General features: G+C 63.2%; 213 protein-coding genes and 1 tRNA gene (2 of these 214 cut by a window edge). 106 read left to right on the forward strand and 108 right to left on the reverse strand.

The annotated features are described in order from the left end of the window. From V3C40_RS01055 to V3C40_RS01145, 19 genes are all read right to left on the reverse strand, one after another. Nucleotides 1–2545, reverse strand: partial view of a tape measure protein gene (locus V3C40_RS01055; protein WP_331776216.1) — the beginning only. Its footprint begins 2696 nt before the window's first position; only the first 2545 of its 5241 coding nucleotides appear in the window; the start codon lies at nucleotides 2543–2545; the stop codon falls past the left edge of the window. Then, entirely contained in the window at nucleotides 2535–2945 is a 411-nt protein-coding gene (locus V3C40_RS01060) for a DUF1799 domain-containing protein (RefSeq protein WP_331776217.1), read from the reverse strand. Before V3C40_RS01060 ends, V3C40_RS01055 begins: the two co-directional genes overlap by 11 nt. Beyond that, entirely contained in the window at nucleotides 2897–3244 is a 348-nt protein-coding gene (locus V3C40_RS01065) for a hypothetical protein (protein WP_331776218.1), read from the reverse strand. The genes V3C40_RS01060 and V3C40_RS01065 overlap by 49 nt, the downstream gene beginning before the upstream one ends. Nucleotides 3245–3283: 39 nt before the next feature. Continuing rightward, entirely contained in the window at nucleotides 3284–4255 is a 972-nt protein-coding gene (locus tag V3C40_RS01070) for a phage tail tube protein (protein ID WP_331776219.1), read from the reverse strand. A gap of 3 nt (nucleotides 4256–4258) precedes the next feature. Continuing rightward, nucleotides 4259–4432 carry a hypothetical protein gene (locus V3C40_RS01075; protein WP_331776220.1) on the reverse strand — a complete coding sequence of 58 codons (174 nt, stop codon included), beginning with the start codon at nucleotides 4430–4432 and terminating at the stop codon, nucleotides 4259–4261. Then, entirely contained in the window at nucleotides 4429–4872 is a 444-nt protein-coding gene (locus V3C40_RS01080; RefSeq protein WP_331776221.1) for a hypothetical protein, read from the reverse strand. Before V3C40_RS01080 ends, V3C40_RS01075 begins: the two co-directional genes overlap by 4 nt. Further along, nucleotides 4869–5186 (reverse strand): head-tail joining protein, encoded by a 318-nt coding sequence (locus V3C40_RS01085; protein WP_331776222.1) that lies wholly within the window; start codon nucleotides 5184–5186, stop codon nucleotides 4869–4871. Before V3C40_RS01085 ends, V3C40_RS01080 begins: the two co-directional genes overlap by 4 nt. After that, entirely contained in the window at nucleotides 5186–5512 is a 327-nt protein-coding gene (locus tag V3C40_RS01090) for a capsid cement protein (protein ID WP_331776223.1), read from the reverse strand. Before V3C40_RS01090 ends, V3C40_RS01085 begins: the two co-directional genes overlap by 1 nt. A gap of 59 nt (nucleotides 5513–5571) precedes the next feature. Next, nucleotides 5572–7641 carry a ClpP-like prohead protease/major capsid protein fusion protein gene (locus V3C40_RS01095; protein ID WP_331776224.1) on the reverse strand — a complete coding sequence of 690 codons (2070 nt, stop codon included), beginning with the start codon at nucleotides 7639–7641 and terminating at the stop codon, nucleotides 5572–5574. Nucleotides 7642–7739: 98 nt separating this feature from the next. Continuing rightward, nucleotides 7740–9269, reverse strand: a complete 1530-nt coding sequence (locus tag V3C40_RS01100) for a phage portal protein (RefSeq protein WP_331776225.1) — start codon at nucleotides 9267–9269, stop codon at nucleotides 7740–7742. Continuing rightward, nucleotides 9269–9499, reverse strand: coding sequence for a hypothetical protein (locus V3C40_RS01105; RefSeq protein WP_331776226.1), 231 nt, complete (start codon nucleotides 9497–9499; stop codon nucleotides 9269–9271). The genes V3C40_RS01100 and V3C40_RS01105 overlap by 1 nt, the downstream gene beginning before the upstream one ends. A gap of 78 nt (nucleotides 9500–9577) precedes the next feature. Then, nucleotides 9578–9868 (reverse strand): Mor transcription activator family protein, encoded by a 291-nt coding sequence (locus V3C40_RS01110; protein WP_314606553.1) that lies wholly within the window; start codon nucleotides 9866–9868, stop codon nucleotides 9578–9580. Then, a complete protein-coding gene (locus V3C40_RS01115) occupies nucleotides 9868–11928 on the reverse strand; it encodes a phage terminase large subunit family protein (protein ID WP_331776227.1) in 2061 nt (686 codons plus the stop codon). The genes V3C40_RS01110 and V3C40_RS01115 overlap by 1 nt, the downstream gene beginning before the upstream one ends. After that, a complete protein-coding gene (locus V3C40_RS01120) occupies nucleotides 11925–12434 on the reverse strand; it encodes a DNA packaging Nu1 (RefSeq protein WP_331776228.1) in 510 nt (169 codons plus the stop codon). The genes V3C40_RS01115 and V3C40_RS01120 overlap by 4 nt, the downstream gene beginning before the upstream one ends. Nucleotides 12435–12649: 215 nt before the next feature. Continuing rightward, nucleotides 12650–13402, reverse strand: a complete 753-nt coding sequence (locus V3C40_RS01125) for a hypothetical protein (RefSeq protein ID WP_331776229.1) — start codon at nucleotides 13400–13402, stop codon at nucleotides 12650–12652. Further along, nucleotides 13399–14145 (reverse strand): hypothetical protein, encoded by a 747-nt coding sequence (locus tag V3C40_RS01130; protein ID WP_331776230.1) that lies wholly within the window; start codon nucleotides 14143–14145, stop codon nucleotides 13399–13401. Before V3C40_RS01130 ends, V3C40_RS01125 begins: the two co-directional genes overlap by 4 nt. After that, nucleotides 14084–15022 (reverse strand): YdaU family protein, encoded by a 939-nt coding sequence (locus tag V3C40_RS01135; protein WP_331776231.1) that lies wholly within the window; start codon nucleotides 15020–15022, stop codon nucleotides 14084–14086. The genes V3C40_RS01130 and V3C40_RS01135 overlap by 62 nt, the downstream gene beginning before the upstream one ends. A gap of 130 nt (nucleotides 15023–15152) precedes the next feature. Then, the gene (locus V3C40_RS01140) at nucleotides 15153–15764 is read right to left on the reverse strand and encodes a hypothetical protein (protein ID WP_331776232.1); all 612 of its coding nucleotides are present in this window, start codon (nucleotides 15762–15764) and stop codon (nucleotides 15153–15155) included. Between the two features lie 63 nt (nucleotides 15765–15827). Next, the gene (locus V3C40_RS01145; protein WP_331776233.1) at nucleotides 15828–16037 is read right to left on the reverse strand and encodes a hypothetical protein; all 210 of its coding nucleotides are present in this window, start codon (nucleotides 16035–16037) and stop codon (nucleotides 15828–15830) included. Nucleotides 16038–16115: 78 nt separating this feature from the next. Between V3C40_RS01145 and V3C40_RS01150 the strand changes: the two genes are divergently transcribed. The 18 genes from V3C40_RS01150 to V3C40_RS01235 all read left to right on the forward strand — a co-directional run bounded on the left by V3C40_RS01150 (nucleotide 16116) and on the right by V3C40_RS01235 (nucleotide 26110). After that, nucleotides 16116–16868 carry an XRE family transcriptional regulator gene (locus V3C40_RS01150; RefSeq protein WP_331776234.1) on the forward strand — a complete coding sequence of 251 codons (753 nt, stop codon included), beginning with the start codon at nucleotides 16116–16118 and terminating at the stop codon, nucleotides 16866–16868. Nucleotides 16869–16926: 58 nt separating this feature from the next. Then, complete coding sequence (locus tag V3C40_RS01155; RefSeq protein ID WP_331776235.1) at nucleotides 16927–17307, forward strand: hypothetical protein; 381 nt, start codon at nucleotides 16927–16929, stop codon at nucleotides 17305–17307. Nucleotides 17308–17708: 401 nt separating this feature from the next. Beyond that, nucleotides 17709–17834: a hypothetical protein gene (locus V3C40_RS01160; protein ID WP_331776236.1), complete on the forward strand. Its 126-nt coding sequence runs from the start codon at nucleotides 17709–17711 to the stop codon at nucleotides 17832–17834. Beyond that, complete coding sequence (locus V3C40_RS01165) at nucleotides 17834–18022, forward strand: hypothetical protein (RefSeq protein WP_331776237.1); 189 nt, start codon at nucleotides 17834–17836, stop codon at nucleotides 18020–18022. The genes V3C40_RS01160 and V3C40_RS01165 overlap by 1 nt, the downstream gene beginning before the upstream one ends. A 112-nt stretch (nucleotides 18023–18134) precedes the next feature. Next, complete coding sequence (locus V3C40_RS01170; RefSeq protein WP_219327149.1) at nucleotides 18135–18323, forward strand: hypothetical protein; 189 nt, start codon at nucleotides 18135–18137, stop codon at nucleotides 18321–18323. Nucleotides 18324–18367: 44 nt separating this feature from the next. Continuing rightward, nucleotides 18368–18952, forward strand: a complete 585-nt coding sequence (locus V3C40_RS01175; RefSeq protein ID WP_331776238.1) for a PRTRC system protein E — start codon at nucleotides 18368–18370, stop codon at nucleotides 18950–18952. 14 nt (nucleotides 18953–18966) lie between these two features. Beyond that, nucleotides 18967–19362 carry a PRTRC system protein C gene (locus tag V3C40_RS01180; protein WP_331776239.1) on the forward strand — a complete coding sequence of 132 codons (396 nt, stop codon included), beginning with the start codon at nucleotides 18967–18969 and terminating at the stop codon, nucleotides 19360–19362. Between the two features lie 2 nt (nucleotides 19363–19364). Further along, nucleotides 19365–19571, forward strand: coding sequence for a hypothetical protein (locus tag V3C40_RS01185; RefSeq protein ID WP_331776240.1), 207 nt, complete (start codon nucleotides 19365–19367; stop codon nucleotides 19569–19571). Beyond that, a complete protein-coding gene (locus V3C40_RS01190; RefSeq protein WP_331776241.1) occupies nucleotides 19568–20626 on the forward strand; it encodes a PRTRC system protein F in 1059 nt (352 codons plus the stop codon). Before V3C40_RS01185 ends, V3C40_RS01190 begins: the two co-directional genes overlap by 4 nt. Next, nucleotides 20623–21372, forward strand: a complete 750-nt coding sequence (locus tag V3C40_RS01195) for a PRTRC system protein B (protein WP_331776242.1) — start codon at nucleotides 20623–20625, stop codon at nucleotides 21370–21372. The genes V3C40_RS01190 and V3C40_RS01195 overlap by 4 nt, the downstream gene beginning before the upstream one ends. A 14-nt stretch (nucleotides 21373–21386) precedes the next feature. Next, entirely contained in the window at nucleotides 21387–22178 is a 792-nt protein-coding gene (locus V3C40_RS01200; RefSeq protein ID WP_331776243.1) for a PRTRC system protein A, read from the forward strand. A gap of 11 nt (nucleotides 22179–22189) precedes the next feature. Then, entirely contained in the window at nucleotides 22190–22984 is a 795-nt protein-coding gene (locus V3C40_RS01205) for a PRTRC system ThiF family protein (protein ID WP_331776244.1), read from the forward strand. Further along, nucleotides 22981–23406, forward strand: a complete 426-nt coding sequence (locus V3C40_RS01210; RefSeq protein ID WP_331776245.1) for a hypothetical protein — start codon at nucleotides 22981–22983, stop codon at nucleotides 23404–23406. The genes V3C40_RS01205 and V3C40_RS01210 overlap by 4 nt, the downstream gene beginning before the upstream one ends. Nucleotides 23407–23417: 11 nt before the next feature. After that, entirely contained in the window at nucleotides 23418–24071 is a 654-nt protein-coding gene (locus V3C40_RS01215; RefSeq protein ID WP_331776246.1) for a hypothetical protein, read from the forward strand. A 10-nt stretch (nucleotides 24072–24081) separates the two neighbouring features. Beyond that, nucleotides 24082–24330: a hypothetical protein gene (locus tag V3C40_RS01220; protein ID WP_331776247.1), complete on the forward strand. Its 249-nt coding sequence runs from the start codon at nucleotides 24082–24084 to the stop codon at nucleotides 24328–24330. Between the two features lie 11 nt (nucleotides 24331–24341). Further along, nucleotides 24342–24698: a hypothetical protein gene (locus V3C40_RS01225; RefSeq protein WP_331776248.1), complete on the forward strand. Its 357-nt coding sequence runs from the start codon at nucleotides 24342–24344 to the stop codon at nucleotides 24696–24698. Then, entirely contained in the window at nucleotides 24698–24997 is a 300-nt protein-coding gene (locus tag V3C40_RS01230; protein WP_331776842.1) for a DUF4224 domain-containing protein, read from the forward strand. Before V3C40_RS01225 ends, V3C40_RS01230 begins: the two co-directional genes overlap by 1 nt. 3 nt (nucleotides 24998–25000) lie before the next feature. Then, the gene (locus tag V3C40_RS01235; RefSeq protein ID WP_331776249.1) at nucleotides 25001–26110 is read left to right on the forward strand and encodes a tyrosine-type recombinase/integrase; all 1110 of its coding nucleotides are present in this window, start codon (nucleotides 25001–25003) and stop codon (nucleotides 26108–26110) included. Between the two features lie 94 nt (nucleotides 26111–26204). Here V3C40_RS01235 and V3C40_RS01240 read toward each other — a convergent pair. From V3C40_RS01240 to V3C40_RS01275, 8 genes are all read right to left on the reverse strand, one after another. Next, a tRNA-Leu gene (locus tag V3C40_RS01240) sits at nucleotides 26205–26291 on the reverse strand. Nucleotides 26292–26393: 102 nt separating this feature from the next. Next, nucleotides 26394–28679 carry a TonB-dependent receptor gene (locus tag V3C40_RS01245; RefSeq protein WP_319991884.1) on the reverse strand — a complete coding sequence of 762 codons (2286 nt, stop codon included), beginning with the start codon at nucleotides 28677–28679 and terminating at the stop codon, nucleotides 26394–26396. A 438-nt stretch (nucleotides 28680–29117) separates the two neighbouring features. Beyond that, the gene (locus V3C40_RS01250; RefSeq protein WP_331776250.1) at nucleotides 29118–30842 is read right to left on the reverse strand and encodes a methyl-accepting chemotaxis protein; all 1725 of its coding nucleotides are present in this window, start codon (nucleotides 30840–30842) and stop codon (nucleotides 29118–29120) included. Between the two features lie 266 nt (nucleotides 30843–31108). After that, the gene (locus tag V3C40_RS01255) at nucleotides 31109–31498 is read right to left on the reverse strand and encodes a nuclear transport factor 2 family protein (protein ID WP_331776251.1); all 390 of its coding nucleotides are present in this window, start codon (nucleotides 31496–31498) and stop codon (nucleotides 31109–31111) included. Then, nucleotides 31498–31710 carry a hypothetical protein gene (locus V3C40_RS01260; RefSeq protein ID WP_034755154.1) on the reverse strand — a complete coding sequence of 71 codons (213 nt, stop codon included), beginning with the start codon at nucleotides 31708–31710 and terminating at the stop codon, nucleotides 31498–31500. Before V3C40_RS01260 ends, V3C40_RS01255 begins: the two co-directional genes overlap by 1 nt. Before the next feature lie 51 nt (nucleotides 31711–31761). Next, nucleotides 31762–32262, reverse strand: coding sequence for a DUF2939 domain-containing protein (locus tag V3C40_RS01265; RefSeq protein ID WP_331776252.1), 501 nt, complete (start codon nucleotides 32260–32262; stop codon nucleotides 31762–31764). Between the two features lie 127 nt (nucleotides 32263–32389). Continuing rightward, a complete protein-coding gene (locus V3C40_RS01270) occupies nucleotides 32390–32836 on the reverse strand; it encodes a DUF2939 domain-containing protein (protein ID WP_331776253.1) in 447 nt (148 codons plus the stop codon). A gap of 97 nt (nucleotides 32837–32933) precedes the next feature. After that, nucleotides 32934–33626 (reverse strand): hypothetical protein, encoded by a 693-nt coding sequence (locus tag V3C40_RS01275; RefSeq protein ID WP_331776254.1) that lies wholly within the window; start codon nucleotides 33624–33626, stop codon nucleotides 32934–32936. A gap of 255 nt (nucleotides 33627–33881) precedes the next feature. Between V3C40_RS01275 and V3C40_RS01280 the strand changes: the two genes are divergently transcribed. After that, the gene (locus tag V3C40_RS01280) at nucleotides 33882–34718 is read left to right on the forward strand and encodes a hypothetical protein (protein ID WP_331776255.1); all 837 of its coding nucleotides are present in this window, start codon (nucleotides 33882–33884) and stop codon (nucleotides 34716–34718) included. 15 nt (nucleotides 34719–34733) lie between these two features. Continuing rightward, entirely contained in the window at nucleotides 34734–36941 is a 2208-nt protein-coding gene (locus tag V3C40_RS01285; protein ID WP_331776256.1) for a penicillin acylase family protein, read from the forward strand. Between the two features lie 224 nt (nucleotides 36942–37165). On the opposite strand, the gene V3C40_RS01290 is transcribed toward V3C40_RS01285, so the two are convergent. Then, nucleotides 37166–38347, reverse strand: coding sequence for a trans-sulfuration enzyme family protein (locus tag V3C40_RS01290; RefSeq protein WP_331776257.1), 1182 nt, complete (start codon nucleotides 38345–38347; stop codon nucleotides 37166–37168). Next, a complete protein-coding gene (locus tag V3C40_RS01295; protein ID WP_442907204.1) occupies nucleotides 38344–39735 on the reverse strand; it encodes a pyridoxal-phosphate dependent enzyme in 1392 nt (463 codons plus the stop codon). Before V3C40_RS01295 ends, V3C40_RS01290 begins: the two co-directional genes overlap by 4 nt. Before the next feature lie 294 nt (nucleotides 39736–40029). Between V3C40_RS01295 and V3C40_RS01300 the strand changes: the two genes are divergently transcribed. Then, complete coding sequence (locus V3C40_RS01300; protein ID WP_072453233.1) at nucleotides 40030–40578, forward strand: thymidine kinase; 549 nt, start codon at nucleotides 40030–40032, stop codon at nucleotides 40576–40578. A gap of 126 nt (nucleotides 40579–40704) precedes the next feature. Here V3C40_RS01300 and V3C40_RS01305 read toward each other — a convergent pair whose 3' ends face one another. Both V3C40_RS01305 and V3C40_RS01310 read right to left on the reverse strand, forming a co-directional pair. Further along, complete coding sequence (locus tag V3C40_RS01305) at nucleotides 40705–40977, reverse strand: putative signal transducing protein (RefSeq protein WP_034755175.1); 273 nt, start codon at nucleotides 40975–40977, stop codon at nucleotides 40705–40707. A 51-nt stretch (nucleotides 40978–41028) separates the two neighbouring features. Beyond that, nucleotides 41029–42999, reverse strand: coding sequence for a methyl-accepting chemotaxis protein (locus V3C40_RS01310; RefSeq protein WP_331776258.1), 1971 nt, complete (start codon nucleotides 42997–42999; stop codon nucleotides 41029–41031). A 521-nt stretch (nucleotides 43000–43520) separates the two neighbouring features. Here V3C40_RS01310 and V3C40_RS01315 point away from each other — a divergent pair. Then, nucleotides 43521–45791, forward strand: coding sequence for a carboxy terminal-processing peptidase (locus V3C40_RS01315; protein WP_034755182.1), 2271 nt, complete (start codon nucleotides 43521–43523; stop codon nucleotides 45789–45791). 166 nt (nucleotides 45792–45957) lie between these two features. Here the strand turns inward: V3C40_RS01315 and V3C40_RS01320 are convergent, their stop codons facing one another. After that, nucleotides 45958–46884: a LysR family transcriptional regulator gene (locus tag V3C40_RS01320; RefSeq protein WP_331776259.1), complete on the reverse strand. Its 927-nt coding sequence runs from the start codon at nucleotides 46882–46884 to the stop codon at nucleotides 45958–45960. A 119-nt stretch (nucleotides 46885–47003) separates the two neighbouring features. Here V3C40_RS01320 and V3C40_RS01325 point away from each other — a divergent pair, with 119 nt between their 5' ends. Further along, the gene (locus V3C40_RS01325; protein ID WP_331776260.1) at nucleotides 47004–48218 is read left to right on the forward strand and encodes an MFS transporter; all 1215 of its coding nucleotides are present in this window, start codon (nucleotides 47004–47006) and stop codon (nucleotides 48216–48218) included. Between the two features lie 163 nt (nucleotides 48219–48381). On the opposite strand, the gene V3C40_RS01330 is transcribed toward V3C40_RS01325, so the two are convergent. Next, a complete protein-coding gene (locus tag V3C40_RS01330) occupies nucleotides 48382–49065 on the reverse strand; it encodes a pentapeptide repeat-containing protein (RefSeq protein WP_442907205.1) in 684 nt (227 codons plus the stop codon). 310 nt (nucleotides 49066–49375) lie between these two features. Between V3C40_RS01330 and alaC the strand changes: the two genes are divergently transcribed. Then, complete coding sequence (alaC, locus tag V3C40_RS01335; protein WP_331776261.1) at nucleotides 49376–50593, forward strand: alanine transaminase; 1218 nt, start codon at nucleotides 49376–49378, stop codon at nucleotides 50591–50593. A gap of 362 nt (nucleotides 50594–50955) precedes the next feature. After that, nucleotides 50956–51759, forward strand: coding sequence for an alpha/beta fold hydrolase (locus V3C40_RS01340; RefSeq protein ID WP_331776262.1), 804 nt, complete (start codon nucleotides 50956–50958; stop codon nucleotides 51757–51759). A gap of 160 nt (nucleotides 51760–51919) precedes the next feature. On the opposite strand, the gene V3C40_RS01345 is transcribed toward V3C40_RS01340, so the two are convergent. The 16 genes from V3C40_RS01345 to araD form a co-directional block, all read right to left on the reverse strand. Further along, nucleotides 51920–52879: an IS1595 family transposase gene (locus V3C40_RS01345; protein WP_331776263.1), complete on the reverse strand. Its 960-nt coding sequence runs from the start codon at nucleotides 52877–52879 to the stop codon at nucleotides 51920–51922. Between the two features lie 109 nt (nucleotides 52880–52988). Further along, nucleotides 52989–54479 (reverse strand): glycerol kinase GlpK, encoded by a 1491-nt coding sequence (gene glpK / locus V3C40_RS01350; protein ID WP_070304885.1) that lies wholly within the window; start codon nucleotides 54477–54479, stop codon nucleotides 52989–52991. Continuing rightward, nucleotides 54476–56035 (reverse strand): glycerol-3-phosphate dehydrogenase, encoded by a 1560-nt coding sequence (glpD, locus tag V3C40_RS01355; protein WP_070304887.1) that lies wholly within the window; start codon nucleotides 56033–56035, stop codon nucleotides 54476–54478. The genes glpK and glpD overlap by 4 nt, the downstream gene beginning before the upstream one ends. A 43-nt stretch (nucleotides 56036–56078) precedes the next feature. Beyond that, a complete protein-coding gene (locus V3C40_RS01360) occupies nucleotides 56079–56840 on the reverse strand; it encodes a TSUP family transporter (protein ID WP_331776264.1) in 762 nt (253 codons plus the stop codon). Nucleotides 56841–56847: 7 nt separating this feature from the next. Beyond that, nucleotides 56848–58869, reverse strand: coding sequence for an alpha-glucosidase (locus V3C40_RS01365; protein WP_070304890.1), 2022 nt, complete (start codon nucleotides 58867–58869; stop codon nucleotides 56848–56850). Nucleotides 58870–58951: 82 nt separating this feature from the next. Beyond that, nucleotides 58952–60355 carry a porin gene (locus tag V3C40_RS01370; RefSeq protein ID WP_331776265.1) on the reverse strand — a complete coding sequence of 468 codons (1404 nt, stop codon included), beginning with the start codon at nucleotides 60353–60355 and terminating at the stop codon, nucleotides 58952–58954. 65 nt (nucleotides 60356–60420) lie between these two features. Next, on the reverse strand, nucleotides 60421–61875 hold the full coding sequence (locus V3C40_RS01375; RefSeq protein WP_331776266.1) for an NAD-dependent succinate-semialdehyde dehydrogenase: 1455 nt from the start codon (nucleotides 61873–61875) through the stop codon (nucleotides 60421–60423). Between the two features lie 28 nt (nucleotides 61876–61903). Next, nucleotides 61904–62692: an SDR family NAD(P)-dependent oxidoreductase gene (locus V3C40_RS01380; RefSeq protein ID WP_331776267.1), complete on the reverse strand. Its 789-nt coding sequence runs from the start codon at nucleotides 62690–62692 to the stop codon at nucleotides 61904–61906. Between the two features lie 26 nt (nucleotides 62693–62718). Next, the gene (locus V3C40_RS01385) at nucleotides 62719–63627 is read right to left on the reverse strand and encodes an SMP-30/gluconolactonase/LRE family protein (RefSeq protein WP_331776268.1); all 909 of its coding nucleotides are present in this window, start codon (nucleotides 63625–63627) and stop codon (nucleotides 62719–62721) included. Next, nucleotides 63620–64507: an aldose 1-epimerase gene (locus tag V3C40_RS01390; protein WP_331776269.1), complete on the reverse strand. Its 888-nt coding sequence runs from the start codon at nucleotides 64505–64507 to the stop codon at nucleotides 63620–63622. The genes V3C40_RS01385 and V3C40_RS01390 overlap by 8 nt, the downstream gene beginning before the upstream one ends. A gap of 8 nt (nucleotides 64508–64515) precedes the next feature. Further along, nucleotides 64516–65346 (reverse strand): carbohydrate ABC transporter permease, encoded by an 831-nt coding sequence (locus V3C40_RS01395; RefSeq protein WP_034755232.1) that lies wholly within the window; start codon nucleotides 65344–65346, stop codon nucleotides 64516–64518. Continuing rightward, nucleotides 65343–66257 (reverse strand): carbohydrate ABC transporter permease, encoded by a 915-nt coding sequence (locus V3C40_RS01400; RefSeq protein WP_034755235.1) that lies wholly within the window; start codon nucleotides 66255–66257, stop codon nucleotides 65343–65345. The genes V3C40_RS01395 and V3C40_RS01400 overlap by 4 nt, the downstream gene beginning before the upstream one ends. Nucleotides 66258–66334: 77 nt before the next feature. Continuing rightward, the gene (locus V3C40_RS01405) at nucleotides 66335–67585 is read right to left on the reverse strand and encodes an ABC transporter substrate-binding protein (RefSeq protein ID WP_331776270.1); all 1251 of its coding nucleotides are present in this window, start codon (nucleotides 67583–67585) and stop codon (nucleotides 66335–66337) included. 48 nt (nucleotides 67586–67633) lie between these two features. Next, nucleotides 67634–68737: an ABC transporter ATP-binding protein gene (locus V3C40_RS01410; protein ID WP_331776271.1), complete on the reverse strand. Its 1104-nt coding sequence runs from the start codon at nucleotides 68735–68737 to the stop codon at nucleotides 67634–67636. A 64-nt stretch (nucleotides 68738–68801) separates the two neighbouring features. Next, nucleotides 68802–69614 carry an HpcH/HpaI aldolase family protein gene (locus tag V3C40_RS01415; protein WP_331776272.1) on the reverse strand — a complete coding sequence of 271 codons (813 nt, stop codon included), beginning with the start codon at nucleotides 69612–69614 and terminating at the stop codon, nucleotides 68802–68804. Nucleotides 69615–69651: 37 nt separating this feature from the next. Beyond that, nucleotides 69652–71319, reverse strand: a complete 1668-nt coding sequence (araD, locus tag V3C40_RS01420; RefSeq protein ID WP_442907225.1) for an L-arabinonate dehydratase — start codon at nucleotides 71317–71319, stop codon at nucleotides 69652–69654. 396 nt (nucleotides 71320–71715) lie between these two features. Here araD and V3C40_RS01425 point away from each other — a divergent pair, with 396 nt between their 5' ends. Beyond that, the gene (locus V3C40_RS01425; protein ID WP_331776274.1) at nucleotides 71716–72750 is read left to right on the forward strand and encodes a LacI family DNA-binding transcriptional regulator; all 1035 of its coding nucleotides are present in this window, start codon (nucleotides 71716–71718) and stop codon (nucleotides 72748–72750) included. Between the two features lie 221 nt (nucleotides 72751–72971). Next, nucleotides 72972–73466, forward strand: coding sequence for a hypothetical protein (locus tag V3C40_RS01430; protein ID WP_331776275.1), 495 nt, complete (start codon nucleotides 72972–72974; stop codon nucleotides 73464–73466). Nucleotides 73467–73508: 42 nt separating this feature from the next. Here V3C40_RS01430 and V3C40_RS01435 read toward each other — a convergent pair whose 3' ends face one another. Continuing rightward, entirely contained in the window at nucleotides 73509–73697 is a 189-nt protein-coding gene (locus V3C40_RS01435) for a hypothetical protein (RefSeq protein WP_046684175.1), read from the reverse strand. A 133-nt stretch (nucleotides 73698–73830) separates the two neighbouring features. Here V3C40_RS01435 and V3C40_RS01440 point away from each other — a divergent pair, with 133 nt between their 5' ends. Next, on the forward strand, nucleotides 73831–74943 hold the full coding sequence (locus V3C40_RS01440; protein WP_331776276.1) for a transketolase-like TK C-terminal-containing protein: 1113 nt from the start codon (nucleotides 73831–73833) through the stop codon (nucleotides 74941–74943). On the opposite strand, the gene V3C40_RS01445 is transcribed toward V3C40_RS01440, so the two are convergent. Beyond that, complete coding sequence (locus V3C40_RS01445; protein WP_331776277.1) at nucleotides 74928–75407, reverse strand: MarR family winged helix-turn-helix transcriptional regulator; 480 nt, start codon at nucleotides 75405–75407, stop codon at nucleotides 74928–74930. The two genes, V3C40_RS01440 and V3C40_RS01445, sit on opposite strands and share 16 nt — an antisense overlap. Nucleotides 75408–75539: 132 nt before the next feature. Here V3C40_RS01445 and aceE point away from each other — a divergent pair, with 132 nt between their 5' ends. From aceE to V3C40_RS01460, 3 genes are all read left to right on the forward strand, one after another. Next, complete coding sequence (gene aceE, locus V3C40_RS01450) at nucleotides 75540–78215, forward strand: pyruvate dehydrogenase (acetyl-transferring), homodimeric type (RefSeq protein ID WP_331776278.1); 2676 nt, start codon at nucleotides 75540–75542, stop codon at nucleotides 78213–78215. 17 nt (nucleotides 78216–78232) lie between these two features. Continuing rightward, nucleotides 78233–78859: a glutathione transferase GstA gene (gene gstA / locus V3C40_RS01455; RefSeq protein WP_331776279.1), complete on the forward strand. Its 627-nt coding sequence runs from the start codon at nucleotides 78233–78235 to the stop codon at nucleotides 78857–78859. A 238-nt stretch (nucleotides 78860–79097) separates the two neighbouring features. Then, nucleotides 79098–80687, forward strand: coding sequence for an aspartate:alanine exchanger family transporter (locus V3C40_RS01460; protein WP_331776280.1), 1590 nt, complete (start codon nucleotides 79098–79100; stop codon nucleotides 80685–80687). A 12-nt stretch (nucleotides 80688–80699) separates the two neighbouring features. On the opposite strand, the gene V3C40_RS01465 is transcribed toward V3C40_RS01460, so the two are convergent. Further along, nucleotides 80700–81908 (reverse strand): MFS transporter, encoded by a 1209-nt coding sequence (locus tag V3C40_RS01465; protein WP_331776281.1) that lies wholly within the window; start codon nucleotides 81906–81908, stop codon nucleotides 80700–80702. Between the two features lie 157 nt (nucleotides 81909–82065). Between V3C40_RS01465 and V3C40_RS01470 the strand changes: the two genes are divergently transcribed. From V3C40_RS01470 to V3C40_RS01495, 6 genes are all read left to right on the forward strand, one after another. Continuing rightward, a complete protein-coding gene (locus V3C40_RS01470) occupies nucleotides 82066–82653 on the forward strand; it encodes a TetR/AcrR family transcriptional regulator (protein WP_331776282.1) in 588 nt (195 codons plus the stop codon). A 110-nt stretch (nucleotides 82654–82763) separates the two neighbouring features. Then, nucleotides 82764–83114 (forward strand): VOC family protein, encoded by a 351-nt coding sequence (locus tag V3C40_RS01475; protein ID WP_331776283.1) that lies wholly within the window; start codon nucleotides 82764–82766, stop codon nucleotides 83112–83114. 179 nt (nucleotides 83115–83293) lie between these two features. After that, nucleotides 83294–84484: an acyl-CoA dehydrogenase family protein gene (locus tag V3C40_RS01480; RefSeq protein ID WP_331776284.1), complete on the forward strand. Its 1191-nt coding sequence runs from the start codon at nucleotides 83294–83296 to the stop codon at nucleotides 84482–84484. Between the two features lie 16 nt (nucleotides 84485–84500). Beyond that, nucleotides 84501–85646, forward strand: a complete 1146-nt coding sequence (locus tag V3C40_RS01485) for an acyl-CoA dehydrogenase family protein (protein ID WP_331776285.1) — start codon at nucleotides 84501–84503, stop codon at nucleotides 85644–85646. Next, complete coding sequence (locus tag V3C40_RS01490; RefSeq protein WP_072453268.1) at nucleotides 85643–86131, forward strand: MaoC family dehydratase; 489 nt, start codon at nucleotides 85643–85645, stop codon at nucleotides 86129–86131. Before V3C40_RS01485 ends, V3C40_RS01490 begins: the two co-directional genes overlap by 4 nt. Continuing rightward, on the forward strand, nucleotides 86124–86579 hold the full coding sequence (locus V3C40_RS01495; protein ID WP_331776286.1) for a MaoC family dehydratase: 456 nt from the start codon (nucleotides 86124–86126) through the stop codon (nucleotides 86577–86579). The genes V3C40_RS01490 and V3C40_RS01495 overlap by 8 nt, the downstream gene beginning before the upstream one ends. Nucleotides 86580–86698: 119 nt before the next feature. On the opposite strand, the gene V3C40_RS01500 is transcribed toward V3C40_RS01495, so the two are convergent. The 17 genes from V3C40_RS01500 to V3C40_RS01580 all read right to left on the reverse strand — a co-directional run bounded on the left by V3C40_RS01500 (nucleotide 86699) and on the right by V3C40_RS01580 (nucleotide 107529). Beyond that, nucleotides 86699–87622 (reverse strand): diguanylate cyclase domain-containing protein, encoded by a 924-nt coding sequence (locus tag V3C40_RS01500; RefSeq protein ID WP_331776287.1) that lies wholly within the window; start codon nucleotides 87620–87622, stop codon nucleotides 86699–86701. Next, entirely contained in the window at nucleotides 87619–92100 is a 4482-nt protein-coding gene (locus tag V3C40_RS01505) for a PAS domain-containing protein (protein WP_331776288.1), read from the reverse strand. The genes V3C40_RS01500 and V3C40_RS01505 overlap by 4 nt, the downstream gene beginning before the upstream one ends. Before the next feature lie 232 nt (nucleotides 92101–92332). Further along, complete coding sequence (locus V3C40_RS01510; protein ID WP_219330338.1) at nucleotides 92333–92695, reverse strand: YgiW/YdeI family stress tolerance OB fold protein; 363 nt, start codon at nucleotides 92693–92695, stop codon at nucleotides 92333–92335. Between the two features lie 27 nt (nucleotides 92696–92722). Beyond that, nucleotides 92723–93295 (reverse strand): prepilin-type N-terminal cleavage/methylation domain-containing protein, encoded by a 573-nt coding sequence (locus V3C40_RS01515; protein WP_034755294.1) that lies wholly within the window; start codon nucleotides 93293–93295, stop codon nucleotides 92723–92725. Between the two features lie 100 nt (nucleotides 93296–93395). Beyond that, nucleotides 93396–94115, reverse strand: a complete 720-nt coding sequence (locus V3C40_RS01520) for a hypothetical protein (protein WP_331776289.1) — start codon at nucleotides 94113–94115, stop codon at nucleotides 93396–93398. After that, on the reverse strand, nucleotides 94115–94888 hold the full coding sequence (locus V3C40_RS01525; protein WP_331776290.1) for an ABC transporter permease: 774 nt from the start codon (nucleotides 94886–94888) through the stop codon (nucleotides 94115–94117). The genes V3C40_RS01520 and V3C40_RS01525 overlap by 1 nt, the downstream gene beginning before the upstream one ends. Beyond that, nucleotides 94888–95598 (reverse strand): type II secretion system protein, encoded by a 711-nt coding sequence (locus V3C40_RS01530; protein WP_331776291.1) that lies wholly within the window; start codon nucleotides 95596–95598, stop codon nucleotides 94888–94890. The genes V3C40_RS01525 and V3C40_RS01530 overlap by 1 nt, the downstream gene beginning before the upstream one ends. Further along, the gene (locus V3C40_RS01535; protein WP_331776292.1) at nucleotides 95595–96329 is read right to left on the reverse strand and encodes a hypothetical protein; all 735 of its coding nucleotides are present in this window, start codon (nucleotides 96327–96329) and stop codon (nucleotides 95595–95597) included. The genes V3C40_RS01530 and V3C40_RS01535 overlap by 4 nt, the downstream gene beginning before the upstream one ends. After that, on the reverse strand, nucleotides 96326–96742 hold the full coding sequence (locus V3C40_RS01540) for a hypothetical protein (protein WP_331776293.1): 417 nt from the start codon (nucleotides 96740–96742) through the stop codon (nucleotides 96326–96328). The genes V3C40_RS01535 and V3C40_RS01540 overlap by 4 nt, the downstream gene beginning before the upstream one ends. Further along, a complete protein-coding gene (locus tag V3C40_RS01545) occupies nucleotides 96739–97434 on the reverse strand; it encodes a hypothetical protein (RefSeq protein WP_331776294.1) in 696 nt (231 codons plus the stop codon). Before V3C40_RS01545 ends, V3C40_RS01540 begins: the two co-directional genes overlap by 4 nt. Next, nucleotides 97431–99008, reverse strand: a complete 1578-nt coding sequence (locus V3C40_RS01550) for a hypothetical protein (RefSeq protein WP_331776295.1) — start codon at nucleotides 99006–99008, stop codon at nucleotides 97431–97433. Before V3C40_RS01550 ends, V3C40_RS01545 begins: the two co-directional genes overlap by 4 nt. A 7-nt stretch (nucleotides 99009–99015) precedes the next feature. Then, nucleotides 99016–100221: a type II secretion system F family protein gene (locus V3C40_RS01555; protein ID WP_331776296.1), complete on the reverse strand. Its 1206-nt coding sequence runs from the start codon at nucleotides 100219–100221 to the stop codon at nucleotides 99016–99018. Then, nucleotides 100221–101924: a GspE/PulE family protein gene (locus tag V3C40_RS01560; RefSeq protein ID WP_034755312.1), complete on the reverse strand. Its 1704-nt coding sequence runs from the start codon at nucleotides 101922–101924 to the stop codon at nucleotides 100221–100223. The genes V3C40_RS01555 and V3C40_RS01560 overlap by 1 nt, the downstream gene beginning before the upstream one ends. Before the next feature lie 7 nt (nucleotides 101925–101931). Further along, nucleotides 101932–103308, reverse strand: a complete 1377-nt coding sequence (locus V3C40_RS01565; RefSeq protein WP_331776297.1) for a tetratricopeptide repeat protein — start codon at nucleotides 103306–103308, stop codon at nucleotides 101932–101934. Next, nucleotides 103305–105254 (reverse strand): pilus (MSHA type) biogenesis protein MshL, encoded by a 1950-nt coding sequence (gene mshL, locus V3C40_RS01570; RefSeq protein WP_331776298.1) that lies wholly within the window; start codon nucleotides 105252–105254, stop codon nucleotides 103305–103307. The genes V3C40_RS01565 and mshL (V3C40_RS01570) overlap by 4 nt, the downstream gene beginning before the upstream one ends. A 107-nt stretch (nucleotides 105255–105361) precedes the next feature. Beyond that, on the reverse strand, nucleotides 105362–106735 hold the full coding sequence (locus V3C40_RS01575) for an ExeA family protein (RefSeq protein WP_331776299.1): 1374 nt from the start codon (nucleotides 106733–106735) through the stop codon (nucleotides 105362–105364). Then, a complete protein-coding gene (locus V3C40_RS01580) occupies nucleotides 106732–107529 on the reverse strand; it encodes an ABC transporter ATP-binding protein (protein WP_331776300.1) in 798 nt (265 codons plus the stop codon). The genes V3C40_RS01575 and V3C40_RS01580 overlap by 4 nt, the downstream gene beginning before the upstream one ends. 144 nt (nucleotides 107530–107673) lie before the next feature. Here V3C40_RS01580 and V3C40_RS01585 point away from each other — a divergent pair, with 144 nt between their 5' ends. The 17 genes from V3C40_RS01585 (at nucleotide 107674) to V3C40_RS01665 (ending at nucleotide 123019) form a co-directional block, all read left to right on the forward strand. After that, nucleotides 107674–109377: a GspE/PulE family protein gene (locus V3C40_RS01585; protein ID WP_331776301.1), complete on the forward strand. Its 1704-nt coding sequence runs from the start codon at nucleotides 107674–107676 to the stop codon at nucleotides 109375–109377. 1 nt (nucleotide 109378) lies between these two features. Continuing rightward, entirely contained in the window at nucleotides 109379–110614 is a 1236-nt protein-coding gene (locus V3C40_RS01590) for a type II secretion system F family protein (protein WP_070305054.1), read from the forward strand. Further along, nucleotides 110614–111120, forward strand: a complete 507-nt coding sequence (locus tag V3C40_RS01595) for a type II secretion system protein (RefSeq protein WP_331776302.1) — start codon at nucleotides 110614–110616, stop codon at nucleotides 111118–111120. Before V3C40_RS01590 ends, V3C40_RS01595 begins: the two co-directional genes overlap by 1 nt. A 76-nt stretch (nucleotides 111121–111196) precedes the next feature. Then, the gene (locus tag V3C40_RS01600) at nucleotides 111197–111655 is read left to right on the forward strand and encodes a type II secretion system protein (RefSeq protein ID WP_331776303.1); all 459 of its coding nucleotides are present in this window, start codon (nucleotides 111197–111199) and stop codon (nucleotides 111653–111655) included. A gap of 144 nt (nucleotides 111656–111799) precedes the next feature. Next, on the forward strand, nucleotides 111800–112339 hold the full coding sequence (locus tag V3C40_RS01605; RefSeq protein WP_319991318.1) for a pilus assembly FimT family protein: 540 nt from the start codon (nucleotides 111800–111802) through the stop codon (nucleotides 112337–112339). After that, on the forward strand, nucleotides 112326–112892 hold the full coding sequence (locus V3C40_RS01610) for a type IV pilus modification PilV family protein (RefSeq protein ID WP_319991319.1): 567 nt from the start codon (nucleotides 112326–112328) through the stop codon (nucleotides 112890–112892). Before V3C40_RS01605 ends, V3C40_RS01610 begins: the two co-directional genes overlap by 14 nt. Beyond that, nucleotides 112889–113818 (forward strand): prepilin-type N-terminal cleavage/methylation domain-containing protein, encoded by a 930-nt coding sequence (locus V3C40_RS01615; RefSeq protein WP_319991320.1) that lies wholly within the window; start codon nucleotides 112889–112891, stop codon nucleotides 113816–113818. Before V3C40_RS01610 ends, V3C40_RS01615 begins: the two co-directional genes overlap by 4 nt. Beyond that, complete coding sequence (locus tag V3C40_RS01620) at nucleotides 113815–114243, forward strand: agglutinin biogenesis protein MshP (protein ID WP_319991321.1); 429 nt, start codon at nucleotides 113815–113817, stop codon at nucleotides 114241–114243. Before V3C40_RS01615 ends, V3C40_RS01620 begins: the two co-directional genes overlap by 4 nt. 131 nt (nucleotides 114244–114374) lie before the next feature. Then, nucleotides 114375–115334, forward strand: coding sequence for an agglutinin biogenesis protein MshI (locus V3C40_RS01625; RefSeq protein WP_072453282.1), 960 nt, complete (start codon nucleotides 114375–114377; stop codon nucleotides 115332–115334). Continuing rightward, on the forward strand, nucleotides 115331–115993 hold the full coding sequence (locus tag V3C40_RS01630) for an MSHA biogenesis protein MshI (RefSeq protein ID WP_331776304.1): 663 nt from the start codon (nucleotides 115331–115333) through the stop codon (nucleotides 115991–115993). Before V3C40_RS01625 ends, V3C40_RS01630 begins: the two co-directional genes overlap by 4 nt. Next, nucleotides 115993–116691, forward strand: coding sequence for a type II secretion system protein GspM (gene gspM / locus V3C40_RS01635; protein ID WP_331776305.1), 699 nt, complete (start codon nucleotides 115993–115995; stop codon nucleotides 116689–116691). The genes V3C40_RS01630 and gspM overlap by 1 nt, the downstream gene beginning before the upstream one ends. After that, nucleotides 116676–117077, forward strand: a complete 402-nt coding sequence (locus tag V3C40_RS01640) for a hypothetical protein (RefSeq protein WP_051991629.1) — start codon at nucleotides 116676–116678, stop codon at nucleotides 117075–117077. The genes gspM and V3C40_RS01640 overlap by 16 nt, the downstream gene beginning before the upstream one ends. A gap of 38 nt (nucleotides 117078–117115) precedes the next feature. Then, nucleotides 117116–118906: a pilus (MSHA type) biogenesis protein MshL gene (gene mshL / locus V3C40_RS01645; RefSeq protein ID WP_331776306.1), complete on the forward strand. Its 1791-nt coding sequence runs from the start codon at nucleotides 117116–117118 to the stop codon at nucleotides 118904–118906. Beyond that, nucleotides 118907–119809, forward strand: a complete 903-nt coding sequence (locus tag V3C40_RS01650; protein ID WP_034755331.1) for an ExeA family protein — start codon at nucleotides 118907–118909, stop codon at nucleotides 119807–119809. It begins immediately after the preceding gene. Between the two features lie 17 nt (nucleotides 119810–119826). Then, nucleotides 119827–120897 carry a tetratricopeptide repeat protein gene (locus V3C40_RS01655; RefSeq protein ID WP_331776307.1) on the forward strand — a complete coding sequence of 357 codons (1071 nt, stop codon included), beginning with the start codon at nucleotides 119827–119829 and terminating at the stop codon, nucleotides 120895–120897. Nucleotides 120898–120923: 26 nt separating this feature from the next. Beyond that, on the forward strand, nucleotides 120924–121826 hold the full coding sequence (locus V3C40_RS01660; RefSeq protein ID WP_331776308.1) for an alpha/beta hydrolase: 903 nt from the start codon (nucleotides 120924–120926) through the stop codon (nucleotides 121824–121826). Nucleotides 121827–121921: 95 nt separating this feature from the next. Next, nucleotides 121922–123019 (forward strand): serine hydrolase domain-containing protein, encoded by a 1098-nt coding sequence (locus tag V3C40_RS01665; protein WP_331776309.1) that lies wholly within the window; start codon nucleotides 121922–121924, stop codon nucleotides 123017–123019. A gap of 90 nt (nucleotides 123020–123109) precedes the next feature. Here the strand turns inward: V3C40_RS01665 and V3C40_RS01670 are convergent, their stop codons facing one another. The 3 genes from V3C40_RS01670 to V3C40_RS01680 all read right to left on the reverse strand — a co-directional run bounded on the left by V3C40_RS01670 (nucleotide 123110) and on the right by V3C40_RS01680 (nucleotide 125958). Then, a complete protein-coding gene (locus tag V3C40_RS01670; RefSeq protein WP_034755334.1) occupies nucleotides 123110–124213 on the reverse strand; it encodes an HD-GYP domain-containing protein in 1104 nt (367 codons plus the stop codon). 48 nt (nucleotides 124214–124261) lie between these two features. Then, nucleotides 124262–125440, reverse strand: a complete 1179-nt coding sequence (locus tag V3C40_RS01675) for a pyridoxal phosphate-dependent aminotransferase (protein WP_331776310.1) — start codon at nucleotides 125438–125440, stop codon at nucleotides 124262–124264. Nucleotides 125441–125523: 83 nt separating this feature from the next. Further along, a complete protein-coding gene (locus V3C40_RS01680; protein ID WP_034755336.1) occupies nucleotides 125524–125958 on the reverse strand; it encodes a putative toxin-antitoxin system toxin component, PIN family in 435 nt (144 codons plus the stop codon). Nucleotides 125959–125988: 30 nt separating this feature from the next. On the opposite strand from V3C40_RS01680, the gene yaaA reads away from it, so the two are divergent. Further along, nucleotides 125989–126759 carry a peroxide stress protein YaaA gene (gene yaaA, locus V3C40_RS01685; RefSeq protein ID WP_331776311.1) on the forward strand — a complete coding sequence of 257 codons (771 nt, stop codon included), beginning with the start codon at nucleotides 125989–125991 and terminating at the stop codon, nucleotides 126757–126759. Nucleotides 126760–126854: 95 nt separating this feature from the next. On the opposite strand, the gene V3C40_RS01690 is transcribed toward yaaA, so the two are convergent. Continuing rightward, nucleotides 126855–127658 (reverse strand): outer membrane protein assembly factor BamD, encoded by an 804-nt coding sequence (locus V3C40_RS01690; RefSeq protein WP_034755339.1) that lies wholly within the window; start codon nucleotides 127656–127658, stop codon nucleotides 126855–126857. Between the two features lie 89 nt (nucleotides 127659–127747). On the opposite strand from V3C40_RS01690, the gene V3C40_RS01695 reads away from it, so the two are divergent. Both V3C40_RS01695 and pgeF read left to right on the forward strand, forming a co-directional pair. Beyond that, nucleotides 127748–128773 carry an RluA family pseudouridine synthase gene (locus V3C40_RS01695; protein WP_442907207.1) on the forward strand — a complete coding sequence of 342 codons (1026 nt, stop codon included), beginning with the start codon at nucleotides 127748–127750 and terminating at the stop codon, nucleotides 128771–128773. Further along, nucleotides 128773–129558: a peptidoglycan editing factor PgeF gene (gene pgeF / locus V3C40_RS01700; RefSeq protein WP_331776312.1), complete on the forward strand. Its 786-nt coding sequence runs from the start codon at nucleotides 128773–128775 to the stop codon at nucleotides 129556–129558. Before V3C40_RS01695 ends, pgeF begins: the two co-directional genes overlap by 1 nt. Before the next feature lie 16 nt (nucleotides 129559–129574). Here the strand turns inward: pgeF and V3C40_RS01705 are convergent, their stop codons facing one another. Continuing rightward, the gene (locus V3C40_RS01705; RefSeq protein WP_254671768.1) at nucleotides 129575–129808 is read right to left on the reverse strand and encodes a hypothetical protein; all 234 of its coding nucleotides are present in this window, start codon (nucleotides 129806–129808) and stop codon (nucleotides 129575–129577) included. Between the two features lie 105 nt (nucleotides 129809–129913). Between V3C40_RS01705 and phaC the strand changes: the two genes are divergently transcribed. The 4 genes from phaC to V3C40_RS01725 all read left to right on the forward strand — a co-directional run bounded on the left by phaC (nucleotide 129914) and on the right by V3C40_RS01725 (nucleotide 135230). Continuing rightward, a complete protein-coding gene (gene phaC / locus V3C40_RS01710; protein WP_331776313.1) occupies nucleotides 129914–131629 on the forward strand; it encodes a class I poly(R)-hydroxyalkanoic acid synthase in 1716 nt (571 codons plus the stop codon). A gap of 224 nt (nucleotides 131630–131853) precedes the next feature. Next, entirely contained in the window at nucleotides 131854–132417 is a 564-nt protein-coding gene (gene phaR, locus V3C40_RS01715) for a polyhydroxyalkanoate synthesis repressor PhaR (RefSeq protein ID WP_010399000.1), read from the forward strand. A gap of 194 nt (nucleotides 132418–132611) precedes the next feature. Next, nucleotides 132612–133967, forward strand: coding sequence for a 30S ribosomal protein S12 methylthiotransferase RimO (gene rimO / locus V3C40_RS01720; protein ID WP_128143344.1), 1356 nt, complete (start codon nucleotides 132612–132614; stop codon nucleotides 133965–133967). A 96-nt stretch (nucleotides 133968–134063) separates the two neighbouring features. After that, a complete protein-coding gene (locus V3C40_RS01725) occupies nucleotides 134064–135230 on the forward strand; it encodes a cystathionine beta-lyase (protein WP_331776314.1) in 1167 nt (388 codons plus the stop codon). A gap of 36 nt (nucleotides 135231–135266) precedes the next feature. Here V3C40_RS01725 and V3C40_RS01730 read toward each other — a convergent pair whose 3' ends face one another. Further along, nucleotides 135267–135629, reverse strand: coding sequence for a DUF4870 family protein (locus V3C40_RS01730; protein WP_034755352.1), 363 nt, complete (start codon nucleotides 135627–135629; stop codon nucleotides 135267–135269). A 146-nt stretch (nucleotides 135630–135775) separates the two neighbouring features. On the opposite strand from V3C40_RS01730, the gene V3C40_RS01735 reads away from it, so the two are divergent. Continuing rightward, nucleotides 135776–137608 (forward strand): serine hydrolase domain-containing protein, encoded by a 1833-nt coding sequence (locus V3C40_RS01735; RefSeq protein WP_331776315.1) that lies wholly within the window; start codon nucleotides 135776–135778, stop codon nucleotides 137606–137608. Between the two features lie 7 nt (nucleotides 137609–137615). On the opposite strand, the gene V3C40_RS01740 is transcribed toward V3C40_RS01735, so the two are convergent. The 7 genes from V3C40_RS01740 to V3C40_RS01770 form a co-directional block, all read right to left on the reverse strand. Continuing rightward, complete coding sequence (locus V3C40_RS01740; protein WP_331776316.1) at nucleotides 137616–137873, reverse strand: hypothetical protein; 258 nt, start codon at nucleotides 137871–137873, stop codon at nucleotides 137616–137618. Then, nucleotides 137870–138724: a DUF692 domain-containing protein gene (locus tag V3C40_RS01745; RefSeq protein ID WP_331776317.1), complete on the reverse strand. Its 855-nt coding sequence runs from the start codon at nucleotides 138722–138724 to the stop codon at nucleotides 137870–137872. The genes V3C40_RS01740 and V3C40_RS01745 overlap by 4 nt, the downstream gene beginning before the upstream one ends. Beyond that, the gene (locus tag V3C40_RS01750; RefSeq protein ID WP_331776318.1) at nucleotides 138714–139634 is read right to left on the reverse strand and encodes a TIGR04222 domain-containing membrane protein; all 921 of its coding nucleotides are present in this window, start codon (nucleotides 139632–139634) and stop codon (nucleotides 138714–138716) included. The genes V3C40_RS01745 and V3C40_RS01750 overlap by 11 nt, the downstream gene beginning before the upstream one ends. Continuing rightward, on the reverse strand, nucleotides 139631–140359 hold the full coding sequence (locus V3C40_RS01755; RefSeq protein WP_331776319.1) for a nucleotidyltransferase domain-containing protein: 729 nt from the start codon (nucleotides 140357–140359) through the stop codon (nucleotides 139631–139633). The genes V3C40_RS01750 and V3C40_RS01755 overlap by 4 nt, the downstream gene beginning before the upstream one ends. A 109-nt stretch (nucleotides 140360–140468) precedes the next feature. Next, nucleotides 140469–141311, reverse strand: a complete 843-nt coding sequence (serB, locus tag V3C40_RS01760; RefSeq protein WP_331776846.1) for a phosphoserine phosphatase SerB — start codon at nucleotides 141309–141311, stop codon at nucleotides 140469–140471. Nucleotides 141312–141366: 55 nt separating this feature from the next. Then, nucleotides 141367–144810, reverse strand: coding sequence for a transcription-repair coupling factor (gene mfd / locus V3C40_RS01765; protein WP_331776320.1), 3444 nt, complete (start codon nucleotides 144808–144810; stop codon nucleotides 141367–141369). An 87-nt stretch (nucleotides 144811–144897) separates the two neighbouring features. Next, complete coding sequence (locus V3C40_RS01770) at nucleotides 144898–145842, reverse strand: 5'-nucleotidase (protein ID WP_139089576.1); 945 nt, start codon at nucleotides 145840–145842, stop codon at nucleotides 144898–144900. A gap of 340 nt (nucleotides 145843–146182) precedes the next feature. Here V3C40_RS01770 and V3C40_RS01775 point away from each other — a divergent pair, with 340 nt between their 5' ends. From V3C40_RS01775 to V3C40_RS01790, 4 genes are all read left to right on the forward strand, one after another. Then, nucleotides 146183–147964 carry a methyl-accepting chemotaxis protein gene (locus V3C40_RS01775; RefSeq protein WP_331776321.1) on the forward strand — a complete coding sequence of 594 codons (1782 nt, stop codon included), beginning with the start codon at nucleotides 146183–146185 and terminating at the stop codon, nucleotides 147962–147964. A gap of 356 nt (nucleotides 147965–148320) precedes the next feature. Further along, nucleotides 148321–149916, forward strand: coding sequence for a methyl-accepting chemotaxis protein (locus tag V3C40_RS01780; RefSeq protein WP_331776322.1), 1596 nt, complete (start codon nucleotides 148321–148323; stop codon nucleotides 149914–149916). Beyond that, nucleotides 149916–150815, forward strand: a complete 900-nt coding sequence (locus tag V3C40_RS01785) for a putative bifunctional diguanylate cyclase/phosphodiesterase (RefSeq protein ID WP_331776323.1) — start codon at nucleotides 149916–149918, stop codon at nucleotides 150813–150815. The genes V3C40_RS01780 and V3C40_RS01785 overlap by 1 nt, the downstream gene beginning before the upstream one ends. Before the next feature lie 51 nt (nucleotides 150816–150866). Then, complete coding sequence (locus tag V3C40_RS01790; protein WP_331776324.1) at nucleotides 150867–153653, forward strand: ATP-binding protein; 2787 nt, start codon at nucleotides 150867–150869, stop codon at nucleotides 153651–153653. 3 nt (nucleotides 153654–153656) lie between these two features. Here the strand turns inward: V3C40_RS01790 and V3C40_RS01795 are convergent, their stop codons facing one another. Further along, nucleotides 153657–154577: a lipase secretion chaperone gene (locus tag V3C40_RS01795; protein WP_331776325.1), complete on the reverse strand. Its 921-nt coding sequence runs from the start codon at nucleotides 154575–154577 to the stop codon at nucleotides 153657–153659. 10 nt (nucleotides 154578–154587) lie between these two features. Further along, nucleotides 154588–155502, reverse strand: coding sequence for a lipase family alpha/beta hydrolase (locus V3C40_RS01800; protein WP_331776326.1), 915 nt, complete (start codon nucleotides 155500–155502; stop codon nucleotides 154588–154590). Between the two features lie 361 nt (nucleotides 155503–155863). Between V3C40_RS01800 and V3C40_RS01805 the strand changes: the two genes are divergently transcribed. Further along, complete coding sequence (locus V3C40_RS01805) at nucleotides 155864–156520, forward strand: TetR/AcrR family transcriptional regulator (protein WP_034756249.1); 657 nt, start codon at nucleotides 155864–155866, stop codon at nucleotides 156518–156520. A gap of 58 nt (nucleotides 156521–156578) precedes the next feature. Here the strand turns inward: V3C40_RS01805 and V3C40_RS01810 are convergent, their stop codons facing one another. After that, a complete protein-coding gene (locus V3C40_RS01810) occupies nucleotides 156579–158858 on the reverse strand; it encodes a penicillin-binding protein 1A (protein WP_331776327.1) in 2280 nt (759 codons plus the stop codon). Nucleotides 158859–159118: 260 nt separating this feature from the next. On the opposite strand from V3C40_RS01810, the gene V3C40_RS01815 reads away from it, so the two are divergent. The 3 genes from V3C40_RS01815 to hepB all read left to right on the forward strand — a co-directional run bounded on the left by V3C40_RS01815 (nucleotide 159119) and on the right by hepB (nucleotide 164367). Next, complete coding sequence (locus tag V3C40_RS01815; RefSeq protein ID WP_331776328.1) at nucleotides 159119–161386, forward strand: OPT family oligopeptide transporter; 2268 nt, start codon at nucleotides 159119–159121, stop codon at nucleotides 161384–161386. Between the two features lie 168 nt (nucleotides 161387–161554). Continuing rightward, nucleotides 161555–162205 (forward strand): hypothetical protein, encoded by a 651-nt coding sequence (locus tag V3C40_RS01820; protein ID WP_331776329.1) that lies wholly within the window; start codon nucleotides 161555–161557, stop codon nucleotides 162203–162205. After that, a complete protein-coding gene (gene hepB, locus V3C40_RS01825) occupies nucleotides 162184–164367 on the forward strand; it encodes a heparin/heparin-sulfate lyase HepB (RefSeq protein ID WP_331776330.1) in 2184 nt (727 codons plus the stop codon). The genes V3C40_RS01820 and hepB overlap by 22 nt, the downstream gene beginning before the upstream one ends. An 11-nt stretch (nucleotides 164368–164378) precedes the next feature. On the opposite strand, the gene V3C40_RS01830 is transcribed toward hepB, so the two are convergent. After that, nucleotides 164379–165305: an AAC(3) family N-acetyltransferase gene (locus V3C40_RS01830; protein WP_331776331.1), complete on the reverse strand. Its 927-nt coding sequence runs from the start codon at nucleotides 165303–165305 to the stop codon at nucleotides 164379–164381. Further along, entirely contained in the window at nucleotides 165298–166479 is a 1182-nt protein-coding gene (locus V3C40_RS01835; protein WP_051991645.1) for a hypothetical protein, read from the reverse strand. The genes V3C40_RS01830 and V3C40_RS01835 overlap by 8 nt, the downstream gene beginning before the upstream one ends. 146 nt (nucleotides 166480–166625) lie before the next feature. Here V3C40_RS01835 and V3C40_RS01840 point away from each other — a divergent pair, with 146 nt between their 5' ends. Then, nucleotides 166626–166853: a hypothetical protein gene (locus V3C40_RS01840; RefSeq protein WP_219329923.1), complete on the forward strand. Its 228-nt coding sequence runs from the start codon at nucleotides 166626–166628 to the stop codon at nucleotides 166851–166853. 23 nt (nucleotides 166854–166876) lie between these two features. Here V3C40_RS01840 and V3C40_RS01845 read toward each other — a convergent pair whose 3' ends face one another. From V3C40_RS01845 to V3C40_RS01855, 3 genes are all read right to left on the reverse strand, one after another. Continuing rightward, nucleotides 166877–168577, reverse strand: coding sequence for a hypothetical protein (locus tag V3C40_RS01845; protein ID WP_331776332.1), 1701 nt, complete (start codon nucleotides 168575–168577; stop codon nucleotides 166877–166879). Between the two features lie 12 nt (nucleotides 168578–168589). Then, complete coding sequence (locus V3C40_RS01850; protein ID WP_331776333.1) at nucleotides 168590–169267, reverse strand: UPF0149 family protein; 678 nt, start codon at nucleotides 169265–169267, stop codon at nucleotides 168590–168592. Between the two features lie 130 nt (nucleotides 169268–169397). Further along, nucleotides 169398–170903: a peptide MFS transporter gene (locus V3C40_RS01855; RefSeq protein WP_034755379.1), complete on the reverse strand. Its 1506-nt coding sequence runs from the start codon at nucleotides 170901–170903 to the stop codon at nucleotides 169398–169400. Nucleotides 170904–171214: 311 nt separating this feature from the next. On the opposite strand from V3C40_RS01855, the gene ppnN reads away from it, so the two are divergent. The 11 genes from ppnN to V3C40_RS01910 all read left to right on the forward strand — a co-directional run bounded on the left by ppnN (nucleotide 171215) and on the right by V3C40_RS01910 (nucleotide 181741). Beyond that, nucleotides 171215–172585: a nucleotide 5'-monophosphate nucleosidase PpnN gene (gene ppnN, locus V3C40_RS01860; RefSeq protein ID WP_046683005.1), complete on the forward strand. Its 1371-nt coding sequence runs from the start codon at nucleotides 171215–171217 to the stop codon at nucleotides 172583–172585. A 197-nt stretch (nucleotides 172586–172782) separates the two neighbouring features. Further along, the gene (locus V3C40_RS01865; protein WP_331776334.1) at nucleotides 172783–173832 is read left to right on the forward strand and encodes a LacI family DNA-binding transcriptional regulator; all 1050 of its coding nucleotides are present in this window, start codon (nucleotides 172783–172785) and stop codon (nucleotides 173830–173832) included. Between the two features lie 209 nt (nucleotides 173833–174041). Further along, nucleotides 174042–174848: a transporter substrate-binding domain-containing protein gene (locus tag V3C40_RS01870; RefSeq protein ID WP_034755383.1), complete on the forward strand. Its 807-nt coding sequence runs from the start codon at nucleotides 174042–174044 to the stop codon at nucleotides 174846–174848. Nucleotides 174849–174938: 90 nt separating this feature from the next. Beyond that, nucleotides 174939–175631, forward strand: coding sequence for an amino acid ABC transporter permease (locus V3C40_RS01875; protein ID WP_099403128.1), 693 nt, complete (start codon nucleotides 174939–174941; stop codon nucleotides 175629–175631). 1 nt (nucleotide 175632) lies between these two features. Next, nucleotides 175633–176283 (forward strand): amino acid ABC transporter permease, encoded by a 651-nt coding sequence (locus V3C40_RS01880; protein WP_092709435.1) that lies wholly within the window; start codon nucleotides 175633–175635, stop codon nucleotides 176281–176283. After that, entirely contained in the window at nucleotides 176270–177004 is a 735-nt protein-coding gene (locus tag V3C40_RS01885) for an amino acid ABC transporter ATP-binding protein (protein ID WP_034755389.1), read from the forward strand. The genes V3C40_RS01880 and V3C40_RS01885 overlap by 14 nt, the downstream gene beginning before the upstream one ends. Further along, a complete protein-coding gene (locus V3C40_RS01890; RefSeq protein WP_331776335.1) occupies nucleotides 177001–177747 on the forward strand; it encodes a sugar phosphate isomerase/epimerase family protein in 747 nt (248 codons plus the stop codon). The genes V3C40_RS01885 and V3C40_RS01890 overlap by 4 nt, the downstream gene beginning before the upstream one ends. Then, the gene (locus V3C40_RS01895; protein ID WP_319991352.1) at nucleotides 177744–178691 is read left to right on the forward strand and encodes a sugar kinase; all 948 of its coding nucleotides are present in this window, start codon (nucleotides 177744–177746) and stop codon (nucleotides 178689–178691) included. Before V3C40_RS01890 ends, V3C40_RS01895 begins: the two co-directional genes overlap by 4 nt. 20 nt (nucleotides 178692–178711) lie before the next feature. Continuing rightward, a complete protein-coding gene (locus V3C40_RS01900; protein WP_331776336.1) occupies nucleotides 178712–179671 on the forward strand; it encodes a 2-hydroxyacid dehydrogenase in 960 nt (319 codons plus the stop codon). 34 nt (nucleotides 179672–179705) lie between these two features. Further along, entirely contained in the window at nucleotides 179706–180728 is a 1023-nt protein-coding gene (locus V3C40_RS01905; RefSeq protein ID WP_331776337.1) for a porin, read from the forward strand. 11 nt (nucleotides 180729–180739) lie between these two features. Then, a complete protein-coding gene (locus tag V3C40_RS01910; protein ID WP_331776338.1) occupies nucleotides 180740–181741 on the forward strand; it encodes a Gfo/Idh/MocA family protein in 1002 nt (333 codons plus the stop codon). Between the two features lie 73 nt (nucleotides 181742–181814). Here the strand turns inward: V3C40_RS01910 and lysS are convergent, their stop codons facing one another. The 4 genes from lysS to V3C40_RS01930 all read right to left on the reverse strand — a co-directional run bounded on the left by lysS (nucleotide 181815) and on the right by V3C40_RS01930 (nucleotide 185276). Continuing rightward, nucleotides 181815–183344, reverse strand: coding sequence for a lysine--tRNA ligase (lysS, locus tag V3C40_RS01915; protein WP_034755402.1), 1530 nt, complete (start codon nucleotides 183342–183344; stop codon nucleotides 181815–181817). 18 nt (nucleotides 183345–183362) lie between these two features. Beyond that, complete coding sequence (locus V3C40_RS01920; RefSeq protein ID WP_331776339.1) at nucleotides 183363–184058, reverse strand: HAD family hydrolase; 696 nt, start codon at nucleotides 184056–184058, stop codon at nucleotides 183363–183365. Nucleotides 184059–184060: 2 nt separating this feature from the next. Next, a protein-coding gene (gene prfB, locus V3C40_RS01925; protein WP_115057524.1) for a peptide chain release factor 2 occupies nucleotides 184061–185165 on the reverse strand; the annotation gives its coding sequence in 2 pieces (ribosomal slippage) (nucleotides 184061–185083 and nucleotides 185085–185165; 1104 coding nt in all). Continuing rightward, nucleotides 185082–185276, reverse strand: a complete 195-nt coding sequence (locus V3C40_RS01930) for a hypothetical protein (RefSeq protein WP_181878140.1) — start codon at nucleotides 185274–185276, stop codon at nucleotides 185082–185084. Before V3C40_RS01930 ends, prfB begins: the two co-directional genes overlap by 84 nt. A 91-nt stretch (nucleotides 185277–185367) precedes the next feature. Between V3C40_RS01930 and V3C40_RS01935 the strand changes: the two genes are divergently transcribed. Together V3C40_RS01935 and V3C40_RS01940 are read left to right on the forward strand one after the other, a co-directional pair. Further along, complete coding sequence (locus tag V3C40_RS01935) at nucleotides 185368–187398, forward strand: bifunctional 2',3'-cyclic-nucleotide 2'-phosphodiesterase/3'-nucleotidase (RefSeq protein WP_331776340.1); 2031 nt, start codon at nucleotides 185368–185370, stop codon at nucleotides 187396–187398. Next, nucleotides 187395–187883: a tetratricopeptide repeat protein gene (locus V3C40_RS01940; RefSeq protein WP_331776341.1), complete on the forward strand. Its 489-nt coding sequence runs from the start codon at nucleotides 187395–187397 to the stop codon at nucleotides 187881–187883. The genes V3C40_RS01935 and V3C40_RS01940 overlap by 4 nt, the downstream gene beginning before the upstream one ends. Before the next feature lie 13 nt (nucleotides 187884–187896). Here V3C40_RS01940 and V3C40_RS01945 read toward each other — a convergent pair whose 3' ends face one another. Together V3C40_RS01945 and V3C40_RS01950 are read right to left on the reverse strand one after the other, a co-directional pair. Next, complete coding sequence (locus tag V3C40_RS01945; protein ID WP_034755413.1) at nucleotides 187897–188295, reverse strand: hypothetical protein; 399 nt, start codon at nucleotides 188293–188295, stop codon at nucleotides 187897–187899. A 9-nt stretch (nucleotides 188296–188304) separates the two neighbouring features. Next, on the reverse strand, nucleotides 188305–189180 hold the full coding sequence (locus tag V3C40_RS01950) for a hypothetical protein (RefSeq protein WP_152546518.1): 876 nt from the start codon (nucleotides 189178–189180) through the stop codon (nucleotides 188305–188307). A gap of 344 nt (nucleotides 189181–189524) precedes the next feature. On the opposite strand from V3C40_RS01950, the gene V3C40_RS01955 reads away from it, so the two are divergent. From V3C40_RS01955 to V3C40_RS01970, 4 genes are all read left to right on the forward strand, one after another. Beyond that, on the forward strand, nucleotides 189525–190682 hold the full coding sequence (locus V3C40_RS01955; RefSeq protein ID WP_034755418.1) for an ABC transporter substrate-binding protein: 1158 nt from the start codon (nucleotides 189525–189527) through the stop codon (nucleotides 190680–190682). A gap of 85 nt (nucleotides 190683–190767) precedes the next feature. After that, the gene (locus V3C40_RS01960) at nucleotides 190768–191658 is read left to right on the forward strand and encodes a branched-chain amino acid ABC transporter permease (RefSeq protein WP_010398938.1); all 891 of its coding nucleotides are present in this window, start codon (nucleotides 190768–190770) and stop codon (nucleotides 191656–191658) included. A 7-nt stretch (nucleotides 191659–191665) separates the two neighbouring features. Beyond that, complete coding sequence (locus tag V3C40_RS01965) at nucleotides 191666–193609, forward strand: branched-chain amino acid ABC transporter ATP-binding protein/permease (protein WP_034755420.1); 1944 nt, start codon at nucleotides 191666–191668, stop codon at nucleotides 193607–193609. Nucleotides 193610–193619: 10 nt separating this feature from the next. Then, entirely contained in the window at nucleotides 193620–194342 is a 723-nt protein-coding gene (locus tag V3C40_RS01970; RefSeq protein ID WP_046682988.1) for an ABC transporter ATP-binding protein, read from the forward strand. A 72-nt stretch (nucleotides 194343–194414) separates the two neighbouring features. On the opposite strand, the gene V3C40_RS01975 is transcribed toward V3C40_RS01970, so the two are convergent. From V3C40_RS01975 to V3C40_RS02010, 8 genes are all read right to left on the reverse strand, one after another. Continuing rightward, on the reverse strand, nucleotides 194415–194738 hold the full coding sequence (locus tag V3C40_RS01975; RefSeq protein ID WP_331776342.1) for a type II toxin-antitoxin system RelE/ParE family toxin: 324 nt from the start codon (nucleotides 194736–194738) through the stop codon (nucleotides 194415–194417). A gap of 8 nt (nucleotides 194739–194746) precedes the next feature. After that, nucleotides 194747–195019, reverse strand: coding sequence for a type II toxin-antitoxin system Phd/YefM family antitoxin (locus V3C40_RS01980; RefSeq protein WP_034756273.1), 273 nt, complete (start codon nucleotides 195017–195019; stop codon nucleotides 194747–194749). A 107-nt stretch (nucleotides 195020–195126) separates the two neighbouring features. Further along, nucleotides 195127–195447: a DUF2288 domain-containing protein gene (locus V3C40_RS01985; RefSeq protein ID WP_070304968.1), complete on the reverse strand. Its 321-nt coding sequence runs from the start codon at nucleotides 195445–195447 to the stop codon at nucleotides 195127–195129. 42 nt (nucleotides 195448–195489) lie between these two features. Beyond that, nucleotides 195490–196197, reverse strand: a complete 708-nt coding sequence (locus V3C40_RS01990) for an RES family NAD+ phosphorylase (RefSeq protein ID WP_331776343.1) — start codon at nucleotides 196195–196197, stop codon at nucleotides 195490–195492. Between the two features lie 2 nt (nucleotides 196198–196199). Further along, the gene (locus V3C40_RS01995; protein ID WP_331776344.1) at nucleotides 196200–196637 is read right to left on the reverse strand and encodes an MbcA/ParS/Xre antitoxin family protein; all 438 of its coding nucleotides are present in this window, start codon (nucleotides 196635–196637) and stop codon (nucleotides 196200–196202) included. A gap of 80 nt (nucleotides 196638–196717) precedes the next feature. Then, the gene (gene fos, locus V3C40_RS02000) at nucleotides 196718–197134 is read right to left on the reverse strand and encodes a fosfomycin resistance glutathione transferase (RefSeq protein ID WP_331776847.1); all 417 of its coding nucleotides are present in this window, start codon (nucleotides 197132–197134) and stop codon (nucleotides 196718–196720) included. Between the two features lie 20 nt (nucleotides 197135–197154). Next, on the reverse strand, nucleotides 197155–198855 hold the full coding sequence (gene recJ / locus V3C40_RS02005; RefSeq protein WP_034755437.1) for a single-stranded-DNA-specific exonuclease RecJ: 1701 nt from the start codon (nucleotides 198853–198855) through the stop codon (nucleotides 197155–197157). Then, nucleotides 198852–199910 carry a hypothetical protein gene (locus V3C40_RS02010; RefSeq protein WP_331776345.1) on the reverse strand — a complete coding sequence of 353 codons (1059 nt, stop codon included), beginning with the start codon at nucleotides 199908–199910 and terminating at the stop codon, nucleotides 198852–198854. Before V3C40_RS02010 ends, recJ begins: the two co-directional genes overlap by 4 nt. Before the next feature lie 391 nt (nucleotides 199911–200301). Between V3C40_RS02010 and V3C40_RS02015 the strand changes: the two genes are divergently transcribed. From V3C40_RS02015 to V3C40_RS02065, 11 genes are all read left to right on the forward strand, one after another. Next, on the forward strand, nucleotides 200302–203805 hold the full coding sequence (locus V3C40_RS02015) for an SdrD B-like domain-containing protein (RefSeq protein WP_331776346.1): 3504 nt from the start codon (nucleotides 200302–200304) through the stop codon (nucleotides 203803–203805). A gap of 115 nt (nucleotides 203806–203920) precedes the next feature. After that, nucleotides 203921–204592: a PEP-CTERM sorting domain-containing protein gene (locus V3C40_RS02020; protein ID WP_331776347.1), complete on the forward strand. Its 672-nt coding sequence runs from the start codon at nucleotides 203921–203923 to the stop codon at nucleotides 204590–204592. An 89-nt stretch (nucleotides 204593–204681) separates the two neighbouring features. Further along, complete coding sequence (locus V3C40_RS02025; RefSeq protein WP_331776348.1) at nucleotides 204682–206835, forward strand: type I secretion system permease/ATPase; 2154 nt, start codon at nucleotides 204682–204684, stop codon at nucleotides 206833–206835. Next, a complete protein-coding gene (locus tag V3C40_RS02030; RefSeq protein ID WP_331776349.1) occupies nucleotides 206832–208145 on the forward strand; it encodes an HlyD family type I secretion periplasmic adaptor subunit in 1314 nt (437 codons plus the stop codon). The genes V3C40_RS02025 and V3C40_RS02030 overlap by 4 nt, the downstream gene beginning before the upstream one ends. Then, nucleotides 208145–209437, forward strand: coding sequence for a TolC family protein (locus tag V3C40_RS02035; RefSeq protein WP_331776350.1), 1293 nt, complete (start codon nucleotides 208145–208147; stop codon nucleotides 209435–209437). Before V3C40_RS02030 ends, V3C40_RS02035 begins: the two co-directional genes overlap by 1 nt. A 105-nt stretch (nucleotides 209438–209542) precedes the next feature. Next, entirely contained in the window at nucleotides 209543–210820 is a 1278-nt protein-coding gene (locus tag V3C40_RS02040; RefSeq protein WP_331776351.1) for a lipoprotein-releasing ABC transporter permease subunit, read from the forward strand. A gap of 65 nt (nucleotides 210821–210885) precedes the next feature. Further along, nucleotides 210886–212151 carry a lipoprotein-releasing ABC transporter permease subunit gene (locus tag V3C40_RS02045; RefSeq protein ID WP_046682975.1) on the forward strand — a complete coding sequence of 422 codons (1266 nt, stop codon included), beginning with the start codon at nucleotides 210886–210888 and terminating at the stop codon, nucleotides 212149–212151. Between the two features lie 16 nt (nucleotides 212152–212167). Then, the gene (lolD, locus tag V3C40_RS02050) at nucleotides 212168–212893 is read left to right on the forward strand and encodes a lipoprotein-releasing ABC transporter ATP-binding protein LolD (RefSeq protein WP_034788536.1); all 726 of its coding nucleotides are present in this window, start codon (nucleotides 212168–212170) and stop codon (nucleotides 212891–212893) included. A 12-nt stretch (nucleotides 212894–212905) separates the two neighbouring features. Then, nucleotides 212906–213703: a TatD family hydrolase gene (locus V3C40_RS02055; protein WP_331776848.1), complete on the forward strand. Its 798-nt coding sequence runs from the start codon at nucleotides 212906–212908 to the stop codon at nucleotides 213701–213703. A gap of 7 nt (nucleotides 213704–213710) precedes the next feature. Continuing rightward, the gene (locus V3C40_RS02060) at nucleotides 213711–214943 is read left to right on the forward strand and encodes a PQQ-dependent sugar dehydrogenase (protein WP_070304954.1); all 1233 of its coding nucleotides are present in this window, start codon (nucleotides 213711–213713) and stop codon (nucleotides 214941–214943) included. Between the two features lie 180 nt (nucleotides 214944–215123). After that, complete coding sequence (locus tag V3C40_RS02065) at nucleotides 215124–215597, forward strand: T6SS effector amidase Tae4 family protein (RefSeq protein ID WP_331776352.1); 474 nt, start codon at nucleotides 215124–215126, stop codon at nucleotides 215595–215597. Nucleotides 215598–215600: 3 nt separating this feature from the next. On the opposite strand, the gene V3C40_RS02070 is transcribed toward V3C40_RS02065, so the two are convergent. Both V3C40_RS02070 and V3C40_RS02075 read right to left on the reverse strand, forming a co-directional pair. Next, the gene (locus V3C40_RS02070) at nucleotides 215601–217586 is read right to left on the reverse strand and encodes a helicase-related protein (protein ID WP_331776353.1); all 1986 of its coding nucleotides are present in this window, start codon (nucleotides 217584–217586) and stop codon (nucleotides 215601–215603) included. A gap of 1131 nt (nucleotides 217587–218717) precedes the next feature. Next, nucleotides 218718–219551 carry a class I SAM-dependent methyltransferase gene (locus tag V3C40_RS02075; RefSeq protein WP_331776354.1) on the reverse strand — a complete coding sequence of 278 codons (834 nt, stop codon included), beginning with the start codon at nucleotides 219549–219551 and terminating at the stop codon, nucleotides 218718–218720. A 203-nt stretch (nucleotides 219552–219754) separates the two neighbouring features. Here V3C40_RS02075 and V3C40_RS02080 point away from each other — a divergent pair, with 203 nt between their 5' ends. Both V3C40_RS02080 and V3C40_RS02085 read left to right on the forward strand, forming a co-directional pair. Next, entirely contained in the window at nucleotides 219755–222178 is a 2424-nt protein-coding gene (locus V3C40_RS02080) for a DNA internalization-related competence protein ComEC/Rec2 (protein ID WP_331776355.1), read from the forward strand. 90 nt (nucleotides 222179–222268) lie between these two features. Continuing rightward, nucleotides 222269–222778 (forward strand): hypothetical protein, encoded by a 510-nt coding sequence (locus tag V3C40_RS02085; RefSeq protein WP_331776356.1) that lies wholly within the window; start codon nucleotides 222269–222271, stop codon nucleotides 222776–222778. 21 nt (nucleotides 222779–222799) lie between these two features. On the opposite strand, the gene V3C40_RS02090 is transcribed toward V3C40_RS02085, so the two are convergent. Continuing rightward, nucleotides 222800–223723: a LysR family transcriptional regulator gene (locus tag V3C40_RS02090; RefSeq protein ID WP_331776357.1), complete on the reverse strand. Its 924-nt coding sequence runs from the start codon at nucleotides 223721–223723 to the stop codon at nucleotides 222800–222802. A 149-nt stretch (nucleotides 223724–223872) separates the two neighbouring features. On the opposite strand from V3C40_RS02090, the gene V3C40_RS02095 reads away from it, so the two are divergent. The 5 genes from V3C40_RS02095 (at nucleotide 223873) to V3C40_RS02115 (ending at nucleotide 227388) form a co-directional block, all read left to right on the forward strand. Then, a complete protein-coding gene (locus V3C40_RS02095; protein ID WP_034756294.1) occupies nucleotides 223873–224634 on the forward strand; it encodes a sulfite exporter TauE/SafE family protein in 762 nt (253 codons plus the stop codon). A gap of 32 nt (nucleotides 224635–224666) precedes the next feature. Next, nucleotides 224667–225362: an HAD family hydrolase gene (locus V3C40_RS02100; RefSeq protein WP_331776358.1), complete on the forward strand. Its 696-nt coding sequence runs from the start codon at nucleotides 224667–224669 to the stop codon at nucleotides 225360–225362. Nucleotides 225363–225420: 58 nt separating this feature from the next. Further along, complete coding sequence (locus V3C40_RS02105; protein WP_331776359.1) at nucleotides 225421–226221, forward strand: alpha/beta fold hydrolase; 801 nt, start codon at nucleotides 225421–225423, stop codon at nucleotides 226219–226221. A 133-nt stretch (nucleotides 226222–226354) separates the two neighbouring features. Next, nucleotides 226355–226924 carry a dCTP deaminase gene (gene dcd / locus V3C40_RS02110; protein ID WP_034755486.1) on the forward strand — a complete coding sequence of 190 codons (570 nt, stop codon included), beginning with the start codon at nucleotides 226355–226357 and terminating at the stop codon, nucleotides 226922–226924. A 122-nt stretch (nucleotides 226925–227046) separates the two neighbouring features. Further along, nucleotides 227047–227388, forward strand: coding sequence for a FlxA-like family protein (locus V3C40_RS02115; protein ID WP_331776360.1), 342 nt, complete (start codon nucleotides 227047–227049; stop codon nucleotides 227386–227388). Between the two features lie 38 nt (nucleotides 227389–227426). Here the strand turns inward: V3C40_RS02115 and V3C40_RS02120 are convergent, their stop codons facing one another. Further along, nucleotides 227427–228262, reverse strand: partial view of a sensor histidine kinase gene (locus V3C40_RS02120; RefSeq protein WP_219329889.1) — the 3' portion only. 643 nt of this gene lie beyond the right edge of the window; 836 of the gene's 1479 nt are visible here — the last part of the coding sequence; the start codon falls outside the window, past its right edge; the stop codon is at nucleotides 227427–227429.

Consider the following 228262-nt stretch of genomic DNA (forward strand, 5'->3'; position numbering starts at 1 on the left):
ATTCAGCGGCAAAGCGGCGGTTCTCGTCGGCGAGCTGGCTGGCATAGCCGAGCGCCTTGGTCTGCGCCAGCGTGGCCTGCTCGACGCGCACGCGCGCGGCCGCTTCGTCCGTCAGCCGCTTGATCTGCTCCTCGGTGACGACCTTGCCGGCCAACTTCTCCTGCAACAGGAATTTCTCCAGCGCTGTCTGTTCACGGACGGCTACCATGGCCAGCTCGCGTGCATCGCTGGACTTGCCCATCATTTGATACTCTACCGCCAGCGCCGCCGAGGAGTCCTGGCGCGCCAACGTACTTTCCTGGATGTGTGTGGAAACGTCCTTTTCCGTGGCACGGGCCTTTGCCACCTTTTCTACGGCTGCCAGCTCGTCCAACGCTGCATAGGTCGCAGTCAGATGCGCATCAGCTAGTTTTAGCTTATTGACTTTGCTTGCCTCGTCCACCTTGATGCGCAGCTTCTGGCTCTCGGTCGCATCTACATCAGTGGCGTTTTCTATACGGCCGGCCTCGATCTTCTCGCGGATGCTCGCAATTAACGTGGAATAGGCCTGTTCCTCTTTTTTGAGGCCGGAAGCAACGCTCTTGTCAGCATATTTGGCCCTCACCAGCTTTTCCATTTCCGGAGGGATTTCCCCGAACTTCTTTTTCAGTTCGCCAAGTTCAGCTGCCATTTTCTGCGCGGCCGTACCATTCTGATCAAACCAGGTTTTAATATCAGCATCGCGCGTGAATGCCTTGTTTTTTTGCTGTTCGTTATTAAAAGTCTCCATTTCCTGATTGATTTCGTTCAGTCGACCGCCCCAAACACCCATCAGGGCCGATTTGGCAACAATATCCAAGTCGGTACGCTTGCCGATCGAGTTAATTTCAGCCAAGATTTTTTCGCGATTTTTCTCTCCATCCGTCACTGGCGCCGAGCCTGTTGTCATTTTTTTATTTGCAAGCTCGTTTCGCTCCTTGAGTTTTTCAATTTGCTTGTTCAAATTTGACAGGTATTCGTCGATTTCTTCCGCCAGCGTTGTCGTAACTGCTTTTTCCGCTTCACTACCTTTACTTCCCCACAATACCCATGCAGCCGCGCCCACGCTAAGCAAGGTAGTAATAATCCCGATCGGCCCCCCCAAGAATCCCAGTGCCTTGGAGGCAATGCTCGCTGTAACTGCGGTACGTCCAATTGCGCCATTCAAGCCGTTCGTGGCGGCGGTGCGCGCTGCCGTCGCCGCGGTATCAGCCGATGTTGCGGCAGTGACCGACGCCGTCGCCGATGCCAATTGTGCTGAAACGCGCCCTAGAGCAATGCTTGATGCGGTAAGCTCAGCCAGCGCCGCTACTCGCGCCTGTTCGGCCACGGCCAGGTCAAGCGTCGATGCGCGTACAACGCGCAGTGCAAAACTGAGCGCGCCGGCAGACGATGCGGCAGCGATGGCAGCTTCAGCTGATGCAATATTTGCTTTTGCCTGGTTGTATTGAGCGAACACCAATTCGCGGGCTGCGAGCAGTGCAGTTTTTTGCGCTACCAGGCCGGCCAGTGTCGCCTCTGTTTCGATCAATTTCGCCGAGGTGGACGCTGACACTGCGGTTGTACTGGCTACTAGAGCCTCGGCCTTGGAAATTAGCGCCGCGCGCTCCACTACCAACAGTGCAGCTAATTCGGCATTTGAAGCGAAATAGGCCTGTACTGCTGCGACGCCCATGAAAAAATATCCGGCCATCTTCAAGGTCAACAACCCTGCAGTGGCGGCAAACAGAACGTTTATATTGTCGGAAAGCAATTTTATGCTTGTGGTAAGAATATTCACGGTGCCATTTGCTTGCGCTTTGATGGCCGTAAATTCCATAAATTCATTTTTCAATACAGTGAAAGCACCACCTATTGTGGCAACTTTTTTGCCTTCCTCACGCAAGGCTACAAGTGCGTTTGGCAAGACCTCTGCCATGATTTTGGACGTAATCTTTCCCTCACCAGCCATGCCCTTCAGGGCGCCTATCGGCAGTCCCATACCATCGGCCAGCGCTTTCATCAAGCGTGGGGCAGCCTCATTCACTGCGTTGAACTCCTCGCCCCGAAGCGTGCCAGATGCGAAAGCTTGCGACAGTTGCAGCTGCGCGGATGCCGATTCTGTCGCCGTTGCGCCACTGACCTTCAATGCCAAATTGACGGTCTCCGTAATCTCAGCGACCTGCTTTTGCGTGGTGCCCAGCTCCCGGGTTCCGTTTGCAATGCGAGCATAAAGAGTTCCGGTGCCATCCAAAGCCTGCTGTGAGCTGTTGGCAATACGCTTCACGTCGGCGTATGCCGCGTTATATTCACGTTGAGATATCGTCGCCAGACGCAACTGGGCGGTAAACTTGGCGTATTCATCACTCATTTTGATGATGCCGGCCAGGCCGGTGCCCAGGCCGATGGCACCCAATGCGGCGCCGACCTTGTCGCTGTAGGCAGCGATATCCCGAAGAGATGATGTTGACTGGGTGCGCAAGCGATTGAATTCCCGAATCGCTTGCGCGGAGTCTGCAGTAATGATGACGCGAGATTCATTTCCCATCGGTCTTTTCTCTCCAGGCGCTCAAGGTCGCCCGTTCCATACATTGAATTTCATAAAAAACACGCTCTTCGTCACACCGTTTGACGCGGGCCTTACGCATGACTACCTCTACACCTGGATAGGACAGCCCGGTCGGGCCGGCCATCCCCGTTATCCACTGCGTGCTCATGGCTTGAAATAAATTCCAGCTTTTTAGGTTCTCGGGCCATAAATAAAGCTCTTCGCAAACAGCCGCCGCGCGATGTACCCGTAAGCCAAAGGCAGCAGCTGCTGAATCGGTAGATTCCTGCTCCTGCTCTTGTTCTTGGTCCGATACGACCAGGCCGAGCGCTACAAAGCGCGCGACCTGGCTTAGTTTTTTGCCTTGGCCCCGGCTTCTTTCATGTAGGCGGTGAAGCACAACATACCCATGCCACTAATGCTCAGCAGGGCCGCCAGCGCGTCTTCGCAAAATTCGGCAGGTTTATCGTCGACTTCCAGCACCAGGCGCTGATCGCGCCAGTCCGTCGCCACATCGGCGATAAATTCGTCAACTTGCGTTTCGCCACCGTTCAAGGCGCTTTTCAGCCCTGCGGTATCCAGACGTTTGCAAATCAACGAGAATTTAAATGGGATTGCTTTGCCGCTTTCATTGGTGTGCGAACCAGCTACCGGAACTGCTACCGTATCGCCAACTACGATTTTGTATTGCTTTTTCATTATTTTCTTTCACAGTGCGGGGCACTCTGGCCCCAGGGTTTAGAAACTGGTGGCAATGCGGATTTCGTCGTTGCCCGCAATCGGATTGACCAGCAGCTTGTAGCCGATCATGCGGGCGCCGTTAAGGTCTTCCTTGGACGGCTCAATGCGTTGCACACCTGGCATGAAGACGGCGACACGACTGCCGGCCACGGTGCCGTGGACCATGCCCAAACTGGTTTTTGCCGTAGCCAGAACCGCAGCCATGGCCGCCACTTCTTGCGCTGCTGTCAATTCCAGCTGCACTGCGCCAGTCACTTTGCGTTCGGTAATCGGTACGGATTCACCGCCCAGTAGCGCCTGAAATGGCGATGTGACACCCAGATCGATCGTCAGCCCTTTACTCGGGTAGGAATCACCGCCGATCAGTGCTGGTGGCGTAGTGGTCGCATGTGTAGCACCCCACATGAGCTTTCCGGAGTTGGCATCGAGCACGATCTCTGGGACTTGCCACTCTTCCAGGTCTGCCGTTGGAGCAGCGGCCACGCCAATGCCGCCGTACAGGCAGACGAACTTGCACGAGATGACTGGCTTTTCGCCAACGCTCAACTTCAGCGAGGCGGTACCGCGTGCGCCCATGCCCTTATGCAGTACACCATCGTCATACCAGTCAATGGTGAGCGATTCGAAACCGGTGGAAATAGGAACATAGTCCACACGCACGCCTGCAGTAATGACCTCGGCGAAACCACAAGCACGCAGCAATGGCCCCCAAGCTGGGGCAGTACCCAACGTGCCGGCGCCCACCAGCTCGACATCGAAGCCCATTTCGACATAGCGGCTGCCGACCAGTTGCTCATCACCGCCCAAAAAGGGACGAATATTGTTGCGGTCGACGTTTTGGGCGTTCAGCGGATTGATGCTCAGCGTGCTGACCAGCATTGCGTTGGCTGCGCCGGTCGGCACGGCATCGACGCCGTACACGGTTTCCATTTTGGCGAGAATCGCCGTATTGCGAATGAGGCGAGACATGGATTACTCCTTGTTGGGTTGCGTGGCCGGGGCCGGGACCGGGTTCTTGACGAGCGTGCCGTCAACAGGGTTGCGGGAGTAGCTGCCGCCCGTTTTCGGCTCGGCCTGGCGGACCGGGATCGGCGCCGGCGTATCCTGCGCGGCACTTACAGCTGGCTTTGGTGTAACAACAGTCATGTCAAAGTCCTTCCTTTGGTTTGATGCATCACCAAGAATTTGGCGGTGATGCAGGCTATTTTTGAATCGAGCTCGTCTACTTCCCAGGACAGCGTGTCGCCCGGCAGCGGCTCGAACGACATTGCAGCGCCCCCCAACGTCGGCGCCAGCGCCAGGCGGTCGAACACATTCACCACCAGCGCATCGGTGACCGCATCCGGCTCGCTACCCGTGGCGCGCGCATAGCATTCGACGTTGACCAGCGTGGCCCAGGTGGTCGGGCCACCGATGACCTGGGCCAGCGTGGAGGTGCTGCGCTCTACCCGGACCACGATGGCGCTGGCCTGGTCGACACCAATAGCGCGGGTGCGCGAGCGGTAGATGCGGCCGTCCGCCAGCGCTGGTCCAATCCGCAGTTGATCGAGGATGGCGCTGACGACGCTGAACTGCGCGCTATTCATGGACGCTCCAGGAATACCAGCGTGATGCCGGCCGGCTGCTCGCCATCCGGCCGGCGCTCGGCGACACTCCAGGCCACAGGGGCGCTGGTGCCGACAGCGATCTGGATGGTGCTGCCGGCGAAATCGGCAGGTACGTCGCTATTCATGATCTGCATTTGCGGCGTCGAAGCACCCATGTGCGCACTACCAACCGTTGCCGCCGAATATTCGGCATCGAAGATCACCGGCACCGTGCTGGTGCCGATGGTCGCCATGGCGTTGGCCAGTTTTTTATGCGCTACGCAGTTCATTCGCGCTTCGAGGACGTCGAACATCAGGCGTTGATCTTGATGTTGGTCGTGCCGACGCCTGCACCAGCTGGCGCCGCAGCGAAGCCCGCCGCCGTGTTGCCGGCAGCGGTGGTAGTCAGGCGATTGTTGGCGGCATCCCAGTACAGCAGGTCGCCCAGGCCGACCACGTCCGTGCCCAGCTTGGCGACTGCAAATACGCCTTCGGCGGTGATCGCGCCAGTCTCGCCGACGGTGATGTCGGCCAAGGCGATGGCGATGCGCTTGCCGATCACGACCACTGCACCAGATGCGACAGCGGCGGTGGCCGTATAGCTCAGGACGTTACCTTCTTGAATATAGTTCTTGGCCATGATGGCTCCTATGTCGTGGATGAGTGCGCCGCCGCAGCGGCGCGCCAGGTATGCGCAGTTTAGGCGCCCGGGTTCTTGGCCATGGTGCGGAAGTCGAGCGCCTTGACGCCCGCATCCATGCGCACCTTGAATTCGACACCATCGACGTGCCAGCCGTTTTGCTGCTCCAGCGTCGGTGCTTCGTTGCCATCGAGGTACTGCACTTCGATGCAGTCATGCTGATCCTTGCTGGCCACGCCGTACCATGCGGTCGCGGAGTTTGCATCCAGGCGGGCGTCGGCCACGACGTCAAACGTGCTGCGCACACTGTTGGGCACGGTGTTGTTCTTGTTGGCCCCGCCGACTTCAAACTCGCTCTCGCGCACCACGTTGGCCGTGCCGCGCAGTGCACGCGGAACGATCAGCGTTTTCACATCGAGATTGAGAATCGAGCCGGTGCCATCTTTTTGCAGGCCCATGGCAACTTGCAAGGCATCAACCGTGGCAGTCGAAATGCCCGCGCCAGGCAGCAAATTCTTGTGGTCAGCATGGAACAGGGCAATGCCATCCGACATACGCGGGTTGCTGGTCAAAATCGCATAGACCAGGTCGCCGATGGTGCGGATCGCGGCGCGGCCCATGCGTTTCGGAATTTTGGTGAAAGCGTCGAGGTCGTCGTTGATGATGGCCTGGCGCGTCAGCGAGAACATCTTGCCGTAGGTGGCCAGTTGCACCGATTCGCCACGCTCGCCGATATCAGCATATGTGTATTCGGCGCCATCCTGGATCTTGTCGAGCGATGGGAAGGTGTTCAGGTCAACGCGCTTACCGACCTTGAAATCACCCAGCGTGCCTTTGGAGGTCCACAGCTGGAAGGTTTCTTCGGCTTCTTCGTAACCCTTCAACATGGCCTTTTCGGCGATGTTGCCGAGCAGCATGGGGAAATCGCTGCCGGTGTGGGTAAAAGCGGCGGCCACCAGCTTCATTTTGTCCATGCCTTTGGCATTGATGCCAGCCTGGTCCAGGCAGGCGCGGGCAATGTCGAGCATGCTGTAGCTGCGGAAATTGTTGCTGCGGTCATCCTTGCCCAGGTTGGAGCGTGCCAGCACCGACGCCTCGACGCCGGCCCGGAACTTGTCGCGCTCATCTTCGAGCGTCACGATGCGGCCGCCGCCCGCCGAACTGGCGCCAGCGCCCAAATGCGCCAGCAGTTTGGTGTTGGCCGCTTCGACCGTGCATTCGGTATCATCGGCGCAGACGGCCGCCAGGGCGCTGACACCTTCAGTCGAGGCGAACTTGGCGAAAGCTGCGCTGATGGAGGTGCGACGGGTTTTATCGGCTTCCAGCGCAGCAGCGGCGATCTGCTTGGCCGCAACAGCGGCAGCGGACGGCTCCACGGCTTGCGGATTAAGTGGTTGTGGCACGGCATTCTCCTTCGGGGTGATGGTGGGTTGTGGCGCGACAGATGCCGCAGGACCTGCTGGCAGCGGGAAAGATGCATACCGCGCCTGGATGGATGGGTTGAGGCTGGCTGAGGCAGCCAGCGGCAAGGCCGCGATGGCGGCATCGGCGAATTTGGCGGAGATTGCTTCCTCGGCCGTGTACCAGTGGTCTTTGCCGTCCTGCAGCAAGGCCAGGATTTCGGCTTTGTCGCCGCCAGTCTTGGCGATATAGCTGGTGGCCATGGCTTCGGCGTAGCTGTCGAGCATGTCGGCATCTTCGCGCAGCGACGTGCTATTGCCGCCCGTGTACATCCAGGGGGCATGAATCATCAGCATGGCGTTGTCTGCCATCTCGACAGTATCGCCAGCCATCGCGATCAGACTGGCGATGGAAGCGGCAATGCCGTCGATCACGGTGGTGACGGTGGCCGGGTGGCGCTTGAGGGCGTTATGGATGGCCACGCCATCGGTCACGGAACCGCCATAGCTATTGATGCGCACGGTCAGCGCGTCGACGTCCAGCAAGCTCACCTCGCGCACAAAGTCCTTGGCCGCGATGGTATCGCCGTACCAGCTCTCGCCGATATCGCCATAAATGAGGATTTCGGCGCGAGCTTGCGCGTTGACGCCGGCGGCCGGGCGCGCTTGGGCGTGGATGGTGTACCACTTTTCTGGCGTTGCTGCTGTCGTCGCTTTGGGGCTTGGCATGATGCGTTCCTTAGTCAATGCACTCAGTGTGTTTGTTTGGGTGTCTCATTTCTACGGAAAAATGAGACACTATTTTCCGGAGTGTTGTTAGTGGGCGATTACGCGGGTTCGGAGTTGTCTTTTGGCGGCACGGCCTTGCCCTGGTTGGCAAAATCCGAACCAAAAATCAAGCCTTTTTCCTTGACGGCCTTGCGGTGAGCGTCGATCTGCTCGAGCACATCGCGCGGGTTGGCGCCACGCTTGCGCATCACTTCGACCTCGCTGGCAAAGCCGTCCTGCACCAGGGAATGCCAGGCCAGGGCTTCTTTCAACGGGTCGATCCAGGGCATCGACTGGCCGACAAACAGCGCATCGTCAGCGCTGGCCGGGTCGACATCCTTGGGTATTGGGACGGCGCCGGACAGGTGGGCGATCTGCACGAAGTCTTGCCACACGGGCTGCACCAGCTGGCCGACGAATTCATCCGTCAGCACGGCGTAGTTGATCCATTGCTCCACCAGCTCTTGGCGCTGCGCCGAGTACGTGCCGTTGTAGTCTCGCGCCAGGCTGGAATAGCTGGCGCCGACGCCGGCGGCAACCGCGCGCAGCTGCCCCTGGCGGAAAGTGATCAAATTCGGGTTGGGCCGATTCGAGTCGATCATGCCGATCTCCTCGCCAACGGCCAGGCTGTCGATGATCATGCCTGGCGCCATGCCAATCTCGCGCGCAGCGGCCGGCGCCCGCGCGCCATTCTCGTCAGGTTGCCCATACAAGTCGGGCGAGCCGCGCTTGACGTAGGCAGTCAGGCTGGCAGCCACCTTGGCGGCGATGCGCTCGGACTCTTCATAATCCTTGATGTCCTCCAGGCGCGTGATGACACTGGCGAACTCGGAGACGCCGCGCATCTGGCCGATGCGATCAACGAACGCCAGGTGGTGCATGCGCGCCACTTCGATGCGCTTGACTTCATAGCCACGCTTGGACCAGGTGCGGGCGCCTGGGAATTCCTTGTACGCCCAGTACGCCAGCGGCCGGCCCCAGGCATTGCGCTCGATGCCCTGATAGATATTGCGTGCCTCGTCCTGGTAATCCATGGGAATCAAGTCAGCTTCGATCATTTCCAGCGAGTACGGCACGCGCGTGCCGTGGTCCAGGCCGGTAACCGGACCGATCAAGCGCTGGGCGAAAACCTCGCCATCGCGCAGCCAGGTCTTGGCGAGCATGCGCTGTACCTTGGCCCAGTGATGCCGATGCGTCACTTCGGGGATCAGGCACCAGTCGCGGTAGGCATCGCGCAGCTGCTTGGCGTACTCGTCATGGATCGTACCGTCACGGCACCGTGGTTGCGGCTCGATGCCAATGCCGGTCGGGCCGATGATGTTATTGACCAGGGTGCGCAGCGCGCCGCGGGCGATATCGTGGTTTTGTTCCAGATTGCGCGCCAGGGTGCGCAAGGTTACCGCGCCTTGTTTGACCTGGGTATCGGGTGAGCCGGTATCTTTGGCGTGCTTGCGAAGGCGCGACGGCTTGGCCGCCTCGTACTGGTTCAGGACGCGCCGGGCAGCCAGGCGCTTGATGCCGGCATTCGGTGCGAAGAAGGAAATAAGCTGGTCGACAACGTTCATCGACACCGGGATGGCGGCGGCCATTATTGACCACCAAAGCGGGCGAGAGCGAAGCCCAGGCCGCCAATGCTGGAAGCACCGCTGGCGGCGGCGGTTTCGCGGTTTACAGCCTGCTGCCACTCCTTGCGGCCGGTAATTACCGAGCCAAGGTCTTCCATGCGCAAGGTGCGGTCGCCCAATTTGACTTCCTTCCCTTCCAGGATGGCAGCCTCGGCAGCGAGGTATTTGGCGAGCATGTCGGTTGCAATGGTCATCGGGCGATCCTTGTGGTTGATCGCCCGACCTTACGGGGGGGCTTGTCTCATTTCTACGGAAAAATGAGACTATATTTTTCAGCCGCTCTTGATGATCTTGTAGAACTGGCCGCGCGAGATCTGAAATTCAGCCTGCAGTTCGCGCCTGTTGCGCAGGTTGTATCGGGTACGGATAGCCATAGCGCGCGCTTCCTGGTCGACGCTGCTCTTCTTGATATAGACCTCTTGCCCGCCCCAGGTAGTACGCATGGCGTCCTCGATATCGCGCACCTGGTCCACGGTAAGCAGTTCGCCGCCCAGCGCCGCGCGCACTGCAGTAAGCAGTGAGGCAAGTATGTCCGGCTGGTGCGCCTTTTGCTTTTGAATCATTAAAATCCCCTCTGTAACCAATCGTCGGAAGCGAAATTGCTGTTGCTGCGTCTTTTTTGTGGTGCTGGCGCCGAGTTGACTGGCGCCTGTGTCGTGGCTGGTGCTGCTGGCTGCGGCGCAGCGCTACTGATCGTCAACGGTGCGGCGAACAGGTCGGCCATCGAAGGCTGCACTTCCTCCTCCAGCTGGTCCCACCACTTCGCCGTTTTTTTCGCAAGCTCGAAATGCGTCTCCAGCCATACGGCGTAGACAGTGCAATCCCAGGCCTCGACGCGCTTGCGGATCGCCGACCAGCGCGATTCCGTTCCACCGGCGGTAATTCGCTCAGCGCGGATTTCGCCTGCCATCTGCTTGAAAAACTCATCGGGCAACTCCTTCGAAAAATGGATATAGCCGGGGCCCGGCCTGGTGATCTGCAGGCGGCCGTAAATCAGGTCTTTGGCCAGGTTGGTGCCGACCTGCCACAGCAGGGCGCCGTGCTTGCGGATCCGGCCACGCCAGTCGATGTCGACCTTGGTGGCGCCGTCCTTGATGTGCTTTTCCTTTCCTGAGCGGCCCTTGACGGCGAACACGCGGCGCGCGGCATTGGCGGCGCAAAATGCGTAGACCGCATGCGTGTTGTGGCCGCCGCTGTCGATGGCGGTACCGTGGATTTTCAGTTCCTGGCCGCTGGCGTGGCGGAACTTGGTCTCGAACAAATACTCGGCGACGTCGGCCCACACAGCATCCTCGTCGGGATTTCCGTAAAAAATGCGGTAGTCGATGATCCAGGTCTGGCAGCCGCGGCCATAGCCCCATACGGCGATCTCGATCCGGTTCGGCTGGGTGTCGGCACCGGCCAGCAGACGCACGCAGCCGTGCGGCACTTCGCCCAGCTTGTAAGGCTCGGCGCGCTGTTTTAGCTGTTCGGAGTCGGTTTTTTCGACATCCAGTTCCCAGGTTCGTCCCAGGGTGGTATTGGTGAAGGTTTTCAGCGAGGTAATGTCGCCTTCCTGCGCCTTGTTGTGCGCGGCGATAAATTCGCGCACCAGCTTGGCCCAGGTCACCAGCGGGCTATATGCGGTCCAGACGTGGAACGCGATATGGGGCAATGCGCTGATCACGGTACCGCTGGCATTGCGGAAGACTCCGGCGTGGTCGATCGTGACGCTGGCGTCGTCGTTTTGCCAGCGGCCGGCCGGCGCTGCCGCCAGGAACTGGCCCTGGTCAATCATCGACCCGCAGTGCGGACACAGGTGGCGCACGCTGTCCGGATCATTGGTCAGCCATTTGAAGCCGGTAGTTTCGTCCTTGCCGCCCCAGGCCAACGGGTGGAAATCGCCGCAATCCGGGCATGGGAAGGCGAACTGGACGCGCACATCGGCCAGGATAGCGCGCGCTTCGATCAGCGAGAATCCCTTCAGACCTGGCGTTGAACCTGCCACCAGCTTGGGAAAGGTGGCCCCTTCGACGCGCTTGGCCGCCAAGGTGACAGGGTCGCCTTCCTTCTCGACGTCGCTATCGAAGGCGTCCAGTTCGTCCATGAGCGCGTTGTCTACGGAAATGCGACGATAGCTGCGCGCCGCCTTGCCGCCACGTGTGTGCAGCATGCAGCCCAGGAATTTCTTTTGCTGCAGTGTGTTGTCCTTGTGCCGTGACATGTGCGCCGGGAACGCTTTGCGCATGACTTTGACGTCGCGTAGCATCGGCTCCAGCTCAGTCTTGACGAATTCGTCACTGTCGCCATCGGTCGGTTGCCATAACGCCTGGTTGCGCCGCTTGTGCTCGATGAAATAGGCGATCGCGGCCAGCAGCATCTTGGTGTAGCCAACCCGGGCCGACTTCATGAAATCGACTTCGGCGATATCGTTGTTGCTGATGCACGCCATTATGGCGCGCTGGAACGGCCACGCCTCCCAGGCCTGCTCGACGTACGACGATTCTTTCGACAGGTAGAAATGCTTGCCGGCCCATTCGTCCAGCGTCATTGGCTCGGGCACACCGAAGGTACTCAGCCCACGCGTCAGGCAGGCGGACAGTTCAGGCGATCGCCAGTTGAGGACTTCGGCCAGGTCGCTCATTCGCCCTGGTCCTCGATCACTTGATGTTCCGGCGCTGCGCCGTCTTCTTCTTCGTCGTCGCGCAGGTCGGCCAGCGATATATTCGCCACGATGTTGCGCACCTTGGCGATCTCTTTTTCGATGTTGCCGATCTCGTCGGAAGTCAGCGACGGAACGCGTCGCTTGACCGCGCCCGGGATGGCGTCGAACAGGCCGCCGATGCGCGCGCCGGCCTTCGACAACACTTCCTCGATGAGCACCACTGGCGCCAGTTCGCCGCGCGTGACGCCGTTCTGCATCTCGATGCGCTCGCGCTGCACCTTGGCCAGCATGGCGCGCTCGGCAACAAGGTCAAGGCCTTCGCCAGACGAGCGGCCGGCTGCAGTTTCCCGCAGGTGCGAGCAGTAGGCGTGCAGCAACTGCTGGCCGGACATGCTCGAATCGAGGATGCCGCGCCCGACCAGATTGCCGACCGCCTGCTGGCTGACGCCCACCAGCGCGCCGAAGGCGGCTTGCGTCATTGGCATAGACAAATCAGACAACACAACCCCCTTGCAAATACCCTGTGACTAGCGAAAAAAGGGGGTTCGAATTACCCTTGCAAGGGGAGGCTGGGGAGTACCTTTGAGAAATATTTCCCATTTGAAACATTGTTTCTGTGGCATTGTTTCGATGGCGCAACATGCGTTTTAGCTCGATTGTTTCCATTGGATGTGATTTCATAATAGCAATCTTTTTTGTGTCAGCGTGCGGTACGCAGCGCCTCGACGTAGGCGCGCGCGAACTGGCCGGCAAACTCTTTCTCAACGGTCTTCTCGACCACGTATTCGAAGTCGAAGATCTTTTGATAGCTGGCGTAGCGTACGAACACCATCACCGGTTTGAGCGATCCAGGGCCACCGCCCCGCATGCTTTGGTACACGCCCAGCGGCATGCGGTCGCCAGGCCGGCCGACGAAGTAGCGGAAGCCTGGCTTCTTCTTCGTGCCCATGGCCATCTTGGCGCGGCCTTGGGCTGTCATGTTCGCTTTGTAGCCAGCTTCGGGGAACGAGCGGAAATAGGCCAGTATCTGCACGATCTGGCCGCGGTTCATGTTGCCGTAGCTATCGAGCTTAGCGCCATTGCCGGGCACGATGCGATAGCCGGGGGGCAGAGCACCCACCGATTGCATGGCGCGCTCGAAGCGCTTCATCGGGCGCGTTCCGCCTTTGATCTGCGGCGCCAAGTAGGTGGCTGCTGGCGTTGCCTTGGCAGCGAAGTCCTTCAGTTTGACTTCGGCGGTGAGATTGGTCTTGGTGGCCGGCCGCACGAACAAACTCGACAAGGTGTAAGGCGTCGGGCTGCGGAAGACGTCCCGTATCTCGTGCTTGAGATTGGTGCTAGCCAACTGCGCCACACGCGTCAACGCCACGCGCGTTGCGAACTGGACCTGCTTCTTGCCGGTGTCGGTGAAAGCGGTCAGGCCACGGATGGCCGGGCTCACGTCGATTTTCATGCGCGCATCCCCAGGACGGTATCGGCACACTCGATCACATAGATGCTGAACTGAGCACCTTGCTTCTGGCGTGCCTTGATGCGGCGTGCCCAGCCAAGGCCAGCGCCAGGGTTGGACGCATCTGCCATGGTCTTGAGCTTGAATTCGCCGATCAGCTGCTGCGCGCGTTGCGGCGACAGCTTGCCCTTGCCAGGTGCTGGCAGAGCCACTGCTTTCGGTTCCGCGTTGGGAACCGGTTCGATTCCCTCGCGCTCCAGTTCGGCTGCAAGTGCGGATTCCCAGCGGGTGCGCAGCACGGTGTATGGGTGCTTGGCGCACTCGTAGGCACCCAGCTTGCGCCAGGCCCAGTAGACGGCTGGCGATGACCACACGTCAGGATCGTCAGGGTCACAGCGCTCACGCTTGGCGCCTTGTTCCAGCGCCTCATGGAAAGCCACGGAAGGATCGACTGGCGGCCTGCACAGCGCCAGAAATTCCGGCAACGTCGGTGGCCACGCCCGACTATCGAGCCGCTCCACGCCACGCGTCAGCTCAGCCGTCGTCAGCACGAACAGTTTCCGCGCCCAGTGGCGCTTGATGCCATCCGGATCGATGCCTTTCCACTGGTCGGCAAACTTCACGCCATAGCTGAATGCCATCTTGTTGAACAGCGCTTGGACCCATTTTTCAGGGATTGCGTTCTCAGGCCAGTCCAGCGCATGCTCGTCCAGGGGTGATATCGATAATGTTGTTTGATCGTTCATTTTTTTGTGGTCCGCTTCCTGTCAATCCATCAAGGGTTTCCTGTCGTGCCTGATCTCGTACTGTCGCCGTGCTGCTTGGTGCTGCACGTGCTGGCGGCAGGGCTCCGGCCACCTGCATGGCCTTGGCCTCGCTTGCCCAACGCTTAAGGATGCTCACCACGTACCCGATGCCGATGCCACCGTTCGGTTTGGACTTTTTCGCCTCGGCGCATGCTGCGAGCGCCGTATCGACGCTGATACCTTGCTCGACCAATGCCAGCAGCCGGGGATCTGCTGGCTGCGTTGGCATGCCTGCCTTGCGAAACGCAATGCTCAGCTCGACCGCCGTAGCCGCGCCCGCACGTTCTATGCTCAGTGTTGGCTGTGCTGGGGGTTGGTTCTGGTTTTGGTTTTGGTTTTGGTTTTGGTTTTGGTTGGCACCATCGCGCACGGTTCCCGCACTGTTCGCGCACTGTTCGGGAACAGTGCGGGTACTTTGCGCGTGCTGCTGTTGCACAAAATCCAGCGTGCTTTGCCCTGCCGCCGCGAGTTCAGCGGCCAGTCGCGCCGCCTCATCGCGCTTTTTCTTCGCTGCCTTGCCGCCGGCACTGCTGGCCTCCAGGCCCGCGTAATAGTCTTGGATCTGCGCCTCGGCATCGGCATCCACCCAGCCAGCCTCGGTCAGGATAAAAAAATCCTCCAGCACATTTTGGGCAGCAGTGATTTCTTCGGGCGTGCTGACGCGCAGCAGGCGGAACAGCCGGCCAGTGTCTGCCAGCAGCGGCGCTTCCTTGTCGAAATACAGGTCGCGCATGTCGCGGTAGATGCCGCGCTCCAGGCGAGACAAATGCAGCGTGCGCGTATTGAAATCGCCGATGTGATGCGGGTAGTAATTCATCAGTGACGATTACCCTGGTCCTTGAAAACCACTATTGTCAGTCTCTTATTCACAATTAATTTCCCAATAGCAACAAATAGGGCGTAAAAGAGCCGACCTTCATAATCAGGCCGGCCCATGTAAATCGGCGTTATCGCTGCCGCGCCGGGTGGAACACCTTGTCGATAACCGATCTGGTGCGGCTCATGGCGCGCTTGGCCCCTTCGAGCAGGCGCACCACGCGCGCTTTCTTCTCGTGTGCGCGCGCGGTGCGGCGCAGGGCCAGGTCCAGGTTGGCTTGTGTCGGCTGGGCTATTGCGGTGGCGACGGCAGCCAGTGCGTCAGCGTCGGCGCTGGCCATATCGCATACGTCGGACAGCCCAAGGCCTATTTCGTCTGCCGTTTCCAGGGTTCGCACGCAAAGGCCGAAGCGGTGCAGCAATTCGTTCAGGCAATCCATCCGTTCGGCAGGCGGCAGGCCAGCAAGCACCGACAACACGAAATTGGCCGGCAACAGGTTGTTTTCCTTCGATTCATCATCCAGCCAGCGCAGTACGCGGTCGCCGTTGTTCTTGTTGCGCTGGTACTCGTCCGGATGGGGTTCGAAGCGAATTCCGGTGGCAGCTGGACCGCCCATATCGTCGTGCGCCTGAACGACCACACTGATTGCGCTGTAGCTCGACAGGCCGGCATCTTTTCGCCAGGAGCTGACGTGTTCGCGCAGAATGCCGATCAGAGTTTTCTTGTGCGAATCATTCCGCATGCTTTTTTCCTTGTCGTAATTTAAGCTGGGTCAATGAACAATATTTCACTACTGAAGACGAACTCACGAATCGCTTGCGCACATGTTGCCGCCAGACTTTCCGCACAATTCGGAATGGAGTTGCATAAGGCGCAGACCAATAGTCAAAGTGGGCCGCTGACCACGCTTGCCACGGGAAAAAGCATTAATTGCGGCCTGGCTACATGGCACTTTGTCCGCCAGGGCCTGCTGTGTCAGCCCGCTAGCGAGCAACTCTTCGGTAATTTTCTTCATATCCATGCCTCATTATCACGCTTGTGTTTGCATTGGTCAACACCAACGTGTTTACGATGTGTATTACATTCGTGATATATGAAAACACTAGCGGAGCGTATGGCCTGGGCCAGGGCGCAGAAACAACTATCTCAATCTGAATTGGCGAAGCTGGCTGGCGTCTCCCAGTCGACTATCGGCAATCTGGAGTCTGGCTTGCGGCAGTCTGCCCGCCGAATCGCCAATATTGCTGATGCACTTGGCGTCTCAGCAATGTGGTTAGCTGAGGGTATCGGCGAGATTCGGAGGGCTCCGACAACGTCACAAAACAGTGATATTTTTTCCGAGCGGATCGATCAGGCACGTTCGGATGCCATCACTACAGGCAACCCTGTATTTAAAAGAATATCTTTACTAGAAAAAAACCAGACTAACCTTGTTCACATAAAAAAAGTAAAGCTGCGCCTTTCGGCAGGACTAACCGGATTTATGGCAGACCCAGATTTTGAGGACGGCGGAACGATAACTCTTGATCCTGCTTGGGTGCTCGGCCAAGGATTAATACCGGATAGATTAGTCGCCACTGCCGTAAAAGGCGCGAGCATGGAACCTGCATTGTACGAGGGTGATATTGTTGTAATCAATACTGCAGCAACCCAACCTGTGGATGGCGAAGTATTCGCAATAAACTACGAGGGAGAGGCAGTTGTAAAGCGACTCTCCAGAGACGCTGGAGAGTGGTGGCTTACATCCGACAATCAAGATCAGCGGAAATATGCCAGGAAACTGTGTAGAAATGGAGAATGTATTATTATTGGTCGGGTAATTCATCGCCAAGGCAATAGAATTTAATCTTTATTTAGCGTCATTAAATTAAATCCTCACTATACTAATTAGTCAAAGGCTGGACATGAAGCAAATTGGATATGGGCTATTGGCACTTGGTATATTTTTGGCTATTTTCGCCTTAACAATGGATGTTGGCATTCATTTGCAGGTCACCCAGTTAGATATGACAGTCGCAAACCTAGATCGTATATCGCAACGATTAAACTACATCATCCTCTCCGGCGTATTTTCAGTTATGGGGGTGATGCTCATTGGATTTGACTCGCTGAAGGTCTTGCCGGAGCGAGAAAACACAACTATGCGCACCTCGCAGCAAGATATTCCAAAGGAAAAAATCAAAGCACCAGGCCCAGTGACTTCCGTTTCGATCTGCCCCTCATGCAAGTTCATGGGGGAAGGTGATGCCGAGCAGTGCGGAAGGTGCGGGAAAAATTACAGCTAGAGTAGCCCTCCAGTAGTAGGACATCATAAAAAAAGCTCGTTAATTCGAGCTTTTTTTTCGCCTAAATCCGTATAAATCGTTCTCGTAACCATCGCGCACAGAAAAATAAACACAAATGTGTTTGACACAATCCAACACGTTTGTGATAATTCATTCCATCGACACACCAAACTCAACCGATGGAGGACAGCATGGCACCCCAAACTGTAGCAACAGCCTCTTCAAGCCCAAACGCTGTCACAGCACCCCGTGTGCGCCGAGTGGCTCTTGTGCTCTCAAATCGACTGCAGCGCAATGCTTTGGGCGCCACTTTCAGCTTAGCCAACGAGCTGGGCGAAAAAATTGCCTTGGTTTCGATAGCACAGCAAGGAATCGGCTCGACGCACCGTGCTGCAGTACGCATGGCATTGTCCAGCGAACTGGTGGGCGCGCTGCGCGCAGCCAGCACGGACTATGAGTTGCGCGGTGCGGTGTCGCCCGTAACCATGAACCGCATGCGCCAGCTACTCGCCACTCTGGACGCATGATGAGCACCTTCACCGTCACCGTGCGCTTGGCCGCCATGCTATTGATCACGCCTCAGCTCCTGGGCACTGAACGCCTGCCCGCAATGCTCCTGATCACTTACTTGACCCTAGGCACCGACAGCGCCGCAGTAATCATGGCCGCTATCGACCGCTTCGGCCCATGCGTCATTACCGCGAAACCTCGCTGAAAGCACGGCATGCGCACCATTTTCAACCTGTTCAATTTTTACCGCCGCCGCGGCGCCAGCATCTACCTCGCCGCTCGCCGCGCCTTGCACGTCTATCGAAACGGATTTTGACATGACCAAGATCGAACCCGACCGCGCCGCGCTGGAAATCGCCTATGGCCAGCTGCATACCACCAGGCCACTCGACGAGCTGCTCAAGGTGCCAAATCTGCGGGCCACGCTTTACGCGGTGGCGCGCCGCCACATGAAACGCCGCGACCGGTTCGATCCGAAAAAAATGCAGGCGAACGATAACGATTAATTTCGAGCAACACCAACCGCAGCACCAACCATAGAAAGCACGCCATGTTTACAGCATTGCACGCGCTGACCCAAAGCGCGACGCTGATGATCGTAGTTACCGCCGAGGGCGACGATCTGCGCGTCAGCATCACTCCGACCCAGGCCAGCGACAAGACCAAGGCCCACAAGTTACAGCCGCTGTCGCTGGTGGCCAGCCCGGCCGAGATGGACGACGGCTTTGCCGCGGCTATCCAATCTTGGCAGGCGCCGAAGCTGTCGCTGCAGCAGCAGGTCGAGGCCGCGAACGCAGCCGGCGCCGATCCCGTCGCGTCAACCGCCAGCAGTAAAGCGGCGCCGAAAGAGGCGGGCAAGCGCGCAGGCCCAGGTCGGCCGAAAAAGATCGAAGGCTCAGCACCAGGTGGCGAAGGCACGGCCGGCGCCGCCGAAAAGGCAGGCCAACAAGACGACACGCCGCCAAGTGGCAACGACTCCAGCGCCGGAGCTGCACCGGGCACGGCCACCCAGGATGGCGCTGCGCCACCAGCTGACGCCGCCGATGCTGAAGAGAAAGAAGAAATCACGTTGCCGCCCGCCGGCAACCCCGCCATCACCGCCGCCGTCGACACGGTAACCCTCGACCTGTTCTAAGAAAGCTATCTGCCATGGCCTTGCAAATCGAAAAACTGATCCGCGAATTCCGCTATAACAGCGTGGTCCTGCCCGACCCGAACAGCATTTTCACGCTGGAGCAGGTGCGCGACTTCTATTCCACCGTGTACCCGGAAATCATCAGCGCCGATATCGAAGGGCCCGAGCAGCTGGGCGCGAAATCGGTCTATGTGTTCCGTCGCGCGGTCGGTACCAAGGGCTGCGGCCTGACCGACATGATTCGCGACGTGGGCGAGCTGCTGCACGCCAACTGGCTGGACGGCGAAGATGCCGATTTCATCAAGGAGCTGCAGGCGGCGCTGGCGCGCAACGAGGTGACGTACATCGACCACGCTGCGCGCGAACGCCTGGCCGAGTTGTTCAACAAGCACTGCAAAGTGGCGGCCTGATCATGCTTACCCGCAAAATCGCAATCGAGCGCCTTCGCACGGTGGGCACGCTGCGCGACGAGCGCACGCCGGACAGCACGGTCAGCCTGGCCGATGCGACCGACCCGCTGGCGCGGCGCATTGCGACGGTGGTCATCAAGCGCTATCGCAATTCGGAGCGCGGACAACGCATGCTGGCGCCGTCGACCGCCCATATGGTGCTGCCGTGATCGCGGCCGGAACGCTGGCACTGCCGGCGATGCACGCGGCCATTCCGGCAACGCTGACGCTGCGCCAGTCCAGCCGCATCGACCAGCCGCTGGCCATTGCGCTGCTCGAAGCGAACATGATTACCGACGCGATGCTGCAACCTCGCCCGAAAATGCCACTGGTCGATGTGTTTCGCGGACCGGACGAGCGGGCGCTGTGCATACAGGGCCTGAGCACCTGGTGGAACTCGATTCAATACCAGTCGATATCCAGCGTTTTCCACTGGAACCTGCATGTACAGGCACTGGATGACCATGCTGGAACGCCCCCTGAACTGGCCGGCCATGTGTGGTTTTGCCTGACGCGCGACCAGAACACGGAGATCCCGCGCTTTGAGCTGCACCAGCGCATTACCCAACTGGAAAATACCTTGCCTGGCTTTGGCCAGACGGTGATGGCGCTGCTGCGCGATGCCATGTTCCATTTGCCGACTGCGTTCGATCTGTGGTTTGCGGAGGACGTTGCCAGAAATTGGCTCTGGCAGGACGCCACGTGTGATGAGGAACTGTTGGAAAACGCACGCCTGGATGGCGGTTTCGACACCATTCAGGAAGTGCTCGACAGCGGACATGTAACCACCATGGCCGATTTTTATCGGGATACCCCAGCCTGGGTAACGACGCCGGCGCGTATTTTATCGCGGAAAAAAATCCGCCGCGCAGCGAAAAGTGACTTCGAGCTGGCCGTGGTTGCCGCATGCGATGAAATTTCAGCTTTGGCCAGTGGGCCCGGCTTCAATGTGGAATCGCACCAGGTAGGCGCCCATCAGGCTGGCTGCGAAAGCATCGAAGGCGCTGCCGTGTTGCTGTGGCGCCAGGACAGCGAAGCCGTTCACGTTATTGATAACTACCTCAATGACATCGGCAATTCAGGGGAATACACCGAATTCATCGACGCTGCGCCCGTCGAGCCCAGCCGCGCAGGAATTCTGGCCTACAAAACGCGGACCGAAAACATCATGCGGCTGGCCCAGGCCACTGAGCGCCTGCTCAATCTAGTAGGAGAACCATTTTGAAGACCGTAGATATTATTTCCAGCGCCGATGCGACGCTGCACCTGACGCGCGCCATTTTGCTGTACCAGTCGTCGGGCGGCTACAGCCATGTGTACGCCAGCAGTCACCCGATCGATATCGATGCCAGCAATCCGGAGCGCCGCTGCATTGGCGCGGGCACGCCGATGCAGCGCGCCGATTTGATCAGCTTCGCGGCAGCTATCCACACGCAGACGGCGCACGCGGGGTTTCTTCCGTCGAACCTGTTGTATACCTCGCCCAATTTAATGGCGTGGTTGGTGCCTGCTGCCGTGCGCACCACCTGGTTCAAAACGAATTGCGCGCAAATCGGCAATGCCCACGGCCTGGCTGCGCACCCGGCGCTGGTATTTTTCGCCGGCAGGGGAGGCTGGCATGTGTTTGCACTGCGTGAATCGGCGCGGCCAACGCCAGACACCTCGCTGTATCACGCGCCACATTTCAATGTCAACGACAGCGGCCGGATCTGCACTGGCAACGTTCAAATCCCCGACAACCTGGGTGCCGAGGCAATGGCCGGTTATGAAAATGCCTTTTTCAGAAGTCACTTTACCCATACCAACCGCCAGAAACCCAGGGCAGTGCGCGGCAAAGGCGGCTTGACCGCGCTATGGGCCAGCCAGCTGGCCAGCCCCGACGCCGACGCCATGCAGCGCGCGCTGGTACCGGCAAAAGAAACGCTGCGCACGGTCATCGAGCGCATCACCCATTCCCGCAACGACGATTAATTAAAAGGAAACATATGAACGGCCAAGAGATCACCATGAAATTCGATGAACTGCTGGACATCACCAAGCAGTCGTTTACCACCTTCCTCGCGCACACCGAGGCGGCGATTCGTGAAGAGCGCCCGCTGCTGCTGGCCGTGGACGAGGAAGCCGTCGATCCTGACAAGCTGGCACTCGATGTGGCCCTGGTGCGCGCCGCGCCGGTAGCCGTGGTGCCGATGCACAGCGAATTCCAGCCGCTGGAGCAAAGTGGTCATCGTTTCCTGATGGCACGGGACGGCATGTACCTGGAGGTGCGCCGTCCTTGGCTGCACGTGATCCACCAGCTGGCCGGGCAATCGGCGGTGCGCATGCCTTACGGTGCTATCGAGCCCAAAGTGGAATTTGGCTTTGGCAAGATCGGCAGCGCGCTCGAGGAACTGCGGGCGTTCGGCGAGATCGCGCGCCTCAAGTCGCCGATCGAGAGCGCTGCGAGCCTGATCTGGAACGACGAGACAGGGGAGTGGGCCGTGCGCTACCCGCTGCCGATTGGCGAGCCGAGCACTGGCCATATCCAGTTTCAGCAGGTGCTGCTGGCCGAGCGCGAGCACCTGGCGATCGACCTGCACAGCCACGGCCTGTCGCCGGCCTTCTTCAGCGACACCGACAACCAGGACGACGCCGGTGCTGTGAAAATCTCGGGCGTGTTCGGCAACCTGGACCAGCTGGTACCGACGGTGGCGTTCCGGCTGTGTCTGCTGGGGCTGTTTATTCCGATAAGCGTCCCAGCCGCCAAGATTTTTGAAGCCGCACCTGCCACCGCTTAGGAGCCATCGACATGCCACATATTACCCCGGCCCGCTTCCTGGATCGCGTTGTCGTCATCGCCCTGATCGGCTGTGGCGGCAACGGTTCGCAAATGCTCACCGGCCTGGCCCGCCTGAACCATGCGCTGTGCGCGCTGGGCCACCCCGGCCTGCACGTGTGCGCGTTCGACCCGGATACCGTCAGCGAGGCGAACAGGGGCCGCCAGCTGTTCGGCGCCTTCGACGTCGGTTCGAGCAAGGCGCATGTGCTGGTCAACCGCATCAATGCCTTCTTCGGGCTGGATTGGCAGGCGCATTTCGGCCGCTGGGATGCCGCGAAGATTCAGCCGGACATGCTGATCTGCTGCGTCGATAGCGCCAAGTCGCGCCATGAAATCATGCGCAGCTACGGTGATACCCGCGCCGCTTACATCATGGACATGGGCAACCGTGCGGCCGACGGCCAAGTGCTGTTCGGCGAGCCGGACGGCTACGATTCGCGCGTAGTGGTGCCGCCCGGCAGCGCGCGCCTGCCAGATCCATACCGCGTGCTGCCCGAGCTGGTCGACCTGACGGCCATCGAGGACGACACGCCCAGCTGCGGCCTGGCCCAAGCGCTGGAGCGTCAAGAATTATTCATCAACCAGGCCGTGGTCACTCCGGCGCTGTCCATCCTATGGGAATTTTTCAGGCACGGCCGCCTTACCTGGCATGGCGCCTTCATCAACCTGCGTACCGGCAGCATGCGGCCGCTGCTGGTGAAGGACGCGGCGACGGTACCGCCAGCGGCCCAGGCGGAAGAACTGCGCGTGCGGGTGATGGCATGAGCGGGCCGCATACACCAGGACAACTGATTGTCGGCACCGACATCGTCTGCGAAGAACCCGGCGAACGCAGTTATCCAGAAACGCCACTGTATGGTATGGACGGTGCCGCTGCAGTAGCAGTGGCGATCGAATTTACCAACTGCCCTGGCATGCGTACAGCCAATGCTAGGAGGCTGGCCGCCTGCTGGAATGCGTGCGACGGCTTGACACAAGACCACTTCGATGGCGGCTGGTCAGCGAAGGGCTTGAGCGAGTATGCGAAGCAGGTAGAAAACACCCTAGCCGCTGCCCGCGCACTGCTGGCCGAGGTGGTCAAGCCGCACGACGATCATGTGGCCGCAGTCACGGCCGCTGGCGAACGGCCGACTGTCAACCCCTTGGCCGCCCGTATCAACAATTTCTTGAAAGGCGGTGCAGAGTGAAAGAGCGCCCAATGCTATTCAGCACCCCGATGGTGCGCGCGCTGCTCGCCGGCAGCAAAACACAGACGCGGCGTATCTGCAAGCCGATGCAGTCATGGGTTGATCAAGCCTGCCGCGAAGTGATGAGCATCGACGGCGTACCGTTTCATTTTTTGAAAGGTGCAGAGGAGCCTCTGGAGCGCCTGCGTTGCCCGCACGGCCAGCCCGGCGATCGCATCTGGGTGCGTGAGACCTGGCGCACCGATGCAAGCCTTGACCCAAAGCCGCCGCGCGACTTCAGCGGATGGCCCGTCAAGTACGAAGCCGATGGCAGGGCTCTACGCCATGGCGCGCACTTCGGCAAGACGGACGGCAAGACTCGCGTGAGCATGCACATGCCACGCTGGGCCAGCCGCATCCTGCTGGAGATCGTGTCGGTCCGCGTCGAGCGGCTCAACGACTGCAGCGCCGCTGATGCAACGGCCGAGGGCGTAGCACCTGACCAGGTCCGGCATATTTCGGTATTCGGCGCGAACGACGTTGAGCGAGCAGCAATTTACCGGCGCGCCGCCATCGCGCCATACGAACGGCTATGGAAATCCATCAACGGCGCCAGCAGCTGGGCTGCTAACCCGTGGGTATGGGTCATTGAATTCAAGCAAGTGCCACAGCACCACCAAAAGTAAAGGATAGGCCATGAACACCGACAACACCAAAATCAAAATATTCCAGGTCGATGACTGGGCATACGTCGCTGCCGAATCCGAACAGGTGGCATGCGACTTTATCGCTACCGATGCTGCACGACCAGATGATCCGAAGGACTGGGAATGCAGCGAGATGACGCGTGGTAAGCATGCTGATCTGGAGGCGCTGCTCGCGGCACACATCGAAAGCGGCGGCACATTCCCCGGCTTGATCGGCATTGACGCACATTACCAATAAGGCCCCCAGTAATGAATACCTACCAAGAATTCTGTCGCCTGCGTGACCTCCATATCCCAGGCGTGAACGCCCCAAAACACACCGAGGCCGACGCCTTTTTTATGGCTGCAGTACAGCTGGCAGTGCCCGACGGCTACAAACTCGTGCCGCTTGAGCCAACGCCCGAGATTATCGCCGCTGCGGCAATAGCTGTCTGGCCTACGGCCACACCTGCGGATATCGACTTGGCGCGCCTGGCCGCGCCGATCGTCTTGATGCAGATGGATATGGCACCGGGCACGACGGTCGACGCGGTCGCAGGCATGATCGCCACGATGGCGCCGGCATATCGCGCCATGCTTGCGGCCGCCGTCAGGATAAGTCCATGATGCACGCCCAACTTGCGGGCGTGATCCCGCGCAATTCTCAAGCCAGTCGCCCAGCGGCTGACAGACCTGCTGAAAACGTGAAGTCGAGCGGCACCTTTCTGACTGCAGAGGATGTCGCAGTTTTGACTGGGCGAAAGCTTAAAAGCCTGCAGGCGCAGGCCCTACGGGCAATGGGCATACCATTTTTTATCAATGCTATCGGGCGGCCGGTCGTGGCGAGGACAGCAATTGACGGCAAGACGGCCGTAGCATCCCCGGAAAAATCCGCATGGGTACCACCTGGCTTGAGGGCGAAATAGACCATGGGACGAGTTCCAACCAGAAATAAAAACCTGCCGACGGGCATGCGAGCGCGCCATCGCGGTCGGATTACCTATTACTTCCTGGACACGGGCAAACGGCCGCGAAGCGAAATATCGCTGGGCTCGGACTATGTCGAGGCAGTGCGAAAATGGGCAGAGCTGACGGCCAGCGCGATTCCATCAGTAACACGGCCGACTTTTCGCATGGTGGCTGAGCGCTATATCCGGGAGGTCATGAATAAAAAAGGCCTGGATACTCAACGCAAGAACATGAACGAACTGGCGCACCTGTACCAGTTCTTCGATGATCGTCAAGAGCCGATGGATTCCATTCTGCCGGTAATGGTGCGCCAATACCTGACGTGGAGGTCGACCAGCATAGCCGAAGAGCAACGGAAAAAGAACGCCAGCTTGGCGGCGCGTGGCAAACCCGTGCCCGACTGGACCGGCAAGGAAGGGCAAGTTGCGGCCAACCGGGATAAGGCGCTACTGTCGCATATCTGGAATTTTGCACGTGGCGCTGGCTTGACCAATCAAGCTAACCCGTGTGCTGGGATCAAGGGTTTCAAGGAGGACGGGAGGGACGTGTACGTTGACAATGAAGTGTTCTCAGCCGTATATGCCGCGGCAGCGCCAGGCCTGCGAGACGCCCTTGACCTGGCTTACCTCACTGGCCAGCGACCGGCCGACATGCTGAAGATCACGCGCACCAATTTGAAAGATGGCGCAATCGAAATAAACCAGAATAAAACACGCAAAAAATTACGCATCGAGATCGTAGGTGAGCTGGCGGCATTGTTAGAGCAGATCGACAAGCGCCCGGTCGTCGGCATAGGACTGATCAATAACGACGATGGCCAGCAGATGACGAAATACATGCTGCGATATGCATTTGAAGCGGCGCGCGCGAAAGCGGCCGCCGACAATCCAGGAATAGCCAAAGACATTAAGAATTTTCAGTTCCGGGATTTGCGAGCCAAGGCCGGCACGGATACGGAGGAAGTTAGCGGAATTGCAGCGGCGCAGGCCCAGCTGGGACACACGACAACAGCCATGACGGCCCGCTATGTGCGCCATCGGCGAGGCAAGCTCGTCAAGCCAACAAAATAGCTGCGGGAGACTTTTTGCGGAACAAAACCAGCTTTGCGGAACTGGCAGGGAGGATAAAAATAGTGGTCACTATCTCTGTAAAATGCATGTGCGCTGGTGCCCGGAGCCGGAATCGAACCGGCACGCCCTTACAGGCGGGAGATTTTAAGTCTCCAGTGTCTACCAGTTTCACCATCCGGGCAGCGCGGCGAGATTCTAGCACAGGTGATGTGCATCACGCCATCTTGTGCCTGAGCCGCGCTGTCCGGTTTGCGCCGGACAGCGCGGTTTTATCTACCGGCCGTCAGAACGTCGCCTTGAACTGCACCCCATACGTGCGCGGTTCGTTGACGATGCCCGTCAGGTTGTCGAAATCGATCGCTCCCAGCGACTGGACCTGGTTGGTGATGTTGCGGCCGTATGCGGAGAGCTCGTATTTGTCCCATTTGTAGCCGACGCGCAAGCCGCCTTCGAGCAATTCCTTGGCCTTGTATTCCTTCGCTTCATACAGGAAGAAATTGTAGCTGGTGCGGTAGGCCCAGTCCGTGTAGGCGTAGAACTCGCCATTGGCGAGGGGAATGCTGTACTTCAGGGTGAAGTTGGTCTGCCATTCCGGCGCGCGCGGCAGCGGGTTGCCGTCGATGTAGGCCGTGCCTTTGAACGGGCCCAGCGGGTCGGTCACGGTGCAGCCGCTGGCCGGGTTGTTTTGCGCGTTGCCGCAGCTTTGCACGAACAGCTTCTTGTCCTGGATTTCCGTGTGGTTGTAGCTGCCGCCCAGGGTCATGCTGAGCGAATCGCTGAGGTTGGCCTGGAAATCGAGTTCCACGCCACGGCCCGTGGCCTTGTCGGCGTTGATCAGCTGGTTCATGTTGACAGCGCCGCTGCCGGCCGTCAATTGCTTGTCCTTGACCCGGTACTGGAACACGGCCAGGCTCAGGCGTGCGCGCTTGTCGAACAAGTCTTGCTTGATGCCTGCCTCGACGGACAAGGCTTTCTCGGCGCCGGCAAACGAAGGGCGGTCGGCCAGGCCGTTCAGGCGTCCCTGCATCGACGGCGCGCGGTAGCCGGTGGCGATGCGCGCGTAGGCATTCGTTTCCGGCGTGAGCACATAGGTGCCGCTCAAGTCCCAGCTGACGTTGTGCGACGTGTCGTTCAGGTTGAAGGGACCGGCCGTGGTCGCTTCCACGCGCTTGGCCGAGAAATCCTTCTTGTCGGTCGTGTAGCGCAGGCCGGCGCGCAGTTTCAGGGCGTCCGAGACCGTGTAGTTGAGCGAGCCGAAGGCCGCGTACGACTTCGAGCTCTGGTTTTGCGTCGCGTAGTTCGGGCTTTGCGGATTGCCGGGCGCCAGGCTGTTGAAGCCGATGCTGTCGATCTGGATATCTTCCTTGAAGTAGAACAGGCCGCCTATCCATTGCAGCGGGCCGCGGGCAGACGACTCGGCGCGGAATTCCTGCGAAATCTGCTTGTGGTTGGGGATTACGTCGGCCGTTTCCACGACGAAGGGGATGAAGCCGGGGCCCATCGGCGGCGCGTATACGGCGCCATAGCCGCCGTCGACGTCGGCGCGGCTGAAGAAATCGAGTTTTTCGTAGCCGGTGATCGAATGCAGGGTGACGCCCGGCAAGTCCCATTTCAGGCGCATGCTGCCGCCCTTGGTTTTCAGGTGCTGGCGGTTGATGCCGTCGGTCGGGTAGTTATCGTAATCAAAGCCGTCGACCAGGTCATTCGTGCCCTGTTTCAGGATATTCGCGCGGAACAAAGTGGCCGTGCCATCGAGGTTGCGCGCATGCACGTTGAACAGGGCGCTGAAGTCGCGCGTGGGCTTGACCAGCACCTGCAGACGGGCGGCGCTGTCTTCATAGCCTTCGAAGTCGCGCGTGCCGGTGGGGCGCGGGTTGTGCACGCGGTCGTCGCGGCGTTGCGTCTGGCCGGAAAAGCGCAGGGCGACGGTGTCGCTGACGGGCACGTTGAAGGCGCCTTCCAGGTTCTTCATGCCATCCTTGCCGAAGCCGCCGCTCAGGTAGCCTTCCGTCTTGAAGACGGGCTTGGCGGAATCGAACTTGATCACGCCGGCCGGCGAGTTGCGGCCGAACAGGGTGCCTTGCGGGCCGCGCAGCACCTCGACCTGGTCGACGTCAAACACGGGAAAACCCTTGAGCATGGCGTTTTCCTGCACCACGTCATCCATCACCAGGCCCACCGGCTGCGAGGCGTTCAGGTCGAAGTCGGTATTGCCCAGGCCGCGAATGTAGAAGCGGGGGAAGGTGCGGCCGTAATCCGATTCGACGGAGACGCTGGGCGAGCGGCTGTTGAGGAAGCGGATGTCGGCGCCGCCGGCCGTCAGGGTGTCGAGTTTGTCCCCCTTCAGGGTGGCGATCGACATGGGTACGTCCTTGATGTTTTCCGCGCGCCGCTGCGCCGTCACGATCACCGTTTCCAGCTGGCCAGGACCGGCCTGTGCCGCCGGAGCGGCAGGGGCGTCGGCGGCCGGCGCCGGGATGTTGTCCTGTGCCATCGCCTGCAAGGGGAAGGCGGCAGCGATTGCCAGGGCAATCAGGGTGTGGCGTACTGTGCTGGCATGCGGTGTCATCATGAAACGGCTCCTGTCGGTCGAGGTTGTTGGGGGCATGCAAGCTGGCGCTGGCCAGCTGAACGAAAAATCATGCTAGCACGGAAAGTTTTGGTATTCATGCCATTTTCCAGCGGCGGCTATTCATATCTGTTTCGACTGAATACACGAATAAAATCGTATTTGTCGTCAATATCTGGTGGGTGCATAGTGGAGTGCCGGCAGGCTTGTGCGAGCGCAACAGCGGCCTGGCATGGTGGTGGAGTTTCCTGCGGGAGCGCAAACAGAGCGATGGTTTTTGCGGCGCTGCCTGTGCCCGGGCACGGGAAATACAACAACTGCCGCGGATTTTTTTGGAACGGGGCTTGTTGTTGCTGCGCGACAGGAAGGCGACGCCTGCGGCTATCTCCCTGTGCGTGTGACGTGGGGCACGCGTGACCGCATGCCCGGTCTGGTCAATTAAAACTCTTCCCAATCGCCGGCCGTCACGGCTTCCGCTTGTACCGAACGGTGTTTTGCCGGTGTGGCCTGGCGCTTGACGGGGCTGCTGGCAGGCGCCGGTACCAGGCGCAGCGGCTTGCGGCTGGCGCGCGCTGGCGTGGGTGCCGCCACCGCTACATGGCTGTCGTGCGTCTTGAAGATGCTCACGGTTTGCACCAGGTGGCTGGCCTGGTCGCGCAGCGATTCGGCCGCCGCCGCCGCTTCTTCCACCAGGGCCGCGTTTTGCTGCGTGACGCTATCCATCTGGGCGACAGCTTGGTTGATCTGCTCGATGCCGGTGGACTGTTCCTGGCTGGCCACCGTGATTTCCGCGATGATGTTGCTGACGCGGGCGACGCTGGCAACCACCTCGGACATCGTCGTGCCCGCTTGCGCTGCCAGCCTGGAGCCCGCATCGACGCGGCTCACGGAATCATCGATCAGCGCCTTGATTTCCTTGGCCGCGCTGGCGCTGCGCTGCGCCAGGCCGCGCACCTCAGTGGCCACGACGGCGAAGCCGCGGCCCTGTTCGCCGGCACGCGCCGCTTCCACTGCTGCATTCAGGGCCAGGATATTGGTCTGGAAGGCGATGCCGTCGATGACGCTGATGATGTCGACAATCTTGCGCGACGACTCGCTGATCAGGTCCATGGTGCCCATCACTTGGCCCACCACGGCGCCACCCTTGCTGGCGACCTCCGATGCCGTCGTGGCCAGCACATTGGCTTCGCGGGCATTTTCCGCATTCTTGCGCACGGTGCTCGTGAGTTCTTCCATCGAAGACGCGGTTTCTTCCAGTGAACTGGCTTGCTGTTCCGTGCGCAGCGACAGGTCGCTATTGCCGGTGGAGATTTCCTCGGCGGCCAATGAGACCGTGTCGGAATCCTGGCGCACGGAAGACACTACCGAAGTCAGCGACTCCTGCATGCGCTGCAGCGCCGACAGCACGCTGACGCTATCGGTCGGTGCAACACTGAGTTTGCCAGTCAGATCGCCAGCGGCAAGCAGGCTGACGGCGTCGCACAGCTGTTTCGGTTCTGCGCCCAGCGCCTTGAGCAGGCTACGCGTGATGAGCCAGCCAGCCAGGCCCGCCAGCACGATGGACAGCAAGCTGGCGCCGATGAGGATATTCCTGTTGAGAATGTAGTGCTCCTTGTCTTCCTGCAGGATGACGGCGGAGTGCCTGTCCGTCAGGGCGAAATATTCATCGCTGGCGGCGACGAGGGCGGCCAGCAGCGGGCGGCATTCCTCGTTCATCTTGACGATGGCTTGTTCGGTTTTCTTTTGCAGCGCCAGGTCGACGATGCCTAGCGCCACGGGAGCATAGCGTTTTTCGATGCTGTCGATCTTGCTGATGATGGCGCGCACCTCGTCCGATACTTCCGGCTGCTGTGCCAGTTGCAGCAGCTGCTGCATGTTCTTGACGACATCGGCATGCGCCTGCAAGACCTGCTTGCGTTCGATTTCCAGGTCTTCCGGTTTGGTGACGAGCACCAGGTTCCTGGCCGCCACGGCACGCATGTCGATCGCGTCACGCACGCGGTGCGCCGTATTGGCGCGGGCCGTGATGCCGTTGACATACTGGTCAAAGCCGGCGTTGAAGGTGGAAAAACTCCGCACGGACAGGATCGAGATGCCGATGAGGAAAAAGACCAGCAGGCCGAAAGCCAGAGTGAGCTGGGTGCGTACGGTGAATTTATCCATGATGTCTCTCCCAAAATACGTGGTGACGATTAGAAAGGGGGCTTGCGTGTGACGGGTGGCAGGCACTTGCCTGGCAGCGGGTCATGCCTTACGCAGTGCTTTTCTATCCAGAACACGGATTCGTGGTGCGAGGATCGAATTAATTCAAAAAACCGATTTAGATAATTTATTTGTTTTATTTATTAAATTCATTGTTACACAAAAAATTCATTAAATCAATCAGATTTTGCGTGTCAAAAAACAACTTTTCGACATGGGATACTTGTTCAGACAGGTATCGGCGTACCTTGGTGAAAGGTCATTTGCCAGCGGCCATCGCGCCACTTCCACAGCGAACTGCGCAAGCTGGCGCCGGCGGGCAGGGCGCCCCCGGCGTGGCGCTGCGAGCGGTAGGTCACGAAGGCTACATCGTTGGCCAGCAAGCGGGCCTGAAAATCGCTGATGCTGCGCAGGCAAAAGTCCTCCGCCGGCAAGTCCGCCAGGGTCGCCGCGCGCGTCCACAGCGTGCCCGAGCTGCCGAATTCGATGAACTCGTCGGCCAGCAATGCCGCCAGCCTGGCGCTGTCGGCGCGCACGGCCTGGCTTTGCAGCGCCGCTTCCAGCGCCTGCAGATGTGCCGCCAGATCCGCGGCGTCCGGCCCCTCCGGCCCCGTCATTAGATGGGAAACGCGCCGGCGCCCGATACATTCAGGCAGGCGACCTTGTCGCTGGAAAAATACTTGATTTGTCCCAGGCCGATGGCGTAGCAGCCGTCGCTGAGCGGGGAAATGGGGCCGGTGAGTTTTTCACCGTTGATCAAGGTCACCACCCAGGGCGTGGTGGCCGGTTTGCCTGCGTGGGTCAGGGCGTGTTGTACCAGGTCTGACATGCTGCCTCCAAAGAAATGTGGTTGGGCAGATGATAGCAGTGCGCGGCCGTTTTAAGCGTCGGCCAGCAGATTCTTGGGCAGCGCCACCGACGTGAGTTTCCAGCTCCACAGGCCATCGCGCATCAGGGTCAATTCGCCGATATGGCTTTTGCTGTGGGCGCGCTGCACCATGACGCTGTTCCAGGAGGTGTAGCGCAGTTTGTAGTCGGGCTTGGTGTTGCGCTTGCGGCCGCTGATGTCGCTGACCTTGGCGAGTGGCTTTTCGTAGCGGTCATTGAGCTTCATCAAGGCGACGATGCCTTCGGGCATCAGCATGGTGTCGAGCAAGGGATCGATGACGTCGGGACTGATGTCGTCGGCCACTTCCGGCGCCGAGAACAGGGCATGCAGTTGCTGCCCGAGACTGCCGCGCAGCTGTGGCAGGTCGATCTGTGCAGCCAGGGCCTGGCTATCCTCGTCCATGGTGGCCGCGCGGATCTTGTCCATGGTGAAATACGGGCTGCCATAGAAGACGCCGGCCAGCGAGACCAGTACCGCTACAGCGAGAAACATCAATCTTTTCATCTGCGATCTCTCGGATCCCTGGCGACCCGGTGCGCCTGAAGTGTTGGCATTCTACATAATATTTCCCAAAATCAATATGGCGGTTTAGGTAAGTGTTGTTTTAGATCAAGTTTCGTCAGAGTAATTCCGGCGGCAAGGTAATGTCCGCCAGTTTCCAGTCCCAAATGCCATGGCGGCGCAGCAGGAACTGGCTGGCGGCGGGGCCGGCGCCGCTGCGCCGCAGCACCACTTCATTCCACGAGCGGTACGCCATGCCGAAGTCGTGGCGCTTGCCGTCCGCTCCCTGCTTGCCGTGCAAGATCAATACCGTAATGCCGGGCGGCGAGACGATGGTGTCGAGCATTTCCTTGAAATCGTCTTCATTGGCCGTCTCGCCGGCCGCCCGCAACTGGCGCGCCACGCTGGCGCGCACGGCGGGCAGGTCAGCCTGCTGCGTCAGGGTTTCCAGGCGCACGGATTTTGCCGCGATGCTGATGCGGTACATGGCGATGTAAGGGCTGACCCAGGTGAAGCCGATGGCGGCAACGCCAAAAATGATCGCGGTGGCGTACTTTCTTTTCATGTGATGGATTTTGGCGGTGCTCCGGCTTTTTTGCGACAGGAGGCATGTGTAGTCCCCCGGCTTGCTTCGCCCTCAGGCTGTCTGTCGAATGGATGGATTAGTAGCCGCCGATGATCTGATATTCCAGGCCATGATTATCGGCATTCCGTATCTGCATTTTGATCTTCCTGAAGGTGATTTCAGTAGGAAAGCTGGTGATGTCATACGATAAGTCTTGCGAAAATGAAGGACGCGCCAAGTCGCCAAGGTATTCCCGGTAAGCGATGCGCAAGGTCTTGTTACTGTAGCCTTGGTATAGCAGTTGCGAGTTGATTGATCTGTCGATGGGCGCCGTTTCTATGCCCTGACCGAACTTGATACCTGGCGTAATGTCTTCATGCCACCAGCTCAGGTCGCTTGCCACCATGACTTGATCCAGTAGGCCATCATTATCGCGGTCAGCAAAACAGGCATTTTTGGTCATTCCTGGCAGCAGCATATTAAACACCCCACGTTCGGTGCAGTAAGCTGGCTTGCCTTCGACATCGGCGCGATACAGGAAGTCGCCTTGGATAACCGCCACGCGCCCACCGCCGATCGACATGGCACGCCCATCGTAGACTTGATAGCCGGACTTGCTGGTGTACTGGAATGTGGACAGCAGCGCTTCCCCGGCCGTGACTTTCGAAATCACGTTTAACTGTGGGGCGTGACCAATCCGTTGAGTCGTACGGCTTGTTTCGCGCACTTCCATGGTGGCACAGGCGCTGAGAGCCAGCGATAAGATCAGTACACTGCTTAACTTTTTCATTGATTTCCTTGAGTGTTAAAGGCCGTCATGCAATGAGCATGCTTTCATCCGCTGTATTTCCTGCGCATTGCGCGGGGGAGTTGAATAGCCTGGAGCGCATGTTATCTAAATATTTCCAGATGATAAGTTCAGTTGCCTGTTAAAGAAAGGACGAGTTATCTCTTCTTGCAAATTTTTAGGCAGGGCTTGCATGCCGCAAGATGGTGTAGCATTCGTGCCGGCGCGGACCATCGCGCCGCAATATTGAGGACAACCATGAATATCACTATCAATCAGGTGCTGCAGTCGTATATCGACCCGCTCACCGCCAGCGAGTACGCGGCGCTTGAGCGCAGCCTGCTGGCCGAAGGCTGCCGCGATGCGCTGGTGCTGTGGAACGACGTGCTGATCGACGGGCATAACCGCTACGCCATCTGCCGCCAGCACGGCATCGAATTCAAGACCATCCAGAACACCAGCTTTAGCTCGCTCGACGACGTCATGCTGTGGATGATCGACAATCATTTGGCGCGCCGCAGCGTGTCGGACTTCCAGCGCGGCGTGCTGGCCCTGCGCAAGAAGGAAATCGTCGCCGCGCGCAGCCCGGCCCCCGTCAGCGCCCAGGATGCGCCCGACGGCGAAAACGCGCCCAAGCCCCCCATGAGCACGCGCGAAGAAGTGGCCAAAGCGGCGCGGTTGAGCAGCAACCAGATCAGCCAGATCGAGAAGATCCAGAAAGCGGCGTCGCCGGAACTGGTGGAAGCCGTCCGTTCGGGCACGATCTCCATCAATGCGGCGGCCACCGTGGCATCCCTGCCGCCGGAAGAACAGGTGGCAGCCGTCGCCGGTGGTAAAAAACTGCTGCGCCAGGCGGCCAAGGAAATCCGCGAACAGCGCGCTGCCACGCGCACGCCGCGCGAGCCGAAGGTGCATGTATCTCAGGATACGCCGGAGACGGGCAATGAGCCTTGGGCGGACAACGCGGCCCAGGCTCCGTCCGAAGCGGAGCGCCTGCGCGGCGAGATCGCCAGCCTGAAACAGAAGGTGGCGCAGCTGCAGGCGGAAAATGTGGAACTCAACCAGCGGATTGCAACTCTCATCGACGCATCCTGATTATTGGAGTAGTGAATGCCAGCTCGCCGTGCCTTGTTTGCCGCCATCGCCTGCGGCGCCGTCGCCGCTCCTCCCGTGCTGGCCGCGCCCGCCGTTTCTGTCACTGACGTGGCCCGGTGGCAGGTGCAGGCCGCCCATGTCAGTATCGCGCGCGACACGTGGGGCGTGCCCCATGTGACGGGCAAGACGGATGCGGATGCCGTCTTTGGCCTGATGTATGCGCAGGCCGAGGACGATTTCCCGCGCGTGGAACTCAATTACATCAACGCCATGGGGCGGCTGGCGGAAGTGGAGGGCGAACGGGAGCTGTACCGCGACCTGCGCATGAAGCTCTTCATCGACCCGCTTGAGCTGCAGGCGCAGTACCGCGCCAGCCCGCCGTGGCTGCGCAAGTTGATGGATGCGTTTGCCGATGGATTGAATTTTTACCTGGCCACGCATCCGCACGTCAAACCCAGACTGATCGCGCATTTTGAGCCGTGGATGGCCTTGAGTTTCAGCGAGGGCAGCATCGGCGGCGATATCGAATCGATCAACCTGGCGCAGTTCGAAGCGTTTTATGGTCAGCAGGCCAGGCCCGCCACCGTGGCGCTGGCCAGCGTGGAAACTGGATTGGAGCCTGAACCGAGCGGCTCGAACGGTTTCGCCATCGCGCCCGCGATCACGAAAAATGGCCATGCGCTCTTGATGATCAACCCGCACACCTCGTTCTACTTCCGTCCCGAAGTGCAAGTCACCAGCGGCGAAGGCTTGAATGCATATGGCGCCGTTACCTGGGGTCAGTTCTTCGTCTACCAGGGTTTTAACGACCGCCTCGGCTGGATGCATACCTCGGGTGGCGGCGACGTCATCGACGAATACCTGGAAAGCATCGTCGACAAGGATGGCGCCTGGTTCTACCGCTATGACGGCGGCCTGCGCGCCTTGAAATCCGTGCCGATTACCTTGCCATATAAACTGGCGAACGGCGGCATGGGCTCGAAAACCATCACCGTCTACTACAGCCATCACGGCCCCATCGTGCGCGCGCTGGATGGTAAATGGGTGGCCGTGCGCCTGATGAACGAACCGTTGAAGGCGCTGACGCAGTCGTACACGCGCACCAAGGCGCGCGATTACGCCGCGTTCTACCAGACCATGGAATTGCGCACGAATTCGTCGAACAATACCGTGTACGCGGATGCGGATGGCAATATCGCCTACTTTCATGGCAATTTCATCCCCGTGCGCGACCCGCGCTTCAACTGGAAGCAGCCCATCGACGGCAGCGACCTGGCCACGGAATGGAAAGGGCTGCACACGGTGGCGCAAACCATCACCCTGTTCAACCCGAAGAATGGCTGGATACAGAACACGAACAACTGGCCGTATTCGGCGGCCGGCGCCAACAGCCCGCGCCAGCAGGATTATCCCGCCTACATGTCCGTGTATGGCGAAAACGCGCGCGGCCTGCATGCCGTCAAGGTTTTCCAGAATAAAACAGGTTTTACCCTCGACAGCCTGATCGCCGCCTCGTACGACAGCGAACTGACGGCGTTCGAAGCGCTGCTGCCGCCGCTGTTCGCGGCGTACGATGCGTTGCCGGCCGGTGACGCGCAACAGCTGGCGCTGGCCGACAAGGTGGCCTTGCTTCGCGCCTGGGACTGGCGCTATTCGCTGACGTCCACCGCCACCTCGCTGGCCGTTTTCTGGGGCCAGGAGCTGGCCGAGCTGGCAGGGAAACAGGCGCGCGAGCAGGGCGTACCCGTGGTCGATTTTCTGGCGACGGAGAAGGTCACGGCGGCGCAACGGCTGGCTGCCATGGCGACGGCGGCCGATAAACTGCAGCGCGATTTCGGCAACTGGCAAACGCCATGGGGCGAAATCAACCGCTTCCAGCGCCTGACGGGCGACGTGGTGCAGCCCTTCGACGATGCGCAACCGAGCTTGCCTGTGCCTTACGCGTCGGGCAACTGGGGTGCGCTGGCCGCGTATGGACAGAGCAGCAAGAGCACCACGCGCAGGATTTACGGCGAGCGTGGCAACAGCTTTGTCGCGGCCGTGGAATTCGGCCCGCGCATCAAGGCGAAAAGCATCCTTGCCGGTGGCCAGAGCGGCGACCCGACATCGCCGCATTTCAAGGACCAGGCGGCCATGTATGCGCGGGGCGAATTCAAGGAGGTGCTGTTTTATCCCGAAGACGTGGCGAAGCACCTGGAGCGCAGGTACCGGCCGGGGGAGTGAAGTTGGTGAGGTGTCGGATTACGCCCTCGCGGGCTAATCCGACCTACCTGCCACGGCATACTGTAGGTCGGATTAGCGTAGCGTAATCCGACAATCGCCGCATTAAATCGCATCAAGTTCGTAGGTCGGATTAGCGCAGCGTAATCCGACAAGCACCGCATTAAAACGCATCAAGTTCGTAGCCGTAGGTCGGATTAGCGCAGCGTAATCCGACAATCACCCCCTCAAATCGCATCCAGCGCCGTGCGCAGATCATGCCGCAAATCCTCGATATCCTCGATCCCCACCGACAGCCGGATCAAGCCATCGCCGATGCCCAGCCTTGCCCGTTGTTCGGCCGGGATGCTGGCATGCGTCATCAGGGCGGGGTGCTCGATCAGGCTTTCCACGCCGCCCAGGCTTTCGGCCAGGGCGAATACCTCGCAGCGCTCGAGGAAGCGCCGCGCACCGGCCAAATCCGTGTCCAGGTCGATCGAGATGATGCCGCCGAAACCGTCCATCTGGCGCTGCGCCAGCGCGTGCTGCGGGTGCGAGGCCAGCCCCGGATAAAACACTTTGCGCACTTCCTTCTGCTGTTCCAGCCACTGCGCCAGGGCCAGGGCGCTTTCGCAATGGCGCTGCATGCGGATAGCCAGGGTTTTCACGCCGCGCAACGCTAAAAAACTGTCGAACGGGCCGGCAATCGCGCCCACCGAGTTTTGCAAAAAGCCCAGCTGTTCGCGCCAATCCGCCTGGCGTTCTTCCGCGCCGACGATGGCGATGCCGCCGATGATGTCCGAGTGGCCGTTCAAATACTTGGTGGTCGAATGGACGACGATGTCGAAGCCGTGTTCCAAAGGGCGCTGCACCAGCGGGCTGGCAAACGTGTTGTCGGCCACGGCGATGATGCCCCGTGCGCGGCAGATGTCGGCGATCGCCCGCAAGTCGGCCAGTTTCAGCATGGGATTCGTCGGCGTTTCCACCCACACCATCTTCGTATCCGGGCGCAGCGCGGCCAGCAGATTCTCGGGATTGGTCAGGTCGGCATAGTTAAATTCGTGACCGGCCGAGCGGCGGCGCACGCGCTCGAATAAACGGTAGGTGCCGCCGTACATATCGTCGCCGGCGACGATATGGCTGCCTGCATCGAGCAATTCCAGCACGGACGAAATGGCGGCCAGGCCCGAGGCGAACGCGAACGCGGCGCTGCCGCCTTCCAGGTCGGCCACGCAGCGCTCGAGCGCCCAGCGCGTGGGATTGTGCGAGCGGCCATAGTCGAGGCCCTTGTGCACGCCGGGGCTGTCCTGTACGAAGGTGGAGGTGGCGTAAATGGGCGGCATGATGGCGCCCGTCGACGGGTCGGGCGACTGGCCGGCGTGGATGACGCGCGTGGCGAGGCGGCTCTTGCGGGTGGTTTCCTGGCTCAAGATAGTGTCCTGCGTAAGTGGTTGAGAAGGTCGAAGCGGGTGATCAGGCCATAGAAGGCGGCATCGTCGGCAACGACGGCCGTCAAGCCCCGGTCCAGGGTGGCGCGCAGGGCGGGCAAGCCGCTTGACGGCGCCAGGGTTTCGATTTGAGTCGTCATGGTGGCGCCCACCAGCGAGGCGAAATGGGCGGCGTCGCCGGAGACGTGCAGCAGCAAGTCCGATTCGTCGATGATGCCGGCCAGTTTTCCGCCGTCGATGACGGGCAGCTGCGCCAGGTCGCTGGCGCGCATGCGGTTGAAGGCCGTGAGCAGGGTGTCGCCCGGGGCCACGCTGACGACGTCGCCCTCGTCGTAGCGGCGTCCGATCAGGTCGCGCAAGTCGCCGGACACGGCGCGCTGCAGCAAGCCCTGGTCGCGCATCCAGCCATCGTTGTAGACCTTCGACAGGTAGCGCGTCCCCGTGTCGCAGACAAAGGTGACGACGCGCTTCGGCGTCGTCTGCTCGCGGCAGTATTTGAGGGCGGCGGCCAGCAGCGTGCCGGTGGACGAGCCACCTAAAATGCCTTCGGCGCGCAGCAGGGCGCGCGCGGAATCAAAGCTTTCCTGGTCCGTGATGGTGTAGGCCTTCGTCACGCTGTCCATGTCGGCGATAGCCGGGATGAAATCTTCGCCGATGCCTTCGACGGCCCACGAGCCGCTCGTGTCGGCCACTTTGCCCGTGTCGATGTATTCGGTGAGGATGGAGCCTTGCGGATCGGCCAGCACGAATTCCAGCTTGGGCTGCGCCTTGCGGAAGTAGCGGGTCAGTCCCGTCAGGGTGCCGGACGAACCGACGCCGACGACGATGGCGTCGACGTCATGGCCGCTTTGCTCCCAGATTTCGGGCGCCGTCGTCGTTTCGTGGGCCAGCGGATTGGCGGGATTGTTGAACTGGTCGGCGAAGAAGGCGCCCGGCAGTTCGCGCGCCAGGCGCGCCGCGTAATCCTGGTAGTACTCGGGATGGCCCTTGCCCACGTCCGAGCGCGTGGTGTGCACTTCCGCGCCCAGGGCTTTCAGGTGCAGCACTTTTTCCGTCGACATCTTGTCGGGTACGACGAGAATCACGCGGTAGCCCTTGATGCGGCCCACCAGCGCCAGGCCGATGCCCGTGTTGCCGGCCGTCGCCTCGACGATGGCGCCGCCCGGCTGCAAGCGGCCGTCCGCTTCGGCCGCCTCGATGATGGACAGTCCGATGCGGTCCTTGATGGAACCGCCGGGGTTTTGCGATTCCAGTTTCAGGAACAGCTGGCACAGGCCCGTGTCGAGCCTGGTCACTTCGACCAGCGGGGTATTGCCGATCAGCTTGTATAGCGCTGGCGGCTGGGATGGGGATGGCATTCGATCATTCATGGTGGCTCCTGTCAGAGAAACAACGGCTCCGGATTGTGTCCCGAGCCGCCTTCCGTGCCGCGCAGTGTAGGCGGGCGGACGAGTGCGGCGAACGAATGTTTATATGCTTGCATATGCGCGCTTCGCATATCGGCGGCAAGGTTCGCGATGCGAGTATGCGCCGTTTTTTGCCCGCTTGCCGCGCCAATGGCGCGACTATTAAGCTGCCGCAAGCGCGCCATTGCGATTTATAATCACGCCTCGAAAAGATGCTGAACAGTATCCAGAATAATCAGACAGACAGGGCAGGCGGCAGTGGCAAAACTTTATTTCCGGTATTCCGCGATGAACGCGGGCAAGTCGACGGCCTTGTTGCAGGTCGCGCACAACTATGAAGAGCAGGGCCAGCAGGTGCGCCTGTACACGGCCGCCATCGACAGCCGCTACGGCGTGGGCCGGGTCACCTCGCGCCTGGGCCCGCAGCGCCAGGTCGATATCTTCCATGCCGACACGAATTTCCTCGACGATATTCCCCAGGTCGCCTGTTTGCTGGTGGATGAGGCGCAATTTCTCAGCACGGCCCAGGTGCAGCAGCTGCACCAGCTGGCGCAAGTGAAGGGCGTGCCCGTCATCTGCTACGGCTTGCGCACGGATTTCAAGGGCGAACCGTTCCCCGGCTCGGCCTATCTGCTGGCGCTGGCCGACGATATCGAGGAATTGAAGAATATTTGTACTTGCGGCAAGAAGGCCACGATGAACATCCGCGTGGATGAGCAGGGCCGCCGCATCAAGGAAGGCGAGCAGATCAGCATAGGCGGCAACGAGAGTTACCGCCAGGCGTGCGGGCGCTGTTTCTATGCCTGATTTACAACGCCTAGCAAAACCGTAGCGAGCGGAAGGAAGTTGTGGTTGAGAAGCGCAACTGTACGAAGGTACAGTGAGCATCGCAGACCGCAAATTACGACGCGCAGTAGGTTTTGATAGGTGTTCTTAGTCGGCGACGGGCGCGCCTACATCGGCATCATCCGACAGCGCCAGGTCGCCCCGCTCGAAGGCTGCCAGGATGTCATTGGCGCGCGCCACGTCGTGTTCGCGCACCATCACGCGGGCGCCGCCGATGGCGGCCGCCAGCAGCATGTCGGCCTGCATGTGCTGGTCGTCCGTCAGCAGTACGTCGATGCCGGCCGCTGCCAGGCAGCCGCGGATGACGTGCGCATCCGTGGGGATCATCAGCCGGGCAATCAAAACATAGTCGTCGTGCATGGTCTCTCCTAGGGAGGTGGATTCTTCCCCATCTTAGCACCCGGATTGCACTTACAGCTTGAACACGCTCACCACCTGGTTCAGCTCCTGCGCCTGCTCCTGCAAGGCGTCGGCGGCCGCGGCCGCTTCTTCCACGAGGGCCGCGTTCTGCTGGGTCACCTGGTCCATCTGGGCGATGGCCTGGTTGACTTGCTCGATGCCGCTGCGCTGCTCTTCGCTGGCCTGCGCGATTTCGGCCATGATGGTGCTCACTTGCTGCACGCTGGCCACGACGGTGTCCATGGTGGCGCTGGCCTGGCTCACTTGGGCGTGGCCCAGGTCCACCGTGCTGGCCGACGCCTGGATCAGGTCCTTGATGTCTTTCGCCGCTGCCGTCGAGCGCTGCGCCAGAGTGCGCACCTCGGTGGCGACGACGGCAAAGCCGCGTCCCTGCTCGCCGGCCCTGGCCGCTTCCACGGCCGCGTTCAAGGCCAGGATATTCGTCTGGAAGGCGATGCCGTCGATGACGCCGATGATGTCGGCGATCTTGCTTGACGAGCTGCGGATGGCGTCCATGGTGCTGGCCACCTGCGCCACGGCCGCGCCGCCTGTTGCAGCCAGGCTGGACGAGTCGTGCGCCAGCCTGCTTGCCTGCTGCGCGTGATCGACGTTCTGGCGCACGGTGGAGCTCAGTTCCTCCATCGAGGCGGCCGTTTCTTCCAGCGAACTGGCTTGCTGCTCCGTGCGGCTCGACAGATCCAGATTGCCGCTGGCGATTTCACCGGACGCCGTGGCGATTTGCCCGGCGCTGCCGCGCACGTTGCCGACCACTTGCGACAGGTTGTCGCTGATGCGGTTCATGGCCAGCAGCAGGCGGCCGATTTCATCCAGGCTGGTCGTATCGAGGTGCACCGTCAGGTCGCCGGCGGCGATTTGCGCGGCGGCCGTTTCGGCGGCGGCCAGCGGGCGCGACACGAGGGTGCGCACGAGCCAGTACAGCAGCAGGGCGAAGACGAGCAGGGCGATGAAGCCGGAAACGGCCAGCTGGTTGCGCATCTGGCGCGCTTCCGCCGTGATCTCGTCCGTGAAGGTGCCGCCCGCGATGATCCATTGCCAATCCTTGAATTGACGGTAGTACAGCTGCTTTTCGCGCGCGCTGGCAGCCGTTTCGCCGGGCGCCGTCCACGTGTAGCGCATGGCGCCGTCTTTTTGCGCCAGCATGTCCTGGATGAACAGGCGCCCGTCGCTGGCCTTGAAGTCGAGCGCGCTCTTGCCTTCGCTGTTCGGGTGCAGCACCAGGTGGCCGTAGTTGGCGCCGGGGGCCGTGTCGACGATATAGATGTAGCCCGTCTGGCCGATCTTGACCTGGCGAATCTTCTCTTTCAGCATGGCCAGATTCTTGCTGATATCGAGGCCGATGAACAGCACGCCCACCACCTTGCCGCCCGCATCGCGCACGGGATCGTATTGCGTGATGTATTGCTTGCCGAACAAGGTGGCCATGCCGACAAAGCGCTGGCCCGCGCGCAGCGGTGCATAGCTGGGGTGGTTGTGGTCGAGCTGGGTGCCGACGGCCCGTTCGCCATCCTGCTTTTTCAGCGAGGTGCTGATGCGCACGAATTCATCGCCATTGGCGGCAAAAATGGTGGCGATCACGCCTGTCTGGGCCGTGTAGCGGTCGACCAGGGCCGTGTCGAGGTTGAGCACCTTGCCGCCGTTGGCCAGCGCGGGCGTGGCCTTGCCAGCGACGGCCACCATGGCGCCCGCGTCGACCGTGAACGGGCCGGGAAATTCGGCCGCGAACAGGCGGGCAAAGCTGGCCGCCTCGTTGACCATGGCCGTATGGAATACTTGCGTGGTCGTCATGACGCTATTGAGTTCGCTGGTGACGGCCGCTTCGGCGCGCTGTTCCAGGGCAGTCGAGGTGCGGATGCTGATCAAGGTCGTCAGGCTGGCGAGGATCAGGCTGACGAGGGCAAACGTGAACACGGTAATCTTGCCGCCGACACTCCAGTGGCGGGGGGAGAACGAAATTGTAGGCATAGTTTGAGTCTGGCAAAGGGTAATCAGCTCGGCCATTCCTGGTCATGACATGACACGCGGGGAGGGGATCTGGTGGGGATACTGCTGAAACGGAGGCGCGCCGGCTGTGGGAGCCGCGCACGGGCAAGCTCGATTTCAGGGCGCGATGATAGCATGTTGCTTGCGTTTTGTTACTAAGTGTTTCCCGCAGGAATTAATTTTTCGCGTAAAAACATCATCCACGTCAAGGATCGCAAAAACAGTCCATTGACTTTTTTTGATTCCAATGAAGCGTTTTGCTCTTCGCCGCTGAGTGGTGATGCAATTTTTGTCACGAATGTTTCACTTTGTAATGAATGAGACGCCATCCTTAATCCGCGTTTAAGCTTCCGGGAAGAAACTGATATTCCTTGGGAGACTGCCAGGCCGTATCCTGTAGAATAATATGCAGACCAGTCGTGTATTCCCCTTACTGTCTTGCTGGCTGGCGCATGAATAGCTGCGCCGCCTGGAATTGATTCAACTAATTTTCGGAGAAGCCGATGAAGAAGCAAATGATGCTGGTCACCCTGGTGCTTGCCCTGTCAGCCAACGCTGGCGCAGCCCAGACGGACAAGAGCGCCGCTCCTCCGCTACCCATGAAGCCGCTGGCCCAGCAAACGCAGGCCGCCTTGTGGGCATCGCGCGTATTGACGCGCGTCCATTACAAGGCCATGCCGCTCGACGACGCCATGTCGGAGAAAATCTTCGACCGCTATTTCAAGTCCCTGGACGCGGAAAAACTGTTTTTCGTGCAGGCCGATATCGACCGTTTCGCCCCGCTGCGCACCAAGCTCGACGACGCCATCATCAATGAAGACCTGACGTCGCCGTTTGCTATCTATAACTTGTACCAGCAGCGTTTCGACGAGCGCATGGCGTATGCGCGTGAATTGCTGAAAACCAAGTTCGACTTTGCCGCCGACGAGAGCTACCAGATCGACCGCGAAAAAGCCGCCTGGCCGAAGAATGACGAGGAAGTGCGCGACCTGTGGCGCAAACGCGTCAAGAACGACTGGCTGCGTTTGAAGCTGGCAGGCAAGGAAGACAAGGCCATCCGTGAAACGCTGGACAAGCGCTATGAAAGCTACACGACCCGTGCGCGCAAGCTCAACAGCGAAGACGTGTTCCAGATTTTCATGAACGCCTACGCCATGTCGATCGAACCGCATACCAATTACCTGGGTCCGCGCGCTTCCGATAACTTCGACATCGCCATGCGGCTGTCGCTCGAAGGCATCGGCGCCGTGCTGCAGACGCGCGACGAATACACGGTCGTGCGCGAAGTCGTGCCTGGCAGCCCGGCCGGCTTGTCGGGCAAGCTGAAAGTCGGCGACCGCATCGTCGGCGTGGGGCAGGGCGAAAGCGGCCCCATCACCGAAGTGCTGGGCATGCGCATCGATGACGTGGTCCAATTAATCCGCGGCGCCAAGGATTCCGTCGTGCGCCTCGACATCCTGCCGGCCGACGCCGGCCCCGACGCCAAGCACGTGATCGTGCCGCTGGTGCGCAAGAAAATCAGCATGGAAGAGCAGGCGGCGAAGAAATCGATCATCGAAGTGCGCGACAACGGCGTCAAGCGCCGTATCGGCGTCATTGCGCTGCCGACCTTCTACCAGGACTTCGAAGCGCGCCGCCGTGGCGACAAGGATTTCAAGAGCGCCACGCGCGACGTCAGCCGTTTGCTGGCCGAGTTGAAGAAGGACAAGGTGGACAACGTCCTCATCGACTTGCGCAACAATGGCGGCGGTTCGCTGAACGAAGCCGTCGAACTGACGGGCCTGTTCATCGACAAGGGCCCTGTCGTGATGCAACGCAATGCCGAAGGCAAGGTCGACGTGGAAAGCGACACCAATACCGGCCTGGCCTGGGATGGCCCGATGGGCGTGCTGATCAACCGCGGCTCGGCCTCGGCGTCTGAAATTTTCGCCGCCGCCGTGCAGGATTACGGCCGTGGCGTCATCATCGGCGAAGGCAGCTTCGGCAAGGGTACGGTACAGACCTTGTTCAACCTCGACCGCTTCGGCGGCAGCGAGAAAGCCCGTTTCGGCGAGCTGAAAATGACCATCGCCCAATTCTTCCGCATCAACGGCGGCACCACGCAGTTGCGCGGCGTCACCCCCGACATCAAGCTGCCAGCCATGTCGGACACGGAAAACTTCGGCGAATCGAGCTATGACAATGCCCTGCCATGGGTGGCCATCAAGCCGGCGCCGTACATGCCGACGGGCGACCTGAAGGATATCGTGCCGCTGCTGGACAAGAAGCATGAAGCGCGCGTGGCCAAGGATAAGGATTTCCAGTACTTGCTCGATGACATCGCCCTCGTCGTCAAGCAGCGCAAGGAAAACCAGATTTCGCTCAATGAAACCGTGCGCCGCAAGGAGCGCGATGCCCAGGAAGCGCGCGCCAAGGCCCGTGAAAAACGCCTGATCGCGCAGATTTCGAATCCTGCCGACGACCTCGTGGTAATTCCCGATCCGAAGGACGTGCTGAAGGGCGCGAAAGCGGCTAACAAGACGGCCAAGCAGATCGCGGCCGTGAAGGGCGCCTTGCGCACCGACGATGGCCTGCAGGGCGACGAACGTGCGCTGAGTGCCGAGCTGGATGCCGAAACGGCCGCCAAGAGTGCCAAGGACGTGCTGCTGAACGAAGCGGCGCGCATCCTGGCCGACGAAGTGGCGCTGATCAAGGCCGACACCCGTCTGGCGTCCAAGGTCTTGCCGTACGCCGCGGATGTGAAGGCGACGCCGGTGGCGGCGACAGCGAAGTAAGGAGCGTGGAGCAAGGGGAGGGGAGAGTTATCTGTTTCGCGTATTTCTATCATTCTAACAATCAATTGGTTTGATATGCCGCGATGCAGCATAATTCACTTGTCTCCTCTATTCTCCTCCAAGAAAATAGATTCAGCCCGCTCCTTGTAGCGGGCTTTTTTTTGTCTCAGATTTTGTGCGTGGGCAGTTGTACGTCGGGGTGGGCGGCCAGCAGGGCCGTGATCCAGCCGGCGAACGCCTGCAGCTTGGGCGTGGCCAGGCGGCCTTGCGGCGTCAGCAGTGACATCGGCATCGGCGTCGGCGGGCAGTCGGGCAGCACGGCCACCAGCGCGCCGCTGTCGAGGTGCTGGCGCACCTGGTACATGGCCGCCTGCGCCACACCCAGCCCTTGCAGTGCGCAATCGACGCTCGCATCCGCGTCGTTGACGGCGATGGGGCCGGCCATCTGCACGCGCACCACTTCCTTGCCTTGTTGGAAATCCCAGTCGAAGGCGCGTCCCGTGCGGCCCGAATAATGCATGATGCCCCGGTGCTCTGCCAGGTCGGCCAGGGTGTGCGGCGTGCCGTGCCGCGCCAGGTAGGCGGGCGCGGCGCACGTGGCGAAGCGCATCAGGCCGACCTGCTTGCCGATGAAGGCGGAATCTTGCAAGGTGCCCACGCGCAAGGCGCAATCGATGCCTTCCTGCGTCAGGTCAACCAGGCGGTCCGTCAGGCTCAGCTGCAATTGCACGTCGGGATACGCGGCATGGAATTGCGCGATATGGGGAATGATCAGGCGCCGGCCCACGGTATTGGGCAGGTTGATACGCAGCAAGCCGCGCGGTTTTTTCGCGTCGGGACCACGAAACGCCAGTTCCGCCGTATCGACGGCTTTCAGGATGTCGATGCAGTGGCGAAAGTACTCGGCCCCTTCCGGTGTCAGCGACAGGCGGCGCGTGGTTCGCTGCAGCAATTGCGTGCCCAGATAGGCTTCCAGCTTTTGCAGGGTGGCCGTCAGCGCGGCGCGCGGTAAATTCAATGTTTCGGCCGCCTTGGAAAAACTGTTGGCCTCGACGATGCGCACGAAGGTTTGCATGGCCTTGATCTTGTCCATGGGATAGTTTCCGTTTGATTGTTCATCTTATGTGAAAAGTATGAGTAGATTATGCCCTAATTATCTTTGCCACAGTTTTGCCTAGAATGGCAACATCTCTACCGAACCGAGGAAACAACATGAACAAGGCCTCACCGTCTGCTCCCCACGACATTTCACCCGCCATGGTGCTGCTGCTGGCCATCGCTTCCGGCCTGATCGTGGCCAATCTGTACTACGCGCAAACCCTCGTCGGGCCCATCAGCGCCTCGACGGGCCTGTCGGCCAAGGCCGCCGGTCTCATCGTCACCCTGACGCAAGTCGGCTATACCCTGGGCCTGCTGTTTGTCGTGCCTTTGGGTGACTTGCTGGAAAACCGCCGCCTGATCGTCACCGCCTTGCTGGTGACGGCCACGGCTCTCGTGGCGGCGGCTCTCTCGACGGGCGCCATCGTGTTCCTGGCCGCCGCGCTGGCCATCGGGCTCGGTTCCGTGGCGGCGCAAGTGATCGTGCCGTTTGCCGCCCACCTGTCGCAGGAAGCGACGCGCGGCCAGACGGTGGGCAAGGTGGTCAGCGGCTTATTGCTGGGCATCATGTTGGCCCGCCCCGTGGCCTCGCTGGTGGCTGCGCACGCGAGCTGGCACGTGGTGTTTGGCGGTGCCGCCGTGCTGATGGTACTGCTGGCGCTAGTCCTGCGCCGCGCCTTGCCCGTGCGCCAGCCCGTGTCGAGCATGAAATATCCCGCCCTGATGGCTTCGCTATGGCATCTGCTGCTGGGCACGCCCGTGCTGCGCCGCCGCGCCGCCTATCACGCGGGCCTGTTTGGCGCTTTCAGCCTGTTCTGGACCGTCACGCCGCTGGTGCTGTCCAGCCCCGCGTTCGGCCTGTCGCAAACGGGCATCGCCATCTTTGCCCTGGTGGGCATGGCTGGCGCCGTCGCTTCGCCCATCGCCGGCCGCCTGGCCGATGCGGGCCACACCTTGCCGGCCACGGCCGTTGCGCTGGCGCTGGGCATCGTCGCGTTTGCCTTGCCGATGTTTGCGCCTGAATCGAAACATGTAGCGCTGGGGCTGCTGGTGGTCGCTTCCATCGTGCTCGACATGGGCGTGGCGGCCAATCTGGTGCTGGGTCAGCGCGCCATCTTCAGCCTGGGTGCGGAAGTGCGGGGCCGCCTGAACGGCCTGTATTTCGCGCTGTTCTTCGCCGGTGGCGCGGCGGGCTCGGCCATCGGCGCCTGGGTATATGCAAGCTACGGCTGGCAGGCAACCTTGCTGACTGGCATGGCGTTTCCAGGCCTGGCCTTGCTGGTGTGGCTGGGCGAATTTTTACCGCAGGCCACGCGCCGCACGGCTTGAAACCCTGATGGGGCCTCATTATCACTGATGAGTATTTCTATCATCATAAAGATAAAGTGGCGTGATATGCCGCAATGCCGCAAGATGCACTTGTCTCCTCTATCTCCTCCAAGGAAATAGATTCAGCCCGCTTCCGTAGCGGGCTTTTTTTTGCCTGTTCAGATCAAATCACCACCAGATCGAGCGCGCGCATGAAGTTCGCCGCCTGCGCATGCGTGATGACGGCGCCTTTCAGCAGCGCCGCTTCGCTCAATTTGAAACCGTCGATATCGGCGCCGCGCAAGTCCGCGCCCTGGAACTTCGCCAGTTTGATGGTGGCATTGCGCAGGCTGCCGCCTTCGAAGACGGCTTCGCGAAAGTCGCAGCCGGCCAGGTAGGCATCGGAAAAATCCAGCTGTTTTAAGATCGCCTTGCGGAACGAGAAGCCGCGCAAGTCGGCGCCCACCAGCAGGCTGTCTTCGAAGGTGAGACCCAGGTGGGCCACTTCCTCGAAAGACGCGCCCGTCAGCTTGCAGCCGCGATAGGTGGCCGAGGCCAGCTTGGCGCGCCGCCATTTCGTGTTGTTCAGGTCGCAGCCTTCGAAACTGGCGTCGACGGCGTCGACGGATTCGAAATCGGCGCTGCCGGCGCGGCAGCGGCGCCAGGTGCTGCGTGCCAGCTTGCTGGCGAACAAGCTGGTGTCGGCAAAGGTGCAGCGCTCGAAAGTGCAGCCTTGCAAATCGAGGCGCGACAGGTCTTCGCCGTCGAACACGCAATCGATGAAGTGGCGTACCGGCAAGGCCAGCTGTTGCTCGATGCCGGCGCGGTCCAGGGTCATGCCAGTTACTGCGGTGTCGTGTGTTGCCATCCGTCTAATTCCTAAAGTAAAAAACAGGGGAGGGATGGCGCGGCGGGAAAAATGCACGAACCAGAACACCTCCCCGGCTGGTGGTACAGCCAAGGGTCAGCGCCGTGGGTCCGCGTGGGCGGGAGCATGCCGGACTGTGCCGGGCACTTACCGGGTTACCAACCGGTGCGCTCATTTTCGATCAGCCTGCATTGTAACGGCTTGACTACACACTTGCCAGTTCTTGCGAAGCCGGGTTAGTATCGTTGCAGGCACACGCATTGTGCCAACGTCGCTCGGACGGATCCGGGCGCTTACGTATAGAGATACCATGACCGACAGCCAAGCTCCGCGCAGCTTTTCGCGCATCAATCGCCTTCCCCCCTACGTTTTCAATATCACCGCCGAACTCAAGATGGCCGCGCGCCGCCGTGGCGAGGACATCATCGACATGTCGATGGGCAATCCCGATGGCGCCACGCCGGCCCACATCGTGGACAAGCTGGTCGAGACGGTGAAACGCCCAGACACGCACGGCTATTCCGCGTCAAAAGGCATCCCCCGCTTGCGCCGCGCCATTGCACACTGGTACAAGAAGCGCTATGAGGTCGACATCGACCCGGACAGCGAAGCCATCGTCACCATCGGCTCGAAAGAGGGCCTGGCCCACTTGATGCTGGCGACACTCGACCGTGGCGACACGGTGCTGGTGCCGAACCCCAGCTACCCGATCCACATCTGGGGCGCCGTGATCGCGGGCGCCGATATCCGCTCCGTGCGCATGGGCCCGGGCGTGGATTTCTTTGCCGAACTGGAGCGGGCGATCCGCGAAAGCTACCCGAAACCGAAGATGATGGTGCTGGGTTTTCCATCCAACCCCACGGCGCAATGCGTGGAGCTGGAATTTTTTGAAAGAGTCGTCGCGCTGGCGAAGCAGCACAATATTCTGGTGGTGCATGACCTGGCGTATGCCGACATCACTTTTGATGGCTGGAAGGCGCCGTCCATCATGCAAGTGCCCGGTGCGCGCGACGTGGCCGTCGAGTTTTTCACCATGTCGAAAAGCTACAACATGGCGGGCTGGCGCATCGGTTTCATGGTGGGCAATGCGGAACTGGTGGCGGCCCTGGCGCGCATCAAGAGTTACCACGACTACGGCAGTTTCACGCCCGTGCAAGTGGCGGCCATTGCCGCGCTGGAAGGCGACCAAAGCTGCGTGACGGACATCTGCGCGCAATACCAGCGCCGCCGCGACGTGCTGGTGAAAGGCTTGCATGAAGCGGACTGGATGGTGGAAAAACCGAAGGCGTCGATGTACATCTGGGCGCATATCCCGGAAGCCTACCGCCACCTGGGCTCGCTGGAATTTGCCAAGCTGCTGCTGCAAAAAGCCAAGGTCAGTGTGTCGCCCGGCATCGGTTTCGGCGAATATGGCGATGAATACGTGCGCTTCGCCCTGATCGAAAACGAGGCGCGCGTGCGGCAGGCGCTGCGGGGCATCAAGAATATGTTGCGTTCCGGCGACGGGAAAACGGAAGCGGCAGCATAAAAGTTGCCGTGTGGAATGCTTCGTTGCCCCTAATATCACTATCGCGTATTTCTGACATCACGAATATAAAGTGGTTTTATATGCTGCGACGCGGCATCATTCCTCTGTCTCCTCTATCTCCTCCAAGGAAATAGATTCAGCCCGCTCCCGCAGCGGGCTTTTTTTTGCGCGTCCCCATCGCCGCTGTCCACCGCCGGCAACACCAGCGGCCCGCCGCCAGATCATAGGGCCAGGCCTTGCCCCTGCAAGAAGATCAGGTCGCCGCAAAAGCTGCAAAAATGACATTGTTGAGTGCTAGTATTTCGACTCGCCTGCCGATGCGCGCAGCTCGTCACCACTCTCCAATAATATCGGGAATCATCATGACCTCATTCATCAAGCCATTGTCCATTGCCGCCGTCGTGGGTACCTTGTTCGCCAGCGTCGTTCCTGCCAGCCCGGCTTCGGCGGCGGGCGCCGTCAAGCCCACCATCGTCCTGGTCCATGGCGCGTTTGCCGATGCATCGAGCTGGGACGGCGTCGCCGCCATCCTGGCAAAAGACGGCTACACCGTCATCGGCGCGGCCAATCATCTGCGCAGCGTCAAGAGTGACGCCGATTCCGTGGCCCGCGTCGTCAACAGCGTGCCTGGCTCCGTCGTGCTGGTGGGGCACTCCTACGGCGGTTCGGTGATCAGCGCGGCTGCCCAGGCAGGCGGCAACGTCAAGGCGCTGGTCTACGTGGCGGCTTTTGCGCCCGATGCCGGCGAGACGGCCGCTGGCCTGTCGGGCAAATATCCGGGCGGCACCTTGGGTACGGCCTTGGCCAAGCCCGTACCGCTGGCCGATGGCAGTAACGACCTGTTTATCGAGCAGGCCAAGTTCCACGACCAGTTCGCCGCCGATTTGCCGGCGGCCAAGGCGCGCCTGATGGCGGTCGGCCAGCGTCCGATCACGGATGCGGCGCTGAACGAAGCTTCGCCTGCGCCAGGCTGGAAGAGTATCCCGTCCTGGTTTGTCTACGGCAAGGCAGACAAGAATATTCCCGCAGAAGCGCTGGCCTTCATGGCCAAGCGTGCCAACGCGAAGAAAACCGTCGTGATCGACGGCGCTTCCCACGTGGTGATGAGCTCGCATCCGGCGGAAGTGGCCAAGCTGATCGAAGAAGCGGCTGGCAGCGTCAAGTAAGCAACCAGGGCATCACGCCAAGATATTGATGGGGCTTATCTTGCTCATCACAACACATGATTGGCGTGATATGCCGCAATGCGTCAAGATGCATCTGTCTCCTCTACTTCCTCACAGGAATTAGATTCAGCCCGCTCCCGCAGCGGGCTTTTTTTTGCGGCTATGTCACCGTCAGATGTGGGAATCCTCCCAGCGTTGCTCTCAATAACGTTTCTGGCGAGCGGATGCGCCTGGCATCGAGTATCCAGCGCCACCCCAGATAATTTGGCAGGTAGCGCGTCGCCACGCCGTGAAACGGACCCAGCCATTGCCGCAAACGGCTGTGATACGCATTGACGTTCTGCACGTGGGCGGCGCCCTGCACGCGGATGCCGGCGCGCAAGTTGACGGCCTGGTGGCTGATACCCGCTTCCCGGGAAAAAGCCCGGTAGGCGGCATGGCCATCGGTGACCAGCAGCACGTCCTTGTCGATGACAGGTAACAGGCAATGACGCAACTGCGCCTTGGTCAGCGCCCCTTTGCCCGTGATGAAGTCCAGGGTCTGGCCCGTGCGGTCACGCGCCACCAGGATGCAGACCTGCTCATTGGAAATGCCGCGTTTGTGGGCATGGCAGCCCCGGCGGCGCGCCGGACGCGTCATCTGCCGCGATCCCTTTTCCGATTCCAGCAGATATAACTCGTCGGCCTCGGCGATGCCATGCGGCCGATCCGTCTTTGCCAACGACAAAAACCGGTGACGCCAGCGAAACGTGGTGTTGCGGTGCACACCCAATTGGCTGGCAGCCTGGCGCACCGAAGATGAGTCGAGCAGGCAATCGGCATAATCGAGCCACAGCGCCTTGTGGCGCAAGCGGGCCAGCGGCGTGCCCGTCAAAGCATTGAAGGTACGGCCGCACGGCACGCAACGGTAGCGCTGCAGGCCGTGCGCATGGCCATGCCGGTGCAAGTGCGCCGAGTGGCAGGCGGGACAGGCCAATCGCGGCTGGGCCACACTTTCCAGCAGCGCGACGGTCGCGTCGTGTGGAGAGTTGCCACGCAGCAGGGCAATGCCTGCCTGCCGCTGGCGCCGGTTCAACTGCGCAAACTGCGCGATAAAACTGATCCATTCGGCTGGCTGCATGATCTGCTCCCTGCGTGGTGAGTATGCAGAGTCAGACAGCACAAGCAAGGGAAGATTCCGGCATTTCCCCTATTTGCCGATGACAGAGCCTTTTTTGCCCCGACGTTTGTCAATGTTCCCCGGTACCGGTAAACCGCCGCACGGCCACTTCCCACTGCTGCATCAGACTGGCAGCCTGGTCTCGGCCGATGGTGGGCAAGAACGTCCTGTCGGCGCGCCAGTGCGACGCCAGTTCGTCGGTGCCTTGATACAGGCCGATGGCCAGGCCCGCCAGGTAGGCCGCGCCCAATGCCGTCGTTTCGATCACTTGCGGGCGCACGACGGGGATGCCCAGCAAGTCGGCCTGGAATTGCAGCAGCAGGTTGTTGGCGCAGGCGCCGCCGTCCACGCGCAGTTCCGTGATCGGCGCTTGCGCGTCGCGCGTCATGGCGCCCAGCAGGGCGGCGCTCTGGAAGGCGATGGCTTCCAATGCCGCGCGGGCGATGTGGCCCACCGTGCTGCCGCGGCTCAGGCCCAGGATGGCGCCCTTGGCGGACGGCACCCAGTATGGCGCGCCGAGTCCCGTAAACGACGGTACGAAGACCACGCCGCCCGAATCGGGCACGGAGGCGGCCAGGCCTTCCGCTTCGCCCGCGTGGCCGATGGCACCGAGGCCGTCGCGCAGCCATTGCACCACGGCGCCGCCGATGAAAACGCTGCCTTCGAGCGCATATGTCGGCTGCGCGCCCACCTGGCAGGCGGCTGTGCTGATCAGGCCATGCTGCGATTGCGCGCACTGTTCGCCGGTATTCAGCAACAGGAAGCAGCCCGTGCCATAGGTATTCTTGGCCATGCCCGGCTTGAAACAGGTCTGGCCGAACAGCGCCGCCTGCTGGTCGCCGGCGATGCCGCCGATGATGACGGGGCTGCCCAGTACGTCCGCATCCGTTTCGCCATATACGTGGCTTGATGGGTGGACGGATGGCAGCAGGCTGGCGGGAATGCCCAGCCAGTCGAGCAGTTGCGCATCCCAGCAGCCTTCATGCAGGTTCCACAGCATGGTGCGCGAGGCGTTGGTGACGTCGCTCACGTGCAGACGTCCGCCCGTCATTTTCCACGCCAGCCACGTATCGATGGTGCCGAAGGCCAGTTCGCCGCGCATGGCCCGCGCGCGGGCGCCGGGCACGGCGTCGAGTATCCAGCGCAGCTTGGTGCCGGAAAAATACGGGTCGAGCACCAGGCCCGTCTTGGCATGGATGGCGCCGGCCAGGCCGCGCGCGCGCAAGTCTTCGCACAACGCTTCCGTGCGGCGGTCTTGCCAGACGATGGCGTTGTAGACGGGTTCGCCCGTGGCGCGGTCCCATACCACCGTCGTTTCGCGCTGGTTGGTGATGCCCAGCGCACCGAGCTCATCGGCCCGCAAGCCCGTCTTGGCCAGCACTTCGCGGCAAGTCTCGATCTGGCTGTGCCAGATTTCCATCGGGTCGTGTTCGATCCAGCCCGGCTGCGGGAACAGCTGGCGAAACTCGCGCTGCGCCACGGCGACGATGGCGCCTGCTTCATCGAACACCATGCTGCGCGAACTCGAGGTGCCCTGGTCGAGGGCCAGCAAATACGTCATGCCGCCACCTCCTGCGCCAGATGGACCGCCAGCCACTGCTGCACGCGCGCCACGTCGGCCGGCGCGCAGCGCAGCCCCAGCTTGCTGCGCCGCCACAGGATGTCATCGCTGCTCCTGGCCCATTCCACCTCGATCAGATAGCACGCTTCGGCTTCGTACAGGCCGGGTGCCAGCTGCGCGCCCAGGTCGGCCATCGAGGTGGCGCCTGTCAGCAGGCGTGTGGCGCGGCTGCCGTAGGCGCGCGCATAGCGGCGCGCCAGCGCAGGCGGTAGCCAGGCGTGGTCGCGCTGGAAGTGGGCGAGGAAACCGTCGAAATCATGGCTGTCCACGAGCCGGTTTGGCTGCTGCAGGTCGCCGCCGGGCAGGGGCGCCTCGGCCGTCCACGCCGCGGCGGTATTGTCCAGCAGGGGCGCCAGCAAGCCCAATGCTTCCTCGGCCAGCTTGCGGTAGGTGGTGATCTTGCCGCCCCAGATATTGAGCAGCGGCGCGCCCGTCGCCGCCTTGCCGCGCGCCACTTCCAGCAGGTAGTCGCGCGTGATGGCCGACGCGTTCTGCGCGCTGTCGTCGAGCAGCGGGCGCACGCCGGAATACGTCCACACGACGTCGGCGGGGCCGATCTCGCGCTTGAAATAGCGGTTCGCCGCCTGGCACAGGTAATCGATTTCCATCTGGCTGATTTTGACCTGGCTGACTTCTCCCTTGTATTCCTCGTCCGTGGTGCCGATCAGGGTGAAGTCATCCTGGTAGGGAATGGCGAAGATGATGCGCTGGTCCGGGTTCTGGAAGATGTAGGCATGCGGATGCTCGAACAGGCGCGGCACGATGATGTGGCTGCCTTTGATCAGCCGCAGCCCCTGCGTCTTGCCGCCGCCGGCCGCACCGGCGAATTGCGCCGTCCACGGACCCGCCGCGTTGACGATGGCACGCGCGCGCAGGGTCTTGCGCTGGCCATCCTCGGCTTGCAAGGTGGCTTGCCAGTCGCCGCCATCGCGGCGCGCGTCGACGCAAGCCGTGCGCGTGAGGATGTGCGCGCCGTGTTCCTGCGCATCGAGCGCATTGAGCACCACCAGGCGCGCATCGTCGACCCAGCCGTCGGAGTACACGAAGCCCTTGCGGTAGCCGGCCTTCAGCGGCGCGCCTGCCGCGTGCCTGTCCAGCGCGATGCCTTGCGAGGCGGGCAAAAAGGCCCGCTTGGCCAGGTGGTCGTACAGGAACAGGCCCGCGCGTATCATCCAGGCGGGGCGCTGGGCGGCGTCGTGCGGCATGACGAAGCGCATCGGCCACATGATGTGGGGCGCGGCGCGCAGCAGCACTTCGCGTTCCTGCAGCGCCTTGCGCACCAGCTTGAATTCATAGTATTCGAGGTAGCGCAGGCCGCCGTGTATCAGCTTGGTGGAGGCGGACGAGGTGTGCTGCGCCAGGTCGTGCTGTTCGCACAGCACCACGCGCAAGCCGCGGCCGGCCGCGTCGCGCGCGATGCCGGCGCCATTGATGCCGCCGCCGACGACCAGCAGGTCGCAGTCGGCGGGCAGGGAGGAAAAGCGGGAAGCGGACATGGAAGACTCGTCTGGTAAAGGTAAAAGAAAATTAAGTGCCGTCTCAGGCGAGCAGCGACAGCACGGGCGGCAGCACGAGGGCCAGGCCGGCGATCAGCAGCAACACGAAGACGGCGCGGCGCACGTGTTCGATGGGCAGGCGCGAAGGGTGGCGGCGCGCCAGCCACGTCAGGCCCATCACCAGCGGCAAGGCCTCGAGGGTCAGCCAGAAGGCCGTCATGCTGAACTGGCCATGCGCCAGCACGAGGACCAGGCGCAGCACGGCATTCGCGGCGAACAGCACGATCAGCGAATGGCGGATCATGTCGGCCGGCCATGGCTGGCGGTACAGGTGGTACACCATGGGCGGGCCGGCGCTGGCGAACAGGCCGCCCATCACGCCAGACACGCCGCTGAAGAGCAGAAACGCGGGCAGGCTTGACTGCCGCGCCCGCGCGCTGGCGCGCAGCACCAGCATGAAGGCGCAGATGACGATGGCGCAGCCGAGCAGGAAGCGCAGCACGCTTACTTGCTGCGCGCTGAACCAGCCCAGCAGGGCCACGCCCGCGCCCACGCCCAGCTGGCTGACGGCCAGCGAGGGGCCGAACACGGGCCAGGCCAGTTGCGGGCGCGTGCGGCCAAACGTGATGGCCGCGTTGACCAGCACCAGCACGCTGACCACGTTGGCGACGTCGCCCAGGCTGGCCAGGTGCAGCACGGCCGTCAGGCCCAGCAGGATCAGGCCAAACGCAAAACCCGTCAGGTTCTGCGCGACGCTGGCCAGCGCCACGCAGGCCAGGAACAGCAAGTGCGACGCCACGCTCATGCCAGACTCATTTCGCCAGCGACAGGAAGAAGTCCTGCTGCGCGCAGCCGCGCCGCACGAAGACGGGCGGCTGGCCCAGCGGCGCATCGACTTCCACGCGCTGGCCGCCTTCGAACGCGGCGCCGCTCCACAGGTGGATCCAGGCGTCGCCCTGCGGCAGGTAGGCGCTCCAGCGCGCGGCGCCGGCCGCGTGCACGGGCGCCACCAGCAGGTCGGGGCCGAACAGGTACTGGTCCTGGATGGCGTAGGTGGCGCGGTCGTGTTCATAGTGCAGGAACAGTGGGCGCTGCAGCGGCAGGCCGCGCGCCACGGCCTCTTCGGCCAGGGCGCGGATGGTGGGCGCCAGCGCCACGTGCAGTCGCGTCATGCGGGCGAAGTGGCGGAACACGTCTTCATCCTGGTAGAACTGGAAGTTTTCGTCGGGACGGTTGCCTTCGTGCGTGCGCATCATCGATGTGAATACGGCCATCTCCGTCCAGCGCTGGAACAGTTCGGCCGTGCGCAGGTTGCCGAACAAGCTCGTATAGCCGCCGATATCGCTGTGGTGGTAGGCGTTGCCCAGGATGCCCGAGGACAGGGCGCCGCAGATCACCGTCTGCAAACCGTCGTGGCGGCTGAAGTCGACCGACTGGTCGCCCGCCCACAGCAGCGGGCAGTGCGCCTGCACGCCCGTGTAGCCGGCGCGCATGAAGAAGGTGGCGTCGCCCGTCTTGCCGGCCCGTTCGATGGCGCGCGCATTGACTTCGGCCCACAGGGTCGGCCACGCGTTGTGCATCAGGCGCGCGTCGGTGCGATTGTGCAGGCGCAGGTCGATCGGCAGGTATTCGCCGAAATCGGCCATCCAGCCGGACAGGCCGAAATCGAGCATTTCCTGGCGCAGGATGCGTTCCTCGAACCACAGCGCGGCGGCCGGATTGGTGAAGTCGACGACGCCGCAATCGAATTCGCCGAAGTCCACCAGGTAGGCGCCGCCATCGATGGCGGTCGCCAAAAAGCCCTGCTGCAGCGCTTCCTGGTACAGGGTGCCGTCGTTGCACAGGTAGGGATTGACGTAGCCGAGGAAGCGGATCTCCTGCCTGGCCAGGTCGGCGATCCAGTTCTTCAGGTCAGGGTAGCGCTGCGGCTGCCAGCGCCAGTCCCAGAACAAGCGTTTGCCGAACGAGGTCTGGCGCAAGCCCACCCAGTCCTCGCACCATAGGGCGCTGACGGGCAAGCCGTGTTCCTGCGCCTGCGCCAGGATGGTGCGCGCGTGCTCTTCGCCGCCTTTCAGGCCCAGCATCGCGCCATTCTGCAGCCAGGCTGGCAGCTGCGGCTGGCGGCCGAAGCGCTGCGAGACGACGCCGACCAGGTCGGCGAAGGTCTCGGCCAGCATGAATTCCAGGCGCTCTGGCATGGCCCAGAACTGCAGTTCATGGAAGTCGGGCTGGCGGAAATCGAAGTCCGCATACGCCGTCGTTTCCGCATGCAGGCAATAGCGCTGCGAAGAGATGAAGCTCGGTTGCGGATAATTCGTGTGGTAGTAGTCGCCGCCCGACTTGGACGTCACGTCCGCCTGCCACGTCAGATGCGTCGACTTGTCGCGGCCCACGCCCGGCTCCGACGTCCACAGGGGGAAGTGGCGTCCGCGCAGGTCGAAGTACGACATCTGCTCGCCGCAGCCCCATACATGCTCGTCCTGTTCCGCGGGCAGGCGCAGCCACAGCCGGTTCCAGCCCGGCGCCGCGTACTGCACCACCAGGTGCACGCCATGCGGCGTCGCTTGCACGGCCAGCACCAGTTGCGGTGCGTCGCCCGCATGGCGCGCAAAGCTCAGGGTGGCGGCGTCGCCATCCTGCGTGACGGCCAGCGCGCGCAGGGCATTGCGCTCCTCGACGTAATCCTCGATCTCGAAGTTACCACGGTACATTTCCATGCTTTCGCGGCCCTGGCCGACGAATACGCATGGCGCAGCGGCGCTGTGGCGCAGCAGCAAGCGGCCGGCGCAGCGCAGGGCGACGCTGTCATTTTCCTGGTGTAGTGTGTACTGCATGACGATCAACTCCTGTGAAAACCGGCCGCCGCATGGCGGGGCATGCGGGCGGGCCGGCGGTGCATCAACAATTAAGTACTAATTAAAAGACGAGGAACATGCCGGCGGTCAGCTCGACGGGGCTGTAGCCGAAGTAGTTATTGTCCCCCCGGAACTGCAATACGCCCAGCTTGGCGTGGCTGTTGTTGGCGATGCGCGTGGCATACGCATAGAACGACAGGGTAGGCTGGAAGTTGTACAGGTAGCCCAGCGAGTAGGCCGTCGACTTCGGCTTGCCCACGCCGTCGCCCGTGTTCGCGCCGAACGCGCCCCTGGCGTTGGCGCCGTCGTAGCTGATGTGCGCCAGGCTACCTTCGATGCGGTGCTTGCCGATGTCGTACGCGCCCGACACGCCAAAGGCGTCGGCCGCATAGCCGCCCGCGTTCGACACGCGGTAGGAGGTGTAGGAACCACCCAAAGTAAAGTCGTTCCACTTGTAGCGCGCGCCGACGATGTCCGTGACCTGGTTGCGCTTGATGAAGTTCGGCGTGCCGGCCGTGCTGATGTCGTTGCTCTGCTGGTAATCCATGTGCGCATAGCCGAGGAACAGATCGCCCTTTTTGTACAGCACGTTGGCGGCCCAGCTGCGGCCATCGTTTTCCAGGTCGGTGGCGGAAGACGCTTGCTGGCCGGCCGAATACGATACCTCGGCCGAGACGTTGTTCCAGGTGGGGCTGCGGTAGCGCAGCGCATTGCCGTAGAACAGGGCCGTGCCCGAGTTGTTGCCGGCCAGGCTAGTCGTCTTGCTGGCGTTGCCCGTCACGGGGTCTTTCAGGTAGCGGCCCAGGGATTCGGGGCGCGTGAGCGAGAACAGGGCGCTGAAATCGTTGGCGCCGTAGTTGTGGGCCGAGGCCAGGTCGGCCCCCAGCGAAACCCAGAACGGCGCCATGTACATGGTGCCGCCTTCGATCGAGCCCCAGGTGGTCGAGGCAAAGCCGACGGTGGAACCGCGGTTGAACAGCACGGACGAGGTGGTGTTGTTTTGCGTGCCGCCGCCCGCATTGCCGTTGAACAGGTTCAGACCCGTCTCGACGCCGAAGATGGCCTTGTATTCATCGCTGAAGACCCAGGCGCCCGTGAGGCCCAGGCGGCTGGCCATCTCGCCCTGGTTCAGGCGGTGGTTCGTCAACTGGCGCCCGCTGGCATCCTTGCCGCGCGAAACCGTGTAGCCGATGTCGCCACGGCCGTACAGCTTCCAGTTGAAGCCGGTGACGGGTTTCACGGGGGCGGCCGTTGGCGCTGCGGCCATGGCTGCGGCAGGTGCCGCCGCAGGTGCTGGCTGGGCCGCCTTCGCTTCCATCTGCGCTACCCGGTCCTGCAATTGGGCCAGCATGGCTTTCATGTCGCTCAGTTCGTCGGCGCGCGCGTTAGCGCTAACAAATGACGCCGAGAAAAGGGCGCCCGTGATGGCCGCGGCCAATGTGGTCTTGCGTAATGTCGTTTGCATGATCCTGTCTCCTGTGTTTTTATAGGTGTATTGTTGCTGATCCCTGCCTTGCCTACATTAAATAATCAAATCCCTCCCATGCACAAATATTTGATATCGAGGAAGTCGTCCATGCCGTAATGCGAGCCTTCGCGGCCCATGCCCGAATGCTTGACGCCGCCGAATGGCGCCATTTCATTGGCGATCATGCCCGTGTTGATGCCGACCATGCCCACTTCCAGTTCTTCGGCCACGCGCCAGACCCTGCCCAGGTCGCGGCTGTAGAAATAGCCGGCCAGGCCGAACTGCGTGGCGTTGGCCATGGCGACGACTTCGTCTTCGCTGCCGAAGCGGAACAGGGGAGCGAGCGGGGCGAAGGTTTCCTCTGTGGCGACCAGCATGTCGCTGTTCGCTTCCAGCACCACGCTGGGCTCGAAAAAGCTGCCGCCCAGCGCGTGGCGCTTGCCGCCGATGGCCAGCTTGCCGCCCTTGGACAGCGCGTCAGCGATGTGCTGCTCGATCTTGCGCACGGCGTTTTCATCGATCAGCGGACCTTGCGTGACGCCAGCGTCCAGGCCATTGCCCAGTTTCAGCTCGGCCACCTTGGCCACCAGGCGGGTGGCGAAATCGTCATAGATGCTGTCCTGCACGTAGATGCGGTTGGCGCACACGCAGGTCTGGCCGCTGTTGCGGTATTTCGACATCAGCACGCCTTCGACGGCCGCGTCGATGTCGGCATCGTCGAAGACGATGAAGGGCGCGTTGCCGCCCAGTTCCAGCGACAGCTTCTTGATCGTGCCGGCCGCTTCGCGCGACAGCCAGGCGCCCACTTCCGTCGATCCCGTAAACGTGATCTTGCGCACCAGGTCGTTGTGGCACAGCTCCGTGCCGATCGCTTGCGCCGCGCCCGTCACCACATTGAAGACGCCGGGCGGCACGCCGGCGCGCAGCGCCAGTTCGCCCAGGGCCAGGGCCGACAGCGGCGTTTGCGACGCCGGTTTCAAGACCATGGCGCAGCCGGCCGCCAGGGCGGGGCCGGCCTTGCGCGTGATCATGCCGTTCGGGAAATTCCACGGCGTGATGGCCGCGCACACGCCGATCGGCTGCTTGATGACGACGATGCGCTTGTCGTTCGACGGCGGGGCGATCACGTCGCCGTACGCGCGCTTGCCTTCCTCGGCAAACCATTCCAGGTAGGCCGCGTTCGAGACGATCTCGCCTTTGGCTTCCGCCAGCGACTTGCCTTGCTCGCTGGTGAGGATCAGCGCCAGGTCGTCGGCGTGCTGCAAAATCAGCGCATGCCAGGCGCGCAGCACCGTGGCGCGCGCCTTCACCGTCTGCTTGCGCCACAGCCGGAAGGCCGCATGCGAGGCGGCGATGGCGCGCCGCGTCTCGGCCGCGCCCATGCGCGGCACGGTGGCGATCACTGCGCCCGTGGCCGGGTTGGTCACGGCGATGGTAGCGCCGTCATCGGCGTCGCACCAGACGCCATCGATCAGGCATTGCTGTTTCAACAGGCTTGCGTCTTGCAGGTTCAACATGAGGTTCTCCTTGAATGAGGGATGCTGCTTATCCGGCGACCGAGACTTGGGCCAGCCCCGCGTCGACGATGATGTTCTGCCCTGTGATGCCGTCCGAATCGTCGGCCGCGAGGAACAGGGCCGTGCGCGCCACGTGGCCCGCATCGAGCCGGTATTTCAGGCATTGCAGTTCGATGAAACGCCGGTCTTCCTCGGGATCGCGCCACAGCGCGGCCTGGCGGTCCGTGGCGATGGCACCCGGGGCGATGGCGTTGACGCGGATATTCTGTTCACCCAGTTCGCGCGCCAGGGTGCGCGACAGGCCCGCGATGCCGGCCTTGGACGTGGTGTAGCCGACCAGGTTGGGGCGCCCGCGCATCCAGGAAATGGAGCCGAGGTTGATGATGGAGCCGCCGCCGGCGGCCGCCATGCCGGGCGCCACCTGCTGGATGGCGAACACGTGGTGTTTCAGGTTCAGGGCCAAGCAGTTGTCCCAGTACTCGGGCGTCAGTTCGGCCAGCGAATGGCGGTCGTCGCGGCCCGCGTTATTGAGCAGCACGCGGATGGCGCCGAAACGCGCCTCGACGTCGGCCAGGCTGGCCTGGTAGGCTGCGATGTCGCGGATGTCGCTGTACACGAAACAGGGCGCGTGGCGGCACAGGGGCGCCAGGCGCGCGGCCAGGGCGGCGCTGGCGTCGCGGTCGATGTCGCAAAAAGCCACTTGCGCGCCTTGCAGGGCGAAATGCTCGACCATGGAAGCACCGATGCCGGAGCCGCCGCCGGAGACGAAGACCACGCGGTCCTGCAGGCTGGGGTAGAGAGTGATGTTGGCGTTCATGCTGTCCTCGGGGTGAGATCGGGGTATCAATCCCGGTAAAGGGGTTCGGGCTGGCCGGCCACGTCCAGGCGCACGGCAAAGAGGCCGCCGGCCTGAGGCTGGCGCGCCAGTTCGTCGTCCGCCGCGCCTTCGCGCGCGCTGGTGATGTACAGGGTGCGCAGGTCGGCGCCGCCAAAGGCGATCATGGTGGGGCGCGTGACGGGCACGTGCACGACGCCGATGATTTCGCCCTGCGGCGAAAAGCGCAGCACCCGGCCACCTTCGTATTGCGCGCTCCAGTAGCAGCCTTCGGCGTCCAATGCCGCGCCATCGGGACGGCCGCCATACACGGCTTCTTCTCCTTTGACGGGCAGGCGCGCGAACACCTGGCGCTCGCCGACCTGGCCGCTGGCCGCATCGAACTCAAAACGGTAGATCACGTGATTCGGCGTGTCGGACTGGAACAGGGATTTTGCATCTTCCGCGAAGGCCAGGCCGTTGCTGACCTTGACGCCAAGATCCTGTTGCGGCCCCCAGCCCAGGCGCGTGGCGCCCCGTTCCAGGCAAAACATGGCGGCCAGTTCCGCCGTGCGCGGCTCGTACATGGCGCCGGCCCAGAAACGTCCGGCGCTGTCGCAGCGGCCATCGTTGAAACGCATGTCGCGGCTGTCGTACGGTGCATCGGCCAGCTTGTCGAGCAAGCCTTCCTGCGGATAGAAACGGTAGAAACCGTCGCGCAGGGCCGCCACCAGGCTGCCTTTTTCAGCCAGGGCGATGCAGCCCGGCTCGCACGGCACCCACCAGACGCGGTCGAGGTTTGTCGCCGGATCGTAGCGGTGCACACGGCGTCCGGCGATGTCGATCCAATATAAACACTGCTCGGCCACGCTCCACAGCGGGCATTCGCCCAGCTGGGCGCGCGCGTCGAGCACGAGTTGGGCTTGCCATTCACGCATGCTGTTTCTCCTCGATTGCCAGGCGCATGGCGATGTGCAGGCTCTCACCGGGCGCCAGCAAGCGCATGCCCGTGCCCTGCGCGCCGCGCGCGGCCAGCGCAAACGCGTTATTCGCGTGCGTGACGGGTTCCAGCGCAATGAAGCTGCGCTCGTCGTTGGGCGCGAAGCAGACGAGGTGGCCGCAATTGTCGCTGGCCGACAGGTGCACGGCATAATCTCCGTAATCGAGGCTGGCGCGGCCCGTCCAGCCGCTGTAGCAATTGTCCGCCTGCCAGCCGGCCACGGGCTGCGGCGTGGCGAATGGCGATGCTTGCGCCACGGGCGCCAGACCGGCCGGCAAGTGGTCGTCGCCCATGCTCCACACGCCATCCCACTGCGTCTGCAGGCGCAGGCCAGGGGCCAGCGGGAAGTAGGGGTGAAAACCCAGGCCGGCGGGCATGGTGCGCGCGTCGTCATTACGCACCGATAAAGTCAGGCGCAGGCCGGCTTCGTCGAGCAGCACTGTTTGCTGCACCGTGCAGGCAAATGGCCAGTCCGCGTCGCGGCCATGCACGAGCAGCAGTTCGGCGCTGTGGGCCGTGCGCGCCGCCACATGCCAGGCGCGCTGCCAGCCGAAGCCGTGGATGCTGTGCGGCTCGGGCGGGAAGTTGGCGCGCAGCGCATGCGTCTGTTCCGGCGCCTGCAGCACGGCGTTGCCGATGCGGTTCGAATACGGCGCCAAGGGATAGCAGGCCATCTGCCGCACACCGGCGCTGGCCGGCGCGGCGCGCAGGATGTCGCGTCCGCGCCAGCGCAGCGCCGCCAGCGCGCCACCGGTGGCCGGGTGGACGTCGGCGCGGCAGTCGCCGTGCGCCAGGGTGAAGGGAGACTGGTGGTTCATTTTCAGCCTCAGCCCTTCAAGCCGCCCGAGGTCAGGCCGCTGACGACCTTTTCCTGGAAGATCACGATCAGCACGACGATGGGCACGATGGCCACCACCAGCGCCGCCGAAATGATCGGCCACGGGAAGGCGAACTCGCCCTGGTACAGCTGGATGCCGACGGGCAGGGTGCGGTAAGCCACGGCCGAATTCATCGACAGCGCCAGCAGGAACTCGTCCCAGGAATTGACGAAGGCGAGGATGGCGGCCGTCGCCACGCCAGGCGCGGCCAGCGGCAGCACGATGCGCCACAGGGCGCTCAGGCGGGTGCAGCCGTCAAGCATGGCCGCGTTCTCGATGTCGCGCGGGATATCCTGGAAAAAGCTCACCATCATCAGCGTGCAGATGGGCAGGTTCAGCACCGTGTACGGCAGCACGAGCGCCCAGTAGGAGTTCAGCAAGCCCAGGCTGCGCATGATCTCGAACAGCGGCACCATCAAGGTCACCAGCGGGAACATCGACACGCCGATGATGGCGGTGAGGATCAACCCGCGGAAACGCAGGCGCAAGCGGGCGATCGCATAGGCGGCCAGCGCGCTGATGAACAGGCTGAGCAGGGTCGACAGGCCGGCCACGATCAGGCTGTTGGTCAGGAACGTCAGCAGCGGCTGGTCCTGGAAGGCCGAGATGAAATTGCCGATGGTCGGTTCGTGCGGCCAGTAGGTGATCGGCTTTTGCGTCAGTTCGCTCTCGGTTTTCAGTGAGGTGAACAAAATCCACAGGGCGGGGAAGACGCCGTTGAGGATGACGATCGCGGCGGCGAACCAGCGCAGGCGCTTCGATGAAAACAGGCCGCTCATTCTTTGTCTCCTCTTACATATTTCAGATATACGAACGTGGTGGCCATCGACAGCAGGAACATGAACACGGCCAGGGTCGAGCCATAACCCACATCAAGGTAGTCGACCGTATTGGACTGGATATACATGGCCAGGGTCTTGGTTTCGTCGCCAGGGCCAGGCATGTTGTACGGAATATCGAAGGACTGGATGGCCGTCAAGGTGCGGAAGATCAGCGCCACCAGCATCGATGGCACCAAGAGCGGCAGGGTCACTTCCGTAAATTGCTTCCACTTGCTGGCGCCGTCCACCTCGGCCGCTTCATACAGCGAGGCGGGAATGGTTTGCAGGCCGGCCAGCAAAATCAGGGCCATGAACGACGAGGTTTTCCAGATGGTCGTGATGCAGATGGCGGCCATCGTCAGCGCGGGCGAGTTGAACCAGATTTGCGGTTCCCAGCCCAGGCCGGGGATCAGCAGGTCGATGCGGCGGATGATGTCGTTCACCAGGCCGTATTCGCTGTGGAAGAACCAGGCGAAGATCAGGCCGACGAAGGCCAGCGGCAAGGCCCACGGCAGCAGCAGCGCCAGGCGCACGGGCCAGCGGTATTTGAACGGCATGTTGGCCAGCATGGCCAGGCCCAGGCCCGCCACCAGCGCGCCCGGCACGGTGACGACGGTGATGATGACGGTGTTTTTCAGCGACTTCCAGAACAGGCTGTCTTCCAGCGCCATCTTGTAGTTGTCCAGGCCCACGAAACTGGGCAGGCTGCCGCCGGACAGGCGGATGTCGAAAAAGCTGTTGTAGATCAGTTTGCTGACCGGGTAGGCCACGATCAGCAGTAAAAACAGAATCGCCGGCGTCAGCAGGACCCAGGCCAGCGTCGTTTCGCTGGGGTCCGTGATGCGGCTTTTCAGGGTGCGTTGCCTCATGATTTCCTCGTCTGTTGCGGTGTGCGTATGCGTGTGCCGCCCGGGCCGCCGCCGTGGCGGCACGGGCGCATGCGCGGTTAGCGCAGGATGCGCTTGACCCGGTTTTCGATCTCGGCCACGCCGGCCGCCGGCGTCTTCACGCCCGCCATCACGGCATTTGTATTGACGCGCACGGCTTCGGACACTTCGCTGTAGCGGGGCGTGACGGGGCGCGACCGGGCGCTTTGCACGACCGGCAGGGCATCGGCGAACCAGCCATTGACGGCCAGCACTTCCTTGTCCTGGTAGACGGATGGGTAGACGGGCAGGTTGGAGGCCTTGATGGCCAGCTGCTTCGACACTTCCGGGCTCGACAGCCAGCGCACCAGCTTGGCCGACGCTTCCTTGTTCTTCGAGAACGAAGACACGGCCCACTGCCAGCCGCCGATGCACGAGGCCGGTTTGCCGCCCGCCATGGCCGGCAGGCTGACGACTCCGACTTTATCCTTCACGCTGCTGTCGGCGCCATCCTGGAAGTGATTCCAGGCATAGCCCCAGTTGACGGCAAACAAGACGTTGCCGGCCTGGAATTCCTTGCGCGTATCGTCAGTGGCCACTTCGGCGATGTTCTTTTTCGCCACGCCCTGGTCGACCAGCTTGCGCCACATGGCCAGGCCCGCTTCCGCCTTGGGCTTGTCCAGGGTCAGCTTGCCGTTGGTGACCAGTTCGCCACCCTGGCTCCAGTACGGCAACAGGAAGGTGCAGACGGCGCCTTCGATGGCCTTGCCCTGGAAGCTGATGCCTTGCAATTCCGGATTCTTTTCGCCGGCCTGGATGGTGCGCGCCACGGTGGCCAGCTCATCCCATGTTTTCGGCGCCGCCAGCTTGTACTTGGCCAGCAAGTCCTTTCGGTAGTAGAGGAACATGGCATCGGCAAAGGCGGGCAGGGCCACGACCTTGTTGTCGACCATATTCGCTTGCTTGTAGGCGGGCAGGTACTGGCCCATGATCTTGTCGCGGTCGGCGCCCAGGTATTTGTCCAGGCTTTCGATCCAGCCGGCCGACGCGTACTGGGCCGGGCGGATGATGTCGATCAGGAACACGTCCAGGGTGGTGTCGCCGGCCGACAGCACGGTGTTCAGGTATTTCTGCTGCAGCTCGGAAGTGGCGCCGCCCGTTTCCAGGTCGATCTTGACGCCGGGATTGGCGGCCATGAACTTGGCGAACAGTTCGCGCATGACTTCGGGGCGCTCCTGGCCGCCGACAAAGATCTTGACGGTTTGCGCATGAACGCTGGTGGCGAGGACGAAGGTGGCGCCGAGCGCCAGGACGAGGGATTTGATACGCATGATGCTTGTCTCCTGTTTTTTGGAATGGGTATGCCGCTTGTGCGCGGCTTATCGGGATGGCAGTACCGCGCCGCCCTGCGGATCGAACAGATGGAATTTCTCCATGTCCAGCTGTACCGTGACTTGCTGCCCTGGCGCCAGCGCAAACGTGGGCGGCAGGCGTGCCGTCAATTCGCCGCCTTCGCACTGGAAGATGACGAGGGTTTCCGCGCCCAGCGGTTCGACCACCACGACTGTCGCGGCCAGGGCGGCGCTGGCGCTGCCGGCCGCTTCCAGGGTGATGTCTTCCGGGCGGATGCCGAATTCCACGGCGCGGCCATCGAGCTTGCCGCAGGCAGCCTGACGTTCGGCCGGCAGGGCCAGGCGGGCTGAACCCAGCACGATCTCGGTCTGGCCGGCGCTATTGCGTGCCACCTTGGCGCCGAGGAAGTTCATCGGCGGCGAGCCCGTGAAGCCCGCGACAAATTTCGACACGGGTTCGTTGTAGATCTGGTCCGGCGTGCCGACCTGCATGATGTTGCCGCCGGACAGTACGACGATGCGTTCGGCCAGGGTCATCGCTTCGACCTGATCATGCGTGACGTAAATGGTGGTGGCACCGATGCGCTGGTGCAGCTTCTTGATTTCCGTGCGCATTTCCGAGCGCAGCAGGGCGTCCAGGTTCGACAGCGGTTCATCGAACAGGAACAGCTTGGCCTGGCGCACGATGGCGCGGCCCATGGCCACGCGCTGGCGCTGGCCGCCGGACAGGGCGCGCGGCTTGCGGTCGAGCAAGTGGTCGATTTTCAGGATGGTGGCTGCGGCGCGCACGCGCTGTTCGATTTCCGCCTTCGGAAACTTGCGCAGCTTCAAGCCAAAGCCCAGGTTGTCGAACACGGACTTGTGCGGATACAGCGCATAGTCCTGGAACACCATGGCGATGTCGCGCTCGCGCGGCGGCAAGTCGTTGACGACCTGTCCCTCGATGGAGATGGTGCCGCCCGTGATGGTCTCGAGCCCCGCGACCATGCGCATCAGGGTGGATTTTCCACAACCCGAAGGGCCCACGAAGACGACGAATTCGCCTTGCTTGATTTCCAGGTCGATGCCATGAATGACTTCGACGCCGTTGTCGTACTTCTTGACGACCTTTTCCAGTTTTACACCTGACATGCTTGTCTCCAAAAGATGCGAATGACGCGTCTGAGCGCGCTACGTGCGTTGCAACAGAAATAGATTAGTAGGCGCCCGTGTCGAGGGCTTTCGCCAGCGACGGTTTCAGGGCCGTGATAAAGGCATTGGCCTGGCGCATCATCATGCCCATGTCCGAGGCGATGGCCACGTAGTCATAGCCGTAACTAATGAAAGTGTGCACCATTTCCGGCGAGGGGCCGACAATGCCGATGGGTTTGCCAATGGCGCGGGCGCGGCGGGCCGCGTCGGCAATCGCCGCCTGCACTTCCGGGTGGCCGATATTGCCGATATGGCCCATGGCTGCCGACAGGTCGCCGGGTCCCACGAACAGGGCGTCGACGCCATCGACGGCGGCGATCTCTTCCAGTTGCACCAGGGCGGCCGGCGTTTCCAGCTGGATAATCGAGAAGACGGCGCCGTTGGCGCGGGCGGCGTAGTCGGGCACGGTGCCATAGCGGCTGGCGCGGTGCATGGCGGCAAAGCCACGCGTGCCGGGAATAGCCTGGCCCGGCTGGGGATAGCGGGTGGCGGCCACGGCGCTGCGCGCTTCAGCGGCGTTTTCCACGAACGGGAACATCAGGGTTTGCGCGCCGATGTCGAGCGCGCGCTTGATTTGCACGAGGTCGTTCCAGGCCAGGCGCACGACGGGGCAGGCCGGCGTGCCGCCCACGGCTTGCAGGATCTGGTAGGCGTCCTGGTAGTCGATGGGCACGTGTTCCATGTCCAGCACCAGCCAGTCGAAGCCGGCGCAGCCCATGGCTTCGGCCGTCACGGACGTGCCGGCCATCAGCCAGCTGCCCAGTGGTACTGCTTTGTCCGCCAGCAGGGCGCGGAATGGGTTGTCCAGGATATCCATAGTTGTGCTCTCTATATAGGTAGGGAAGACGGCGGCGTCAGAAGATCGGCGGCTCGGGTGTGGCGGCGTTGCCCAGCAAAAAGTCCAGGTCGCAGCCCTGGTCGGCCTGCGTCACGTGCTCCATGTACAGCTTGGTGTAGCCGCGCGCATATTTTTGCGCCGGCGCCTGCCATTCGGCGCGGCGGCGCGCCAGTTCCTCGTCCGTCACGTCCATGTTCAGGCTGCGCGCGGCGATGTCCAGTTCGATCATGTCGCCGTTGCGCACCAGGGCCAGCGGGCCGCCGACGGCCGCTTCCGGTGTCACGTGCAATACGCAGGTGCCGTAGTGGGTGCCGCTCATGCGCGCGTCGGAGATGCGCACCATGTCGCGGATACCCTGTTGCAGCAGCTTTTTCGGCACGGGCAGATTGCCCCATTCCGGCATGCCGGGCGCGCCGATGGGGCCGCCATTGCGCAGGATCAGCACCGTGTTTTCATCGATGTCGAGGTCGGGCGCGTGGATCTGCGCCAGCATCTCCGCGTTCGAGTCGAACACGAGGGCGCGTCCGCGATGCTTGGCAAATTTCGGATTCGCTGCCGACGGCTTGATGACGGCGCCGCCAGGACACAGGTTGCCGCGCAGCACGGCCAGCGCCGCGCCGTCGGCCACCGGCTGCGACACCTTGCGGATCACGCTGTCGTCGAGGCAGACGGCGTCGGCGATGTTCTCGCCCAGGCTGCGGCCCGTGACCGTCAAGGCCGTCAAATCCAGCTGCGGCGCGATTTCCTTGAGCAGGGCCGGCATGCCGCCCGCATAGAAGAAATCTTCCATCAGCTTGTCGCCGGACGGGAACAGGTTGGCGATGACCGGCACTTTTTGCGCCATCGCATCCATTTCATCGAGCGACAGGGCCAAGCCGGCGCGCCCGGCGATGGCGACCAGGTGGATGGCCGCATTGGTCGAGCCACCGAGCGCCATGTAGGCGGCCACGCCGTTCGACAGCGCGGCGCGGGTGAAGAAGCGCGACGGCTTCAAGTCTTCCCACACCATGCCGACGATGCGCTCGCCGCATTGCGAAGCCATGCGCACGTGATTGGCGTCCATGGCGGGAATGCTGGTGGCGCCCGGCAAGGTAAAGCCCATCGCCTCGACGATGGACGTCATGGTGGAGGCCGTGCCCATGGTGTTGCAGGTGCCGGGCGAGCGCGTCATCTTCGCTTCCAGCTTGATCCACTCGGGCTTGGCGATGTCGCCGGCCACGTAGTTATCCCAGAATTTCTTGGTGTGCGTGCCCGCGCCCACGCTCTGGCCGCGGTAGCGGTCGTTGAGCATGGGGCCGGCAGGGCAGAAGATGGCGGGGATATCCATGCTGATGGCGCCCATCAGCATGCCGGGCGTCGTCTTGTCGCAGCCGCCGAGCAGCACGGCGCCGTCGATCGGCAGCGAGCGCAGCAGTTCTTCCGTTTCCATGGCGAGGAAGTTGCGGTAGATCATGGTGGTGGGCTTGACCATCACTTCGCCCAAGGACAGTGCAGGCAGCTCGACGGGGAAGCCGCCGGCCAGCAGGATGCCGCGCTTGACGGCTTCGGCCCGTTCGCGCAGGTGCGAGTGGCACGGCGACAGGTCGCTCCAGGTATTGATGATGGCGATGACGGGGCGGTCGAGGAATTCCTCGCGGCGCAAGCCCATCTGCTGCAGGCGCTGGCGGTGGGCGAACGAGCGCATGTCGTCTGGGGCCAGCCAGCGCTGGCTGCGCAGGGATTCCAGCGTGCGGCGGGAAGTAGCGGAGCTCAATGTGTGTCCTTTTCGGTTGCCTGGCGCGCTGCGGATGGCGTTCCAGTGCTGCTGTCTCGGGTCTTGCTTGCCGCCTTTGTTAGCGCTAACATTGCAAGTACAGCGAAATATAATTTGAATCGCACGGGGCTGTCAACAGATTTAATGCAGGGTGCAGGCGCGCAGCCCTTACACTATCGGCATGATTTCATTGACGCCAATTTCCAGAATAGAATTTATGCGGCCCAGCCGAAGAGCCGTAAAGCGCCGGCGTTACGCTGGCGTCCACCGTGCGCCCGGCCATGGCATGATGCGTGGTGATTACCGATTTTTGAGAAGGCAGTACCCATGAACGACCCAGTACGCAAGCGGCGCGGCCTCGGCCGCAGCACCGTGTTCGATGTGGCCAAATTGGCACAGACCTCGGCTATTTCCGTGTCGCGCTATTTCAAGGAACCGGACCGCGTGTCGCAGGAAACGCGCGACCGTATCAAGAGCGCCATCGACCAGCTCGGCTACATCCGCAACGAGGCGGCCGGCGGCCTGGCCTCGACCCAGGGCCGCATCGTGGGCGCCATCGTGCCCAGCGTGTCGAACTCCATCTTTGCGGAAACCATCCAGGGCTTGTCGACCACCTTGTCGCAGCACAATTACCAGTTGCTGCTGGCCACCCACGATTACTCGATCGAGACGGAAGAGAAGGTCGTGCGCGCCTTTCTCGGCTGGTCGCCGCGCGCGCTGGTGCTGACGGGCGCCGACCATAGCGCGGCCACGGAAACCTTGCTGGCGGGCTTGCAGATTCCCGTCATCGAAACGTGGGATATCCACCCCGAGCGGCCGTATCCGCAGATCGGTTTTTCGCATATCGCCACGGGGCGCGACATGACCTTGTATTTGCACGGGCAAGGCTACCGGCGCATCGTCTACGTCGACAGCGGCATCGGCAGCGATTTCCGCGCGCGCAAGCGGGCCCAGGGGTATGAGGAAACCATGCGGCAGTTGGGTTTGCGTGCGGAAATCGTGCAAGCGTCGGTGACGGCGCCGCTCGATGCGGGCGGGCAAGTGTTCAGCGAGCAAATGGCGCGCGCCGAGCGGCCCGACGCCCTGTTTTTTGCCAACGACAACATGGCTGCCGGCGCCATCTATGAAGCGGCGCGCCTCGGCATCCGTATTCCCGAGCAATGCGCGGTGGCGGGCTTCGGCGATTTCCCGTTCTCGGAAAAACTCATGCCGGCGCTGACGACGATACGCGTGCCCCGCTATGACATCGGCCGCCTGGCCGCGCAAGCCATCCTGCAGCGCCTGGGCGAAGTGGACGAGGGCGCCGCGCCACCGGCCTTGGCGCCGCTGGCCTACGAGCTGATCGCGCGGGCCAGTGCTTGAGATACCGTGCCTGCCGCAGATATTGATGAATCATATTTCTATCATCACAACATGCAATTGGATAGATATGCTGCGATGCGGCATGATGCACCTGTCTCCTCTACTTCCTCACAGGAATTAGATTCAGCCCGCTTCCATAGCGGGCTTTTTTTTGCCTGCTTCGATGACCTTATCGTTTAAGATAAGCTTGTTTAAACATAAACATGCAAGGAGACAAGTTGATGATGCCTTTGTTTCGCGCCGCCGGCACGCTGGCGCTGATGGCGCTCGGTGCCTGTTCGGCGGAGAAGCCCCCGTTTGACCGCCATTTGGCCCAATTGCGTCCGGTCACGGTCGCAGCACTGCCCGATATGGGGTGGCCGGCCGGCACGATGCTGTGCCCGATGGGAATTTATCAGAGCGAGCTGAGCGATTCGGCGCCGCATGCAGACCGCGTTAACGCATTCCTGAAGCAAAAGAAATTTCTGGGTGATGAAGGCCTTTGGTCGCTGATCGCCGTCACACCGATGTCCGAAGGGGACGCCGGTATCGAGCAATTGCTTTTCAAGCGCGGCGATTATGACGTGATCAATGATCCCCAACTCATCGCGCGCGATGCGGAAACAGTGCCAGCGGGGTTTGCGCCGCAGACTTGCGTGACCGTGGAGCAAGCCCGCGTGCTGGTGACACGTGAACAAAGATCACATCGAAAACTCATCATTTTTGGAACGAGCTAGGCCCGCTTGCGTCGCGGTTTTGCCGGCGCCGCACGTGCTGCGCTACAGCACATTCGCCGCCACGGCCGAACTGTAGTTGCGCGCCAGGGCCGCGATGATGGCGGCCATCGCCTGCGGGTTGTCCGTGCCGCCGAAATGCGCGGCATACAGGCGCTTGGCCGCCTCGACTTGCGCATTCGTCAGTTTCACGGCATAGGCCATGCGCACGGTTTCAGGATTGTTCAGCGTCATTTTTCACCTCGAAGACAGATTTCGCTTGGCTCGCGTCACTTGTACGCGCAAAGGATTGCAACTACAATCGTTGCATTTGCAATCGTATAGGCAATGTCTGCCTTGCGCAAGCATTGTTGCGACAGGAGCCTGCATGCATTCGTCCCCTTTATTTCCTCCACAGCCATTGGACGCCGCGCGCCACGCCGCCCATGCCTGCCTGGCCGCGCTGGCGGCACCGCCGGCGTTGCCATTGCGGCAGGTGTCGCCGCGCCGGGCGCTGGGTGCCATGGTGGGCAGCTTGCAGACGGGTCCGGGTGCGGCGAATGCCATCCGCGTCGTGCGCGCGGAAGTGACGCAGCGGCCTGACGATGCCTGGAATGTGACGGTGTCCGCCAGTGCCTGGCCGCTGCGCTATGGCGCCGACAAACCGCTGCTGTATCTGTGCCGCCCCGCTTCGCTCCAGGCATTGAATGGCGTGCTGGTCGATGCGCGCGAGCGCGGCATCGTCTGCAGCGATGCGGAAACGCAATCTTCTCGCTGGCCGAAAGGCGTGCAGCCCGCGCTGCCCGCCTGGCTCGCCACGCAGCACAATTGCACGCCGTTCGACCCAGCCACGGGCGAGGAAGTGCGCGCCATCCTGCGCTCGGCATTGGAAACGTTGTACCTGGAACAGCAGACAGGCTATTACTACCTGGCCATACATGACGAAGAGGCGGACGAAGGTGCGGATGAAAATGCGGACGAAGGTGCGGTGGCCACGCCCTTGTCGGACGCCGATGCGGCAGCGGCCAGCCTGGGCATGTACCGCGTGTCGCCGCCGGGGCCGGCGCCATGCCGGGTGCGTCTGTGCGGCGCGGGAACGATGCTGGCCGTCGTTGCCGATGCGGCCCGCTTGCTCAAGGACGACTGGGATATCGCCGCGCAAGTGTGGAGTTGCCCCAGCTACACGCGCCTGGCGCGCGATGCGCAGGCGGCGGAGCAGTGGAACCTGCGTCATCCGCGCGCCGTCCCAAGGTTGGCCCATGTGCGGCGCTGCCTCGATGACAGTGCCGCGCCCGTCATCGCCGTCACCGGCTATGGACAGCACATCGCGGGCCAGATCGGCGGCTACGTGCGCGGGCGTTTCATCGCCGTCGGCGCTGACGCCATGATGGAGGTCAGCGCGCCATGGCTGGCCGTCACGGCCTTGAAAGCCCTGGCCGACGACGGCGCGCTGCCGGTGCAGTTCGTCGAGTACGCGCTGCGGCGTTACGCCTTGCTCTGAGTGGCGCCGCGTGCCGCCTCGGCGGCGCGCGCGAGGGCGGCGCTGAAGTCCTGCTGCTCGCCGCCGTCAAATTGCGTCAGGAACAGGTCGGCCACCGTAGCCTGGTAGACGGCCCACATCTTCTTGCGCAGGATTTTCCCGTCTTCCGTGATGGAAACGAAGGCGGCGCGCCCGTCTTCCATCGAGCGTGTGCGCGTCACCAGTCGGTCCGTTTCCAGCTTGTCCACCAGGCGCGTCAGGTTGTAGCGCTCGATGGCCAGAGCGTCGGCCAGTTCATGCATGCGGCGCGAACCGTCCTGTCCGCTTTCGAGTCCCCACAGCACGTCATACCACGCATACACGGGCAGGCCGGCTGCGGCGAGGCGGCGCTCGATCTCGCGGATCATCAAACGGTGCGTGCGCACGAACGCGAACCACAGGTCGGGCGCAGGGGCCGTGCCAATTTCAGGCGCAGTTTCAGACATCGGTATTCCTCCAGATCGATCACAGTTGCAAATGCAATTATAGCGCTATACAATGGCCGCCGTAACGATTGCAAATGCAATGATTGCATAAGCAATTATTCGCGTATTGAATTCCCAACCCAGGAGACCGCCATGACCACATCCCTTGCCGTGCCCGATATCGACCCGCAGGAAACCAAAGAATGGCTGGAGGCGATGCAAGCCGTCGTCGCGGTGGAAGGACGCCCGCGCGCCCATTATTTGCTTGACCAACTCGTCGATTCCGATTCCGCGCAGCACGGCGGCATGCATGGCCGCGTCACCACCGCGTATACCAACAGCATCGCCACCGAGCGCCAGGGTGCATATCCGGGCGATCTGGCCATCGAGCGCCGCCTGAACGCGTATATCCGCTGGAATGCGATGGTGATGGTCTTGCGCGCGGCCAAGCATTCGAACGTGGGCGGCCACATCGCCACCTACCAGTCGGCGGCCGTGCTGTACGACGTGGGTTTCGACCACTTCTTCCGTGGCCGCACGGACCAGTTCGCCGGCGACCTGGTCTACATCCAGGGCCATTCCGCGCCCGGCATCTATGGCCGCGCCTATCTGGAAGGGCGCATCACGGAAGCGCAGCTGGACAATTACCGCCGCGAAGCGGGGCGCGAAGGCCTGTCCTCGTACCCGCATCCCCGGCTGATGCCCGACTTCTGGCAATTTCCCACCGTCTCCATGGGGCTGGGCCCGCTGACGGCCGCCTACCAGGCCCGTTTCATGCGCTACCTCGAGTACCGTGGCTTGAAGGAACACCAGGGCCGCAAGGTATGGGCCTTCCTCGGCGATGGCGAGATGGACCAGCCCGAATCCCTGGCCGCCATTTCCCTGGGCGGACGCGAGCGTCTCGATAACCTGATCTTTGTCGTCAACTGCAACTTGCAGCGCCTCGACGGTCCCGTGCGCGGCAACAGCAAGGTCATCCAGGAACTGGAGGGCACGTTCCGTGCGGCGGGCTGGCATGTGATCAAGGTCATCTGGGGCAGCGGTTGGGATGCCTTGCTGGCGCGCGATACGAGCGGCTTGTTGCGCCAGCGCATGATGGAATGCGTGGACGGCGATTACCAGACCTTCAAGTCGCAGAATGGCGCCTACGTGCGCGAGCATTTCTTTGGCAAGTATCCGGAACTGCTGGCGCTGGTGGCGCACATGTCGGACGATGACATCTGGAAGCTGACGCGCGGCGGCCACGACCCGGAAAAAGTGCACGCCGCGTATGCCGAGGCCATGCGCACGCCGGGCCGTCCCACCGTGATCCTGGCCAAGACCGTCAAGGGCTTCGGCATGGGCGAGGCGGGCGAAGGGCAGAACATCAACCATCAGCTGAAAAAGATGAGCGCCGACGCCGTGCGCGCGTTTCGCGACCGCTTCGCGCTGCCCGTCAGCGATGCCCAGCTGGAAGAGATGCCGTATCTGAAACCGGCGCCGGACAGCGAGGAAGGCCGCTACTTCGCCGCGCGCCGGGCGCAGCTGGGCGGCTACATTCCCGCCCGCATCAGCAAGGTGGCGCCCTTGCCAATCCCGCCACTGTCCACGTTCGCCACCCAGCTCAAGGATAGCGGCGAGCGGGGCGCGTCCACCACCATGGCCTTCGTGCGCATCCTCGGCACTCTGCTGAAAGATCCCGCTTTGAGCAAGATCATCGTGCCCATCGTGCCGGACGAATCGCGCACGTTTGGCATGGAAGGCCTGTTCCGCCAGATCGGCATCCATTCCTACCTGGGCCAGCTGTACACGCCGCAGGATGCGGGCCAGCTCAGCTATTACAAGGAAGCCAAGGATGGGCAGATCTTGCAGGAAGGGATCAACGAATCGGGCGCCATTTCTTCCTGGCTCGCCGCCGGCACGTCGTACAGCAACCATGGCCTGGCTACCATTCCGTTCTACATCTTCTATTCGATGTTCGGCTTGCAGCGTGTGGGCGACCTGGCGTGGGCGGCGGCCGATGCCCGCACGCGCGGCTTTTTGCTGGGCGCCACGTCGGGACGCACGACACTGATGGGGGAAGGCCTTCAGCACGACGATGGCCACAGCCACGTGCTGTCGTCCGTGATTCCCAACTGCATCTCGTACGACCCCACGTTCGCGTATGAGCTGGCCGTGATCATCCATGACGGCATGCGCCGCATGTTTGCCGAGCAAGAGGATATTTTCTATTACATCACCTTGCTCAACGAAAACTATCCGCACCCGGCCATGCCGGCAGGAGCAGAGGCGGGCATCTTGCAGGGCCTGTATCTGCTGCAGGAAAGCCCTGAAGCCCTCACGGCAACCACGCCGCGCGTGCAGCTGATGGGCAGCGGTTCCATCCTGCGCGAGGTGCTGGCCGCCAGCGTGCTGCTACAGCAGGATTTTGGCGTCGCGGCCGACGTGTGGAGCGCCACCAGCCTGACGGAAGTGCGGCGCGACGGCCTGGCCGTTGAGCGCTGGAACATGCTGCACCCGGACAGCGAACCGCGCGTGCCGTATATCGAGCAATGCCTGGCTGGCCGGCAAGGCCCCGTGGTGGTGGCCACCGACTACATGAAGATCGTCGGCGACCAGGTGCGCCCCTTCGTGCACGACCGGCGCTTCATCACCCTGGGCACGGATGGCTTCGGCCGCTCCGATACGCGCGAATCGCTGCGCACCTTCTTTGAAGTGGACCGCCATTTCATCGTGCTGGCCGCGCTGACCGCGCTGGCCGATGGGGGCCAGCTGCCGCGCAGCATGATTGGCGTAGCCATCGCCAAATACGGCATCGACGTGGAAAAACTGGATCCCGCGTCCGTGTAACTTTTCGAGGAGTGATCATGAAACTGTATTACGCAACGGGAACGTGTTCTTTGTCGCCGCACATCGTGGCCATCGAGGCGGGCATCGCGCTGGAACTGGAACGTGTCGATATCCGGAAGATTCCGCGCGTCACGGAAACGGGCGCCGATTATGCGCGCATCAATCCGAATCTGTACGTGCCGGCGCTGGCGCTGGACGATGGTGCGATCTTGCTGGAAGGCACGGCCATCGTGCAATACCTGGCCGACCTGACACCGGCCAGCGGTCTGGCGCCGCCGGCAGGCACCATGGCGCGCGTACAGCTGCAGTCGTGGCTGGGTTTTATTGCCACCGAGCTGCACAAGGTGTTCAGCCCCTGGCTGTTCCATCCGGAATACGGTGCGCAGGCACAGGACGTGGCCCGCTCGCGCCTGGCCGCACGCCTCGATTATGTGGAGCGGCAACTGGGCGATGGTCGGCAGTACTTGTTGGGGAACACGTTTACGGTGGCCGATGCGTATTTGTATACCGTCCTCAGCTGGTCGGAGGTCGCCAAAGTCGACCTCGGTGCTTTCCCGCAGGTGAGGGCGCTGCTGGCCAGCATAGGCGATAGGCCAGCCGTGCGCGAAGCGATTCGTTGCGAGGCGCAGCGGCAGTCCCAATGAGATATTGATAAATCGAATTTCTATCATCACAACATAGAATTGGATGAATATGCTGCGATGCGGCATCATGCACCTGTCTCCTCTACTTCCTCACAGGAATTAGATTCAGCCCGCTCCCGCAGCGGGCTTTTTTTTGCCCGTTTTTATGGCATAAAGCTGCGCACGCTTGCTTGTCATCATCGCCATCGTGTTGCTTTTGTGCATGCTAAACTGGGCCATCACCAGACCAAGGTTCCTGATGCTTCAATTATTTCGCCACACGCTGGAGTCCACGCCGATCCTTGCCCTGTTCCTCGTCATCGGCGCCGGTTATGCGCTGGGGCGCATCAGCGTGTTCGGCTTTTCGCTGGGCGTGGGCGGCGTGCTGTTCGCGGGGCTGGCGCTGGGCGCCTTTGCTCCCGGTTCCGTGCCGCCGCCGATGGTCGGCTCCATCGGCCTGCTGCTGTTCCTGTATGGCATTGGCGTGCAGTACGGCGTGCAGTTTTTCGCCGGCTTGCGCGGCGCGGGGCAGAAACACAATCTGATTGCCTTTGCCGCCGTCATGGGCGGCCTGGCCGTCTCGATCTGGGGCGGGCAGTGGATCGATATCTCGCTGCGCATGGCCAGCGGCGTGTTTGCCGGCGCCATGACCAGCACGGCCGCCCTGCAGGCGGCGCTGGAAGCGTCGCACGGCAATGGCGACGCGGCAGTCGGCTATGCGGTCGCGTATCCGTTCGGCGTCGTCGGCCCCATGCTGGGCCTGTACCTGGCCGGGCGCATCTTGAAACCCGTGCTGACGCCGCCGCCGACGCCCATCGTCGTCTCCGAAATCACCATCGATGCAGCCAAACTGGCGGGCGCGGCCCTGTCCGAATTGGCCGATGGCCCGCTGGCTGGCCTGCAAGTGATCGGTGTGCGCCAGGGTCACCAGAACCGCTTGCCCGATCCTGGCCTCGTGCTTGGCGTGGGCGACGCGCTGATGGTGTCGGGCACGGTGGCGGGTGTGGAAGCGGCGCGCACGGCGCTGGGCCATTTGGACCCGGGCCGCTTGATGAAGGACCGCAGCGATTTCGACGGTACGGAAGTGTTCGTGTCGGATGCGGAAATCGTCGGCGTGCCCTTGGGCGAACTGAATCTGGCGAAGGATTTCCCGCTGCAGATCGCCTTCATTCGCCGCGGCGACGCCATGATTTTGCCCCATCCGTTCCTGACCCTGGAATTTGGCGACCGCGTGATGGCCATCGCACCGGCCAAACATGCGGCCGACGTGCGCAAGCTGTTCGGCAACTCCATCACGGCCACGGCCGAGTTCAGCTATGTCTCGCTGGGCATGGGCATGGTCTTGGGCGTGCTGCTGGGCCTGGTGCCTATCCCCTTGCCGTGGATAGGCTCGTTCAGCCTGGGTCTGGCTGGCGGGCCGCTAGTGATGGCGCTGATTTTGGGCCGCCTGGGCCGAGTGGGCAAGATCAGCTGGCGCTTGCCGCTGTCAGCCAATTTGGTCATGCGCAACTATGGCTTGACGATTTTCCTCGCCTCCGTCGGCATGGCGTCCGGCTTGCCCTTCGTGCAGCAAGTGGGCGCCGACGGCTTGCCCATGCTGGCGCTCGGTGCCGTGACGGTGCTGGTGGTGGTGGCGCTTGTCGTGATCCTCGGCAAGGTCTTCCTGCGTCTGCCGTTTCCCGAACTGCTGGGCATCGCGGCCGGCGCCACGGGCAACCCGGCCGTGCTGGTGTTCGCCAACCGCCTGGCCAAGTCGGACCGTCCGAATCTCGGTTATGCGATGATTTTCCCCAGCATGACCATCGTCAAGATCGTGGCCGTGCAGGTGTTGCTGCATTTGTATGGCTGATGGCGGCCAGCTTCAATCCCTTGCAGCGCCAGGCTGCTTGTCGGCTCCAACGACGCTGATGCCAAACGACAGCAGCAAGGCGGCAGCGGCAAAGCCTGCGGCAAGCCACAGGTTGGCGGAGAGGCCCAGCCTGTCGACGGCTTGGCCACCGGTCCACGCCCCGAGCGCAATGCCGATATTGAAGACGCCCACATACAGCGCGGCAACGATTTCCACGGCGCCGGGCGCCGCCTTCATCATCAAGGTCATCAGGCCGACCGATACGCCTCCGTAGGCCAGTCCCCAGGCCAGCAACACCACGCCGCCGCCGATGCCGGAGTCGCCGACAGCCAGGAACAGCAGCGGCGTGAGCAACAGGCCGCCCGAGATGGCGATGATGGTAGTCGCCGTGCGCCGCGCCGCAGCGACACCGGCCAGGAAGTTTCCAATGATGCCCGTGAAGCCATAGGCAAACAGCAGTGCGCCCAGCCATTGCGCATCGAACCCCGACACGGACAGCAGTAGCGGGCGCACGAAGGTAAAGGCCATGAAATGGCTGCTCACCAGCAGCAGGGTCAGAAGCAGCCCCGCTTGCAACTGCCTGTTGCGCAGCTGTTGGCCGAATTGGCGCAAGGTCGTCGACGCGGCAGCGGGCAGGGCGGGAATGACGGCCAGGTGCAGCGCCAGTACCAGGCCGCTGAACAGCGCCATGACGCCGAAAGCCCAGCGCCATCCTGCAAGGTCGCCGATGTGTGCGCCAAGCGGCACGCCCAGCACGGAAGCGGCCGCCACTCCACCGAAGATGACCGACGTTGCCAGGCCAACCGAACGGGCAGGAACCAGCCGGGAAGCGAGGCCGCCGGCGATGGCCCAGATGCCGCCCATGCAGAAACCGACGAGAACACGGGCCGCCAGCATCCACGCCATGTTCTGCGCCAGGGCCGAGGCAATGTTCGCGATCACCAGGAGCGTCAGCAAACCGCAGAGTATCTTGCGCCTGTCCACGCTTCCCGATGCGAGCACGACCAGCGGCGCGAACAAGGCCGCCAGCAATGCGGGCAGCGAGATCATCAGGCCGGTCGTTCCCGTGGAGGTGCTCAGGGTGTCGGCAATCGGCGTCAACAGGCCGACCGGCAGCATTTCCGTCGTCACGACGGAAAAGGTGGCCATGCCGACAGCGGTAACCGCCAGCCACGGGTGGCGGGCAGAAGTTTCTGCGGCAGCGCAGGAAGACGTACTCATGGTGCATATCCTTCATGTGATCAGGCGATAAACGGGTGTGTCCCGCTTGCAACGGAAACACGCCGCAGCGATAATACATACATCGCGTATGAATAAAGTATATATACATACGCAGTGAATGTAAACAATCATACGTTACGTATGTAAGGAGAAAGCAATGGTTCGCCGCACCCGTGTGGAAATGGAAGAAACCCGCGCCTCGCTGCTGGCCACCGCCCGCAAAGTGTTCAGCGAGCGCGGTTATGCCGACACGTCCATGGACGACCTCACTGCGCAGGCAGGGCTGACGCGTGGTGCGCTGTATCATCACTTCGGCGACAAGAAGGGTTTGCTGCTGGCGGTGGTGGAGCAGATCGATGCGGAAATGGATGGCCGCCTGCAGACCATCTCCGACAGCGCCGCAGACTTGTGGGAAGGCTTTCGCCATCGCTGCCGTGCCTATCTGGAGATGGCCCTGGAACCGGAAATTCAGCGCATCGTCTTGCGCGATGCGAGGGCGGTCCTGGGCGGCGCTTCACCGGACTCGCAGCGCCATTGCCTCGAGTCGATGCAGGGGCTTATCCAGCAACTGATTCACCAAGGCATCGTGGCCGACGCTTGCCCGCAGGCACTGGCTTCGCTGATCTACGGCAGCCTGGCGGAAGCGGCGTTCTGGATCGCCGATGGTGACGAAGGCAATGCGCGCTTGGTAAAAGCAGTTGCGGCATTGGAATTGCTGCTACGCGGATTATTGCTGAAAAGGTAGTCGCGGAAAGTGCTAATCTCGCCAGTAGCGGACATGCCTGCAGAAGTCGATGACGATATTGAGCAGGGCGGGAAATAGCGGTCGAAGCTTATATTGACACGGAGGAAACTATGCAAGTCACGCGTATCGTTGCAAATTTCCCGGCGTCGGATCCGGGCCTGGCGCGGACGTTTTACGAGGACGTGCTGGGCCTGAGCCTGTTGATGGACCACGGCTGGATCATGACGTATGGTTCGCAAACCGAGATGAGCGTTCAAGTGAGCTTTGCGACGGAAGGCGGCTCGAACACTGCCGTGCCCGACCTTTCCATTGAAGTCGATGACGTGGATGCCGCATTCGAACGCATGTCTGGAGCAGGGTTCCCTATTGAATATGATCTCACCGATGAACCTTGGGGTGTCCGGCGGTTTTTCGTGCGCGACCCGTTCGGCAAGCTCATCAATATCCTGTCGCACACATAGACGCGGTGCCACGGCAGCCAGCCGATTCCATCCCCTTGCCTTGCCGCGCCAGCCATTGTAAAAGGCCTGGCGCCACCCGCAATCTGTTGTACAATCCTTGAGAACGGTCGTGCTTTTTTGTGCGCTGAGCTTCCTTGCGTGCAGTCATCACGGCAACCGATAAGAACAAGGAGACAGACATGGACCTGCATTACACGGCCGAGGAGAGCGCCTTCCGCGACACGGTGCGCGCCTTCCTCGACACCCATTTGCCGGCGGACTTGCAGCGCAAGGTGCGCCAGCATCTGCGCCTGAACCGCGATGATTACGTGCGCTGGCACAAGATTGTGGCAAAGCAGGGCTGGGCCGCGCCGGCCTGGCCTGTGGAATATGGCGGCACGGGCTGGACGTCCGTGCAGCGCCACATCTGGGAAGACGAGTGCGCGCGCGCCGCCACGCCGCCGATCCTGCCGTTCGGCGTGAACATGGTGGCGCCCGTCATCATGGCCTTCGCCAATGCCGAGCAAAAAGCATACTACTTGCCGCGCATTTTGAACTGTGACGACTGGTGGTGCCAGGGTTATTCCGAGCCGGGCGCCGGTTCCGACCTGGCCTCGCTGAAAACCACGGCCGAGCGCGACGGCGACCATTACATCGTGAACGGCCAGAAAACCTGGACGACCCTGGGCCAGCACGCGGACATGATTTTTTGCCTGGTACGCACGGACAGCACGGTGCGCAAGCAGGAAGGCATCAGTTTCTTGCTGATCGACATGAAAACGCCGGGCATCACCGTGCGCCCCATCATCATGCTCGATGAAGAACACGAAGTGAACGAAGTCTTCTTCGACAATGTGCGCGTACCGGTCAGCAATCTGATTGGCCAGGAAAACAAGGGCTGGACCTACGCCAAATACCTGTTGGGCCATGAGCGCACGGGCATCGCCGCCGTCGGCCGCTCGAAGCGCGAGCTGACCTTCCTCAAGCAGCTGGCCATGCAGCAAAGCAAGCGCGGCGCGCCGCTGCTGCACGATCCCGCTTTTGCCGCCAAGGTGGCCCATCTGGAAATCGAATTGATGGCGCTGGAAATGACGGTCTTGCGTGTCATCAGCGAAGAAGGCAAGGGACCGGGACCGCAAGCGTCGATGCTGAAGGTGCGCGGCTCGGAACTGCAGCAGCAGCTGACGGAACTGATGCTTGAAGCCATCGGCCCGCAAGCCTTGCCGTTCGACCCTGACTTCCTCGACGGCAGCGCGCAACACAGTGCTGGCGGCGACGACCTGGCCGCGCCACTGGCCGCGTACTACTTCAATTACCGCAAGACATCGATCTATGGCGGCTCGAATGAAATCCAGAAAAACATCATCACGCAGATGATCCTGGGCCTGTAAGCCAGAAGGAGACGACATGGACTTCCAATTTAATCAGGAACAGCAGCAATTCGCCGATGCGCTTAGGCGCTGGGTGGACAAGGATTACCCGTTTGAAACGCGCAAGCAGATCGTCCACTCGGCCACGGGTACGTCTGACGAGGCCTGGGCCACCCTGGCCGAGCTGGGCATGACGGCCTTGCCGCTGCCGGCCGGCGCCGGCGGTTTCGACGGCACGGCCGTCGACATGCTGCTGGTGATGCAGGAACTGGGCCGTGGCCTGGTGGTCGAGCCCTACCTGGCTACCGTGCTGGGCGCGCGCTTCCTGAGCCTGGCCGGCGGCCACGATGCTGTGCTGGAACAGGTCGCCAGCGGCAGCCTCAAACTCGCGTGTGCGCTGGGCGAGCGCCAGTCGCGCCACGACATGCACGCTATCGCCACCACGGCCAAGGCCAGCGGCGACGGCTTCGTGCTCGACGGCGAGAAAACCGTCGTCATCCACGGCGCCCAGGCGGGCGCCTTGATCGTCTCGGCGCGCAGCAGCGGCGGCCAGATGGATACGGATGGCATCTCGCTGTTCCTCGTGCCCGCCGACGCGCCCGGTGTCAGCGTGCGCGACTACCGCACCATCGACGGCCAGCGCGCCGCCACCGTGACCCTCGTGCAAGTGGTGCTGGGGCAAGACGCCCTGATCGGGCAGGCGGGGCAGGGCTGGCCCGTGCTCGACGCGGCCGTGGATTACGGCGCCGCCTTGCTGTGCGCGGAAGCCGTGGGCGCCATGGACGCCATCTTTGCCGCCACCCTCGAGTACCTGAAGACGCGCCAGCAGTTCGGCGCGCCGATCGGCAAATTCCAGGCCTTGCAGCACCGCATGGCCGACATGTTCATCCACCTGGAGCAGGCGCGTTCGATGGCCATGCTGGCCGCCGCCAAGGCCGACAGCGACGATGCGGTTGAACGGCGCCGTACCGTCTCGGCCGCCAAGGCGAGGGTGGGACTGGCCGCCACTTTTGTCGGCCAGCAAGCCGTGCAATTGCATGGCGGCATGGGCGTCACGGACGAATTGCCCGCCGCCCACCATTTCAAGCGCCTCTCCATGATCGCCCTGACCCTGGGCGACGTGGACCATCATATCGAGCGCTTTATCGCCCAGCCGGGCTTCTTGCCGACGGAGACCGCATGACCGCATCGCCTGCCATCACCCCGAAACACTGGTATTTCGAAGACTTTACGCAAGGCCTGGAAATCGACCTGGGCCAGCGCCATGTGACGGAAAAGGAAATCATCGCCTTCGCCACGGATTTCGATCCGCAGCCATTCCACGTCGACCATGACGCCGCCGAAAAGACCATCTTCAAGGGCGTCATCGCCAGCGGCTGGCATACGTGCGGCATGATGATGCGCCTGGTGGTGGACAATCTGCTCAAGCATTCGTCCAGCATGGGCTCGCCCGGCCTGGACAGCATCCGCTGGCTCAAACCCGTGCGCGCGGGCGATACCTTGCAGCTGACCTACCAGGTCAAGGAAGTGCGCCCGTCCACGTCGAAACCGGACCGCGGCATCGTCATTTCCGTGTGGAGCGTGCGCAACCAGCATGGCGAAGTGGTCACCACCGTCGAAGGCATGGGCATGTTCGGCCGCCGTCCTGCCGGAGAGCAGCATGCGTGATATCACCGGCATCGCCGGTTTTCAAGCGCTGGCGGGGCAGCACGTGGCCGTTTCCGACTGGCTGACCATCACCCAGCAGCGCATCGACACCTTTGCCGACGCCACGGACGACCATCAGTGGATCCACGTCGATACGGAGCGCTGCGCGCGCGAGTCGCCCTATGGCTGCACCGTGGCGCACGGCTTTTTGACGTTATCCCTGCTGCCCGCCATGTTGCAGGGCGCATTGCACGTGGCCGGCATCCGCATGGCCATCAACTACGGTTTAAACAAGGTGCGCTTTCCCGCACCCGTGCCCGTCGGCAGCCGCCTGCGCGCGCGGCTCGACATCCTGTCCGTCGACGACTTGCCGGAAGGCGCGCAAGTGAACTGGGCCGTCACCATGGAGCGCGAAGGCGACACCAAACCCGTGTGCGTGGCGGAGTTTTTGATGCGCTGCTATCCCTGAGCGATAAGCCTGGCTCGCCGCGTAGGTCTGAGTAGGTTGGCGTAGGTCGGCGTAGGTCGGCTTAGCCCGCAGGGCGTAAGCCGACGCAGGCAGGCATGCAGCAGGCGCGCGCCTCCTCTTCACTCCCCCTCCGACGCGCAATACCTGTCCCGCCCCGTATGCTTGGCGCGGTACAGCAGGGCGTCGGCGGCGCGGATCAGGGCGCTCGGGTCCATGCCTTCCGTGGGCATGACGCTGGCCATGCCCAGACTGACGGTGACGTGCGGGCCGACGCTCGACCTGGCGTGGGGAATCTGCAGCGCGCGCACTTCGTCGAGGATGCGCTGGGCTACCACCTCTGCGCCGTCGCGCGTTTCCTGCGGCAGCAGGATGATGAATTCCTCGCCGCCGTAGCGCGCCAGCAGGTCGGGCGGGCGCACGGCGCAGCGGCGCAGGGCGGCGCTCACCTGTTGCAGGCACAGGTCGCCCGCCTGGTGGCCATACGTGTCGTTGTAATCCTTGAAGTGGTCGATATCGGCCATGATGAGGGCCATCGGCACGCCGTCGCGCGCGCAGCGCCGCCATTCGCTGTCCATCGTGTCGTTGAAGCTGCGCCGGTTGGCCACGCCCGTCAGCGAATCCGTCAGCGACAGTTCGCGCATGGCATCGGCCTGCCGCTTGATGGTCAGCTGGCTGCGCACGCGGGCGCGCACGACGGCCGCGTTGAACGGTTTCGTGATGAAATCGACGGCGCCCGCTTCCAGCGCCCGCGTCTCGTCTTCGGGCTGGTTCAAGGCCGTGACGAAGATGACGGGAATGGCGCTGAGGATGGCCGACTCGCGCAGCGCATTGCAGACGGCGTAGCCATCCATGCCGGGCATGACGGCGTCGAGCAGGATCAGGTCAGGCAGTTGATTGTGCGCAATTTCCAGCGCCTTCTCGCCGCTCAGGGCGAACAGCACGTCGTGTTCCTCGCGCAGCAGCTGGTGCAGGATCTGGATGTTTTCCATGGCGTCATCGACGATGAGGATGCGCCCGTTCATGGCAAGGTTGGTCCAGCTCACTTGTTTTCCTCTCGTTTCAGCTGATCGAGCACGAGTTTTTCCGCAGCGGAAAAATTCAGGGTCTCGATCGCGTTGGCCAGCGCCAGGGCCGCTTCCCGGTCTGATTGTTGTAAGGCGGGGTGCAGGACGTGGAACTGGGCCAGCGCCTTCAGGTTATTGTTGCGGATCAGGACCAGCAGCTCGGCCAGGCCGGCGTGCAGGTCGACCGCTGCGCTGCCGGACGCGGCCTGTGCCGGCTGCCCGCGCCGCAGGGGCGAGGGCAGGGTGCGCGCCGCATCGATGACTTCGGCCATCGCCCGTTCCAGCTGTTCCAGCAAGGCGGCCGTGGTGTGCGATTGCCCTGTCTTCAGCGCTTTTTCAGTCTCGGCGGCCAGGCTGGCGACATGGGCTGCGCCCAGGTTGGCCGCCACGCCGCACACGCGGTGCAGCAGCTGCGCCGCCTGCGGCGTCTGGCCATCGGCCAGCAGGCGCCGTGCTTCCTCGACGGCGTCGCCCTGCGAATTTTCAAAGCGCTTGAGCAGCGCCAGGAAAGCGCCATAGTCGCCGCCGAAGCGGTGCAGGGCCGCCGCCAGGTCGATGCCGGGTATCGAGGCCGGCATTTCCAGCACCTCCTTGGCGGCGCCGCCTGGCTGCGCGGCGCTGCTGCCGCCAGCCTGGTGCGCCGGCACCAGCCGCGTCAGGGTCTCGATCATGTCGTCGACATCGATGGGCTTGGCCACGTGCGCATTCATGCCGCTGGCAATGGCGCGCAGGCGGTCTTCGTCCATGGCATTGGCCGTCATGGCGACGATGGGCAAGTCCGGCAAGCCCAGCGCGCGGATCGCCAGGGTGGCGTCGTAGCCGTTCATGACGGGCATCTGCAAATCCATCAGCACCACGTCCCACGCTTGCGGGCTGTGCGCCAGCATGTCGACGGCCAGCCTGCCGTTGGTGGCCACGGCCACGCGCGCGCCCGAGTGCAGCAGGATGTACTGCGCCACTTCCTGGTTGATTTCATTGTCTTCCACCAGCAGCACGCGCATGCCTTCCAGCAAGCCCGACAGGGGCGTGGACACGGGCAGCATGGATGGCGCGCTGCGGGCATTGCGTCCATCCCGCACGGCGGTGACGGCCGCCAGCAGGCGCGCTGGCGTCGCCGGTTTCGAGACGATGCCGGCCAGCATCAGGCTGTCGGCCAGCCGTTCGAGGTTTTCGCTGTCCTGGTCGGCCACCAGCATGATCACGGGCGGCAGCGCCAGGTGTTCGTCGGTGCGCGCCTCGGTGAGCATGGAAATGCCATCCATGCCCGGCATGGCCGCGTCGAGCAGCACAAGATCGGCCGCCGCTTCGCCGCTGGCCTGGGCGCGCAGCAGGGCCAGGCCGGCCGCGCCGCTGTCGGCGCTGCGGCTGCGCCAGCCCTGCGCCGCGCACCAGTCTTCCAGCATGGCGCGCACGCTGGCGTTGTCGTCGATGATCAGCAGCGACAGCGCCCTGGACGCGCCCTTGCCGTGCGGCTCGGGCGGCGGCGCCACCTTGTCGAAGCGGCAGCGGAAGCGGAAGTCGGAACCCTGGCCCAGCGCGCTTGTCACGCTGAGCTGGCCGCCCATCAATTCCACCATGCGCCGGCAGATGGCCAGCCCCAGTCCCGTGCCGCCGTATTTGCGGCTGGTGCCGCTGTCGCCCTGGGAAAACGCGTCGAAGATGTGTTCCTGCTCGGCCGCGCCGATGCCGATGCCCGTGTCGCGCACGGAAAACTCGAGGGTGGCGCTGGCCGCATCCTCGGCCACCATGGTGATGGCCAGCACCACTTCGCCATGCGAGGTGAACTTGACGGCGTTGCCCATCAGGTTGATCAGGATCTGTTCCACGCGCAGGGCGTCGCCGATCAGTTCGTCGGGCACGCGCGGGTCGAGCACGAACACGGGCTCCACGCCGCGCGCCCAGGCGCTGCTGGCCAGCAGCACGCCGACGCTGCCCAGCATGCGTTCGAGCTGGAAGCGGCGCTGTTCCAGCACCATTTGTCCCGCCTCGATCTTGGAAAAATCGAGCACGTCGTTGACGATATGGAGCAGCGACTGCGTGGCCATCTGGATCTTGCCGACATAGCTGCGCTCGCGCCGTTCCAGCGGCGACTCTTCCAGCAGGCGCGCCAGGCCGATGATGGCGTTCATCGGCGTGCGGATTTCATGGCTCATGTTGGCGACGAATTCGCTCTTCGCCGTGCTGGCCGCCTCGGCCTTGTCGCGCGCGCGCACCATTTGCTCGTTGAGTTCGTGCAGGCGCAATTCCGTGCGCTTGAGTTCGGATACGTCCGAGGCCAGCACGAAGAAGCCGCGCACGCCGCCGCCGTCGTCGAGGTCGGGAATGTAATTGGTCCACGTGTGGCACACCTGGCCCGTGGGGTCGAGCAGGTCACGCTCGAAGCTTTGGGGCCGGCCCGCCAGCACGCCCTCGACGTGGGGCGCGTACACGTCGAACAGTTCCTGCCCCAGCAGTTCGCTCATGTGGATGCCGGCCATCTCGGCGCTGCTGCGGCCAAACCATTCATTATAGAAATTATTGGCGAAGCGGCAGCGCAGATCGGCGCCCCAGTACGACACCATGCCGGGCAGGTTGTCGGTGACGGTGCGGATGAAGCGCTCGCTCTGTTCCAGGCGCAAGGTGGTGGCGTGCAGCACCTCGGTGGCGCGCTTGCGTTCCGTGATGTCGATCGATACCCCCAGCACATGGCTGGCGCGCCCCGCATCGTCGCGCAACACCACTTTGCGCGTGGTGAAGTGGCGCGTCGTGCCGTCGGCCGTGTTGATCGCTTCCTGTTCGATTTCCACCATCTGCCCCGTGGCCAGCAGCTTGCGGTCGGCGCTGACGAAGGCGGACGCCTGCTGCGGCGGGAAGAAATCGTGGTCAGTCTTGCCCAGCAATTGCTCGCGCGAGCGTCCCAGGGTCAGTTCCGCGTGGCGGTTGATCATTTCAAAGCTCAGCTTGTCGGCGCGCTTGACGAAGACCATGGCCGGGATGTTTTCGATGATGGTGCCGAACAGGTGTTTCGAACGACGGAACTCCGCTTCGCTGCGCTTGCGCTCGCTGATGTCCAGCCACAGGCCCGACACGCCCAGCAACTGCTGCTCGGGGCCGAAGATCGGGTGAAACGAGACGATCCAGTGACTTGGATGCTCGCGCTGCCGCCCGCCATGGCCTTGCAATTCGAGGTCGACGATGGGCGTTCCCGTATCCAGCACCTGGCGCACGCAGCGTTCGACCTGCACGCGCACGGCGTCGTCGAACTGCATGGCGCCCACGGGCTGGCCCAGATGCTGCGCCACGCTGGCCCCGCTGATGGCGGCCAGGTAGTGGTTGATCATGACGATGCGCAAGTCCAGGCCCACGAACAGCATGCCGATGGGCGCCGTCGCGTACACGGTTTCCAGCAGGCGCGTGGATTTTTCCAGGGCCAGCGTGCGTTCGGCCACCAGGCTTTCGAGCTGCGTGCGGTGGCGCCGCAAGTCGCGTTCCAGCGCGCCCAGGGCGCCTGCCATGTCGGCCGATTCGCGGTCCGCATGGCGGTTCGAGAGCAGGGGCTTGCCCTGCGCCAGCGCGTGGATCTGCTGTGTCAGTTCCTGCAGGGTGCGGGCCAGGCGGCCGCCCACGCGCCAGGCCAGGGCAAAGCCGGCACCGAGCAGCAGGGCCAGGATGAGGGAACCAGTGACCACGGAGCCCAGCAGGGCTTCGGCCACCGTGCTGGTGCGCATGGTGACGGCGACCGTCCAGGCGTCGTCGGGCGCGCGGCGAAAGCCCGTATACACGTCGAGGCCTTCCAGGGTGGTATGGCGCAGCACGCCTTCGCGCGCCTGGCGTATCTGCTCGAGCAGGGACGCCGAGCTGCGCTGGCCCACATAGCGCTGCGGCGCCAGGGTGCGCGCCACGTTGATGCCGTCGGCATTGACGATCGCCGCGCCCAGGTAGGCGGGCAGGTGCAGCTCGCGCAGCAGCAAGGGCAGGTAGTCGGGCGGATACAGCGCCGTCAGCACATAGGCGGGCCCCTTGTCACGCGGCAAGGGCAGGTTCAGGGCCAGACGCGGCACCTCGTCCGGCGCCATCAGCAAACTGGTCAGCCGGGGCTTGCCGGAGTCGCGCGTGCGCTCCATGCTGGCGGCCCATTTCTGCGGCAAGGGGGGCGGCACCTGGCTGGCGGGCAGGGCTGTATTGACCAGCTGGCGCCCCTTGGTATCGGAGACGATGAAGGCGCTGACGGCCAGGCCCGGCTGCAGCAGGCTGCCGGCCAGGGCGCGCAGGGCGCCGATGTCGTCGGCTTGCAGGGCGGGCGAGGCGGCCAAAATGCGCGCGGCCATCTGCGCGCCGCTCAAGTCACGTTCGACGGCGGCGGTGACGGCGCGCGCCGCCTGCGCCGTTTCGCTGACGACATGGTCGCGTTCGCGCGTGTAGCTTTGCGCCACGAGCAGGAGAAACACGAGGGCCGTCGGAATGACCCAGGCAAGCACCAGCCATGAAATTCTTGAGCGTATCGAAGGCAAATCTTGCACCCGGAAAGCTCCCAGAATGGATGAGTCGACAGGCAGGCTCACGCTGGCGCTGGCTGACCTTGAATGAAAAGATGCTAGACGAAATTGATTGTTCTGACAAGCCTAGTTTCTGGAATGGAAAAAAGGTTGCGCAAGGCATACAGAGGAGGGTGACGCCCATCCCGCCGTGGCGGCGGGATGGCAAGGAAACTTACGGGACGACGGTCAGCACGTCGACGTCGATTTCCGGGCTTTCCATGAAATCTTTTTCTACTTCGCCACGGATTTCCACGCGGGTCCTGGCGTCGATCTTGCGGTTCATGAAGACCTTGTCGTCGATGTCCACGCGGATTTCCGCCGTGCCGTCGGAGAAGGTATATTTCTCGTTGCCCACTTTGCGCAGCAGATTGCCGCGCAGTACGACGGCCTGGTCGTCGACGGGATTTTTCAGGATGGCGGCCACACTGGCGGGCGCGGCCGGGCCGGCCGTCGGTCCCACGTATTGGGCTTGCGCGCTGCCGGCCAGCGCGGCGCAGGCGGCCAGGGAGACGATGAGTGTGCGGTGCAGTGGCATGGTATTCCTTTGATAGTGACTGGTGGCTCAGAAAAATACGGCGGTGCGGGGAATGATAGCACCGGCATTGCCATAGGGCATGTTCGCCCGGACGCTGCCCGTGCTGGCCACGCCATCGTCGAGTTTGCTGTCGATCTGCTCCGCGTAGCTTTCGGGCAGGTTGTCGAAACGGATGCCGTTGCCGGCCCGGCCGCCCACTTCGTCGTTGTACAGGTAGACGGCGCCGCCCTGGGCGCTGGTCATGAATTGCGAGGTGCCGTTGAACGAGCCTGTGATGAAGCCGCCCAGCGCCAGGTGCTGCGGCGCCAAGGTGAATTCGCGCGGCTGGCCGTCGCCGATCTGGCCATCGCCATTGCCGTTGCCGGCCGAATTGGGCACGTGCACGGTGCCCTGGATATCGTCGCCGGGCAGGGCGCGGAACTTGTCCTGGTAGGCGTTGACGGCGGCCGTCAGCGCATTCGACTGCTGGATGATGTTTTTCACCTTGGCGCTGTCGATCAAGCCTTGTCCCTTGAGCACGCCACCGAGCAGCAAGCCGATGATGACCAGGACGATGGCGATTTCTACGAGCGTAAAGCCGTGCTGGCGGCGTGGGAGCATGGGATTTCCTTGGAAAAAAGTGCTGGTGCTGGGTATGGCAGCTTCAGGATCGCAGTTTACTGCAATAGCGCCGCGCGCGCAGGGCATTTCGGGTGGCGGTTCATGGCGCCATCTGTTTCTTTTTGGCCAGTTCGTCGAGCTTGCGCGCGAGGAAAGCGAGCTCGTGCGGGTCGCTGATCTGGCCGCTGGCGATCAGGCCGCCGATCACCAGGCGGGCGCTGTCGAGCTGGTCCATGTCTTCCAGGATGAACGCTTCCATTTCGCGCACCCACGGCGGCACGTGCGGCCCCGTCGCCAGCTGGCGCAGTGCGCGCGCATAGCCGAGCGCCAGCGGCAGGTCGTGCAGCTGGTGCTTCGCCACCAGCACCGCCTGCGCCATCGCGGGCCAGCGCTGCTGCGGGTCGGCCGCGAAGCTGGCGGCGACAAAGGCCAGCATGCGCCGCGCGCGCTGCGGATCGGCCACGCCCGCATACACTTCGCTGGCGGCCACCAGCGCGTAGCGGCTGCGCGGGTCGAGCGTTTGCGCCGTCTCCAGCCAGCCGGCCAGGCGGTCATAGTCGAGCGCGCGCCACGGCAGGCTGACGCCGGGCTGGTCCTCGAACGATTGCAGGTACAGCAGCATGGCCTTCGACATGGCCAGCGGTTCGCCCAGGCTGGCCAGGCGCGCCACGCCAGGTGGCGGCGCGGCGGGCAGGGGCCGCGCCTGTGCGGGGGCGTGCTGCTGCGCCAGGCGCCAGCCCAGCTGCAGCAGCAGGCAGGCCGCCAGCAGCCAGCACAGGGGGCGCGGCACGCTGCTCCAGGGACGCTGGGCGGCGGCCATCAGATGTTCCTGCGGTAAAAGTCGCACAGCGCGCAACTGGCCAGCAAGGCCACATAGATGGCCGTTTGCGCCGCCACGCCGGCCAGGGCTTGCCAGTCGCCGGTCGCGTACAGCAGCCACTCCGTGCGCGTAAAGGCGTCGAGGCGGGGCAGCAGCAGGGCCAGCATGTCGATGGCGCCGGCCGTGGCCCGCTGCGGCCATGACTCGCCCGCCTGCGGGCCGTGCGCCAGCAGTTGCAGGCTGCCCAGCATGCGCGCCAGCACATAGAAGCCGCCCGTGGCGGCCAGCGCCGGCAGGGCCTGCTGCAGGCTGGCCGCGCACAGCAGGCTGAAGGCGGCGACGATCCACAGTTCGCCCAGCAGGGACAGCGCCCACAGCGCGCTTTGCGCGGGCGCGGCGAACAGCGCCATCAACAGGCCGAACAGCACGGCGGGCACGGCCGCCAGCGCCCCGTAGCCCAGCAGTTTGCCCAGCAGGTAGGCCGCGCGCGGCATGGGTAGCGCCAGCAGCAATTCGAGGCCCCGGTCGGCCGCTTCGCGGGCCATGCTGGTGATGATGAACGTGGCCAGCAGGAAGACGCTGGCCAGGCGCAGGGTGGCCGCCAGCAGGGACGTTTGCACGGCGCCGCTTTCCGTCAGCGCCAGTTGCTGCAGGAAGCCGGCCAGGCCGGCGCAAGCACAGGCCACCAGCACGAACAGCCACGGCAGGCGGCTGCGCAGCGCTTCGAGCAGCGTATAGCGGGCGATGGTGAACGAGGGCAAGAGCATGCGCATCAGCGGGGCAGTCTTTGCGCCGCCACCATGCGGTTGAACAGGATGTTGGGCGACAGCCAGACGATGATATCGTCGAACTCGCCGCCCGGCTGCTGCGGGCCGCTGGCGGCGCGGCTGATGAAGGTGGTGGCGTTCGATGCATTGTTGCGCTCGTCGATATTGTTACTGAAAGGCACAGCCTGGCGCTGGCCCTGCACGCCCGTGGCGCCAAAGCCGTTTTTCCCGTGCGACATGATCATGGCGGGGATGTCCCGCAAGGCCGTCGCCTGCAGCAGCGCGCCGCCGTTGCGCGTGACGATGCTGATGTCGCGCGGCGTGCCCAGGTTGAACTGCTGTTCGCTGTCGCTGAAGGCCGGTGTGACGCTGTAGCGGAACAGATTGTTCCAGCTGTCGCCCTGGCGCAGCCCCAGGGTGGCCCATGGCAGGAAGCCGGCGCGTTTTTCGCCCGTGCAGCGCGTGCCGCGCCGGTCTTCCAGGCCATTGCCGGCGGAAATGGCGGGACAGGGCAGGTAGCCGTAGCGCAGCGCGTAGCCCGTCAGCGCTTCCTTCGCTTCATTGAGCGCCTGTTGCGTCTCGGCCACCTTGCGCTGTTCCAGCTGCACCGTCAACGGCGTGACCAGGCCGCCTATCATCAAGCCGACGATGACGAGCACGATGGCGATCTCGATCAGGGAAAAGCCTCGCTGGCGGCGCGGATGGCGGGCGCTCATGGCAGGTTGCGCGCGGCGCGCATGCGTTGGTACAGGGTAGGCAAGGTAATCCAGGTGAGCATGTCGTCAAAGGCGCCGCCGGGCAGCGTGGCAAGATCGGTGGCGGGGCGGGTGATGAAGCTGCGGCTAGCGCTGTCGTTGGCCGCTTCATCGATATTGCCGCGCGCCGTATTGATCTGCGACACGCCGCTGGCGGCCGTGCCATAGTGATCCTTGCCCTGCGAGAACAGCACGACGGGCAGGCATTGGGCGCTGACGTCGCACTGCTCCTGTCCCGCCACGAAGGCGAAGGTGCCGCGGCCGTCGCGCGTGAGCACGACTCTGTTGGCGACGGCGGAAAACGAGACGATGGGCGCGCGCGCCATTTCCGGTGTGACGCTGTAGCGCAGCAGCTTGCCCCAGGCATCCACGCCGTCCACGCCCAGCGCGACCCACGGCAAAAAGCCGCTGCACTCGGTATCGTTGGCGCAGTCGGCGGCCCGTTCGCGCCCGTCGAGAGCGGACGCGGCCGGACGGGGCAGGCGGCCATTGGCCACCGCAAAGCCCAGCAAGGCGTCGCGCGCCTGCGCCAGGGCGGCCAGGGTGCGCTGCTGGCGTTCGGCTTCGCCCGTGTTGCGCCCGAAGGCGCTGATCAGCAGGCTGGCCGTGCCCAGGCCCAGCACGGCCACCAGCAGCAACAGGGCGGCGCCGCGCTGGCGACAAGGTTGACGATGCGCTTGGCGCGGCGTCATGGCGGCGCCTCGGTGACCGTGCCGCTGGCCGGATCGTAGCGCTGGCCCGGTTTGAGCAGCAGCACCTGGCCGTTCGACAGGCGCAAGGTCAGGGTGCCAGGCGTGCCCGACTTGTCGCGCGCGAGGTGGTTGTGCGGTTCGTTCTGTGCTTCCTGGTTCAGCCAGACGGTGGTGCGGCCGCTGCTGCGCTGTACCACGCCATTCAATTCCACGGGCGGTGCGGGCGGCGGTGGCGGCGGCGGGGACGGTGGTGCCGCCAGGGCCGGATCGGGCGCCGGCGGGCCGTAGCGCTGCGCGTCGAGCTGGGCGCGCTGCTCGGGCGACAGGAACAAGCGCCCCAGCTGCGGTGGCTGCGCCTGGGCCGTGAGCGCGGCGCCAGCCAGCAGCACGCTGAGGACGAGGGGGCGCTTCATGGCCGCCCCGGCACGGGCGTGCTGCCCAGGGTCAGCCACAGCAGCTCGCATTCGGCGCCCAAGGTGGGCGCCGCCCCGCTCGCACCGCCGCTGCCTGGCCCGGCGCCGGCCGTGGCATGGCGCTTGAGCGTGCAATCCTGGACGGCGAAATAGCCAGCCTGGCGCAAATCGTCCAGCAGGTTCAGCAAATCCATCTCGTGCAGCAAATCCATCTGCAGGCGCATGCGGCTGCCACGCAAATGATATTGCCCCATCACCATGGGCAATGGCACTTGCAGCCCTTGCTGCGGGCTGATGTCATAGCTGATCGGCAGCAGTTTGCGCTGTTCCTGACTGCGGCGGATGGCGTCGATCCAGGCGAGGCGGTTTTCCTCGCCGATCAGGCCGCGCTGGCGCAAGGCGAGGAATCGCGGTTCGTAGGCGCGGATTTCCTGCTTCTCCGCTTCCACGTGGTTGAACAGCATGGCGGCCGCCGAACGTGTGCGCTGGGCCAGGTCCAGCTGCTGCGCTTCGCGTTCGCGGTAGGCGATGCTCAGGCTCAGCAGCACCAGGCTGGCCAGCATGGTCAGGGTAAAGCACAGCAGGGCGCGGCGTATCAGGTGCAGTTCGCCCAGCCACGCGGGCAGGGCGCGCGCGGGCGTGCTGGCCCGCTGCATGCCGGGCAGGGGCGGCTGCTTGACGGGGCCGCTCATGGCTGCCACGCGAGCAAGAGGGTGAAGCGGGCCTGGCTGGCTGGCGCCGGCACGGCGCTCTTGCCGGACAGGGCCGCGCTGGGGCGCAGGTCGAGCGGCGTTTCCTCGATCGTCACCTGCAAGCCCGGCTGGCGCGCCAGGGTTTGCGCGAAGGCCGTGATGGCGGCCAGGGCCGCGCGGTAATCGTTGTTCGGCATGGCCACGTCCGCTTCCAGGCGCAGCGCCTGCGGCGGCGCGACGGGAATGCCGGCCAGGGCGCTGCCGGTCGTCCCGCCCGTACTTTGTTGCTGTTGCTGCTGCTGTTGCGGTGGCTGATTGCCGGCTACGCGCGTGGGCGCCTGGCCCGCATGCCAGTGCAGCTGGCCGAGCGCCACCTGCGGCGCCTGGTCCAGTGCGGCGCTCAGCATGCCCAGCAGCCGGCCCGGCTCCGGCGCCTGGCTGGCGATCATGTGACCCAGGGTCACGGCCACTTTCATGTTCTGCGTCTTGGCTGGCGCCGGCGGCTGGGTCGACATGACGCTGCGGTAGCGCTCCTGGTAGGACGCCGTTTCCTGCGCCAGGCGCTGGATGGCGGCCCCGTCGGCTATGCCGCCGAGCAAGTTAATCGCGCACCACAGGGCTGCGGACGCGCCGATCAGCGTGCTGGCGCCATACAGCGTCTTGCGCGCGCGCTGGAAGTGGTAGTAGCGGGCCAGCGCGCCTGGCGGATAGTGGCTGGACGGCGGATGCTTGCCCAACAAGGTCAGCAGCAATTCATCGGCCAGCGCCGGCGTCTTGCGCAAGCCCACTCTTTCGGCGGCCAGCTGCAGGTCGATGAAGTGGTAAGCCACTTCGACGCCGTTGTCGCACAGCAGTTCGAGCTTGGCGATCTGCGCGGCTGGCGCCAGGATGACGGTATTCAGGACGTCGCCGCGCGCCAGCATGCGCGTGCTGGTGAGAAATTGCCGTGTCTTTTCCGTTTCCAGCGCAATATTCACGGCCACGCCGTCGAGCGCGATGGTGGCCGTCTGGCGCGAAAAGCGCAGTTGGCCCTTTTCATAGTAGCTTTGCCGCAAGCCGCCCGACTGCTGCGTCACGAGCAGCAAGTGTTCATGCGCGATCGACAGCTTTTTGACCAGCGCGATACTGAGCAGGCTGGTCGAATAGATGCCGGCCACGGGCACGCGCAGGTGCTCGAGCGCCTCCGTCCACGGCTGCAGCAAGGATGGGTTGGTCAGGGCGAAGAACAGCACCTGGTCGTCGTGGCGGCCCGTGCTTTCACGGCCCAGCAGGGTGCTGCCCCGGTAGGGCGTATCGCGGTGCAGTTGCTGCTTGCGCCGCTCCAGCAAGGCTCGGCCCGCCTTGCCGCGCACGTGGGGCAGCAGCTGGCGCTGGAAATCCTCTTCGATCAAGTCCGTCAGCAGGTAGGCGGGCACGTCGAGGCGGTGCGCCTGCGGGTCTTCCAGCCACGCGGCGAAACCGTCCAGCCCGGCTGCGCTGGCGGGAAAGGCCTGGCCCTGGCCCAGCACGCCGTGGTCCCAGTCGTAGGCGCACAGGGCGTCGCTGGTGATGTAGAGTAATTGTTTGCGGAACACGGCGGCCTCAGGTCTTGATTGTACTGATGGTGTCGTAGATCGGCCCCAGCACCGACAACATGATCCAGCCCAGCAGCAGGCCCAGGATGACCGTCATGGTCGGCTCGATCATGGCTTGCACTTTTTCAATCAATTCCTTCACTTCGCGGTTGTAAAAGTAACTGACATTGCGCAAGGCCGTGTCCAGCGATCCCGTGGCCTCGCCCACCTTCAGCATGCGGATCACGAGCGGCGGGAAGATGCCCGTGTGCTGGAAGGCGGCCGTCACGCCGTAACCCTCGCTGATCAGCTGGGCGGCGCGGCGCAGGCCCGCCGCCACCACCTGGTTGCCGGCGATGCCTTCGGACAGGCGGATGCATTCGAGTATCGTGATGCCGGAAGCATACATCAGGGCGAAAAACGTGGCGAAGCGGGCCAGGATGATCTTGTGCAGCACGGGTCCGACCAGCCACAGCCGCAGCTTCAAGCCATCCCAGGCATAGCGGGCCGCCTCGCTGCGGCGGATGAGCGCGCGCAGCCCGAAGAACAGCAGCACGGGCAAGGCCAGCAGCACATACCAGTATGCGATGAAGACATTCGACACGGCAATCAGCACGCGCGTGTGCAGCGGCAGCTCGCCGCCCATGTTGCGAATGAACGCCGTCAGTTGAGGCACCAGATAGATCATCAGGAAAAACGTTACGGCCGCCACGACGATGGCCACGATGGCCGGGTACATGATGATCTTGCGCGTCTGCGAGGCCAGCTCGTCCTGCCATTTCAGACTTTCCGACAGGTTCTTGAAGACTTCGGCGATCTTGCCGCTCTGTTCGCCCGCCAGTATCAGGCTGGTGAACGTGGCGTCGAAGATGTCGCCATGCTGGGCCAGCGCGCCCGACAGGGGCAGGCCGCCTTCGATGCTTTCGATCAGATCCGTGACGACTTCGCGCAGGCGTGGGTGGTCCGTGCTTTCGCGCAAGTCGTTCAAGCCATCCAGGATGGGCACGCCCGCGCCCGTCAATTGCTCCATGTGGAAGCAGAAATTGATCAGGTCGCGGCGGTGGATGACCCGCTTGCCCAGCAGCACCAGATACTGGCCCGTGATCTTGCAGTCGATCAAGTCGAGCTGCATGCGGTGCAGGCGCGCTTCCAGGTCCGGCACGTTGGCCGCCTCCATGCTGCCGGGAATCAATGTGCCGGCGGCATCCATGGCGCGGTAGACATATTGCGCCATCAGGCCAGCCTTTCCGTCAGGTCGACCACGCGGCCCACTTCTTCCAGCGTGGTGACGCCTTCCATTACGCGGCGCATGCCGTCGTCGACGAGGCCCTTGAAGCCGCCCGCGCGCGCCGCGTTCTTCAATTCGCGCGAACTGGCGCGGCGCGCCGTCAATTCATCGAGTTCGGCCGTCATCTTGAGGATTTCCATGATGGCCAGGCGGCCCTTGTAGCCCTGGTGCGCACAGCGCTCGCAACCGACGGCGCGGCAGATGGACACGGGCGCATCGGTTGCCGCCAGGCCCAGCAGGCGGCGCTCGACGTCGTCGGCGATCACGGTTTCCTTGCAGTGCGGACACAACCGACGCACGAGGCGCTGCGCCACGATGCCGATGATGTTGCCGGCCATGATATCGGGCAGGATGCCGATATCGAGCAGGCGCGAGATGGAGCCGATGGACGAGTTCGTGTGCAGGGTGGAATACACCTGGTGCCCCGTCATGGCGGCGGCAAAGGCCATTTCCGCCGTTTCGCGGTCGCGGATCTCGCCCACCAGGATGATGTCCGGGTCTTGCCGCATCATCGAGCGGATGCCGTCGGCAAAGCCCAGCTTGACGGATTCGTTGACGGAGGTCTGGCGTATCATGTTCATCGGATACTCGACCGGATCCTCCAAGGTCATGATGTTGACGCTTTCCGTATTGATGTGATTGATGATCGAATACAGGGTCGTGGTCTTGCCGCTGCCCGTCGGACCCGTCACGAGGATCACGCCGTCGGGCCGCGCGATCATGAGTTTCAGCAAGTTCAGTTCCGCCTCGGCCAGGCCTAGGGCATCGAGCGGCACGATGCCTTTCTGGCGGTCCAGCACGCGCAGCACGAAGTTTTCGCCATGCGTGGTGGGCTGCGCCGACGCCCGGAAGTCGATTTGCCGCCCGGAAAACTTGATGCTGATGCGCCCATCCTGCGGCGCGCGCGCCTCGGCGATATTCATGTTCGACATCACCTTCAGGCGCACGGCCATGGCCGGCCAGTACGATTTGTGCAGGCTGCGGATTTGCCGCAGGATGCCGTCGATACGGTAGCGGATGCGCAGGAACGACTGTTCCGGCTCGAAATGGATGTCCGAGGCGCCGTTCTGCACGGCATCGGCCAGCAGCGCATCGATCAGGCGCACCATGGGCTGGCTGTACTCGTCCGACGGCGACGCCATGCTCTGGTAGCTGACTTCGCCCGTTTCGATTTCGTGCAGGATGCCGTCGATCGACAATTCAAAGCCATAGTACTGGTCGATGGCGCGCGAAATATCGGACTCGTTGACGAGCACGGTGGAAATCGTGATGCCCTTGACCAGCATGGCGCTGATCTGGTCGAGCGCGACGATGTTGCTCGTGTCGGCCATGGCCAGGATCAGATTGTCCGCCTGCCGTTCATACACGATGGGGAAGACGCGGTAGCGCTTGGCCACGTCCTTCGGGATCAGTTTCAGGGCGATGGCGTCGACCACCAGGCTCGACAGGTCCGCGCTGACCTGTTTCAGGTTTTCGCTGAGCGCCTCACGCACGGTGGCTTCCGTAACGAAACCCAGGGTGATCAGCAGCTTGCCCAGCGGTTCGCTGCTGCGCCGCTGCTCGATCAGGGCGATGCGCAGCTGGTCTTCGCTGATCACGCCTTTCTGGATCAGCAATTTGCCCAGCGGAAGTTTTGCCTGTTCTGCCATGTAATGCTTATTCCTGACGGGGTGTGATGGTGGCCGGCTCGGCCAGTTCGCGCAAGCGCGTTTGCACGACTGCCTGGTCGAAGGCGGCCGGCGTGGTTTGCGCCAGGGTCAAGGCGCGCTGGTAATAGGTGGCGGCCAGTTTCGGCTGGTTCAGCCGGTCCAGGCCCACGGCCAGGTTGAAGGCATAGTCGGGATTGCCGGGCGCGGCGCTGTAGGCGCGGAAAAATTGCTGCTGCGCTTCGTTCCAGCGGCGCTGCTTGGCGTACACATTGCCCAGTGCAAACAGCACGGGGCCGCTGTCGGGGGTACGCGCCAGGATGGCTTTCAGTTTTGCCTCGCTCTGCACGACGTCGCCCTGGCGCAGGCCGATCAGGCCGGCCAGCGCTACGCCATCATCGGGATTGATTTCCAGCAAACGTACGTACAGCGACGCCGCCTGCGCGCCCTGGTTCTCGCGCTGGGCCACGGCTGCCAGGCCCAGCAGCGCATCGCGGTTGTTGGCGTCCTGCTGCAGCACGCTTTCATATTGCTGGCGCGCCGCGCCCAGCTGGCCTCCGTTGAAAGCCTGGTAGGCTTGCTGCACGCCGGGGTTGATCTGCGGCGCCGTATCGTTGCGTACTACCTGTATCTGGCTGTTGTCGGGCGCGGCCACCGGTGGCAGGCTGGGCGGAGCAGGCGGCTGCAGTTGCGCCAGCTGGGCGGCCACGGCCGCTTGCGCGGCGGCTTGTATCATCGCCTGCTGTTCCGCTGCGCCGGCCGGCTGGCGCTGTTCGCGCGGCATGTCCTGCGGCAGCGGTGCGGGCGCCGTGGCATCCGGCAGGGCGCCGCCGGCCCCGGGCAGCACCACGATGGGCCCGGCAACGCCGGACGTGCCCGGGGCGTCCGTCAGCGGCATGGGTACGCCGGGCAGGTTGGCGCCCGCGCCGGGGCTGCTGCTGGCGCGCCAGTACCAGTACGCCATGGAGCTGGCCACCAGCAGCAGGATCGCCAGCAGCACGGCCAGGCGCACGGTGGCCGGGTCGACGCTGATGGGACCGGTGGGACCTTTCGGCGGCGGATTGCTGCGGCTGGCGCGTGGCTTGGCGGGCGGCGGTTCCGGACGGGCGCGTGGTGGCTCGGGGGGCGGGCCGGCTTGCGGACCGGGCTGGTCGCTACTCGACTCGGGCTGCGGCGCGGGAGCGTCCGGCAGCGGTTCCAGGCGCAGGGTGCTTGCCGGCTGCACGGGCGGTGGCGCAACCGGCGCGGGACGGGGCGGCGGGGCGTCGGCCGGCGCCAGTTCCAGCACCTGGTCGTAGGCTTCGGACGGCTTTTCCAGTTCCTCGTCGGAAAGGCTGTTCTGCTTGGCGCGCTCGGCTTTCTTGAGCGCCTGCATCAGCAAGCTCATGGGACGTCTCCCTGCAGGCGTGCCTGCGGCTGGACGGCGGGCGCCGGCGGGCCATCCGTGTACGGCTGGCTGTTGAGCGGCGCCTGGCCGGGCAGCAGATAACGGTAGTCGCGGTAATCGCCCTCGACGCTGGCATCCTTGACGACGACGGGGCGCATGAAGATCACCAGTTCCGTCTTGCTGCTTGCTTCATTGCGATAGGTAAACAAATTGCCGACCAGGGGCAGGCTGGACAGGCCCGGCACGCCATCCTTGGCATTGTCGACGGAGTCCTGCATCAGGCCGCCCATCACGGCGATCTGGCCATTGCCCACCTTCATGATCGACTCCAGTTCGCGCGCCTGGATCACGGGCACGCGGTTGCGCACGTTTAGCGCGGCCAGGGCCGGATTCGGGTCCTGCTCATAGCCGACGATGCGCGTGATGGTGGGGCGCACGTTCAGGGTCACTTCATCGCTGTCGGAAATCTGCGGCGTGACGCTCATGACGAAGCCGACGGGCACGGTTTCCAGTTTCGATTCATACGTGGCGGGCGTGGTGATGGTGCCCGTCGAGCTGATCACGGCAGGCGTTACCTTGATGGTAAAGAAGACATTGTTGTCGACCACCTTCAGCATGGCCGTCTGGTTGTTGAGCACGCTGATCTTCGGGCTGGACAGCACTTTTACCTTGCCGAACGACTCGAGCAGCTGGATGGTCGTGCTGAAACTGTCCTTCAGATAATTGAGCACGAAGATACCCGGCGTGGCGCCGGGCGTGACGCCGCTGCTGAGGGCAGTCGTACCCACTTGCTGCTGCCGCAACTGCAAGCTGCCCGTCAGGCGCGACCAGTTGATGCCTTGCTGGTATTCATTGCTCAGGCGCACTTCCATGATGGTCGCCTCGATCAGCACTTGCCGCTTGGCGCTATGCAATACCGCATCGAGGAATTCGGCGATCTTTTCGTGCTGGCGGCCCGTGGCCCGCACGGCGATCAAGCCGCCTTCCACGTTGACGACGACCGACGAGGGGCTGCCCTTGTTGGCCAGTTTCAGCAGCGGCAGGCCGTTCGCGTCGAGCGGCTGGGACGGGTTTGCGTTGGTATTGCCCTGCTGCTGGCCTGGCGCATACTGGCCGCCAGTCTGCATCGGCGCCTGGCTGCCGTATTGATTGCCGGCCTGATTCTGCTGCTGGAAAGGCTGGCCTTGCTGTCCCTGCTGTCCCTGCTGCCCTTGTTGACCGGGCATGCTCGTCAACTGCTGGTTCAGCTGCGCCAGCGGGTCCACCTGCACATCGTTGAGTGTGGTCTCGCGCAGCAGGTCGCGGATATTCTTTTCCAGGCTGTACCAGAAATTATTTTCCGAACGATTCACGACCAGGGTGGTCGAGTTGTTATTGCCGTTGCCGCCGCTGCCTTGCGTGCCGCCGACGGGGTTGCTGGCGCTGTTCGACCCGCCGCCCGCCGTGGAAATTTGCGTGGCGATATTCACGCTGCTGTTGGTGCTGCGCGCCATGTTGACGTAATCGACCTTGTAATTGCGCCATACGGGCGCGTCGGGCAATACCGTCAGGTTCTTGCCATCGATTTCGTAGCGCATATCGACTTGCTTGCCGATACGCGTCAGCAGTTGCGGCAGGGTTTGGTTCAGCGCATTCAGGGTGACGCTGCCTTCGATCTGCGGGTGGATGTCGATATTCATGCCCGCATCGCGCGCCAGCGCAAACAGCAGCGATTGCACGGGCACCTTGTGCACGGTGACGCTGTAGGTTTCCACTTTCGGCGCGGGCAGGGGCGCGGCCAGCGCGCTGCTTTGCTGCACCGGTTCGGGAATGGCGCCGGCTGGGCGGGGCGGGGCATTGATGTGGGCAGGCGACAGCGGCATTTGATGCGTGGCGCAGCCGGACAGCACGGTGCTGCAGGCGAGGGCGACCCAGGAGGCCAGCACAGGAATAGGGTGTTGATTCATGAAAAGTTCGCCCTTGAAGTCGTGTTGTGCTTTTGTAATTTTACCCAGCATGATCGCCTAAAAGCAATCGGCTGTGCGGGCCAGGAAGGCAATATACCGAAATAAAGTCAGGGGGCGCCACGTCCCGTTTGTGCCGGTGTCAAGGCTTTCATTTCCGTGCGGATACTACCTATGTCGTTAAGCAATATTTTCTGTGGCGACGTTGGGGCCAGCCGGGCCCAAACGGCCTCGGCGCTGGCCCGGTCGGCGAAGCTGCCGTAGACGATATCCAGGCGCCCGGCGGCGCTCGCGGACGCCGCGCCGGGCAGGCGAAACACGTGCAGGTCGCGCAGGCCGATGGCTTGCTGCGCCTGCTGCAGGAAAGCTTCCGCCGCGGCCGTTTCGGTGGCGGGCAGGCTGGCGATGTGCAGCACCAGTTGCTGCGGCAATTGCCGTGCCAGCCAGTCGCGCGATTCCGCCAGCTTGCTGTCGAGCAGCGTCGACGGCGCAGGCAGCGTTGGCAGCGGCGCACGTGGGACTGCTGCCTGGCCCGGCGCTAGCCATTGCCACAGCAGCGCAGCGGCCAGCAGCAGCATCAGTGCGCTCAAGGCGCCCGCCACCAGCTTGCCCGCATGCCAGGGCGGGGGGTGGAAGGGGCTGTCGGCAATGGCCAGGCGCACGTGGCGCGCGCCGATTTCCTGCGCATCGTCCGCAAACGCGGCCAGCAAGGCCTTGTCGGCCAGGATATTGACCCTGCGTACGATGCCTTGCGCCGCGTGCGCCAGCCGGCGCAGGGCGGACGGTGTGAAAACGAGCGGCGCCATGCGGCCGGCGGCGGCCAAGCGGCAGGCTAGATAATCGTTCAGCAAGGCTTGCGGCAGGCGCGGCACGGTAAAACTGTGGGTGATGCGTTCCTTCAGTTGGCGGAACTGGGGCAAGTCCAAGGTGTGCTGCAATTCCGGCTGGCCAAACAGGACGATCTGCAGCAGCTTGTGGCTGGCCGTTTCCAAATTCGTCAGCAGGCGCAGCGCTTCCAGGGTGGCGCCCGGCATGGCTTGCGCTTCTTCGGCCAGCAGTACCACCTGGCGCCCCGCCGCATGCCGGGCGATCAGCTCGCCGTGCAGGGCGCGCAGCACGGCATCGGCGCGGCAACCGTCCAGTTCCAGGCCCAGTTCGGCGGCGATGGCGTGCAGGACTTCGTCCGGCTCCAGGCAGGGATTGAGCAAATACAGCACGTCGACCTGGGGCGGCAGGCGCTCGGCCAGCATGCGGCACAGCATGGTCTTGCCGCTGCCCACTTCGCCCGTCAGCTTGATGATGCCTTCGCCTTGCGTGACGGCATACAGCAGCGCGTCGAGCAGTTCGCCCCGTGTATTGCCCCTATAAAAAAAGGCCGGGTCCGGCGTGATGCCGAACGGCGCCGTGCGTAAGCCGAAATGGCGCAGATACATGCCGTGCGGCGATGGCGCGTAGTGGCTGGAAACCTGCGTGCCGGTGTTCATGTCGCTATGCAATTGAGAAAAGCCTGCTCCAGGCTGGCGTCTTCCGCGCCGCCATGGCGGGCGCGGCATTCGGCGGGCGTGCCTGTAAACACGATGCGGCCCGCATGCAGGATGGCCATGCGGTCGCACAATTCTTCCACGTCGGCCAGCGCATGCGAAGTGAGCAGGGCGCCACGGCCTTGCGCACGCGCTTGCCGCAGCACTTGCTTGAACTGCGCGCGCGCTTTCGGGTCGAGTCCGCTCATCGGTTCATCGAGCACCAGTTGCCGCTTGCCCGACAGCAGGCAGGCGGCCAGCCCCAGTTTTTGCATCATGCCTTTCGAATATGCGCGCGCGGGGCGCAGCAGGGCGTCCGGCGCCAGCTCCAGCGCGTCCAGGGCTTGCTGCACGGCTAGCGCATCGGGACGCACATCGTGCAGGCGCGACAGGTAGCGCAGGAAGTCGCCGCCCGTCAGGTAATACGGCGCCTGGAAGCGTTCCGGCAGAAACGACAGCGGTTGGCGCGCCGCGCCGTGCCGGTGCGGCTGGCCGAAGATGGCGATATCTCCCCGCTCTGGCGTGCAAAAGTCCAGCAGGCATTTCAGCAAGCTCGTCTTTCCCGCGCCATTCACGCCGACGAGGCCGAACAGTTCCCCCGCGCGCACTTGCAGATCGACGCCGCGCAGCACGGCGCTGCCCGCCAGTTGCAGATGCACGTTGTGGAACTCGATGGCGCAGGCGTTCATAGGGGCAATGGTCGGCAGGAAAGGCGGTGAACGACCGCCATTATTGCCATGGGCGCAGGTGGGCGGCAAGCGTTTCCTTGCAGTGTGTTGAAATGCGCAAAAATCAAACGTTGGAATGTATTTTCTTTAAGAAACAACAGGTTCTGGAATAAAATACCCCCGCGCGCCGCTGGCGTGTATCGTCTGTGGAATTTGTTTGTCGAGGAGTATGCAATGGCAAGGCCAGAGAAAGTCCGGCTCGGTGAAATTTTGGTGCAGCAGAAACTGCTGACGGAAGAACAGTTGGGCCAGGCCTTGACGGAACAGAAGCGTTCGGGACGCAAGCTGGGCCGCGTTTTTGTCGAGCACGGCTTCGTTACGGAAGAGCAGATTTCGGGCGCGCTGGCGCGCCAGCTCGACATTCCCTACATCAATCTGAAGTTTTTCAACATCAATCCCGAACTGGTGCGGCTGCTGCCGGAAACCCAGGCGCGCCGTTTCCGCGCGCTGGTGCTGGAAGACCGCCGCGAAGGTTTGCTGGTCGGCATGTCCGATCCGACCGACCTGTTCGCGTACGATGAAATTTCGCGCCTGGTCAAGCGCCAGATCGAGCTGGCTGTGGTCAATGAAACGGAAGTGCTGGCCGCCATCGACCGCATCTACCGCCGCACGGAAGATATCTCGACCCTGACGCGCGAGCTGGAGCAGGACCTGGGCGACGTGTCCGTCGACTTCGGCGCGCTGGCAGCCAATCCGGGCCTGGAAGAGGCGCCCATCGTCAAGCTGCTGCAATCGGTGTTCGAGGATGCCACGCAGGTGCGCGCTTCGGACATCCATATCGAGCCGCAGGAAGGCCGGCTGCAGATCCGTTTCCGCATCGACGGCGTGCTGCACCTGCAGACGGAAGCGGACAGCAAGATCGCCAGTTCGCTGGCGCTGCGCTTGAAACTGATGTCGGACCTCGATATTTCCGAGAAGCGCCTGCCGCAGGATGGCCGTTTCGCCATCCGCGTGAAAAACCAGCGCATCGACGTGCGTATTTCCACCATGCCGACGCAGTACGGCGAATCGGTCGTGATGCGTCTGCTGAATCAGGGCGGCACGACCTTGCGCCTGGACGCCATCGGCATGCCGCCCAAGCTGGTGGCGCAGTTCCGCGCCATCGTCAGCCGCCCTAACGGCCTCGTGCTGGTGACGGGGCCAACCGGCAGCGGCAAGACGACGACCTTGTATTGCGCCTTGTCCGAACTCAATTCCGTGGAAAAAAAGCTCATCACGGTGGAAGACCCCGTCGAGTACCGCTTGCCTGGCATTAACCAGGTGCAAGTGAACGAGAAGATCGAGCTGAACTTTGCCAGGGTGCTGCGTTCGGCCCTGCGGCAAGATCCCGACATCGTGCTCGTCGGCGAGATGCGCGACCAGGAAACGGCGCAAATCGGCCTGCGCGCCGCCATGACGGGTCACCTGGTGCTGTCGACCCTGCATACGAACGACGCCATCAGCACGCCGCTGCGCCTGATGGACATGGGCGTGCCCCGTTACATGGTGGGCAGCTCGCTGCAAGCCGTGCTGGCGCAGCGCCTGGTGCGCGTGATCTGCGAAAGCTGCAGCACGCCATACCAGCCCACGCCGAACGAATACGAATGGTTGCGCCTGGAACTGGGCGAGCTGGTCGAGCGCAACCAGTATTTCCACGGCAAGGGCTGTTCGCATTGCAATGGCATGGGTTACCGGGGCCGTACGGGCGTGTACGAATTGCTGGAAATCACGCGCGCCGTGGCCGATGCCGCCAACCATGCCGACCCATCGCATTTCATGAAGGTGGCGACGGCGCAGATGGCGGGCGAAACCTTGCGCCGGCACGCCGTGCAACTGGTGGTACAGGGCCGCACGACGGTGATGGAAGCGATGCGCATCAGCAACCAGAGCGAGGATTGAGGTGCCGTTTTTCTCCTACAAGGCACGTAGCGCCAGCGGCGAACTGCTGACCGGCGTGATGGAAGGCGCCGACAGCGGCGCCGTGGCCGACCAGTTGATGGCGGGCGGTAGCACGCCCGTCGATATCAGCGCGACGAAACAGACGGTGACGAAGGCCGGCGCCAACCAGCTGGGCTGGTGGGCCAGGCTGACCGAGAAAAAAGTCACGCCCATGGACGTGCAGCTGTTCAGCCGCCAGCTGTACACCCTGCTCAAGGCGGGTGTGCCCATCATGCGCGGCCTGGCCGGCTTGCAGGAGTCCGCCATCAGCCCCGCGTTCGGACGCATCATCAAGGATGTGCGCGAGTCGCTCGACGCGGGCCGCGAGCTGTCGGCCGCCATGGCGCGCCACCCCACGATCTTCACGCCGTTCTACTTGTCGATGGTGCGCGTGGGCGAAATGACGGGGCGCCTCGACGAAGTGTTCCTGCGCCTGTTCAACCACCTGGAATTCGACCGCGACATGCGCGCGCGCGTGAAAACGGCGACGCGCTACCCGACCTTCGTCGTCTTCGCCATGCTCGCCGCCATGATCGTGGTGAATATCTTCGTCATTCCCCAGTTCGAGAAGGTGTTCGCCAGCTTCCACGCGGAGCTGCCCCTGATGACGCGCATCCTGATCGGCACTTCGCGCTTTACGGTGACGTACTGGCCCATCCTGCTGATGCTGGGCGTGGGCGGCTTTTTCGGCTGGCGCGCCTGGCTGCGCACGAAAGAGGGCCTATATAAATGGGATCGCGCCAAGCTGCGCCTGCCGATCGCCGGCAAGATCATCCTGAAGGGCACGATGGCCCGCTTTGCGCGCAGCTTTGCCTTGTCGAGCACGAGCGGCGTGCCCATCGTGCAGGCGCTGACGGTGGTGTCGCAAACGGTCGACAATACTTACCTGAGCGCGCGCGTGGAACAGATGCGCGACGGTGTCGAGCGGGGCGAAAGCATCTTGCGCACCTCGGTCGCGGCCGGCGTGTTCACGCCCGTGGTGCTGCAGATGATCGCCGTGGGCGAGGAATCCGGTTCGCTCGACGACCTGATGGACGAGATCGCGGACATGTACGAGCGCGAGGTCGACTATGAATTGAAGACCCTGTCGGCGCAGATCGAGCCGATCTTGATCGTCTTCCTCGGCGCCATGGTGCTGGTGCTGGCGCTGGGCATCTTCTTGCCGATCTGGGACCTGGGCCGGGCGGCCCTGCACTGATGGCAAAGCCGTTCCGCCAGCGCGGTTTCACCCTGTTCGAGCTGGCGGTGGTGGCGGGCGTGTTCGCCATCCTGGTGGCGGTATTGTTGAACCGGGTCGGCTATTACCAGCAGCAGGCGCAGCAGGTGGCCGTGGCCCAGATGCTCGGCGTCTTGCGCACCAGCTTGCGGGTGCAGGTGCTGCAGCTGTACCTGGCGGACCGGCGCGACAAAATGCCGGCGCTGGCGCGGCAAAACCCGTTCGACTGGCTGATGGATAAACCGGCCAACTACCTGGGAGAGTTCGCGCAGCCGGACCTTGCAAAATTACCGGCAGGGAATTGGTTGTACGACAAAAAAGAACAAAAAATTATCTATTTGTTTAGTAATGGCAATATTTTTCCCACTACAAGGGTTGATTCAGTGAAATTTAAGGTAACCTTGCCGGGTGCGGACGCCGATCTTGACAAGCTCTCCCGGGAGCCCGATATCGTGGTGTGGAAATCGCCGGACTCGGCAGCAAACTGACGCGCTTCCTGGTCTGGTGCAGCGACAGTTTCATGGCGTTGGTTTTAATGTTTTTATTTGATTTTGGAGAGCAGGTATGAATAAGTCTTTACGTAGTATGAAAAGCGGCGCCCAGGCAGGTTTTACCCTGATCGAACTGATCGTCGTCATCGTGATCCTCGGCATCCTGGCGGCGACGGCGATTCCTAAATTCATCGACATGTCGACCGATGCGCGCGTGGCCAAGATGAATGCGGCCGCTGGCGCCATCAAGGCTGGCTCGGCGTTGTACCATGCGCAGTGGCTGGTCAAGGGTTCCGTCGAGTCACCGAAAGTGCAGATGGACGGCAAGGATATTGAAGGTAATTTTGGCTACCCGACCACTGACAGCATCATTGTGGCGGCCGGCTTGACCGATCCTGATTACAAATTTTCCGGTGGTGTAGTGACGCCCGATGGCACACGTTCGGGCTGCTCGGTTACCTACGCTGCTCCGACTAAGGCAGGCGATGCGCCGATCATCACGGTCGCTGCAGCCGTCGATACCTGCAAGTAATAGTTGAAGACTCTGCAAGGAAAGTCAGGCCACGCCCGGCCTTCCTTGCGCACCACCAGCCCAACCCCAGGCGCCAGCCCGTTGGGCTTTTTTACGGGCCATCCATTGCAGCAGCCACCGACAGTTTGTCCGCATCGCCACGCAGTGCCGCCAGGCTCGCTGAGGCGTACGCCTGCGCGCGGCTTTACCTTGATCGAACTGGTGGCCGTGATGGTGATCGCCGGCCTGCTGGCGACCTTTGCCGTCAACCGGTTTTTCCAGCGCGACACTTTTGACGTGCGCAGTGCCAGCGATCAGGTGGCAAGTATCGTGCGCTATGGGCAAAAGCTTGCGGTAGCGCAAAACCGTCCCGTGTATGTCCGCATCAATGCCAAAAGCATGGCCCTGTGTTTCACGCAGGCCTGTGACAGCCCGGCCAGCCGCACCGTGCCACCCACTGGCACGAACAGCGGCAGCAAGGAAACCCTGCTCGCTTGCGGCGGGTGGAGCAACTGGCTGTGCGAAGGATGGCCGTCGTCCGTCACGCTGTCGGACGGCCCCGCCGGCTTTTACTTTGACCCGCTGGGGCGTCCGTATTACACGGTGTATGGCGATTTTCGCGAGATACTGGTGCTGGCCGTGGCGGGTGGCGGGCAGCAATACCAGATCAAGGTATCACCGGAGACCGGCTATGTGTACCGCTAGGCGCCATGCCGCCAGGCGCACCCAGGCCGGCGTGACCTTGATCGAACTGGTGCTTTTCATCGTCATTGTGGGCGTAGCGGTGGTGGGCATCCTCGGCGTGATGGACCTGACGACGCGCAACAGCGTCGACCCGCAGCTGCGCAAGCAGGCGCTGGCCATTGCGGAAGGCATGCTCGACGAAATCGAGGGCGCGCGGTTTACTTTTTGCGCAGTGAACGACCCGGCAGCCGAGACGGCCATCAGTGTGGCCGGCTGTGGTGTCGTGGAGGCGCCCGGGATACAGGGTGGTGCAACGCAGCGGCCTTATGACAACGTCAACGATTACGTGGCCAAGGATGGCAGCGCCATCACGTACACCACGGATGTGGCCGGCAATCCTTTTTCATCGCTTGCCAACCAATATGCGGCGACAGTCAGCATGAATTCCGTCGCGCTGAACGGCATCGCGGCACCGAATGTGCTGCATATCCAGGTCAGCGTCGCTTATGGCGACAAGCAGCAGGTCGTGCTCGACGGCTACCGCACGCGCTACGCGCCGAACAGCATCCCATGAATATCTATTTTTCCCGGCGCCGCGCGCGCGGCTTTACCCTGGTGGAGATGATCATCGTGATCGTCATCACCGGCATCATCGGCGGCATGGTGGCCATGTTCATACGCCTGCCCGTGCAAGGTTATGTTGATGCCAATGCCCGCGCCGACCTGGCCGACGTGGCCGATACGGCCGTGCGGCGCATCGCGCGCGACCTGCGTCTTGCGCTGCCCAATAGTGTGCGTGTCAGCACGAATGGCAAGTACCTGGAGCTGCTGCTGACGAAATCCGGCGGCCGCTACCTGTCTGAGGATGATCCGCCAGGCCTCGGGGCCGTACTGGCTTTCAATCCCGTCGGCCCTGGTGTCGATCCCAATCAATTCACTGTCGTCGGAAACGTGCCGGCGATCGCGCCCGGCGACTTTATTGCCGTCTACAATATGGGCGATAACCTGCCGGACGCCTACGGCTGTGCTGTCAACGGCGGCATTTGCAATCTGGCGCAGGTCGCGGCTGTCAGCGGCGCCGTGGTGACATTGCAGGGCAATCCCTTCCTCGCGCAGTCGCCGCAAAAATTTCCTTCGCCATCGCACCGTTTTCAGGTCGTGACGACGCCTGTCAGCTATGTTTGCGATCCGCAGACCGGTACCCTGACGCGCTATTCCGGCTATACCATCCAGGCAGCGCAGCCGCTCAATGCGGCGGCTGCGCCGCTGTCGACTGCTCCTGTGCGTGCCTTGCTGGCGCAAAAAATCCTGAAGAACACGCTTGGCAGGTCTGGCGTTCCCGCGACGGAAGCAACTCCGCCCGAAGGTTGCTTTACCTATGAAGTACTGAAAAATGTGCCGCGCGGCTTGCTCAGCATCGTGCTGAGCCTCGGCGCGGAAAACAGCAACACGGGAACGCTGCGCCTGGTGCAGCAGGTACAGGTCAGCAATACGCCATGACTACATTTTCCTTGCGCCGCATGCGCGGTTTCAGCCTGGTCACGGCGATTTTCCTGTTGGTGGTGCTGGCGGGTCTGGGCGCCGCGATGGTGAATATTTTTACCCTGCAGCAGGTTGAGTCTGCACTGGACGTGCAGGGCGTGCGCGCCGAGCAGGCCGCCCGGGCAGGTATCGAGTGGGGCGTGTACCGGCAGTTGGTCGATGGACAGTGTGATCCCGTCAAGTCGTTTGCCTTGCCTGCAGGCACCTCGCTGTCTATCTTTTCCGTCAACGTGCAGTGCAGTCGCGGCACCGGTCCCGGCACCTTGACCAGCTGGACCATCACGGCCACCGCTTGCAACCAGCCTGGGCCTGCCGGCTGCCCGAACGCGGGCAATAACCCCGATTACGTCCAGCGCCGCCTGCAAGCCGTGTTGTCGCAGTAAGGTCAACTGCGTGAAAAAAAGATCGCTAATTTATTGTTTTTACACAATAAAGTTGGCTTCATGAATTAAAATTGGCTGGATGCATTAACTGCGCGACAAGATCGGGCAGGCACTTACACTGGATAGTTCGCATGGGTTTATTCGCAAGAGCAAAGAAGTACGATGGCTGGCTGGCCACGGCGTTTGGCCGCGAGGGCGTCAGCGCTGTCGTTGTCGAACGTCCCGCCGGCGGGATGCCGCGCGTGCTGCGTGCCAGCTACCAGGCGGCCGCACGACCGGCGCCGGCCGAGGTGCTGGAAAAACTGGGCAAGGAGCTGCAGGCCCCCTCGCGCCATTGCACCAGCGTGCTGGCTGGCGGCGAATACCAGCTGCTGTCGCTGGAAGCGCCGGCCGTGCCGCGCGAGGAGTTGAAGACGGCCGTGGGCTGGCGCCTGAAGGATATGCTGGACTTTCCGCTGGCCGACGCCACTATCGACGTGTTCGACATTCCCGGCGATCCGAACGGCACCCAGCGGGGCAGCAGCGTGTTTGCCGTCGCCGCGCGCAACAGCGCCGTGTCGCGCCGCCAGGTGCAGTACGCCGAATGCAAGATCGGCCTGTCCGTGATCGATATCCCCGAAATGGCGCAGCGTAATATCGCCACCTTGCTGGAAACGCCGGGACGCGGCATCGCCGTGCTGTTCTTCGATGGCGACGGCGGCTTGCTGACCATGAGTTTCAATGGCGAGCTGTATCAGGCGCGCCGCATCGACGTGACCCTGGCACAATTGCAGTCGCCCGACGCCAGCCAGTACTACGACCGCGTTACCCTGGAACTGCAGCGCTCGTTCGACCACTTCGACCGCCAGTTCCATTTCATTTCGCTGGCCCGGTTGATGCTGATGACGGGCGCCAGCGATGGCTTGCACGCCTACCTGGCCGACAATCTCTACATGCCCGTCGAGCAGCTGGACCTGGCCACCGTGCTGGACTTGTCGCAGGCCGCCGAATTGCGCGATCCCGCCATGCAGGCGCGCTACTTCCTGGCCATCGGGGCTGCCTTGCGCGAGCTTGGCCCGCATCCGGGCAAGCACGAAGGGAAGGGCGCATGAGCCAGCAGATCAATCTGTTCAATCCCCAGTTTGAACTGAAACAACACCATATGTCGGCAAGCACGGCCGGCCTGGGCCTGTGCGCGCTGGCGCTCGTCTTGCTGGTCCTGGGCGTACTGGCCCGGCAGGCAATGGCCAGCCTGGAACAGCGCGAAGCGGGCGTCAAGGCGGCACTGGCGCAAGTCGAGGCGAAGCGCGACCAGATTTTGCGCGATTACCCGCCACGCAAGAAAGAGCTGGCCCTGGCGCAGGAACTGGCGGCCGTCGAGGCGCAGCGCCAGTTGCTGCAAGACGCGGCTAGCATGCTGGACAGCGGCAAGCTGGGCAATACCCTCGGCTATGCCGGCTATTTCCGCGCGCTGGCGCAGGCCAGGGTCGAAGGCGTATGGCTGACGGGCGTGGACATCGCCGGCGCCGGCAATGACTTTGGCTTGCAGGGCCGCGCCTTGCACGCGTCGCTGCTGCCCGCGTACATCACGCGCCTGGGCCAGCAGGAAATACTCAAAGGCAAGAGCTTTGCCAGCCTCGACATCAGCCAGCCCGAGCAGCCGGCCGTGGCCGAGGGCAAGGCGGCCAGCCTGCCTTACGTCGCGTTCAGCCTGCAGTCGGCGGAGCGTGCTGTCACGCCGCCCAAACCTGTTGCGGGAGGAACACGCTGATGCTGCCCTTGCTGAAGAAATGGGCCACCGCCTTCGACGCCCTCAGCCTGCGCGAGCGGCTGATGGTGTTTGGTGCCGGTGCGGCCGCCATCCTGTTCGTATTTTATTTCATGAGCCTCAATCCCTTGCTGGCGAAGCACGCAGCGCTGGAAGCGAGCATTGCGCAAAAGCAAAGTCTGTTGACCGCGACGAACAAGGAAATCGAGCTGACCATGCTCGCCCATGCCACCGATCCCGACAAGGAAGCGCGCGCGCGCCTGCTGGCCCTGCAGGCGGAAACGGCATCCCTGGCGCAGGCGCTGCGCGAGAAGCAGCATGGCCTGGTGGCGCCCGAGCGCATGGTTACCTTGCTTGAGCACCTGCTGCGCCGGCACGCGGGATTGCGCCTGGTGTCGCTGAAAACCTTGCCCGGCAGCGCAGTCGGCGCACATCAGGCTGAAACCGCAAACGGCGATGCGGCAGCCAAGGCGGATGCCGCCAAGGCGCCGGCCCTGGCGCCGTTGCTGCACCAGCATGGCGTGGAAGTGGTGCTGCAAGGCAGCTATGCGGACATGGTGCAATACATGCAGGCGCTGCAAGCGATGCCGACGCGCGTCTTCTGGGGCGCCGCCCACCTCGATGCGGCCAGCTACCCAAGCGCCACCCTGACCTTGACCTTACATACCCTCAGCATGGACGACACATGGATCGCACTCTGACCTTTGGTCCCGCGCTGCTGGCGCCTTTTCTTGCGTTGAGCCTGGCATGGCCGGGCGCGCAGGCGCAGGCGCTCGATGATCCGACGCGTCCGCCTGCGGCCCTGTGGGCACCCGCCAGCGCCGCGCCCGTCGTTGCGGCCCGGCCTCAGCTGCAATCGGTGCTCATTTCCACCCAGCCGGGCGGACGCCGCCTGGCCGTCATCGATGGCCAGACGGTCAAGGTTGGCAGCAAGGTGGGCGACGCCGTGGTGACGGAAATCCACGACACGGCTGTGCTGTTGCGGCGTGGCAAATCACTGGAAACCTTCAAGCTGTACCCGAGCAGCAAGACCGATAACAAGGCCGATCGCAAGACCGATAGCAAGACCGGCAGCAAGCAGGAGTAGAAGAAGTGGCCAAGCAACTCAATCAACACAAGGCGAGCATGTTCAAGATCAGTACGATGGCGGCTGTCATCAGCGTCAGCCTGGGCCTGGGCGGCTGCAATGTCGCGCCCGTCAAGCGCGACACCTACAATGCGATCTCCGATGCCGTCAAGGGCGCGGCGGCCACCACGGCGCCAGCGGCCCAGCCCGATGCCGTGGAAGCGGCGCTGCTGCCGCCCGTGGCGGCACTGGCCCAGCAATTGCCAAAGGCCCGCGCCGCGCTCGACGAGCGCTTCAACGTGGCGTTCAACAATGTGCCGGCGCGCCAGTTCTTCACTTCCATCGTGGCTGGCACACGCTACAACATGCTGGTCCATCCCGACATCGGCGGCACGATTTCCGCCAACCTGAAGGACGTGACCCTGTTCCAGGCGCTCGACGCCGTGCGCGAACTGTATGGCTACGATTACAAGGTCGAGGGCACGCAAATCTACATCAAGCCCCTGACCATGCAGACGCGTTTGTTCCACGTCAATTACCTGACGGGCGCGCGCCGCGGCAGTTCCAACCTGCGCGTCTCGTCGACGTCCGTGGGTTCGGTGGGCTCGACCAACTCGGGCGGCTCGGGCAGCAATAACAGCCAGGGCAATAACCAGGGCAACAACCAGAATAACGAGCAGAACCAGCAAACCAATGGCGGCCAGGGCGGCCGCACCCTGGACAGCAGCAACCTGACCACCTCGTCGACGGCCGATTTCTGGCCGGAATTGAGAGCGGCGCTGGAAGCCATCGTCGGCAGCAGCGAAGGCGGGCGGCAAGTGGTACTGAGCCCGCAGTCGGGCGTGATCGTCATCCGCGCCATGCCGGAAGAGTTGCGCAATGTCGACATGTACCTGAAGGCCACGCAATTGTCCGTCGACCGCCAGGTGATCCTGGAAGCGAAAATCCTCGAAGTTGAACTCAACGACAACACGCAAACGGGCATCAACTGGGCCTCGTTCGCCTCGATCAAGAGCGGCCACACGAACCGCATCTCGACCGGTTTCATCCAGCCGGGCGGCACCCTGGCGCCACTGCCGTTCAACGGCGGCCAGCCGCCCAACATGACCACCGGCAATGGCTTGACGGCCAGCAGCGGCTTTGGCCTCAGTTCGGCGGCAAACGCGGCCGGTTCCATGTTCGGCCTGGCTTTCCAGACGGCCAATTTCGCCGCCATGATTTCCTTCCTGGAATCGCAAGGCTCCGTGCACGTACTGTCGAGCCCGCGCATCGCCACCATGAACAACCAGAAAGCCGTGCTGAAAATCGGCACGGACGAGTTTTACGTGACGGGTGTGTCGACCACGACGAACACGACGGCCAGCGGCGCGACGACCAGCCCCAACGTGACCTTGCAGCCCTTCTTTTCCGGCGTGGTGCTGGACGTGACGCCGCAGATCGACGCGGATGGCAACATCATCCTGCACGTGCATCCGTCCGTGAGCCAGGTGTCGACCATCAGCAAGGAAATCGACCTGGGCAGCGCCGGTTCGCTGAAACTGCCGCTGGCCGCATCGAGCACGTCCGAGATGGACAGCATGGTGCGCAGCCAGGATGGCCGCATCGTCGCCATCGGCGGCCTGATGCGCCAGGCCACCACGGCGGACCGCTCGCAAGTGCCGGGCGCGGGCGACCTTCCCGTGCTGGGCGCGCTGTTCCGCAACACGGGGCAGGTGATCCAGAAGCGCGAGCTGGTGGTGCTGATCAAGCCGACCATCGTCGATGGCGCCAATAGCTGGAACGAGGACTTGCTCGATTCGGGCAAGCGCATCGAGGCGCTCGACCCACGCCGGCCGTCGGAGCGGCGCTAAATGTACCAGGCCCATTTCGGCTTGCGCGAGGCGCCGTTCGGCCTCACGCCCGATACCAGTTTCTTCTTCAACGGCCCGCAGTCGCAAAAGGCGCTCAATACCTTGCTGGTGGCGGCGCGCAATGGCGAGGGCTTCATCAAGATCACTGGCGAAGTGGGGACCGGGAAGACTTTTCTTTGCCGCAAGTTCATGCAATCGCTGGGGCCGGATTTCGTCACGGCCTACATCCCGAATCCGAACTTGCCGCCCCGTTCGCTGATCCTGGCGCTGGCCGACGACCTCGATGTATTGCTGGAGAAAGATGCTGATCAGCATCAGTTGCTCAAGTCCCTCAATCTGCGCCTGCTCAACCTGGCGGCGCAGGGCAAGCGGGTGCTGCTGTGCCTGGACGAAGCGCAGGCGATTCCCGTCGATAGCCTCGAAGCGCTGCGCCTGCTGACGAATCTGGAAACGGAAAAGCGCAAGCTGCTGCAAATCGTGCTGTTCGGCCAGCCGGAACTCGACGTCAAGCTGGCCCTGCCGGAAATCCGCCAGCTGGCACAGCGCATCACCTTTCACTACCACCTGGGTCCGCTGTCGCGCGACGACGTGGATTTCTATGTGGCGCACCGGCTGCGCGTGGCCGGTTTCGATGGCGCGCGCCTGTTCAGCCGTGGCGGCGTGCGCAAGCTGTACCAGGCTTCCGGCGGCATCCCGCGCCTGATCAACATCATGGCGCACAAGGCGCTGATGGTGGCGTATGGCGAAGGCCGGCAGCAGGTGAGCGGGCGCCACGTGGCGCTGGCCGCCAGCGATACCCTGGCCAGCAAGCCGCGCTTCTGGCAGAAGCCCTGGCCATGGCTGGCCGGCGCCGGCGTGCTGGCCGCCGCCTGCGGCGTGAGCTGGACTTTATTGAACCGATGACGAAGATGAGCCTGTAGATGAGCCTGATTAACAAGATGTTGCAAGACCTCGATGCGCGCGGCACCCCCGATGGACGCGGCGACGCGGCCGGCATCCGCTCCGTGCCCGAACGCGAGCGGGGCCTGCCGCGCGCGCTGGTCTTCGGCGGCGCTGCCGGCTTGACGGCCGCCGCCATCGCCCTGGGCTGGGTCTACCTGAAGCGCCCGGCCGTGCCGCCCGTGCTGATCAATGTGGCCAGTACGCCTGTTCTGGCTCCCGTACCAGTGCCGGTGCCTGTCGTTGCACCGGCTCCCGTGGTGGCGGCACCAGTTGCGCCCATCGCGGCGGTGGAACCCGAGCCCGTGTTCCAGGCCGAGGAAGTTGCCCCCGCGCCCGCCAAGGCGCGGCCCGCCGAATTGCGCCGCATCGCGGAAAAAGCGGCCAAGCCTGCCGCTGCGTCCGTGGTAAAAACGCCAGCACCGGCCGCCAGCGAGCGCATCATCGACGGCAAGCATGTCACTGCCCAGCAGCGCGTGGAGAATGAATACCGGCGCGCGCTGGCCCAGTTGCAGGATGGCCGCGTCTCCGACGCCATGCTGGCCTTACAGCAGACCCTGCAGCTGGACCCGCGCCACCAGGGCGCGCGCGAAACCCTGGTGCGTCTGCTGCTCGAAGCGCAGCGCCCCGACGAGGCGGCCCGCCAGTTGCAGCTGAGCCTGGCATTGGACCCGAAACAGCCGGCGCAAGCGATGATGCTGGCCCGTCTGCAGCTGGACAAGGCCAACGGCGGCGTGGCCGCACTCGATACCCTCACGCGCAGCTTGCCGTATGCGACCGACAACGGCGAATACCACGCCTTCCTGGCCGGCGTGCTGCAGCGCGAACAGCGCTACCGCGAAGCATCGGAACATTATCAGCAGGCCCTGCAGACGGCGCCCGACAACAGCGTCTGGTGGATGGGCCTGGGCATCGCCTTGCAAGCGGACAACCACCCAGCCCAGGCACGCCAGGCGTTCGAGCGGGCCAAGGGCTTGCAAACCCTGTCGCCGCAATTGCAGGCGTTTGTCGAACGCAAATTGGTGCAACTGACGGCGGCTGCGGCGAAGTAACTTTTACCTCAATGAAAGACACCAGCTTGAAACCTCGCAATCTGCTCATCGTCCTGTGCTGCCTGGCCAGCAGCGCCCTGGCCGCACCCGCCAGCCCGCCAGCCAACTACGTGCTGGAAAATACGGAAGTGCGCGACATCCGTGCACAAGCCCTGAAACGCGACTATCAGCTATATGTCGCCTTGCCCGATTCCTATCGGCAGGGAAATAAACGCTATCCGGTGCTGTTCGTCGTGGATGCCAATTACTCGTTCGCCATCGTGCGCAATATCGCGCAGCGTCTGAACAAGCATGCGGGGATGGAAGAAGTCGTGGTGGTCGGCCTGTCGTACGCCAACGGCGATGGCGGGGTGTACAGCCGCCGCCGCGACTACACGCCCACCACGCCGCGCAAGCACGATTACCGTTCGGACATGCCGGGGCGGCAGCCGGCGTTTGGCGAAGCGAAGGCGTATGGCCAGTTCATTTCGGGCGAGGTGTTTCCCTTTATCGCCAGTAACTATCGCGTCAACATGCAGCGCAAGGTCTTCATCGGCCACTCTTACGGTAGCCTGCTGGGCCTGCAATTTTTGCTGACGGAACCGCGCACCTTCGAGCACTACATCCTCGGCAGCCCGTCGCTCTGGTACGACGCCGGCGTCATGTTCGACCGCGAGCAGGCGTATGCCGCCAGCCACAAGGACTTGCCCGCGTCCGTATTCTTCGGCATCGGCGGCCTGGAAAAGCTGGCGGCGGGCAAGAAGCGTTCGCGTTTGGAGGAAGAGGCCGACATGCTGGCCGACTTGCGCGAGTTCGATGGCAAGCTGAAATCGCACAAGTACCCGGGCCTGAAGACGCGCTTGCGCGTGTTCGAGGATGAAGACCATGCGAGCGTGTTTCCCTTTATTCTGACGCATGGCTTGCGCGCGTATTTGAAGTCTTCAAACTGACGGTTCTGGTGCTGGCCGTTTGAATTCGTAGCCACCCAGGGGGCGAGGGTATAATTTTCTCAGTTGAAGTTCTTAAACCAAACGATAATATCCCCATGAAAACTTCTGATGCTGACAAAAAAACGACTGCGCCACTCGCCATATTGGCGATTTCCTTTCTATTGACAAGCGCTGTATTCGCCAATGCCCATGCTGAAGGTGATTCACCTGCGGACAAGTCAGGTGACTACGCTGCTCAAATTGACAGCTTGATCAAGGAAACCAGTCCGAGAAGTTTTAATGGGGTCATTCTCATTACGCAACATGGGAAAACCATATACTCAAAAGCCTATGGCTATGCGGATTTTGAAAATAAGGTACCGTTGAAACTGGACGATAACTTCAGGATCATGTCGAATAGCAAGCAGATTACGGCAGCGCTGATTTTGCGGGAAGTTGAAAAAGGCAGGATCGACTTGCATAGTCCCGTTAGAAAATACTTGCCTGATTTGCCGCAGGCGTGGGCCGACAAGGTGACCGTGCATCAGCTGCTCAACTTTTCGGCAGGAATCACCGAGATTGACGCACCGCTGAGCTTCAAGCCCGGAACGGACTTTTTATATGGCGTGACGACGTACGCCATGCTGGGGCATATTTTTGAAAAAACAAGCGGGAAAAAGTATATCGAAGCGGCAAATGACTTGTTCAAAGAGCTGGCAATGGACAATAGTTTTTGCTATGAGGAAGGCAAGAATAATAACGTCATCAATGGGTACGTCAATTCGAAAAATGTATTTGCATTGAAAGTGCATCCGGTTCAGGGGCAAGGCTGGGTTGACTTTATTCCCGCTGGAGGCATTGTTTCAAATGCAAGGGATTTGAATGCCTGGGATGAAAAACTTCATAAGGGAAAAATCTTAAAGCCGGAAACCTACAAACTGATGACAAAATATGACATATCCAGTCAGCATGTCGCTTTCGGTGCTGAAAAAAATGGCTATGGTTATGGTGTCTATGTCAGTGATAAGACGCCGATTAAATACATCGGCCACTCCGGAAAAGGCTTGGGCTTTGCATCAATCAAAATGTATTTCCCTGAAAAAGATGTCGACGTTGTTGTCCTGGAAAATCAGTTCAGCGAAGACAGCGCCCTTCATTACTATTTTGAAATAAAAATAAGAGAAATAGTGATGAATAGCAATCTTTTGAGATAGTAAAGATCACTTCGAATCATCAATTTTGCAGGCTGCCTGCGAAACTTGTCAGCAAGACATTCGCGTATTGCGATCCCATGCCAATAAGCGCTACAACCTGGCTTCATCCCCCCACACATGCCGCATGCTGAAGCGCACGCCCGCATCATCTTCATGCAGCGAGGAAACGATGGCGAACTGGCTGTCGCCCGTGTCGCGCGGCGTCATCTGCGATAGCTGGGCGGCGGCCAGCGGCGCGCCCAGCGGGTCGCTGAGCGGGTGGACCTGGCCGGCGCCCCGTTGCGTGACGACGCCCAGTTCGCCGCTGCGCAGGCGCACCAGAGTGCCAGGCGGATATTTGCCCAGCAGATTGACGAACTGTTCTCCCAGCAGCGGATCGATAGGTACGCCCTGGTCGAGGAAGATGTGCTGCAGCGCCTGGTCGGGCACGATGGAGCGCCGGTAGTTGCGCGCCGAGACGCGGGCGCAATAGCGGTCGGCCAGGCCGATCAGCTTGGCATTTTGCAGGATTTCATCGGCCGTGCGCCCCTGCGGGTAGCCGCTGCCATCGTCGTTTTCATGGTGCAAGAGCACACAGCTCAGCCATTCCTCGTCGTCGACACCGGCGCATCGCAACAGTTCCGTGCTTTCCTGCGGATGCTGGCGCACGATGCGCATTTCTTCGTCGTTCAGGGGGCCGCGCCGATCCTGGAAACTGTCGTGGTGGCGCAGCATGCCCACGTTCATCGTCAGCGCGGCCGCGCCGATCAACAGCAATTCGTCGTGGGACTTGTGCATGCTGCGTCCGACCAGCATGGCCAGCAGCGCCGTTTCGATGCAGTGGCGCACGGCGTAGCTGCCGGCGATCTGATTGAGCAGGATGCTGGCCAGGGCGATATCGGCATCGTGCTCGAGCGCGCGCAGCAGTTCGCGGGCGATGTCGCGTACGTCGCGCTCGGCATTGTTTTCGCTGCGCAAGGCTAGCAGCAAGCGTTCCAGGCGCTGCGCCGCTTCGTTGAGCAAGCGCAAGACGGATGGCTGGTCCGGTGCGCCCACGTACAGGCCCAGCTGCATTAGCCGCCCCAGCTGCGCGCCATCCGTGATGATCTGTCCCTTGCGCAATTGCGGGCCGGCGCTGTGGTCGGCCAGAAACAGATCCCAGGGCAGGGGTTCGCCGGGAACCAGGTCGGCCGGGCCGATGCGACGCTGTACCATGCTTGTCATCCTTTGCCCCGCCACAGCGAAGCCATGTTCAGTGCTCGGTTATATGCTGCGCAGGCGCTCGAGCGCAAGGCGCAAGGTTTCGTCTTTCTTGGCAAAGCAGAAGCGCACGATGCCCGACTCCTTGCCCTGCGCATAAAACGCGGACACGGGAATGGCGGCCACCTTGATTTCCGTCGTCAGCCATTCGGCGAACTGTGCTTCGCTCTCTTGCGAAATGGCATCGTAGCGCACGCACTGGAAATACGTGCCGTCGGCCGGCAGCAGGGTAAAGCGGCTGCCCGCCAGGCCATCGCGGAACAAGTCGCGTTTGCGCTGGTAAAACGCGGGCAAGTCCAGGTAGGGCTGCGGGGCGGCCATGTAGCCGGCCAGGCCGTGCTGCATCGGCGTGTTGACGGTAAAGACGTTGTACTGGTGCACCTTGCGAAACTCCGCCGTCAGTGCGGCCGGGGCGGCTACATAGCCGACCTTCCAGCCCGTCACGTGATACGTCTTGCCGAAGCTGGAGACGATGAAGCTGCGCGCCGCCAGTTCCGGGTTGCGCGCGAGCGACTCATGGCGCACGCCGTCGTACACCATGTGTTCGTAGACTTCGTCGGACAGTATCAAGATTTGCGTGCCGCGCACGATGTCGGCCAGCGCGGCCACATCGGCGGGGCGCAAGATCGTGCCAGTCGGGTTGTGCGGCGTATTGATGATGATCAGGCGCGTCTTGCTGCTTACGGCAGCGGCCAGCTTGTCCCACGGCACGCTGTAGCCGTGTTCACCCACCTCCATGGAGACGAGCACGGGCACGCCGCCGGCCAGCGCGATGGCGGGCAAATAGCTGTCGTAGGCCGGTTCGATGACGATGACTTCGTCTCCCGGATGCACGCAGCACAGGATGGCGGTGGTGAGCGCCTGCGTGGCACCGGCCGTGACGGTGATTTCCGTGCCCGCATCATAGCTATGGCCGTACAGGCTGGCGATCTTCGCGGCAATCGCTTCACGCAAGGGCGCGGCGCCCGTCATCATCGGATACTGGTTGTGGCCGGCGCGCATGGCGTCGCTGACGCGGTCGACCAGTTCAGGCGCGCAATCGAAGTCGGGAAAGCCCTGGCCCAGGTTGACGGCGCCATGCTGGGCCGCCAGGCTGGACATGCGGGTAAACACGGTGGTGCCGACAGCAGGCAAGCGGGTGGTCAGGGCGGGAGTCGTGTAGGGCAGGGACGGGCTGTTCATGAGCGGTAGGGGCGCGGTGCGGAAAGTGGAATCGTGTCCCATTCTAGCGCAGCGCGCCCCGTTGCGTGCGGGGCTTTAAAGGCTCAGCCTGGCAAGGCCCAGCCTTCCGGCACCATGATCTTGAACATGCCGGCCTTGGCCGTCTTGCGGGCCAGTTTCAGCAGCGCCTTGTCCTTGGTGATCAGGATGTCGGCGTTGGCGTCGCGCGCCAGTTCGAGGAATTTCTGGTCATCCTTGTCCGTGCAGACGGGCAGGCGCACGCCGGACACGGGCGGCGCTACGACCGTGATGTGGGCGTCGAAGCGGGCGGCGGCGACGGCACGGCTCGCTTCATCTAGGGGCAGATGCTTGTAGTGCAGCACGACCAGATATTCCGCGCGGCAATCTTCGCGCGTGATGGCATGTACGGCGCCGCTTTCCATGGCCGCCAGCAGCCCCGCCCAGCGCGGGTCGTTGAAGACGAACAGGTCGAGGCAAACGTTGGTGTCGAGGACGAGTTTTTGTGGAGCAGGTATCATGTCGGCAATTCTATTCTGTAGTGATAATTTATGTTGATCGTGCTTTCGCCCGCCAAGAGTCTCGACCTGGAGACGCCGCCAACAACCTCGTTGCACAGCACTCCCGATTTTCTCGACCATTCCGCCCAGCTCATAGCCCGCATGCGCCAGTTTTCGCCCGCCGAAGTGGGCAGCCTGATGGGCATTTCCGACGCCTTGTCGGCTCTGAACGTGGCCCGCTACGCGTCCTGGACACCCCAGCTTGATGACGCGCGCCAGGCCATCATGGCCTTCAATGGCGACGTGTATGCCGGTTTCGAGGCGCGCAGCCTGCAGCCGGCCCAGCTCGACTATGCCCAGTCGCGCGTGCGCATCCTGTCGGGCCTGTACGGCTTGCTGCGCCCGCTGGACCTGATCCACCCGCATCGCCTGGAAATGGGCACGCGGCTGTCGACCACGCGCGGCAAGGATTTGTATGCGTTCTGGGGCGACACTATCACCAACGGCCTGAACCGTACAGCCAGGGAGCAGGGTGCGCAAGTGCTGGTCAACCTGGCTTCCGAAGAATATTTCAAATCCGTCAAGCCGCGCCAGCTGGACGTGCCCGTCATCGCGCCCGTGTTCGAGGACTGGAAGAACGGCAAATACAAAATCATCTCGTTCTACGCCAAGCGCGCGCGCGGCATGCTGGCCCGCTATGCGGCCGTCAACCAGATCCGCGATCCCGAGCAGCTGAAGCAGTTCGACGTCGATGGTTATGCGTATGTGCCGGAGGCATCGAACGATACTAGCTGGGTGTTTCGGCGCAAGGTCGGAGAATAACCCTAAAGCAAATGCTGGGGTCGTACCCTCAGGTACGACCCCGGATTTTGCCGTTGGGATAAGAAAAAACCGGGCTAGCCCGGTTTTTTCTTATCTTACTGCCAGAATTTCCACCACTTGCGTTCCTTGTTCACCCCTTCCGGGCTGAGGAATGCCGTGTTCGGGTAGTTCTTGGTCAGCACGCGCAAGGCGTCGTCGCGCAGGTCGGTCAGGCCCAGCTTGTCATACGAGCGGTACATGATGAACAGCGCTTCTTCGATGGCCGGCGAGGCACGGAAGTCGCTGACCGTCGTTTGCGCGCGGTTGGCGGCGGCCAGGTAGGCGCCGCGGCGGTAGTAATAGCGCGCCACGTGCACTTCGTATTTCGCCATGGCATCGATCAAATAGTTCATGCGGGCCAGCGAATCGGGCGCATATTTACTATTCGGGAACTTGTCGACCAGTTGCTTGAAGGCGGCAAACGCTTCGCGCGTGGCTTTCGGATCGCGCTCGGTCGGGTCTTGCTCGTACAGGAAGTTCAGGAAGCTGATCTGGTCATTAAAGCTGATCAGGCCACGCAAGTAGTACATATAGTCCACATTGGCGTGGTTCGGATGCAACTTGATGAAGCGTTCGACGGCAGCCAGTGCCTGCGCCTGGTCTCCCGACTTATAATACGCGTAAGCGATCTCCATCTGCGCTTGCAGAGCATAGTTGCCGAAAGGATAGTTAGCCTCCAGCTTCTGGAACAGGCCGATTGCAGCTTCATAGTGCTGCCCGGCCATTTCTTCACGCGCCTCCGAGTATAATTTCGTAACGGACCAGTTTTTGGTCTCATCCACTTTTTCAGGCAACAAGCTGCAAGCGGACATGCCGAGCAGAACGACTGAAGCGACTACCAACGATAATTTTTTTTGCATGACGTTTTGCAAGAAGGTTTTAACCAAGATTTTACAATAGGCTGATTATAGCCGATGGGAATGCTGTGATATTAACTCCGAAGCCTAATTTGGCTGACCCCGCGTTTGACTCCCTTTCTGACCATGCTGCCGAAGAGGTGTTTGACGGCGATTTTGCCGCCGACGACGTCTTCGAGGAAATGGCCCCGATTACATTGGAACTGACGCCGGACGCCTGCGGCCACCGCCTCGATAAAGTCATCTCCAAGCTGGTGCCGCAATATTCGCGCAGCCGCTTGCAATTGTGGCTGGAAGCCGGTTTCGTGACCGTCGATGGAAAAGTTGCCAAACGCAACATGACCGCCTATGGCGACGAAAAGATCGTCATTCTGCCGCAAAGCGCGCCGGAAGACGAGGCTTTTAAGCCGGAAGCGATGGAATTGAACATCGTGCACGAAGATGAGCATATCATCGTCATCAACAAACCGGCCGGACTGGTCGTGCATCCGGGCCCCGGCAACTGGTCGGGCACCTTGCTCAACGGCTTGCTGCACCACTGTCCGCAGCTGGCTGGCGTGCCGCGCGCGGGCATCGTGCACCGTCTGGACAAGGATACGAGCGGCCTGATGGTCGTCGGCAAGACACTCGCTTCGCAAACGGACCTCGTGCGCCAGTTGCAGGCGCGCACCGTCAAGCGCGAATATTTCGCGCTCGTGTGGGGTACGCCGAAAATGGCGGGCACCATCGATGCATCGATCGCGCGCCACCCGCGCGACCGGGTCAAGATGGCCGTCTCGGAGAATTTCACCGCCAAGCCCGCCATCACGCATTATGAATTGATCGGCAGCGGCGAACTCGACCGCCGTCCCGTGAGCCTGATGCAATGCCGCCTGGAAACAGGCCGCACGCACCAGATCCGCGTGCACATGCAGCATCTGGGGTTCGCGCTGGTCGGCGACTACGTGTACGGCAAGCAGCACCTGGTGTCCGTCTTCTCGCGCCAGGCATTGCAGGCGCGCCGCCTGGGCCTCGTGCATCCAGGTACCCTGGAAGCGTGCGAGTGGATCGTGCCGCTGGCCGATGATTTCGCCGAGCTGATCGCTACCGCCGGTATTCCCGAGCCGGAACAGGTCTGATGACGTCGCCGTTGCCTTGCCTTATACCCGATTGGCCCGGCTTGCCCGCGAACGTGGGCGCGCTGGCGACCGTGCGCGCGGGCGGTGTCAGCCAGGGGCCGTATGGTGACGGGCAGGGCGGCGGTGGCTTGAACCTGGGCACGCACGTGGGCGACGATCCCGCGCACGTGGCGGCCAACCGCGCGCGGCTGGCAGCCATATTGCCTGCCGAGCCGGCCTGGCTGTCGCAGGTGCATGGCGTGGCCGTGGCCGATGCTGGCAAGCTGGACGGCCACGTGCCGGACGTCGACGCCAGTATCGCCGCCTTGCCTGGCGCCGTGTGCGTGGTGATGACGGCCGATTGCCTGCCAGTACTGTTCTGTTCGATCGATGGCCTCGTCGTCGGCGCGGCCCACGCGGGCTGGCGCGGCCTGGCCAACGGCGTCTTGCAGCGTACGGTAGACAGCATGCGGGTGCAGGGCGCGACGGACATCCTCGCCTGGCTGGGGCCGGCCATTGGTCCGCAGCAATTCGAAGTGGGTCAGGACGTGCTGCAAGCGTTCCGCGATGGCGCGCGTGATGATGTTGAACGGCAAGTACTGAGCGCCGCCTTCGTCGCTATCGCTGGCAAGCCGGGCAAATACCTGGCCGACATCTATGCACTGGCGCGTACCATGCTGCTGCGCGATGGCGTGGCGCAAGTGGCGGGAGGGGAATATTGCACCGTCAGCGATGCGGCGCAGTTTTACTCGTACCGGCGCGATGGCGTCACGGGAAGACAGGCCAGCTTGATCTGGCGCAAATAATCTGCACGGCAGACACTTATGTGTCTGCCGTTTTTGTTTTATCGTCTGCTGAGGCTTGGGCGCGCGCTTTCTGTTCCGCGATGCGCACGGCCTTGCGTTTGCGTCGCCGCGAGCCCGTCAGATAGAATAGGATGGACAGCGGGATGACGCAGTACAGCAAGAAGGTCATTACCCCGGCGACGATGGACGGTTCCGTCAGCGCCATGAGGCCAACGACATAGATCCAGGCAACAGCGGTCATGAGCATCATTGGTATTGCCAGTCAGTAAAAGTTTGCATGCAGGTGGCCCGGAAGTAATTATTTATTAATTCTTGAATGGACTTACATATACCTATGAATATGCCCGATCCTCAAATGATGACCAAAGAATGGATGGCGCAGATCAGCAATCCTGAGCAGTGGAAGACGTGGTTCAACATGGTACCGCAGCCCCAGGGCAATCCGATTGCCGGCATTTTGCAGGATGCGGGCGCCAGCATCAAGCCGGAAGCGATCGAGCAACTGAAAAACGCCTACGTAGCCAAGCTGACGGGCTTGTGGGCCGACTTTATGGCCGGCAAGGCGCCGGAACTGAAAGACCGCCGCTTCGCCGCACCCGCGTGGCACGCCAGCCCTTTGTCGGCCTTCAATGCGGCCGCCTACCTGCTCAATGCGGAGTTTCTCAGCGCCATGGCCGATGCCGTGGAGGCGACGCCGCACCAGAAGCAAAAGATTGCGTTTGCCGTGCAGCAAATCGTCGATGCCATGTCGCCGGCCAACTTTCTTGCCACCAATCCCGACGCCCAGCAAACCCTGATCGAGACCAAGGGCGAAAGCCTGACCAAGGGCTTGAGCAATATGCTGGCCGACATGCAGAAGGGCCGCATTTCGCAGTCCGACGAATCGGCCTTCGAAGTTGGCCGCAACGTGGCTACCACGCCGGGCACGGTGGTGTTTGAAAACGCCTTGTTCCAGCTGATCCAGTACACGCCGACGACGGCCACGGTACACCAGCGGCCGCTGTTGATGGTGCCGCCGTGCATCAATAAATTCTATATCCTTGACTTGCAGCCAGAAAACTCGCTCGTGCGCTATGCGGTGGAGCAGGGCAATACCGTGTTTCTCATGTCCTGGCGCAATCCCGACATGAGCATGCAGCACCTGACATGGGACGATTACGTCGAGCAAGGCGTGATCGAAGCGATCAAGGTGACGCAGGAAATCTCCGGCCAGGACAAGCTCAATATGTTCGGCTTTTGCGTGGGCGGCACCATCGTCTCGACGGCGCTGGCCGTGCTCAAGGCGCGCGGCGAGAATCCGGCCGCCAGCCTGACTCTGCTGACCACTTTCCTCGATTTCTGCGATACGGGCGCGCTCGACGTCTTTATTGACGAGCCACAAGTGGCGCTGCGCGAGCAGTCTCTGGCCAAGGGCGGCCTGATGACGGGCCGCGACCTGGGCAGCACTTTCTCGAGCCTGCGGCCGAACGACCTCGTGTGGAACTACGTGCAGTCGAATTACCTGAAGGGCAAGGAGCCGCCCGCGTTCGACCTGCTGTACTGGAACGGTGACGGCACGGGCTTGCCGGGCCCCATGTTCTGCTGGTATCTGCGCAACACTTACCTGGAAAACAGCCTGAAAGTGCCGGGCAAGCTGACGGTGGCGGGGGAAAAGGTCGACCTGAGCAGCATCGACGCGCCCGCTTTCATCTACGGTTCGCGCGAAGACCATATCGTGCCCTGGGGCGCGGCCTACGCCAGCACGGCCTTGCTGAATCCGAAAAAACCGAAAGCCAACCGCTTTATCCTCGGCGCTTCGGGCCATATCGCCGGCGTGATCAATCCTGCCTCGAAGAAAAAGCGCAGCTACTGGAGCAATGACAAGCCACGCACGGCGAAAGCCAAGCCCTTGACCGCCGAGCAATGGATGGAAGGCGCGACCGAACACGTGGGCAGCTGGTGGCCCGAATGGGCGGCCTTCCTTGCCGAACACGGCGGCACCCAGGTGAAGGCACCAGGCAAGCCAGGCAACAAGCGCCACGCGGCTATCGAGGCGGCGCCGGGCCGGTATGTTAAAGTCAGAGCGGATTAATTCACAAAGCGTTTTTGCTGGCAAGACCGGCGTAATCTCCGGTCTTGTCAGGAATCTACTTTTAGTTGCGTTGCAATAAATGCGGGAATCTACTACCCTGATGTGCAATGGAGTTGTTTTCCACTCTATAATGCAAAAAGTAGGCAGGTGCGAAAGCGGACCCTGGTTCGCTTTTTTTTCGAATCAACTCAGTATGCGCTGCGGCGCAATAAGTGGAACTTGTGATGAGTAGTGCAAAAAAAAGTATAGACCGCCTGATTAAAAAATATCCCAACCGCCGTCTGTATGACACGCAAACCAGTTCCTACATCACCTTGACGGACGTCAAGCAGCTGGTGTTGGACAATGAGGTGTTTACCGTCGTCGATGCCAAATCCAATGAAGATTTGACGCGCAGCATCTTGCTGCAAATCATTCTGGAAGAGGAAGCGAACGGCGCACCGATGTTCTCGAGCAGCGTGTTGTCGCAGATCATCCGCTACTATGGCCACGCCATGCAGGGCATGATGGGATCCTACCTGGAAAAGAACGTGCAAGCGTTCACCGATATCCAGCACAAATTCACGGGCACCTCGGCCGGCAGCTTCGAAGGCAAGCCATTCAGCCCTGAAATGTGGACCCAGTTCATGAATGTCCAGGGCCCGATGATGCAAGGCATGATGAACAACTACATCGACCAGAGCAAGAGCCTGTTCGTGCAGATGCAGGAGCAGATGCAGAGCCAGAGCAAGAATCTGTTCGGCACGTTCCCGTTTGTTCCGCCTGTCCCGCCAACGGACAAGAAATAGTCTATGCCACACGCTCACCGGGCGATTTGATCGCCCGTGAGTTGTATCGGCGTCATCAAAACAGCATAGTTCTGCCAGCAAGGAGCGGCTCGGGGTACAATAGCCGATTCGCCTCACCATTTTACTAGCTGCCAACTATGTCTGAAATTCACCGTATTCCTGTTCCTTCCGCCCAGCCCGAGGCCATGCTGGCCATGCCAGGTGCGGCGCCGAAAGTGGGCTTTGTCTCGCTCGGCTGCCCGAAAGCGCTGGTCGACTCCGAACAAATCCTGACCCAACTGCGCGCCGAAGGCTACGAAACGGCGAAATCCTACGCTGGCGCCGATCTGGTGATCGTCAATACCTGCGGTTTTATCGATGCCGCCGTACAAGAGTCGCTCGACGCCATCGGCGAAGCGCTGGCTGAAAACGGTAAAGTGATCGTCACCGGTTGCCTGGGCGCCAAGAAAGATGCTGCCGGCGACGACATCATCATGAAGGTGCACCCGAAAGTGCTGTCCGTCACGGGCCCGCACGCTTTGGCCGAAGTGATGGATTCCGTCCACTTGCACCTGCCGAAGCCGCATGCGCCATTCCTCGACCTGGTGCCGCCGCAAGGCGTCAAGCTGACGCCGAAGCACTATGCCTACCTGAAAATTTCCGAAGGCTGCAACCACCGCTGCAGCTTCTGCATCATCCCGTCCATGCGCGGCGACCTCGTTTCGCGTCCGATCGGCGAACTGATGATCGAAGCGGAAAACCTGTTCAAGTCCGGCGTCAAGGAATTGCTGGTCATTTCGCAAGATACGTCGGCGTATGGCGTGGACGTGAAATTCCGCTCCGGCTTCTGGAATGGCCGTCCCGTGAAGACCCACATGACGCAGCTGACGGAAGCGCTGGGCGAGCTGGCCAAGTCCTACGGCGCCTGGGTGCGCTTGCACTATGTGTATCCGTACCCGCACGTGGACCAGATCATCCCGATGATGAGCGGCGGCCACATCCTGCCTTACCTCGATATTCCGATGCAGCATGCGCACCCTGACGTCCTGAAACGCATGAAGCGTCCGGCCAGCGGCGAGAAAAACCTCGACCGCATCCAGGCCTGGCGCGCCATCAACCCGGACCTGACGATACGCTCGACCTTCATCGCCGGTTTCCCAGGCGAAACGGAAGCGGAATTCGAATACCTGCTCGACTTCCTCAAGGAAGCGCAGATCGACCGCCTCGGCTGCTTCGCCTATTCGCCTGTCGAAGGCGCGACGGCCAACGCCATCGCCAACCCCGTGCCGGAAGAGCTGCGCGAAGAGCGCCGCGGCCGCGTCATGCTGCTGCAGGAAGAAATTTCCAAGAAACGCCTGCAGGCCAAGGTCGGCAAGACCGTGCGCGTGCTGATCGATGAAGTCACCCGCTCGGGCGGCGTGGGCCGCTCGTCCGCCGACGCGCCGGAAATCGATGGCGTCGTGTATGTGAAGCCGCCGTTCGAACCGCACCGCAAGCTGGCAGTCGGTCAATTCGTCGATGTGACGATCACCTCAGCCGACGCGCATGACCTGTGGGGCGCTGCCGAGTAAGCAGGTGTAACAGTCGTACGGCGTGCAGGGCGTAAAGCCCTTACAATCAAGGCGGACCAGCACAGGCTGATCCGCCTTTTTTTATTTCCCGACGCCATGACCACACCCAAATCTCCGCAAACCGCGCTGATCCACAGCGATTACCAGGCGCCGCAAGGCTTTGCCGCGTTTCCGAACGCCATCCACCATGCGTCCACCGTGCTGTTCAAGGACGTCGCGGCCATGCGCTCGGGCGACTGGAAAGAGAAGAACGCCTACACCTACGGCTTGCACGGCACGCCCACCACCTTCACCCTGGAAGCGCGGCTGGCCGAGATCGAAGGGGGACAATACTGCCTGCTGGCACCGTCGGGCCTGGCGGCCATCGCCATGGCGGATTTTGCCTTGTTGAAAACGGGTGATGACGTTTTATTGCCGGAAAATATATACAACCCGAACCGCGAACTGGGACGCTGGCTGGCGCAGGACTTCGGCATCACGGCCCGCTATTACGATCCGCTCATCGGCGCCAGCATCGCCGCCCTGATCCAGCCAAACACCAAACTGATCTGGACCGAAGCGCCAGGTTCCGTGACGATGGAAGTGCCGGACTTGCCCGCCATCTGCGCGGCCGCCCATGCGCGCGGCGTGCTGGTGGCCCTGGACAACACCTGGTCGGCGGGCCTGGCCCTGCGCGGTTTCGACCTGGGCGTGGATATCATCATGCAGGCGCTGACGAAATACCAGTCGGGCGGCTCTGACGTACTGATGGGGGCGCTCATCACGCGCGAGCGGACGCTGCATGACCGCCTGGCGCAGGCGCACATGCGTCTGGGCATGGGCGTGGGGGCGGACGATGCCTATCTGGTGCTGCGCGGCTTGCCCACCATGAAGCTGCGCTTCGACGCCCACGACGCGGGCGCGCGCACGGTGGCCGCCTGGCTCAAGGGGCGCGGCGAGATCGCCACGGTGCTGCATCCGGCGTTCGCCGATTGCCCGGGCCACGCCATCTGGCAGCGTGATTTCACGGGCGCGGGCGGTCTTTTTTCCGTGCTGTTCGATGCCCGCTACACGGAGGCGCAGACGGACCGTTTCGTCGATGCCTTGCAGTTGTTCAAGATTGGCTACAGCTGGGGTGGCGCGAACAGCCTGGTGATGCCGTACCGCATCGCCGCCATGCGCAAGGGCTGGCAGTTGCCGGGCCAGCTGGTGCGCCTGAACGTGGGACTGGAAGATCCGCAGGATTTGATCGCCGATATCGAACGGGCGTTCGCGGCGATGTAGGCGGCGGCAAGCCGTTGGCTTGCCGCGAAGCATTTGTTACATGGGCACGGGCTTGTTGTTGTTCAGGTCGAGGAAGCCGCGCAGCAGGCGGTATGCTTTCCATAGCCAGGCCACGCCCCACACGATGATGGCCAGCGGAATGCCGATCAGCGTGACCCACAGGATGGCGCCGACGACGACCCAGGCCACATACCACCAGAAGGAACGGATCATCCAGCTGTGATGGCTGTACACGAAGGTCCCGGCCGCCTCGTCCCGCTTCACATAATTGATGATGAGCGGAATGAAGGAAAACGCGCCCAGCGAAAACACGAAGCTGGCGCCATGTATCAGGTACAACCACCAGGCCAGGTTTTTGGTCTGCTGGAGTTGGGTATCCAAAATAATATCTTGTGACATGAAAGCTCCCGTCGTTGCTCAATTTTTAATTGTAACAAGCAAAGCGGCGCAGGAGCGCAATCCATGGAAAAAGGCAGAATACATTGTTGAAACGAGATCGATATCTTACCTTGGCCGCGCGCGCCAGGTCGTGGCTGCAGCGCGCCGTGCCAGCCTTACTGCTGTGCTGTGCCACCGTGGCTCATGCGGCCGGCCCCACCCTGGAGGCGGAGTTTGCCGCCGGCTTGAAGGACGAGGGCCTGGCGGGCGCCGTCTGGAGTGAAGTCTTGCCTGACGGAACAGTCAAAGTCGGCGCGTCCGGCTTGCGCGATGCCGCCAAGAATATACCCATGCAGACGGACACGCGCATGCAGGTGGGCTCCGTGGGCAAGGTGGCGCTGGCGCTGGGCGTCTTGCGCCTGGTCAGCGAAGACAAGCTCACGCTCGACACGCCATTGCAGCAGGTGCTGCCCGAACTGGCGCTGAAAAACCCGTGGCAGGCCAGCGACCCCGTGCGCATCCGCCACCTGCTCGCGCATACGTCGGGCCTCGATAACGTGCGCTTCTGGCAGGCGTTCAGCCTGAACCCGGCGCCGGAGACGCCGCTGGCCGAGGCGTTTGACGGTGGGCGCAATCTGCTGCGCGTGCGCGCGCGGCCCGGCAGCCGCTATGCGTACTCGAACATGGGCTATGGCTTGCTGGGCATGGTGATCGAGAAGGTCACGGGCCAGCCGTATGAACGCTACCTCGATGCGCAGCTGCTGCAACCGCTGGGCATGGCGGACAGCACTTTTGCCTATGTTACGCAAATGAGTACGCAAATGAGCACCCAGGCGGGATCGCATGCGGACCCGCGCCTGGCCATGGGCCACTTCGAGCATGGCGTGGCGCAGCCGGCCGTGCCCCAGTATTTGCGTCCGGCCGCGCAATTTACCACCACGGCGGCCGACATGGGCAAGCTGGCGCAATTCCTGATGGGCGATGGCAAGCTGCAGGGCGCGCAGTTCATCGACCTGGCGCTGATGGGCGCCTTGTCCGAACCGGCCGGCACGGATGCGGCGCAGGCGGGCCTGGCAACGGGTCACGGCCTGGCGCTGGCCGTACGCGACCGCCATAACGTGGTGGGTGCCTGCCATCCCGGCACGACTGTCGGTTTTCGCGCCATGCTGTGCATCTACCCGGAGCAGGACAGCGCCTTCTTCGTGGCCTTCAATACGGATGCAGAGCAGGCCGACTATGAGCGCTTCAACCGCCTGCTGCTGCGCGACCTGGAACTGCCGCTGCGCGCGCCGGCCCCGCGCGGCACGCCCGCGCCCACGGTGGAAAACTGGCAGGGCGTCTACGTGCCGTCGCCCAGCCCCATGGCCAGCATGGCCTGGGTCGACGCCGTCTTCGGCTTTACGCGTGTGAAATGGGATGGCGAGTCGCTGTTCCTGATCCCGTTCCAGGGCGAGCCGAAGGAGCTGGAACCGGTGGGCGGCCTGCTGTTCCGCGCCAGCGACCGCAGCACGCCATCGCACGTGCTGATGCAGGAGGATGGCAAGCATGTGCTCAGCGACGGCTTGCGCAGCTATGAGCGCGCGTCGATGCTGCGCATGCTGGTGCTGTGGGGCAGCCTGGCCCTCGGGGCGGCCGGCTTGCTGTACGTGCTGCTGGTGGGCGTGTGGCGCGCCGTGCGGCGCAGCCTGGAACGAGGCGACCATCTGTTCGCGCCTTTGCTGGTCATGCTGGCGCTGCTCTTGCCGCTGCCGTTTTTCTATTTTCAGTCTTATCTGCGCCTGGGCGACGTCACCATCGCCAGCGTGCTGCTGGCATTGACGACGGGCGCGCTGCCGCTGGCGACGGCGTTCGGTTTGGCCCGCTGCTGGCGCAGCCGCGGCACGGCGGCCGAGGCGGGCTCGCTGGCGAAATGGGATTGGGTGGCCTTGCTGGCGGCCTTGCAACTGCTGCTGGTGCTGGCCTGGTGGGGCTTGCTGCCGCTGCGTATGTGGCAGCTGTAGCGGGCGCTCAGCGCCACATTTGCAGCAGCCGGCGCCACCAGCGTTGCGCCGGCCTGGGTGGGCCACTGTGCGCCGCCCGCTTGGCGCGGTAGCTGGCCGCCGCCATCTGCAGGCCGATGCGGTCCATCGCCGCCATCGCCTCCGCTTCCTCTGGCGACAAGCCATGCTGCAAGGCTTGCGCAAGTGGCTCAAGCAGGAAGGCGGCACGCAGGGCGTCGTCCGTGTACAGCCTTGCCAGCAAGGTTTCCAGTGCGGGGGAACTCATGCGTTTCGCCCCGCGCGCAAGGCCGCGCGCGCCGATTCCAGCTGGCCCAGCACATGCTCGAACGACGGGTAATTGCCGTCGCGTTCGACTGTCACCGTCAACGGTTGCGGCGCATGGCGCGCCAGCACGGTCAATAAATCGAAGACTTCGGGCGGCACATCGTGCAGATGGTCGTCCAGCAAGCGCCGGCCGCCGCCCGGCGCTTCGATCCAGTGGCCGCCGCTCAAGTGCACGGCGCCCACCCTGTCCAGGGGCAGGCGCAGCAGCAGTTCCTGCGGCGACTCGCCGGCATTCACGGCATTCGCATACAGGTTGTGCAGGTCGAGCAGCAGCGGCACTTGCGCGCCGTGGATAATCTGCGCCACCCACTCGGCTTCGTCCATGGTGCTGGCAGGCGGCTGGACCAGAGTGGCGATGTTTTCCATCAGCGGCGCGCTGCCGACGATGCGCGTGGCCAGCGCGATATTGGCGATGGCGCCAGCGGCGCTGTGCTGCGTGCGCGGCGGCGCCGCCAGGTGGCCGATCTCGATGCCGCCGGCACGCACGAAACTCAGGTGCTCGGACCACGATTCCGCCTGCACCGCTTGCATCAGGCGCGCCATCGCATGCAGGCGGTGCGGGTCGGCGGGAATCGTCGAGGCCAGCCCCATGCCCACGCCATGCAGGCTGACCGGCACCTGGCGCGCCAGGCTGCGCAAGGCCGAAATGCCGGCGCGCGAGGCGCCGTAATAATCGTCGGCGATCACTTCCAGCACATCGATTCGCGCCAGATTGGACAGGATGCCGGCGGCCAGTTCGCCGCGCCAGCCCAGGCCGACGCGGTCGCGCGTGGCGTCCTGGCTAACTGCCACAGCCGCCGCCGCCGCCGCAACCGCCACAGCCGCTGCCGCCGCCGTCACCGCCGCCGCCCGATGACGAGTCGCCCGAGTCGCCCGTGCTGCTGGACGAAGAGTCGCCGCCGCCATTTTGCCTCGGCACCGGATACAGTTCGGCGACATACGCGTACACGGACAAGGGCAGGGCGCCGATGCCGAAGATGGCGGCCAGCAGGGCCATGTCGGCACTGCTGCTGCCCGCCTGCAGGCGCGCCGAGCGCATGTTCAGCCGGCCGAACAGCATGCGCAGGTCGGTCAGCAGCCGCTGCGCGCTCCAGCTGGTCGCCTGGGTGCGCAAGCCGCGCAGCATGAGGAGAAAAATCGCCAGCAGGGCTGCCAGGAACAGCAGATTGTAGTGCTGGCGGCTGATGGCGATGACGGCTTTGACGCCGGCCACCGTCAGCAGCAGCCAATGCGCGGCCCAGGTGATGCGTTCGCGCCGGCGCAGCAGCGGCGGGCCGACCAGCAATTCCTGCTGCGTCAACGTCTCCTGGTAGGCGCGGCACGATGGCAGCATGTCGGCCTGCACGGCCAGTTCCTTGCTGTGGCCCTGGCGCCCCAAGTACAGCCGCAGCACGTCGCGTTCGATATCGTGGCTGGCAAAGCGCAGGCTGTCGGCGCTGGCCGTTTCCAGCAGCGGGCCGTCGGCGCGCAGCAAGCCCCGGTCGACCAGCACGATGGCGGCGATCTTCACGGCTTCGAGGGCGCCACCGCGCAGGAACGCGATGCGGTAGGGATCATCGGCCAGCGACAGCTGGGCGTGCGGATTGCGCAGCTCCTGGCGGATCAGCAGCTCGCGCGCCAGGTAGTACACGAGCGTGCCGAAGATCAGGTAGGCCAGCAGGAACGATGGCCCGCTCCAGTCAAAGGGATTGAAGCCGGTCACCGCATCTGCTCCGCGTGTTCGCGCAGGCGTTCGGTAATCGCCATCAAGCCCGTAAAGGCGGGCAGAGCCTGCCCCGGCGCCAGGCGTGTCGTTTCGCGCGCGGCCGACATGGCTTGCAAAGCCGCGTGCAGGGCCGGGTCGCCCAACTGGTCGACAAACGCTTCGAGCGCCTGCTTGCCGGACTGCGCAGGTTTGTCTTCCAGCTGCGCCAGCGAGGCCGCCGCCGAACGCAGCGGACCGGCTGCATCGGCGATGGCGCCGGCCAGCTGTTCTTCATTCAGGCTCAATAGCATATACCGTTCGCGCATGCGCACCTGCTGGTTCAGCAGCACTTGCCGCAGGCGGCGCAGCACGGCGTCGCGGCTCGTGTGCAGGCTGGCGAAAGGGTCTACGCCATGCAGCACCTGGTGGCGCGCGATGATGTCGGCGAACTTGACGGCGAAAGCGTCGGCGGCCTGGGGCAATTCGCTTTCGAGCAGGAACATCACCTGCAAGTCGATGGCGGCGTGCGCCAGGCGTAAGGGCCCGCGCAGCGCATCGGCCGCCTGTGGCGTAAAGCGCTTGAGCAGCAACAGCAGGTTGACGTCGGAGGTGGCGCGCAGCTGGCCATCGGCGGCCGAGCCAAACAGCACGGCGGCGGCCAGGTCGGCGCCGAAGGCCGTTTGCGCGGCGGCGACGAATATATCGAGGTGGCGTTGTATTTCTTCTGGCAGCGGTGGCGGCATGCGGTGTTCTTTCACGATGGGCTGGCGGGATGATCACAAGTTTGCAATATAGCAAACTTATGCCATCGCGCGCGCACCGCCCGCCAGATAACGCTAAGCTGGCGCCGGCTCAGCTCAAGACGTTGAGCAAGCCATCGAGCCCCACGAAGTTCAGCGCCACGTCGGCCTGCGAGCGCACCACGGGCTTGGCGCGGAAGGCGACGGACAGGCCGGCGATGCCCATCATTTTCAAGTCGTTGGCGCCGTCGCCCATGACGATGGCCTGCGATGGCGTAATGCCCAGTTCCGCGCACACGCGCTCCACCGTGCGCTGTTTTTCCTCGGCGTCGACGATGCCGCCCAGGACTTTGCCCGTCAGCTTGCCGTCGATGATTTCCAGTGCGTTCGCGTGCGTGTAATCGAGGCCCAGGCGTTCCTTCAGGCGTTCGGTGAAGAAGGTAAAGCCGCCCGACACCAGCAGAGTTTTCAGGCCGGCCTTTTGCACGGCCGCCAGCATGGCTTCCGCGCCCGGCGAAAGTTTCAAACGCTCGTCATAGACGCGCTGCAGGGCCGACGCATCGAGGCCTTCGAGCAGGGCCACGCGCTGCTTCAGGCTGGCCGCAAAATCGAGTTCTCCGCGCATGGCCGCTTCCGTGATGGCCGCCACTTGCGGTTTCAAGCCCTGCATGTCGGCGATTTCATCGATGCACTCGATGGTGATCAGGGTCGAATCCATGTCCATCGCCACGAGCTTGAATTCGGCAAGTTCACGCTGTCCCATCATGTAGGTGGCGTCCAGCTGCGCCGCCTGGGCCGCCACTTCGATCGTGGGGCGCAGCGCGGGCGAATAGGCGATCTGTTCGCAGCGCACGGCGTTCGGACCGAGGCGCGTGACGGATGTCGGCGCGGCCAGCGCGGCGATGCGTTCGAGGCGGGCGCTATCGCCGTCCAGGCCCTGCAGGATCAGATTCATGGTGATGGTCTTGGTATTGGTCATGGGGCAGTCCTGCATAAATGGTCGAAATGGTCTACACCGTCAATTGCTTGATGGTGGTCTTGATCTGCGTCACGCGCGCGGCCAGGTCCGGCATGGCGGCCGTGATTTTCAGCTTGTCCTGGCCATGCAGCTTGATATGGCGGTTTTTCTGGATCAGATCGATGATGCGCATCGGGTCGATCGGTGGCTTGGCCATGAATTGCAGGGTGGCCGCCTCGCCATGCACGTCGATCTTGACGATACCCACGGTTTTCGCCGCGATGCGCAAGCGGTGCGTCTCGACCAGGGCCTTGACGGCGTCGGGCAGCTTGCCGAAGCGGTCGATCAGCTCTTCCTGGATATCGTCGATCTTCTCTTGCGTGGCGCAGTTGGCCAGGCGCTTGTAGATCGACAGGCGCTCGTGCACGTCGCCGCAGAAATCGGCCGGCAGCAAGGCCGGCACGTGCAGGTTGATCTCCGTGGTCGAGGCCAGCGGCGCGGCCAGGTCCGGCTCCTTGCCGGCTTTCAGTGAGCGCACAGCTTCGTTGAGCATGTCCGAATACAGCTGGAAGCCGATTTCCGTCATCTCGCCCGACTGGCTCTCGCCCAGCACCTCGCCGGCGCCGCGGATTTCCAGGTCGTGCATGGCCAGGTAAAAGCCGCTGCCCAGTTCTTCCATCTGCTGGATGGCGTCCAGGCGGCGCTGCGCCAGTTTGGTGAGGCCTTGCACGTCGTGCACGAGCAGGTAGGCGTAGGCCTGGTGATGCGAGCGTCCCACCCGGCCGCGCAGCTGGTGCAGCTGCGCCAGGCCGAACTTGTCGGCGCGGTGCATGATGATGGTGTTCGCCGTCGGCACGTCGATGCCGGTCTCGATGATCGTCGTGCACAGCAGAATATTGAAACGCTGGGCGACGAAGTCGCGCATGACCTTTTCCAGGTCGCGCTCGTGCATCTGGCCGTGCGCCACGGCGATGCGCGCCTCGGGCAGCAGTTCCGTCAGCATGGCCAGGCGGTTCTGGATGGTTTCCACCTCGTTGTGCAGGAAGTAGATCTGGCCGCCCCGTTTGAGTTCGCGCAGGCACGCTTCGCGGATGATGGCTTCGCCTTCGCTGCGCACGAACGTCTTGATGGCCAGGCGCTTTTGCGGCGCCGTGGCGATGATGGAAAAGTCGCGCAAGCCTTCCAGCGCCATGCCCAGGGTGCGGGGGATGGGCGTGGCCGTCAGGGTCAGCACGTCCACTTCCGCGCGCAAGGCTTTCAATGCTTCCTTCTGGCGCACGCCGAACCTGTGTTCCTCGTCGATGATGACGAGGCCCAGGCGCGTGAACTTCACGTCGTCCGACAGCAGTTTATGCGTGCCGATGACGATGTCGATGGTGCCGTCGGCCATGCCCTTGAACGCCTGCGTGATCTCCTTGCCGCTGCGGAAGCGCGACAATTCCGCGATGCGCACGGGCCAGTCGGCGAAGCGGTCGGCGAAGGTTTGCGCATGCTGCTCGGCCAGCAGCGTGGTGGGCGCCAGGATGGCCACCTGCTTGCCGCCCATCACGGCTATAAACGCGGCGCGCAGCGCCACTTCCGTCTTGCCGAAGCCGACGTCGCCGCAGACGAGGCGGTCCATCGGTTTACCGGAAGTCATGTCCTTGATGACGTTGTGGATGGCCTCGGCCTGGTCCGGCGTTTCATCGAAGCCGAAGCTGTCGGCGAAGCGCTGGTAATCGTGCGACGAGAATTCGAACGAATGGCCCTGGCGCAGCGCGCGGCGCGCATACAGGTTGAGCAGCTCGGCGGCCGTGTCGCGCACCTGTTCGGCCGCGCGCTTCTTCGCTTTTTCCCACTGGCCCGAGCCGAGCGAGTGCAGCGGCGCGTCTTCCGGCGAGGCGCCCGAATAGCGGGAAATGACGTGCAGCTGCGACACGGGCACGTACAGTTTGGTGTCCTTCGCGTATTCGAGGTGCAGGAACTCCGTTTCGCCTTCGCCCAGGTCCATGCTGGTCAGGCCCATGTAGCGCCCGATGCCATGGTTGATGTGCACGACGGGGTCGCCGATTTTCAGCTCCGACAGGTCGCGCACCATCGACTCGACCTGCGTCACGCCTTCCTGCTTCTTGCTGCCGACCCGGCGGCCGGAACCCGCATACAGCTCCGTCTCGGTGATGAAGGCGAGATTGCCATCGGGCGTGAACAGCTCGAAGCCCGCGTGCAGCGGCGCCACGCCCAGCATCAGCTTGGCGTCGGATTGCAGGAAGCCATCGCTGCCTTCCACCGGCGTCAGGTGCAGATCGTATTCGGTGAAGTACTGCTGCAAGGTTTCGCGGCGGCCGTTCGATTCGGCGCAGATCATCACGCGGCGGCCCGATTGCAGCAAATAGCTGCGCAGGTTGGCCAGCGGATCATCGGCGCGGCGGTTGACTGCGATGTTCGGCACGGGGGCCGACAGTTCGGACGCCAGCGCATCGTTCGACTTGGCGATCGCCAGGCGCGGATACGGCTTGGCCAGGCCGAAGAACTGCTCGTCGGACAGGAACAGCGATTCGGGCGGCAAAATCGGCCGCTCGCGGTCCGCCTTCAGGAAGCGGTAGCGCGACTGCGTATCGGTCCAGAAGCGCCCGATGGCAGCGTCGATTTCTCCCACCAGGGCCAGCGAGGCGTCGGGCGGCAGGTAGTCGAACAGGGTCGCCGTCTGTTCAAAAAACAGGGGCAGGTAGTATTCGATGCCGGCCGAGGCGATGCCGCTGCTGATGTCCTTGTAGACGACCGAGCGCGATGGATCGCCTTCGAACTGTTCGCGCCAGCGGTTGCGGAAGGTGGTGCGCGCCGCTTCGTCCATGGGGAATTCGCGGCCCGGCAGCAGCCGCACTTCATGCACGGGATACAGTGAGCGCTGGGTGTCGGCGTCAAACGTGCGGATGGTCTCGATGGTGTCGCCGAACAGGTCGAGCCGGTAGGGCAGGGCCGAACCCATGGGGAACAGGTCGAGCAGGCCGCCGCGCACCGAGTATTCGCCCGGCGACATCACTTGCGAGACATGGCTGTAGCCGGCCAGGGTCAGCTGCGACTTCAATCGCGCTTCGTCGAGCTTTTCGCCCTTCTTGAAGAAGAAGGTGTAGGCGGCCAGGAACGATGGCGGCGCCAGGCGCACGAGCGCCGTGGTGGCCGGCACGATCAGGACGTCGCACTGGCGCGTCTGGATTTCGTGCAAGGTGGCCAGGCGCTCGGAGACCAGGTCCTGGTGCGGCGAGAACGCGTCGTAGGGCAGGGTTTCCCAGTCCGGCAGCAAATGGCAGCGCAGTTCCTTGCCGCCAAACCACGGGATTTCATCAAGCAGGCGCTGGCCGTCGCTGGCCTGCGCCACCACCACGGCCAGCATCTGGCCCCGCGCTTTCAAGGCCAAAGCGGCCAGCGCCAGGGCATAGGCGTCGGATGAACCATACAGGGCAGGCAACGCATAGCGGTTGCCGGGCTTGGGGAGGGCTTTTGTTAAGTCTAAGGACATGCAGGCGATGACACTAGTGGCAGAGGCAGTTGAATGGGACAGCTGTGGTGCGCGCCGCGCCGCCAGTGACGGCGCTGACAGGCAGGATTATAGACCATCGCCCGCGCGCATATTTGCAATGCCGAACGGTACATGCACCATCGGTATCGTTCCCCCTGCCGATTTGAGGTGGCTCAACTGGTCATCGAAGAAGATATGCGGCTTGAACACGGCCAGTACGCGCGACTTGTCCATGCCGCCGAGGAAAAACGTCTCGTCGGCCGCCACGCCCCAGCTTTTCAGGGTCGTCACGACTCTCTCGTGCGAAGGCGCGTTGCGCGCCGTGATGATGGCGATGCGCAGGATCTTTTTATAGCCGGGGTCGCGCCGCTGCGCCCTTTCTTCCAGGCGCTGCATGGTGGCCAGCTTCTGGAACAGGCCGGCCAGCGGTCCGGGGCGGTGCGGCGTGCCCACGTTCAGGGTTTCATGGGCGTGGAATTCATCGACGTCGTTGTTGCGCTTGAAGACGGTTTCCGCTTCGTCGTCGGCGATCACGCCGTCGAAATCGAAGGCCACGCGCAATTCCTCGTCGTCCTCGTCGTCTTCCGTGCGCGACGGCAGCACCAGGCCGGCCGGGTAGTCGCAGGCCAGCGCGCTGCGCACGTCGCCTTCATTCGCGCTGAGGAACAGCGAAGCGTTGAAGGCGGGCAGGTAGGGGTAGGGCGACTTGCCCGTCATGAAGGCGGCGCGCGAGATATCCAGGCCGTAGTGGGCGATCGAGTGCATGACGCGCAAGCCTGTTTCCGGGGAATTGCGCGAAAACAGCACCACTTCCACGGGGGACTGGCGCGGATAGTGCTTGTTGATGTTCAGGAAACGGCGGATGAAGGGGAAGGCCACGCCGCGCGGCAGGACCGTGTCGATATGCGTTTCCTGGTACTTGCGGTACTCCTCGGGGCCGTTGTCGAGGTAGACCTGGTGCGATTCGGCCAGGTCGAACAGGGCGCTGGAAGCGACCCCGATCACCAGTTTGTGTTCGATAGGATAAGCCATGGTCTGCCTGTTGTTTGCTTGTTGCTCATCTTATACGACTATCAACTGCGTAGCCAATAGTGAAGCACGGTCACTTTTTGCACCAAAGCGGGGCGCCATGTCAATTTTTTTGACCGCTGTGCAATACGCGCCACAGTAAAGAAATAAATCTTGTCTTGTATCAAGTATTTGACAGCCAGCACGCTTGTTTTCCACTATGCTTCCACTTATGAAATCTCGCCAATTGTAACGAAGCGTACGCCTTATCCCCGCCACCTTTATACAAGTGTCAGCTGTTTTACTCGAACATGCCAGCCCCGACTTCGCCAGCAGTCTTCGTGACTTTATAAAGGACCTAGCCATGTTTAAGAATTTACTGATCAAATGGAAGCTGGCGACGCTTGTCGCCGTGATGATGACGGCCTTGCTGGTGGTGGGCGTCAGCGGCTATTCGGGCATCGCCACCGTCGGGCGCGCCGTCAATGAAATCGGTGTGGTGCGCCTGCCATCGATCCAGGGCCTGATGATGATGAGCGAAGGCCAGACGGCCGTTGCCGCCGCCACCCTGACGGCCGCCATGTATGAAAACAATTACCAGGCACAGGACAAGTTCGCGGAAGCGCTGCAGCTGCGCACCAAGGCATGGACGAATATCGAGGCGGGCCGCAAGCTGTACGAGCCGCTGCCGCAAACCCCCGAGGAAGCCGTGCTGTGGCAGCGCTTCCAGGGCGAGTGGGCGGCCTGGAAGGGCGATGACGACAAGGTGCGCGCCATCTTGCGCCAGCTGGCCGACAACCGCGACGAGCCGCGGCAGAAAGAGTTGTTCGCGGTGTTCTACAAGCAGTACCAGGATTCGCGTGCGCTGTTCGGCAAGGCCGAAGGCACGCTCAACGAAATCATCAAGCTCAATAACGGCGTGGCCGATGCCAGCGTCAAGGACGGCAGCGCGGCCGTGATCCGCTCGGAAAGCCTGATGGTCATCCTCGGCTTGCTGGCCTCCGCGCTGGGCATCGGCTGCGCCGCCTACATCACGCGCGCCATCACCCAGCCGATCAACGCGGCCGTGAAGGTGGCGCAGACGGTGGCTTCGGGCGACCTGACGAGCCAGATCGAGGTGCACACGACGGAAGAAACGGGCCAGCTGCTGCGGGCGCTCAAAGACATGAATTCCAGCCTGGTCAGCATCGTCGGCCAAGTGCGCAGCGGCACGGAGATCATCGCCACGGCGTCGTCGGAAATTGCCAGCGGCAACCTGGACCTGTCCTCGCGTACGGAAGAGCAAGCCAGTTCGCTGGAAGAGACGGCGTCGTCGATGGAAGAACTGACGTCGACCGTGCGGCAGAACGCCGACAACGCCCAGCAGGCGAACCAGCTGGCGCTGAACGCCTCGGGCGTGGCGGTCAAGGGCGGCGCTGTGGTGGGCAAGGTGGTCGAGACCATGGACGCCATCAATGATTCGTCGCGCAAGATCGTCGACATCATTTCCGTCATCGACGGCATCGCCTTCCAGACGAATATCCTGGCACTCAACGCCGCCGTGGAAGCGGCGCGCGCGGGCGAGCAGGGACGCGGTTTCGCCGTGGTGGCCACCGAGGTGCGTAATCTGGCGCAGCGTTCCGCAGCCGCCGCCAAGGAAATCAAGACGCTGATCGGCGACTCCGTCGTGGCCGTCGACACGGGCAGCAAGCTGGTGGCCGAGGCGGGCAGCACGATGGCTGAAATCGTCGCCAGCGTGCAGCGCGTGACGGATATCATGGCAGAAATCAGCCTGGCCACGCAGGAGCAAAGCTCGGGCATCGACCAGATCAACCAGGCCATCGGCCAGATGGACCAGGTGACGCAGCAAAACGCGGCCCTGGTGGAAGAGGCGGCCGCCGCGGCCGAATCGCTGCAGGAGCAATCGGGCCAGCTGGCCCAGGTGGTCAGCGTCTTCAAGCTCGATGGCGCGCAGGCGCCTGCCGCGCACGCAAACGCAAAGCCGGCCGCGCCACGCACCGTGGCGGCCAGCGCCGCGCTGAAGCGTCCGGCACCGGGACATGCTTCGCGCCCCGTATCACACCCCAATTCGGGCCGCCCGGCCCTGCACGCCGTGCCATCCCAGCGCCAGAGCGCGCCGCGCGACGACGAGTGGGAAGTGTTTTGATCGATTGACGGCGCCCGCATGCGCTACCGGACGGCCGCCTTGCGCGGCCGTTTTCACATGCGCGCACAGGGTCGCACTGCGGTTCGAACTGCGGTTACTACTTACTAAAAAAACAGCGTTATTAAAATAGCTGTTTTGTCATCTAAGCAAATCTTTTCAAAACTTAACGCGACATTGCCTGTGAGATAACTCACACTGCCAGCCGTACCGCCCTTGTTCCCGCCTCGGCCACATCCCGGCTGACCCTTCCGCCTGCTGCGTCCGGCCATACCTGGCAGGCGGCAGCCATTGCCGTCAGCCTTGCATGCGAGCCCGGCGCGATGACCGATGCACCACACTGAAGGATGCGAATAAAGATGGCAAATATGAAAATCGGCACGCGCTTGCGCTGTGCCTTTGCATTGTTGACCTTGCTGCTGCTGGCGACCGCCGTGCTGGGCATGCTGCGCCTGTCCAGCCTGGAACTGCGCATGCGCGACGTGATCGATGATAAATATCCGAAAACCGTGCTGGCCAACGACATCATCAAGAATGTCAACATCATCGCGCGCTCCTCGCGCAACCTGCTTTTGATGACGGAACCGCAGCAGCTGACGCAGGAACGCGCCACCATCGCCAGGGCGGGCGGCGACACGGAAAAAGGACTGGCGCAGCTGGAAAAGGCGGTGCAGTCGCCGCAGGGCCGCGAGCTGATGGCGGCCGTGACGCAGGCGCGCGCCGCGTTCAACGGCGGGCGCGACAAGGTACTGGCCCTGCTGGAAGAGGGCGCGCGCGATGAAGCGACCGGTTTGCTGCTCGGTACGGTGCGCGGCGAGCAGCTGCGCTACATGGCGGCGCTGGAAAGCCTGATCGCCTACCAGCATGCGCTGATGGAAGAGGCGGGCGCCCAGGTGCATCACGAATACGTCACGGCGCGCAACATGATGCTGGCGCTGAGCGCGCTGGCCGTGCTCTTTTCGCTCGTTACCGCCTGGCTGGTGACGCGCAGCATCGTCGATCCGCTGCGCCATGCCTTGGCGGTGGCGCAGACCGTGGCCGCCGGCGATTTGACGTCGACCTTCGGCCGCCACGGCGGCGATGAAACGGGCAAGCTGCTCGACGCGCTGTGCATCATGAACGGCAACCTGCTCGACATCGTGCAGCGCGTGCGCAGCGGCACCGACACCATCGCCACGGCCTCGTCGCAGATCGCGGCCGGCAATGTCGACCTGTCGTCGCGCACCGAGGAGCAGGCCAGCTCGCTCGAACAGACAGCATCGGCCATGGAGGAACTGAGTTCCACGGTGCAGCAGAACGCGGACAATGCCCGCCATGCGAGCGTGCTGGCCGTCGAGGCGGCGAACATCGCCGGCGCCGGCGGGCAAGCCGTGGGCCAGGTGATCCATACGATGGACGCCATCAGCGCCTCGTCTGCGCAGATCGCCGACATCATCGGCGTGATCGACATGCTGGCCTTCCAGACGAATATCCTGGCCCTGAACGCGGCAGTGGAAGCGGCGCGTGCGGGAGAGCAGGGGCGCGGCTTTGCCGTCGTGGCAACGGAAGTGCGCAACCTGGCGCAGCGCAGCGCGGCGGCGGCGCGCGATATTCGCGCCCTGATCGCCACCTCGACGCAGCAGGTGGACGCGGGTGCGGCGCTGGTTGCGCAAGCCGGCGCCACGATGCAGGAAGTGGTGGCGGCCGTGGGGCGCGTGAGCCAGATGGTGGCCGACATCACGGCGGCCAGCGCCGAGCAAAGCACGGGCATCGGCCAGGTCAGCCAGGCGGTCGTGCAGATGGATGAAGTGACGCAGCAGAACGCGGCCCTGGTGGAGGAAGCGGCGGCCGCATCGCAATCGCTGGAAGGCGAGGCGGCGAATCTGCTGCAGGTGGTCAGCGTGTTTCGCCTGCGCCAGGGGCCGGCGGTTCTGGCGGGCCGCCCTGCGCCTGCCGTGCCGCGCCTGCTGGCTTAGTGGCGCGCCTGGCAAGGTTCTGGCACGGCGCGCTGGCGCTGCTGTGCCGGGCGCCGGTGCGCAGCCGGGAGTTGCAGGGGCGCCTGGACAGGGCCATCGTCGACGGCGAATTCTGCTTTCATTACCAGGGCAAGTTCGATACGGCGCGGCTGTGCCTGGTCGGCCTGGAAGCGCTGCTGCGCTGGAACCATCCGCGCCACGGCCTCGTCTACCCGAACGAATTCATCGGCCTGGCCGAGCGGACGAACGCCATCGCCGCGCTGGGCAACTGGGGCATCGACGCGGCCTGCCGCCAGCTGGCGCAGTGGCGCGCGCAGGGCCTGCCGGTGGTGCCGGTCGCGGTGAATGTCTCGGCGCGCCAGCTGTGCCAGCCGCAGTTACCCGACTTCGTGCTGGGCTGCCTGCGGCGTCACGCCATTCCGCCCGGCCTGCTGGAGCTGGAAGTGACGGAAAGCTGCTGCATCGACGACATGGCGCAGGCGACGCAGGGATTGCGCCGGCTGCGCGCGCTGGGCCTGTCCATTTCGCTCGACGATTACGGCACCGGCCATTCGGGCCTGAGCCATGTCAGGCTGCTGCCGATTCATACCATCAAGATCGACCGCTCCTTCATCCGCGACCTGGGCAGCGGTGGCAGCGCAGATTGTGACACTGTCATCGTCGCCTCGACCCTGGCGCTGGCGCGGGGCCTGGGCTTGCAGGCGCTGGCCGAGGGCGTGGAAAACGGTGAACAGCTGGCGCAGCTGCGGCGGCTGGGCTGCCCCCAGGTACAGGGCTTTTACCTGCACCGCCCGGCGCCCGCGGCCGACGTGGCCGCGCTGCTGGCCGCTGGCGCGCCGGCCGGCCCTGTAACAGTGCCGAAACATGGCGCCATGCGGCATGGCGCGGATGCTCAGTAGAATATGGCCACTGCAAGCCGCGTGCTTTAACACCTACTCCCCCACGCAAGAATGATAAACAGTCCTGCCCCGGCCTATGTCTTCGGCCCGTTTCGCCTTTTGCCGCTGGAGCGCGTGCTGTTCGAGGGCGAACGCGCGCTGCGCCTGGGCAGCAGGGCCATGGACTTGCTGCTGGCCCTGCTGGAGCGCGCCGGCGACATCGTCGACAAGCATGAACTGGTGGCCATCGTCTGGCCCAATGCCGTGGTCGACGACGCGACCTTGCGCGTGCATCTGGCGGCGCTGCGCAAGGCGCTCGGCGATGGCCGCGATGGCCAGCGCTACATCACCACCATTCCCGGGCGCGGCTACGGCTTCCTGGCGCCGCTGGCGCACACGGGCCGGCCGGCGCCCGGTGCGGCAGGCGCCGAGCCGCGGCACAACCTGCCCGTCATGCTCACGCGCATGCTGGGTCGCGCCGAGGTGCTGCAGACGATGGCCAACCAGCTGCTGCAATTGCGCCTGCTGTGCATTGCCGGCCCGGGCGGCATCGGCAAGACCACGCTGGCCGTCGTCCTGGCCACGCGCGTGCTGCGCCGCTATGCCGACGGCGTGTGTTTCGTCGACCTGTCGCCGCTGGACGAGGGGCGCCTGGTGCCGCTGGCGCTGGCCACGGCGCTGGGCGTGGCCGTGGCGGCCGGCGACGCCATGCCGGTGCTGCTGGCCTACCTGCGCCCGCGCCACATGCTGATCGTGCTCGATAACTGCGAGCACGTGATCGGCGCGGCCGCCGCGCTGGCCGACGCCTTGCTCAAGGGTGCGCCACTGCTGCACGTGCTGGCCACCAGCCGCGAGCCGCTGCGCATCACCAGCGAGCAGTTGCAGCGCCTGCCCGCGCTGGAATTGCCGCCGGCCGATGTCGTGCCCGATGCGGCGGCAGCCCGCCATTTCGCCGCGGTGCAGCTGTTTTGCGAACGCTGCGCGGCCGTCGACGATGCTTTCGTGCTGGCCGACGCCGACGTACCCGTGGTGGTGGACATCTGCCGGCGGCTCGATGGCATCCCGCTGGCGCTGGAATTGGCGGCCGGTCGCATCGGCCATTTCGGCCTGCACGAATTGCGCCGCCAGCTTGATGACCGCTTTCGTTTGCTCACGCGGGGCGCGCGCAACATGCCCTTGCGCCACCAGGCCCTGCGCGCCACCCTGGACTGGAGCTATGGCCTGCTCGACGCGCAAGAGCGCCAGGTGCTGCAGGCGCTGAGCGTGTTCAGGAGCCGCTTCCGCCTCGAGTCGGCCAGCGCCGTGGCCGGATGCGACGTGTTCGACACCCTGGCCGACCTGGCGGCCAAGTCCCTCGTCAGCATCGAGTTTTGCGGCCAGCATGTGTATTACCGGCTGCTCGACACCACGCGCGCCTATGCCGGCGCGCTGTTGTCGGCGGGCGGGGATGCGGGCGCCGTGCTGCTGCGCCACGCGCGCCATTGCCTGGGCCTGGCCCAACGCATCGCCGCCGACTGGGCGGGCATGCCGCCGGCCCAATGGAGCGCGCGCTACGGCCGCCATGTCGACGACCTGCGCGCCGCCATCGACTGGGCTTTCGGCGAGGAGGGCGACGTGGCGCTGGGCGTGTCCCTGACCCTGGCCGCGCAAACCCTGTTCTATCAGCTGTCGCTGATGGACGAATACCGCGTGCGCGTCGGGCGGGCGCTCGAGCGCATGGCCGCGCGTGGGCTGGACGACCCGGACAGCGAGATGCGGCTGCATGCCTCGCAGGCGCACCTGCTGCTGCATACGCAGGGCATCACCGGCACCATGCTGCGTTCGTTCCAGCACGGTTATGCGCTGGCCATGCGTACGGACGATGGCAGCCGCCGCTGTGAGGCGATTTGCGGCATGTGGATCTGCTGCCTGAAGCTGGCCGATTTCCAGCGCGCCGACAGTTACGCCACCGAGCTTGCCGTCCTGTGCGACGCGCGCGAGGCCCGCGATGACGCGCCGATGCGGCTGGTACTGGCGCGCATGCGCTCCGTAGGCGAGTATGTGCAGGGACGCTACGCGCAGTCGGCGGCGCTGGCACGCATGGTGCTCGCCCATCCCGAGGGCGCGCGGCAGCTCGGCTTCAATCATGCCTTGCTGGCCGATCACCAGGTGTGCCTGCGCGGCACGCTGGCGCGCTGCCTGTGGATGCAGGGCCGTCCCGACGACGCCTTGGAATTGGTGCGCGAGGCGGTGGCGGTGGGCTTCGAACACAATGGCGTCACGCTGTGCGTGGCGCTGGCCGTCAATGCCATTCCCGTCGCCCTATGGTGCGGGCAGCGGGAACTGGCGCATGCGTGGACTTGCCTGCTGTGCGAGCATGCGGCCCGCTATGGCTTGCTGTACTGGAGCGCCTGGGGCGCCGCCTACCAGCGCCTGCTCGATGGGGGCGAGGCGCTGGCGCAGTTCCCCTGGCCCGCGGTGCGCAGCTGGCCGATACAGGTCGATCTGATGGCCACCCTGCACGACGCGGCCGCCGATAGCCAGGCGCTGCGGCGCGCGCGCATGGGCATGGCGCCGTGGAGCGCGCCGGAAGTGCTGCGCCGCGACGCGCACCACCGCTGGCGGGCGCTGGCGCAAGATGATACGGCGGGCCTGGAAGCGGTGCGGGTGCAGCTGGAAGAAGCGCTGCGGCTGGCCAGGGGCCAGCAGGCGCCTGGCTGGGAGCTGCGCTGCGCCACCAGTCTGGCGGCCGTGCTGCAGGCGCAAGGCCGCCGCGCCGCCGCGCATGCCGTGCTGGCTCCCGTCCATGCGGGCTACCGGCAGGGGCGCGATACGACGGACGTGATGGCGGCGGCGGCTTTGCTGGCGCAGCTGGCTTGAACTCTATTCGTAGGCGCCCAGCCGGCGCTGTTCGTCCGGGGTAAAGCTGGCGTCGCGCAGCTGCTGCAGGGCTGCCGCATCCTGCGCGCCGCCGGGCAGGCTGGCTATCTGGGCTTTGAGCGCTTGATACGCGATGATGCGCTGCTGCCACTGCGATTCTTCGCGGTCCAGTTCCGCCAGGCGCGCCGCTGCCGCCGGCGTGAAGGTGCTGGCGCGCAGGCGGTACACTTCATTCTCGCCGCCGCCCTGCGCCCGCAAGGTCCTGACGGAGGCGTCCAGCTGCGCCACCTGCAGCGGCGCGTCGCGTGCGGCGCGCTGGGCGGGCGTCATTTTTTGATCGAGCGCCGCCAGTTGCGACTGGCGCTGCGCTTCATCGAGCGACGTGTCGCCGAGGATGGCCATGCGCGCCACGGCATCGTCGTCGTACGCGTCGCTGGCGCCGAACAGGTCCGCGCTTTCCTCTGGCGTAAAGTAATTGCCGCGCAAGGCCCGCATGGCTTGCAGGCGCGCGCGCGCCGCCAGGGCCGCATCGGCTTGCGCCGGCAACGCCTGTTCCGCGCCGGCCAGCGCCTGCTTGTAGGCCAGATACGCGCCCAGCAGGCGCTTGGCTTCGCGGGCGGGGACTGGCGCCAGGCGCCGGTCCAGTTCCGCCTCGATCTGGCTGCGGATGGCGGCCAGCGGCTTTTCACCGAGGCCCGCCAGGTAGTAGTCGAACAGGTGCGCCAGTTCCGCGTCGACCACCAGCTTGTCGCCGGTGGCCACCGTCACGTTGCCGTCGGGCCGCGTGCCTTCCATCGAGCGCACGAACGCGAACAGGTCCGGTTCCGCCTTTTCCGGCGGCGGGGCCGGCGCTTCGCCAGGGCGTAGCGCCAGGTACAGGGCCAGGGCCGCCAGACTGCCGCCGATGATCGATTTCGCGTGCATGCGCTTCTCCTTACAGTCCCAGGCCTTGCAGGCGGTTGGCCTGCTGGCGGAAGACGGTGACGGGGTTCGTTTCGAACAGGTTGACGATGCCGACGAACTGGTTGACTTCATCGAGGTGGTTCATGGCGTAGTCGTCGCGGATTACCTTGCCCAGGTGGCTGGAGCAGCTGCTGACCAGGCCATCGTTCTTGGCACCGCCGAAGGCCAGGCTGATGGCTGCCAGTACCGGGTCGCCCACGTCGAGCACGTTCGTGTACGGTTGCGCGCCGCTCCAGGAAAAATAGTGCACGCCTTGTACCTGGTACGCGCCTTCGCCGCAGGCGGAGGTGGGCACACCTTGCGGATGGCGGCTATTAAAAGCGAGCGAGCCGGCCGTGGACAGCGACGCCAGCGAGGCGCCCGCGTTTTGCGGCAATCCCTTGTTGCCCGATAAAATGCCGATCAGGGAGGCGAGCGCATTGCCCAACGCGTTGCTGGTGTTGGGAATGGCGCCGCTGAGGATGTCTGCCACCTTGGAGCCTTTGTTCACGCCGGCCACGCTGGTGACGGACGCCACCAGGTCGGGGCGCACGGAGGCGACATAGCGGGCCGTGGGGCCGCCGTGGCTATGGCCGATCAAATTGACCTTGGCCGCCCCCGTGGCGGCGAGGATTTGCCGCACCTGCGACAGCAGCTGCTCGCCGCGCACTTCCGTGCTGTTGGCGGCCGACACGGTGGTCACATACACTTGTGCGCCGCCGCTGCGCAAGGCGTCGGAGACGCCATAAAAATAGTCGACGGGACCGAGCTTGTCGAAGCCGAACAGGCCGTGCACGAGCACGATCGGGTACTTCGTTTGCGTGTAGCCGGCGGCGCTGGCGCTGCCGGGCAGGATGGCGAGAGTGAACAGCAGGGTGGATAGCAGTTGCCAAAAGCGAGTCTTCATTTTGTCTCCGTTATTTGAATAATATGGAAATGTCGATGCTGTAGCGGTGAACCGTGCACTCCTTGCATTCTCGATGCATTAAAAATAGCGAGCGCTCGGTTTTTTAAATGTAGCACCGCTCGATGTAAATTGCATTTGAATTGCATGATGCAGCGCAATAACTGTGGGTATTTGGCGTGGCTTATGCGCCCATTGCATAGTTGAAAAGTAAAATAGTTGTTTTCCTGAGCTATAATCGGCCCCGCATCAGCCGTCCCGCCGTCTTGCAGTGCCTTGCCCAGGCATTGCATGGATATCGCTCTTACACCGTTATTTGGGAATGCACTTGTCGACCCATTTTAATTTTGAACAGTTTCAGCAGATGACGCCTTTAAATGGCGAAAACATCTGGGAATATATTCTTGACCGCCACGCGGAACGTATCGGCGTCAAGCGCCGCAAGCCGGCGCTGGAAAATCTTGAACGCATCTTCGTCGCCACCTTCCGCCTGGCCAATGACGTGGGTTTTCGCGCCATGAGCTTGCGCGACCTGTGCCGCGAGACGGGGCTGTCGATGGGCGGCCTGTATGGCTACATCACCAGCAAGGATCAACTGGCCGAAATGATCGAGGACGTGGTGCGCCACGCCACGCAAGCCTTGCCGCTGCTGTTCGTCGACGTGAAGTCGCCGCTGGACCGCCTCGAAGCGATGATACGCTCGTCGATCTACCTGTCCGAAGTGCTGCAGCCGTGGTTTTATTTTGTCTTCATGGATTCGCGCGTGCTGCAGGTCGAGCAGCGCAGCATGGCGAAGAATTCGGAACTGTATGTGCAGACCCTGATCGCCGCCACCATCGCCGAAATCGAACCGAAGCCGCAGGGCGATCCGACCTTGCTGGCCGCGCACTGCCTGGCCCTGTTCCAGGACTGGTACGTGAAACGCTGGAAGTACCGCGCGGCGAAGGTCAATGTCGACGATTTCGCCGATAGCGTCGTCAGTACGGCGCGCGGGTATTTGAGCATGGTCAAGGCGCCGTAAAAACGCCGCCGACGGCGGCTTGTCGGGTTACGCCGTTCCGGCTAACCCGACCTACTGATCAGTTCGTGGTTTCCACGGGCAGCGTCTCCGGCACGGCTGCCGGATCCGTCGGCGTCTCCACGTCCATATCCAGCGTCTTGATCCCGTTCATGTCGATGAATTCGTCATATAGCCACTCGCCATCGACCTGGCTCAGGCCATCCGGCACGGCGCGCGTGACTTGCGGGCGCGTCGACAGGGCCGTGCGCATGTAGTCGATCCAGATCGGCATGGCCAGGGTGGCGCCGAATTCGCGTCCGCCCAGGGACTTGGGCTCGTCGTAGCCCATCCACGCCACGGCCACGATGCCGCCGCTGTAGCCGGCGAACCAGCCGTCGACGGCGTCGCTGGTGGTGCCCGTCTTGCCGGCGATGTCAGTCCGGACCAGTTTTTTCGTTGCCGCCGCGCCCGTGCCCGTGCGCGCCACTTCGCGCAGCATGCTGTCCATCACGAAGGCGTTGCGCGGGTCCAGCGCCAGGGTCTTGTCGTCGTTCGGCGCGGGCGGCTTGGTCTGCATCAGGATGGCGCCCTTGGCATCGACGATGCGGTCGATCAGGTAAGGTTCCACCTGGTGGCCGCCATTGGCGAACAGGGCGTAGGCGCCCGCCATCTGCACGGGCGTGACGGAACCCGTGCCCAGCGCCATGGTCAGATTGTTCGGCTGGCGGGCCGGGTCGAAGCCGAATTTTTCCATGAAGTCGTGCGTGTACGACACGCCCAGCGCGCGCAGGATGCGCACCGAGGCCACGTTCTTCGATTGCGCCAGCGCATAGCGCATGGTGATGGGGCCGTCGAACTTGAAGTCGTCGTTCTGCGGCGCCCACACCTTGCCGCCCGCCTGCATTTCCAAAGGCACGTCATTGATCAGGGTGGCCGGCGAAAAGCCTTTTTCCAGCGCCGCCGAATACACGAACGGTTTCATGGCCGAACCGGGCTGGCGCCACGCTTGCGTCACGTGATTGAACTTTTGCAGGTTGTAATCGAAGCCGCCCACCATGGCGTGGTAGGCGCCCGTGTCCGCGTCGAGCGACACAAACGCGGCGGCCACCAGCGGCACTTGCGTGATGGCCCAGTTGTCCTTGCCATCCCTGGTGATGCGGATCACGGCGCCCGGGCGCAGCTTGATGCCGGCGCTCGCTTTGGCGGACAGGGCGGGGGCGGCAAAGCGCAAGCCATCGCCTGTGATCGTCTTGGCGTCGCCGTCGCCCGTGTCGGCCACCACCTTGCCGCTGGCCACGTCCGTGACGACGGCGGCGATCAGGCCGTCGCTGTCCGGGCGTTTTTGCAGCGCCGCATCGATGGCGTCGTCGCGCTGCTCCGGGTCGGCCGGCATGTCGATGAAGGTTTCCGGGCCGCGGTAGCCGTGGCGCTGGTCGTAGGCGATGACGTTGCGGCGCGTCGAAGCATAGGCCGCGTCCTGATCCGCTTTCAGGATCGTCGTGTAGACGCTGATGCCCTTGGTGTAGCTGTCTTCCTTGAACTGCGCGTAGACGGCCTGGCGCGCCAGTTCGGCCACGTATTCGGCGTGCGTATCGAAACCCTGCTTGCCGCGGCTATTGATATGCAGCGACTGGGCCAGCGCTTGCTGGTACTGGCCTTCGCTGATGTAATCGAGTTCGCGCATGCGTTTCAAGACCAGCCGCTGGCGCGCGTGCGCCTTTTTCGGATTGCTGATCGGGTTGTGGCGCGACGGGTTTTGCGGCAGGCCCGCCAGCATGGCCATTTCCGCGATCGACAGTTCATTGAGCGGTTTGCCGAAGTAGGTCTGCGCCGCGCTGCCGAAGCCGAACGAGCGCTGGCCCAGGTACATCTGGTTCATGTACAGCTCGAGAATCTGGTCTTTCGACAGGGCCGACTCGATTTTCAGGGCCAGCATGATTTCGTTGAGCTTGCGCGAAGCGACTTTTTCGCGCGTCAGGAAGAAATTGCGCGCCACCTGCATGGTGATGGTGGAGCCGCCGCCGTGGCCGAAGCCGTGGCGCAGGTTCGACACCACGGCGCCGCCGGCCCGCACGAAGTCGATGCCGTGGTGTTCATAGAAGCGGCCATCCTCGATGGCCAGCAAGGCCTTTTTCATCATTTCCGGCACTTGCGCAATCGGCACGAAGTCGCGGTGTTCTTCGCCGAATTCGCCGATCAGCACATTGTCGGCCGTGTACACGCGCAGCGGTATCTTCGGCTGGTAGTCGGTGATGACGCCCAGTTCGGGCAGGCGGGGGCGTACGTACAGGAACAGGTAGGCAGCCAGCAGCAGGGCAGCGGCCAGCGCGGCGCAGCCGGCGATGATGATAGCGCGCACGGTGGCGCGGCGGGAAGGCCAGGGGAATCCGGTTCGTTTGGCAGTCAAGGCAGTCTCACGTGAGCGTGCAGGGCACGGTGGCAGCGATTATAGACCAATGCGCCAGCCGTTCCGGCGCGGGCGGGGTGCCAGGGCTGGCCGCCGGGACCGGGAGCAAAAAACCTTTTCATCGAAACGCGGCTGTGCGATAGTCTCGGCTTCAAGAAAATAGCCCGGGCGTCAATCCGGGCTGTTTATTTTTAAAAATTAAGGAAATATCCATGGCAAAAGATGCAACACCGAGCGTCGTGAAGCCGTACATTCCGGCCGATGCGAAGCTGCCCGAGATGACCTTCCGCGCGCTATTCATGGGCGTCATCCTGGGGATGGTCTTTGGCGCCTCCTCGCTGTACCTGGTGCTGAAAGTGGGCCTGACCGTCAGCGCGTCGATTCCCGTCGCCGTGATCGCCATCACCCTGTTCGGCCTGGCCAAGAAGGTGGGCGGCAAGGATTCGTCGATCCTGGAAAACAGCATCACGCAAACGGCCGGTTCGGCCGGCGAATCGCTGGCCTTCGGCCTGGGCGTGACCATGCCGGCCATTTTGATCCTCGGCTTCGACCTGGAAATCTCGCGGGTCATGCTGGTCGGTATCCTCGGCGGCCTGCTGGGCATCCTGATGATGATCCCCATGCGCCGCACCATGATCGTCGACCAGCACAAGGAACTCAAATTCCCCGAAGGTACGGCGTGCGCCGAAGTGCTCAAGGCGGCCGCCACGGAAGAATCGCGCATCGCCGCCGGCGAAAGCATCGAGAAGGATTCGGCCGCCGCGCTGGACGCCAAGCGCCGCGCGAAGATCATCTTCGGCGGCTTTGCCGTCGGCCTGCTGTACAAGGTGTTCAATATCTCGTTCAAGGGCTGGAAGGATACGCCGGGCGTGGAATTTGCCGCGCCGCTCAAGGGCGGCTCCATCGGCGCCGAGATTTCCCCTGAATTGCTGGGCGTGGGCTACATCATCGGCCCGCGCATCGCCGCCACCATGGCGGCTGGCGGCGTGCTGTCTTACCTGCTGCTGATCCCGATGATCAAGTTCTTCGGCGACAGCCTGACCACCGTGCTGTCTCCTGGCACCAAGTTGATCAGCGAAATGGGCGCGGACGACGTGCGCAGCGCCTACGTGCTGTACATCGGTGCGGGGGCAGTGGCCGCCGGCGGCCTGATTTCCCTCGTGCGCGCCATGCCCATGATCTGGCGCAGCCTGTCGGCCGGCCTGAAAGGCATCGGCAAGGGCGTCAAGAGCAATTCCACCCTGCGCACCGACCAGGATATCCCCCTGAAATGGGTCGTCATCGGCTGCCTGTCCATCATCGCCGTGATCACCTTCGCCACGCCGCTGCACATGAACTTCCTCGGCGCGTTGCTGATCCTCGTCTTCGGCTTCCTGTTCGCCACCGTGTCGTCGCGCCTGACCGGTGAAATCGGCTCGTCGTCGAACCCGATCTCCGGCATGGCCGTGGCCACCTTGCTGTTTACCTGCCTGATCTTCCTGATCATGGGCTGGACGGGCGGGCGTTACTATGTGACGGCCCTGTCGGTGGGCGCCATCGTCTGCATCGCCGCCAGCAATGCGGGTACCACGTCGCAAGACTTGAAAACCGGCTACCTGGTGGGCGCCACGCCGCGCCTGCAGCAGTACGCGATCCTGGCCGGCGCGCTGTCGTCCGCGCTGATCCTCGGTCCGATTCTGCTGAAACTGAACGAAGCGAGCACCGTCTACGTGCCGGCCGCGCAAGTGGCGCCCGGCCTGACGGTCGATGCGTCTAAGCTGACGGTGACGGGCGAGCTGCATGGCCCGCAAGCCGATACCGACCACAATACGTATAAAGTCTGGCAAAAGACGGACACCGTGGGCGGCCCGGCCGGCAAGTATTTCGTCAAGGAAGATGGCCAGCTGGCTTACCTGGTCGATCCGGGCATTAACGGCCATTACAGCAAGCGTCCGGACGGTTCGGAAGTGAAGAAATACGATGCGCCGAAAGCCGTGCTGATGTCCTACATCATCAAGGGCATCCTCGACCGGCAACTGCCCTGGACCCTGGTGCTGTTCGGCGTGATGATCGCCGTGGTGCTGGAAATGGCCGGTATCCCGTCGCTGGCGTTTTCCGTGGGCGTGTATCTGCCGCTGTCATCGACCTTGCCGATCTTCGTCGGCGGCCTGGTGCGCTGGCTGGCGGACCGCCGCAACAACAAGCTGGAACACAATGCGAAACTGAACGAGGAAGAGCGCCAGTTGGCGGGCGACCGCAGCTCGGGCGTGCTGCTGGCCTCCGGCTACATCGCCGGCGGCGCGCTGGCCGGCATCATCATCGCCATCACGGCCGGCGTGCTCACGCACTTCGACCAGATGATGGCCGACTGGGCCGAGCACGGCAACCCGTTCTACGCGGGCCTGCACTCGGACGCGCTGTCGCTGCTGCCGTATGCCGTCATCATCGTGCTGCTGTATATCGTGGCGCGCGAGAAAAAGGCGGACCGCCCGCAGGCTTGATGTTGTAGCCAACCCAATGAGAACCGCCCGGTGTCATGACGATCCGGGCGGTTTTTTTTTGCCCGTCGCCGGCCGGCTCAGGTATTTTTGTTATAAAAATGAAATCAAATATCGCCAGGTGGTGTATTGTTGTTGCTGTTTAAAATACAACAATCTGGAGTTCTCCTCATGTCCCCACTGCAACGCGGTTTTATCTCTTTTGCCTTGCTGGCAGCCAGTCCTGCCCTGCATGCCACGCCTTTTCCCGTCGAGGCCATGTTTGAGGCGGAAAGTACGGCGCCTGGCGCGCCATGGGGGCTGGAAAGCCAGGGCGGCAACGTGGTTTCCGGCGGCGGCTATCTGAGTACGCCGGCTGACCTGGCGCGTGCCGAGTCGCCAGGCGCGGCGGCGCAATTGTCGTACAGAGTGACCGTGCCCCGCGATGGCAACTATACGATCTGGCTGCGCGTGCTGGCGTCGGCGGCGAACGCCGCGTCCTTGTACCTGGCGGTCGACAATGGCGCCTATGCCAGTGCATCCGTGCCGTTCACCGCCGGCCAGCCGCCGAAGTGGACCTGGCTGCCCGTCACGCGCTGGCTCGCGGCGGGCGAGCGCGAACTGAAGCTCCAGTACCGCGAGGGCGGCCTGGGGATCGATTGCTTGCTGGTCACGGCGCTGGCCGATTTTGTCCCGCAAGGCTATGGCGTGTATCCGCTGCCCACCGTGCTGCCGCCCGCCGGCGAGCATCCGCGCGTGTTTGCCCGGGTGGGGGACCTGGCCGCGATACGTAGCCGTTTCGAGTCCGCGCGCAGGAAATGGTGCAGCATCGCGCTGTCCTGAACGGGTTTGTCGCGGCACCGGCGGTGGTGGCGTTGCCCGTGTTCGTGCCTGGCGGCCCGGCCAGGAGCAATCACCAGGTCGATGCCGTGAGCGCGATCAAGGCGAAGGCGCTGTACTCTCTGCTGTACGAACGCGGCGGTTCGGCGGCGCAGGCGCAGCGGGGCCGGGAAGCCGTGCAGATGCTGCTCGACTACCTGGCGGCCGTGCAGTTTGCGCCCGGCTACAATCACCCGAACGAGAAAGGCGATATCATCCTGGCCAGCGCCATGGTGTATGACTGGTGCTTCCATCTGATGAGTGCGCAGCAGCGCGCCTATGTCGTTACGCGTTTTACGCAGCTGGCGGCCACGATGGAAATCGGCTTTCCGCCATCGCGGCAAGGCCCCGTCGTCGGCCATGGCAGCGACAACCAGCTGCTGCGCGACCAGCTGTCGGCCGCCATCGCCTTCTATGACGAGGCGCCGCTCGTCTACAATATCGTTGCCGGGCGCTTCTTTGCCGACTATATCGCGCCGCGTAACTATGCCTACGCGGCGCAAGCGTATCACCAGGGTGCGTCGTATGGCACGGTGCGTTTCCTGGCGGATATGTACGCCGCATGGATATTCCGACGCATGGGCGCCGCGCCCGTGTTCGATCCCGTGCAGCAGATGACGCCGTATCACTGGCTGTACACGCGCCGCCCCGACGGACAATGGATGCGTGATGGCGACGTCTATCACTCCTCCTACACCAACAGCAGGGAGTACTGGAGCGAACCGCTGGCCTTTATGCTGCCCGCCACCTACTACAACAATCCCACCTTGAAGCATGAGTATTTGAAGCAGTCGCTGCAGCCGTCGACCAGTTTTATCCACCCCAAGGACAGCATCTGGCCTATCCTGCTGGGCAATACGGCCATGGGCAGCACGCCGAGCCCGGTGGCGTTGCCCTTGACCAAATATTTTCCGGATCCCGCCGGCCTGATGATCGCCCGCACGGGGTGGACCGATGGCATACATGTGGAGTCAGGCAATGTCGTGGCGACGATGAAGCTCGGCGGCGACTGGTTCGGCAACCACGAGCATTATGACGCCGGGCATTTTCAGATTTACTACAAGGGCGGCCTGGCCATCGATTCGGGCATTTATAGCGGTAGGGATGTGGCCGATCCCAGCATCCCCCTGGAATACGGCAGTGCGCACGACATGAATTATCACAAGCGCAGCATCGCGCACAACACCATGCTCGTGCATGACCCGGACGAGAATTTCTACGGCTATGCCAATGACGGCGGGCAGCGCTTCCCGGGCGACGAGCCGTCATCCGTGGCGGAACTGGCCAATGGCTACAAGGTGGCCACTGTCCTGCGCCAGCAGCAGGTCGGCGGCGCGGCCGGGGCGCCCGACTTCAGCTACATCAAGGGCGACCTGACGGCCGCGTACAGCAGCAAGGTGCGCCAGTTCCAGCGCTCATTCGTGTTCTTGAATCTCAAGAATACGGATCACCCGGCGGCCCTGATCGTGTTCGACAAAGTCAGCGCCAGCGACGCGGGGTTCAAGAAGACCTGGCTGCTGCACAGCCAGTTTGAGCCGCAAATCAGCGGCGACACGGTGCTCATCCAGCGCACGGACTGGGATTACAACAGCACCTTGCAGTACAACGGCAAGCTGATCAACCGCACCTTGCTGCCGGCGAATGCGCTGCTGGCCAAGGTCGGCGGCAGCGGCAATGAATTCAGCGTTGGCGGCACGAACTATCCTATCCAGCCTGAAGCCGATTATTCGACCGAGGAAGCGGGCGCGTGGCGGCTGGAAGTGTCGCCGCCGAGCGGGAACGAAACGGATGTGTTCCTGAACGTGATGCAGGTGATGGATGCGAGCAGCACGCTGCCTGCGCTGCCGACGACGGCCATCGATTCGGCCCTGCTGGCTGGCGTGAAAATCCAGGACCGCGTGGTGCTGTTTTCCAAAAGCGGCTTGCCGCTGGGCGGGACCGTCACCGTCGAGTTGCCGGCGCACAGAGCATCCATGCAGGTGCTGGTGGCGGATTTGCAGGCGGGAAGCTGGAAGGTGAGCAAGCGTGGCACGGATGGCCCCATCGAAGATGAGGTGAGTGACGGCGGCGGTACCCTGTATTTTGTCGCCAATGGGGGCGGTGTGTACGATCTGCAGCGCAAGTAGTCGCTGGCGTGTCACGGCCTCACCGGCCGTGCCGCCAGCTGCGCCGCTGTGGCGTAGATCGTCACGTCGTCGGACGCCAGCTGGCCCAGGTGCGCATAAAACGCCTGCGCCGGTATCAGCCACGACGCCGCGTCGCCCACTATCCCATTGACGCGCAGGCCGGCGGCGTCGAATTCCCGGTGAAAGTAGTCGCGCAGGTCGGCGCGGCCGGGATGGTCGATGCGGCGCTGGGCGATTGCCGAATCGAAAGGGCGAACGGGCACTTCCCAGCGTCGGCCCGCATGGTCCAGGCAGGGCAGCAGCTGTGTATCGTCTTCCCACACGGGCACGGGAAAGGCGTCGCCCATGGCGTCTTCCAGCGCGTGATAGAACGTCACCGGTCCCATGGAAATGCCGAGGCCCAGCACCTTCGCCTGATCGCAGCCGATGAAGCGCTGCCAGGGCGAGTCCATGCCGAAGATCGAGGGCGCGTGGTGGTGCGCTTCGGTAAGGTGAACGGCATGGCGGCCCCACGCGGACACGGAGTGAGTCGGGTGGATGCTGCGCCGGACATTGGCGCTGGCCAGGAAGGCTTCGGGCAGGCGCCCCATGTGCGTGCCATGGCGGCGCGGGTCGAACACATAGTCGGGCATGGCGCAGGTGGCGCGCACCGTGCCGCCCGGCAGATAGTAGGTGGGCAGCAGCAGGGTGCCTTGTGGCCCGACGGCGTCCTGCAGGGCGTTTATCACGGCCAGCGCGCCGCCTTCCACGTAACCGAGGCTTTTCAACGATGAGTGGATGAACAGCGTATCTCCTTGCGCGATGCCCAGCCGCGCCAGATCGGCGGCCAATCCGGCGCGCGTCACGTGGGGCGCACTGTGGCGCACGTGCCGGGCGCTGGCGGCGCGGCGCCATGCTTCCAGTGCGGCCCTGGCGGCGCGCTTGGCCTCGTCAAGCATCTCCGATTTCCATTTCCAGCAGGTTGGCATCGATGCAGAACTTGGCCGCCCAGTTCAGGTAAGCCCATGTCCCGTAGTCGCCATCGACGGGAAACGAGCCCTTGACGCCGCCGCGCGCATGCGCGGGACCGTCGATGCTGATGGAGCGCCGCACGAAACGGTTCAGGCGGCGTCCCGCGTCGAGGTAGCGCCGCTCGCCCGTGAGCTGGTACAGCAGGAACAGACAATGCGCGTTTTGCTCGGAACCCGTGAGGCAGGCGTAGCCGGCCCCCGGCTGGAAGTCCGGGCCGAGGCGACCCGCCAGGTAGCCGTCGTCCCTCACGGCCTTGGCGACGCTCGTGCCGGTGCGCGTGGCGGCGTCCAGCAGGCCGGCGCGCGCCGAAAAGCGGTGCGCTTCGAGCAGGCCGCGCAAGGCGTAGCCGATGGTATGGGTCAGTGGCAGCAGCGGGTTGTCCAGGCAGTTCGAGGCAAACCAGCCATTGGCGCGCTGTTTCGTCAACGCCCAGTCGACCTGGCGCAGGCCGGCCGCGCCATAGCCGTGGCCCGGTGCGATGCGGTCCGCTTCAAACAGGCCCCATGCCACGTGCGTTTCATAGGCCTTGTCGCCGGCGCTGGCGAACGGCGTCGGATGGCGGCGCCAGCAGCCGTCGCCATCCTGGCTGTCGCGCAGCCAGCTTGCCGCACGGTGCATGGCGTCCTCGTAGGCCGCGCCGTACGCTGCCACGCCGGCGGCCAGGCCCAGCAAAATCTGGCCCGTGTTGAAGGTGACCGGCACGCGCGGCGTGGAATCGATTTTCCCGCCCTGGAAACCGCCTTCCGGGAACTGGATGGCCACGCACCAATCGAGCATGCGCCGCGCGCGCCAATGCAACCCCTCGTCGCCCGTGCGCTGCGCCAGGGCGATGACCGTGGGGATGATGTAGCCGGTGGTCTCCGGGTAGGAACTCGACCAGCCTGTCAGCAGGCTGTAGTCGCGCGCGACGCCGCCGTCCTTTGAGCTGGAATGGTCTTGCGCCGCGCACAGCCAGGCCGTGCAAGCCTTGACGACGGCTTGCGGCCCGGGGTCAAGGGCTGGCAGGCCGCGCCGGTCCGACAGCCGCTCCATGCGCGCGGCCGCCGGCAGGCTTGCCTGCGGCGCCAGTGTGTTCCGGATTTTCGTGAGCAAGGTGCGCATGGCAGTGATGGCGTAGTGGTGGGCTCCGGCTACTGTAGCGCCGGCAGCCGGCACGGCTATTGACTTGCCGCAAGGATCAGCCGCCGCATCGCCGCGACCGGAATTGACGCATAATGGATGTCTCACCACCGTTGACGAGGCCCGCCATGAACAATGTCACGCTTGAGTACTCGGTCGTCACCAATCCCGATTCCTTTGTCGGCTTCAAGTATTACGTCAAGGCGGGGCAGGCATTCGATGCCGATGATTTCGCCTATTCCTACAAGCTGAAACGCTCCGACCTGGACCCCGACAGCGTGCTGGCCACGCGCGAGGCGGCGGCGAATCTGCGGCCGGGCGAGTGGCTGACGGTGTCGCATTCGATTGCGGCGTAGCCGGCAGCGCATTGTTTCTCCGGCTAGATGCCGAACACTTTCAAGATCGCGTCCGTGAAACCCTCGAACCAGCTGCCCACCTTGCCCGGCTGCTTGCCGTGGCGCGGGGTTTCTTCGTACAGGTAGACGCCGTTGCCGCCGTCGAAGCGGTCGTTGAGCAGCGCCTGCTGGCCGCGCAGATAGGGGATGAAGGTTTCGCTGCGTATCGTCGAGTACAGCACGTCGGTGCTGAAACCCAGGGTGGCGGACTGGCTGATCGAGCGTCCCTGGCCGGCCCGCTCCAGGCGCACGCCGCGGCAGCCGCGCACGATCAGGGTGACGGGGCCGCGAAAGACGATGAAGCGCAGCTGCAGGGTGAGCCAGGCGTGCAGGCTGCCCAGGCGCCAGTGGCTGCTGATCGCCAGAGGCTGGCCCGCATCGGCAATCAATCCGACCAGGCCCCGCGGCTGGAATACCAATGCGCTGCCGGCCGGCAGGTGGACGATGGCCACTTCCAGCAGCGGGTCGTCGCTGGCGGATATCGTCACGGATGCCGGCTCGCCGCTTTCCAGCCGGGTCAGCGCCACCATGCCGGCGGCCAGGCTGGTGAACGGGAAGCGCCAGTCCAGCAGCCATTGCGTGCGCTTGCGTGTGCTGACGGGCGACGATTGCAGGTATTCGGGGTGGATCAGCATCCGCTGCCCGCGCTGCAGCAGCAAGCCCTGCGAGACGGCGGAAATGCGCGATTCGCCATGCGGCGGCAAGGGGAGGGAGCTGCCCGCCATCTGCAGCTCGCGCGCGATCGACAGCGGCGGCAAACGGGCAGCGATGGGCGCCAGCACGAAGTAAAAGAAGGCCTTGATCGCCACGGGCAGCAAAATGGCCGACAGCACCAGCAGGGCGGCCGTGGGCGCCACGTCCATGACGGGCGCGCGCCAGCGGGCGATCCAGTTGCGCGCCAGCTGCGTTTCGCCGGCCGCGATGGCTTTTTGCACGGGCGCCAGCGCACCGGCCAAGGCTTGCGTGTCGATGGCGAATGGGGCGGGGCGGGCAGAGTGGCTGGCGCTGCTGCGCGCGCGCTGCGCTGTCCAGGCCTGATACGCTTGCAGGTTGATCTCGCGCAGGTGCTGGCCTTGCGCTTCGAGCTGCGACAGCTGCGCATAGGCGTCGCTGCCGGGCAGGCGGGTGGCCAGCGGGTGCTGCGCTTCCAGTTGCCGGCGCTGGCGCAGGTTGGCTTGCAGCGCCGCATACGCGCGCACATGTTCCGCGTGCAGGCGCGCCAGGGTCTGCCGCGCATCTTCGCCACTGATCGCCGCTTGCAGGGCCGTCAGATAGCGGGCTTCCTGCGCCAGCACTTCGATCTCCACGCGGCGCGTGGCTTCCTCCTGCGCGTGCAGGGCCAGGGTGGTCGTGTCGGGCAGGGGAAGCGTAAACAGCGATGGTTGCTGCCGCGCGCGCAAGGTGGTCAATTGCACCTGCACTTGCGCCAGGCGCGTGGCGATGGCCGCTTGCGAGGCCTTTTGCAAGGCGTTGACCCGCGCCGTGGCGGCAGCGGCCATGCCGGCGCCATGATGATCGGCGCCGTCGGCGGCCAGCCTCAGTGCGGCCACGGCCTCGCTGCCGGCGCTGTAGGCGCGCCATTCGGCCAGCAGCAGGCGTCCGGCCAGCAGGATGACGATGAACAGCGCGAACTGCAGCGCGTGGCGCAGCAGGAAGCGCAGGGTGGCCGTCAGCAGCTGGCGCAAGGAGATACCGTCTTAGGCGGCCGCGCTATCGGCGTCGGCACAGCATTTCTTGTACTTCTTGCCGCTGCCGCAGTGGCACGGGTCGTTGCGGCCCGTCTTCGGCAGTTCGCGCAGCACGGTGGCGCCGGGCTGGCTTTGCTTCAGGTGGCGCTGGCGCGCCCAGGCCGCGTTGATGGCGATGACGGCGGGAATCACGCCATCCATGGCCGTTTCGGCTGCATCGTCATCGAGTTCGCTGGCCGTGGCCAGGTGCTGGAATGGCGCCAGGTACTCAGGGTGGCTGACGGCCAAGGCCGCCCACTGGGGCTTGTCCAGGCTCGTGCCCAGGATGAAACCGGCGCACCAGGCGGGCACGCTCCATTCGGGGCCGCAGACGTAGATGGGCTCGAAGCTGTCCGGGTCCTTCGCCAGCCATTCGACCATGTAGGCGTGGTGGCGCCGTGCCAGGCTGGCCGCCCGTTCGCCGGCCTCGTCCTGTGCTGGCAAGGCGCTGCCGGCCGCCTTGTCCCACACCCACGGCAGCCACTGTTCCGGCGCGATCTGTTTCGGGCTCAGGGCGACGGCCGTGAGAAAACCTTCCAGCATCGATACATCCATGGCGCGGTTGTCCAGCGCTGGCGCGGCCAGCAGGGTGTCGAGTTCGGCGTATTCGTCGTCGGAGAGGGGCGTGGTGGTGGAGATGCTGGACATAATATTCTTTGGTGATGTGGGTGGAGTGGCCGGCGGCCCTGGCCGTATTGTACCGCCCGACCGGGAAAAAACTGGCGCTGGAATGAAAAACGGCGGCCCGCAGGCCGCCGTTGTCAGCTAAGGCAGAAGCTTACTTCACGCCGTGCATCAGTTTGTTGATCAGCGGTGCGATCAGGAACAGCACGACACCGGCGCCCAGCAGGGACCAGAAGCCGAAGGTGTAGCCGGACAGGGCCGACTGCACCGACATGCCGCTGGTGCCGCTGACGTGGCTGGCGAAGATGCCCGACAGGTTGTTGCCGATACCGGTCGACAGGAACCAGCCGCCCATGCCCAGGCCGACCAGGCGCACTGGCGCCAGCTTGGTGACCATCGACAGGCCGATAGGCGACAGGCACAGCTCGCCGATCGATTGCAGCACGTACACGGTGGTCAGGGTCCAGAACGGGATCTTGTTATCGGCGCCAACCAGGCTCGACAGAGCGAAGATCAGCAGGCCGAAGGCCAGCGCATTGCCCAGCAAGCCCAGGCCGAATTTGCGCGGAATCGAAGGATTGACGTTGTGGCGCGCCAGGAAAACCCAGATGGCGGCGATGATCGGCGCGAAGACGATGATGGCGACCGAATTGACGGTCTGGAAGTAGGCGGTCGGGAAGATCCAGAAGCCCAGGTCGCGGTTGACGATCTTGTCGGCCAGGAAGGTAAACGAGCTGCCTGCCTGTTCGAAGAACATCCAGAACAGGATGTTGAAGACAAAGATCAGCAGCATGGCGATGACGCGGTCACGCGCAACTTTACCGTTGCGTATGCCTTCGATCATCAGCATCACGGCCAGGCCGACGAAGAGCACGGTCAGGACGATTTGCAGCTTTTCAGCGCCGACGGTCAGCAGGAAGTACATCAGCGGGATCACGCACAGGGAACCGACGGCCACCCAGACGACGCGCATCGGGTTGCCGGAACCGGCTTCAGGAGCGCCGATGCCTTTCAGGGCGCGGCGGCCGATGGCGAACCATACCAGGCTGATCAGCATGCCGAAACCGGATGCCATGAAGACCATCTTGTACGATGGCATGGCGCTGGTGCCGAAGATCGACTCGGCCAGCCACTGGGTGAAGACGGGCGCGACCATGGCGCCCATGTTGATACCCATGTAGAAGATCGTGAAGCCGCTGTCGCGGCGCGGATCGGCTGTCGTGTACAGCTTGCCGACCATGGTCGAAATGTTCGGTTTGAACATGCCGTTGCCGACGATCATGGTGGCCAGGCCCAGGTTGAAGATGTCCTGGTTCGGTACCGAGATGCAGAACAGGCCGGCAGCCATGAAGACGGCGCCCAGCAGGATCGAGCGCTGGTAACCGATGACACGGTCGGCGATGTAGCCGCCGAACAGGGCGCCGGCGTACACCAGCGCGAGGAAGGAACCGTAGGTAAGGTTGGCCGCTGCCTGTCCCGAACCGTCGCCAGCGTGGAACTGGGCCACGATGTACAGGACCAGCGCCCAGCGAACTCCGTAGAACGCGAAGCGCTCCCAGAATTCAGTCATGAACAACATCCACAATGGGCTTGGATGGCCCATAATCTGCTTGAACTCGGGAATAACGGCTTCCTTGTTGGGCGTAGTCGCACCGCTCATGCGGTTCCTCCTGAAAAATTATTATAGTCAATCGATACAACAAACTTATGGAAGTCTGCGGGCGGCGGGGACTCTCATGAAGAACCTCACGCACGGGAATTCCAATAGGCTGGCATTCTAATCTACAAATTGCGCTGAGCGAAGGTTTCGATTCGCATTAGCAAGAATGACTGTTTCATATTAGTCAAACCGGTTTGCAGGCAAGGGTGGGCCCGGCGATTTTGCGGCAGCACAGCACAACTTGCCTGACTTGTCGTATATTAAGGCTGCAAGACCTTCGAGCATCGATTTTTAAAGGGATTTTTCGCATTATGGAACACGACGTTATCGATACTCTGGTTTCACCGGAAGGCCGCCTGGACGTGCTCTCCAAGACTGAAGTCAACAAACTGCTCGACACCAGCCAGGGCGGCCTGTACAACACCTTCCGCCGCTGCGCGCTGGCGGTCTTGAATTGCGGCAGCACCATCGACGATGGCCGCGCCCTGCTGGAGCGCTACCAGTCGTTTGAAATCTCGATTATCCAGCGCGAGCGCGGCATCAAGCTCGACATCAAGGGCGCGCCGGCCATCGCCTTTGTCGACGGCAAGATGATCAAGGGCATCCACGAGCACCTGTTTGCCGTGCTGCGCGACATCATCTTCGTCAGCGATGAAGTGACGGGCAACCCGAAATTCGACTTGCAGAGCACGGAAGGCGTGACGGACGCCGTCTTCCATATCCTGCGCAACGCCAACGTGCTGCAAACCCAGCTCAACCCGAACCTGGTCGTGTGCTGGGGCGGCCACTCGATCAACCGCGCCGAATACAACTATTCGAAGGAAGTGGGCTACCAGCTGGGCTTGCGCGGCCTCGACATCTGCACCGGCTGCGGTCCCGGCGCCATGAAGGGCCCCATGAAGGGCGCCACCATCGGCCACGCCAAGCAGCGCCTGCACAATGGCCGCTACCTGGGCATCACCGAGCCGGGCATCATCGCGGCCGAGTCGCCGAACCCCATCGTCAATGACCTCGTCATCATGCCGGACATCGAAAAGCGCCTGGAAGCGTTCGTGCGCGCCGGCCACGGCATCGTGGTGTTCCCCGGCGGCGCGGGCACGGCCGAAGAGATTCTGTATATCCTCGGCATCCTGCTGCATCCGGACAATGCCGAGATTCCTTTCCCGCTGATCTTCACGGGCCCGGAAACGTCGCGCGAATACTTCGTGCAAATCAACCAGTTCATCCACGACACCCTGGGCCCGGAAGCGCAGCAGCGCTACAAGATCATCATCGACGACCCGGAACTGGTGGCGCGCGAAATGCTCGAAGGCATCCGTCAGGTGCGCGAATTCCGCAAGGCGCACAGCGACGCGTATTACTTCAATTGGCTGTTGAAGATAGACCACGAGTTCCAGAAACCGTTCCAGCCCACGCATGAAAACATGCGCAACCTGAGCCTGCACAAGAACCAGCCCACGCATTTGCTGGCGGCCCAGCTGCGCCGCGCGTTCTCGGGCGTGGTGGCGGGCAACGTCAAGGATGACGGCATCCGTTCTATCGAAAAGTACGGCAACTTCGAGATCCACGGCGACAAATCCATCGCCGGCCCCATGGATGCGCTGCTCGCTTCCTTCGTGGCGCAGCACCGCATGAAACTGGCGGGTACGGCATATGTGCCGTGCTACACCGTGGTCCAGTAAACAGTCTTGAAACCACCGCGCCGCCCGCTCCCTGCGTTTGCCGGGGGGGGGCGGGCGGCGCTTTTCCATTGATGCCCCATCTTGTTCCTTCGCCGCCACAGGCAATCAAATCGCTTGCGTCATCGATTCGTGGGTGCTATCTTTGGAACCGGTTCCAAAATAAAAATATGCAGGTCAACAGGTAGTGGAGAACAAGCTTGGATTCAGTAAGCGGCAATAAAAAAACAGTTTCCGGCGAGCCGGCGCGGCCCGTGACCATCGCCCAGGTGGCGCGCGAGGCGGGCGTGTCGAAGACGAGCGTGTCGCGCTTTCTCGGCGGTGAACTCGATGCGCTGTCCGAGAACATCCGCCAGCAGATCACCAGCACCATCGCGCGCCTCGGCTACCAGCCGAACCAGATGGCGCGCGGCCTCAAGCGGGGACGCACGCGTTTGATCGGCATGGTCGTGGCGGACATGCTCAATCCCTACACGGTGGCCGTGCTGCAAGGCGTGGAAGCGGCTTGTCAGCAGCATGGCTATACCTTGATTTTATGTAATACCGGCAATGACGAACAGCGCGAACGCCAGTCGCTGGCCGCGCTGCGCTCGTACAGCGTGGAAGGGCTGATCGTCAACACGCAGGGACGCAATATCGAGTCGTCCGACTTGCAGCAGGCGGACATGCCCATCGTGCTGGTCGACCGCCGCATCGAGGGCGCCGATTTCGACCTGGTGGGCCTGGACAATGTGCAGGCGGGCCGGCTGGCCACGGCGCACCTGATCGAGCAGGGTTTCGACGCCATCGCCTTCGTTGCGCCGCCCTTGACTGGCGTCAGTTCGCGCCTGATGCGCGCCGACGGTTTCCAGTCCGTGATGGCCGAGCATCCGGGCTGCGTGGGCGAAGTACTGGCGGTGGACCTGGACGACCGGCCCTCCATCGATGCGCAGGTGCGTCTATGCCTGGCGCAATGGCGCGGCCGCCGGGTGGCGCTGCTGGCCTCGAACGGCATGGTGGCGCTGGAACTGGCACTGATGCTGCAGCGCCTCGCATTGCGCATGCCGCAGGACGTGGGCTTGCTGGGCTTTGACGAATTGCCATGGTCGCCGCTGGCGGGCCTGAGCACGATCGAGCAGCAGACATACGAGATCGGGTTTTCGGCGATGACGTGCATGCTGTCGCGCCTGCAGGGCGAGCAGTGCCCGCCGCGCGAGGTTCTGTTGCCTGGCAAGCTGATCGTGCGCAACTCCACCCGGGGCGGCGACTGACGGGGAAGAGGGCCTTGCCCTTTTTTTTGGGAAAGTTATGGAACCGGTTTCATAGATTGTATTCACACTGGAAAGGGGCATGGATAGGCTGGCAGGGCAATGGCAGGAGGTTGGTGCAACATGGCAAGAGACGAAATAAATCGTCCATTTGACAATATTCCCGGAAGCGCCTCGACGAGGCCGGTACCGGGATCACAGGAGACTGAAGCATGAAGATGACGACACTGTTTTACGCGAAATTCGTGGCCTGCGCGCTGGCAGCAACATGCGCCTTGGGTGCGGCGGCCGACGCCGGCGCCCAGACGCTTGGCGACCTGATCAAGAAAGGCAAGCTGACCATCGGCGTGGTCAGCGGCACGCCGCCGTTTGGCAGCATCGACGCCAAGGGCGTGCCCGTCGGCTATGACGTCGACGTCGCCAACCTGATCGGCAAATACCTGAACCTGCCCGTGGAAATCGTCCCGCTGACGGCGCCGTCGCGCGTGCCGTCGCTGGAATCGGGCAAGGTCGACTTCCTCGTGGCGACCCTGGCGCCCACGCCGGAACGGGCCAAGACCCTGATGTTCACCATGCCCTACAGCGCGTTCGAGCTGGCCATCGTCGCCCCGGTCGGCGGAAAATTCAAGGCCCTGGCCGACTTGAAGGGCAAGAAGGTGGGCGTGACGCGCGGCACCACGAATGACACGGCGCTGAGCCGCATGGCGCCTGCCGGCACCAGCATCGTGCGTTTCGAGGATGACGCCACCGTGACCCAGGCCTTGCTCAGCAAGCAGGTCGACGCCGTCTCGATTCCCAGCACGATGGCGCTCGACATCATCAAGACGCGCGGCGCGGGCAAGATCGAGGTCCGCTTCTCCTACTCGCTGCAACCGAACTCGATGGCCGTGCGCCGCGGCGACTTCGAGCTGCACCAGTGGCTCAACAACTTCATCTACTACGTCAAGCTGAACGGCGAACTCGATGCCATCGCGCGCAAGTGGAGCGGCGCGCCGCTGCCGGCGCTGCCAACCTTCTGATACCGCCACCCGCACAGCGATAGTGCTCGTCCGCACGGCGCGCCGCCATGGTGGCGCAGCCGGGGATGCGCACGTAGAAAGGAGTTGAGTATGCCGTATGAATTTCATTTCGAACTCGTCATGCAGTCGCTGGACCGCCTGTTGTGGGGCGCGGCGCTGACGATACGCCTGAGCGCCCTGTCGATGGTGCTGGGGCTGGCGGTGGGCGTGTGCGCCGCCGTCATCCTGAAGAACGGTCCCGCCTATGCCCGCGCGGTGGTGCGCGCCTATGTCGAGATCATCCGCAGCACGCCGTTCCTGGTGCAGCTGTTCATCATCTACTTCGGCTTGCCGTCGCTGGGCCTGCAGCTCGACGCGAACGGCGCCGCGCTCGTCGCCATGACGGTCAACCTGGGCGCCTATGCGGCCGAGATCGTGCGGGCCGGCATCGGCGCCGTGCATCCGTCGCAGCTCGAGGCGGCCCAAGCCCTGGGCATGACGCGCTGGCAGGTGATGCGCCACGTGGTGCTGCTGCCGGCGCTGGAAAAAGTCTATCCGGCGCTGGCCAGCCAGTTCACCTTGATGATGCTGGCCTCGAGCGTCGTGTCGGCCATTTCCGCCGAGGAGCTGACTGCCGCCGCCCACCTGCTCGACTCGGAAACCTTCCGCAGCTTCGAGATCTACATCGTCGTGATGGTGCTGTACATCCTGCTGGCCCTGCTGTTCCGCTTCAGCTTCTGGGTGCTGGGCCAGATCGTCTTCAAACGCCGCCGCCGTCTGGGCGCGGCGCGCATGGGAGCATGACATGATCAGTGATTTTTCCTGGGATAACCTGCAATTCCTGCTCGAGGCCACGCGCTGGACCATCGGCCTGTCGCTGATCGTCTTCGTCACGGGCGGCATCGCCGGCTTCGCGGTGGCGCTGCTGCGCACGGCGCGCAGTCCGTTCCTGCGCTGCATCAGCGCGCTGTACATCCAGCTGGTCCAGGGCACGCCCGTGCTGATCGTGCTGTTCCTGACCTATTACGGCCTGGCCCTGTTCGGCTACAAGCTGTCGCCGGTCATCGCGGCCGGCGCGGCGATGACGATCTTCGCCAGCGCCTACCTGGGCGAGATCTGGCGCGGCTGCATCGAAGGCGTGCAGCGGCAGCAGTGGGAAGCATCGGCCGCGCTGGCGCTGAACCGCTACCAGCAGCTGCGCTACGTCATCCTGCCGCAGGCGCTGCGCCATTCGCTGCCGCCGACGGTGGGCTTCATGGTGCAGATCATCAAGAACACGTCGATTACCTCGATCATCGGTGTGGTGGAACTGACGCGGGCAGGGCAACTGGTCAGCAATGCGACCTTCCTGCCGTTCATCGTCTTCCCCATCGTCGCCCTGATCTACTTCGCGATGTGCTATCCGCTGTCGCGCTACAGCCATTCACTGGAAAGGAAATTCCATGCCCATCGTTGAAATCGACAATATCAGCAAGAGCTTCGGCGCCAATCACGTGCTCAAGGGCGTGTCGTTCGCCGTCGAGCGTGGCCAGGTGATCGCCGTGATCGGCCGCAGCGGCTCCGGCAAGAGCACCATGCTGCGCTGTATCAACGGCCTGGAAACCATCGACAGCGGCAGCATCGTCGTGGCCGGCCACACGCTGACGGCGCGCCAGGAACACCTGCTCGACTTGCGCAAGGACGTCGGCATGGTCTTCCAGAGCTACAACCTGTTTCCCCACCTGACCGTGGAAGAAAACGTCATGCTGGCGCCGCGCATCGTCAAGAAAGTACCCGATGCGCAGGGCCGCGCCACGGCGCTGCGCGTGCTCAAGCAGGTGGGTCTGGACCACAAGCGCGAAGCCTATCCCGAGCAGCTGTCGGGCGGCCAGCAGCAGCGCGTGGCGATCGCCCGTTCGCTGGCGATGGAGCCGCAAGTGATGCTGTTCGACGAAGTGACGTCGGCGCTCGACCCGGAACTGACGCAGGAAGTGCTGAAGGTGATGGAAGAGCTGGCGCAGGCGGGCATGACGATGCTCCTGGTGACGCACGAGATGGAGTTCGCGCGGCGCATGGCCGACGTCACCGTCTTCATGCACCAGGGATTGGTGTGGGAAAGCGGGCCGTCGGAAGCCTTTTTCAGCAACCCGCAAACGCCCGAAGCGCGCCAGTTCGTCGGCGCGGGAGCGATCAAGTGAGCCCCGTCCTGGTGGCGGCGTCGGCCTACGGCGCAAGCAGGGTAAGGCAGCTGGGGCAAAGCCATTTCATCGACGTGGTGGCCGATGCGGGTGGCGCCGGCATCGAGATCCGCCGCGAACTGTTTACGTCCGACTTGCCGGACCTGGCGCGCATGGGCGCGGCGGTGGCCGCGCGCGGCCTGTACTGCGTGTATTCCACGCCCATCGAATTGTGGGACGCGCACGGGCAGCTGCAGCAAGAACTGCTGCGGCAGATGCTGGACGAGGCGGCGCGCCTGGGCGCGCGTTACTTGAAGGTGTCGCTGGGCCATTACCCGGCCGTGCCGGACTTGCCGGCCTTGAAGGCGCAGCTGGAGGCCGCACCCGTGGCGCTGCTGGTGGAAAACGACCAGACGGCCCACGGCGGCAAACTGGCGACGATGGCGCGCTTCCTGGCGGCGGCGCGCGACATCGGGCTGCCCGTGGGGCTGACCTTCGACATCGGCAACTGGCGCTGGGTGGGCGAGGACGCGCAGCAGGCGGCGCGCCTGCTGGCGCCGTACGTGCGCTATGTGCATTGCAAGGCGGTTCTCGATGACGGGGGCCGGCTGTCCGCCTGCGCCGTCTCCGACGCCGATCCCGCCTGGCGCGCCGTCTTTGCGCACTTTGCGCCGGGCGTGCAGCGGGCCATCGAATTCCCGCTCGAAGGCGCCGACCTGGTGGCCGAAACGGGTCGCTATATTCAGATACTGGAGGCTGCATGATGAAGCTCGACGTTGTTACCTATGGCGAGGCGATGGCGATGTTCGTTGCCGAGCAAACGGGCGACCTGGCCGCCGTGGCGCACTTTACGCGCCGCCTGGCCGGCGCCGAGACGAATGTCGCCATCGGCCTGGCGCGCCTGGGCTTGAAAGTCGGCTGGCTGAGCCGCGTGGGCGACGACTCGTTCGGCCGCTTCATCCGCGCCAGCGTGCAGGCCGAGGGCGTCGATTGCAGCCGGGTCGTCGCCGTCGCCGGCCAGTCCAGCGGCTTCCTGCTCAAGGAAAAGGCCGAGAACGGCGCCGACCCGCTGGTCGAATACTTCCGCAAGGGTTCCGCCGCCAGCCGGCTGGCGCCCGAGCACTTCGACCCCGCCTATTTCCTGTCCGCGCGCCATTTGCACGCCACGGGCGTGGCCGCGGCGCTGTCCGGGACCAGCCTGGCGTTCGCCGGCCAGGCGCTCGATTTCATGCGTGCCAACGGCCGCACCGTGTCGTTCGATCCGAACCTGCGGCCCTCGCTGTGGCCGTCGCAGGCCGTCATGGTCGAGCAGATCAACCGCCTCGCCGCCAAGGCGGACTGGGTGCTGCCCGGCCTGGGGGAGGGGAAAATCCTCACCGGCCACGACCTGCCGCACGACGTCGCCGGCTTTTATCTGCAGCAGGGCGCGCGCCTGGTGGTCATCAAGCTGGGCGCCGAGGGCGCCTATTACCGCACGGCCGATGGCGACAGCGGCATGGTGGCGGGCGAGCGCGTGGCCAAGGTGGTCGACACGGTGGGCGCCGGCGACGGCTTCGCGGCCGGCCTGGTCAGCGCCTTGCTGGAAGGCTTGCCGCTGGCGCAGGCGGTAGGGCGCGGCAACCGGGTCGGCGCTTTTGCCATTCAGGTGGCCGGCGACATGGAAGGCTTGCCGACCCGCGCCCAGCTCGACGCGCTGGTCCCATCTTGAACCGAACAGGGGAAACACTCGTGAAAAAACATGTGGTTGTCTATAAAAAGCTGGCCGAGCCGTTGCTGGCGCGCCTGCGCGCCGAATGCGAGGTGACGTATTTCGAGGCGATCGACGCGGGCAACCGCGCCGCGTTCGCCGCCGCCATCCGCAGCGCGCATGGCTTGCTGGGCGCCAGCGTGCGCCTGGACCGCGAACTGCTGGACCCGGCCGTCGACCTGCGCATCATTTCCACCATTTCCGTGGGCGTCGACCAGTTCGACGTCGATTACCTGCGCGAACGGGGCATCTTGCTGGCCAATACGCCGGACGTGCTGACGGAAACGACGGCCGACACGATCTTCGCGCTGATCCTCGCCAGCGCGCGGCGCGTCGTCGAACTGGCCGAATTCGTCAAAGCGGGCCGCTGGACGCGCAGCGTGGGCGAGAGCCAGTACGGCGTCAACGTGCACGGCAAGACCATCGGCATGCTGGGCATGGGCCGCATCGGCCGCGCCGTCGCCCGCCGCGCCGCGCTGGGCTTCGGCATGCAGGTGCTGTACGTGAATGGCGAGGTGGTGCCCGAAGTGGAGGCGGCGCTGGGCGCGCGCCAGGTGGCGCTCGACGACTTGCTGGCCGGCTCCGATTTCGTCTGCGTGGTGCTGCCGCTGACGGCGCAAACGGAACGCATGATGGGCCGGCGCGAGTTCGCGCTGATGCGCCCCGGCGCCATCTTCATCAACGGTTCGCGCGGGCGCATCGTCGACGAGGCGGCGCTGATCGAGGCGCTGCGGCAGGGCACCATCCACGGCGCCGGTCTCGACGTGTTCGAGCGCGAACCGCTGGCGCCGGACAATCCGCTGCCGCACATGGCCAACGTGGTGGCGCTGCCGCATATCGGCTCGGCCACGCATGAAACGCGCTACGCCATGGCGCAGCAGGCCGTGGACAACCTGCTGGCCGGCCTGCGCGGCGAGCGTCCTCGCTACCTCGTCGGTTAAGAGCAGTATCAATAAAAAATAGACAGGGAAAGACATGAAGAACAAGGTAGCAAGGGCAATGATCATCGGTGCCGGGGCCTGCGGCGGCCTGTGTAGCGCGCAGTCGAACGTGACCATGTACGGCATCGCGGACCTGGGCGTGGTGTCCGAGAACGGCGGCCCCGGCGGCAGGGTGCTCAAGCTGACGAGCGGCATCGCCAATGGCTCGCGGCTCGGTTTCAAGGGCAGCGAAGACCTGGGCGGCGGCATGACGGCGATATTTACGTTTGATGCGGGCATCCTGGCCGACACGGGCGCATCGGCCCAGGGCGGCCTGCTGTTCGGACGCCAGGCTTTCGTCGGCTTGAGCGGCGCGGCGGGTACGCTGCGGCTGGGCCGCCAGTACACGTTCATCGACAGCAGTCTGGGGGCGCTGGACCCGTTTTACCTGGGTTTCGCGGGCAGGATAAGCAATGTCTTCACGGCCGGCTACATCAGTCGGGTCGATAACAGCATCACCTACAGCTCGCCCGTGCGAGGCGGCCTTTCCGGCGAACTGGCGTACGGCTTCGGTGAAGTACCGGGCGACGCCTCGGCCAAACGCTACGCGGGCGCGGCGGCCACCTATGCCAGCGGGCCGCTGTATGTGCGCATGGCGCACCAGGACGCCAATACGCTGTCGACCGCGCTGGTGGCGGGCAGGGCGAGGAACACGGTGCTGGGCGCCACCTGGGACTTCGGCGTGGTCAAGGCGCATGGTGCCGTCGCCGTCAGCAAGAGCACGGCGGGCGCCGCCACCACGGTCGACAGCGCGGACCTGATGCTGGGCGCCACAGTGCCTGTCGGGCCGCACAGAGTCCTGTTCTCGTACGTGCGGCGCGACGACATGCGCGCCGCCAACGGCGACGCTACGCAGATCGGCATCGGCTACACCTATGCGCTGTCGAAACGCAGCACCTTGTATGCTGCCTACGCGCACATCGACAACCGCAACGGCGCCGCCTATGTGGTTGGCAACGCCACCGACAACGGCACCGGCAACCAGGCCTGGAACCTCGGCCTGCGCCACACTTTTTAAGGGAGAATCGAATGAAGAAAATCGGATGGATACTGGTCGGCGCCAGCACCGTGGCGCGCGAATGGATGGTCGACGCGATCCGCCAGCAGGGCGACGCCGAAGTGCTGGCCGTGGTCAGCCGCGATGCCGCGCGCGGCGCCGCCTTTGCCGAACAGTTCGGCATCGCCGCCAGCTACACGGACCTCGATGCGGCGCTCGCGCATCCGGGCGCGGATGCCGTATATATCAGCACCACCAATGAGCTGCACATGGCGCAGACCTTGCAGGCGGCGCGCGCGGGCAAGCACGTGCTGTGCGAAAAGCCGCTGGCGCTGAACCTGGAAGACGCCCGCCGCATGGTCGACGGCTGCGCCGAAGCGGGCGTGGTGCTGGGGATTAACCACCACCTGCGCAACGCGGCCAGCCACGGCAAGGTGCGCGAGCTGATACGCGCCGGCGAGATCGGCCAGCCCCTGTATGGCCGCGTGCTGCACGCGAACAACCTGCCGCAGCACCTGCGCGGCTGGCGCCTGGATGCGCCGGAGTCGGGCGGCGTCACGCTCGACATGTTCGTGCACGATGTCGACACCTTGCGCTTCCTGCTCGACTCTGAACCGCGCCACGTCACGGCCTGCGCCACCAGCGGCGGCATGACGGTGGCCGGGCTGGAAGAGGGTCTGATGGCCGTCATCGAGTTCGACAACGGCGCCCTGGTGCAGGTGCACGACGCGTTCAACGCGCCGCATTCGCTGTCCGGAGTGGAAATCATCGGCACCAAGGGCACCATCTTCGCCACCGGCGTGATGACGCAGCGCCCCGTCGGCACCATCAGCCTGACGCGCGACGGCGGCAGCATCGATATCCCCGTCGAGCATGAAAACCTGTACGTGCGCTCGGTGCGCGCCTTCCAGCGCGCCATGCGCGGCGAAGGACAGCCGGCCGCCACGGGTGACGACGGCATGCGCGCGCTGGCCACGGCATTGGCGGCGCAGCAGGCCAGCCGCAGCCACCAGCGCGTGACCGTGGCCGGCTGATAGCAGGCCGCATCAGTAAAAAAAGCCGCCTGATCGCAAAATCAGGCGGCTTTTTATTGGCTTGCCTCCGTGATTACTCTTCGCGGCGCAGATGAGGGAACAGAAGGACGTCGCGGATGTTCGGCGAATCCGTGATGATCATCATCAGGCGGTCGATGCCGATGCCGCAGCCGCCGGCTGGCGGCATGCCGTATTCCAGCGCGCGGATGTAGTCGGCGTCGTAGAACATCGCCTCTTCATCGCCGGCGTCCTTGGCGGCCACTTGTGCCAGGAAGCGGGCCGACTGGTCTTCCGCGTCGTTCAACTCGGAGAAGCCGTTGGCGATTTCGCGGCCCACCATGAACAATTCAAAACGTTCGGTGATGCCGGCCACCGTGTCGGACGCGCGCGCCAGTGGCGACACTTCGACCGGGTAGTCGATGATGTAGGTCGGTTCCCACAGCTGTGCTTCAGCCGTTTCTTCGAACAGCGCCAGTTGCAGCGCGCCCAGACCGGCCGTGGCGAACGGCTTGACGCCGAATTTCTTCAGCTCTTCCTTGATGAAGTCCGCATCGTTCAGCTGCTCCGGCGTGTAGCCCGGCGCGTACTTGTTGATCGCTTCGACGATGGTCAGGCGGTGGAACGGTTTTGCCAGGTCCAGCTCGCGGCCGCCGTAGGTCAGGGTGGCGGTGCCGTGCGCATCGATGGCGGCCTGACGGATGACGGCTTCCGTGAAATCCATCAGCCATTTGTAGTCGGTGTAGGCCGCGTAGAATTCCATCATCGTGAATTCAGGATTGTGACGGATCGACACGCCTTCGTTGCGGAAGTTGCGGTTGATCTCGAACACACGGTCGAAGCCGCCCACGACCAGGCGCTTCAGGTACAGCTCGGGCGCGATACGCAGGAACATCTGCATGTCGAGCGCATTGTGGTGCGTGATGAACGGCTTTGCCGCCGCGCCGCCAGGGATCGTGTGCAGCATCGGCGTTTCCACTTCCATGAACTCGTTCTTTTCCATGAAGCGGCGGATCGACGAGATGGCGGCGGTACGTGCCTTGAAGGTGCGGCGCGTCTCTTCGTTCATGATCAGGTCGACGTAGCGCTGGCGGTACTTCGTTTCCTGGTCGGCCAGGCCGTGGAATTTGTCCGGCAGCGGGCGCAGCGACTTGGTGATCAGACGCAGTTCCGTGACCTTGATGGTCAGTTCGTCCGTCTTGGTCTTGAACAGGGTGCCTTGCACGCCCAGGATATCGCCCAGGTCATAGTGGTGCAGGGCGGCCATGGCCGCTTCGCCGGTGAGGTCCAAGGTGGCGTAGATCTGGATGCGGCCGTCGGCTTTCGGGCCGGATGCATCCTGCAGGGTGGCGAAAGCGGCTTTCTTGCCCGCTTCGCGCTTGAGCATCATGCGGCCGGCCAGCACCACGTGTACGGGGTTTTCTTCCAGCTCTTCGCGCGTCTTGCCGCCGTATTGCGCGTGCAGATCGGCCGCCTTGTGCTCGGGGCGGAAATCGTTCGGGAAGGCGACGCCTTGTTCGCGCAGTGCTGCCAGCTTGACGCGGCGCTCGGCGATGATCTTGTTTTCATCGGGTGCGGCGGCTTGTTCTTGGATATCCGTAGTCATGGTGTTCTTCGTTGGTGATTATTGATGATGTGGTGCCAGCGCTGGCGCCACGCTGGCAAACAGTGCGTCGACGTCGAGCGAGGAGAAATCCGGCACGATGGCAATGACGTTGTCGAAGGCGGCAAATGCCTCAGCCGGCAGGGTGGTGGTGAGTACCACGACGCGCATGCCGGCACGGCGCGCCGCTTCCACGCCCAGGGGCGCGTCTTCAAAGACGATGCAGTTGTGCGGCAGCGCGCCGGCCAGCAGCGCGCCTTTCAGGAAAACGTCCGGGTGCGGCTTGCCCCGTTCCACGTCGGCGGCGCCGACGATGGCGTCGAAGCGGTGTCGCAGGTCCAGGCCGTCGAGCGTGAACGCGATGTTCTCGGCCGGTGCTGCCGTGCCGACCACCAGCCCCACGCCAGCCTGCCGCGCGCTGGCGATCAGCCGGTCGAAACCGGCGACTGTCGCCAGGTGCGGGCCATACAGTTCGCGGTAGACGATTTCCTTTTCAGCCAGCAGGGTGACGTGGTCGGCATCTTCGCCCAGGTATTTGGCGATGATTTCATGTCCCTGCCGTCCTGCCGTGTCGCGGAAAAAGGCGTCCGCATCCAGCGCATGGCCGTGGCGTTCAAAGAACGCCAGCCACGATGTCGTGTGGAAGGCCATGTTGTCGACGATCGTGCCATCCATGTCGAAGAGGAAGGCGCGCTGCGCTGGAGCGGGTGCGTTCATCCTTACACGCCTTGCTTGAGCGAGGCGGAAATGAAGTCGTCGATGTCGCCATCGAGCACGCCCTTGGTATTGCCCGTCTCGAAACCGGTGCGCAAGTCCTTGATGCGGGACTGGTCCAGCACGTAGGAGCGGATCTGGTGACCCCAGCCCACGTCCGTCTTCGAGTCTTCCAGCTTTTGCTGTTCGCTCATGCGCTTGCGCAGTTCATGCTCGTACAGCTTCGCTTTCAGCATTTCCATCGCTTCGGCGCGGTTGCGGTGCTGCGAACGGTCGTTCTGGCACTGTACCACGATGCCGGTCGGCGCGTGGGTCATGCGGACGGCGGAGTCGGTCTTGTTGATGTGCTGACCGCCGGCGCCCGACGCGCGGTAGGTATCGACGCGGATATCGGCCGGGTTGACGTCGATCTCGATCGAATCGTCGACTTCCGGATACACGAACAGCGACGTAAACGAGGTGTGGCGGCCGTTGGCCGAGTCGAATGGCGACTTGCGCACCAGGCGGTGCACGCCTGTTTCCGTGCGCAGGAAGCCGTAGGCGTGATCGCCCTCGACCTTCAGGGTGGCCGTCTTGATGCCGGCTACCTCGCCGTCGGACTGTTCGAGGATTTCGACCTTGAAGCCCTTGCGTTCGCAATAGCGCAGGTACTGGCGCAGCAGCATTGAGGCCCAGTCCTGGGCTTCCGTGCCGCCGGCGCCGGCCTGGATGTCGATGAAGCAGTTGTTCGGATCCATCGGATTGTTGAACATCCGGCGGAATTCCATGCTTTCGATGACCTTGCGGATTTCCTGCACGTCCTGCTCGATCGCTTCGAGCGTGTCGTCGTCGCCTTCTTCGCGGGCCATGTCGAACAGGTCGCGGGTGTCGCGCAGGTCGGCATCGGCCTTGGCCAAGGTGAAGACGATGGCTTCCAGCGCCTTCTTCTCTTTACCGAGGTCCTGGGCGCGTTTGGGATCGTTCCAGACGGTTGGATCTTCCAGTTCTTCGTTGACTTGCTCTAGTTTCTCCGACTTGACAGTGAAGTCAAAGATACCTCCGAAGTTCGGCTTCGCGGACCGTCAGGTCGTTGAGCAGGGCGGAGATGATATTGATGCGTTCGGCTTCCATAATGTTCTGGTCTTCTATGGTGAAATCAAACCCTGAATTATACGCGAGCGCGGCGCGTTTCTGATGCTGGCGGCGCCGAATCGATGCTGGACAGGGCAATAAAATCGTCATTTCGCTGTATTTGCGACAATATTTTTGCCTTGATAGGGACTGCCGTGCTGCGTATGATGCTGGCGATATTGTCTTTCCACAGGAATACATCATGCTTCAACTTCCCCGTCTCGCCCTGTTACCGTTGCTGCTGGCCGGCTGCGGCGCCTTGCCGCCCGCGCCCACCGGACCGGTCCAGCCGCTGACCGCGCCGGCCGGCAGCAGCGCCGTCCTGGCCCTGCTCGAGACGACGGACTTGCACGCGAATGTGCTCAGTTATGATTACTACAAGCTGCAGGCGGAGCCGTCGATCGGCCTGGAACGCACGGCGGCCCTGATCGCCCAGGCGCGCGCGCAGTTCCCGAACAACCTTTTGCTCGACAACGGCGACACCATCCAGGGCACGGCGCTGGCCGACTATCAGGCCCTCGTGAAACCGCTGGCCTGCGACCAGACCCTGGCCATCTACAAGGCGATGAACTTGCTGAAAGTGGACGGCGGCGGCATCGGCAACCACGAATTCAACTACGGCCTGGCGTTCCTGAGCCAGGTGACGGGCAACCGCTTCGACGTCGACAGCGTCGACGCCGACAAACCGCGCTGCGCAGGCCCCGCGTTCCCGCAAGTGCTGGCCAATGTCTACAGCGTCAAGACGGGTAAACCCCTGTTTGCGCCATACCACATCATCGACAAGCAGATCACGGCAACCGGCCCCGATGGCAAGCCCGTGACGAGCAGCGTGAAGGTGGGCATCATCAGCTTTGCGCCGCCCACCATCATGGCGTGGGACAAGCGCTGGCTCGAAGGGCGCGTCTACACGCAGGGCGTGCGCGAGACGGCGGAAAAATTCATCCCCGAGATGCGCGCCAAGGGCGCCGAACTGGTGGTGGCGATCTCGCACGGCGGCCTCGATGACAGCCCGTACTCGCCGACCATGGAAAACGGTAATTACTACCTGTCGCAAGTGCCGGGCGTGGACGCCATGCTGATCGGCCACTCGCACCAGCTGTTCCCGAACGCGAGCAGCACGGTGCCGCAATTTAATTTGCCCGGCGTCGACAAGGCCCGTGGCCTGGTCAATGGCGTGCCCACCGTGATGGCCAATTTGTGGGGCAAGCACCTGGGCGTGATCGGCCTGCGCTTGCGCCATGACGGCAAGCAGTGGGTCGTCGACAAGAGCGCCACGACGGTGGAAGCGCGCGGCATCCAGAACGCGGACAAGAGTTACGTCCAGCCCGATGCGGCCATCGCCAAGCTGGTGGCCGAGGAACACGCGGCGACGATTGCTTACGTGCAGACGCCCGTGGGCGCCACGGACTTCCGCATGTCGACGTATTTTGCCGACGTGGGCGACGTGAGCGCCATCGAGGTGGTGAACCAGGCGCAAACGGGCTATCTGGCTGCCTACGTCAAAGCGAATTTGCCGCAGTACGCGCACCTGCCCGTGCTGTCGATGTCGTCCCCGTTCAAGAGCGGCTCGGCCGGCGTGTCCGACTACACGGACGTCAAGGCGGGCAATGTGGCGCTGAATAACGCGGCTGATTTGTACCTGTACCCGAACGCGCTGTACGGCGTGAAGATGAATGGCGCGGACCTGAAAGCCTGGCTGGAACAGTCGGCGCAGCGCTTCAATACCATCGACCCGAACAAGCTGGAAGCGCAGGAATTGGTCAATACGGCCCATCCGAGCTACAACTTCGACGCGCTCACCAGCGCCGACGTGCGCTACCAGATCGACGTCACGCAAAAGCCCGGCCAGCGCATCAAGGGCCTCAGCTACAAGGGCAAACCGGTGGACGCCAGCCAGGAATTTTTGATCGCGACGAATAACTACCGCGCCAGCGGCGGCGGCAACTTCCCCGGCCTCGATGGCAGCAAGACGGTGGTGGCCTCGCCCGACAACAACCGTGAGCTCCTGATCGCTTACGTCACGCAGCAGAAAAACCTGACACGCGCGAAAAACGGCTCGGCGCGCAGCTGGCGCTTCGCCAAGGTGGCTACGAAAGGCCCCGTGGTCTTCCATTCGGCGCCAAACGTGATCGACCTGGCGAAAGCGGCCGGCATCGACAACGTCACTCAGCTGAAGGTTGACGACGGCACTGGCAAGGGCTTTGCGCTGTACCAGCTCGACCTGTCGAAATGATGCTGGCAAACTTGCTGCTGGCCGCGGCGTTGGCGTCGCCCGGTGCGGCCGCCCCCGATGTCACGGCCCTGGCCAAGGTCCTGATGCGCGCGGGTGAGGCGTCCCATCCGCAGGCGCGGACCCTGTTCGAACAGGCTGCGGGGCAGGGTAGCGGTCCGGCTGCGTATTACCTGGGCCTGATGCACAAGAACGGCATGGGCGGCCCGCAGGACGGCGCCGCCGCGCTGCGCTGGCTGGAACAGGCCGCCCAACGTGGCGTGGCGCCGGCCATGTTCATCGTGGCGAACATGCTGCTCGATAGCGACGAAGCCCGGGCGCGCTACTGGCTCGACGCCGCCTGCGACCTCGACTACCCGGAAGCGCTGCAGCAGAAATCCGTGGCCCTGGCCGAGGGGCAGATGGGTTATGCGCACAACGAGGAGCAGTCGTTCCTGTATCTGAAGATGGCGACGCATGCTATGGGGCATCGGGCCGCCGAGCCGTAACGGCCCCCCCAGGTCAGGTCCGCAGGCTGTTCGCCGCCTCGGCAATGGCCAGCGGGTTGCGTGACAGCAGGGCGGCAGCTAGGTCCAGCAGGCCTGCCGCTGCCTTGATGGCCGCGTGCGTGTGCTGGATGTCGGCGACGGTTTTCCTGCCCTGCTCGATGGCCGAGTTCACATTGGCCAATGCCTGCTGCGCGCCCTGGTTAATCAGGTAGATGCCATGGGCGCGGAAAAAGGACACCATCTGGTCCAGGTGGCTTTCATATTGCTTGAGATCCTGCAGCACGGCTGACGGCGTTGGCGGCGTGCGGTCGGTCAGCGCGATGCGCAGCTCCAGTACCTGGTTTGAGGCCTGTGCCAGCTTGTCGGCGATTTCCGTGGTTTGTTTTTCATCGAGTGCGATAGCGTTGCCCATGTTTTACTCCTACCAGGGTGAGGGGGAATAATGGCTTGCCTGCTTTTGCAGGGTATCGACCTGCTTGGCAAAGGTGTCCAGTTGGCGCTCCAATGCCGGGTCTTTCATGGACTTGGCGCGCAAGGTGCTCAGACTGTTCTGCAATTCGGTCATGGCGGCAATATAGGCGTCGATGACCTTGCCACGCTCCTGCAGTTGCCGTCCGTCCAGGTAGAGCTTGGCTTTCAGATAGTTGCTGGCAACGGGCTCCCTGCCGGCGGCATTGTCGAGCGAGCGGTTCAGGGACGCCAGCGTCAGGCTCTCGTCGTGCAGATTGGCCTGGTAGTTTTGCTGCGCATATTTTTTCAGCGCATTGCTGATGATATAAATATCTTCTTCGCGCGCCAGCAGTTCGTTGATGCCCGACTGCTGTCTGTGCTGCGTCACGATTTGGCTGATCAGCGCGCTCAGGCGCGTGACTTTGTCCAGTTGGTCGGCGTTGAGCACCGGCGTCATGCCGCTGGACTGCTGCAAGGCGCCCAGCGAACCGCCAAGGGCGCCGATCTCTTCCTTGTAGTTTGCCAGCTTGTCGTTGGCCAGTGCGGCAAGTACTTCCGCGTAGCGTTTCAATACATCGTTCAGTTCGGCCGTACCCGCCAACTGGGCTGCATAGTCCTTGCAGCGCCGGAGCAGGTCCTGCTCCGTTTCCTGCGCAACGTAGGGGCGGTCGGTGATGATGCTGTTGCGCCGTACATTATTGGTGCAACTGCTCATGGAGTGCGTCAGCATGGGTTTGAATACTTCCGTTACCGCCACCGTCTGTCCCGCGAACTTGTCGACCGGCGTGAAGTTCTTGCAGGCGCTACTGATGCCGCCGATCAGCAGGCAGGCGCAGATGGTTGTCATGGGCTGGCGCATAGGTTCTCCATGGTAAGGAAGGGATTGCCGCCATGGCCGGTTGACCCTGGTTCAATGACCATATCACCATTGCCTCACCATACTTTGACGCAGATCAGATACCTGTACTGTGTGTCAATGTGCAGCAGCTGTGTCAATTTGCGCCATATTTTCCTTACAAAAGACTGACATCGGGCCAGCAATCTGGTCTTTTTCGCATGTTGCGACGCGTCATATGTAGTTGTTGCTGGGGCATGTTTACTCACCTACAATGATTTATCGATGGGGCGGTTATCCAGCGTACGACAATAAAAATAAGTGGCATTAAAAACGTTGTAACAGAGGAGATGACAATGAATTTGAAACAGAAATTGCTCGTAGCAAGTTTGGTTTTGGGTTTCTCGCAGGCGGCAGTCGCAGCCGACCCCATCAAGATCGGCGTGTCCGGTCCGTTCACGGGCGGTTCCGCGCCGATGGGCGTGTCGATGCGCGACGGCGTCAAGCTGGCCGTGGCTGAAATCAATGCCAAGGGTGGCGTGCTGGGTCGTTCCTTGCTGCTGATCGAGCGTGATGACGAAGCAAAGAATGAACGCGGCGTGCAGATCGCCCAAGAGCTCATCAACAAGGAAAAGGTCGCCGCCACCGTCGGCTATATCAACACGGGCGTGGCCCTCGCATCGCAGCGCTTCTACCAGGAAGCGAAAATTCCCGTCATGAACAATGTGGCGACGGGTTCCATCGTCACCAAGCAATTCGCCGACCAGCCGGAAAACTACGTCTTCCGCAATGCGGCCAATGACACCATCCAGTCCGGCATGATCGTGCATGAGGCGATCGAGAACCGCAAGTTCAAGAAAGTGGCGATCCTGGCCGACTCCACCAACTATGGCCAGCTGGGCCGTGAAGACCTGGAAAAGGCGCTCGACAAGAAGGGCATCAAGCCCGTCGTCGTTGAAAAATACAACATCAAGGACGTCGACATGACGGCCCAGCTGCTGAAAGCCAAGCAGGCGGGGGCGGAAGTCGTGCTGACCTACGGCATCGGCCCGGAACTGGCGCAGATCGCCAACGGCATGGAAAAACTGGGCTGGAAAGTACCGCTGATCGGCAGCTGGACCCTGGCCATGGGTAACTTCATCGACAACGCGGGCAAAAACGGCAATGGCACGCGCATGCCGCAAACCTTCATCCAGGATGCCAGCACGCCGAAGCGCAAGGCCTTCATTGATGCCTACGTGGCCGCCTACAAGCCATCGGGCGGACGCATGCCATCGGCCGTCTCGGCCGCGCAAGGCTACGATTCCATCTACCTGCTGGCAGCCGCCTTCAAGCAGGCAGGCGGCACGGACGGCCCGAAAGTGCGCGCCGCGCTGGAAAACCTGAATGAAAAAGTGGAAGGCGCCGTCACCACCTACAACAAACCGTTCAGCAAAACCAACCATGAAGCGATCACGGCCGAGCTGACAGTCTTCGGTGAAGTCAAGGACGGCAAAGTCGTCCTCGCGAAATAAGCCGGGCAGACATTCGCCGCGCAGTGGCCAGCCTTGAGGAATCAGGACTGGCCATTTTTTCATCGTTCGTCTTCCGGGGAATACCATGGAAATCTTCCTGCAGCTCGTCTTCAGCGGCATCGCGTTGGGCATGATCTATGCCGTCATCGCCTTCGGCTACCAGCTGACCTTCGCCACTTCCGGCACCCTCAATTTCGGCCAGGGCGAATCCCTGATGCTGGGCGCGCTCGTGGGCCTTTCCCTGGTGGGCACCATCCACGGCGGCCCGTACATGAGCTATCTGTTGATGATACCCATTGTCATCGTCTTCGGCGCCTTGCAGGGCGTGTTCGTCGAGTGGATAGGCGTGCGGCCCGCCATCAAGATCAAGTCCGAATTCGGCTGGATCATGTCGACCATTGCGCTGGCCATCATTTTCAAGAACGTGGCGGAAAACATCTGGGGCAAGGATGACCTGATGTTCCCGTCGCCGTTGTCGGCCGCGCCGTTCCAGGTGTTTGGCGCCAACGTGCAGCAGATGCAGGTGGCCGTCATCGTCGGCGCGCTGGCCATCATGCTGGCCGTCGAAGTATTCAACCGCAAATCGATCTACGGCAAGGCCGTGGTGGCGACCGCCAACGACCGCGACGCGGCCGGCCTGATGGGCATCAACACGGGCATGGTCATCACGTTTTCCTACGCGCTGTCGTCGGCCACGGCCGCCTTTGCGGGTGTGCTGGTGGCGCCACTGACCTTGACGGGAGCCACCATGGGCGCGTCGCTGGGCTTGAAAGCGTTTGCCGTGGCCATCATCGGCGGCCTGACGTCGGGCGTGGGCGCCATCGTTGGTGGCCTGATCCTGGGCATCGCGGAAACGACCACCGGCTACTACATCTCCACCGGCTACAAGGAAGTGCCTGGCCTGCTGTTGCTGCTGCTGGTGCTGGCCGTCAAGCCGTCCGGCCTGTTCGGCAAAGCCGCGATCAAGAAAGTCTGAGGACGACATGAACAAGAAAATCACCATGCTGGCGCTGAGCGCGGCGGGACTGGCCGCGCTCGCGCTGTTCCCCATCGTCATCCCGAACCCGTATTACATCCACCTGGCCGAGACCATCCTGATCTACGCCATCCTGCTGTTCGGCCTCGATATCGTCGTCGGCTACACGGGGCAGGTGTCGCTGGGCCACGCGGGCCTGTTCGGCATCGGTTCGTACGTCACGGGCGTGCTGGTGTTCAAGCTGGGCGTGTCGTTCTGGCTGGCCATCCCCGCCAGCATCCTGGGCGCGGCCGTGTTTGGCGCCATCCTGGCCTTGCCGGCCCTGCGCGTGACGGGCCCGTACCTGGCCATGGTGACCCTGGCCTTCGGCACCATCGTGCAAATCCTGATCAATGAAATGAGCTTCCTGACGGAAGGGCCGATGGGCATCAAGATCCACAAGCCTGTCCTGTTCGGCCACAAACTGACGGAGGTGGAGTACTACTACATGGTCGCCGCGCTGCTGGTGATCTCGCTGGTGGTGGTGCACCGCATTTTGAAATCAAACCTGGGCCGCGCGTTCGAAGCCTTGCGCGACAGCCCCATCGCTTCGGATTGCATGGGCGTGTCCGTGTACCGCTACAAGGTGTACGCCTTCGTCATCAGCGCCGGTTTCGCGGGCCTGGCCGGCAGCCTGTATGCGTATTCGGAAGAATATATCTCGCCCAATACCTACAACTTCGAGCTGACGATATTGTTCCTGCTGGCCGTCATCATGGGCGGACGCAAGACCCGTTCGGGCGCGCTGATCGGCGCCCTGATCGTCGTCATGCTACCCAGCCTCTTGTCGGACATCGAATTGTTCCGCAAGATCGCCGTCGGCGCCGCCGTGCTGGGCGTGATCGGTTCCGCCTTCATGCTGGCGAAAAAGCGCTCCACCTTGCGCGGCGTGATCGTGCCCCTGGTGGCCACCATCGGCCTGGCCGCGTTTTCCTACAAGCTGGAGAACATGGTCGACTGGCGCCTGACCATCTTCGGTTTGATGACCCTGTTCGTCGTGTACTACCTGCAGGACGGCATCGTGGGTTTCCTGATGAGCTTTATCGGCAAGGGCCGGCGCCATGTGCAAGCCGTCGCTTCCCACGGCGTGGCGCCGTTCGACCACGCCCAGGGCGGGCAGCAGGGCGCGACCCTGCTGCGCGTGGACCAGGCCCTGATGCAGTTCGGCGGCCTGAAAGCGCTGAACCAGGTGGACCTGAACGTCACGCAAGGCTCCGTGCACGGCTTGATCGGGCCGAACGGCTCGGGCAAGAGCACGATGATGAATGTGCTCACGGGGATCTACAAGCCGACGGCGGGCAAGGTGGAATTTGCCGGCGCCGTGATCTCCGGCCGCACGCCATCCGAGATCGCGCTGGGCGGCGTGGCGCGTACCTTCCAGAACGTGCAGCTGTTCGGCGAGATGACGGCCACCGAGAACGTGCTGGTGGGCCTGCACAACACCTTCAAGTCGAACGTGCTCGACGTGATGCTGCATACGCCGCGCTACAAGCGCGAAGAGACGGCCGCGCGCGAGCGGGCCGCCAGCATCCTCGAATTCGTGGGCCTGGCCGACCTGGCCAACGAAGAGGCGCGCAATCTGCCGTATGGCAAGCAGCGGCTGCTGGAAATCGGCCGCGCGCTGGGTCTCAACCCGCGTTTGCTGCTGCTCGATGAACCGGCGGCCGGCTTGACGGCGCCCGACATCAAGGAGCTGATGGCCATCATCCGCAAGATCCGCGAGCACGGCATCACCATCATCCTGATCGAGCACCACATGGACGTGGTGATGGCACTGTCGGACGTGGTGACGGTGCTGGACTTCGGCCAGAAGATCGCCGAAGGCGCACCCGCGCTTGTCCAGAGCGACCCGAAAGTGATCGAAGCCTACCTGGGCGGCAGCGCCGAAACCCTGGCGCCAGCGGCGCACTGAGAGGAAGACCATGCTGACCATTAGTAATCTGCACGCCGCCTACGGCAAAGTCGAAGTCCTGCACGGCATTTCGCTCGACGTCCCGAAGGGCAAGCTGGTGACGCTGATCGGCTCGAACGGGGCCGGCAAGACCACTACCATGCGCGCCATTTCCGGCATGCTGAAGCCGAAATCGGGCACCGTCACCCTGGGCGGCAAGGACGTCACGGGCCTCGATTCGCACAAGATCGCGCGCGCGGGCCTGGCCCATTCGCCGGAAGGCCGGAGGGTGTTCGCCTCAATGTCGGTGACGGACAACCTGCTGCTGGGCGCCTTTCCCCGCTTTACACGGGCGCGCCCGAAAGGCGATATCAAGCGCGACCTGGACAAGGCACTGGAGCTGTTCCCCCGCCTGAAGGAGCGGCGCGACCAGCTGGCCGGCACCTTGTCGGGCGGCGAGCAGCAGATGCTGGCCATGGCCCGCGCCGTGATGCTGAACCCGGAAGTGATCCTGCTGGACGAGCCGTCGATGGGCCTGGCGCCGATTCTGGTGGAAGAAGTCTTCCGCATCATCACGCGCTTAAAGGCCGAAGGCGTGACCATGTTGCTGGTCGAGCAATTCGCCGCCGCCGCCCTGAACGTGGCCGATTACGGCTATGTGCTGGAAAACGGCAGCATTTCCGTGCACGGCCCGGCGGAAAGCCTGAAAACCGATCCGAAGGTGATCGCGGCGTATTTGGGGGGAGGGCATTGATGATGGCCTGACAATGCGCTTGCTGCGCATTGTCAAATCCAATACAGCCGTGTGCCTGGCAGGACTTGCCGGCTACGAATTGAGCAGACGATGGCGAATCAATGCTTCCAGGTCACGGTTGGTATGGGCAATCATATGAATATAGACGATATCGTTATGTCCGTACTCGATGATGATACGATTCTGGCCGGCCAACAGTTGGCGGTGAGTCGTCAAGTGAAGGTCTTCAAGTTCAGGAACAAAGCTACCTTTAATGTTCCAATCTTTGAGAGAACTGACTTCAGCCAGAATCTCTTGTGTCACCTTCCTGGCAAAAGCAAGGGATTCGCTCTGCTTCAGATAGGAGCGAATGTCCTGTAAATCGTTCAGGGCGTATTGAGTCCAAATGATTTTCATTTGCGTAATCAGTTGTCGTCGTCTTCAGCTTCCAGAAGGGCCACAACGTCATCATGACCGATGACTTTACCTTGCTCAATCTGCTTGCGGCCGAGAGCAAGGATGCGGAGCATGGCAAGCTGATCTTGGGTCTTTTGATAGCTAACGGGGTCTAGCACAACTGCCTGAACTCTGCCATTTACCGTGATGGCTACCGGGTCATGAGTCTCCAGTACCTGTTTGACCACGTCGCTGGTGTTGGTCTTCAAGTAACTAATTGGCTGAATGTTTAGAAAATTCATACTCACCTCCATAAATTGGCAGGCCGATGATAGCACCGTATGACCAAATTACGTACCGAATTTAGTTGGTCGCATATTTTCCTGGTTTCTGGCGCAGCCTGTCAGCGTCAGTGTTTGGTGGGCTTTTCCTGCTGCACCAGAATAAACGGGCTGACGACGACGGCCCATAGCGCCGCGTCGGCTGCCTGCCAGTCCAGCGCCTGCTGGTCGGAGACTTTGGCTACCTTGCCATCGGCCATCCATTGCGTGATGGTGGCCTTGTCGTCGTGCGAGATGCGCACGGCTACTTCGACCAGGTCCAGCTCGTTGGCGACCCAGACGACGTTGCCTTGGGCGAAGTGCTTTTCCAGTTCGCTCCAGGCCAGGCGGGCCGTTTCGCTGTTGACTTTGAGGCGCAGTTCGGTGTCTTTTTCAGGATTGGTTTGCATGTGAGATCAGGTTGCGGTGAGTCGGGTGCCGATGCGCGCGGTTTATTTGCCTGGGAGGGCTTCCACGTGCGGTATCGGCGTACCCCGCCATGTTAACCGATAGGCGGTGCCTTTGCGAACATTGCCGACCAGAGCAGGGCGGAAGCAGGCCAGGTTGGTGCCGCCCGCCAGCCGCGTGCTGGGGAAGATGATGCCCATGGAACCGGCCTCGAGCAGGATGGCGGCCAGGTCTTGCGAGGCGATGTAGCTGGCCGGGTCGAGGCAGGCCGCATAGCGCTCCTGGCCGCGCAAGTCGTGGAAGCTGGCGGAGAAATCGGCCAGCAGCGACTGGTAGCTGACGCTGTCGCCGAAATAGTCGATTTCCTGGTATTCCACGGTCTTGTGGAAAATGATCTCGGCCAGCGCCGTTTTCATGTCGAAGGCGCAATACCAAGCGCCCCGTTCGCCATCGTTGAAGCGTGCTCCTTCCGGCCGGGCATAGGTGTACGCGGCGTTGATGATGCGAAAGTGTGGCACGCCAAAAACCAGTTCGTCCACGCCAATTCCTGGCGCGCCGCCATACTCGGCGACCAGTCGCGCGTTGGTCGCGTTATCGAGTTCGAACAGTTCGCGCAGGTGATCGTCATCCTCGGCCAGCGGCGCCAGTACGGAGTCTTCCATGTCGGCGAAGCGCGATGGAATCAACCGGCAAGTGTCGATCTGGCGCAGCGCGGCCAGCGGCGGCAGGTGGGTATTCGGGGCTGTAGGCACAATTACAGTCCTCCGCGGCGCGCGTCGAGCAGCTTGCGCACCGTCTGCATGGCCAGCAAGCCGCCGGCCAGCATCTGCGACAGGGGTGTGCGGCCGCCAAACACGGGATTCTTGTTGGGCAAACTCACCCATTCGTCGGCCAGCTTGTCGCCATACAGGATGTGCAGGGCTTTATAAATGCCCAGCAAGTAGGAAATGCGCGTGATACGGTCCACTTCCAGCACGCGGTCCGGGTGTTTCTTCCACTCGTAATAGGCGCTGCTGGACAGGCCGCCCAGTAATTCGCGCGCATCGTCGTCGCGCAGTTTCCAGGCGGTGGCCAGCTTGAAAAAGCCCTTCAAGGCCGCCTGCGACAATCGCTCGCGCTCGGCTTTGGCGTTCAGGTCGACGAGCACGGCCGGTTCGAAGCGGCTCTTGGGGTAGGCGTAGGCAAGATTCATGATGAACTCCTTTTATGGAATAATATTACTCCTTTTCGGGAATTTGTGCTGTCCTCGTCCAAATGTGCGCGCCTATACCCTTAGCCGTCAAAGAATTGCATGCCAGCATAGGGCGCCGCCCGGCAGGCTGCCAACCGCTGCGCCAAGCTGCCCGCATGGGCTTCCAGCTGATGGCCGTCCGGATCGAGAAAATACAGGGAATCGCCGGCGCTGCGGTTTTGCTGCCATTCGGGCACGCCGGCGGCGCGCAGGCGGGCGGCAAACGGGGCGAAGTCGGCGGACGCGATGGAAAACGCGTAATGCGTGTAGCCGGGGCTGGCCAGCACAGGCGTGTCCTGCCCGTCAAGCGACAGGCATAGCCACAGCTCCCCGGCCGACAGATACGCGCCCCTGTCCCAGCGCGCATGCAGACGCAGGCCCAGGGTCTCGCGGTAAAAGGCGACGCTGCGCGCCAGGTCGCGCACGGACAGGGTGAGGTGGTTCAGGCCGGTCAACATGGTGTTGCTTTCAGGTGCCATCAGACAGGCTCCGCATGCTCCACCATCAATTGCACTTTTGTCGTGCCATTGTATTCATTCGCATCGAGTCTGAACGCGACCCTCGTGCGTTCGCCCAAGGCATCCGTATGCCCGAACCAGATGGCGTCAAAACGCACGCCGTTCTTTTCCAGCAGCAGTTTCAGATGGCGCTCTTTGAGGATGCGCTGGCTGACGACGCGGAATTCGTCGCAGAAGACGGGCGGGGCGAAGCCCTGGCCCCACACCTGGCCATCCATCAGCTCGATGAAGGCCGTCGTGTAATAGGCGTCTTCCAGCGGGCCGTCCGTTTCCACCACCCGTTCCAGCTGTTGCTGGCTCAGCCAGGCCTGGCCCACGGCTTCGAAGGCCTTGGAAAACGCGTCGAAGGCGTCGGCGCGGATGGTCAAGCCCGCCGCCATGGCGTGGCCGCCGAACTTGTCGATCAGGCTCGGCGCCCGTTTCGACACGAGGTCGAGCGCGTCGCGCAAGTGGAAGCCGGGAATCGAGCGTCCGGAGCCCTTGATCCAGCCGTCCGCGCCCGGCGCAAACGTGATGGTCGGGCGGTAGAACTTTTCCTTCAGGCGCGAGGCCACGATGCCGATCACGCCCTGGTGCCATGATTCATCGAAGACGCTGATGGTGCTGCTGTTGGCCGGCTCGAAAGCGTCGAGGTGCAGCAGGGCCGTATCCTGCATTTCCGCTTCGATCTCGCGGCGCTTCAGATTGATGTCGTTCAATTGCTGCGCCAGCGCCCAGGCGCGGCCTTCGTCGTCCGTGACCAGGCATTCGATGCCCAGCGACATGTCTTGCAAGCGGCCGGCCGCATTCAGGCGCGGTCCCAGGGCAAAGCCCAGGTCGAACGGCGTGGCGCTGCGCGCTTCGCGGCCCGCCACGCGGAACAGGGCCGCCACGCCCGCGTGCATATGGCCCTTGCGCATGCGTTTGAGACCTTGCGCGACGAGGATGCGGTTGTTGGTATCGAGGCGCACGACGTCGGCCACCGTGCCCAGCGCCACCAGGTCGAGCAGGTTGTCGAGCTTGGGTTGCGTTTGCGCATCAAAGAGGCCGCGCCGGCGCATTTCCGCGCGCAGGGCCAGCAAGACGTAGAACACGACCCCCACGCCCGCCAGATGCTTGGAAGGGAAACCGCAGGCGGGCTGGTTCGGGTTGACGATGACGGCCGCGTCGGGCAGGGTGTCGGCCGGCAAATGGTGGTCGGTGACGACCACCTGGATGCCGCGCCGGTTCGCTTCGGCCACGCCGTCGATGCTGGCGATGCCGTTGTCGACGGTGATGATGATGTCGGGCGACTTTTCGCGCGCCGTCAGTTCGACGATTTCCGGCGTCAGGCCATAGCCATACTCAAAGCGGTTGGGCACGATGAAGTCGACGTCGGCGCCCATGGCGCGCAAGCCGCGTATGGCCACGGCGCAGGCGGTGGCGCCGTCGCAATCGTAGTCGGCGACGATGACCATGCGCTTCTTGGCGGCAATCGCGTCGGCCAGGAAGACACCGGCCGCGCCGATGTGCAGCAAGCCGGACGGCGGTATCAAGTCTTTCGGCTCGATCGAGAGTTCTTTCGCGTCGGACAGGCCGCGCGACGCGTACAAGCGGGCCAGCACGGGGTGGATGCCGCCCTGGCGCAGCAATTCGGATTCGCGGTAGGGACAGGGACGGGTGGCGATGCGGGTACGGGTCATGATGCTTTCAACTTGTTCAGGGTAATCGCGCGCCAGAATTTGCGCTGCGCGTTCTTGCTGGTGGTGCAGTCCAGCCAGGCGTCGCGGTGGCTCAGCACCAGGCGCAACTGGCCCAGGCGGCCATCCTTGAGGGCCGCCAGCAGGGGCGCGAACCAGTCCGCTTCCAGCGCTTGCAACTGCTGCAGCCACATGCCCCATTCCTGGGCCTGCGCCGCTTCGGTCAGGCCGCCGAGCACGACGATTGCGTCCTGTGTGCTGGCCAGCACACTGTTTGGACTGGCATCGCGCTGCGCCGGTTCCGCCAGCGCGGCCAGCCAGCCCGGTGCGTCCTGCGTATGCAGGCTGGCCGCGCAGCGCGCCGATGCAGATGCCGCCGTGGCCAGGCTGCCGCCCCAGATCCAGAAGGAGTTGATGGCTTTCAAGCCCCGCTCCTCGCGCGCCGCATTGACGGGATGTTCATGCCACAGCATCTGCACTTCATTTTGCAGGCGGCGCGCGGCGCGCGCGTGCTCGCCTTCGGGCATCCACACGGACAAGTCTTGCGTGGTGGCGGCGTCAGGCGTGGCGCACTGCAAGTCGGACCAGGCGTCGGCGCGCATGAACCAGGTGCCCGCGTCGCCATACGCGAGGGGCTGGCCGATCTCGTCGAAATACGGAGCCGCAATGTCGAACAGGGCGCGGCCATCGGCCTCGCTCAGCTTGAGCTGGCGCAAGTCTTCCAGGCTGATATGGCTGCGGGCGATGGCCAGGTGGGCTGGATGCAGCAGGAAGTAGCGCGCGCCCGGTTCCGGCACGAGGCCGTAGCCGCGCATGGACTGGGCGGCAAAAGCCGATTGCGCCGCCTCGCCGTTGGGCGCGGGCGACAGGGTCAAGGCGTGCGCCAGCCACGCTTCGTGCGGCAGCAGGCGGTTGGCGTTGTCAAAATTTTCTAAATTGCAAGTGGATGTGCGCGACAGCAGTGCCGCCAGCGCGGGCGCCTGCAAGACCTTGAGCAGGTCGGCAGCCAGTTCGGCAGTGGGCAAGGCGAAGGGCAGGACGAGGGTAAGTTGATTCATCCCGAGATTGTAGGCGATTGTGGTGGGGGCCGAGAAGGCGCATCTATTTTCAGGGCCGTGATGGCAACACCGGACGCGCCGGAAATGCGAAAAAATTATAAAAATTTTATTGATATTGATGGAAATTAATTTGCTTTTGAAAATATAGTGGATATAATTGCGACAACTTAAATATTAGAAAGACAATCACCCCCTGCTGCGTGGTTGCGTCGTCTGGCTCCTGTGTCCCTCGAAACTGTATACAAGATCTGCCGGCTTCATTTTTAAACAAGTCCCTTCTTGGAAGCCCACCTATGTATACATTCGCCGCTTTGCACGGCCAGGCTGATCGCGCCCTGGCCCTCCGTATTTCCGCTCCTGCCGCCGCCGTGGCATGCCGTCAGGAGGCCGCATGACTACCTACAACCTGTCGACCACGGTCCACGTCTGCGAAGACATCAACAAGAATTTCGATATCCGCGACCTGCTGATCCAGGCCGGCTACTCGGTGCAAGGCGAACTGAATATCAAGAATTTCACGGTTTTGTTGCCGGACGATACGGAATCGACGGAGAACACGCCGCTGTTCGGCATGCTTGACGCGGACACCGTGTACGTGCGTCCCGGCGACTGGGCCGCCAACTACAATGGCAGCTTCTCGACCATCCAGGTGACGATCGACAAGGGCAATGGCGATATCGTCCAGCTGAGCCTGCAAGTCATCATCGATCCCGTCAATGATGCGCCCGATGCGGCCGACAAGACCTTCACTCTGGCCGACGGTGCCAGCGTCGTGCTGAGCGAAAGCGATTTCGGCTTCCACGACGACGTCGAGCACGATGGCTTCAAGTCCATCGTCATCACGAATACCACCACGGCGGGCCAGGTCTTGCTCAACGGCGTGGCCGTGGCGGTGGGCACGGAGGTCTCCATCGACGATATCCGCGCGGGCCACCTGGTCTTCGTGCCCAGCCAGACCGTGGCCGGCGACTTCGACCTCGGTTTCAAGGTGCGCGATGATGGCGGCATGGACGGCTGCAATGCGCAAGACCTGAGCCTGGCGCCCCATTACCTGACCTTCAAGGTGCCGATGGCCCACCTTGGCGACTTCGTGTGGGAAGACAAGAACGCCAACGGCGTGCAAGACGCGGGCGAGGCGGGCATCGCCAATGTCGTCGTGCAACTGAAGGATACGGCCGGCAATGTGGTGGCCTCCACCACGACGGACGCCAGCGGCGGCTACCACTTCGACGTCAATCCCGGTACCTATTCAGTGACCGTGGTGGCGCCCGCCGGCTACGTGCCGACGGCGGCGAACCAGGGCGGCGACACGGCCAAGGACAGCAATATCGATGCGGCCGGCAAGATGGCGCCCGTCACCCTGGCGCCGGGCGAGACCAATTTGACCCTCGATGCGGGCCTGTACCGCACGGCCGAGCTGGGCGACCGCGTCTGGTTCGATACGAACAAGAATGGCGTGCAGGATGCGGGTGAAGCGGGCGCCGCAGGCGTGAAAGTGACCTTGCTCGATGCGTCGGGCAACGCCGTCGGCAGCCCGCTCATCACGGACGCAAATGGCAACTATCTGTTCACGAACCTGAAACCAGGCGCTTACAGCGTGCAGTTCGACAAAACCACCTTGCCATCCGGCTACGCCTTCACGGGCCAGGACCAGGGCGGCGACGGTCAGCGTGACTCGGACGCCAATGCCGACGGCCGCACGGCCCAAGTGCTGCTGGCCTCGGGCGACAGCAATCACAGCGTGGACGCCGGCATCGTCGCCTTGCCAGCCACCCTGGGCGATCGGGTCTGGCACGACAGCAACGCGAACGGCATCCAGGATGCGGGCGAGTCCGGCATAGTCGGCGTCACCGTGCAGCTGAAAAACGCGGCCGGCAGCGTGATCGGTTCGACCTTGACGGACGCCACCGGCTATTACAACTTCAATGTCGATCCTGGCACGTATTCGATCGCCGTCGTCGCCCCAGCCGGCTATCTGACGACGGTCAAGGACGCGGGCGGCAACGATGCGCTCGACAGCGACATCAATACGCTGGGCAACAGCGGCCAGGTGACGGTGGCCGCCGGCCAGAACTACAGGGATCTCGATGCCGGCCTGTACAAGACGGCGTCCATCGGCGACCGCGTGTGGTTCGACGCGAACGGCAACGGCACGCAGGATGCGGGCGAGGCGGGCGTTTGTGGGGTGAAAGTCAACCTGTACAACGCGCAAGGTGCCGTCGTGGCCAGCGCCACCACGGATGCCAGCGGCAATTATCTGTTCAGCAACCTGGTGCCAGGCAATTACTATCTGGGCTTCGTGCCGCCGGCCGGCTACGGCTTCACCAAGGCCGATATCGGCGGTTACGCCACCGATTCGGACGTTAATCCGGCCACCGGCTTCACCACCACGTGGACCACCCTGAAGTCGGGCGACGTGCAGCTGGACTGGGATGCGGGCCTGGTGAAACTGAACACGGCATCCATCGGCGACCGCGTATGGGAAGACAAGAACTACAACGGCGTGCAGGAGGCGGGCGAACTGGGCGTGGCGGGGGTGAAAGTCAACCTGCTCAATGCGTACAACCAGGTCATCGCCACGACGACGACGAATGCCAGCGGCAATTACTTGTTCAGCGAACTGGCGGCCGGCAGCTACAAGGTGGAAGTCATCCGTCCATCGGGCTTTTACTACACCAAGGCCAATGTGGGCGTTGACACGGCCGATTCCGACGTCGATGTCAGCACGGGGCGCTCGGGCCTGATCAACCTGGCCGCAGGCCAGAACGACATGAGCTGGGATGCTGGCATCTACCGCAAGGCCAGCCTGGGCGACAAGGTGTGGCGCGACGCCGACCATGACGGCGTGCAGGACTACAACGAGGCGGGCATCGCCAACATCAAGGTGCAGCTGTACTCGGGCAGCGGCGTGCTGCTGGCCACCACCTACACGAATGCCTACGGCAACTACCTGTTCAGCAACCTCGATCCGGGCAGCTATTCGCTCAAATTCGACAAGTCGGGCGTGTACCACGCGGGCTACGCCATGGATACGTGGCGCTGGGGCGCGAAGAACGTGGGCACGAACGATAACATCGATTCGGACGTCAACAGCAATGGCACGACGGGCAACGTGGTCTACACGGACATCCTGAAACTGGCGTCGGGCCAGAACGACATGAGCTGGGATGCGGCCATCACGCCCATCGTCATCGACCTCAACGGTGACGGCGTGCACACGATCGCCCGCGCCGACTTCCATGGCAGCTTCGACTTGCTGGGCACGGGCAGCGCGATCCAGACGGGCTGGGTCTCGGCCCAGGACGGCTTGCTGGCCATCGACAGCAATTGCAATGGCAAGATCGACAACATCTCCGAACTGTTCGGCGGCAACGAGAAGGGCACGGGCTTTGCCAAGCTGTCCAGCCATGACTCGAACGGCGACGGCGTGGTCGATGCGCACGATGACAAGTTTGCGGAACTGCGCATCTGGCGCGACGCCAACAGCAACGGCGTGACGGACGATGGCGAGCTGATGTCCTTGCACGACGCCGGCGTGGCCAGCCTGACGGTCAGCTACACGGAACTGCCTTTCCTCGACGCCAACAGCAATCTGCACCTCGAGCGCAGCAGCGCCACCCTGGCCGACGGCAAGACGGTCGACATGACGGATGTGTATTTCAACGTCGATGCCAAGGATGCGGCCGCCGCCGGCGTGACCTTGCCGAGCATGGCTGACCTGCTGCGCGACGACAGCACGCTCGATGTGGTGCTGGGCCAGGACGGCACGGTCAACACGGTCGCTGCCGCCCAGGCTGCCCCGGCTGCCGAAGCCCAGGCCCAGTGCGAGATGGCCGACCTCTTGCGCCGCGCCATGGCCCACGCGAATGTCCAGCCCCAGGAAATGGCTGCCTGATGTCCCTTGCCGGCCCGTAATCCTGCCCGGCAATGCCGCACCGGCGCACCCGTCACGGGGCGCCGGCGCTTTCCACGCTTTTTCCACACTTGATAATAGAAATAGGGAAACCAATATGAAACAATCCATGCACCTGTTCGTCCGCGGCGCCATCGCCGCCGCCACGTTCGCCCTGGCCAGCGGCAGCGCCCTGGCCGCCTCCAACCTGCAAGTCGTCGATTCGCACAGCGTCAGCCTGTTTACGGCTACCGGCGGCGCCTTCGGCTCGGGCAGCGCCATCTCGCCGACCTTGTGGGAAGTCAAATACGACAGCAACACCTTCCTGGCGTTTTGCCTCGATCCCCATGTCGCACTGAGCAACAATTCGAACAGCTACAGCAGCGGCGTCTTCGCCGCCAGCGATGCCGTCAAACGCCTGTATGAAGGCTATTACGCCTCGTCCGTCTCCAGTGTGTCGACCAGCGCCAACAGCGCCGCTGCCTTCCAGCTGGCCCTGTGGGAATTGAATAATGACAACACGAACCTGCTGACGGGCGACCTGCGCTTCAAAAGCCTGAGCAATGCCGTCGTCAGCCAGGCCAACACCATGCTGGGCGTGGCCACGGGCAATGGCGCCATCCAGAACCTGTACAACTATACGAGCTTGAGCAGCGTCAACCCGGCTTCGCAAACCCTGCTTTCCGTGTCGCCAGTGCCGGAAGCGCAAACCTGGGCCATGCTGGTCGCGGGCCTGGGCCTGCTGGGCTTCATGGCGCGCCGCCGCAAGGGCGCTTCCGCGCTGATTTAATTATTACTCATCGCTCATCGCGCAAGCGATAGCGTTCCCGCTGCGGCGCGCCCGACCGGCCCGCCGCAGCGTTTTATTGTGAATCCATCATGACCCCACCCCCCGATACTTCCATCGCGTCCGCCGGCGCGTCCACCGATACCATCGCCGACGCCATCGTCTTCCTCGCGCGCTTTTTCGGCGTGGCCGTGCAGGCCGAGCGCCTGCGCGCCAGCGTGACCGCGCATGGTGAAGCGGCCGCCGCCGATTTCCTCGACCAGGCGCTGGCGCAAGCCACCCTGGCCGGCACAGCGTTGCCTGCAGACAAGCCGCGCCGCGCTACGGAAATGCCGGCCTTGCTGCTCAACGGGGAAGGGCAGGCGCTGGTGGTGCTGACTATTGCTGACGGCAAATACGAATGCCACGTGCCCGGCATCGACGGCAGCGCCTGGCTGGACGCGGCCGCGCTGGTGCAGGAAGTGCCCGATGCACGCTGGGTGGCCGTGCGGCCCGTACTGTTTTTCGACCAGCGCAGCCTGCTCTACAGCATGCCGGTGGCGGGGCGCTGGTTCTGGGATGTCTTCAACCGCAACCGCTGGGTCTTCCGCTGGGCCTTGCTGGGCACCCTGGTGCTCAATATCATCGGCGCGCTGGTGCCGTTCTATGCGATGGCCGTGTACGATCGCGTGATCCCGAACAATGCCACGTCCAGCCTGTGGGTGCTGACGATCGCCGTCGTGGTGCTGACGGGTTTCGAGCTGGCCCTGCGCCTGTTGCGCGGCGAACTGGTGGAAACGGCGTCGCGCCGCATGGACGTGGCGCTGTCGTCGAACATCTTTGCCCAGTGTTTGCGCCTGCGCGCGGCCAGCCGGCCGGCCTCTGGCGGCACCCTGGCCAATACCGTGCGCGATTTCGAATCCGTGCGCGAATTCTTTGCTTCGACCACCCTGACGACCCTGGGCGACTTGCCGTTCCTGCTGCTGTTCCTGCTGGTGATCGCCCTGGTGGGCGGCTGGCTCGTGCTCGTGCCCCTGGCCGTCATCCCGATTTTGCTGCTGGTGGCCTTTGCTTCGCGCGCGGCCCTGGCGCGCCACGTGGCCGCCTCGATGCAGGAAAGCGCGCAGCGCACGGCGCACCTGTTTGAAACCATGAATGGCCTCGACACCATCAAGGCGCTGGGCGCCGAAGCGTGGAGCCGGCGCAAATGGGAGAGCCTGACGGTGGCCATCGCCGCCAACAGCGTCGAGACGCGCGAAATCGTCAGCCGCGTCAATTACATCAACACGGCCGTGCTGGCCCTGTCCGGCGTGGCCGTGGTGGCCACGGGCGCCTTGCTGATGGGCGAACACCTGCTGACCCTGGGCCAGATCATCGCCGTGAGCATGCTGACAGGCCGCGCGCTGGCGCCCGTGAGCCAGATCGCGGGCCTGATCATGCGCTGGGAGCAGACCAAATTGTCCTACCACGCTCTGAATAAAATCATGGAAGCGCCGACCGATGACGACGCGGCCAGCCTGCAGGCGCCGCCCCTGTCCGGGCGCATCGAGTTTCGCGACGTGGGCTTTGCCTACCCGAATTCGCCGCCGCTGCTCGATAAACTCAACCTGCACATCCGCCCCGGCGAACGGGTCGGCGTGATCGGCAAGCTCGGTTCCGGCAAGAGCACCTTGCTGCGCCTGCTGTTGAACCAGTACGGGCCGCAAAGCGGCAGCGTGCTGTTCGACGACCTGGCGAGCACACAGCTCGAACCTTTGAGCCTGCGCCGCCAGATCGGCTATGTGCCGCAGGACGTGACCCTGTTCCACGGCACCCTGCGCGAAAACATCGAACTGGGACGCAGCCAGCCCGACGACGCGGGCCTGCTCGACGCCATCCGCCTGGCCTGCCTCGACGACATCATTACCCAGCTGCCCAACGGCGTGGCGACGGAAGTGGGCGAGCGGGGCGAACGCCTGTCCGGCGGCCAGCGGCAAGCCGTGGCCATGGCCCGCGCCTTGCTCGCGAAACCGCCGATGCTGCTGCTCGATGAACCGAGCAGCATGTTCGACCCGGCCACCGAGCAGCGCTTGATCGGCCGGCTGCGCACCTTGAAAGACACGACCATCGTGCTGGTCACCCACCGCATGGCCATGCTGGCGCTGGTCGACCGCCTGATCGTCTTTGACAAGGGACGCATCGTGGCCGACGGCCCGCGCGATGAGGTCATGCGCGTGTTGAACAGCCAGGCGGCCAGGCCTGCGGCGGAACAGGGAGTGGCGGCATGAGCGCCCTGAACGCCCGACCGCTGCCAACAGCCCACCCGGACCCGGAACGCGAACCGCAGCGCATTGTTCTGTGCATGCTGGCGCTGATCGCCGTGCTGCTGGTGTTGACCCTGGCCTGGGCCACCTTCGCCCAGCTCGACGTGTCCGTGAATGGCCGTGGCGCCATCACGCCGCCGTCGCATCTGCAGGAAGTGCAAAGCCTGGAAGGGGGCATCGTGCGCGAAATGCTGGTGAAACCGGGCCAGCGCGTGCGGCGCGGCGACTTGCTGCTGCGCCTGGACACGGCACAGTACGAGGCCAACCTGGGCGCCAGCGTGCAGAATCGCCTGGCCGCGCTGGCGGGCAGGGCGCGCCTCGACGCGCTGCTGTCCGGCGGTAGGCCCCGGTTTGCGCCGGAATGGCAGCAGGAAGCGCCCGAGCTGATCGCCAAGGAAACGCAGTTGTGGCGCGACGGCCAGCGCGAATTCGCGTCGGCCACGGCGGCCGCGCACGAAGGCGTGACGCGCCGGCGCGGCGAGCTGGCCGAGGCGCACAGCCGCATCGCCCAACTCGATACGGGCCTCAAAATCGCCCTGGAAAGCCTGTCGATCGAAGAGCGTTTGTTCAAGGAGGGCGCCGGTTCGCGCGGCGACTACCTGAATGCGCAGCAGCGCGTGCAGCAGCAGCGCACGGAACTCGACAGTCTGCGCGCGTCCGTGCCGCGTCTGGCGGCCACCCTGGCCGAGGCGCAGGCCCAGGCGGGCGAAGTGGAAGCGCGCATGCGCGGCCAGTGGGGCGCCCAGCGCAGCGAATACGAAACCAAGGCCGGCGCCCTGGCCAGCACCGTCAAGGGCCAGCAAGACCAGGTGAGCCGGCGCGACGTGACGGCGCCCGTCGACGGCGTCGTCAACCGCGTACTGGTGGCAACTGTCGGCGGCGTGGCGCAGCCGGGCAAACCTATCCTGGAAATCGTGCCCGCCGATTCGGAAATGCTGATCTCCGTGCGCGTCAAGCCGTCGGACATCGGTTTTATCCACGTGGGGCAGCGCGCGTCGGCCAATGTGCTGGCGTATGACGCCACCACGTATGGACGCATGCAGGCGCAGGTGGTGCGCGTGGGGGCCGACGCGATTCCTGATGAACGCAACGAGCCGTATTTCGAGGTACAGCTGAGTACCGACCGCAGCCAGCTGACGGCGCACGGCAAGGTGCTGCCGATTACGCCCGGCATGCCCGTCGACGTGGGCATCCTGACGGGGCGCCGCTCGGTGCTGCAATATGTGTTCAAGCCCGTGCTGCGCGGCTTGCAGTCTTCCCTGCAGGAGCGGTGATGCGTGCTTTTTTACTTTTCATGGCATTCGCCTGCGCAAACGCGGCCGCCCAACCAGCGCCACCGGCCGCTTTCCAGGCGCAGTCCGTGCGCGGCTTGCCGGCCTTGCTGGCCCGCGCCGTGCCGCGCGATCCGCAGGTGATCGCGGCGCAGGCGGCGCTGGCCACCGCCGAAGCGCGCTACAAGCAGGCCCGCTCGCGTTTGTTCCCGACGGCGGCGCTGCAGGCGACGCGGGGCCGCAGCAATGACCTCGACGGCACCCTGGACGTGGAACGCCGCACGCACCAGGTGGAAGCGAGCGTGCGCTGGAATGTCTACAACGGCGGCGCCGACCGCGCCGAACTCGATGCGGCTGAGCGCGAGATGGTGGGCGCCGCCTTCGACGTGGAACGGGCACGCGCGGACAGCGCGGAAAAGCTGGCCGAAGCGTATTTCGACATGCAGCGCCTGGAACGCAGCCTGCTGCAGTCGCAGGAACGCCTGCGTGACGTGACACTGCTGGTGCGGCAGGTGACGCGCCAGGCGGAACTGGGCAAAGCGTCGGAAGTGGACCGCGAATTGGCGCAAAGTTCGCAGCTGGACGCGGAACTGGTGCACGACGGTTTGCTGACGGACCAGCAGGCGGCGCGCATCAAGCTCGAAGCGCTGGCCTTCGAACCGGTGGCGCAGTTTGCCGATTTTGCCTTTGCGCCGCTGCCGGCGCAGGCCCTGGAGAATGCTGATACGCAGCACGCGCAGTTGCGCGCCGCGCGCGAGCGGGCGGCGGCGGCCCAGCTGCGCGTGCGTGGCGTGGCTGCCACCTTGGCCCCGAAAATCGACCTGAATGTCAGCCATCTGCTCAATAACAAGACCACGCCGCCGCCGTCGACCATCCAGCAGCGGGGCTGGTCGGTGGGCGTTTCCTGGGAATTCCCGCTGGGCGGCGGTAGCCTGGCGCAGCGCGACGAGAGCATCAGCCGCGCCCAGGCGGCCGAGGCGGACGTGGCGCGCGCCGAGCAGGGCACGCGCGCCGACCTGGCCAGCATGCTGCCGCGCATCGCCAATGCGCAGCGTACCCTGGCCCTGCTCGACGAACAGGAAAAGAAGATGGCCTTCGTCGTGCGCGGCGGGACCATCCAGTATGAGGCGGGCCGGCGCAACCTGCAGCAGGTCATCCAGACGCGCGACAGCTATTTCACGATACAGCAGCGGCGCAGCGACCAGCTGCACCGTCTGACCGTGGCGCAGATGCGCCAGTACGCGCTGGCAGGGCGGCTGCTGGCCGTGTTCGGCCTGGCGCAGGAGGCAAAATAGGGCCGGCGTGCGCGGTTTCACACATGGATCACGCAGACTTGATGCATGAAATGCCCATTATGTGGCACACTGCGCGCTCGCATATCATCGTTGTCGCGGGAGCGCATGAGCATCATCAAACAATTTCCCTTCGAGTGGCAGGTCGGCGTGCGCTATACGCGCGCCGGGAAACGCAGTGGCCGCAACAGCTTCATTTCCTTCATCTCCCTCATTTCCGTGGCCGGCATCGGCCTGGGCGTGGCCGCCCTGATCGTCGTCCTGTCCGTCATGAACGGCTTTCAGAAGGAGGTCACGGACCGGCTGATGTCGGTGCTGGCCCACGTCGAGGTGTTCGATACCAGCGGCTCCATGCCGAACTGGCAGGCGCAGGAGCGCGCCGCCTACGCCAACCCGCAAGTGAAGGCCGTGTCGCCGTTCGTGGAAACCCAGGGCATGCTGCTCAACGACGAAACCATGCGCCCGTCCGTCGTGCGCGGGGTGCTGCCGCAGCAGGAAGCCACCGTCTCCAGCGTGGCGAGCCAGATGAAGCAGGGCAGTTTCAACGATCTCACGCCAGGTTCGTACAACATCGTGCTGGGCATCGACCTGGCCAAGGCGCTCGATGTGAAAGTGGGGCAGAACGTCACCCTGATGCTGGAACGCGAGCCGAGGGCGGGCGATCCGGCCAATGGCATCGTCATGCCGCGCATGCGCGCGCTCAAGGTCGCCGGCATCTTCGAGGCGGGCCACAATGAACTCGATGGCAGCCTGGCCTTCGTCAACATGCAGGATGCGGAGCAGCTGCTGCAGCTCGATGGCCCGTCCGGCCTGCGTCTGCGTTTGCACGACATGAACAAGGCGCCGCAGGTGGCGCGTGAACTCAAGACGTCGATGCCGGGCCAGCTGTGGATGCGCGACTGGTCGCGCGCCAGCGCCAGCTGGTATGCGCTGGTGCAAAGCCAGAAGAACATGATGTTCATCATCCTCAGCATGATCATCGCCGTGGCCGCGTTCAACCTCGTCTCGACCCTGGTGATGTCGGTCACTGACAAGCAGGCCGACATTGCGATCCTGCGCACCTTGGGCGCCTCGCCGTTCTCCATCATGAAGATTTTCATGATCCAGGGCGCGCTGGTCGGCTTGCTGGGCAGTGCGCTGGGCGTGATCGGCGGCGTCGTGCTGGCGCTGAACGTGGGCGTCATCGTGCCCTTCATCGAAGGCATCTTCGGCCTGCACTTCATTTCGAAGGAAATCTACCAGATCAGCGCCGTGCCGTCGGACGTGCACTGGCTGGACGTGGCGCAGATCGGCCTGATCGCCTTTGGCCTGGCGCTGGTGGCGACCATCTACCCGAGCTGGCGCGCCGCGCGTGTCAAGCCGGCCGAGGCGCTGCGGTATGAGTAATTGGCTGATCAACAAACTGCCGGGGTCAGACCCTGCGGGTCAGACCCCTGAGAATTAACGAATCAATGAGTATGTTAAAAAATCTTCCCTTCGAATGGCTGGTCGGCCTGCGCTACACGCGGGCCGGCAAGCGCAGTGGCCGCAACAGTTTTATCTCTTTTATCTCGCTCATTTCCATGGCCGGCATCGGCCTGGGTGTGGCGGCGCTGATCGTCGTGCTGTCCGTGATGAACGGCTTCCAGAAGGAAGTGACGGACCGCATGCTGTCCGTGCTGGCCCACGTGGAAGTGTTCGACAACAGCGGCAGCATGCCGGACTGGCGCGCGGAAGCTGCGCAAGCGTTCAAGAATCCGGCCGTGAAGGGCGCCGCGCCGTTCGTGGAAACGCAGGGCATGCTGCTGCGCGACGATGCGCTGCGCCCCGCCATCGTGCGCGGCGTGCTGCCCGAGGAAGAACCGAACGTCTCCGACGTGGCCGGCCAGACGCGCATGGGCAGCTTCAAGGCGCTGCAGCCGGGTACCTTCAATATCGTGCTGGGCATCGAGCTGGCGCGCGCTTTGCGCGTCAACCTCGGCGAAAAGGTCACCTTGATGCTGGCGCAGGGCCAGGTCACGCCGGCCGGCGTGCTGCCGCGCATGCGCAGCTTTACCGTCAGCGGCATCTTCCAGGCGGGCCACAATGAATTCGACGCAGGCCTGGCCTTCATCAATATCGAAGACGGCCAGCGTTTGCTGCGCCTCGACGGCCCGTCGGGCCTGCGTCTGCGCCTGGCCGACATGAACCAGGCGCCGCAAGTGGCGGCGGAGCTGAAAAAAACCATGCCGGGCGACCTGTGGCTGCGCGACTGGTCCAAGCTGAATGCCAACTGGTTTGCCGCCGTGCAGACGGAAAAACGCATGATGTTCATCATCCTGACCCTGATCATCGCCGTGGCCGCCTTCAACCTCGTATCGACCCTGGTGATGACGGTGACGGACAAGCAGGCCGATATCGCGATTCTGCGCACACTGGGCGCTTCGCCCCGTTCCATCATGAAGATATTCATGATCCAGGGCGCGCTGGTGGGCATTTTGGGCACGATACTGGGTGTGGGCGGCGGCGTGCTGGTGGCCATGAACATCGACGTCATCGTGCCCTTCATCGAGCACCTGCTGGGCGTGCAGTTCCTCTCGAAGGACATCTATTTCATCAGCACCGTGCCGTCCGACCTGCGCTGGCCCGACGTCACCAAGATCGGCGTGCTGGCCGTGATCCTCGCCTTTTTGGCGACCCTGTACCCAAGCTGGTGGGCTGCCCGCGTGAAACCTGCGGAAGCCCTGCGCTATGAATAAACCACTGACTACGACCATGACCGATCTGAACAAACCTGCCTCCAACGGCGCTTCCGCCGATTCCGCCGTCCTTTCCTGCCGCGGCCTGGGCAAGACTTTCACGCAGGGCAGCTACAAGGTGCAGGTGCTGGCGGGCATCGATATCGATGTGCACCGCGGCGAACGCGTCGCCATCGTCGGCGCCTCCGGTTCCGGCAAATCGACCCTGCTGCACTTGCTGGGCGGCCTCGATACGCCCACCAGCGGCAAGGTCACCTTGCTGGGCAAGGACTTCGCCAATTTGAGCGAAAAGGCGCGCGGCGACTTGCGCAATGCCTCGCTGGGTTTTGTGTACCAGTTCCACCACCTGCTGCCCGAGTTTTCCGCACTCGACAACGTCGCCATGCCGCTGATGATACGGCGCATGAAGCGCGCGCCCGCCACCGAGCTGGCGCAGCAGATCCTCACCCGCGTGAATCTGGCCAAGCGGGTCACACACACGCCCGGTGAATTGTCGGGCGGCGAGCGCCAGCGCGTGGCCCTGGCCCGCGCCCTCGTCACGCAGCCGGCCTGCGTGCTGGCCGATGAACCGACGGGCAATCTCGATCACGCCACGGCCGAACAGATTTTCGACCTGATGCTGGAACTGTCGCGCACCCTGGGCACGGCCTTCGTCATCGTCACGCACGATATCGAACTGGCCAAGCGCTGCGACCGCGTGCTGCGCCTGACGGACGAAGGGCTGCAACCGTACCAATACTAAGGAGCCGCCATGCTGTGGATCGACACGCACTGCCACCTCGACGCGCATGAATTCGGCAGCGAATCGCTGCAGGTGGCGGCGCGCGCGCAGCAGCAAGGCGTGGGCATGATCGTCATTCCCGCCGTCGAACGGGCCAATTTCGCCATCGTGCGCGACCTGGCGGCAGCGGCGCCCAACGCCTGCTATGCGCTGGGCATCCACCCGATCTACGTGCCGCACGCTACGGATGACGATTTGATCGCGCTGCGCGAGGCCGTGGCGCTGGCCATGAATGACCCGCGTTTTGTCGCCATCGGCGAAATCGGCCTCGATTTCTTCATTCCCATGCTGTGCGAACCGGCCATGCGCGCCAAGCAGGAACACTTCCTGCGCGAGCAGCTGAGAATCGCCCGCGACTTCGACCTGCCCGTGCTCACCCACGTGCGCCGCTCGCAGGATATCGTCCTCAAGCACGCGCGCCAGATCCGTCCGAACGGCGGCATCGCCCATGCGTTCAATGGCAGCTTCCAGCAGGCGCAGGGCTATATCGACCTCGGTTTCAAGCTGGGGTTTGGCGGCGCCATGACGTTTACGCGCGCCTTGCAGATACGCCGCATGGCCACGGAATTGCCCCTGGACGCCATCGTATTGGAGACGGACGCGCCCGATATTTCCCCGGCCTGGGTGCACCCTGGCCGCAACAGCCCCGAAGAATTGCCGCGCATCGGCGCCGTGCTGGCCGAGCTGCGCGGCCTGGCATTGGCCGACGTGGCCATTGCCACCAGCGCCAACGCGCGCGCCGTGATGCCCCGATTACCTTTGATGGAATGAGACCACAATGAATAACAAGATCATCCTGGCCACTTGCCTGTCCGGTGCGTTCGCTCCCGTTATGGCGGCGACCGGCGCCCAGTGCGACGGCTTGCCCCGTCTCGACGTCGCTACGCCGGCCGGCTTTTGCGTGGCCGTGTTGGCCGACGGCCTGAAATTCCCCCGCGGCGTGCTGCCGCTGACGAATGGCGACATCCTCGTCACCGACATGACGGGATGGGCGCCGAAGCAGGGTAAATTGTGGCTGTTGCAGCCCAAGGCGGCCGGTGGCGGCTACGAGCGCAAGCTGCTGCTCGATAAGCTCGATCGCCCGAACGGCATCGTGCAGGGGCCGGACGGCATGGTCTACGTGGGCGAAGTAGGGCGCATCTTCCGCTTCGACCTGCGCGATACCACCCGCAAGCTCACCGACGTGATCGGCGGCACGTCCAAGACGCCGCGCCTGCCGGGCCTCGGTTTGCACCTGCTGACGAATATGCGCTTCAGCCCCAAGGGCGACCTGTACGTGAACGTGGGCTCGAGCACCGACCATTGCGAGAACGACGGCAAGGCGCCCGATCCGGCCAAAGCCTGTCCTTCGGCGGAGGGGCTGGAAGCGCTGGGCGCCATCCGCGAATACACGATGGCCTGGCCGGCTGGCACGGTGACGAGCTGGCGCACGCATGCGCGCGGCTTGCGCAATTCGATGGCACTGGCTTTTCACCCTGCGACGGGCGAGCTGTGGCAGGCGGAAAACTCGCGCGACGCCATCCAGGCCGCCATGCCGCAGTTGAAAAGCGACGAGAACCTGCCGCACGAGGAACTCAACCTGATCAAGTCCGACCGGCACTACGGCTGGCCGTACTGCTATGACGACAATGTCGCCAGTCCCGAATATCCGAAGACGGCTTGCGACGCCCAATATGCGGCGCCCGAGCGCCTGCTGCCAGGCCACGCCGCGCCGCTGGGTATGACCTTTTACACGGCCAGCCGCTTCCCGGCGCTGTACAAGAATAGCCTGATCATCGGCTACCACGGCTACCGCAGCAATGGCCACCGCCTGGTGGCCCTGCTGCCCGACAAGGCCGGTGCGCCGCTGGGCAAGTCCGTCGAGTTGATCAGCAACTGGGAGCGCAAGGGCAAGCAGGGCAGGGGCGCGCCCGTCGACGTGAAGCTGGGGCAGGACGGCGATATTTATATGGCTGACGACCATAATGGGCTGGTGCTGAAATTGCATTATGCGGCGCCGGGCAAACCATAACTTTCACCGGTCTCGTACGTGTAGGTCGGATTAGCGGGGCAACGCCGCGCGTAATCCGACATCATTGTTGGCGTTACAGGTGTTGTCGGCTTACGCTTGACCTCGCTCAGTGCGGCGCTGCTGCATCGTCCTACAATCGGCCTGATGTTCCCTGTCGACCAGGGACGACGGGAGGCTGGCGTGAAACCTGCATTTATCAATCTGCGTGAAAATTACTCGAGCGTGGCGGCCGTCGACCAGGCGGCCCTGTTCCGCGAAATCGGCTGGGAAGACTTGATCGGCAAGGACAGCTTTGCCAACACCTGCGCCATCCGCGTCAGCCTGGCCCTGATCAAGGCCGGCGTCCAGCTCAAGGGCCGCATGGCCATCCGCAGAGGGCCGTTCAAGGGTGCATTGATCGAACCGGGACAGGCCAAGCTCGCGCACATGCTGGCCAGCCCGTCGATGTTTGGCGCGCCCGAAAAATTCGCTGCCAATGCGGCCATCGAAGGCATCGGCCAGCGCCAGGGCCTCGTCGCCTTCTTCCGCATTCCCGGCTACCTGGGTGGCGCCGGTGGGCATATCGACATCCTGCTGCCCTCCATCGGCATGAAGGTGTGCGGCACCGAATGCTACTGGGATTGTGGCGAGGTCTGGTTCTGGCCACTTCGTTGACGTTTACCTGAATTTCTTCGAGCGTCCCCGCGACGCTGCATTGTGCGCGCGCAGGATGGAATCGACCCGCTCCGACGCATCGCGCGACAGGTTTTGCGCCACGGCGATATCGGGGAAGAATTCGGGCAGGCGGTAGCTGAGCCACGCATACGCCGAGTAGTAGCGGCAAGTGTCTTCCACCTGCTGCAGATTCTGGGTGCCGCCGCCGTACGCATGCTGGCGCAGGGTGCTGACTTTTCCCTGCGACAGATTCTTCGCCCAGTGTTCCCACGCCGTTTGCAAGGACGGCACCTTGCTCGATATCGGCACCAGCGACAGGGTGAACTTGTCGGCCACGGACAGGGGCAGGGTGTCGAGCCAGACAGCGCGCTCCTTCTGGTCTTCCGTGATGCGGGGGAAGAAGAAGCCGTCCGGCACGTCGATATTGTGGATGAAGCGGCGCAGCAGTTTTGACAGCGACAGTTCGCCCGTCACCGATGAAATGCGGTGCAGATGTTCGAGCGACGGCGCCACGGCAAAGCCGCTCGTGTTCAGCGGGTGCAGTTTTTCCTTCAGCAGGGCGCGCATCACTTCATGTGTTTCGTTGTCGTAGCCGGCCACCAGGCCCTCTTCATGCACGCCGTAGCGGCCAGCGCGCCCGGCGATCTGGCGCGCCAGCGCGGCTGAAATCTCTTCCTCTTCGCGGCCATTGTATTTGACGCAGGTGGTCATCACGATGCGCGCGATCGGCATGTTCAGTCCCATCGCCAGCGCATCCGTGCCGACGACGATATCGGCCGTGCCGTCGCGGAAGCGCTGCGCCTGCGCGCGCCGCACTTCGGGCGACAGGTTGCCGTAGACGGTGGCCACCGACAGCCCCGTTTCCGTGATCATGTCGCGCCACATCAGCACTTCGCGGCGCGAAAAGGCGATGACGGCGTCGCCGCGGCGCAGGTTGCGCACCTTGCGCACGGCCGTCGGCTCCATCGACAAGGGCGCCATGCGTTTTAATACGTGCACTTCCAGCGGGCATTCCAGGCGCTCGGCCAGCGCCTCGATGGCGCGCCGCGCTTCGGGAGCTCCTACCAGATACACGGTGTGAGCCGGCGCGCCGCACACGGCCGCCGTCCACGCGGCACCCCGATCAGGGTCGGCCAGCATCTGGATTTCATCGATGACGGCTACTTCGACGACGGTTTTCGTGTCCAGCATTTCCACCGTGCTGGCCACGTGCGTGGCGCCGTCGACGACCCGGCGCTCCTCGCCCGTGATCAGGCTCACAGCCAGCGGTTTGCCGTGCGCCGCCGCTTCCTGCAGGCGCTCGTAGTTTTCCAGGGCCAGCAAGCGCAAGGGCGCCAGGTAGATGCCGCTCTTTGCCTTGACCAGCGCTTCCATGGCGCGGTGCGTCTTGCCGGAATTGGTGGGACCCAGCAGCGCGATGAAGCGGCGCGGCAGGCGGCGCGCCATCTCGAACGAGGCGGGGTATTCGGCCAGGTTGATGCTCTGGCGCGTGCGCGCCGCGTGCTGTTCTTCCTGCTGGCGTTCGATGGCGTGATGGAAGCGCTGGCGGATGCGGTCGAACACCATGCCCGCCGGCTCGGATGTCTGCATGTCGGCCAGGGTGTGCAGGAAAACCATCGGGTCCGTGTCCACGTCCTCGCTCAGGCCCGCGATATCGGCGACGAAATCGATCACGTGCTGGCGCAGCTCCTCGAAGACGGCCGCGCTGGCCCGTTCGCGCACCAGCGCCAGCTTGGCCTCGCGGTCCATCTTGCGCCACTTGGCCGGTCGCGCCAGCACGCCCTGTGCGGGCACCAGCGCATACGGCACCACCAGGTGGCCCGCCTTGACCACGCCGGAAAAGCGTACGAAGACGCGGCCTTCCATCTTGACGAGACGGATATGCTCGGCCAGCTCCCCCAGTTCCGCGACGAGGGTGGCGTCGTTATTGTCTTCGCTGCTGTCGGAAATATCGGTGGAAGTATCGGGAGGAAGTGGGGAGGAAGTCATGTCGTGCCTGGGTGTTGAAGTAAGCGAGGCCGATTATACCGTGCGCCGGGCAAAGATTTTTTGCAGCGCACGGAGTGGCTGTTGCGGAAACGCTGATTTTTAAAGTGATGCTTCCATGGCCCGGATAAAAAACTGAATGGCATTGAGCCCGGCGTTTCCATAATGTCGAATTCAATTTGCTTGAGCACGGAGCGTGGTATCTGGTTCTTTGTGTTTATCAGTTTCTTTTATGAATTTTATTCGCTTGGAAATTTCGCGAATGTATTTTTATTAAGTTTGTTTTATTCTGTGAATTTGATTATGAAGATTTAACTGCCGATAATGACAAAGAGTAAGTTTCTATTGATATCCACAGTGATGATATTCGTATCACGAGCAGATTGTTTTCTTGCGTCTGCCAGGCAGTGAGTCGTTGTCGTCGCGCTCCCATGCGCCAGCAGTAGCCAGCATGACTGAGCGAACCTTCCCATTCTATCGATTTATTGCGACCGTATTTTTCATTGCGCGAGAAATTATCCGATAGTACGAAATGAATTGAATTGTCTTGACAATTAATAATGGTGAGCTGATCATGGCCTCAGATTTCGCCAGGGAAATTTTGGCATGTTTTCAAAATATCGGAAATTGACGGCGAGGCGCGGCATTATTATGGCTGCTGGTCTGGCTATCGGCCGGGACGCGCCGCGTTTATATGAACGGCTTTGATTTGGCGGTGCTCCAGTATCTGCTGGCGGCCGCAGAACTTTTCACTTCGCGCTGACGCTCTGCCAGCTTGCGATGACACCCGACATACTTGTGTATGTGGCCCTGCGCCAGTCGATGGCGCGCGCAGGGATTCATCAGCCATCCGACTTTGGGAGAACACCATGAATAAAAAGCTCGCTGCATTTCTTTTTGCGTCCGGCCTCGGTTTGGCTGTGACTGCGACGCCAGCCTTTGCAAGCTGCGCTAGCGCTTGTGCTGCCGAATGGCGTGCTTGCATTGCTGGCGGTACAGCTCAAGCAGAGTGCAACGCCGAACGGTCCGCCTGCCAGCAAACCTGCAATGGACAGTAGCAGTGCTGCGCGCCGTGGCAGCCACTATCGCGGCCTGTTGCCGGTGACGCGGGCAGTCACTGGCGACGATGGCAGTTCAGGCCGCCCGTGCGCGTACGGCGCGTAGCCCCCAGCCGGTGGCGATCAAGCCGTCACCGGTTTGCAGCGGGGCCAAGGCGTCCATGAACGCGTTGCGCAGGCGTTGCCTGGCGCCGTCGTCCAGGCGGTCGATGTCGTAGGTATCCAGCAGGGCTGTCCACAGTTCATCCGGCGTGGGCGTCCATGGTACGTCGATGTCGTCGAATTCGACGTCCGCAAACGCGCCATCGAGCAGTTCGCGCCAGCCCGCTTCGGACCCTGTGCGGCGGTCGCCAAAGCGCAGCGGCGGCAGCTCGGTGCTGGCGATCGGCTTGAACACGCGCATGAAAACGTCGTTGACTTCGCCCAGCAGGAAAGTGCGGCCGACGATGGCCGCGAACTGGCCATTGGGACGCAGCACGCGGCGGATTTCACGCATGACTTGTTCGATGTCGTCCATCAGCATCAGCGCCATGTGCGAGACGAGATAATCGACGCTGGCCGATGGCAGTTCCAGCGTCTGGCCGCGGCCATGCAGCAGCCGCACGGACGGGGGCAGGGCGGCGCGCGCGGCAGCCAGTTCACCCTGGCTCATGTCGATGCCGAGCAGTTGCAGCTGCGCCTGTTGCCGCGCTGCCAGCAAACCCAGCAGATGGCCGTCGCCGCAGGCGAGGTCGAGTACGGTCAAGGGCGTGTCCACGGCCGGTACCAGACTGGTCAACACTTCGTAAGATGAAGCCCAACTCCCGGCAGGCGAACTGGCCGGCAGATGGGCAAACGCGGCGCTGGTCGCGCCGACTTGTCTTTGGTGAAAGTCTTGCAAATAGGTCTCGGCCGCTGTCAGTGGGGTCATGCCAGATCCGCTAAGTCGTGGCGCCTGAACGCCGGATGGCCATCTTAGCATGGGGAAAATTTTTCCAGCGGTGGTGCCGGATGGTGTGCTGAACTTCTATCCTTGGCATCATTGCGCCAGATCAGACGGCAAACAGTCGAAAGCGATCACAGTAGCTGAGCCCTTTTCGCAACGAGCTGATTCTGCCTTGATTCTGCCTCCCCATGCGCACCCTGATACTCGGCTTTGCCACTGGCGCCGCCTGGTTGCAGACGCAGGCAAGCTTGCCATCGCAAGCGGGCACGCTACTGTGGGTGATCGCTGGTGTAGGGTTCACGGCTAGTCTGGCGCTGCGCCGCCACGCGCGCTGGCGTGGCGTTGTTGCGCTTGCCGCTGGCGTGGGCCTCGGTTTTTACTGGGCCGCCTGGCTGGCCCAGGCCGCCATGGCGCCGCAACTGGCGCTGGCTGACGAAGGGCAGGACATTGTTGTTACGGGTACCATTGCCAGCTTGCCCTACCGCTTCGAGCAGGGCGTGCGCTTCAACTTTGCCGTGGAGAAGGCGGTTGGGGCGAAGGTGCCGCCCTTGATTGCCCTGTCCTGGTACGCGGGTTTTCGCGATGCAGTGACGAACGCGGTGGGCGACGTGCAGCCGGGCGAGCGCTGGCGCCTCACGGTGCGGCTGCAGCGTCCGCACGGCAATGCGAATCCCATGGGTTTCGATTACGAGGCGTGGCTGCTGGAGCAGGGCGTGCGCGCCACCGGTTATGTACGGCCGCAGCCGCGCGCGGATACGCCCAACGTGCGCCTGACTGCCTTCGTGCCCGGCTTCGGCAACGTGGTGGAGGCCAGCCGCGCAGCCCTGCGCGCACGCATCGCCCGCAGCCTGGAAGGCAAGCAGTACGCGGGGGTGATCGTGGCGCTGGTGGTGGGCGACCAGCGTGCCATTCCTCAGTCGGACTGGCAAGTATTCAACCGCACGGGCGTCAGCCATCTGATTTCGATTTCCGGCTTGCACATCACCATGATCGCGGGACTGTTCGCCTTGGGCGCGGGTGCGCTGTGGCGCCGTTCATTCTTTACCGACTGGCAGCTGCCCTTGCGGCTGCCGGCGCAAAAGGTGGCGGCGCTGGCTGGCGCGCTGGCGGCCTTTCTTTATGTGCTGCTGGCCGGCTTCGGCGTGCCAGCGCAGCGCACTCTATATATGTTGCTGGTGGTGGCGCTGGCCCTGTGGCTGGGACGCATCACCAGCATAGGCCATATCCTGTACCTGGCGCTGGGCGTGGTCGTGCTGCTCGATCCGTGGGCCGTGCTCTGGCCCGGTTTCTGGCTGTCGTTCGGTGCCGTCGCCACCATGCTGTACGCGACGGCGGGCCGCACCACGGCGCCCATGCCGCCGCAGGCTGGCCGCTGGCGCCGCCTGCGCGGGGCCGTGGCGCTGGGCGCACGCACGCAATACGTGGTGACGGTGGGGCTGGTGCCGTTGACGATGCTGCTGTTCTCGCAAGTGTCCTTGGTCAGCCCTGTGGCCAATGCGCTGGCCATCCCCGTCATCAGCCTGGTCGTCACTCCTTTGTCGTTGGCGGGCAGCCTGCTGCCTGCGCCTTTGTCCGATGGACTGTTGCTGCTGGCGCACGCCATCGTGCAGATGCTGGCGCAGGTGCTGGAATGGCTGGGCGCGCGCCGCTTTGCCGTGTGGACGGCGCCCGCGCCGCCAACGTGGAGTTTTTGCTGGGCCTTGTTTGGCACGGCATGGCTGCTGGCGCCACGCGGATGGCCGCACCGCTGGGCGGGCATGCTGGGCTGGCTGCCGCTGCTGACGGCCTTGCCGTCCAGTCCGCCACAGGGTCACATGTGGATCACGGCCTTCGACGTGGGACAAGGCATGGCTGTGCTGGTGGAAACGCATGGCCACCGTCTGCTGTACGACACGGGACCCGCCTACAGCCTCGATTCCGATGGCGCCAGCAGGGTCATCGTGCCTTATTTGCGCGCACGCGGCATAGCCAAACTTGACGGCGTCATCATTTCCCACAGCGACCTCGATCACGCGGGCGGCGCCATGTCCCTGCTCGAGAACGTGCAGGTGGGCTGGCTGGCCTCGTCGCTGTTCGATGGCCATCCGGCCGTCGAGTTCCAGCGGGAATCGCACCGGCCTTATCTGCACTGCACGGCGGGCCAGAGCTGGACCTGGGAAGGCGTGCACTTCGCCATGCTGCACCCATTGCCCGCCAGTCACACGGATATTGCCCTGAAGCCAAACGCCCGCAGCTGCACCGTGAAAATCACGGCTGGCAAGCACTCGATCTTGCTGGCCGGCGATATCGAGGCGGCGCAGGAGGCCCAATTGCTGGCCCGTTCTGCCGAGGGGGAACTGGCGGCCGACGTGCTGCTGGCGCCCCATCACGGCAGCGGTACGTCCTCGACGCCGGCATTTTTGAGTGCTGTCCATCCCAGTCTGGCGATTTTCCAGGTGGGACACAGGAATCGCTATAAACATCCGAAGCCGCAAGTGTATGCGCGCTATGGCGACATGGGCATTGCCCGGCTGCGCACGGATGTGACGGGGGCGGTGGTGCTGGAGTTCGGGGGCAATATCGACGTGACGCGGTATCGGGCCAGCCGGCCGCGGTATTGGCATGGGCGCTAGCGGACGCTGCTGCATTAATGGTATATATCGGTCATGGCTTGGCAGGCTAGGCAGCCCGGGAGCTGCCTGGATTATTCTGAAAGGATAAAGATGGGCTGGTTTAGTTGGAAGAAAAAGGCGGCCGTGCCAGCGATCGGCTTTGAGGCGCGGATCCGTTCCCAAAGCAAGCAGTCGAAGACGCTGTCATATGATTTGCAGGGACGGCAAGCAGACGCCGTTCGCCTGCAGCATCCGTATTTGTATCATGTAACGGACGTGCCAACCGCCGAGGCCATAGTGAAGCAGCGGCAGCTGCAAGGCGCTTTTGCCTACGTGACGCTGTCGCAGGGATTGCAGGGGGCACTTTCGCAGGCGGAAAGAACCGGCTGCGTGCTGGTTTTTCGCTTTCAGGGGCAGGTCAGTGTCGGGCCGGCGCCGCTGGCGAAAGCGAAGGAGGTGGCTTATCACCATGTGGGTTCCGACGGCTATGTGGAAACCTTTATCGCGCATGGCACGGTGACGCCGCTGGAGCTCATCGCGATATCGTTTCGTGGCACGGCGCCGATTTATGATGTGGCGTGGGTCTTGAAAACCCCTGTTTCTGTTCGCATCAAGCCATAGCCGCCATTCATCGGCGCAGCGTCAGCCATGCCGCTCGTCCGGTATTTCCAGCCCCCGCTGCCGCACATATTCGAGAAACAGTCGCGCTCCTTTGGCCATCCTCGACGTGCCATACACGGCATGGATGCTGGGATCGAGCTCCTTTGACGACGTCAGCCGGTAGGCCGTGCAAACCCGGCGCAGGGTGCCGGCGGCCACGGCGGGTTCCGCCAGCCAGCTGGCCAGGCGCACGATGCCGGCGCCTTCCAAGGCCGCTTGAAAAGTGGCGATGCCCGACGTGAAGCGGAAACGCGGCTGCACCTGGTAGCGCACGTTGCGTTCGCCGGAGACGAAATGCCAGTCGCGCAGGATGCGGGGGGCCGAGTGCATGATGATGTCGTGGCCGGCCAGCTCTTCCGGTTCCTCGGGCGCGCCCATGCGGGCGATATAGTCGGGCGAGGCGTACATGTAGCGGCGGTAATTCCACAGGGGGTAGCCGATCAGCTCGCTCGACTGGGGAAAGGCGCCGCGGATGGCAAAGTCGAGCTTTTCCTGAATGGGGTCGATCGATTTGTCCGAGAAATGGATGTCCACCGAGACGTTCGGGTAGTCGCGCGAAAATTGCGCTACCACTTTCGGCAAGAAGCCCAGCGACAAAATTTCCGGCGCGGAGAGGCGCACCCAGCCTTGCGGCGAGTTGCTCAGCTCAGCCAATTGGTCTTCCGCCTCGGCCTGCGTTTCCAGCAAGTGCTTGGCCGACGCGTAATACGTTTCGCCAGCCGTCGTCAGGGTGAACTGCTTTTGCGTGCGCAGGATCAGCTCGGCGCCGATGGCTTCCTCGAGGAACTGGATGGCGCGCGTGACGGCCGACGGCGAGCGCCCCAGCATGCGCGCCGCGTGGATGAAGCTGCGCTTTTCCACCACGGTGCAGAAGGCGCGGATCTCCCACATCAGTTTCATCGACATCGTGACTCCCGGCAAAAGAGGCCAGTAGACCGCATGGGGCGCATTCCGTCAAGCGTTACGCCTGATTGCGTTTTCCGCAATTTGAAGTTGCATCCGAAAAAATCCACGGCGCCTATACTGCCGCTGTCGATCATTCCTTCTTGCCTATCATGCTGACCATCTCGCTGCTGTGTTTATTTGCCTTCTTTGCCGGCCTCATCGATGCCGCCGTGGGTGGGGGCGGACTGATACAGCTGCCGGCCCTGTTCAACCTGATGCCGAACATGGCCTCGACGTCCTTGCTGGGCACGAATAAACTGGCGTCCGCCTGCGGCACCACGTTTGCCGCCCGTTCGTTTGTCGGCAAGGTGCATATCCCGTGGCTGCTGGTGCTGCCGGCCGTGGCCAGCGCCTTCGTCATGTCCTTCATCGGCGCGGCGGCCGTGTCCTACGTGCCGCAGCAAGTGGTGCGCCCGATGGTGCTGGTGTTGATCATCATCATGGCCATCTACACCTTCATCAAGAAGGATTTCGGCACGACCCGCGAAGCGCGTCCCATCGGTCCGCGCGAACGCATCCTCGCCATCGTCATCGGCGGCGCCATTGGCTTTTATGACGGCCTGTTCGGGCCAGGTACGGGCAGCTTTTTGATTTTCCTGTTCATCCGCGTCTTCGGCTTCGATTTCATCCTTGCCTCGGCTTGCTCGAAGCTGGTGAATATCGCCACCAACGTGGCCGCGCTGGCCTTCTTCATTCCCGCCGGCCACGTGGTGTATGCGGTGGCCGCACCGATGGCCGTATGCAATATCCTGGGCGCCTTGACGGGCACCTGGATCGCCGTGCGCCGCGGCGCCGCCTTCGTGCGCATCCTCTTCCTCGTGTTGCTGGTGCTGCTGATCGTCAAGTTGTCCTACGACATCTTCTTCAAGTAAGTATTGATAGATAACAAGAGCGACAACAAGCCATGAAAACCATCCAGGGCGTGCTGTGGGACAACGATGGCGTGCTGGTCGATACCGAACAGCTGTTTTACGAAAGCAACCGCGACTTGCTCTTGCCTTACGGCATAGACCTGACGCCAAAGCAATTCTTTGACTGGTTCCTGGACAATAACTACGGCGCCTGGCACCTGCTGTTGGGGCAAGGCCACGAGATCGAACTGGTCGAGCGCCTGCGGGCCGAGCGCACGGAGCTGTTTGCCGAACGCTTGCGCCAGGCACGCCGGCTGGCCATGCCCGGCATCGGGCAAGTACTGGCGGCGCTGCGTCCGCACGTGGCCATGGGCGTGGTCACCAGTGCTTACGAACAGCATTTCCGGATCAGCCATGCGGCCACGGGCTTGCTGAAGCACTTCGACTTCGTGCTAACGCGTGAAATGTATGGCGAAAGCAAGCCGGCGCCCGACGGCTACGAGCTGGGCTTGCAGCGCCTGGGCCTGGCCGCCGCCGACTGCGTGGCCGTGGAAGACTCGCCGCGCGGCTTGCGCGCCGCCAATGCAGCGGGGCTCGAATGCATCATCGTGCGCAATCACATGAACCGCGAGCATGCGTTTGATGGGGCATTTTGTGTAGTCGAATCGATGGCCGAGCTGGGCGAAGTGCTGGCCTCGTTCGTGCCCGGCATGGCGCCGGCGCACGGGCAATTAGAGGCCTTCCTCTGATCCGTCTTGCCGGCATGCCATTACAATTGCCTATCGCATTCACCGGCACCGCCCCACGATGACCCTCCCGCAACTGCACTTTGCCCACGCCAACAGTTATCCTGCCGGCACCTACCGCAAGCTGTTCGGCTTGCTGGGCCAGCACTACACCGTGCAGGCGCTCGATATGCATGCGCACGACCCCGCATACCCCGTCAGCACGGGCTGGCCCGAGCTGGTGCGCGAGTATATCGACGACCTCGAGCGCCGCTACAGCGGCCCCGTGATCCTCGTCGGCCACTCGCTCGGCGGCATGCTCAGCGTGATGGTGGCCAAGCAGCGTCCCGACCTCGTGCGCTGCGTGGTCTTGCTCGATTCGCCCGTGGTGGCGGGCTGGCGCGCCTTGCTGGTGCGGCTGGCGCGCAACACGGCGCTGGGCGAGCGCTTCTCGCCGTCACGTTTTTCCGCCAGGCGGCGCAAGCTGTGGCCCGATGCGCAAGCCGCGTATGAGCACTTCGCGGCCAAGGACATGTTCGCCATCTGGGCGCCGCAGGTGTTGCGCGACTACATCAACAGCGGTCTGGTTCCTCATCCGGAAGGGGTGCAGCTGCGCTTTACGCGGGAAGTGGAAACGCAGGTGTATCGCAGCTTGCCGCACCATATCGGCGGCCTCGTCAAGGACGGTTTTCCTGTCCCCATCGGCTTTATTGGCGGCACGGAATCGGTGGAATGCCGCCAGGCGGGCTTGACGGCTACGCGCAAGCTGGTCGGCAAGTTCTTCCGCCAGGTGCCGGGCGGCCATCTGTTTCCCATGGAAAACCCGGAGCTGACGGCGCAAGTGGTGCGCGAGATGATCACGGCATTGCTGGCGAAACAATAGAATATCGCCGAGGATTTTCAGGGGATGGGGGCCAACAGCGGCGGATTTTCGCGTAAAATCCTGCCATCCGGGCCGCGCCTGCACCAGGCGTGCGGCCCCAGCCATTCCGATATTCTAGAAAGATACCCCTGCGATGACGATTAAAAGCGATAAATGGATACGCCGCATGGCGGAAACAACGGGCATGATCGAGCCGTTCGAACCGGGCCAGGTCAAGGAACGCGACGGCAACCGCATCGTTTCCTACGGCACGTCCAGCTATGGCTATGACATCCGCTGCGCCGACGAGTTCAAGTTGTTCACCAACATCAACACGACCATCGTCGACCCCAAGGATTTTGACGCGAACAATTTCGTCGACGTGTCGGGCAAGGGCTATTGCATCATCCCGCCGAACTCGTTTGCGCTGGCCCGTACCGTGGAATATTTCCGCATTCCCCGCAACGTGCTGACGATTTGCCTGGGCAAGAGTACCTATGCGCGCTGCGGCATCATCGTCAACGTCACCCCGTTCGAACCGGAATGGGAAGGCTATGTGACGCTGGAGTTTTCCAACACGACACCGCTGCCGGCGAAAATCTACGCCAACGAAGGCGTGGCGCAAGTGCTGTTCTTCGAGTCCGATGAAGTGTGCGAAACGTCGTACAAGGATCGTGGCGGCAAATACCAGGGCCAGGTCGGGGTGACATTGCCGAAGACCTGATTGCGGCACAGGGCGGGGTGACCGCCTTCTTTACATGCCTTTACCTGCCTTTACACCGGCCGCACTAGTTCCGCGCCCCATGCCTGCCGTTAACCTTGGTATCGAAACACTGAGGAGGCAGTATGGTAGCGGCAATCGGTTCGGGCGGCGCAGTCGGCGCGGCCGGTAGCGCCAGTACGGGCAGCGGCTCGCAGATCGCGGCGCTGCAAAAGCAGATCACGGCGGCGCAAAAGCAATTGACGGAATCGCAGAAGGGCGAGCAGACGGAGGCGTCGCAAAAGCTGCAGCAGCAGCTGGCGCAGCAAATCCAGGCCTTGCAGGCGCAGATTGCTCAGTTGCAAGCGGCGGCCGCACAACAGGCGGCGCAACAGGATGCTCAGACGGCCGGCAGCGCCGAGACGGCGGCCAGCCCGGCCAGGTCAAGCGCGTCGACCCTGGGCAGCATCATCGATACGCAGGCCTAACAGCACATCACAAATAAGACGCCAGGCTCGCCGACAGGTCAGCCTGGCGTTTTGACGGGCAGCAGCATTTCCACGCACAAGCCGCCACCGCTGCGCAAGCTGGCCCCGATGCGGCCGCCATGGGCGCTGATGACGTGCTGGGCGATGGCCAGGCCCAAGCCGTGGCCATCCGTGCTGTGCTGGGTATTGCTGGCACGGAAGAACGGTTCGAAGATGCGGGCCAGATCGGCGCTGGCCACGCCGGGGCCCCGGTCCAGCACGGCGATGCGCAGCCAGCCGGTCTGGCGCGACAGATCCACTTCCACCGTGCCGCCATCGGGGCTGTGCTTGATGGCATTGCGCACGACGTTTTCCACGGCGCGCGCCAGCAATTCGGGCTGGCCCGTGACGCTGGCGTCGGCCATGGCCGCGTCGCCCGCCAGCGCGATGTCCAGCTGGCGCGCCCGCGCTTCATAGCGGGCGTCGTCCACGATGTCGTGCACGAGGTCGGCGATGCCGACGTCTTCGCTGTGCGTGTGCCCGGCCCCGGCTTCCAGCCGCGACAGGGTCAGCAACTCACCGATCAGTTTATCCATGCGTTCGCTTTCGCGTTCGATGCGCTGCATCGAGGCAGCCATCTTTTCCGGCTGCTGGTGCGCCAGGCCGATGGCGGCCTGCAAGCGGGCCAGCGGCGAGCGCAGTTCGTGCGAGACGTCATGCAGCAGGCGCGTCTGGCTATCCATGAGGTTGCGCAGGCGGCCCGTCATGCGGTCGAAATCGCGGCCCAGGTCCGTCAATTCATCGCCGCGCTTGCCGTTGGCCTGAAAGCGCGGCGCCAGGTTGCCGTGCGAGGCGGCCTCGAACGCCTGCCGCAGGTCGCGGATGGGGCGCGCAA

This window comes from Janthinobacterium sp. LS2A, from assembly GCF_036543145.1.
Lineage (GTDB): Bacteria > Pseudomonadota > Gammaproteobacteria > Burkholderiales > Burkholderiaceae_D > Janthinobacterium > Janthinobacterium aestuarii.

Coding starts and splice junctions, on each gene's coding strand:
- V3C40_RS01525 (WP_331776290.1), bottom strand. CDS start 94,888: ATGCGCATGCTCTTGCCCTCGTTCACCATCGCCCGCTATACGCTGCTC.
- phaC (WP_331776313.1), top strand. CDS start 129,914: ATGATGACCAAAGAATGGATGGCGCAGATCAGCAATCCTGAGCAGTGG.
- V3C40_RS01780 (WP_331776322.1), top strand. CDS start 148,321: ATGGCAAATATGAAAATCGGCACGCGCTTGCGCTGTGCCTTTGCATTG.
- V3C40_RS01945 (WP_034755413.1), bottom strand. CDS start 188,295: ATGGGCAACGCTATCGCACTCGATGAAAAACAAACCACGGAAATCGCC.
- lolD (WP_034788536.1), top strand. CDS start 212,168: ATGACCGATCTGAACAAACCTGCCTCCAACGGCGCTTCCGCCGATTCC.
- V3C40_RS01200 (WP_331776243.1), top strand. CDS start 21,387: ATGAACGGCCAAGAGATCACCATGAAATTCGATGAACTGCTGGACATC.
- V3C40_RS01330 (WP_442907205.1), bottom strand. CDS start 49,065: ATGGCAACACACGACACCGCAGTAACTGGCATGACCCTGGACCGCGCC.
- V3C40_RS01275 (WP_331776254.1), bottom strand. CDS start 33,626: ATGAAAAAGTTAAGCAGTGTACTGATCTTATCGCTGGCTCTCAGCGCC.
- V3C40_RS01625 (WP_072453282.1), top strand. CDS start 114,375: ATGGGTTTATTCGCAAGAGCAAAGAAGTACGATGGCTGGCTGGCCACG.
- V3C40_RS01665 (WP_331776309.1), top strand. CDS start 121,922: ATGAAAACTTCTGATGCTGACAAAAAAACGACTGCGCCACTCGCCATA.
- V3C40_RS01360 (WP_331776264.1), bottom strand. CDS start 56,840: ATGAGCGTGGCGTCGCACTTGCTGTTCCTGGCCTGCGTGGCGCTGGCC.
- V3C40_RS01905 (WP_331776337.1), top strand. CDS start 179,706: ATGAAGAACAAGGTAGCAAGGGCAATGATCATCGGTGCCGGGGCCTGC.
- V3C40_RS02075 (WP_331776354.1), bottom strand. CDS start 219,551: ATGACCCCACTGACAGCGGCCGAGACCTATTTGCAAGACTTTCACCAA.
- V3C40_RS01180 (WP_331776239.1), top strand. CDS start 18,967: ATGGCCTTGCAAATCGAAAAACTGATCCGCGAATTCCGCTATAACAGC.
- V3C40_RS01495 (WP_331776286.1), top strand. CDS start 86,124: ATGCGTGATATCACCGGCATCGCCGGTTTTCAAGCGCTGGCGGGGCAG.
- rimO (WP_128143344.1), top strand. CDS start 132,612: ATGCCAGGTGCGGCGCCGAAAGTGGGCTTTGTCTCGCTCGGCTGCCCG.
- V3C40_RS01640 (WP_051991629.1), top strand. CDS start 116,676: ATGGATCGCACTCTGACCTTTGGTCCCGCGCTGCTGGCGCCTTTTCTT.
- V3C40_RS01430 (WP_331776275.1), top strand. CDS start 72,972: ATGATGCCTTTGTTTCGCGCCGCCGGCACGCTGGCGCTGATGGCGCTC.
- V3C40_RS01970 (WP_046682988.1), top strand. CDS start 193,620: ATGCTGACCATTAGTAATCTGCACGCCGCCTACGGCAAAGTCGAAGTC.
- V3C40_RS01070 (WP_331776219.1), bottom strand. CDS start 4,255: ATGTCTCGCCTCATTCGCAATACGGCGATTCTCGCCAAAATGGAAACC.
- V3C40_RS01085 (WP_331776222.1), bottom strand. CDS start 5,186: ATGTTCGACGTCCTCGAAGCGCGAATGAACTGCGTAGCGCATAAAAAA.
- V3C40_RS01370 (WP_331776265.1), bottom strand. CDS start 60,355: ATGCAAACGACATTACGCAAGACCACATTGGCCGCGGCCATCACGGGC.
- V3C40_RS01895 (WP_319991352.1), top strand. CDS start 177,744: ATGATGAAGCTCGACGTTGTTACCTATGGCGAGGCGATGGCGATGTTC.
- V3C40_RS01375 (WP_331776266.1), bottom strand. CDS start 61,875: ATGTTGAACCTGCAAGACGCAAGCCTGTTGAAACAGCAATGCCTGATC.
- ppnN (WP_046683005.1), top strand. CDS start 171,215: ATGGAACACGACGTTATCGATACTCTGGTTTCACCGGAAGGCCGCCTG.
- V3C40_RS01385 (WP_331776268.1), bottom strand. CDS start 63,627: ATGCGTGAATGGCAAGCCCAACTCGTGCTCGACGCGCGCGCCCAGCTG.
- glpD (WP_070304887.1), bottom strand. CDS start 56,035: ATGTCCGCTTCCCGCTTTTCCTCCCTGCCCGCCGACTGCGACCTGCTG.
- V3C40_RS02105 (WP_331776359.1), top strand. CDS start 225,421: ATGACCCTCCCGCAACTGCACTTTGCCCACGCCAACAGTTATCCTGCC.
- V3C40_RS02010 (WP_331776345.1), bottom strand. CDS start 199,910: ATGAATCAACTTACCCTCGTCCTGCCCTTCGCCTTGCCCACTGCCGAA.
- V3C40_RS01075 (WP_331776220.1), bottom strand. CDS start 4,432: ATGACTGTTGTTACACCAAAGCCAGCTGTAAGTGCCGCGCAGGATACG.
- V3C40_RS01995 (WP_331776344.1), bottom strand. CDS start 196,637: ATGAATCTTGCCTACGCCTACCCCAAGAGCCGCTTCGAACCGGCCGTG.
- yaaA (WP_331776311.1), top strand. CDS start 125,989: ATGTTGATCGTGCTTTCGCCCGCCAAGAGTCTCGACCTGGAGACGCCG.
- V3C40_RS01775 (WP_331776321.1), top strand. CDS start 146,183: ATGTTTAAGAATTTACTGATCAAATGGAAGCTGGCGACGCTTGTCGCC.
- alaC (WP_331776261.1), top strand. CDS start 49,376: ATGACCGACAGCCAAGCTCCGCGCAGCTTTTCGCGCATCAATCGCCTT.
- V3C40_RS01740 (WP_331776316.1), bottom strand. CDS start 137,873: ATGAGTTCCCCCGCACTGGAAACCTTGCTGGCAAGGCTGTACACGGAC.
- V3C40_RS01965 (WP_034755420.1), top strand. CDS start 191,666: ATGAACAAGAAAATCACCATGCTGGCGCTGAGCGCGGCGGGACTGGCC.
- recJ (WP_034755437.1), bottom strand. CDS start 198,855: ATGACCCGTACCCGCATCGCCACCCGTCCCTGTCCCTACCGCGAATCC.
- V3C40_RS01620 (WP_319991321.1), top strand. CDS start 113,815: ATGACTACATTTTCCTTGCGCCGCATGCGCGGTTTCAGCCTGGTCACG.
- V3C40_RS01820 (WP_331776329.1), top strand. CDS start 161,555: ATGTCCCCACTGCAACGCGGTTTTATCTCTTTTGCCTTGCTGGCAGCC.
- V3C40_RS01105 (WP_331776226.1), bottom strand. CDS start 9,499: ATGACCATTGCAACCGACATGCTCGCCAAATACCTCGCTGCCGAGGCT.
- V3C40_RS01230 (WP_331776842.1), top strand. CDS start 24,698: ATGCACGCCCAACTTGCGGGCGTGATCCCGCGCAATTCTCAAGCCAGT.
- V3C40_RS01875 (WP_099403128.1), top strand. CDS start 174,939: ATGCCGTATGAATTTCATTTCGAACTCGTCATGCAGTCGCTGGACCGC.
- V3C40_RS01340 (WP_331776262.1), top strand. CDS start 50,956: ATGACCTCATTCATCAAGCCATTGTCCATTGCCGCCGTCGTGGGTACC.
- V3C40_RS01535 (WP_331776292.1), bottom strand. CDS start 96,329: ATGACGCCGCGCCAAGCGCATCGTCAACCTTGTCGCCAGCGCGGCGCC.
- V3C40_RS01400 (WP_034755235.1), bottom strand. CDS start 66,257: ATGAGGCAACGCACCCTGAAAAGCCGCATCACGGACCCCAGCGAAACG.
- V3C40_RS01065 (WP_331776218.1), bottom strand. CDS start 3,244: ATGAAAAAGCAATACAAAATCGTAGTTGGCGATACGGTAGCAGTTCCG.
- V3C40_RS01320 (WP_331776259.1), bottom strand. CDS start 46,884: ATGGACAAGATCAAGGCCATGCAAACCTTCGTGCGCATCGTCGAGGCC.
- V3C40_RS01460 (WP_331776280.1), top strand. CDS start 79,098: ATGCTTCAATTATTTCGCCACACGCTGGAGTCCACGCCGATCCTTGCC.
- V3C40_RS01520 (WP_331776289.1), bottom strand. CDS start 94,115: ATGGCCGCCGCCCAGCGTCCCTGGAGCAGCGTGCCGCGCCCCCTGTGC.
- V3C40_RS01805 (WP_034756249.1), top strand. CDS start 155,864: ATGACGCCTTTAAATGGCGAAAACATCTGGGAATATATTCTTGACCGC.
- V3C40_RS02100 (WP_331776358.1), top strand. CDS start 224,667: ATGAAAACCATCCAGGGCGTGCTGTGGGACAACGATGGCGTGCTGGTC.
- V3C40_RS02035 (WP_331776350.1), top strand. CDS start 208,145: ATGCGTGCTTTTTTACTTTTCATGGCATTCGCCTGCGCAAACGCGGCC.
- fos (WP_331776847.1), bottom strand. CDS start 197,134: ATGTTGACCGGCCTGAACCACCTCACCCTGTCCGTGCGCGACCTGGCG.
- V3C40_RS01795 (WP_331776325.1), bottom strand. CDS start 154,577: ATGCACGCGAAATCGATCATCGGCGGCAGTCTGGCGGCCCTGGCCCTG.
- mfd (WP_331776320.1), bottom strand. CDS start 144,810: ATGTCCTTAGACTTAACAAAAGCCCTCCCCAAGCCCGGCAACCGCTAT.
- V3C40_RS01935 (WP_331776340.1), top strand. CDS start 185,368: ATGCTTCAACTTCCCCGTCTCGCCCTGTTACCGTTGCTGCTGGCCGGC.
- V3C40_RS01285 (WP_331776256.1), top strand. CDS start 34,734: ATGCCAGCTCGCCGTGCCTTGTTTGCCGCCATCGCCTGCGGCGCCGTC.
- V3C40_RS01960 (WP_010398938.1), top strand. CDS start 190,768: ATGGAAATCTTCCTGCAGCTCGTCTTCAGCGGCATCGCGTTGGGCATG.
- V3C40_RS02090 (WP_331776357.1), bottom strand. CDS start 223,723: ATGTCGATGAAACTGATGTGGGAGATCCGCGCCTTCTGCACCGTGGTG.
- V3C40_RS01850 (WP_331776333.1), bottom strand. CDS start 169,267: ATGTCCAGCATCTCCACCACCACGCCCCTCTCCGACGACGAATACGCC.
- V3C40_RS01680 (WP_034755336.1), bottom strand. CDS start 125,958: ATGATACCTGCTCCACAAAAACTCGTCCTCGACACCAACGTTTGCCTC.
- glpK (WP_070304885.1), bottom strand. CDS start 54,479: ATGACGTATTTGCTGGCCCTCGACCAGGGCACCTCGAGTTCGCGCAGC.
- V3C40_RS02030 (WP_331776349.1), top strand. CDS start 206,832: ATGAGCGCCCTGAACGCCCGACCGCTGCCAACAGCCCACCCGGACCCG.
- V3C40_RS01125 (WP_331776229.1), bottom strand. CDS start 13,402: ATGAAAATCGACGTGAGCCCGGCCATCCGTGGCCTGACCGCTTTCACC.
- V3C40_RS01405 (WP_331776270.1), bottom strand. CDS start 67,585: ATGCGTATCAAATCCCTCGTCCTGGCGCTCGGCGCCACCTTCGTCCTC.
- V3C40_RS01840 (WP_219329923.1), top strand. CDS start 166,626: ATGAACAATGTCACGCTTGAGTACTCGGTCGTCACCAATCCCGATTCC.
- V3C40_RS01540 (WP_331776293.1), bottom strand. CDS start 96,742: ATGAAGCGCCCCCTCGTCCTCAGCGTGCTGCTGGCTGGCGCCGCGCTC.
- V3C40_RS01610 (WP_319991319.1), top strand. CDS start 112,326: ATGTGTACCGCTAGGCGCCATGCCGCCAGGCGCACCCAGGCCGGCGTG.
- V3C40_RS01615 (WP_319991320.1), top strand. CDS start 112,889: ATGAATATCTATTTTTCCCGGCGCCGCGCGCGCGGCTTTACCCTGGTG.
- V3C40_RS01670 (WP_034755334.1), bottom strand. CDS start 124,213: ATGGTACAGCGTCGCATCGGCCCGGCCGACCTGGTTCCCGGCGAACCC.
- V3C40_RS01260 (WP_034755154.1), bottom strand. CDS start 31,710: ATGTCAGACCTGGTACAACACGCCCTGACCCACGCAGGCAAACCGGCC.
- V3C40_RS01440 (WP_331776276.1), top strand. CDS start 73,831: ATGCATTCGTCCCCTTTATTTCCTCCACAGCCATTGGACGCCGCGCGC.
- araD (WP_442907225.1), bottom strand. CDS start 71,319: ATGCGCTCGTTCGCCCACCGCCAGCGCCTGCAGCAGATGGGCTTGCGC.
- V3C40_RS02045 (WP_046682975.1), top strand. CDS start 210,886: ATGAGTATGTTAAAAAATCTTCCCTTCGAATGGCTGGTCGGCCTGCGC.
- V3C40_RS01325 (WP_331776260.1), top strand. CDS start 47,004: ATGAACAAGGCCTCACCGTCTGCTCCCCACGACATTTCACCCGCCATG.
- V3C40_RS01530 (WP_331776291.1), bottom strand. CDS start 95,598: ATGAGCGCCCGCCATCCGCGCCGCCAGCGAGGCTTTTCCCTGATCGAG.
- V3C40_RS01880 (WP_092709435.1), top strand. CDS start 175,633: ATGATCAGTGATTTTTCCTGGGATAACCTGCAATTCCTGCTCGAGGCC.
- V3C40_RS01800 (WP_331776326.1), bottom strand. CDS start 155,502: ATGAAGACTCGCTTTTGGCAACTGCTATCCACCCTGCTGTTCACTCTC.
- V3C40_RS01170 (WP_219327149.1), top strand. CDS start 18,135: ATGACCAAGATCGAACCCGACCGCGCCGCGCTGGAAATCGCCTATGGC.
- V3C40_RS02070 (WP_331776353.1), bottom strand. CDS start 217,586: ATGACTTCCTCCCCACTTCCTCCCGATACTTCCACCGATATTTCCGAC.
- V3C40_RS01830 (WP_331776331.1), bottom strand. CDS start 165,305: ATGCTTGACGAGGCCAAGCGCGCCGCCAGGGCCGCACTGGAAGCATGG.
- V3C40_RS01560 (WP_034755312.1), bottom strand. CDS start 101,924: ATGGCAGAACAGGCAAAACTTCCGCTGGGCAAATTGCTGATCCAGAAA.
- lysS (WP_034755402.1), bottom strand. CDS start 183,344: ATGACTACGGATATCCAAGAACAAGCCGCCGCACCCGATGAAAACAAG.
- V3C40_RS01885 (WP_034755389.1), top strand. CDS start 176,270: ATGCCCATCGTTGAAATCGACAATATCAGCAAGAGCTTCGGCGCCAAT.
- V3C40_RS01650 (WP_034755331.1), top strand. CDS start 118,907: ATGTACCAGGCCCATTTCGGCTTGCGCGAGGCGCCGTTCGGCCTCACG.
- V3C40_RS01295 (WP_442907204.1), bottom strand. CDS start 39,735: ATGAATGATCGAATGCCATCCCCATCCCAGCCGCCAGCGCTATACAAG.
- V3C40_RS01175 (WP_331776238.1), top strand. CDS start 18,368: ATGTTTACAGCATTGCACGCGCTGACCCAAAGCGCGACGCTGATGATC.
- V3C40_RS01545 (WP_331776294.1), bottom strand. CDS start 97,434: ATGAGCGGCCCCGTCAAGCAGCCGCCCCTGCCCGGCATGCAGCGGGCC.
- V3C40_RS01465 (WP_331776281.1), bottom strand. CDS start 81,908: ATGAGTACGTCTTCCTGCGCTGCCGCAGAAACTTCTGCCCGCCACCCG.
- phaR (WP_010399000.1), top strand. CDS start 131,854: ATGAGTAGTGCAAAAAAAAGTATAGACCGCCTGATTAAAAAATATCCC.
- V3C40_RS01425 (WP_331776274.1), top strand. CDS start 71,716: ATGAACGACCCAGTACGCAAGCGGCGCGGCCTCGGCCGCAGCACCGTG.
- V3C40_RS01705 (WP_254671768.1), bottom strand. CDS start 129,808: ATGATGCTCATGACCGCTGTTGCCTGGATCTATGTCGTTGGCCTCATG.
- V3C40_RS01955 (WP_034755418.1), top strand. CDS start 189,525: ATGAATTTGAAACAGAAATTGCTCGTAGCAAGTTTGGTTTTGGGTTTC.
- V3C40_RS01585 (WP_331776301.1), top strand. CDS start 107,674: ATGGCAAGGCCAGAGAAAGTCCGGCTCGGTGAAATTTTGGTGCAGCAG.
- V3C40_RS01150 (WP_331776234.1), top strand. CDS start 16,116: ATGAAAACACTAGCGGAGCGTATGGCCTGGGCCAGGGCGCAGAAACAA.
- V3C40_RS01390 (WP_331776269.1), bottom strand. CDS start 64,507: ATGAACCACCAGTCTCCCTTCACCCTGGCGCACGGCGACTGCCGCGCC.
- V3C40_RS01160 (WP_331776236.1), top strand. CDS start 17,709: ATGGCATTGTCCAGCGAACTGGTGGGCGCGCTGCGCGCAGCCAGCACG.
- V3C40_RS02040 (WP_331776351.1), top strand. CDS start 209,543: ATGAGCATCATCAAACAATTTCCCTTCGAGTGGCAGGTCGGCGTGCGC.
- V3C40_RS02085 (WP_331776356.1), top strand. CDS start 222,269: ATGGGCTGGTTTAGTTGGAAGAAAAAGGCGGCCGTGCCAGCGATCGGC.
- V3C40_RS01470 (WP_331776282.1), top strand. CDS start 82,066: ATGGTTCGCCGCACCCGTGTGGAAATGGAAGAAACCCGCGCCTCGCTG.
- V3C40_RS01475 (WP_331776283.1), top strand. CDS start 82,764: ATGCAAGTCACGCGTATCGTTGCAAATTTCCCGGCGTCGGATCCGGGC.
- V3C40_RS01985 (WP_070304968.1), bottom strand. CDS start 195,447: ATGCAAACCAATCCTGAAAAAGACACCGAACTGCGCCTCAAAGTCAAC.
- V3C40_RS02060 (WP_070304954.1), top strand. CDS start 213,711: ATGAATAACAAGATCATCCTGGCCACTTGCCTGTCCGGTGCGTTCGCT.
- V3C40_RS01100 (WP_331776225.1), bottom strand. CDS start 9,269: ATGGCCGCCGCCATCCCGGTGTCGATGAACGTTGTCGACCAGCTTATT.
- V3C40_RS01380 (WP_331776267.1), bottom strand. CDS start 62,692: ATGAACGCCAACATCACTCTCTACCCCAGCCTGCAGGACCGCGTGGTC.
- V3C40_RS01225 (WP_331776248.1), top strand. CDS start 24,342: ATGAATACCTACCAAGAATTCTGTCGCCTGCGTGACCTCCATATCCCA.
- V3C40_RS01155 (WP_331776235.1), top strand. CDS start 16,927: ATGAAGCAAATTGGATATGGGCTATTGGCACTTGGTATATTTTTGGCT.
- V3C40_RS01490 (WP_072453268.1), top strand. CDS start 85,643: ATGACCGCATCGCCTGCCATCACCCCGAAACACTGGTATTTCGAAGAC.
- V3C40_RS01655 (WP_331776307.1), top strand. CDS start 119,827: ATGAGCCTGATTAACAAGATGTTGCAAGACCTCGATGCGCGCGGCACC.
- V3C40_RS02080 (WP_331776355.1), top strand. CDS start 219,755: ATGCGCACCCTGATACTCGGCTTTGCCACTGGCGCCGCCTGGTTGCAG.
- V3C40_RS02020 (WP_331776347.1), top strand. CDS start 203,921: ATGAAACAATCCATGCACCTGTTCGTCCGCGGCGCCATCGCCGCCGCC.
- V3C40_RS01115 (WP_331776227.1), bottom strand. CDS start 11,928: ATGAGCGACCTGGCCGAAGTCCTCAACTGGCGATCGCCTGAACTGTCC.
- V3C40_RS01120 (WP_331776228.1), bottom strand. CDS start 12,434: ATGCCAATGACGCAAGCCGCCTTCGGCGCGCTGGTGGGCGTCAGCCAG.
- pgeF (WP_331776312.1), top strand. CDS start 128,773: ATGACGTCGCCGTTGCCTTGCCTTATACCCGATTGGCCCGGCTTGCCC.
- V3C40_RS01345 (WP_331776263.1), bottom strand. CDS start 52,879: ATGCAGCCAGCCGAATGGATCAGTTTTATCGCGCAGTTTGCGCAGTTG.
- V3C40_RS01940 (WP_331776341.1), top strand. CDS start 187,395: ATGATGCTGGCAAACTTGCTGCTGGCCGCGGCGTTGGCGTCGCCCGGT.
- V3C40_RS01185 (WP_331776240.1), top strand. CDS start 19,365: ATGCTTACCCGCAAAATCGCAATCGAGCGCCTTCGCACGGTGGGCACG.
- V3C40_RS01080 (WP_331776221.1), bottom strand. CDS start 4,872: ATGAATAGCGCGCAGTTCAGCGTCGTCAGCGCCATCCTCGATCAACTG.
- V3C40_RS01575 (WP_331776299.1), bottom strand. CDS start 106,735: ATGAACACCGGCACGCAGGTTTCCAGCCACTACGCGCCATCGCCGCAC.
- V3C40_RS01690 (WP_034755339.1), bottom strand. CDS start 127,658: ATGCAAAAAAAATTATCGTTGGTAGTCGCTTCAGTCGTTCTGCTCGGC.
- V3C40_RS01310 (WP_331776258.1), bottom strand. CDS start 42,999: ATGCCTACAATTTCGTTCTCCCCCCGCCACTGGAGTGTCGGCGGCAAG.
- V3C40_RS01910 (WP_331776338.1), top strand. CDS start 180,740: ATGAAGAAAATCGGATGGATACTGGTCGGCGCCAGCACCGTGGCGCGC.
- V3C40_RS01270 (WP_331776253.1), bottom strand. CDS start 32,836: ATGAAAAGAAAGTACGCCACCGCGATCATTTTTGGCGTTGCCGCCATC.
- V3C40_RS01090 (WP_331776223.1), bottom strand. CDS start 5,512: ATGGCCAAGAACTATATTCAAGAAGGTAACGTCCTGAGCTATACGGCC.
- V3C40_RS01365 (WP_070304890.1), bottom strand. CDS start 58,869: ATGCAGTACACACTACACCAGGAAAATGACAGCGTCGCCCTGCGCTGC.
- V3C40_RS02095 (WP_034756294.1), top strand. CDS start 223,873: ATGCTGACCATCTCGCTGCTGTGTTTATTTGCCTTCTTTGCCGGCCTC.
- V3C40_RS01815 (WP_331776328.1), top strand. CDS start 159,119: ATGGCAAAAGATGCAACACCGAGCGTCGTGAAGCCGTACATTCCGGCC.
- V3C40_RS01145 (WP_331776233.1), bottom strand. CDS start 16,037: ATGAAGAAAATTACCGAAGAGTTGCTCGCTAGCGGGCTGACACAGCAG.
- V3C40_RS01110 (WP_314606553.1), bottom strand. CDS start 9,868: ATGATTCAAAAGCAAAAGGCGCACCAGCCGGACATACTTGCCTCACTG.
- V3C40_RS02115 (WP_331776360.1), top strand. CDS start 227,047: ATGGTAGCGGCAATCGGTTCGGGCGGCGCAGTCGGCGCGGCCGGTAGC.
- dcd (WP_034755486.1), top strand. CDS start 226,355: ATGACGATTAAAAGCGATAAATGGATACGCCGCATGGCGGAAACAACG.
- V3C40_RS01250 (WP_331776250.1), bottom strand. CDS start 30,842: ATGGATAAATTCACCGTACGCACCCAGCTCACTCTGGCTTTCGGCCTG.
- V3C40_RS01565 (WP_331776297.1), bottom strand. CDS start 103,308: ATGAGCTTGCTGATGCAGGCGCTCAAGAAAGCCGAGCGCGCCAAGCAG.
- V3C40_RS01095 (WP_331776224.1), bottom strand. CDS start 7,641: ATGCCAAGCCCCAAAGCGACGACAGCAGCAACGCCAGAAAAGTGGTAC.
- V3C40_RS01555 (WP_331776296.1), bottom strand. CDS start 100,221: ATGGCGCAATATGTCTACCGCGCCATGGATGCCGCCGGCACATTGATT.
- V3C40_RS01835 (WP_051991645.1), bottom strand. CDS start 166,479: ATGCGCACCTTGCTCACGAAAATCCGGAACACACTGGCGCCGCAGGCA.
- V3C40_RS01510 (WP_219330338.1), bottom strand. CDS start 92,695: ATGCCACTGCACCGCACACTCATCGTCTCCCTGGCCGCCTGCGCCGCG.
- V3C40_RS01135 (WP_331776231.1), bottom strand. CDS start 15,022: ATGAATTACTACCCGCATCACATCGGCGATTTCAATACGCGCACGCTG.
- V3C40_RS01265 (WP_331776252.1), bottom strand. CDS start 32,262: ATGTTTCTCGCTGTAGCGGTACTGGTCTCGCTGGCCGGCGTCTTCTAT.
- V3C40_RS01235 (WP_331776249.1), top strand. CDS start 25,001: ATGGGACGAGTTCCAACCAGAAATAAAAACCTGCCGACGGGCATGCGA.
- V3C40_RS01205 (WP_331776244.1), top strand. CDS start 22,190: ATGCCACATATTACCCCGGCCCGCTTCCTGGATCGCGTTGTCGTCATC.
- V3C40_RS01920 (WP_331776339.1), bottom strand. CDS start 184,058: ATGAACGCACCCGCTCCAGCGCAGCGCGCCTTCCTCTTCGACATGGAT.
- V3C40_RS01305 (WP_034755175.1), bottom strand. CDS start 40,977: ATGCACGACGACTATGTTTTGATTGCCCGGCTGATGATCCCCACGGAT.
- V3C40_RS01630 (WP_331776304.1), top strand. CDS start 115,331: ATGAGCCAGCAGATCAATCTGTTCAATCCCCAGTTTGAACTGAAACAA.
- aceE (WP_331776278.1), top strand. CDS start 75,540: ATGACCACATCCCTTGCCGTGCCCGATATCGACCCGCAGGAAACCAAA.
- V3C40_RS02025 (WP_331776348.1), top strand. CDS start 204,682: ATGACCCCACCCCCCGATACTTCCATCGCGTCCGCCGGCGCGTCCACC.
- V3C40_RS01445 (WP_331776277.1), bottom strand. CDS start 75,407: ATGTCTGAAACTGCGCCTGAAATTGGCACGGCCCCTGCGCCCGACCTG.
- V3C40_RS01930 (WP_181878140.1), bottom strand. CDS start 185,276: ATGACGATTTTATTGCCCTGTCCAGCATCGATTCGGCGCCGCCAGCAT.
- V3C40_RS01515 (WP_034755294.1), bottom strand. CDS start 93,295: ATGCTCCCACGCCGCCAGCACGGCTTTACGCTCGTAGAAATCGCCATC.
- V3C40_RS02015 (WP_331776346.1), top strand. CDS start 200,302: ATGACTACCTACAACCTGTCGACCACGGTCCACGTCTGCGAAGACATC.
- V3C40_RS01395 (WP_034755232.1), bottom strand. CDS start 65,346: ATGAGCGGCCTGTTTTCATCGAAGCGCCTGCGCTGGTTCGCCGCCGCG.
- V3C40_RS01770 (WP_139089576.1), bottom strand. CDS start 145,842: ATGGCTTATCCTATCGAACACAAACTGGTGATCGGGGTCGCTTCCAGC.
- V3C40_RS01140 (WP_331776232.1), bottom strand. CDS start 15,764: ATGCGGAATGATTCGCACAAGAAAACTCTGATCGGCATTCTGCGCGAA.
- V3C40_RS01480 (WP_331776284.1), top strand. CDS start 83,294: ATGGACCTGCATTACACGGCCGAGGAGAGCGCCTTCCGCGACACGGTG.
- serB (WP_331776846.1), bottom strand. CDS start 141,311: ATGAATCTGATCCTGCAGGGCCTGGACGGCGATAGCGCCCGCCTCGAA.
- V3C40_RS01410 (WP_331776271.1), bottom strand. CDS start 68,737: ATGTCAGGTGTAAAACTGGAAAAGGTCGTCAAGAAGTACGACAACGGC.
- V3C40_RS01280 (WP_331776255.1), top strand. CDS start 33,882: ATGAATATCACTATCAATCAGGTGCTGCAGTCGTATATCGACCCGCTC.
- V3C40_RS01215 (WP_331776246.1), top strand. CDS start 23,418: ATGCTATTCAGCACCCCGATGGTGCGCGCGCTGCTCGCCGGCAGCAAA.
- V3C40_RS01485 (WP_331776285.1), top strand. CDS start 84,501: ATGGACTTCCAATTTAATCAGGAACAGCAGCAATTCGCCGATGCGCTT.
- V3C40_RS01315 (WP_034755182.1), top strand. CDS start 43,521: ATGAAGAAGCAAATGATGCTGGTCACCCTGGTGCTTGCCCTGTCAGCC.
- V3C40_RS01730 (WP_034755352.1), bottom strand. CDS start 135,629: ATGTCACAAGATATTATTTTGGATACCCAACTCCAGCAGACCAAAAAC.
- V3C40_RS01165 (WP_331776237.1), top strand. CDS start 17,834: ATGAGCACCTTCACCGTCACCGTGCGCTTGGCCGCCATGCTATTGATC.
- V3C40_RS01220 (WP_331776247.1), top strand. CDS start 24,082: ATGAACACCGACAACACCAAAATCAAAATATTCCAGGTCGATGACTGG.
- V3C40_RS01790 (WP_331776324.1), top strand. CDS start 150,867: ATGATAAACAGTCCTGCCCCGGCCTATGTCTTCGGCCCGTTTCGCCTT.
- V3C40_RS01210 (WP_331776245.1), top strand. CDS start 22,981: ATGAGCGGGCCGCATACACCAGGACAACTGATTGTCGGCACCGACATC.
- V3C40_RS01675 (WP_331776310.1), bottom strand. CDS start 125,440: ATGAACAGCCCGTCCCTGCCCTACACGACTCCCGCCCTGACCACCCGC.
- V3C40_RS01415 (WP_331776272.1), bottom strand. CDS start 69,614: ATGGATATCCTGGACAACCCATTCCGCGCCCTGCTGGCGGACAAAGCA.
- V3C40_RS01975 (WP_331776342.1), bottom strand. CDS start 194,738: ATGAAAATCATTTGGACTCAATACGCCCTGAACGATTTACAGGACATT.
- mshL (WP_331776306.1), top strand. CDS start 117,116: ATGTTCAAGATCAGTACGATGGCGGCTGTCATCAGCGTCAGCCTGGGC.
- V3C40_RS01950 (WP_152546518.1), bottom strand. CDS start 189,180: ATGACAACCATCTGCGCCTGCCTGCTGATCGGCGGCATCAGTAGCGCC.
- gstA (WP_331776279.1), top strand. CDS start 78,233: ATGAAACTGTATTACGCAACGGGAACGTGTTCTTTGTCGCCGCACATC.
- V3C40_RS01755 (WP_331776319.1), bottom strand. CDS start 140,359: ATGCCGCCACCGCTGCCAGAAGAAATACAACGCCACCTCGATATATTC.
- V3C40_RS01980 (WP_034756273.1), bottom strand. CDS start 195,019: ATGAATTTTCTAAACATTCAGCCAATTAGTTACTTGAAGACCAACACC.
- V3C40_RS01255 (WP_331776251.1), bottom strand. CDS start 31,498: ATGACGGGGCCGGAGGGGCCGGACGCCGCGGATCTGGCGGCACATCTG.
- V3C40_RS01855 (WP_034755379.1), bottom strand. CDS start 170,903: ATGAGCGGTGCGACTACGCCCAACAAGGAAGCCGTTATTCCCGAGTTC.
- V3C40_RS01435 (WP_046684175.1), bottom strand. CDS start 73,697: ATGACGCTGAACAATCCTGAAACCGTGCGCATGGCCTATGCCGTGAAA.
- V3C40_RS01595 (WP_331776302.1), top strand. CDS start 110,614: ATGGCAAAGCCGTTCCGCCAGCGCGGTTTCACCCTGTTCGAGCTGGCG.
- mshL (WP_331776298.1), bottom strand. CDS start 105,254: ATGAATCAACACCCTATTCCTGTGCTGGCCTCCTGGGTCGCCCTCGCC.
- V3C40_RS01130 (WP_331776230.1), bottom strand. CDS start 14,145: ATGAACGATCAAACAACATTATCGATATCACCCCTGGACGAGCATGCG.
- V3C40_RS01245 (WP_319991884.1), bottom strand. CDS start 28,679: ATGACACCGCATGCCAGCACAGTACGCCACACCCTGATTGCCCTGGCA.
- V3C40_RS01600 (WP_331776303.1), top strand. CDS start 111,197: ATGAATAAGTCTTTACGTAGTATGAAAAGCGGCGCCCAGGCAGGTTTT.
- V3C40_RS01725 (WP_331776314.1), top strand. CDS start 134,064: ATGACCACACCCAAATCTCCGCAAACCGCGCTGATCCACAGCGATTAC.
- V3C40_RS01870 (WP_034755383.1), top strand. CDS start 174,042: ATGAAGATGACGACACTGTTTTACGCGAAATTCGTGGCCTGCGCGCTG.
- gspM (WP_331776305.1), top strand. CDS start 115,993: ATGCTGCCCTTGCTGAAGAAATGGGCCACCGCCTTCGACGCCCTCAGC.